Source organism: Fictibacillus sp. UD (assembly GCF_043558025.1).
Lineage (GTDB): Bacteria > Bacillota > Bacilli > Bacillales > Fictibacillaceae > Fictibacillus.
On the sequence record NZ_JARUHH010000005.1, the window covers coordinates 57,672 to 288,357 of the forward strand.

Here is a 230,686-nt window from a genome sequence, read left to right on the forward strand (position 1 = left end):
CGACCATTTAAACAGTGAGGGAAGAAAAAAGTTCTCTTGGATCGTATACGAGGAACTGAAGAGATTGGGCTATTTATGAAAGGTTTAAATTACCGAACTAATTAGAGTTAAATCATACATGAAAGCATTTAGTGCAGGGCCGAATGGAGGTCATGTCGTTTTATCTTTTCCATTGGACACTATTCCTAGAATCCATTAACTCGTCGTGGGTTCGCGTCAACAATGATTTATTTATGTGAAACTTGTACCCCTCATAACTCTAAGAGCCTTATTCCTTAGGGATGAGGCTCTTTTGTTTACTGATCATTTTCCATAATTTATAAATGTACAGTGATTGATATTCAGTTAGCAAACATGATATAAGTGTAAAAGAATATTTTTTAACGGAATTTTGAAGTTGTACCCATAGTGAGAGGAATTGAGTTTAAAATGATAGATAATTTTTGGCGGGATTTACCGCGTCCATTCTTTGTACTTGCACCAATGGAAGATGTGACAGATGTTGTTTTTCGTCATGTCGTAAGTAAAGCTGGCCGGCCAGATGTGTTTTTCACAGAGTTTACAAACTCAGATAGCTATTGTCATCCAGAAGGTTTAAAAAGTGTTCGCGGCCGTTTGAAGTTTACAGAAGACGAACAGCCGATGGTAGCACATATTTGGGGAGATAACCCAGAATACTTCCTCCAAATGAGCATTGGCATGAAAGAGATGGGCTTTAAAGGAATCGATATTAATATGGGCTGCCCTGTACCTAATGTTGCACAAAGAGGAAAAGGAAGTGGCCTTATTCTGCGGCCAGACGTAGCGACAGATCTGATTCAGGCGGCAAAAGCGGGCGGACTGCCCGTTAGCGTGAAAACACGACTTGGTTTTAAAGAGATCAATGAGTGGGAAGCGTGGCTTACACATATTTTAAAGCAGGATATTGCTAACCTTTCTATCCATTTACGTACAAGAGAGGAAATGAGTCTTGTAGATGCTCATTGGGAGCTTATTCCAGAAATCAAAAAGTTACGTGACCGAATTGCACCGGATACGCTGTTAACCATTAATGGAGACATTCCAGATCGGCAAGTCGGGCTGGAGCTTGCTGAAAAATACGGCATTGATGGTGTAATGATCGGGCGTGGAATCTTTAAAAATCCTTTTGCTTTTGAAAAAGAACCAAGAGTGCACAGCAGTGAAGAATACCTGGATCTTTTAAGACTTCAGCTCGATCTTCAAGATCAATATGCGGAAGAAGTCCCGCGTTCCATCACAGGGCTTCATCGCTTTTTTAAGATCTATGTAAAAGGATTCCCTGGAGCTGCTGAATTACGAAATCAGTTGATGAACACAAAATCAACAGATGAAGTGAGAGCGTTGCTGGATAACTTAGATCATTGATAACTTTTAAAAGAATATAGAGTATACAGTGTAAAACAGTATGTAACCTCACGAGTTGCATACTGTTTTTGTTTATTCATTTTTAACTTCAAATCTAGAGTTAGAGTCGATGGAAAATGACTAAAAAGTATAGGGAAAGAGGAAGACGACAGTCCCTGCAGAATAGAATATGCAATATTGTAAAAGCAAGGAGGAGTTACGTTATGAAATTACTGCTCACATCTGCAGGCGTTAATAACAAAAGCATACATGACGCTTTAGTTGGTATGCTGGACAAGCCGATTGCCGACTCCAACGCCCTGTGCATACCCACCGCGATGTACGGACACCCCTGGGTCGGTCCTGGCGTCAAAACCTGGGAGTTCATCAGCGGGAATTCCGAGAATCCAATGGTTAATCTCGGCTGGAAATCAGTCGGCGTGCTGGAGCTCACTGCGCTGCCAAGCATAGACGAAAATCGGTGGGTGCCGCTTGTACAGGAGACGGACGTTTTATTGGTGTCGGGGGGCGACGCTCTCTATCTGTACCACTGGATGCAACAGTCCGGTCTGGCAGAGCTCTTACCTTCGCTTCGTGCAGTATATGTGGGAATGAGCGCTGGGAGCATGGTGATGGCACCTAACATTGGAGAATTCTTCGTTGGCTGGACTCCACCAAGCGGTGAGGATAAAACACTTGGCTTTGTCGATTTTGCCATGTTTCCACACCTCGATCACGAAATGCTGCCGGGAAACACCATGGCAGCCGCAGAACAATGGGCCGCCGAGATAAAAGGGCCAGCGTATGCCATTAACGATGATACCGCCATCAAAGTGATGGATGGAGAGGTGGAAGTTATCTCAGAGGGACATTGGAAACTGTTTTCGCCTTGATCTTACTATATGATAGAAGAAGTTTAAATGTAGTTCTTAAGTAATAGCTCAACATATAAAATTCAAGAACTGTAGTCAGATTTAAGATTAGGAATCTTAAAAAGAGGAAAGCGGATTAAAACCCTGCTTTCTTCTTTTTATGGCTAAAGGGAAGTGGGGAAATTCCTGCGAAATTACGAATCACATATTTTCAATTTGGTAGATTTCACCTATACAATTTTGATTTAATTAGGTATTATATCTATTTTTGTAAAATTAAGATAATTCTTATTGTTCATTCGAAACATTTTCTTCTCCTTTATAATGAAGGTTAACCAATTAATAGGAGGGGTTTTGTAGTGAAGAAAAAGCTTATAGGACCTGTGATTCTGTCGTCAGCTCTGCTGTTAAGTTCTATTCCGGTGAATGTATTAGCGCAACCTTTCGATTCAAGTGAGATTAGTCGTGTACAAGCTGCTAAAGCATGGAACGAAAAAGCCAGTGTGCCTTTTTTTGTGAAGGAAAGATCTGCAGAAAAGTTCTCTTCGAGCAGTTCAGCAAATGCCCTAATTTATTTGAAAAAAAACCAAGAGAAAATCGGTATTCAAAATACAGATAAACATCTAAAAGTGAAGAATGTACAAAAAGATGAAATTGGGATGACTCACGTACGGTTTACACAGGCAATCAACGGAGTTCCTGTAGAAGGTTCTGAAGTAATTGTACATTTTAATAAAAATCATGAAATCGTATCCGTAAATGGAAGAACCAATCAGACTCTTATCGATAAACATGTAGATACCATACCATCTATTAGCCAAGATGATGCGCTTCAAGCTGCATTATCATCGGTTAACGCTCCAAAAGAACTAACGTATGAGCCAACCGCAGAGCTTGTTATCTATCCTTTTGAAGAGAAAAATCATACCGCTTTTAAAGTAAATGTTAACTTTATGGGCGAAGAGCCTGGAAACTGGTTTGTATTTGTAGATGCAAAAACAGGACAAGTGATTGATCAATATAATGGTCTCATGCATGCTGAGGAACACAAGACACAAACAGGATCTGGGCTTGGAGTTCATGGTGAACATAGAAAACTACATATTACCCGAGTGAAGGAGCCGAATGCTGGGACGAGGTTTGCATTAGCGGATTACTCTCATGAAAACCTAGAAGGAATATTTACTTATGATGCAACCAGCGACTGGGACTCGAATAATGACAAAATTTATACGGGTAATTCTGCATCCTTTACGAGTGACTATGATCGAGCGGCTGTTGATGCCCATTATAATTCTGAAAAAGTTTATGATTACTTTCTAAATAAGCATGGCCGTAATTCTTTGGATGGGGAAGGAATGGCTATTAATTCTTATGTACACATGGGAGTCGATTATAATAATGCATTCTGGAATGGACGTTATATGGCTTATGGAGATGGTGACGGTGAATTTTTCATTCCGTTATCAGCAGGCCTAGACGTTGCAGCTCATGAAATGACTCATGGTGTCATCTCTCACACTGCGAATTTAGCCTATCGCAATCAATCTGGAGCATTGAACGAGTCATTCGCTGACATTTTTGGTGCGCTTGTTGATGATAGTGATTGGGAAATGGGTGAAGACATCATGGCTCCGGCTGCAAAAGCGGATGGTGTAACAAGGTTGCGCAGCTTAAGTAATCCGAACAGTGTGGTTGTCAGCAATAAGCAAAGAGCTGCGTATGGCAGCGGAGTCTATCCAGCTCATATGGATGAGTACTATAACATGCCGCTTTCTGTTGATAATGGCGGTGTTCATGTGAACTCCTCTATTACTAACCATGCTGCATACTTGATTGGTCAAGAAATTGGAAGGGAAAAACTAGGGAAGATTTATTACCGTGCTTTATCTGTTTATTTAACTTCTAATTCCAACTTTAGTGAGGCGAGACAAGCGGTCGTACAATCTGCAACTGATCTTTATGGAACAGACAGTGCAGAAGTAACTGCAGTTAACGCAGGCTTTGATGCTGTTGGAATATATTAAAAGTACGTCTAGTTCGTAATTTACAGCTCGTTAGAGAATTAATAACTATAGTAACACCTCAAGATAATTCCTGAGGTGTTTCTGTTATTCAATTTTTTTAAACAAACTAATTATTATTAAATATTCAAATAATTACAACTTTTTAAAATCGATTGTAATCCGTCGAAATACTCACTATAATACTATTTATTAGAAAGACAATTGTCTTTACCAGGTGGATTGCGTTCTTTGTGTATCAATTATCCTACTTGGTGGTGACATACTGTGCTACAGGTTTATTCAGATAAACAGCTTTACAATTCTAACTGGATTGGTGATGACATCTATGAAACGTATACTGAAAAAGTGGAATCAGATAAGTCTTGTTAAACAGATCATTATAGGATTGATTGTTGGTATTATCCTAGCTGTAACGATTCCGCAAGCAGCAAAACCTGTTGTTATTTTTGGCTCATTATTTGTAGGTGCTTTAAAAGCAATAGCGCCTGTTTTGGTATTATTCTTGGTTATGTCAGCTATCGCTCAGCATAAGGCGGGCCATCAGACGAACATGAAAGCAATTATATTATTTTATCTTTTAGGAACATTTCTAGCTGGATTAACAGCTGTTGTTGCAAGTTTTGTTTTCCCTGTAGGTCTGACACTTGGTAAGGGCGCAGAAGGTGTAACCCCTCCAGGTGGTGTTGTCGAAGTACTCAAAACGTTGTTGTTGAACGTTGTTGATAATCCATTCAACGCTTTAGTTAACGCAAATTATGTTGGCATATTAGCATGGGCAGTACTATTAGGACTTGCCTTAAGAAGTGCTCAGGAAACGACAAAGACAATGATCGCTAATGTTTCTGATGCTATCTCTAAAATTGTTACTTGGGTCATTAAGTTTGCACCACTAGGTATCTTAGGATTGGTGTTTGAATCCATTACTGCAAACGGAATAGATTCTTTATTGAGTTATGGTAAATTACTAGGACTTTTAATTGGTTGTATGGTATTTGTTGCGTTGGTTGTGAACCCACTTATTGTTTTCGCAGCAATAAGAAAAAATCCTTATCCTCTTGTTTTCAAATGTTTGAAAGAAAGCGGAATAACAGCATTCTTCACACGCAGCTCAGCTTCTAATATTCCTGTAAACATGAAGTTATGCGAGAAGCTTGGTTTGGACAAAGATAATTACTCAGTATCGATTCCATTAGGAGCGACGATTAACATGGCAGGTGCTGCGGTTACGATTTCTGTTTTAACCCTGGCAGCGGTTCATACCCTAAACATTCAGGTTGATCTTGGAACTGCTGTTCTTCTAAGTGTCTTATCCGCTGTATGTGCTTGTGGCGCTTCTGGAGTTGCTGGCGGATCGCTGTTATTGATTCCTCTTGCGTGTAGTTTGTTCGGTATCCCGGGTGATGTGGCGATGCAAGTAGTTGGTGTTGGTTTTATCATTGGTGTTTTACAAGATTCTTTTGAAACAGCACTAAATTCATCAACAGACGTACTGTTTACAGCAGCAGCTGAGTACAAAGAATGGCGTAAAGAAGGAAAAGAAATTAACATTCAAAAAGCAGCATAATAGATAGATGGCACCTGAAACGTTTTTTAAGCGTTGATGGTGCCTTTTTTGTTGGCGTAATTTTCTTGGTTTAAAGGTATTATGACGAAGTGTATGGAATGACATAAGTGGTTTTATTATAAAAATCAGGAGGTTACTCATGGGCAGATTAGTGCATTTTGAAATTCATGTGGATGACATGGAGCGGGCAATGAAGTTTTACGGTGAGGTGTTCGGCTGGTCGTTTCAAGATTGGAGTGAATATGCCGGAATGCCATACTACGGTGCAGTGACAGGTGATGATAAAGAAATGGGAATTAACGGAGCTTTGATGAAAAGGCAGGGCCCGCCACCTGAACCGAATCAAGCTTTAAACGGATTTTCTTGTACGATGGGTATTGAAAGCTATGATGAAACAGAAGCAAAGATTTTGGAGCAAGGCGGAAAGGTAGCGATGCCGAAGTACGCGCTCCCAGGAATGGCGTGGCAAGGATACTACATAGATACAGAAGGCAACATTTTCGGCATTCATCAACCTGATGAGAATGCGAAATAATGGAAGAACAATAAAGACAGCACCTTTAAATACGGGTGCTGTCTTTTCATGTTCATCAAGAAATTAGTTGAATTATCGCTGTCAGATACTTAAAAACGGCTAACGTGGAATTATTGAGATTAATGTGGAATTATTGGAATTAACGTGGATAAAAATGATTTATTGTGGATATATTTTTATGTGTTTCACTCCAACACACATACTCCTGGAAATGTCTTTCTCAGGAGAACTCCTACCGCCTTCTCTACATCCCCTTTGCTAAAAAAGCTTCTTAATTTTAATAAACGTACCCAAACTACCTCCCCTAGATTAAAAAAGTACAGATAATGTTAAAAGAGTGCTAATGATAGCGCTTTCAAACCCTCTTTTTCCGTAGCTATAATTAACTTGTAAGTATTTAAAAGAGGGGGAACGAAACATGAAGAAAAGTAAATTAGTATCTCTAATGCTAGCGGTAATCATGCTTATGCTTGTTGCAGCTGGCTGCAGTGACAGCAATAGCAAAGTAAGCGTTGGTATCGTATTGCCGACTAAAGATGAGCCGAGATGGGTTCAGGATGAACAGCGTTTTAAAGATGCTCTTAAAGGTACAGAATATACGACTGAAATTCTATTCAGCCAAGGGTCTTCTGCAAAGGAAAAAGAAAACGTTGAGACGTTGATCAACAAAGGCATCGATGTACTTATTATCTGTCCTCAAGATGGCGATGCTGCAGCAGCTGCAGTAGAAGCTGCGAAGAAAGATGACATTACGGTTATCTCTTATGACCGCCTTATTACAAATACAGATGCAGTTGATTATTATGTGACATTCGACAGCCTTGCAGTAGGTGCAGCGCAAGGACAGTACTTGATTGATAATGCAAAAGGTTCTAACACACCGCTTTACCTTTATGCTGGGGCGGCTTCTGATAACAACGCGTTTTTATTCTTTGAAGGCGCATGGAAAGTTCTTCAGCCTAAGATTGCTGATGGCACATTCAAAATCGCTAACTCTAGTGAAGCTGAAGCTTTAAAAGACAAAGCTGAACTTTCTCGCGATGAGCTAAGTAAGATCATCGGTCAGGTTACAACGAACTGGGATGCAAACGAAGCAAAAAACAAAGCACAAACTCACTTGACTGCGGCTAAAGCAGACATGAAGGGCGATGTTGCCATCCTTGCTCCAAACGATGGAACAGCTCGTTCAATCGCTGACGTATTTGGATCTGACAGCGCGGTTTCCAGCTACCTTGTAACTGGACAGGATGCAGAGAAAGCTTCTATTCAATACGTGATCGATGGTAAGCAATCTATGACTGTGTTCAAGGATGTTCGTACACTTGTAAAGGATGCAATGGGAATGGCTGTTGATATCCTTGATGATAAGAAGCCTGAAACAACTGGTTCTTATGACAATGGAAATGTTGAAGTTAAAGCAAAGCAAACAAACGTTATCGTTGTTAACAAAGAGAACGTGAAGAAGGAACTTATCGATTCTGATTACTACAAAGCCGACGATTTTACAGGGCTTGAATAAGAAAATAGGTGGACGAAGAATAGTGATAGATCCTGCGTCTATCACTATTTTTCACAATTAAGTAAGCTGTTTGGCTAATGGAGGGATCATGATGAGCGGATATATTTTGGAGATGAACGAGATCTCCAAATCGTTTACAGGAGTGAAAGCGCTCAGTAATGTAAATTTTAAAGTGAGAAAAGGCGAGATACACTGCTTGATCGGAGAAAATGGAGCAGGGAAATCAACGCTGATGAAGGTGCTTAGCGGCGTATATCCTTATGGAACGTATGAAGGAGACATCGTGTTTGAAGGAAGTGTTCAGCAGTTCAATAAGATCAGTGATAGTGTTCAGACCGGTATCGTCATCATCTATCAAGAGCTTGCTTTATTTCCCGATCTCACGGTTTATGAAAATATTTTTGTAGGCAACGAGGTTAAGCGTGGAAACCTAGTCGACTGGAACCAGACGATCGCAGAGGCAAAGAAAATGCTGAAACGGGTAGGGCTCGACGTGAATCCCGAAACACTCGTAAAGGATCTGAGTGTGGGAAAGCAGCAGTTGGTTGAAATTGCTAAAGCATTAAGTAAAGATGTTAAGCTGCTTATTTTGGATGAGCCGACTGCCGCGCTGAATGAGGATGATAGCGAGAATCTGTTAAAACTTCTAGGTGAACTGAAAAAACAAGGGATTACAAGCATTATGATTTCTCACAAGCTGAAAGAAGTTATATCTATCGCGGATCAAGCGACGGTCCTGCGTGATGGGAAAACAATCTGTACGCTGGATGCTTCTAATGGGGAAATTTCAGAGAACATGATTATCAAAAACATGGTCGGGCGGGATATTGATGACATTTACCCGAAGAGACCAGATAAGAAGATCGGTGAAACGATACTCGAGCTGAACAATTGGTCCGCTTATAGTACCGAGCTTGGCAGGCATGTCTTAAAGGATATCGACTTTCATGTAAAAAAGGGAGAAATTGTCGGTATCGCTGGGCTTATGGGCTCTGGACGAACAGAGCTTGCACTGAGTGTGTTTGGCAATCCGAAAAACTATAAACTAGAAGGTCAGCTAAAAGTATCAGGTGTGGAAAAAACGTTCAAACATACGAGTGATGCGATTAAGTCTGGTATTGCTTATGTTACAGAGGATCGAAAAGGTGACGGGCTGTTTCTCATTCAGGATATTAAGAACAACATTACGGCTGCAAACCTCAACGAAGTCGCTGATAAGGGGATCATAAACGAGAACGAAGAGGTAAAAAGAGCAACGGAATACAAACGATCGATGTATATTAAAGCATCTTCTCTAGAGCAGACGGTCGGTAACTTGAGTGGAGGAAATCAGCAGAAAGTATCACTTGGCAAGTGGCTATTTGTTGGGCCAAAGCTGCTGATCTTGGATGAGCCGACACGAGGTATCGATGTAGGAGCCAAATTTGAAATCTATACCATAATGAATAAATTGATCAGCGAGGGCATGAGTATTATCATGATTTCTTCTGAACTGGGTGAAGTGCTGGGAATGAGTGATCGTGTTTATGTTATGGCGGAAGGAAGAATGAAAGGTGAGCTGCCGATTGAAGAAGCCAATCAAGAAAACATTATGCAGCTTGCTACGCAATAGGGGGTTATCACATGGAATTTATCAATGAAGCAAGATCGTTAGTGAAAGAGAATATCCGTGATTATGGGATGTATATTGCCTTGTTTGTAATTATGCTTACTTTCTCCATTATGACGGATGGGCTGTTTATGTCTTCTCGTAATATTAGTAATCTATTAGATTCCACGGGTTACATTGCTGTACTAGCAGTGGGAATGACGCTTGTCATCGTTATCCGTCATATTGACCTGTCTGTTGGGTTTGCTGCTGGATTTCTAGGTGCAATCGCCGCTATTCTTTTAACAAAGATGGGGCTGCCTGTTTATGTAACCATTCCAGTAATCCTTGTGCTTGGAATCTTTATCGGTCTGTTTAATGGTTTGCTGATTGCAAAATACGCCATTCCTTCGTTCGTAGCTACACTTGCGGGTATGCTTATTTTCCGCGGTGCGCTATTGCAAGTAACAGAGAAAACGGGGACGATTATTATTAAAGACGATGCATTTAACGCGATCGGAAACGGATTTATTCCTTCTCTTATGATTGTGAATGGCTTGCATCTCTTATCTCTTATTCTAGGTTTACTATCAATCTTATTCTATATTTACAGCGAGATCTCTACGCGCCGAAACAAGATTAAATATCAATTTGATGTTGTTTCCAAAGGGATTTTCACTTTCAAACTAGTCTTTGTTTCAGCAATCATTGCTTATGTTACTTGGATTTTAGCGGGTTATAACGGGTTCTCCTGGACGGTTGTCATCATGCTGCTTGTCGTTGTGGTGTATCATTTTTTAACAACGAAAACGGTGTTGGGACGTCACATTTACGCGGTCGGAAGCAACCCGGAAGCTGCGCACTTAAGTGGAATTAACGTTAATAAAATCACTTATATGGTATTTGGTTCTATGGGTATGCTTGCTGCGCTCTCAGGTATTCTCTTTACATCACGACTTCAGTCGGCTACGACAACAGCAGGAACTCTTTTTGAGCTTGATGCCATCGCAGCGGCTTATGTTGGTGGTGTATCTTCTGCAGGTGGCGTAGGGAAAGTAACAGGTGCCATCATTGGTGCCATTGTTATGGCTTCTTTATCAAGCGGTATGAACCTTCTTGGAGTTGGGGTTTCTATGCAGTACATGATTAGAGGCGGCGTGTTGGTCGCAGCCGTACTTTTTGATGTGATGACACGTAAAAAGAGAGGATAGCCAAAATCGCAACAAATTTTGGGAAGAAAGTGGAGACATCATGCTAGAAGATGTCTTCACTTTTTTAACGCTTAAACACCTATCATATACCTATAATTGGTAAATGAATGAGCATTCGCATCAAGTTCATTATGATAAAATAAGATTAGTAAATTATCGGAAAAAAAGGGGATACTTCACTTGCGCAAAGCTGGATTAATCTTTCTGAGTCTTATATGTATCTTCCTAAGTTATTTAACGTTTACAACGGCACAAAAAGCGTTTCAGTCTGATTGGAAACTGCCTGCTGCCTCATTTCAGAAAGAGGACAGTTTTCGTATTGTACTCATCACTCAAGAACTGGAAACACCGTTTTGGGATAAGGTTGGAAAAGGTGCTGCACAACAAGCTGAAAAGGACGGAGCTAGCCTTGAAGTATGGGGAAGCTACGGCAAGAACCAGGATGATTTTCTGAAAAAGCTGGAGATTGCCATTCAGTCGAAAGTGGACGGCATTATTGTACAAGGTCTGGATACCGATAGATTTAAAGAATTGACCAAGGTTAAAGCGGCGTTTTATGGCATTCCTATCGTTACGGTTGCGAATGACGTACCAAAGGCAGAAAGTCTTAGAAAAACGTACGTTGGCTCGGATCAGCACTTGGCTGGAAGAATGATTGCGAAGCTCATGCTATCAGACATGGGACAGGAAGGAAATGTCATCTTATTAAGTGATAGCCAACAAGAGTATTATCAGGAGCAAAGGCTTACGGGCATTAAAGAGGTGCTTCAAAGCTTTCCTAATGTAAAAACGGTATATGCAGAAACACCTGAGGCGAGAGAGCAGGTCATCGCAAAAACAAGAGATTTATTAAATCAGTACCCGGATGCGGACAGTTTTATTGCCGTGAACGCTAATATTGCTGGAGCTATGATTCAAGAGATCGGCAGACGCGGACAGGTAGAGCCCTATTTTATTTATTCTTTTGATGATGGATCTGAATCGATCACACTGCTTAACCAAAAAAAGTTGGATGGTGTGATTGAGCAGTCACCAGAGATGATGGGGAAAAAAAGCGTAGATGTTTTAATGCAATGGTTGGAGAATGAGACGGTTCCTCTTGATGCGGATGGGTATTTAAGCGAAATTCGAATGATAAAGGCGATGGATGAGAAATGAACAGAATTCAGAAGAAAATATGGATGCTCGCATCAGTCGTTCTGATCATCATGGCCGTAATTTGGATAGCGCTTACCTACTATAATCAAAAAACGCAAAATCAATACAATGATATTTTACAGCGATATTTGAGCATGAATTCAGTGACGAGCAGCAGTCAACAAATGGTCACCGATCTTAATAACTACTTGCTTGAACCGTCTGAAGATAATTTGGATAACCTTAATCACAGCAAAGAAAAACTTAACGAGGCAAAAACGGAAATTGGGAAACTAAGAAATTCAGAAAACGAATTTGCTCTCATAAACTACATGAACCTTGTTGACAGTTTGATTGAAACTACAGACCGTTCGCTTATGTTCTATGCTGAGTCCGACACCGAGACCTCAAACAAAGAGTTCACAGAAGCAACGCGTCTCTCAAAGTACATATCAGAAATGACGCTTACGTTGATTGACACAGAGCTGAAGACTTACGAGCGATTTTACAGAGGAATTATTGATCAATCTGCTGAATTTAAGAAGCTGGGAATATGGCTTATGCTTCTCATAACACTTCTGTTGCTGGTGATTACATATTGGTTTAGTTTAAGTATCACGAGACCGGTGCAGCAGCTGACTCTTGCGGCGAATGAGCTGTCTGCAGGACGATTTGACAAAGAGATCAAGGTTGAGTCAAACGATGAAATCTCATTTCTTGCTCAAACCTTTAACCGAATGCGGATCAATATAAATAACCTATTTCAGGAAATACAGCAGAAGGCGCAGCTTGAGCATGAACTGCAGCAAAGCAAGCTTCTGTTGCAGGAGAGCCAGCTTAAGAATCTTCAAAGTCAGATCAATCCTCACTTTTTATTTAACACGCTAAATACGCTCTCGAAGAAGGCTTATTTGGAAGGATCAGAAGAAACAAGTGACTTGCTTGTAAGTGTGGCCGGTCTCTTAAGATACAACTTAAAATGGCTAGATAAATCCGTTACGCTTCAGGATGAAGTCATGGTGATTCAGCAATACATGAACATCCAAAAAGCAAGGTTTACTGACCGGCTCACATTGCACCTCGATATTGATCAATCATGTTTAGACGTTCAGATTCCAGGCCTGACTCTGCAGCCTATTATTGAAAACGCTGTGATCTATGCGGTTGAGCCAAGAGAAGATGGCGGGCAGGTCTGGCTTCGAATCAAAGATGATGATGACATGGTGATCATTGAAGTGGAGGACGATGGACCTGGCATTCCTGAGAATATAAGAATACAGATTTTAAAGGGTGAGCTTGTCGAGACGAATAGTACTTCAACAGGAATAGGGTTTACCAATGTTGTAAAGAGGCTTCAACTTTTTTATGGGATGGAAAACCTGATGGATATTCAAAGTGAGATGGGTGCAGGTACGAATGTGTTAATAAGAATTCCAAAAACGAGGGGGATTGAACAGCATGCTCAAACTCTTGATCGTTGATGACGAGCAGATTGAACGAGAAGGGCTGCAGGTCATTCTGCAAAAGGCGTTTCCTGATATCGAGATTCATCAAGCGAAAAATGGAAAAATCGCTGTGCAAGCAGCAGCTGAATTAAATCCTGACTTAGTAATGATGGACATTCAGATGCCAGGAATGAACGGTCTTGAAGCCATTCAGCAGATTACATCTACTAATCCTTTCATTAAGTTTGTTATGATTACGGCTTTTGATATGTTTGATTATGCTCGCCAGGCAATCAAACTAGGTGTGAAGGATTACTTATTGAAGCCGAGCAGAGTGAGCGAGATTGAGGAGACGGTCGGAAAGGTGTTGAAGGAGATCACCGAAGAGCGCAGATCTCTTGAAGTGTTAGAAAGAACACTGCCGCTTGTCGAAACGGATGTCGTAACTCAGCTATTGTTCGATCATGTACATGAAGTGCACTTGGATATGCTCGTTGATATGCTCGACATTTCTTCAACAGATGAACCGTTTGTAATGAGTATTCTACTTCCAAAAGACGGAGAAAATTTGTATTCGTTGGTCAAAGAAAAGGTTAGGAAATCAGCGAGTGGGTGGGTTGGTGCATTGTATGGCCGACAGCTACCGATAATTGTTTTTCGGAAACCTGGCAGTTCTTTCCGTTCCCAAGCGATCTCCCTTGCAAAAGATATTCTCTCTCTGAAAAAAGCAAGTTCAGGAGACGGATGGTTCATAGGAATTGGTAATGTCTCTCACTCTTTAAATCAAGTTCGCCAGTCTTACCAGGAATCTTTAATTGCCACAATGGATACCTCACTGCCTCTGAAATACCGATTTTATCATGATGTTCCAGTGCTTGAGAGTACAGAAGACAAACATCGATCAAAACAGCGTGAAAAACAGTTTTTCGATGAGATCCGATTAGGAAAGTGGGATGAGGTTCATAAGAATGTGATGGATTTAATTCAACGTTGCTCGAATGAAGGAGCAGATTTGCTCCAAACGCAACAGCGTGTCCTTGAATTATTTTGGGTAGCGGCAAGAGTGATGAGCGAAATGGGAGTGGAAACTGAAACACCTCTTTTTTCCTATCAATCTCAGGACTACCGTCAACTTCGGTCCGAATCAGAGCACCTCTTAAAACAGATGAGAACTTCGTACGAAGAACATTATGAACAGCTTGAGGCGGATACGATTCATCAGATCAAACAATATATTGTAAAACACTCACATGAAGATATATCTCTTGAGGCATTAGGAAGAAAAGTGGGCTTAAGTCCAATTTATATCAGCAAGATGTTCAAAGAAAAGCTAGGGATCAACTATATTGATTTTCTGACAGAATGCCGAATTGAAAAGGCAAAGAAATTGATGGCAGATCCAGAAAAAAGCTTAAAAGAAATTACGTTTGAGGTTGGGTATCACGAACCAAATTATTTTAGCAAGGTGTTCAAAAAAATGGTTGCGCTTTCACCTACAGAATATCGCAGGGCTGTTCTTGGCAGAAAAGGATGAAGGCACGTAAAAAGGAGCATCATCAATGGGTAGAATCGTAAATCGTGTAAGCCTCATCCTATTGTTCATAGTATTGATTTGCGCAGGTTTAACCTGCGAAAAAGACAGTACGAGTAATGGCACACTTGGAAAAGCGATCCCTTCTAAAACTGAAAAGGTAAACAGCAAATCAATGATAGAAGAAAAAATTAAGATTGGCTTTTCCATGGATACATTATTGGAAGAACGCTGGCTTAAGGACAAAGATCTCTTTAAAAAAGCCGTAGAGAATCTTGGGGCAGAAGTGGAAATTTTAGCAGCGAATGGCGATGATTCCGTGCAGATTGCTCAAGCTGAAACACTCATTCAAAATGGAGTCGATCTGCTTGTTGTCGTTCCTCATAACGCTGAAGCAATGGCGGCGATCGTCAAAAAAGCCCATTCAGCTGGAATTAAGGTGATGGCTTACGACCGCCTTGTCAAAAATGCAGATCTCGACTTGTACGTTTCCTTTGACAACGAAAAGGTAGGAGAGCTTCAAGCAAGAGCGATAACAAAGCTAGTTCCGAATGGAAAGTACGTGTATATAGGCGGGGCCGAAACGGATAATAATGCTCATCTATTCAAAAAAGGAGTATTCCGAGTCCTACAGCCGTTAATTGATAAAGGAGTTATTACGGTTGTATACGATCAGTGGTCCAAAGATTGGACACCCGCTAATGCCTTTAAAAATATGGAGTCTGCACTGAAAGCTAATGGAAATGAGATCAATGCCGTAATTGCGGCGAACGATGCCACAGCCGGCGGTGTCATACAAGCGCTTGAAGCACAAGGGCTTGCAGGGGAAATTCCCGTAGCTGGACAAGATGCGGAGCTTGCGGGGGTGCAGAGAATCGTTACAGGTACTCAAGTAATGACGGTTTATAAACCCATTCAGGCTTTATCAGAAAAAGCTGCAGAATTGGCCGTTGAAATGGCAAAAGGGATACCTATAAAAACAGAGCGAAAGATAAACAACGGAAAAATTGAGGTCCCATCTGTTTTGCTGTCTCCGATCGCCGTCGATAAAGGAAATCTTGACGAGACGATCATCGCGGACGGATTTCATTCTAAAGATGATGTATATGAGAGCCAGGATAAATAATCCTTGTTGCCGCTGTTGAGTAATCTTCAGTGGCGGCGAGGATTTGTTTTGTTTTATTCAAGTTAAATTTAAATACGGCTGTGTCAATCACATCAGGTGCCCATAACATGTTAGTAAACTTCATCTAACAAGGAGCATGTTATGTATAACCACTATAATTATAGAGTTATTCCAAGTGTTGTTGCTTTTACTAAGGGAGATGTTACTGGGGATCGTGTACCAGATGATGTCTTTTTAACGGGTACTAAGAGTCAGGACAGCCCATTTATTGAGAACATTACGCTTCATGTGAAGGACGGAAGAACAGGGGCGCAAACAAGAGTGCCTCTATCTGAAAATGTGGGCTACAATCCAACTTTGTTTCTTGGGGATTTTACAGGTAACGGTGTTTCAGATGTGTTGATCAGCATTAATTCCGGCGGCAGCGGGGGATTCATGTATCATTATGTGTACTCGTTTATCGGCAACAATCCGCAAGAGATGTTTAATTTTAACGTATACAATGCCACTTTTGAATATGATGTAATTTATGAGGATAACTACAGAGTCCGAGTTGTCAGTAAGAGTAATGTGAAAACCTATATAATTGATATTTCGAAACGAGATTCAGAATATCTCAACGAAATATATGATAAAAATGGCAAGCTGAAGAAACCGATCACCGGCTTTGTAAACCCTTTGAGCGGCCTATATCCCATCGACTTCAATTACGATGGGGTATACGAACTTTCCGCATATCAAAAGATTGCAGGGCTATATAATGCAGACGCATTAGGTTATGTGGTAAACACGTTAGGGTGGAAGGACAATCGGTTTGTTCTTCAGAATCAATATGTAGCGATTTCAGGAACATAATAAAAGAGATCTGGCCTTCTGAAAGGGTTAGATCTCTTTTTGGTATAGACATTTTTGTTTATGCATTCATGTTGTAGATTGTCCAGGATAAGTAGGTAGCAAATGAACTCCAGAGAAGATACGGAATAAGCAGCCATCCTGAGACTTTTCTTAAACGACTTGCATAAATGACTAAAAGCAAAGTGGTCACAGCGATCAAAAATGCATCAAAGGTAGCTAATAACAAATCTTTTTGTGCGAACTGAAAATAACTGAAAGCCTGATTCAATACATAATTGACTACAAAAAGAATCCAAAAACTAATTGGTTTAAAACCATATTGATTGTAAATAAGAGTAGCGGATAAGGCGATTAAAGTAAACAATACAGTCCAGATCATGCCGATTGTTTGCCCTGATGGAGTCCATGAAGGCTTATTTAGTGCGTCATACCACTCCTTGTCAATGGGAAACAGAATACTGGAAACATAGAACGAGGCAAAGATAATAATAAACACGGCTATACTGGATTTTTTCATGATTACCTCCTGAGTTGTAGTGTAAATGGAGCAGGCAGTAGACTGCATTTCTTAGAATTATACTTTTCCCTTAATAAATTATTATTAAAACAGAAGCGTAACTTTTGCTTTTCTGAATTGTGGGTATTAATATAATAGTTACTTTAAAAAAGAAAGTTATTAAGTGATTAAATAAAGAGGTGGAAAGCAGCATGATGAACGAAAAATACGCACCATTATTTAAAACGTTTAGCTTTAAAAATGGAGTAGAACTTAAAAACCGAGTTGTGATGGCACCCATGACAAATTTCTCATCCAATCCTGATGGAACAGTAACTGACGAAGAAATCCAATATTATGAGCGCCGTTCTGAAGGTGTTGGCATGGTGATCACAGCGTGTACAAATGTAACAGCCAATGGTAAAGGATTTCCGGGAGAGTTTGCAGGAGATACGGATGACATGATTCCGAGTCTTCGCCGTTTAGCTTCTGCTATTCAAGCAAAAGGTTCAAAAGCGATTCTTCAGATTTTTCACGGCGGCCGTGAAGTACCGCCTGAGCTAGTTCCAAACGGCGATGTGGTAAGTGCAAGTGATATTCCTTCAGCTGAAGGCAAACCAGTGCCTCGCCCGTTAACTTCTGATGAGGTAGCTTCGGTCATACGTGATTTTGGAGAAGCGACAAGGCGCGCTATTGAAGCTGGTTTTGACGGTGTTGAAATTCATGGAGCGAACGGTTACTTGATTCAGCAGTTCTTTTCTCCGCATGCTAACCGTCGCGAGGATCAGTGGGGAGGTTCATTAGAAAAGCGTATGGCGTTTCCACTTGCTGTAGTAGATTCTGTTAAAAAAGCAGTGGCAGAACACGCTGATGGTACATTCATCGTGGGCTACCGCTTCTCACCAGAAGAGCCGGAAACACCTGGAATCACGATGGCAGACACATTAGCACTTGTTGATGCATTAAGCGTAAAGAATCTTGATTACCTCCACGTTTCTTTGATGGATTTCTGGTCAGAGCCCAGACGCGGTGTAGAAGATACACGTCCTCGTATTGAAATCATTAAAGAAAGAGCAGGAGACCGTGTTCCAGTAATCGGTGTCGGATCAATCTACACGGCAGATGATGCTATAAAAGCACTTGAGACAGGTGTTCCGCTAATCGCACTTGGCCGCGAACTGATTATCGATCCAGACTGGGTACAAAAGATAGAACAAGGCCGAGAATCAGAAATCGTAACAAAGATTGATAAAACGAAACAAAAAGAATTGGTTGTTCCAGATCCATTATGGAACGCAATCATAAATTCACCAGGATGGTTTCCTGGAGTTGAATAGACAATTGGTAAAAGCCGCAACGATCTTCGTTGCGGTTTTTTGATGTTTACATCATTTTTAATAGCCTACCAAGCTAAAAACAGGATTGTGCCCCGAAAAATAGCAAAATCTCATGAAAAACTTCAAAAATTGGTTTTTATAGCTGAAATACTCCAGCAGGCAGGCGAAGATGCTTCTTTCTAATGCTGAGAATTGCCTGTATGAGCCTGTGGTGCGTGAGAATCGCCTTGATGTGCGCGCAAATGATTGGTTTGTGCGTGGAACAGAAGCTCACCTGAGCGTAAACACCATTCAACTGCGCGCAAAGTAAGGGTAGCCGCGCGAATGTGTAATAAATAAAGGCTCAATTGTTGCTTTGGAAGCAGATTGTTCAATTCTCTTCTATGACAAGTTGATTGGAGTGTAAGATGCGAGACTCCTCGAAAATTGAACTTCAAATTTTCTTCGTGCGATGTGTCGCTGCCGTAGCCTTCCTTGTCCTGCGGGACAGTCGGGCAGGTGAGACACTTAAGAGTGAAACGTTAAGAATGTGGCTCACCGCCTGCCCCGCGGAAAGCGAGCATCTGGAACGGAAATCAACCACTTTCAAGAGCAACAAAGTTTGCGAAACAACCTAAATTAAAGATCACATGCTCTGTTTAAAAAGCGATTAGGAAAACAAAATACATACGAAAAGGACAGCTTTAAGGGATTATTAGACCTAATCCAATGCTTAAAAAGTGGTTTATTTTGGATATTTTGGTGGAAAGAAGTACTGTGTTAGTTTTTGTAATTAGTTCCATTTAACCTATTTATTACTAGTTTTAAAATAGGAGAGGAGGTTAAAAGTGCTGTCCTATTACTACGCGATGATAAGTAAAGCTCAGGAAGAATTGAACCGACTATATTTGTGTCAGTCTAAGCTAACTTATAAACAGCATGAATTTATGCTGCTGGAGAAAAAATGTCTAGATCCAGAATTATCACCTAGCACTTGGCATGGTAATCATGCTATGCAGTTTCAGTCGATACGAGAATCAAGTATACATGCTGATTGTCTGGATATTGGCTCTAATCAGTTTGCGGCAATTTTTGACGCGATTTCTAGCAAAATAGCAATGCTAAACTCGGAAATTTCATCTCTTCAGCAAAGTATCTCAAATTATAAAGAGGATCTTAAAAAACAATAAAAGGGGGGAGCATAATGTCAGAGATAAAGATGGTCTACGGAGAGATTGAGGCCCAATTACGCGTAATGAAACAAGCCTGTGACAACTTGAAACCACAGGCAGCAAATCCAATCACCGGAAACAGACTCGATGTTGCAGAGAAACTTACTGACATTGGAATAAAACTAGAATCCCTGCTAGTAAAATACCAATCTGTCTTATCGCAAAATATAAAGTCCACTGAGGGTTCCGTTGACTTTATGAGAAATACAGATCATCAGCTGTCAGGTACCATGCATAACAAAGTCATGTAATTATAAAAATTGTACAAAGAGGGGTGGGTTTATGAAGGTATTGAATGTCCAGCCTTTTCATGAAGGTATTTCGAGGCAATCGAAAATGCTGGACCGTCTTTATAATGAAATGGAAGGAATAAAGGCAGAAACTGAACGTTTTACGGGTATGGAAGATGCGCTTAAAGGACAAGGAGGAGCTGCAATACGTTCTTTTTATCAGGAATGTCACCTGCCCTTCATTCAATTTTTTTTGACATTTAAAAACCATTTCAACAGTACACTTGAACAGATGAATGCTGCACTAAATTCTTTAGAACCAAACCCGTCCGGTATGATCCGCCAAGAATTTCTAGAAGGAGAAATTGAAGCAAAGTTGAAAGAACTTAGACAACAAGTTGGCGATCTGACGGATGAAGGGAACGCTATAACTGCCTCGGTCTCCGATATTGTTGCCCTTCCAAAGCTCAACGACGCTCATATGCAGCAGAGCATTCAACGAGCGGATCAAAAGAAAGATGAGACCATTGAGGACCTCATGAGGTTTGACAGCAGCCAAACCAATTCGTTAAATGCCATCGAGGAAGATATTGCAATCATGGAGCAATGGCTGGCTGATCTTGAAGGCATGGTAAAAGACGGGCTAGTAAACGGCAGTTTTCCCGTTGATGCTTGGAAAGAATATACTTCGATTTCACCGCTGCGTACTGAGCTAGCCAAGCGTACGGGAGATTTGAGTGGCGTACCTAAAGGTAAGGATGCGGAGAACACAGGTGATGTATCGGGTGCTAATCCGGCAATGGCAGCAGCAAAACAGTATGTAGGTGATGCAAAAAAACTAAATACCGCTTTAACTGGGGGAATATCAAGCTTCCGTATGTTTATGGCTGGGAAAAACAATGGTCTTAGCATAACGAAGGCATGGGATCCGAAAACTGGTAAATACGGATACCGCGTACATGCAAGCGGGGAAGCTTTAAGAAAGTTAGGCGTTGAACCAAATGCCAAAGGATTAAGTGAATTGATGAATCGTGTTCCTAAAGGAGGAAAAGGTCTCAAAGGTAAGCACTATACGAATGCCGCTAATAATAAAGTTACCTTAAAATATGCAACCAAGAAACCAGGTCAATCGGGCTGGTCGGCAATGGGGGATGATGTACTTAGTAAAAACCCTTCTCTCGCGTATTGGAATGATAAAGCAACATTAGCGGAAAAAGCCAAGACAGTTGGGAGCGCCACTGTTAAAGGAGCAGGAAAATCTTTTAAAGATGCAGTAGATTTTAAAGGGATTGTTAGCAGCGGACCCATCAAAGGCGCGACAAAAGCATTGGGTCCCATATCCGCAGGTCTTGCGTTTTACAGCAACCATGAAAGTGCTAAAGCAGATGGCTTAAGCGGCAAAGAAGCTGCGGCAAGGGCAAGTGTTGATACAGGAATAGATCTGGCTGTTTCAGGTGCGGTTCAGGCAGGGAGCGTTGCTTTATTTACAGCACTTATTCCCATACCAGGTGTAGGAACGGCAGTTGGAATTGCAGCAGGTATAGGGTTTAATACATTGTTAAATAGGAAAAGTAAGAAGTCAGGAAAATCAATTATGGATAATATCAAAGGGTGGTTTCATTAATCGTTAGGAGGGTGAAAAGTGTTTAAAAAATTGTCTGTTGAAGATTTTGCAGTGTTAAAAGGTCCGCTTGAATCAGGCAGGCAGAGTCCTCAATCATTGGGAGGTGTTTTAGTCTTAGGGGCAGCTATGCAAGCCCTAGCTTTCTATCTCATTTACAACGTTGCTGCGGAATTAAGTGTTTATCCCAATATTGAAGGTATAAAAAAAATACACTTATGGGCGACTATTATATTAACCGTTTTATCGATTATTTACGCTGTTCCTTTTATATACAGGAGAAGTGAAAAATTGCAGTACTTTTTAGGTATTTTATTATCACAAAATATTGGCGGTGCGTGCATGTATTTAGGAGCCTTGTTTGTTATAGGTGCAGATTTTAATGTTACAGAAAAATCGTTGATAAATCTGACCTTTATAACATTAGGTTTCGCAGTAATACTTTTTGTCGTAACGTTCGTTCGTTTTTATATTTTGCTTCACAAAGGCCAGTATCGTGAAGGATCTGGTAGAGGACAGATTAGAGAAAGGTTTGAAACTACTTCGTATATACCAATGGCTATTGTTCTTGGATTGGCTATTGTTTATATTATCCAATATTTAATAAGAGCTGGCGGCTTATTTTCATTAGAAACGTTCTTCTTAACTGTTCTTCCTCTTCTTATTTTTTACACAATGATCTTTGTCCTGCCAGAACAGCTCGTGATCCTCTATTGTAAATTCCGGTTTAAGAGCTTTAATTTTGATAGAAATGGATATCTGTATTCAGAATCAATATCTGCTAATGATAAGAGTTTACGAGTTTAAATAACATAACAGAAAGGATGCTTGAGATGGAAGTTTCTTCGTTACAATTTGATTCTGTGCTTGTTTATCGTAAGCATGATCTGAAAGAAAACTGGCAGGAAGGTTTACATGATCTTGAGGAGATTGAACTGAATCAGGAAGTCTATAAAAATGGGCCAGTTTTTTTCTCATGTACAGATGACGCATATGATAGAGATAAAGGTGCATTTACCTATTATTTACCCATCAACCAGCCTGTCGGTGTGAGAGAAGATGCAGAGATACAGTACCTAGAGCAAGTACAGATTGACAAGGCACTGACACTAAGACAAGCTGACCAGGAAACAAACTTCTCAGCTGCTTATGAAAAAGTAAAGAAGTATGCTGAAAGAGAGAATATAGCATTATCTGATACTTATTATTGTGTCATGCTCGATGTGTATGGTGAGATCATGATCGACCTTTACGTACCACTGGCAGAACGGAGTGAAGTCAGTTGATTAACTCACAACATACGATGACGTACCGAAATGTTGCTTCAAAATTGTACAATTTTTATCCTGAAGAAATTGGTGAAGCGATAAAGGATTTAACAGCTACTCTTGAAAAATACGGATATCACCCAACCGGGGAATTGTTTTATAGTATGATCAGCGAACCGACGGCGGAAATTATGACAGCTGAAATTTTCATGCCCATTGAAGAGCCGTTATTAAACGTACCAAAAGAGGAAGATGTTAGGTTTAGGAGTTATTTTTTAATAAAAAATGCGATTGCAGCACGGTTGCTTAATCAATTCGATGAGCAATCACAGGTGAAATACTGGGAGTTGGCTGCTTTCGCTGAAGAAAAGGGTTTAAAGCGTGCAACTCCATTTTTTGTTGAATACAAGAGAACCTATAGAGGAACTTTCTATGCTGTCATGAGTTTTGGAGTGGAAAAGGCTGCTGTTGCCATTGAATAAAAATAAGGCAAGCTGTTGATTGGGCTAATGAATCAGCAGCTTTTGCTTTTGATAGAGGTGTCTGTGTTACAATCTAAGTAAAATTTTAATGCTAAAGGTGTTTTATATATGAAAAAAATCATTGTCATTGGTGCAGGGATTCTAGGAGCATCTACTGCTTATCACATAGCCAAATCCGGTGCTGAAGTGATAGTGGTGGATCGGCAAGATAGAGGACAGGCAACGGATGCAGCCGCTGGAATCGTATGTCCTTGGCTTTCGCAGCGCCGAAACAAAGCGTGGTACAAATTAGCAAAAGGTGGTGCGCGTTATTATCCTGAACTCATTCAGCAACTTGAAGCTGATGGTGAAACGGATACGGGGTATAAACGAGTAGGTACACTCAGTTTGCATGCAGACTCAGAAAAACTTGAAAAAATGGCAGAACGAGCAATGAAACGAAGAGAAGATGCGCCTGAAATTGGGGAGATTACGATCCTTTCACCTGAAGAAACAAAGAAGCGTTTTCCTCCTCTATCTGAAGAATATGGCTCCGTTTTTGTAAGTGGTGGAGCTCGCGTGAATGGCCGAGCGATGCGGAATGCGTTAGTGCGTGCAGCGGCTAATAATGGTGCAACATTCTTAAATGGCAACGCAACTCTACTCCATAAAAATAATATTGTTGTTGGAGTTACCATTGAGGGTAAAGAAATACTGGCAGATGAGGTCATAGTTACAGCTGGAGCATGGTCAAACGAGATCCTGCAGCCGCTCGGAATCACCTTCAAAGTAACTCCGCAAAAAGCACAGATTATTCATCTGCATCTGCCTCAAACAGAAACTGATTCTTGGCCTGTCGTAATGCCGCCGACAAACCAGTACATCTTAACATTTGATGACAGAGTGGTTGTTGGCGCAACACACGAAGATGAAGAAGGTTTTGATGATCGGGTAACTGCTGGTGGTGTACATGAAATTCTTACAAAAGCATTAGCTGTTGCACCAGGTCTGTCAGACGGAACCATTCTTGAGACAAGGGTAGGATTTCGTCCGTTCACACCAGGATTTTTACCTGTTATCGGACCTTTGCCTACCTATAAAAAGATATGGATTGCAAATGGACTTGGAGCATCAGGCTTAACGAGCGGACCTTATCTTGGTGCAGAACTCGCAAAGCTTGCATTAGGAAAACCATCCGAGCTTGATTTATTAGATTATGATGTAGCAGGTGCAATTGAATAGAAAATGCAGAAAGACAACTTCACAGTGAGAGGTTGTCTTTTTATATGGAACTTCCTATAGGCGTTAGACTGAAATGAACAAGATACTCATTAACTTCAAACCTATCATAAATTTTTTTGTTGATGCAAAATCTGAAGATTAAATCGTTCGTATCACTGTCAGATAACGAGTAGCCTGCTGTTTCTAATAGTTCTTCTGTATTCTCTTCGTTCAACTCCAAAGCCAAAGCTAGCGCAAGGATCGTATTTTTCTTTGGTCGGTAATCTGTTTTTGAGCGTATTTTTGAAAAATGCTTTCGGTCTAAACCAGCCTTTTTGTAAACCTCTGTGTCCAAAACATCTTTCTGATCAATAAGTTGAAAAAGTTTTTCCTGAAGTGTGGGCTTCCGATTCTTATGAATAAATTCGTCCAATTCAAAACGCAGGCTGTTTTCTTCTAGACTTTCTTCCATGATTTCGGAGGACTTGCAAACTTCTAATTCCATTATTAAGCGTTCATTAAGATACGTTTCTAATTCTAATAAAAGCTTTTGATCAAGCATAGAGACATCCTCCTTAAATGTCGCTTTACAGGCGACCATGAGCTGGATAATTCTAGCTATTATTATAGCATGACAAATCATTAGGAGATGGTTAAGGATGAATAAGAAGTTAACAGAGATCGTGTTTTTGCTAGATCGAAGCGGTTCTATGTCAGGGCTGGAGAAGGATACTATTGGCGGGTTTAACTCATTTGTGAAAAGACAATGTGAGCTTGATGAAGAAACAGTTCTTACTGCGGTTCTTTTTGATGATCAGTATGAAGTTCTTTGTAGCGGTGCACCTGCAAAAAGCGTTCATTTAACCAGTAATGAGTATTATGTCAGGGGAACTACAGCTCTTTTAGATGCTGTAGGTAAAACAATTTTGGATGTGGGTTACAGGCTTTCACAGGTAAATGAAGAGGATAGACCCGGAAAGATAATCTTTGTTATTACGACTGATGGCATGGAAAATGCGAGTCATGAATTTTCATATGAAAAAGTAAAGGATCTGATCCGTCACCAGCAAGAGAAGTACAGCTGGGAGTTTATCTTTATGGGCGCTAACATTGATGTGGCGAAAGAAGCGGAAAGCATAGGGATTAAAGAGGAAAATGCTTTTCACTTTGAAGCCACCAATGATGGAGTAGAGAATATGTACACGATTATGAGCGAGCAAGTAACGGCAAGAAGAAAATAATGGTTTGGTATTAGGCAGTTTCCTCGGTAAAGGGAGCTGTCTTTTTAATTGTAATCAAAAACAATTTATTGCATATATTGGTAATATATAGTACATTACATATGTAATGTACTATAGTGGTAAGTTGGAGGTGAAGTACAATTGCTGCTGAATGCTGACAGTATGAAACCGATTTACGTTCAGATCGCTGAATGGCTTGAAAATGAAATCTTAAATGAAACGATTCAAGCAGATGAAAAGGTCTATTCACAATATCAATTAGCTGAGATGTTTAATGTAAATCCAGCCACAGCAGGGAAAGGCATAAACCTGTTGGCTGACGATAACGTTCTTTATAAGAAGAGGGGACTAGGTATGTTTGTAGCAGCAGATGCACGAAAGATCATCCTCAGAAAAAGAAAGAATTCCAAGTTGAACACACTGGTGAACGAACTAGCGAGAGAAGCTGTTCAATTACAAGTGGAGGTCGATGAGCTTGTGACGATGATTAAAGATACACACCAAAAGATAAAGGAGGAGCAAGCATGAATGTAGTGGTATGTAATGATCTGACAAAGCAATATGGGAAATCAAAAGTGATTAACTCTATGACCTTTCGATTAGCGGAGAATAAGATTACAGGTTTAATTGGACGCAATGGAGCAGGAAAGACAACGCTATTAAAAATCATTGCAGGTTATCTTCATCATTCTTCTGGTGACATTCAAGTCTTCTCAGAGAATCCATTTAATAATCTAAAAGTTTCTGCTAATACCATTTTTATAGATAACGAAATGAGTTTTTCTCAAGGATTAACGTTAAAAGAGCTGCTTGAAACTGCGGGGAACTTTTATCCGAACTGGGATCACGATTTAGCTTTGCGGCTATTTGATTATTTTGCTTTGAATCCAGGACAGTATCATGGAAATCTCTCAAAAGGGATGAAAAGTACTTTTAATATGATCATCGGATTAGCAGCGCGCTGCCCACTCACGATTATGGATGAACCTACGAGCGGTATGGATTCAGGTACAAGAAAAGACTTTTATCGAGCACTGCTAAAAGAGTACATTTCTCACCCGCGAACCATTATTTTATCAAGCCATTTACTAGATGAAGTAGAAGATTTGTTAGAAGATGTATTGCTTATTAAGTCAGGTGAAAAATGTCTTCATCTGTCCATTGATGCGCTAAGGGACTATGCGATTGGTGTTCGCGGTAAAACAGAAAAGGTACAGGAGTGGATCAATAGAATTGAAACCATTCATGTACAGGATATTGGCGCTAATCTCTCATACGCGGTTGTTAAAAATGATCGTTCCATAAAAGAGCTTGAGGATGCCAGAGGCTTAGGGCTAGAAATCACGCAGGTTTCTGCAGAAGATATTTGCAGTTATTTAACAAGTAAAACAAAGGGTGGGATCGATCATGTATTTAACAGAGGTTAAAACTTGGGACATTGTGAAGAAGCAATACCGCTATAAGTTGAAGTCATACTTTGGGGTTTTTACTTCTTTAATTATGATTCAGTTACTCGCGATTTTTTTCTCCTTTAATGGAAATGGTATGAGCGGTAGTACATCCAATTCTATATCTTACGAAGTCAATTATTATTCAGGTGACATTATATTAGTGTTTATGATGATTTGGGCGTTTATTACAGCGATCATTATAACGACCAAAGCTTATCGCTACGATGATTTTTCATTTATTACAAACCGTAGGATCAGCCACTTTTCGAACATTCTTTTTCTACTATCTGCCAGTATATTTGCAGGATTATCCGTTTACTTTTCTACCCACCTTTTTCAAGTTCTTGCATTTTACTTAAAAGACAATTTCTCAATTATCATGGATACGCTTCCCTTTTTGACATGGGTTACGGGGATCAGTGCATCTGTCCTTTATATCTTTCTTTTTGCTAGTGCGGGTTATTTTATTGGAATTTTAATTCAATTGCACCGAGGTTTTCTCTTCATTATTCCAACCTTTGCTTTTGGTGGTTTAATCATGGATGGTCTTGGTGGAAACCCTACGTTATTCATGAATGTAAGTAAGTTTTTTGGAGCTGAAACTTCATTTGCCCTGTTTGCCGTAAAAGTGTTGGTAGTATCTATCGTCTTATTGCTCTCTAGCATAGGGATCTCTAACCGAATGGAGGTAAGGAAATGAGTATTATTGTATTGCTGATACCGATTATATTTTTTGTGCTGATTACTTTTGGAATAGGCACTTACATGTTCAATAAGAGAAGAGGCGGACTTCGCAAAATAAAGTGGCTGCTTGGAGGGTATACGGTCGTATTGTTGCTAGCGACTGCTATTTCTTTTACGCTGCTGCCTCAAAATGTTACAGAAGGAAAGATGGTAACAAGAAGTGAGATGGACAAAGTTCAAGAGGCTCAAAGTAAAGTACTAGAAGGTGCCTTTAATGGTAAGCTCGAAAACTTCAAAGGTACTTTTTTAGAAAAAGAAAACTGGTCGTTCCCCACTAAAGAAAACACATTAGATGTAAATATGATTGATAAAGAAATGTATGGAATCATGGTGTTTGTTGAAAAAAAGAAGAATAATGACGGTGTTATAGAAGCTGCCCATTATTACGGAAAATCCTATATTGATGGCATAGATTTTACAGATAAATTAGAATCTCCTTCTCTAGCGTTTGATGGAAAGACGCTCTCTATAAAAGCTCCTAAGATGTTGGAAGTTAGTTTTACTAAATTCTCTCAAGGTTTTGCATTTAGTCAGTTTTCTGGTACTGGTAATGCATTTGAGGATCGTCATACATCTGTAATGGGGAATGACTTTATACTTTTAAGTGTACCCCGTGATTTGAAAATCAATGGTGATGTGAATTATGTGAATAAATAGGAGGAGATTTTGGGTTGGAAAACAAAAACGTATTATTTGAAGCCTATCAACATGCTAAGTATCAGGTGACGGGTCATGGGAAAAGAGATATATCCGTCTTGGTAGATGCATTAGACGCAGTTTCAAAAAAACAAGAAAGTGATATGTACGGGAAAGGGCATATTATTGAAGATTTTCAAAAGAAGTTGGCTGCCTATCTAGGCAAAGAAACTGCCGTGTTCTTTCCGAGTGGAACGATGGCTCAGCAAATCGCGATGCGCATATGGTGTGACCAAAAGGGGATGAAAAGAGTAGCTTATCATCCGTTATGTCACTTAGAGATTCATGAAGAAGATGGTTTGAAAGAGTTGCATCATATCGAACCAGTGCTTCTAGCTGATGAAAATAGAATCATTGAGCTGAATGACGTGGTTAATATGAAAGAAGAGGTGTCTTGTTTACTGCTTGAACTTCCTCAGCGGGAAATAGGCGGACAGCTACCAACATACAAAACACTTCAGGCGATTTCAGATTACTGCCGTAATAAAGGAATTAAGCTTCATCTGGATGGAGCTAGACTTTTTGAAATTCTTCCATACTACGCTAAGACTGCCGCTGAAGTTTGTGCTCTTTTTGACAGTGTTTATATTTCGTTCTACAAAGGGCTCGGAGGCATTGCTGGAGCGATATTAGCGGGACCACAAGACTTTACTGAGGAATCAAAGGTTTGGAAAAGACGCCATGGCGGTGATCTAATCAGTCTTTATCCTTATATCATAAGTGCGGATTTCTATTTTGATCAACGCATTGATAAAATGGATAGTTATTTTAGTGGCGCAAAGGAATTAGCTGATCTTTATAACGCTTGTGAAGGCGTACGTACACTGCCAATAAAGCCTGTATCTAATATGTTTCACGTCCACATTCATGCATCGAAGGATGAGGTAGAAACTATTTTAGCAGAAACCATTGATGAAACAGGGATTGGTTTAACGGGACACCTTAGAGAAAATGGTGAGAAAAGCTGCTTTTTTGAAGTAAGTATTGGTGATAACTTTTCAAAAATACCTAAGAACGATTTAAAACAAGCATTTATATTACTCAATAAGAAGCTGAGAGAAAGAATGATAGCGTAATTGTAAGAAGTTGATCTGTTTGGAAAGTGAATTGTTCAAACAGATCAACTTATTTGTTGCTGTAAAAGCCTGCTGCGTGAAAAAGAATCATAGGTGATCGGGAATTGAAGGGAACTGCGAGTAAAGTTCAGCAGCCTGAGTGGAATTAGCTAAACTTGCGCGCAGACGAGATTCAACTGCGCGAACGTGTAATAAATAAAGACACTTTTTTAAGAGATGGTTGCTTTCAAACCTAATTTCTTCTATGACAGTTGATTGTAGTGTAAGGTGCGAGACTCCTGCGGGACAGGTGGGCAGGTGAGACACTTAAGAGTGGAACGTACGAATGTGGCTCACCGCCTGCCCCGCGGAAAGCGAGCAGCCTGAAACGGAAATCAACCCTTTCAAGAGCAACTAAGCCTGCTCAAACAAAAAGAACTGCTCTATCAGCAGTTCTTCATTATCAAATATTTAGTTATTCTCTGGATCTGTATCGTCGTTATAAGCGCCAGGTGCTTGTTTTGCATTGAACGTCCAATCTACTTGGAGCTTATCTCCTTGGAATTGGTTTTGATCTTCGCCATTATCAACGAACTGGAATAATACGAACATTTTTTCTTTCTCGCCTGGAGGGATTCCGTCAGGACGCTGTGTGGTACCTACAAACTCATCAATTGCTGTTAGATCAGGCTGTTGTTCTTTAAGTTGGGCTAGAGTCGTCTCAACGACAGGTACAGTTGCACTGCTCGTGTTGTACATGATTGTTACTTTAATGTGGTTTGCAAGATCATCTGTATTATCAGCTTTTGCATCTTCAACTGTATATTTCGTATCCAGCAATACTTGATAGATGTCTAGAGAACCTTTGTTTTCAAACGTAAATTCACGGTACACTTCATCGCCAGGTTTAATGTTGTCAATGTTAACAACGGCGTTTGGATTTATGGAAAGATCCAATGTACCTGATGCGAATGTGTTTTTTGTCTCAAACGTGTCACTAAAGTAAGCGAACGTTCCTCCGCCCATTAATGATAGACCAAGTGCTGCTGTCATTACCCCTTTACTTACTGTCTTTGTAAAACCCATTTTCTCAACCTCCAATAGTAGTATGTAATCAGATTTATTAAACTCGTATGTATGCTAGATACATAGAGAGCTAACCTAAATTTATGCTTTTTCCACATCTAATTTTCTAGCTGCATTCACAATAGAATAGACAGCTGAACCGAATAGAAAAAGCCCTGGAATAAATAATAATAGAGCAGAAGCTTCCTTAGATTGAGTCACATTTAAAGCATAGCCTGCGTAGGGAATTGTATATCCCGTATAGCTCCCGATTACATCATTTGAAGGCACGGACCACATATCGGCCCCGTCATTGTTATCCCCTTTAGTATCATAAGAAACTTGTCCATTTTTATGATGAACACCAACGATTCTGTGAGTGATCAGCTTGTCTTCCATTTGAAAGGTTATGATTTCTCCTTTTTTAAAGGAGTCAGGGTTTTCTGCTTGTTTAATAGAAATGATAGATCCTGTTTGAAAGATAGGTTCCATTGACCCAGATAATACAGCTTTTATCTGATAGCCGAAAACGGAAGGTTCAGCTCCTGAAACGCGTGAAGATAGAATCATAAAAGCGAGCAAACAAATGACAACAACGAAGGCACTACTCATTAGTTTCATTGTTATTTTTAAGCCTTTTTTCATCATGTTCTGGCACTCCTTCGTTTTGGTCTAAGATCTCTGTCTTATTTGTAGAGGGTGTTGCCTCTGGAGCTTCTCCAAGCTCTTCGGAAGATTGAGTACTTGCCGCATCTTCCAATTTTTTAATGCGTAACTCAATAGAGAAACGATATTTTTCCATGTATTGAAAATCAATTGTTTGCTTAATTTGCTTGGCTTTCCCATCTATTTCATTCCAACCCTCTAGGACAAATCGGTATGTATTCTGATCTAGTTTTCTAACTTGTTTATGATAGGCAGCTTGCTCATTGTACTCGTTTTCAAATCTAAATAATAAAGACTGCAGTTCCCGTTCCTTTACTGTGAGGTCAGCTAATGCTTCCTTTAACTCTTGTAAAGTTGAATCATCTGATACTTGCGGAATGCTTTCGTAAACAGAGAGCATGTCCCCATGTATTTGTTTAGCGCTTCGGGTCAGCTTTTGAATGGTGGACGGGAAAACGATGGCAGCTGAAACTTCAATCGGTTTTAGCAGGGCATTACTTGAAAATGCTGCTTCTGTTTGGCCGGCAATTTGTGCTCCGCAATAAAAGGAAACAGAGCATAATCCTATTAGAACCAGCCCATTATGGAATTTGCCCATCACATTCAGCCCCCCTCATCTCGTTGGTTAGACCCTATTATTACAGAATTATTGGAAGATTGTTATTGGGTTAATCGCATGAAAAAACATAGACATTTTTTGTCGAATGTGGACACAAAATCTATAAAAGCCCGAAAAACCGTACGAAATTTAACCCAATTGACCACTTTTACAATCTTCTTAATAATTGGAATTATTCCGGAAGCACATTATGAAGAAGAGGTGAATGGGTTGAATAAGAAAAAACAAAAAAGCTTAAACAAGAAAGTGGTCATTCCAGCCGTTTTAGCATTATCGGTTACACTTGGTGGTATATCAGTACCTGGATCCAGTGCAAACGCAAATACGTCATCCGTGTTATTCCAAGCACCGGAAGGGTTGAGCAAAGCTGAGATCGTAAAAGCTTATTTGCAATCACAAGTGGTTTCAGAGGTTGGTGCAAGATCAACATCTTCAATTGGTGATCAGTTTAAGATTGTAAGTGAGTTTGCAGATAGTGCGACAAATACATACCATGTTCGTACTGTTGAGCAATATAATGGCATACCGATCTATGGCAGTGGACAAACTGTCGCTCTGGATGCAGATAACAACGTGTATGCTTCTTTTGGTAAGGTAACTCAAACATTAGCGAAATCCATTATTCCTACTGTTCCTTCTATTACAAAAGAAGACGCAGAAGGAACAGCTAAAGAGCAAGTGGTATCGCAAATAGGAGAAGTTAAGAATTATGACGGAGTAGAAACAGAACTAACGATTTACCCGCATGAAGGAAGAAACTACTTAACGTATTTAGTAAAAGTTTCAACTTCTGTTCCTGCGCCAGGCTACTATCATTATTTTATTGATGCATCTACTGGTGAGATTGTAGATCATTTTAATGCGGTTCATGAAGCTGATGCACCGGCGGTTACACCAATTACTGGTCGAGGGTTAGATGTTTTTGGTAAGGTTCAAAACTTTATTGCTGTAAAAGACAATGTTTCAGGGAAAAGCTACCTTCATGGTGCAGCAATTGCAGGAGGAACTACAACGAATCCAAACATCGTACCGGTTCATACGTACAAAGCGAACCGTATGGGTGAAACAGCGTTCATTCTTTTATCTGGACTCTTTGGACTTTCAGGATTTGAAGTAGAGACAGGAACCACTTTCTTTGCTGACCCTGCGGCGGTTTCTGCACATTCAAACTCAATCAAAGTAAATAATTACTACCAAAGTATTCATAAGCGTAACAGTATTGACGGAAACGGAATGCCGATAATTAGTACTGTACACATTGGATCAAAATGGAATAATGCTGCTTGGAACGGAAAGCAGATGCTCTACGGTGATGGGGACGGTATTCTTTTCAGCTCACTAGCAGGAGCGATGGACGTTGCGGGGCATGAGATGACACATGGTGTAATTTCCAAGACTGCAAACCTGACATACCAAGGAGAATCCGGTGCGATCAATGAATCCTTGGCTGATATCTTTGGTGCCTTGTCTGAAATGCATTCACATGGATTAACGAGTCCATCTGAATGGGAAATGGGTGAAGATATTTTCACACCGAACGTCCCAGGTGATGGAGGATTACGTTCAATGAGTAATCCAAAATCTAAGAAACTTTCTTCTGTTTATGGGTTAAAAGACAATGCTTATCCAGATCATTATGAAGACCGTTACTTAGGTGAGTTAGATAAAGGCGGCGTTCATATTAACAGCTCTATCAACAATAAAGCGGCTTACCTGATCTCAGAAGGCGGCGAGCATCGTGGAGTTAAAGTTACGGGTATTACGCGTTCGAAAACAGAGAAGATCTTCTACCGTGCTTTAACAAACTATCTTGTACCGTCTTCAGGGTTTAAAGAGATGCGTGCTGCAGCGATCCAGTCAGCTCGTGACCTTTATCCAGATCGTAACGGTGCTCCGTCAAATGAAACGAAAGCAGTTATCGCCGCATACGATGCGATTGGCGTGCCAGCACAATAAAACACTACAAATCCACGAGAGAGTAATCTTTCGTGGTTTTTTTATGGAAAAATAGTGGGTATTAAGACTTAAATACATGACCTTAGAAGGGAGAAAACCTGTTTGCAAAGAAACTTTTATTATTAAACATTTGTTCATGAGGAGAGACATCTATGATTGAGGGAGAAATTATAAAGTTTTATCGTAAAAAAAGAGGACTTTCTCAAGAACAACTAGGAAAAGACATTTGTACAACAACACATGTCAGTAAAATTGAGCGAGGACAGACGAAGTACTCAACAGAAATTATTGCTTTATTTTCAGAGCGCCTGGATATCGATATACATAAGGAGATCGAGTTCTTTCAAAGCATGGAAAAGAAACTCCACCAGTGGCATAAATCTATCATCATGCAAAGGATGAAAGAGGTAGAGAGAACCAAAAACGAATTGGATCAATTTCCAATCATTCAGTTCTCAAAACATGCAGCACTATATCAATTGGTCTTGGCTCGATATTACCTGTTGAAAAAAGAGATTCCAAAAGTAATTAATATCATAAACAAATTAAATAAAGAGTACCTAAGTCCTTATGAGGAAAATATGCATAAGCATGTAACAGGTATTTATTACTTACAGAAATGCAACGATTTCCTTATAGAAAATCGTAAAAAAGCTGTGGAGATCTTAAATACGATAAACATGGACGTCTATGGAAATGAAGAATGCTGCTATCATTTAGCAATGGCTTATCAATGGGTTGAATCCAAAACAATGGCATATATAAATGCCAAAAAAGCGGTGGACTATTTTAAGAGAAACAATAACTTCTCTAGAGCCATTCAAGCAGAATCGTTAATGCTGCTTCAAATAGAAAGTGCTACGATCCATGATTTTGAACAAAAAGTAAGCCGATACCATCAATTAATACAAGATAGCGATACCTTAAACGAGATCGGTATTATAGGCATGCTGCTGCATAATCTTGGACTCGAATATTTTAAAAGAAAAGACTATAAGAATGCTCATATCTATTATCAAAAAGCACTAAAGATGGCTGACAAGAAAACAGCGATTTACTTAAACCGTCTATATAATTTTTTGGATAACAGCATCGATGGGAAATTGCAATCACGAAAACAACAATTGAAGAGCGCAGAAGATGGGTTTGCGGCTTCCAAAAATATGAAGCACTATTTATACCTCCACTTATTTCAACTTCACCTATTCATAATAAAGGGAGAGATGAAATCTTATTTTGATTACTTAGAAAACATAGCACTTCCATTCTTTCAATCTGAGAATCAATTTAGTAGAGTCGAAAAGTTTGGAAAGCAATTATATCATCATTACGCGGACACGAAGCAGTATGAAAAAGCAGTGAAGATTGCAAGCTTGTTTCTAAATGGAGATTAATAGACTACTTTCAAGATGGGAAGGGAATGCTTCCTGTCTTTTTTATAAATTTTATATTGAAACTTATCATTTGAAGGAGTATAATTTCAAATAACGAAAGCGCTTTCGATAAAGAGGAGATAACTAATGGCTACAATCTATGACATTGCAAAAAAAACGGGATTTTCAACGACTACCGTTTCAAAAGCACTTAATAATTACTCAGATGTGAGCGAAAAGACGAAAAAGAAGATATTGCAAGCAGTTGAAGACATGGGTTATCTGCCAAATGCTCACGCGCAATCTCTTTCGACGAAAAAGTCTTGGACAATCGGTGTGATGTTTTCGGAAGCTAATGAGGTTGGAATGAAGCACCCGTTCTTTAGTGCGATAATAGAAAGTTTTAGAAAACAAGCTGAACGGGAAGGGTATGATTTAATTTTTGCTTCCCGAAATCTGCGTAATCGAGATATAAGCTACTTAGAACACTTTTCTTATCGAGCTGTGGATGGAATAGTTGTGATTTGTTCTGATCCACAAGATCCGCAAGTACAAGAGATGATTAACAGCGCCATTCCTATTGTCGTTATTGATATGAATAATCAAAACTGCAGTTTAGTGTTTTCGGACAATATTGAAGGCGGCAAGCTAGCTGTAAATTACTTAAACTCACTGGGTCATACGAAGATTGCACACATATCGGGGGACCCATCTACAGATGCCGGTACAGAGCGGATCAAAGGGTACAAGAAAGCAATGAATGACTTAAAGCTTCCGATACTTGAAGGTTATTTGATAAATGGCGGTTTGTTTTCCATCGAGGAAGGTCGAGCAGCCATGGAGAAACTTCTATCTTTAAAGGATATGCCTACAGCTGTATTTGTAGCTGGAGACCATATGGCAATCGGAGCCATAGAAGCGATTAAGGAAAAAGGGTTGAGAGTGCCAGAGGACATTTCAATTGTTGGGTATGATGACATTGAAATGGCAGCGTATATTACCCCTAAATTAACAACAATCAAGCAAGATACTGATTTAATAGGTTTTCAAGCAGCAAAGTTGCTGATGGAACAAATTTCTCAAAAGAAAAAGCTGATCACATCTAAATGTTTGCCGGTAGAACTGGTCATCCGAGAGTCTTGTTCGCAAAAAAAATAAAGAAAATTTTTTTCGGGCTTTCCGAAAGCGGTTTCGAATATTTTTTTAAACAAAAACGAAACCGCTTTCGCAAAAATAAAAATAATGCAAGGGGAAGGGGTATTTGAATGAAAAAGAAGTTAAGTATGTTTTTAGCTTTAATGCTGGTAGTCGGGTTATTTGCGGGTTGTTCTAGTGACTCAAAAACATCAAATGGTGGTAAGAAAGATGTGGATTTAAGAATCTGGTCATTTACAGATGAGCTTAAGAAGCCTATTAAAACGTTTGAAGAAAAAAATGGCGTGAAAGTAGAATTAACGATTGTGCCAATTGCAGACTATCCAACAAAGTTAAAGCCAGTTTTGGAAAGTGGAGTTGGAGCACCTGACGTATTCACAGGTGAGATTGCCTTTTTGAAACAATGGGTTGATGCAGGTTACTGGGAAAACTTATCAGAAAAGCCGTACAACGCAGATGAGTTATCTGATAAATACGTACCATATGTATTCGATCTAGGAAAAGATAAAGATGGCGATGTACGTGCATTATCTTGGCAAACAACTCCAGGAGGAATTTATTATAAGCGCAGCATTGCGAAGGAAGTATTAGGGACAGACGATCCAGCTCAAGTTGGAGAAATGATGAGCTCTATGGATAAAGTATTTGAAGTAGCTGAAAAAATGAAAGAAAAAGGCTATAGCATGTTCCCAGACGAAGGTTCAATTCGCTGGTTCGCACAAGGTGACAACCCACAGCCATGGGTTAACGATAAGAATGAATTGCAGCTGACAGAAGAAAAAATCGAGTATATGGATTATTCTAAAAAGCTTCGTGATAACAGCTACACAGCTCTTGCTCCTGAATGGTCTCCATCATGGTTCGAAGGAATGGATAAGCCTATTAAGGTAAAAGAGGGTGGAAAAGAAAAAGAAACTCAAGTATTCTCTTATGTTCTTCCAACATGGGGCCTTCATAGCGTTTTAAAAACAAACGTAAAAGAGTCTGTTGGAGATTGGGCTGTAACAAGCGGTCCGACACCATATTTCTGGGGTGGAACATGGCTTGGGGTTTACAACAAGTCTGACAATAAAGAACTTGCTTACAAATTTGTAAAAATGATGACTCAAGATGATGAATTCTTAACTTCTTGGAGTAAAGAAACTGGGGACGTATTATCTTACCTTCCTGTTACAAATGCGATTAAAGACGATTTTAGCGATAAGTTCTTAGGCGGACAAAACAACTACCAATTCTTCTTGGAGCAGTCAAAAGAGATTACTCCTGGAATTGTAACAAAGTATGACCAGCAGTTAGATACGCTTTACGGAAATGCTGTTCAACAGTATGTAACAGGTAAAAAATCAAAGGATGCAGCGATTAAAGAATTCTACCAAAAAGCACAAAATGCGTATCCTGACTTAAAAGTACCTAAAAAATAAGCATAAAAATGAACCGTGTGAGTGGCGGGGTATTACTCTGCCACCGCACTATTTTGAAAGGAGGAGGGGAGATGAAAAATTTAAACAGATACGGCTATGTTTTTATTGCCCCATTTTGGATCATCTTCTTAATTTTTAGTATTTATCCAGTCGCGTTAACTTTCTACTACAGCTTTACAAATTATACAGGCAGCGGTGAAGCCCAAGTCGTAGGACTCGCTAACTATAAACGGCTGCTTACAGATACGTACTTTGTGGAAGCTTTCTTTAATACGTGGAAAATCTGGGGTGTGAACTTTGCCCTTCAAATCGGCCTGGCTCTCATTCTAGCTATGATTTTTTCAGATATGAGACTGAAGTTAAAAGGTATTGCGTTTTTTAGATCCATCTTTTACCTTCCCAACTTAATTACGATCAGTTCGGTCGCTCTATTATTTGGTATTTTACTAGATTGGCAGCATGGTTCACTTAACATGATGCTGTTGAAACTCGGCGTTATTTCGGATCCGATCAACTGGCTGAATGAACCAACGAGCGCCCAGCTTTCTGTATCGCTTATCTTGACGTGGATGTGGTTTGGTCACTCATTTATTGTCGTAATGGCAGGGGTATCGGGTATATCCAAAGACTATTACGAAGCAGCATTAATAGATGGTGCGAATCGCTGGCAGACGTTTACAAAGATTACGATTCCGCTATTAAAGCCTATCCTGCTTTATATCATGATTACCTCGCTTATTGGAGGTCTTCAATTGTTTGATCTGCCAATGCTTTTAACAGATGGAATAGGATCACCTGACGGATCGCTTAATACGATGGTGCTCTATTTATACAATCAAGCCTTTAAATATAACAACTATGGATATGCTGCTGCTGTAGCGTATGGCTTATTTGTTATTACTCTCATATTCTCTGCGTTCATCTTTAAAGGGATGTATGGGAAAGAACGTAAACAACCAAGGCAGGTGTAAAGCATGATAGGAAAAACTGCGGTAGACAAAACCTTTTCTAACGAAGTGGAAAAAAAGAGTGTAACTGAAACAAAACCGAAACCAAAAAGAAGCATTCCGAAATTAATCCTATACATCGTACTAAGTGTGATGGCTATTGTTTGCTTCATTCCGTTCTTAATGATGCTTGTCAATGCGACTCGGTCAAATGAGGCAATTTTATCCGGCTTTACTTTAATGCCAGGAAGTTCATTGGTTGAAAACTATCAAACGATGATGAGTTACATCAATATTTGGGCTGGTTTTAAGAATAGCTTAATTATTTCTGTGCTCGTTACGTTATTATCTGGATACTTTTCAGCGTTAACGGCTTATGGCTTTGCTTTTTATATTTTCAAAGGCAAGAATGCGATGTTTATTTTCATGCTAGTGATGATGATGGTTCCTGGTCAGCTGGGGTTGATCGGTTTTTATGAGTTAAGTAAAAATTTAGGGATTCTTGATACGTATATACCGTTAATCGTACCAGCAGTGGCGAGTCCTTTTGTCGTGTTCTTTCTTCGCCAGTATATTACAACGACACTTCATCCGAGTTTGATTGAAGCGGCACGAATTGATGGCGCAAGTGAATTTAAGATCTTTCACACGATTGCGATTCCCATCATGATGCCAGCGATCGCTACAATGTCGATCTTCACTTTTATTGGTTCATGGAACAATTACATCTTGCCACTAGTTGTTCTGTTTTCACCGGAAAAGTTTACATTGCCAGTTCTAATGGGATTCTTAAAAGGATCACAAGTGGCTCAAAACCTTGGATCCATGTATTTAGGAATTGCCATTTCAGTTGTACCAATCATGGTTGCTTTTCTATTTTTATCAAAATATATCGTCAACAGCATTTCAGCAGGTTCTATAAAAGAATAGAGGAGAGAAATAGTTATGCATTTTAAAGATTCATTCGTTTTCGGAACAGCCACGTCTTCTTATCAGATTGAGGGAGCTCGTCTTGAGGGAGGCAGAACATTTTCAATCTGGGATACGTTCTGTGATGTACCAGGGAAAGTATACAAACAGCATAACGGAAGCGAAGCATGTGATCACTACCACCGCTTTGAGGAAGATATTCAGCAGATCAAGAAACTTGGTGTAGAAACTTACCGCTTTTCTGTTTCCTGGCCGCGAATCTTCCCTGAAAAGGGAGTATACAATCCAGAGGGAATGGCGTTTTATAAAAAATTAACGCAGCGTTTGCATGAAGAAGGAATCAAGCCGGCCATTACTCTTTATCACTGGGACCTTCCTGTATGGGCTCATGAGGAAGGCGGATGGGTGAACCGTGAATCGGTAGAATGGTTCATGGAATTAGCAAAAGTGTGCTTTCAAGAGCTTGATGCTGAAGTCGACTCATGGATCACGCATAACGAACCGTGGTGTGCTGGTTTCTTAGGCTATCATCAAGGATTCCATGCACCGGGTCATACAAATATGGATGAAGCCGTTCGAGCTGTTCACCACATGCTTCTTTCACACGGAAAAGCAGTTCAATGGCTAAAGAATGAAATGCAGTCCAAAACGCCGATTGGAATCACGCTGAATCTATCGCCGATGTATGCTAAATCGGATTCTGCAAACGATCAGCTTGCTGCTAATAATGCAGACGGCTACTCAAACAGATGGTTTTTAGATCCTGTATTTAAAGGGCAGTACCCGGTTGACATGATGAATCTGTTTTCCAAATATGTTCACTCTTATGACTTTATTCAAAGTGATGACATGGGAATCATCTCTACGGCTTGTGATTTCTTTGGCATTAACTATTACAGCAGAGGCTATGTGGAATTTTCAGCAGCAAATGACTTCTTGCATAAAGGAGCTCATTCTGATTATGAAAAGACAGGCATGGGCTGGGATATCGCTCCGGAAGAATTTAAAGATCTGATCAGAAGACTTCGCCAAGATTACACGGATCTTCCTATTTATATCACTGAAAACGGTGCAGCTTTTGATGATACTCTTGAGAATGGAAGAGTGCATGATAAAGATCGTGTAGATTATATCGAGAAGCATCTGCAAGCTGTTTCAGACCTAAACGACGAAGGAATGAATATTGAAGGCTACTACCTATGGTCACTAATGGATAATTTTGAGTGGAGTTTCGGTTATGACAAGCGCTTCGGAATCATCTACGTAGACTTCGATACTCAGGAGAGAATCTGGAAAGACAGTGCGTACCGATATGCGGAGATTGTAAAAAACAGAGGCAATCATAACAGCAGTAAAGATACCGATGCTGTTACGGTTAGCTAATCCATAAAATCTGATTCACCGTGTAGCCCCTGACTTTAGTTAGGGGCTTTTTATTCTGTGTAGAATTTTCCTGTGTGGGGAAGATAAATAAACATAGGAGGGATATTGATGAAGGATGATAAAGAAGAAAGAATCGATCAAGAAACATCAGCCGGGTTGAATGAGCTTGTTGAGATCATAAATGCAAAAGGGGATGTTGGTGAACTGAAAGAAATTGTTGATAAATACAAAACTGAAAACGAACATTCACCTTTGTGCAACGATGACTTTTTCTATGCCGATCTAAGAGCGATTGCAGAAGATGGTGCTAAGGAAGATTAATTTTACTGAATTTCGAAAGTATATTGTTTCTTATAAGTTTTATTAAAAAAGCTGGCTTAAAAGGCATAAAATGACCTTTGAAGTCAGCTTTCATTTTGAGGATGTATATATGGCTGAAATAAAAATCAGTGAGGCTAATATATAGTGATGTGCGTGAAACGAGGGCATTCTTGAGCGTAACAGGGGCTAAATTGAGTTAGAGAATATACCTAAGCATAACGTGAACTAGTTGGCGTAAAACATAAGCAATTATGCGTAAAACTAAAGACTTATTTTAAGAATATTCAGAATAAATCATTGAATCTTACATACAAGCCACCTATACTAATGAATAACATTTTATAGGAGGGTGTTATATGAGAGGAAATTGGATTAAAATCGCATTTTTCTGCTTGTTAGGAATCCTCGTGGTTGCAGGGTTGAATTTTAATCTTGCTGGAGCACATAAGGAAGGAACGATTAACTGGAACGGTAAAAATTTATCAACCGTTGAAATGAATGGTAAGAATTATGTTTCTGTCGAACAGGCTGCTGAAGCATCTGGTTATAAAAAAGGTGTAAAATTAAACAAATTCTATATGCAATCTAGGCTTGATTACATTCGAAAAAAAGGAATAATCAGGGTAGGTACGACAGGAGATTATAAACCTTTTACATACTACAACGAGGAAACAAAACAGTATGAAGGGTATGACATCGAAGCAGCTAAGTTAATGGCAAAAGAACTTGGTGTAGATATTAAATTTGTTAGAACGTCATGGCCAACACTAATGAGTGATTTATTGGATAACAAATTTGACATTGCTGTTGGCGGGATTAGCCGGAATACAGAACGACAAAAAGATGCACACTTTACTCAACCGTATTTGAATGATGGTAAAGCTCCATTAATTCGAAAAGAAGATCAGGAACGTTTTAAAAGTTTAGAAGATATTGATCGTCCAGATGTAACGATTGGTGTGAATCCAGGAGGAACAAATCAGAAGTTTGTTGATGCTCACATTAAACAAGCTAAAGTAGTTGTCATAAATAATAATCTCGATATTCCGCCAATGGTCGCTAGAGGTGAAGTAGACGTCATGATTACAGATAGTGTAGAAGCTATTTATTATGCGGGGAAAGATTCGAGACTTTATGCTGCTCTTACTGATAATACCTTCACTAAAAGTCAAAAAGGTTATTTAATGCACCAAAACGATGCAGTTTTCCAAAACTGGGTTAACTTATGGATGGATGAGATGGAGCTTCAGGGAGAATTTGACCGTTTAAAATCTGAGTGGATATATGGTCAACAAGAATAGTGAGATCAAAAACTCAAAGCTACTATGCTTTGAGTTTTTGATAGCCTTGTAAAGCGTGATGAACAATTTTTTGAGAAGAATATGGCTGGTGAATACACTTTAGAGCAGATTTCATGTCCGCTAGCAGTTGTTTGTTATGTACCAACCTTTTTACGCAATGAGCAATCTCATCTGTTGATTCTGCAATTAGTGCAGCTCCATGTGATTGGAAATGTTTTGCATTTTCACTTTCCTGGCCTGGCACTGGCTTATATAAGATAAGGGGCAGGTTAAGGGCTGCAGCTTCTGTTATGGTGATACCACCTGGTTTTGTAATCAAACAATGGGACAGTTTTAAGATTTCATGAAGCTTTTCTACATATCCAAACAATCGGAAAGTTTCGGGATATTGAACTGCGGTTGGCAAGAGTTTTTCATATAAATCATTATTCTTACCGCAAATCACTATGATTGTTAGGGAAGGATCCTGAAGCAAACGCTCAGCCAATTGCTTTACATTCTTAAGGACACCCTGTGCGCCAGCAAGAATGGTAACTACATGGCTGCTGTGAGAGACTTCATATTTATTTAAGATCACTTCTTTATTTATAAATTGGTAGAAACCTGACCGAATTGGAATGCCGCTTACAGTAATTTTATTTTCATCCACATGATGTTTCATTAAACCCTGTTTAACCGAATCAGACGCCACAAAATAATGGTCGATAGAAGGATTAATCCAAAAAGGATGAGCGAAATAATCCGTAATTACGGTATAGATCGGAATGTTATAACGTGATTTTTTTAGTAAAAAAGGAGCAGCATGAAGCGGGAAAGTAGTTATGACGAAACGAGGATGATGTTTCTCGATCAGTTCAATGAAACGCTTGCGGCCTAAGTAACGGGAAAACTGGGTAATCGTCGTTGCGTTCAGCTTGTTCGTTCCATAATAGAACCATTTATAAAAAGAAGAGCCATGAGAGAAGCTTTTGATAAAAAGAGACTGTGTAATCTGAGCCATGATTGGATGAGCCTCTCCGAATAAATCTGAAATGATAGGTTCGTACCCTTTACTCTTAAGCTCTTCGGAGAGAACATTTGCGACCTGAACATGCCCGCTTCCATAGTTTGCGGTTAGAATTAATGCAGTTGGACGTATCAATCAGAAAACCTCCCCATTCTTTTGAAATAAGAATAACAGGGGTTTTTAAACGCAATATGAAGGAGATAAGAATGTTTTGTAAAAAGTAAAAATGATTAATGATACAATAAGGGAGATTCATAATTCAATAAGATCCAGTAATCATGGTGTCTGTTGCAGACTTAATAGGGAATCTGGTGAGAATCCAGAGCTGTTCCCGCAACTGTAAGTGCTGACGAAATAAGCAAATCCACTGTTTAACGATGGGAAGGGCTTAGAGTAGGCATAAGGCACGAGTCAGGAGACCTGCCGTGATTATGTCGTTGATCTTCTTCGGGAGTTGGGAAGATAAGACGTAGGGTATTTTAATAGATTTGTTTTGTGGTCTGTTTATTATGCTGCGTGTTAATCCATCCTTTGTGATGGATTTTTATTTGCGTCTAATCTGTTTTTAAACCAACTCCCTCTACTAAACTAGGAGTGTTCAAACTCCAGAAAAGAGGTATGGTATGGAACAGCAGTTGTCAGCAAACGTTTCACGAACAATTCAAACAAAGTTGGTTTTACCCCCTGATACCAATCACATGGGAACGATCTTTGGCGGTACCGTTTTATCATACATTGATGAAATTGCAGCCATAACAGCAATGAAGCATAGCAAGAAAGTGGTTGTAACAGCATCCATTGATAATGTAAACTTTTTATCGTCAGCTAAAGTCGGCGACATCCTCATTTTAGAGGGAGTTGTGATCTCAACGGGAAGAACTTCAATGGAAGTCTACGTAAAAGTAGAGTGCCAGAATTTAGAGACGGGAAACAGAACGTTAAACACAACGTCTATCTTAACAATGGTAGCAATCAATCAAGATGGAAAGCCATCGCCCGTACCAAGCGTGATACCAGAAACAGAAGAAGAGGCTGCTTTTTTTGTCAGTGCTCCATTAAGAAAGGAGCGGCGTCTGTTGTATAAAAACGCAAACGCCTAACAAGAAACGCCTGAAGAGAGGGAGAATTCCAATGAAAGTGAAGAATATTATATTTGTGATATTGGGATTCTTTTTCCTTAGTTTAGGAATGGTAGGGATTGTATTGCCATTGATTCCAACAACGCCATTTCTGCTTCTGGCATCGTATTTCTTTGTAAAGGGGTCTAAGAAATTTGAAGTGTGGTTTAAAGGCACCACTATATATAAACAGCACCTCGAGGAGTTTATCAAGGAACGCTCTTTGACGCTCAGAAAAAAGATTATGATTAACCTGTTCGCAGACTCCATGATTGCGATTGCCTTTATAATGGCTGAGAGTACCATGATAAGAGTTATTTTGGTTCTTATTGTATTGTATAAGTACTATTATTTCATTTTTAAAATTAAAACGGCCTAAAGTTAATGAGTCTGACCCAAGAAGTGAACCATTTTCTGAGGCAGGCTCTTTTTTTGTGCAGAGGGCGGTGGCAGGTGTTGAAAGATGTAGTATGTGTGTTTTTGGAAAGGATGTTTTAAAAGGTTGTTTGTGATAGGTGGACAGCCAAAAATATATCCACGTTAATTTCAATAATTCCACATTAAAAGGAATATATCCACGTTAATTTCAATAATTCCACGTTAAATGAAATATATCCACGATAATAAACATAACCGATGAAGGCGGCTTAATTCCACCTTTATCGGTTATGATTTCAACCTTAAGATAATGGTTTTGAACATAGCCACCAATCGTAACACTGAATTTCTCCAGATTGCGCTTGATCGGCACGCTTTTTGGCTTCTTGAACGGTACTAGCCGGTGGTACAATTAAGCGGTCTCCGATAAGTTCATTTTTTGGCCAGTTTGCAGGTGTTGCAGCCTTATTGGCATCAGCAGTTTGCAAAGCTTTAACCGCTCGCAATATCTCATTAATGTTACGCCCGACATTCTCGGGATACGTAAGAATCATTCTAATTTTTCCTGTGGGGTCCACGATATAAACACTTCGAACCGTTCTTGTGCCCATCGTAGGATGAATCATCCCAAGTCTCATCGCCAATTTGCCTAGACTGTCCGCGATAATAGGAAAGGTGATCTCAACTTTTAAATTTTGCTGAATCCACTCGATCCACTTAAGGTGAGAGTACACCTGCTCTACAGATAAACCGATTAAGTATGTGTTGAGCTTATTAAATTCAGGCATAAGTTTTTGGAAGGCAACAAACTCTGTTGTACATACAGGGGTAAAGTCACCAGGATGGCTAAAGAGGACAAACCAATGACCTTGATAGCTTGTTGGGAGGACAAGTTCCCCAAGGGTGGTATGAACTGTCGTCTCCGGAAATTGATCTCCAATAAAAGGCTTTGTAAATGCTTGTGCAGAATCCATTTCGCTCCCTCCTTATCTTTGTTGGTTTCCCATCATCTTGCTCTTTTTTAGCAGCTGAGACTCTCCTGTTTTCTCCCACTCTTCAACTTGCTCGATGGCTTGCTCTGGTGTGAACCCTTGACCAACCAGGACACCAGATAAAATAAACTCCTGATATAAGTGAGTAAGGTTAATCCCTTCTTCCGTTTCTTTTAAAGCTCTTTTTACAAGAGGATCAATATAGGTCACCCATTGATCTGCGACACTCTGAGTTTGAGTCTCTGGTGCGCTAACTGTTTGAGGAAGACGGGATGAACTTGGCTGACTGTTAAAGGTATATAAGTAGTTGTACTTAGCACTGTGCTTAATTTCGTCTGTAATAATGTTGAACAGAATGTCTCGATAGTATTGATTAGGAAGTCCTTGCCTAATGACACGGTACTTTTCCACAGCTCGAAGTTCTCCAAAAAGTGCTCTAACAAGTCCATCTTTATACGATTTAGGTTTTTGAAACTCTTCACCATTGGCAGGTGGCACTTCTTGACCTGTGATATCTTTATAAATCATTTTGAAAAGCTTGTTATGTCTTTTCTCATCATCACGTATAGATGCAATAATTAATTTCTCTTCATTTGTCGGTGCTTGTGAAATTAAATACTCATAAAACAGCTGATCTTCTCTTTCTCCTGCAACAGCCTCTTTAATAAGCTGAAGAGATAGTTGCAGAGCCTGCTGCTGACTAGTGCCTTGCTGTTGCTGCTGTTCTGGATTCATATAGCTCATGTGTATACCCTCCAAAAAATAAAGTCGCCATAGTCTATGCAAATGCCCAACATTTGTTGTTTGTTCGATTGTTTTCATTTGCGGAAACAGCCTTGAAAATCGATTCATGCAACTTAGTAATAAGAAAACGCAGCTTAGTTCGGAAGAGATTTACTGGCGGAATTCGCTGACATATACTGAATCCACAAGGTAAAAATTAGCGGGGGAGGGTGGAGGATGAAGATTACCATCATAGAAAATGACGATGCACAAGAGCTTGAAATTGTCTTGAAATGTAAAGAGATGAACGAAGAAGTAATCAAAATTTTAACGTCACTTAGATCGTTTGAACGCAAAATAATGGGTTCCATAAATGAAAAAACCTATTTGCTTTCACCAGATGATATCTATTACTTTGAATCTGTAGATAAGAAAAATTTTGCTTATACGAAAGAGCGCGTATATGAAGTTTCGATGAGACTTTATCATGTAGAAGAAATGTTCGGTGATGGTCATCTTTTTAGGGCTACTAAATCGACTATCATAAACCTGGATAAAGTCAAAACCATTACACCTCGATTCGGGGGCAAGGTAGAAGTGATGCTTGAAAATGGAGAGAATATGATCGTATCCAGACAATATGTACCTAAGCTGAAAGAAAAATTAGGATTTTAGGAGGCGCTGAGTATGTGGAAAAAAGCAATGGAGTTTATGGTCGATTTTAAAATGATGATGAGTTTGTTCTTCTCAGCAGGGATCATTATATATGTGATTTTTGGTTTCATAATGGGAGTGAGGGAAATTCCTTTTGAACTTGTCGTGCAAATCTTTTTCTTAAGCATTCTTGTCACGGTGTTTCAGTATTTGTTTTGGAATGAGAAAAGTGCAATCAAGCTGTCTGGTGCTACTAAAGTATTTATTCAATATATATTGCTTGGCTTTGTTTTATTTGGCATGTCACAAATGTTTCATTGGTTTAGCGTAGGATCAGCGACTTTCTATAACATGCTGATTCTGTATCATGTCATCTATCTTGGCGCGATCTTTGGGTTTTCAATTTACTTTAAAGTACTTGGTATGAAATTTAATCAAAAGATACTTAGCTTTAGAGAAGAAAATCAAGGTAAGTAACGCTGAAAATAAGAAAGAGGATGACCGCAAAGGGCCATCCTCTTGCTCGTGCGTCTTTACGCAACTTTATCCACTTTTTCCGCTTTCTCATCAAAAAGATAATTCTTAACAGCGTTTGTTGATGACTTCGCTTTTTTTACAAACAGCGGGTTCAATACTGCAACAGCAGCAAAGTTAGCCATTAGTCCCCAGAAACCTTCATAGATTCCTAGAGAAGTTCCCGTTGAATAGACGGTAAACGTAACGGCTAGTCCAACGATCAAACCGATGATTGTAGCTTCTCTTGATTGATTTCTCCAAAACAAGCTGATCACGATTGCAGGGAAGATCTGTACCATACCGGATACGCCGAGCAACTGCAATGATACAAGAGCCTGCGGAAACACAAGACCAAATAATAAAGCTAGTCCAATAACAACGAAAACCATGCCGCGTGTAATCATCGTCAATTTTGCACCCTTTACTTTCGGGTTGATAAGATCACGGTAAATGTTGTTCGCAAAAAGGTTAGATGCACCGATTGCCATGATGGAACATGGAATGAGTGATGCAAGAGCAATCGTCGAATACGCTAAGCCTTGACCGATACCGCCATATGACGTTTGAATAAGTGCCAGCAATGCAAAACGCGGATCTGTACCGTCCGGCAAAACTAAGAATGCGATGAAACCAAGGAAAACAACAAGGATTAAAACGATATTATACAGAGGCAGAAACAGTGCATTTTTTCGAATAGCATCAGCACTTCTTGCCGTAAATACGCCTGTAGCTGCATGTGCCCACATAAAGAGAGCGAGTGATGAAACGAAAGCCGCTGTAATGAACCAAGGTATACCTTTTGGTCCTTCCGTAGGAATCGTTAAAAGCTGAGGAGCTTCAGTGACGATCTTATCAACCATAGGGTTCCAGCCGCCAAAGTGCATGATTGGTAATGATACAACCATAAACAGCATGATCGCCCAAACGAGAACATCTTTAATGATTGCTGTATAAGTCGGTCCTTTAATACCGCTGAAGAACGTATAAAGAGCAACGAGCAAAAACGAAGTGATCACGACCACTTTTACATTGATAAAACCTGTTCCAGCAACTTGCAGCGTATCTTGAATACCGCTCAGTTGCAGACAGATATATGGAATAAGCATAAGTACGCCGACAATGGCAATTAAAGAAGAAAGGAGCTTTGAATCAAACCGCTCACGTGCATAATCTGCTAATGTCGTAAGTTTATGTTCATTCGCCACTTTCCATAGTTTCGGAAGGAAAAAATACGAGATAAAGTAAGCAAGAACAGAATAGGGAATCGCAAAGAATGCGAGACTTCCCGCCGTATATGCAGTACTCGTTAATCCTAGAAATGTATAGGCTGTGTAAAGGTCAGCCCCGACAAGAAACCAGACAAGTAAACCACCAAAACGTCTTCCTCCGACAGACCATTCCTCAACAGAGCTGCGGGTAGCTTTGTCTCTGCCTGCAATAAATCCGATCAGAACGACGGTTAAGATGATAAACATTGTGATAGACAGTGCTGTAAGATTACCTTGCTGCATTTAGTCCAAGCCTCCTTGTGATTTCTGAAGTTGATAGATGCCAAAGGTGCATAAAGGAGTTAAAACGATCCATAAAAACAGCCAAAACTGAAGAAACGGAAGTCCTAGAACAATAGGATCAATTCGGTTAGCGAACGGTAAAACGACCAGCTGCGCGATAAATGGAGCAGTAATGAATAAAATCATTAATAATTTCTTCATGATGCACTTGTCCCTTCTCTGTGGTGTTTTTAGAAATATAATGTTCACAATCATAACAGCTTAGAATGGAGGGGACAAGAGGAATTATATAAATTTTTAAAATATTTAATATTATTTGATAATGAAAGGGTTTACAGAGTGGATTCAACGAAAAAAGCCCATTTTTATAAAATGAGCTTTGTTAAGATTACCAGTCTTTCCGCTGAAAATGTTTTCCTTCCATATGTTCAACACCATCAGGGGTGCTGAGTCCATTTTGCTTAATGTGAGAAGCATTTTTAACATAATAGTGATAATTCCATCCTTTTTCATTCTGAAATTCTACTAAAAAAATGTAGGGGTTATATTGTCGGCCAATGTTTTGAGTGATATTCCACTCTTCACCTGGGTATTGATTCGTTAAATAGTGAATGAGTTGTTCTTTTTTTATAGAAACCTGGTAGTTAATCCAGAGCGGTCGAATCATGAAAAATATAAGAACGAGGGTTGTAATGGTACTAGCTGTATATATTCCTATTTTTCTTTTAGTTTTGGGAATGAAAAAAGCAACAGCGAATACAGCACTAATAAAAAGTAGTGTAAAAGTGATTTCGATGACCGTAATAGGGTGCAAATTCATGCTTAGGTGCCTCCAATCCTGAAAACGAAGCTTATGACTCAATGTATTCTACAGAGGAGTGTGTTTTTCTTCTTTACTTACACTCAAATTCTTTGTCTGCAGGACATTAAAATAACCATTCCAGAAATATAGGCTGTGAATCCAGAAAAAAACAGGTTCAATCCACAAGTTTGAGGCTTTAATCCACAAATTTCAGGTCCCAATCCACAAATTTTTCAGACAGATTTTATTTGTCCATCTGGGAAGGAATCATCCTCTGCCAAACGACAAAAAAGCCGGCCCTCCATTAGGCCAGCTTCCAGAAAATCAATTTCACAACCACAAAAATGGCTTAACAACCATAAACCACAGCATGATCATCAATAGTGCGATATATATCCAAACGGCTCGCTGCAGCTTATCTGACAGCGCATTCTTATCCATCCCGGCATCATGAAACTTACGAAGAGTAGGTGAAAAAGCACGCGCCAAAAAGAACAGTGAGCAAAAAAGGATAATCAATGTTATGAGAATCCACGGTGTATCCCACGTCCACGGTCCCGATAGAACGAGAAATGCGCCTGATAAAACCAAAACGTGACCCGCATGCTTGGCGAGCCAAACGACAAAACGAAATGTGCCAAGGTGAGCGTTCATCTCATCACCTGCGGCTGTTCGCAGTTTTTTTATCAACGGAAATAGGATAAAAAACGGTCCGATTGAAATGATTACGCTTAAAATATGGATATATAATAAAACCCGATACAAAAAATCCATTGCGTTAAATATTAGCCTTTAACAGGACTGAATTCGTGAACCCAAACTTGCATATGCGGCAGCCAAGGCATGCCTGGGTGATACGAAAGAATAGCATTTTTATACGCTTCTACCGATTCAAATCCTTCATGCTGAGCGTGCTCATCTGTTAATTCACCAAGTGATTGACGGTATACATTGTTCACTATAAACTTATGACCTTGTAATTCCATAAGTTCACCAACATCTGCATATCTTCCGTTACGGCGTGTTGCAGTCTTCTTGCCTTCGATTACTTTTGCAACATCCTCAGGCATTGTTACAAGTCTTTCAATAGAACATGTTTTTGGCGGCAAATTGTTGTTTTCAAGATTTGTCATATGTAAAAACTCCTTTTCTATTTTCTCCATTTCCTAATGTATCACACTTCATGAATAAGTCTGTCTATTTTTTAGTGAAAGAAAACGGTAAGAAGTGTCTTTGCTATGTGGAGAGCGTACCTTTATAATCAAGAGATAACGAAACTTGAGGGAGGCCACAAACGTTTTGACACAGGTTTTAATAGAAAAAGCAAAACAATTGTTAGAGTTGCATTACGGCTATTCTTCTTTTCGGACAGGACAGGAACAAGCGATTCAATCGGTTCTTTCAAGTGAAGATACCCTATGTGTCATGCCGACAGGCGGAGGGAAGTCAATCTGCTACCAAATTCCTGCACTCGTTTTCGAAGGAACAACTATTGTAATTTCACCCTTAATCTCTTTAATGAAAGATCAAGTAGATACATTGCTTCAGTTAGATATTTCCGCAGCTTTTATCAACAGTTCGCTGACAGCCGCAGAAACGAGAGACACAATTGAGAAGGCGAAACGTGGAGAATATAAGCTCTTGTATATTGCGCCAGAACGGCTAGAGTCTTATGACTTTATGAATCACTTAAGACAGTTAGATATTCCTTTAGTAGCAGTAGATGAAGCTCACTGTATCTCGCAATGGGGACATGATTTTCGTCCAAGTTATCAGCGCATTCAGCGGATGATCGGAAATCTGCCGAACCGTCCAGTCGTCTTAGCATTAACGGCTACAGCAACACCTAGAGTTCGTCAGGATATTTGCTGGTCGCTTAATATTGATGAAAGCAAAACGGTATTAACAGGATTTGAACGCGAAAACCTTTCATTTTCTGTTATTAAGGGCCAAGACCGGCTTTCGTACTTAAAAGATTTTATTAAAAAGAACGAAAAAGAAGCGGGTATTATTTACGCCGCAACCCGAAAGACAGTAGACCAGCTCTATGAACAACTGAAAAAGAGTGGCATCAACGTTTCACGCTATCATGCAGGTATGATTGATCAAGAACGGATGGGCCAGCAAGAGCAGTTTCTCCAGGATGAATCGTCTGTTATGGTGGCAACCTCAGCGTTTGGAATGGGAATCGACAAATCGAACATTCGCTATGTGATTCACTTTCAGCTTCCGAAAAATATGGAAAGCTATTATCAAGAAGCAGGCCGTGCCGGGCGTGATGGATTACCGAGTGAGTGCATTCTGCTGTATTCTTCCCAAGATGTTCAAGTGCAGCGTTTCCTGATCGATCAGTCCAGTGAACAAGATCGAATGGCACAAGAGCTCGAAAAGCTTCAGCTTATGGTTGATTACTGCCATACGGAAAACTGTTTGCAGCAGTCTATCGTCCGATATTTTAGTGATGAAGAAATACCAGCGTGCGGTCGCTGCGGCAACTGTACGGATGCGCGTGAGAGTATTGATGTGACGCGAGAAGCTCAAATCGTGCTGTCATGTATCGTAAGGATGGGGCAGAAGAGATTCGGCAAAACATTGATTGCGCAGGTTTTAACGGGATCCAAAAATAAAAAAGTGCTAGATTTTCAATTTCATAAGCTTCCGACTTACGGGATGATGAAAGAAAAAAGCAGTAAAGAAGTAACGGATCTCATTGAGTTTTTCATTTCACAAGAGATCATTGCCGTTGAACATGGGACATTCCCGACTCTTTACATAAAAGAAAAGGGAAAAGAAATACTGATGGGCAAGGAACAAATTATGCGTAAAGAAGCGGTCATAACAAAACAAGTGGCTGTGGATGATCCGTTATTTGAAGAGCTGCGAAACGTTCGTAAGGCGATTGCTGAACAGGAGAATGTTCCGCCGTTCGTTATTTTTGCGGATACCGCTTTAAAAGATATGTGTGTGAAACTGCCTGAATCGAGAGCGGAGTTTTTAAATGTAACAGGTGTTGGACAAAGTAAGTTAGAGAAGTATGGCGAACGGTTTATCTCTGCGATCTCTGAATATTTGGCTGAGAATCCAGATCGAAAAGAAAGTGCGGATAAAAGCACTGTTGCGACGCTACCTGCCAAAAAGGCAACTACAGACTCTCATCTAGAAACATACACCTTTTATAAAGATGAAATGTCAGTAGAGGAAATCGCGGACCACCGTAAATTAGCTGTGAGTACGGTAGAAAATCACTTAGTGCAATGCATGCAAGAAGGGATGGACGTTCATATGGAACATTTGATTCCAGATGAATATGTCTCAGAAATTGAACAAGCCGTGGAGCAAGCTGGCGGAGAAAAGCTAAAGCCAATAAAAGAATTACTTCCTGAAGAGGTAAGTTACTTTATGATTAAAGTGTACTTGCTGCAAAACGAAATGAAGAAACGGGTGACATGATGAAGAAGAACGTCCGATTAAAAGTAAAACCTTCCTATGTAAAGGGTCTTAAAACTGGCTATCCACTGATTACAGAGGATGCTGTACAAAATATTAGCAGCGTAAAAGAAGAAGGAACAATTATAGAACTTTTTGATGAAAAGAATGCCTTCCTTGGAAAAGGATATTACGGCAAGCAAAATAAAGGCCGAGGGTGGGTTCTCACACAAAACTCACAAGAACTGATTGATCAGAGCTTTTTTGAAAAGAAGCTGAAAAAAGCAATAGATAACCGACAAGACCTTTTCAACAATTATGAAACGACTGCTTTTCGTGTATTTAACGGTGAGGGAGACGGAATCGGCGGACTGACGATCGATCACTACAACGGTTTCTATGTTCTAACTTGGTACAGTGAAGGCATCTATACATTTAAAGATGAAGTCGTTGCCTCTCTTAAAGAACTTGTAAAAGTAAAGGGCATTTACGAGAAGAAACGTTTTGCGGTAAAAGGAAAATATATTGAGGACGACGATTTTGTTGAAGGTGAACGAGCACCAAGCCCGTTAATCGTACGTGAAAATAACATCCACTTTGCGGTTTACCTAAATGAAGGTGCAATGGTTGGAGTTTTCCTGGATCAGCGTGATGTGCGAAAGACGATTCGTGATCAGTACGCAAAAGGAAAAACGGTTTTAAATACATTCTCTTATACTGGTGCTTTTTCTGTTGCTGCTGCACTCGGCGGTGCTGTTAAAACGACAAGCGTAGATCTTGCCAACAGGAGCCGCAGCAAAACGCAGGAACAATTCAGCGTAAATGGTCTGAATTATGAGGATCACGATATTATTGTAGAAGACGTGTTTAACTATTTTAAATATGCCGTTCGAAAGCAGTTATCTTTTGATCTTGTTATCCTTGATCCCCCTAGCTTTGCCCGTTCTAAAAAACATACGTTCAGTGCAGGAAAGGATTATCCAGAGCTGTTGGCGCAAGCGATTCAGATTACAGAGGATAACGGTGTAATTGTTGCATCTTCTAACTGTGCTACGTTTGGTATGAAAAGATTTAAAGAAATGATCTCTGCAGCTTTTAAGCAAACAGAGGGTAATTATAAAATTTTAGAAGAATTCAAGCTTCCGCAAGACTTTAAAACGCATAAAGAGTTCAAAGAAGGAAACTACTTAAAAGTTGTGTTCATACAAAAATTAAGTTAACAGGCGAAAGGGGATCTCGATATCGATGAATAACGATCGCCGCATACTCATTATGACTTCCGTATCAGCAGAGAGGGACGCTATTTTAAGAGGGTTGGGGACAGATGCGAGAATTGATGTAGTCTTAGCTGGTGTCGGACCGATCTCAGCTGGCATTCAGACAACGAAAGCATTGCTGACGAATGACTATGACTTAGTAATTAATATGGGAATTGCTGGAGGATTTCGTGGTAAAGCGGAAGTCGGTTCACTCGTAATTGCTGATGAGATCGTATCCGCTGATCTTGGAGCCGAATCTCCTGATGGATTCATCACTTTAGACGAACTCGGTTTTGGTGCCTCAACTCGTATTAAAGCAGACAGTGAAATGGTGATGCTTTTATTAACGTCATTAAAGCTTTCAGGAGCAGCTGTTCAACTTGGCAATGTTCTTACGTTGTCTACGGTGACAGGTACTTCCGATACCACTGCAGAGCTTCTTAGACGTGAACCGAATGCAGTGGCAGAAGCGATGGAAGGATACGGAGTCGCATTAGCCGCACAGGAATTTGGAAAACCTGTACTTGAGATTCGTTCCATATCAAATCCAATCGGTCCGCGAGATCGTTCTGCTTGGCGTATGAAGGAAGCGTTCGATACACTAGAGAGAGTCAGTAAAGTTATCGCGGAGGTTTTGTTATGAGTAAAATGAGTATTGCTTTTTCACCTTGTCCGAACGACACGTTTGTTTTTCATGCATTGGTTCATGGCCTCATTCCTGGGGCTCCTGAATTTGATGTTACATATGCAGACATTAATATTACGAACGAGTTAGCTGCTGAATCAGACGAACTTGATATATTGAAAATCTCTTATGCAGCGCTTCCATATGTGTTGGACAAATATGCTTTAATACCATGTGGCGGTGCCCTTGGACGAGGCTGTGGTCCATTGGTTCTTGTTAATGAGCCAGGTGATGTTACCCCTGACATGCTATCAGGAGCAAAAGTGGCTGTTCCGAGTGAACGTTCAACAGCGTATATGCTGTTCCGTTTATGGGCGGCTCAAAATGTTCCAGGTGGAGTAGGCGAAATTATCGTAATGCCTTTTAACGAGATCATGCTCGCTGTAAAAGAAGGACGCATCGACGCAGGTCTTTTGATCCATGAAGCACGCTTTACGTACCAAAATTACGGGCTGAACCTGTTAGCTGATATGGGAAGCTGGTGGGAAGAAGATACAGGTCTGCCAATTCCATTAGGAGCCATTATCGCACGCCGTTCGCTAGATTTAGAGTCTATTAGTGAGTGGATTCGTAAATCGGTAGAGTACGCGTGGCAAAATCCTGAGGCATCAAAAGCCTACGTGATGCAGCACGCCAGTGAGCTTTCAGAAGACGTAGCAAAATCTCACATCGATCTCTATGTGAATGATTTTACCGCTGACCTTGGGGATAAAGGCTTTGAGGCAATCACGACACTGCTGAACCGTGCAGGTGAAGAAGGCATTGTACCTAAGAAGGATTATACGGAACTACTGAAAATTTAAGAGTGGACAGTAAATTTACGAAAGTGGACAGTAAATTGGATTAAGTGGACAGTAACCTATTATAGGAGTGCTCAATACCAATAATTAACCACTCGCAGCACCTGAGCATACCTTATAACGAGAAGAAAAATCTGTTATAAGGAGGCGCAATATGTCTAATACAAACGTATTAACACTCATTGGGGCTTTATTAGCTGGGTATTTTCTGCTTGCACTTCCACTAGGCGGTACATTTTTAGCTGCGTTCGGTCCAGCAATTAAAATTATTGCTATTCTAACTGTTCTTGTTTTTGGATTTGTTTTAATCTATTTAGGACTTCGGGATATATTAAGAAAATAGATGATATTACAAAACCCGCTGATAAGTTAGCGGGTTTTGTTTTCTTATTTTGGAAGCAATTTTTTTAGTTCATCAGTAAACTTCTCCACAAGCTCAGGCCGTCCATGAAATTGTGCAGGTGTGTTTTGGAATAGCTTAATGAACCAGCCTGTTTCTTTTTTAACTGCAACAACGGTATGATGTGTATTCAGCTCTGGAGAAAGCTCGGTTTTTCCCACAGGAATCATTCCTGCAATTGCCCTAAGGATGACCGCATCTTCGCTTAAAAAGGAAACGTTCTTCACTTTTGCATAATAAGGAGGGGTAGGGAAGCTGCTGAAAATCGGCTCCAAATGTGAATATACTTCATCAGGACCGAACGCCTGGCTTCCATCATAACCGATCATCTCACCGTCTTCTGTAAAATGATCAGCCATACCACGTGCGTTTCGCTCATTCCAAGCGTTCAAAAACTGTTGATACAAATTTCGAATTTCCTGTGTTGCCTCTATGTTCATAGCCAGTCCTCCATATGTAAATTAGTTTTAATCATCATAACAAAAAAACAGCCACCAACAAAAATGGTGACTGAATCAAATGTCATTTTTGCCTTGCAGTGGCTAGTCGATCAATTTCTTGGTCAAGCCTGCTTTGAATAGCATCTAATTTTGTAAAATCCATAGCTGCAACATAAATCTTCTCGAGATCATCATGCTTATTTTTTGCATCTGCTAAAAAGCTTATGGCTTCCTTCATTTTCTGTGTATAGCGGCCGCTGATTTCTTTAAGGCTATCAAAATATTTTTCATCAGTACCAGGTTTAATGGTCTTTGCATACATATCAACAATTGTATCTCCTTTGCGTTCAGGGAAATACTCGTGAGGAGCAGTGCTGTCAAAAATCGCAAATCCTAGCTCTCTTACTATAATCATATCGAGACTATTAGGATCGAATCCGCAATGATAAATCTCCACATCATATCCCGAAGCTTCAGCATTGGCTGCTAATTTCTTTAATAGCGTGGATTTACCTGATCCTGGCCGGCCCTTTATAAGGTACCGTTTATTCAATCCCTCTGTCAGGTTTGGAACAAAGTCTACAGCTCCCTTAGGAGTAGCGGCTCCTAAGAAACGGTGATATACGTTTGCTTGTTTATTAACTTTTTTAGAAAAAAACTTATGCATTAATTCATCGGTAAGTTTGTTTGCTTTGTTATAATCCATGTTCATAATATAAATTTCTTCCCATTCATCATGAATGAGGAGTGCTTCATGAAAAGTTTCATACGCTTTTAGGAAATCAGCAGAGATTGACTCTGATAGCTGAAGAATTTCTTTTTTACTCTTTGCAAGCTTTTTTGAATCCCAAGCTTCCCCTAAGTTTACGTATTCTTCAATTGCGCCTGGAGCTTTAGGTTCAATAACGTGAGGCGCCGTGCCGTCAACGATTCCAATACTTAGTTCCCGAAGGATAACTCCGTCAATTGACCCGTTGTCAGAAGCGCAATGAATGTATTCTACATCATAGCCCTCTTCGTTCCACCTTTTGCCGATCGATTTCATTAACGTAGATTTGCCTGTACCGGGGCCGCCTTTAAGGATAAAAAGACGATCAAGACCACTAAGATTGGATGAAAATAAGTTGTGAAAACCCCTTGCCGTATTGCCGCCAGCATAATAGTTTAGAATTTTTCCAGTCAATGTTCAAAACACTCCTCTTATGTGTAGTTGTGTTTCTACAAGCATGTTATGTAAGGAGGAAAGAATAGGTGATAGCCTAAAAAAACACATTTATTATTTAAATTGTTGAAATATGATGAAATAAAAAGAAATTTTACGAATGAAGGAGTATGATTAGCAAAAGAGTAATAAATTTACCGTAAATCACATAAAATTGATTATTCTGAATATTTAAATAAAATTTAGAATGAGTTAATATGTAATTAACAAAGAAACACCACCTTTACAAAAGGAAGGCGTGATTCCAATGAAATAAGTTAGCGAAGCATATCAAATCACATCCAGTTAGAAATCAGCCTGTGAAAACTGATTTCGAGATGTGTGGATATGTGGGAACGCGCAAATACACATTACGAAAGAGGTTGATTCCAATGACGTATGTGAGCGAAGCATGCTAAGATCGTGTTGCAGACGGAAATAGCCGGTGAAAACTATTTTCGCAGCATGTGGGCATGTGGGAAATTACCGAGGTAAAGGAAAAAGTAAAAAGGAAAAATAAGATCTAATGCAAGGCAATTGATTGAACGAACAATTAATTGAAGTCTAGTTATGGGACAAATAACTAGCATTTGTGTATTAGGAAGAAAGGAAAGAACGTTTAAGTGAATAAAGTGAGTTTAAGTTAAAGGCGCTGTTTATGTGATGTATACATATTCAGCGTCTTTGTTTTGTGAAACAATAGAAATATAAAGCATGAGGCTTATATCGTTATGGAAGATGAGGGGTTATTTTTTATGGAAACTTTACTTATTTATAAGGATGGTTCTTCTAATAAGTTTTGGAAAATAAACCAGACAGGAAACTCTTATGTCGTTACCTACGGAAAAGTGGGGACTATTGGAGCCGTAAAAACAAAAACATTCGACTCCGAAGAGAAATGCCGTAAAGAAGCTGATAAACTTATCCGATCTAAGTTAAAGAAAGGGTACGTGCCCACAGAATCAAGCGATTTAGTATTAAAAGATTCAACTATGACAGAAACTCTGTTTTGGGAGCTTATCGATAAATGTAAAGAAAAAGGCGATGATTCCGACGAGCAAATGGAATGGCTGCTGTATCAGCTCTCAAAAAGACCTGTAAAAGATATCATCATGTTTGATGTTATATTGAATACCTACTATACAAAGTCATATACATCTGATTTATGGGCTGCAGCATACATCATAATGGGAGGATGTTCTGACGATTGTTTTGATTACTTTAGAGCTTTTCTGCTATACCTCGGAAAAGAAGCTTACGAGGCTGCTATAAAGAATCCTGAGTCACTGCTGCCTTATTTAAAAGTAATAGAAGAGCAAGAAGAAATACCGCAGCTTGAAGAGTTATTATCTGTAGCGTGTGAAGCATATGAAGAAAAGACTGGCCAAGATTTTGAAGAGTACCAAGACTTATATGACAAGTTAACCAACGAAAATCAAAGCGAACCACCAGAAATTGAATTTGACTGGGATGAAGATGATGAAGAAGGACTAAGAAAAAAGTTTCCGCTTTTATGGGAAGCGTTTGGAGAAACTCCAATCGAATACTAATTACATAAATTCAAAGCTCACCATCACTTAAGAAGGTGAGTTTTTTTATTAATATTTTTCTAAAGGCTGTTTTTATAAGAATTTTTGCTTTCAGTTTTTTCTCTTCATTTGCAAGTAGATTGGAGCGCAAGGTGGCGAGATCCTCGAAAAATAAACTTCAATTTTTCTTCGTGCGATGTCTCGCTGCCGGAGCTTTCCTTGTCCTACGGGACGAGCGGTCAGGTGGAGACTCCTAATGGCGCAAAGCGGCAGGAGGCTCACCGCACGCCCCGTGGAAAGCGAGCTACCTAGAGCGGAGATCTACCACATTCAAAAACAACAGTGAATACGGAAACAGTCTTTATAAAAATACGCCTCAAGTCCTAGAACACATTACTTCTCGAAGCCATGGTGATTTTAGGAAGGTTTCGGTAAGGTAATAATAGAAACATATTATATATGAACATTTTTTATTTAAAACGAAACTCTCAAACTTGTACGAACGTATGAATTAAAAAGAGTTTATGTCAGGAGTCGATTACAATGAACGGATTTTTAGCCTTTTTTATCCGCATGTTTGTTGCCATTCCAGCTTCAGCAGGAGTATGGCTGGCTAGTATTATCGGATATGACCAGACTTACCTCATGTCGTCAGGAATTGCAGTAGCCGGTGGCGCTGCCGCATACACAGCAACAGGACTTCTTCAAAAGCAGCGATTCCTCAGTGAACATCAATTATCGAGAAGAGAATATAAATACATCAGAAAAAATCTAGACGAAGCCAAGCCTAAGATCTATCGGCTGCAAAAAGCATTGCTTTCTGTCCGAGACCTTCCCACATTAAAACAAAGAGCCGATCTTGTTCGTGTAGTAAGGAAGATACAAAGCTTAACTCAGAAAGAACCACGGCGTTTTTATTTAGCGGAACAGTTTTACTTTTCGCATTTGGATTCAGCGGTTGAACTCACTGAAAAGTATATGTTTTTATCATCACAGCCGCGAAAGACGAAGGAGTTAACCCAATCGTTAGTGGAGACAAAAAGAACGCTTGACGAACTGAAAGAGTACATCGAAAAGGATTTATACCAGGTTTTGTCAAATGATATAGATGACCTGCATTATGAAATCGATGTGGCGAAGTACTCCATTAAGTCTCTGAAAGATTCACAATCCATAAAAAAGGCAGGAGATATAAATGAAAGAAAATAATGCACCGCGCATTTATAATACAGATGAACCAGCAAATCTAATGGATGACTTGCTGGCAAATCCTTTTGGTGAGAAGCAAGAATCTGCAGTTCCAGCGAGTGAGAATAAGCAGGTTCGGTTAATAGATGTGCTACCAGAAGAAAATAAGGAAAAAGCTTATCAGTTAGCAAAACAGATTGACCCTACTAATCACCAGACGATGATTACGTACGGTGCACCGGCTCAGGCAAAATTGCATTCCTTTTCAAATACGATGCTCGAGCACGTGAAAAAGAAAGATACAGGACAGATCGGTGAAATCATTGGAGATTTAATGAGAAAGCTTCAAGATGTTAATCCTGAAGAACTAAAGTCAAACAAACCAACGTTAATCGGACGCATGTTCGGAAAGCTTTCAGGCTCTGTTCAGGAAGTTCTTTCGAAGTATCAAAAAACGGGTGCTCAGATTGACCGCATTTCTGTTAAGCTGGACGGAAGCAAAAATGTGCTCATGTCTGATATCGTCATGCTTGAAAAGCTGTACGATAATAATAAAGAGTACTTCCAGGCATTGAATGTCTACATCGCAGCTGGGGAATTAAAGTTAGATGAGCTTAATCAAGTTACAATTCCTGAGATGAGAAAAGTAGCAGAACAGACGAACGATCAAATGAAGTTTCAGGAAGTTAACGATATGGTACAGTTTGCTGACCGCTTAGATAAGCGAGTTCATGACTTGAAACTAAGCCGTGAAATCACGATTCAGAGTGCACCGCAGATTCGACTCATTCAAAACACGAACCAAGCACTTGTTGAAAAAATACAGTCATCGATCATGACGGCGATACCGTTATGGAAAAACCAAGTAGCCATTGCTCTGACGTTGATCAGACAGCGAAATGCTGTAGAGGCTCAAAAACAGGTATCTAAAACGACGAACGAACTTTTACTAAAAAATGCAGAGATGCTAAAAACGAATACGATTGAAACCGCTAAAGAAAACGAAAGAGGCTTAATTGATATTGAGACGCTGAAGAAGACGCAAGAAAATCTTCTTTCAACACTCGAGGAAACTCTTCGTATACAAGAAGAAGGGCGTATGAAGAGACGTCTTGCTGAAGAAGAGCTGGCAACGATGGAGATTGGCTTAAGACAGAAGCTGCTAGAAATTAAAGGTGAATAATTAAAGAAGGAGCTAATCCCATTTTATGCGGATTAGCTCCTTCGTTTTGTTATGTTGTGAAAAATTAGGAAGCCTTCACTTCAACCTCATCTAATGCTGAATGTGTACGGCTTAAGCTGCTTAAAGCCATTCCGACTGCCGTACCAACTAAAGCTGGAAGAATCCACTGTAACCCCATAGAGGATAGAGGGAGGATGTCTTTCATCACTTGTACTGGACCTAGATCTACTCCGAATGCAGCCAAACCGTCCATCAAGGCGAATACTCCTGTAAATAGAACCGCACTGCCGTACACTTTTTTTGGATTTTTGAAGAAACGGTTAAAAAACGTAAGTGCAATTAATACGATCGTTAATGGATAGGCTGTGACCAAAAACGGCACCGATACTTTAAGAATTTGGTTCAGTCCTAGGTTTGATAGAGTAAAACTTACTAGTGTAACGAGTAAGACTACCGTTTTGTAGCTGACACTTGGAATTAATTTTGAAAAGTACTGACCGCATGCTGTCGTTAAACCAACAACTGTAGTAAAGCAAGCTAATGTAAAAATAAAGCCAAGCAGAGCTGTTCCGCTTTTACCTAGTAAAAGAGTGGAAGCTGCAGAAAGAATGTCCGTACCATTTTCAAAAGTACCGGCTGCAGCCATCTTTCCGCCGATTAATCCTAAGCTGACATAAACAAGTGTTAGCAACGTACCCGCAATCAAACCTGCTTTTAATGTGTAGTTGGTTAATTGCTTTCGATCCTGAACGCCTCTTTGCTGAATCGCAGTAAGGATAACAATACCAAAAGCGAGAGCTGCAAGAGCATCCATTGTGTTGTACCCTTCAATGAAACCTTTTGAAAAAGCTCCGGATTGATAGTTAGCAGATGGTGATTGAAGTGGAGCATCAAGTTTAAAAAATCCTACCGTACAAAGAACAACCATTGATAAGAGAAGAGTGGGTGTAATCCAGCGTCCCATATATTTCTCCATTTTTGATGGATTAAGGCTGACTGCATAAACCAGTGCGAAAAAAGTAACCGTGAATAATAAAAGAATAAGTGCTGCGTTCGAATGATTGCTCAAGAACGGTTTAAGGCCCATTTCATAAGCAACGTTTGCATTTCTCGGAATGGCTAGGAATGGTCCGATACTTAAGTAGATGACTACCATAAAGACGGTGCTGAAAACTGGGTGTACGCGATTACCAATGGTTTGAACCCCTCCTTTTACAAGGGAAACGGCAAATAATACAGCAAAAGGAAGTCCGACTCCTGTCAGAATAAAACCTGCCATCGCAAGCCAGTATGAGGATCCTGCCTCAGCTCCCAAAAATGGAGGGAAGATAAGATTTCCTGCTCCAAAAAACATTGAAAATAACATAAGTCCAATAAAAACGGTGTCCATCTTTCTCATAAGTAATCTCTCCTTTTATTGTTTTAAAAACATAAAAAAAACCCGCCCCTATAAAAGGGACGAGTTATCGCTCGCGTTACCACCCTAATTCCGCAGCTCATGAAAAGCTTACGGCACTCAGTCAACGTACAAACATACGTGTTCCCTTGTAACGGCGGACGGCCCGTCAAAGCTTACATGTCAGCTTTGCATCTCAGAGATGATTTTCGGATAAGAACTGAACATCGGCTTTCACCAAGCGCCGATTCTCTGGGGAACAGTGATCAAATCTTACTCTTTCTCGTCATTGATTTTAATATTAATTGTAAATTTATCACCCTAAAAGAAGAAAGTCAACAACAAATTCTGAAAACATTGAAAAGTTGAAACAGTCAGTGCCAATTCCATCTGCTTCTACGCGTAAGAAGATAACTTATAAAAATAACCCCATCACAACGGTGTTATGGTATGTTCCTCTAATAAAATTATCATTCTTCAACAAACCTTCCTTCTCGAAACCTAGTTTCTTATAAAGATCAATCGCCTTCGTATTATTTTCATTCGTTACGAGACTAATTTTCTTTGTAATTCCATTTTGTCTTGCCCACATCAAAAGATCATTCATTAAAGCTGTTCCCAATCCCATGCCTGTGTATTTTTTTGAAACTACAATACCGAGTGTTCCTACATGTTTGGTTCGTTCTTTTTGTGAGGAGTTAATGGTTGCAATGCCAATAATTTTAGAATCGATCGTAGCAAGCAGCATGATAGAATTCGGTTCCTGTGAAGTGGCTGTGATGTAGTCTTTATAGTCTTTAAGCTCTCGTTTAAATTCATTTGCTCCAAAGGATAGATAATCACTTTCACCGCCAACCACATTATAAAAGTCGATCATGTTTTGAGCATCATCACTCGTGGCTTTGCGTATATAGACGTTATTAAGGTTGCGCATAATTTCAGCTTCTTTCTTCTATGTATAAATTAAATATAACCTACTATTCTATTCGTGATACAAGCTAAAGATCCATGAATTTTTGATTAAATTTTTTATCAAAGTTGTAATGCAACTCCTGTTCCCTTGCATAGAATATGAGGATTTGTTATTTCACTAAAGAACAGGAGAGAAAGAATGAAAACGAAAAAGATATGGATTGGTTTACTCATGTTTTGTTTTATGTTCTTACTAGTGCAACCAGCAAAAGCAGCAGCGTCATCTTTAATTATCATAAACAAATCGACAAACCAGCTAGCGTATTTCGAAAATAATAAATTATCAAAAGTATTTAAAGTAGCAACAGGTAAACTGCCATCTTATACACCAGAAGGAAAGTTCAAAATCGTAAACAAAATCACAAACCGGCCTTATTATACAGGTAACATCCCAGGAGGAGATCCTCGAAATCCGTTAGGCAATAGATGGCTCGGATTAAACGCGAGAGGAACTTGGGGAACAACATATGCGATCCATGGGAACAATAACGCGAATTCGATAGGTAAATATGTAAGCGCAGGCTGCATTCGCATGTACAACAACGAGGTGCAATGGCTGTATGCAAGAATCTCAGTAAATACACCAGTCGTCATTACGACTTCAGGCAAAACATTTCCTGCGCTGGCTGCAGCAAATGGATACAAAATTACGAACGGTTCAACTGTACCTGTTGTTTCAGTGGTAAATTTGAAAAAGGGTAGCCGTGGCGCAGAAGTTATGGAGCTTCAACGCAGACTTACTAGCTTAGGATACAATACAAAAGGAATTGACGGCGTATTTGGAGCAAATACAGATGCGGCTGTGCGTCAGTTTCAGAAAGCTAAGAAGCTAACAGTAGATGGAATTGTAGGACCAGCGACTAAAAAGGCGTTGGGGATGTTTTAAATATTAATTAAGATCAGCCTTAGCAAAAGGCTGATTTTTTTGTGACAAGTTTAAATATTCCGTTGACACCTTTAGAAATATCCAATAAAATGATAAACGATATTGATAATCATTTTCAATTGAGTTATGGCTTAAAATAAATTTTATAAGGCTCTTTTCTAAAAGATTGTTGCTTTCAAATGTTGTCTTCTCTGATTGTTGATTGGAGTGTAAGGTGCGAGACTCCTGCGGGACAGGTGGGCAGGTGAGACACTTAAAAGTGAAACGTACAAATGTGGCTCACCGCCTGCCCCGCGGAAAGCGAACGCCTGAAACGGAAAGCAACAACTCCCAAAAGCATCAAAGTTTATGAAAACAGCTATTTTTAAACAACTGTTTAAAGGAGGGCGAATAAGGTGTCTAGACTATATGCTGAACATTTACAAATATCATATGGTGAACGAGACATAGTAAAAGATCTTAACATTTCCATTCCAGACGGGAAGATCACAACGATTATCGGACCGAATGGCTGTGGAAAATCGACGGTTTTGAAAACGTTGTCGCGTATACTTAACCCCAAATCAGGTGTTGTTTATCTGGATGGTAAAGCCGTTAGCAAAGAATCTACGAAAAAAATCGCGCAAAAGATGGCCATACTGCCACAGTCACCTGATTCTCCAGAAGGGCTTACGGTTGGAGAACTGGTTTCTTACGGAAGGTTTCCTTATCAAAAAGGTTTCGGCAAGCTTACCAAACGTGATTTTGAAGTCATTGACTGGGCTTTAGAAGTTACAGGAGTTTTAGAATTCAAAGAGCGCGCAGTAGATGCTCTTTCAGGAGGTCAACGCCAACGTGTATGGATTGCGATGGCATTAGCTCAAGAAACGGATATTATCTTACTTGATGAACCGACTACATATTTGGATCTATCTCATCAGCTAGAAGTTCTTGAGTTGTTGCACCAGTTGAATCGAGATGAGAATAGAACCATCGTAATGGTTATTCATGATTTGAACCATGCAGCTCGTTTTGCTCACCATATGGTCGCAATGAAAGACGGATCCATCTTAAAAGAAGGTACGGCTGAAGAGGTAATGACCCGTACGGTCCTGCGAAATGTCTTTAACATTGATGCTGAAATTGGCTTAGATCCGAGAACGAGAAAGCCTGTATGTTTAACGTATGATCTCATCAAGAATGTTAAATTGGTTGAAAACTTGGCGTAAGTATTCGCCTTTCTTTTTTACAGTTAATTGAGAATGATTTTTATTTAACAAATATAGGGGGATAACAAAATGAAAAGAACAACAAAACAATTACTCGTTAGCTTTATGACATTACTTTTGGTTTTTGTACTAGCAGCATGCGGTAATAAATCAGAAGAAGGCGCAAGTTCAGGGGAGAAGGATTCTTCAAAGAATGAAACAAGAATCTATAAAGACGAGAAAGGTAAAGAAATAGAAGTACCCGCTGAGCCAAAACGTGTTGCAATGATGGCTGCTACATATGCTGGTAATTTGCTAGATTTAGGCATTACTCCGGTTGCTGTTAATGAATATCCAAAACAAAATAAATTCTTCGGTAACAAACTAGACAAAGCTGAAGTGGTTACAGCTGATTCTTATGAGAAATTATTAGAATTAGATCCTGACTTGATCATCACGTATTCTGATGATAAAAACATCAAGAAATACGAAGAAATTGCTCCAACCGTAACAATGACATATGACAAGTACGATTACATGGAACAGCATGTTGAAATCGGTAAAATGGTTAATAAAGAAAAAGAAGCAAAGACTTGGGTTGAAGAGTGGAAGAAGAAAGCAGCTGACGCTCGCGAAAAAGTAAAGTCAGCAATCGGTGAAGACAAGACGTTCATGGTTATGGAAGCATACGGTAAAGATATGTATGTTTACGGTAAGAACTGGGGTCGTGGAACAGAAGTTATCTATCAAGCTCTTGAACTTAAAGCTCCTAAAAAATTAGAAGAAGATGTTTTCGGTCCAGGATGGAAAGCTATCTCTACAGAAGTAATTCCTACTTACGCTGGAGACTATATTTTTGTTGGATCAGGTGCTGGTAATCCAGACAATTCATTCATGGAGTCAGATGTGTGGAAAGAGCTTCCGGCAGTTAAGAACGGTAACGCAATTAAGTTTGATTCAGAATCATTCTATTTTAATGATCCAATTTCTCTAGAAAAAGAATTAGACATTATTGTTGAAGAGTTAACGAAAAAGAAATAAAAAGCTTTTATAAAAAGGGAAAACGCCATGTTCAAAACAAAAATCAAGCTCATAAAAGATAATAAAGTGTATTCGAGACCTGCAGTGGGTTCAGCGATTCTTTTGATGGGTTTCGCTCTACTCTTGTTAAGTATTGGACTTGCGATATCAGTTGGCGCAGCTAAGATCAACTTTCTTACGGTTTGGAATTCTATCCTAAACTATGATCCTACGAGGGAAGCTGACCGTATCATTGTAAGTCTTCGATTACCAAGGGAGCTTGGTGCAGCAATTGTTGGTGCTGGGTTTGCAGTAAGTGGGGCAATTATGCAAGGGATGACCCGAAATCCGTTAGCAGATCCTGGTTTGCTGGGTTTGAACGCGGGTGCTAGTTTAGCACTTGCATGTGTATTTGCTTTTAACACAGGAGCAAACTATCTTACGGTAATGGTAATCTCCTTTATAGGTGCAGGAATTGGTGCAGCGATGGTATTTGGATTAGGTTCGATGAGCCGAGGTGGATTAACGCCGATTCGAATTACGCTTGCAGGTGCCGCCGTTTCTGCACTGCTTTCTTCGTTGGGAGAAGGAATTGCTTTATACTTTAAGCTTTCTCAAGACCTTGCTTTTTGGACAGCAGGCGGGGTATCCGGAACCAACTGGGAACAGTTAAAAATCATTGTACCTGTAGTCATTGTTGGGATTGCGGTTGCTGTTATGTTCTCAAGGCAGCTAACGATTCTGAGCTTTGGTGAAGAAGTGGCGAAAGGTTTAGGTCAGCGGACTTTATTAACAAAATGTATTCTGATGACTGTCGTATTAATTCTAGCCGGCGCGGCAGTTTCCCTTGTTGGTTCCATCGCCTTTGTCGGTCTGATGGTTCCTCATATTGTGCGATTTTTAGTGGGAACCGATTATCGCTGGATCATTCCTTGTTCTGCGATCTTTGGAAGTGTGCTGATGGTTTTAGCGGATACATTTGCTAGAACGGTAAACGCTCCATATGAAACACCAGTTGGTGCAGTAGTTGCCATGATCGGTGTTCCTTTCTTTCTTTACCTTGCAAGAAAGGGAGGGAGAAAACTGTCATGATGAATGCGCGTCAGATTAAGAGAGTAAGGGTACCAACGTTTGCAGCGATTTCTTTGTTGATAGCCATTTTTGTTGTAAGTGTGGCAACTGGTTTTGCTTCATTAACCCCTTCAGAACTATTCCGAACGATTATTGGACAAGGAACACCGAGAGAGAATCTAATTCTTTTTGAGTTTAGGTTACCACGCATATTTGTTGCAATCCTTGCGGGGATGGGGCTCGCAGTGTCTGGTGCCATCCTGCAAAGTATTACGAAGAACCCGCTTTCAGATCCTGGTATTTTAGGAATTAATGCTGGTGCTGGTCTGATGGTTGTGGTGTACATCATGTTTTTTACGGTAGAATCATCGAGTTTTCTATACGTGTTGCCGCTATTTGCTTTAGCAGGCGGATTGGCAACAGCTGCTGTCATTTATGTGATGTCTTATATAAAAGGCGAAGGTGTTGAACCAACGAGGCTAGTTTTAGTCGGTGTTGGATTGGCTGCAGCGCTATATGGGGCAACATTAACGTTATCAACACGATTAGATATGGAAGACTACTCATTCATGGCGAACTGGATGGCGGGTAGAATATGGGGTGATGATTGGATATTTGTTCTGTCGTTGCTGCCATGGATTCTTTTGCTCGTTCCATATACGATGTTTAAGTCCAATGTGCTGAACACATTGAACCTGCATGAGAATGTTTCAGTTGGTGTGGGCGTGAATGTAGGAAGAGAAAGAATTCTTCTGATCATGGTTGCGGTAGCGCTTGCTTCAGCATCAGTAGCGGTTAGTGGCGGAATTGCTTTTGTAGGACTCATGTCTCCTCATATCGCCAGATCACTCGTTGGTCCGCGTCATCAAGCGTTCCTTCCTGTTGCAGCGTTAATAGGAGCTATTCTTCTGCTTGCTGCGGACACGATAGGAAGAGTCATCTTAGATCCAAGCGGCATCCCTGCTGGAATCATCGTAACCATCATTGGTGCACCGTACTTTATGTACCTTTTGGTAAAAAAATAAGAAGTGAAAATCAGTCCTTCATTATAGGGCTGATTTTTTTATACGTTTTCCAGGTTTAACGATCTTTATGTGGTGCTTTTTAAAATCTTCCTTTTTTGCGTTAACTCTCTTAACGCTCTATAATTCAAGTCAGTAGTTCAAGAAGAGGTGATTGTAATGAGACTGGATCATACAGGAATTGCGGTAAGAAGAATAGATGAAGCGATAGAATTTTATACAAACGTTTTAGGCGGTAAGCTGACGGAACGATATACGAGTGAAAAGCCTGGTGTTGAGACGCATATCGCCGTGATTGAACTTGAGAATCAAGTCATCGAACTGCTTGAGCCAACAAGTAAAACTTCACCGATTGAGCGTTTTATACGCCAAAAGGGAAAAGGAGTTCATCATCTCGCTTATGAGGTGGATGATTTGATCCAAACGATTGAAGAGTTTGAGAGCAGGGGCTATACCTTTTTAAAAGATACTTTTCGTACCAATCCTTATGGCAGACGATTAATATATATGAATCCCGCGCATTCGCAGGGGCAAATTATTGAACTGTGTGATTATCCAGAAAAGAAGAAGGAGAGCTAACTTGAAAAAGTCAGTTCTCTTTTTTGCCTTTTCATGTGAACCAAATTTCTTTACAATAAATTATAAGAATATTCTGTAAAGGGTGAAGGTATGAAATGGACTGCTAATCTCGAACAATTTCCGTACCCGTTTAAGGGCCCAACCTACCGTTATTCCAACAACTCCATCCCGATGCATACACCCATTAGTGTGGAGATCACTTCAGATTATAAAAAAGAAATGCTTCTAAAGAGGAATCTTTTAACGCATCATCCTGAACGCTGCTATCAATCACTTCCGCATACTATGACAGGTCAGTGGGAAATCGTTGAACTTGTTATTGACCATCTCGCAGCACATTATCCGAATCAATTTTTAGTAAAGAAAAGAAATTCCACCTGGATTTTTACCAATAACATTTTGGACGAAAAAGTAGAATTCGTCTTTGGTGATGATAAGTCACTGCCGTGTGAGCCGTTAGCTTTTATAAGCCATCATGTGCAAGAGGATTTAATTCTAATGATGCAGCGTGACGGTGACTTGTATCTAGATGCAGGGCAGCTTTGTTTTCCTGCGAACTGGTCGCTTGCCTTTAACTTAGGTATGAAGTTCAAAAGCATCCACCATCCCATTCCAGGCTTCAAAGAAGAAGGATTGGACGATCGTATTTTACAGTTTCTAATGAGATTAGATGCAGGAAACCCATGGGAAAGACTAAATTGGTCACTGATGGCAGGTGACAGGATGGATACTTCACTGGAAACCTTTGATCAATGGGGTCAGCTTCGTAAACAAGTTACAAAAGAAAATGCAGGAAAGCTTGTTCATATTCGAGTAGAAGTTCAGAAGTTATTCAGATTGCCGCGAACTAACAGCATACTTTTTACCATTCACACGCATTTACTGCCTTTAGAACAGCTGGCTGCAAATTCGGAGTGGCTGCAGCAGTTTTATGAAATTCTTTCTGAACTTCCTTCACACATTGCTGATTACAAAGGTATTTCCCTTTATAAAGATGCGGTGTTGGATTACTTGGAGAAACAGCTGGAACGAGTGAGAGCCACATGAAAAATGAAGCTGTTTTTATCAATGGAAAAAGAAAGTATATTTTTTGTGGAGATGATCAAGGTTTAAAACTGTTAAGCAGCGTGATGGAAAAGGTAAATGAAGAAGGGCTGACTCATGAACGGTTTATTCTGTCAGACCTTAAAATGTCCTTGTTGGAAGATTTCTTGAAATCTCAAAAGATGGGCACCTTTCTCTACGTGGCATTACCATCTTCAGAGCTTCAGCAATTTCGAAAACCTATAGAGGATATCGGATATTCAGAGGAAGACGTGCAGTACATTGGATATGGGGAGAGAGAAATTCCTGTGTTTTGCTGCCGTTGTCATGAAATCAATACGTCCAATAAGGAGCTAAAAAGGCTGTATTGTCATCGCTGTGGTTTAGAACTTGAAGTTTCAGACCATTATTCTGCCATGCACGATGCATTCCTAGGCTATGTTGCAAAACTATAGGAGGTGGGCTTAATTGTATAAAGAGGCTACATTATCAGTTCAAATCACCTCTATTGTGCAAGAGACGGAGCATGTTAAGAAGTTTATCCTAGCTCCGGCAAAGGGAAATAAACTTCCACGATTTAGTGGTGGTTCGCATATCTCTACTTACCTTGAAACAGCAAATGGATTAGTAGTTCGGCAATATTCGCTAACTAGTCATCCCGACGAAACTTCACAATATGAGATAGCCGTTCGTTTGAGTGAGGATTCTAAAGGGGGATCACGCTTCTGGCATAAAGCAATGAAAGTTGGAGACAGTCTGCGAATCAGTTATCCCAAAAATCATTTTCCATTAAGCTTTAAAGCAAGGCATCATGTTTTTTATGCGGCTGGAATCGGAATTACTCCATTTCTATCAATGATACATGAACTTATGACTAAGCGATTCTCTTTCGAACTTCATTATGCTTCTAAATCAAAACAAAATTGTCCGTTTTATGAGTTTTTAACGAAGCATTATTCGGGGCAATGTCATTTTTATTTCTCAGAAGAAAACCACCGTATGTCTACTTCATCTTTAGAAAATCATCCAATCGGCACTCATGTTTATTTTTGTGGCCCTGAATCTTTTATAGAACAATTTATAAAAGCGGCCAGAGATTTAGGCTATCCTAAAAAGTCGGTACACCAAGAACGATTTTCACCACCTCAGCAGAAACATGTAACATCTTTTCATGTTTCACTCAAAAATGGAAAAGAAATACGCGTAGATAAAAAACAAACTTTATTAGATGCTCTATTGCAGCATGGCTTAAATGTTCCATACTCATGCAGAGTAGGACGATGCGGAACGTGTGAGCTGCCGGTCGCAGAAGGGGAGATCAATCATTTTGATTTCTTTCTTAGCGAGGATCAACAAAATGCCCAGAATTGTATTTTGGCCTGTGTTTCACGAGCAAAGTCAGATAAACTAGTGATTGAGATTGAATAAGTTAGTGTTGGAGAGGTTGCTATGTACGGGAAAAATGGGAAGTATACGAATAGGCCAAAGTGGTATTCATGTGTGTTTATTATTTTATTTAATCTTTTTCTATTAAGTGTTTTGTACTATTTAATAAAATCGTTTATTGATTCAGATGGTAAAGACATAGGGCTGACTGTCCTAACTGCTTTTTCGATTTTGCTAGTCACACCGTTAGTGATATATCTTTTTTACATTTTATTCTTTGGATTTTCCAAAGTAACGGACTGGGAACTATCCGAAAAGGGTTATAAAACCACCCAAACTAATTTAAAAACAAATGAAACATCGGGTTCTGAGTTTTTATTCTCACAGGCTGTACAATGTCTGATCTCTCCTTTATCCGTCAGCGTTTACAGAGCAAACTCCACGGGAAAAACACGCTATTATAAATATATTATGCTAAACATTGTTTATCGAAATAATGAGGGAGCACTTGATGTATTCCAATTCTCCCATTTTGACGAAGCGGAACTTTATCCATGGTTTCTAAAGTTAAAGAAAAACAATGTTCCATTAGAAATTACAGATTATGAATTGTCAAAGGTACCAGCCGTTGACTTCTTACAAGTTGTTCGAGATGAGGTTGAGCGCAGGCCTTATATTTTGGGGGATTCATTAAAAGATTTAGGATTAATGATAGTAACAACAGACAAACCAAATGAGTACACGCTGCCAATGACTCGAAAAATGATAGAAGCTGATGTGTTCGTAAAAAAGAAACTAGGGAATAAGATGATTTTCACGGTGCAATTTTTAGTCATGGTTGTTTTTCTGAGTCTTTTTTACAAAGAATATAGTAGTGATGAATCCTTAACGTTACCAGCGCAATTCGTATTTTTCAGTTCATTTTCTATTTTCTTAACACTTTACTTATACGGAGTACCAAAAATAAAATTATTGAGTTTTTTAAAATTTGCAGGAATTTTTATTCTCCAGTGGATGATAGCCTTGTTTTTAGTAGATTTAATTATTCAAAGGTTATCTGAACCATTTATCACTAGTATAGTGGTTGATATCATTCGGTTTGTCTTTTTCTCTCCTCTAATAAGTTTAGTTGCTATCCTGGTTAGAGCGATAAGACCAGCGGTTTACCATGAAAAGTACCGTAATAATCTTGAAAAGATAGAACAGGGGAATACAACCGCTGTAAGCTAAATCTTTTATAGAAAAGATTAATAAGGTGTATAATTTAAAAGTTGATGTATATAGAGTCTGTCTGAATTATTTTTCAGCAGACTTTTTTATTTTATATAGTTAGGAGTTTTACTTGTGAAGCACCGCAAATTGTTAGTTTATCTCGTTGCCTTTGGTGCGTTTCTTGGACCTTTTTCTCAAACCATTTATGTACCGATCATTCCTGAGGTAACGAAAGAACTTCAGACTACACCTTTTTTAGTTAATTTCTCTATTTCAATCTATACGGTTTTTTTGGCTCTTATGCAGATGGTGTATGGGCCTCTTACAGACTCAATCGGCCGCAGAAAAGTGATGATTACTGGTCTTATCATTTATTTAGCGGCTACAATCGGATGTTATTTTTCAGAAGCGATTGAATTTCTTTTGGTGTTTCGATCCCTCCAAGCGGTGGGAATTGCAGCGGGATCGGTAGTCGCTGTAACTGTTATTGGGGATTTATTTGAAGGGAAAGACCGAATCGAGCCTATGGGTACGTTTCAAATGATGGTATCACTCGGTCCTGTGGTGGGCCCAGTTGCTGGTGGCCTTCTTAGCGGTTCTTTGATTTTCATATGATTTTTATTGCTTTGTTTTGTAGTGGATTTATCATACTTGCTGGAAACTTCATCATTTTGAAAGAAACAAAACCAGCCGCAGTGAAAAAACAAAATTTTAGATTTACAGATTTCCTGAAAATTTTGCAAAACCGAATTGGATACTCAGTAATCGGTCTTGGATTTATTCAATATTACGCTCTTTATAACTTTATAGTGTTTTTACCAGGCATTATGAGTGAGCGCTATGTATTATCGGTAGAACAAAAGGGGCTTGTTTTTCTTCCGCTTTCACTTGGAATTGTTGCGGGGAGTTTTATTGGAGGAAAAATGAGAAGATTTAATGAGCGAAAAGTCATTGTGTATTCTGCTCTTCTCAATGTAATTTCCTTATTCCTCTTTATATTAGTATCTAGTGTTTCTCTTTTCTTATTAATCATATCCATCTGTTTATTTGGCCTTTTCTTAGGTATGTCATTGCCTGTCCAAACAGCAATGCTCACACAGGATTTCCAATCCAATCGAGCTACAGCGATTGGGGCTTATAACTTTTTCAGATACATGGGTATGAGTATAGGGCCGCTATTAGGAAGTTTTCTGTTTCATTTCGGAAGCTACACATTGGTTTACGGATTTGTTGATGTGATTTTATTTCTTTTTGTATTGTTGATGAGTAAACAATTGATTCTAAAACAAAGATTGGCAGATTAGATTTGAGAGTTCAATTTTTAGGGTATATTGAATCCATACCGTTCTTGCTGTAAGCTTATATTAAACAAAAGTTAGACAGGATGTATGAATGATGTACCTTACGATAAAAGAAACGGCTGAATACTTGTCAATGCCAGAGGCGGTCGTAGAGAGCCTTATTCAACAGAATAAGATTCGTGCTATTTTTGACGGGAATCAGCATCTTATTAATAAAGAGCAGTTCAATACACATTTTGAGCAGCTTGAAAAATATAAGAAGATGGTTGAGGAATACTTGAGTGAACCCATTCCTGAAGATTGGGATGCAAAAGACGAAGACTAATTGCGATAAAAAAGGATAGATGGGGAGAGTGGGAAAGAAATGCATAGAGATAAGGCGCTGCATTCTTTTTTAATTGAAAAAACATGGCAGCTGACGGAAGATTGGTACCGATCAATTGATAAATCACAGGCCACAGGGGTATATGCTTCCACTAATCCCGAAACAATTAAAACGCTTAAAGAGCAAAATCATGAATTTCATGTACATTTTTGTGAGGTATTTGTCACAGAAGAAAATAAATTCCTAAAAGATTTTGAAAAATGGGTGCTTATGATTGCTCAAGACGATGAGCACTTGAACACACCCGTTACAGTTATCATGAAAGAATTTTTCAATGTCCAAAAACAATACCTTCGTCTAATAAAAGAATTCGTTAGCCTTCATAAAGGAGAATACTCTCAAACCACTATTGATGCTTGGAACAACATCATCATAGAAACTTTTAATAAAATCGTCACGTGGTTTGTTGAGGAAAACCAAAAATACAGTCAGGAAAAATTAATTGCACAGCAAGAAATGATTAACGAATTAAGTTCACCAGTTATTGCACTTAATAATCATATGGGGCTGTTGCCGTTAATTGGGATCATTGATACGCAAAGAGCAAAGCTGATCGTGGAAAATACACTAGAACAGTGCACGGAAAAAGAAATTACGCATCTGTTCATCGATCTTTCTGGTGTCTTGATTATTGATACGATGGTGGCTCAGCAAATCTTCTCACTTATCGAAACACTAGGCCTAATTGGAGTGAAGTGTACGTTATCTGGAATTCGACCAGAAATTGCTTTAACTGCAGTTCAGCTAGGTCTATCCTTTGAAAAAGTTTCAATTAAATCGAGTTTGGCTCAAGCGATTGGTTCACAACAATAAAAAATGAATGTCAAAAAACCAGGGAAACCTGGTTTTTTGTATTGTTTGGCATGTGTTCAAGCTTCCTTCTCATAAACTGCAGTGTATGTCAGTTACTTAAGAGGGTGTTGAAGTTTGATAACTTTAAAGGATTAACGGGGGAAATTATAAAGAGTATGACCGAGAAGAAATAGAGACGATCGTAAACCTTGTGAGAAAGCCTGCAAAATGTTCGGTCTATGCAGCACTTACTGTGTAATCAATGGGTGGATAGATTCGAAAGATGAGCAAAACAGATACCGCTTTTTATTATTGAAAAGCGCATTATATCTTAGGTATCCAATCCGTATGGGAAGATCCACTTGTTGCCAAAGAAAATAAAAAATGGGTAGAGAAAAGATTTAGGTATTTAGAGACAATCACAAAAGGTTCTTTTGTAAACTTTCCATATAGCGATCTAAAAAATTATCAAAAAGCGTATTATTGAAGAAATATTGAGAGACTTCAAAGAGTAAATGAAAAGTATGACCCGAGAAGCGTATTTTCTTTTCCGCAATCCATTCGTTGAGATAAACTAGAAGTAGAGATTTGTATAAAAAGGAGTTTTTTTTTGAAGATATTGAAGTTTCTACTTTTCATGGCTGTACTTGCTTCTATCTACTATTTGATAACACTGGAATGGAAAAAGAGAAATACACCATTGCCGACAGAAATGCATCCGATTGTGGCTGAAAATAGAGATATACTTATTCAAAGAGCTGCTGCAAAAGGAATTAACATTGTGATTACAGATGATTTTCGTTCTGCGGAAGAGCAGGATCGATTATATGCTCAAGGACGAACAGAAGAAGGAACAATCGTTACTCATGTTGAGGGTGGAGAATCTTATCATAATTATGGTTTAGCCATAGATTTCGCCTTAAAGTTGGATGACGGTACCGTTGTTTGGGACCTAGAACGGGATGATAATAAAAATGGGAAGTCCGATTGGATGGAAGTTGTCGCGATTGCGAAAGAACTTGGATTCGAGTGGGGTGGAGATTGGAATGGTTTCAAGGATTATCCACACTTAGAGATGGATTTCGGGCTGAGTATTCGTGAGTTGCAGTACGGTGAGAGACCGCCAGAACAATAAAAGATCCAATAAGTTTGTACGGCGTGTTTGTCGAAAAGCCTATAAATCGTTTTGAAGGCCCATAAACCATTTTTAAGGGCCTATAAAAATTTTTGAAGGCCTATAAATTTATTTGAAGGCCTATAAATTCATTTTAAGGGCCTAGAAACATATGCAAACACAAAAAAAGAAGGGTCTCCACAGCTGGGAACCCTTCTTTAATTCTAATTAAAGCTTAAATGAACTCTTCAGTGATACAATCTCGTTAAACACAATTTTGTCGTCAGTCGTATGCTTTGGATCGACGTTGAAATAGCCGTGGCGGAAGAACTGGAACTTGTCTTGAGGTTTCGCGTCCTTCATGTTGGCTTCAATAAATCCTTGTTTTACGATAAGAGAGTCTTTGTTCACATAATCCAAGAACGTTTTGCCTTCGCTATCTTCTTCGTTTTCCATATCTGCATCTGAAATGAGCGGCTGGTACATACGGAACTCAGCTGGTACGGCTTGTGTTGCTTCAACCCAGTGTAGTGTTCCTTTTACTTTACGGCCTGTAAATCCAGTGCCTGACTTCGTTTCTACATCGTACGTGCAATGAAGTTCAACCACATTGCCGTTTTCATCTTTTATAAAATCTTCGCATTTAATGAAGTAAGCATGCTTTAAGCGAACTTCGTTGCCAGGGAAGAGTCGGAAGTACTTTTTCGGAGGGTCCTCCATAAAGTCTTCACGCTCGATATAAATTTCACGAGAAAACGGAATCTGACGTGAGCCCATTTCTGGATTCTCTGGATTGATCTCTGCATCTAGCATCTCAACTTGTCCTTCAGGATAGTTTGTGATCACTACTTTTAACGGATCAACAATACCCATCGTACGAGGTGCTTTCACTTTTAGATCTTCACGGATAAAGTGCTCAAGCATCGCCGTGTCGGTTACACCAGAACCTTTTGAAACACCAGCTGCTTTTACAAACTCAACGATTGAGTCAGGCGTATAGCCTTTACGGCGTAAACCAGAGATCGTCGGCATGCGTGGATCATCCCATCCGTCCACATAGCCTTCGTCTACAAGCTGCTTCAGTTTACGTTTGCTCATTACCGTGTTCGTTAGTCCTAGGCGACCGAACTCAATTTGCTGTGGCTGGCTTTCCATCTCACACTCTTCCACAACCCAGTTGTATAGAGGACGCTGGTCTTCAAACTCAGTTGTACAAAGGGAGTGAGTAACGCCTTCAATCGCATCCTCGATCGGGTGTGCGAATGCATACATTGGATAGATGCACCACGCATCACCTGTATTATGGTGGGTTGCATGAGAGACACGATAAATAACAGGGTCGCGTAAGTTAATATTAGGTGAACTCATGTCAATCTTTGCACGAAGTACTTTTTGTCCGTTCTCGAACTCGCCTTTACGCATACGATCAAAAAGATCTATGTTCTCTTCAACAGAACGATTGCGGTAAGGACTTTCTTTACCTGGTTCTGTCAATGTACCGCGGTACTCACGGATTTCGTCTGCAGTTAGGTCATCCACATATGCTTTTTCTTTTTTAATTAAAAGAACGGCACGAGCGTACATTTCTTCAAAATAATCAGAAGCAAAGCGTAGGTTCTCCCATTCAAATCCTAGCCACTCAACGTCTTTTTTAATTGCATCAACGTACTCTTGATCTTCCTTCAATGGGTTAGTATCATCAAAGCGCAGATTGGTTTCTCCGCCAAACTCATCCGCAAGTCCGAAGTTGATTACAATTGATTTTGCATGTCCAATATGAAGATATCCATTAGGTTCTGGAGGGAAACGAGTAACGATTTTCTTGTGTTTTCCGGATTCCAGATCGTTTTGGATGATTGTTTTAATAAAATTAGAAGAACTATTCTCCATCCCGTATCAAGCCTTTCCTTATATGTAAACTAAGATATACTTTACATTATAACAAAAATAAATTTCAACTAAACGTATTCTTTTGGGGTTAAGGAGATTATTTAACAAAGAAATGGTGGGATCAACATGAATGTCATTGACTTGCATTGCGATGCATTATTAAAAATATGGGAAACGGACGGTAAGCTGCGTTATGCAGATGCACCACAGCTTGCTACAAATAAAGAGCGACTAAAAAAGGGAAAAGTGAACGTTCAGTTTTTCGCTATTTTTATAGAGCCGTTTATTCCGAGCGATCAAAAATTTCAGTCTGCACTTCAGCAAGTGGATTATTTTTATAAGGAAGTCCTCGGTAAAAACCCAGAGATGAAGCATTTGAAAAATTGGTCTGATTTTCATACCTTAAAAGATGGAGAAATCGGGGCGGTGTTAACGCTTGAAGGAGTGGACGCAATTGGTGATGATCTTACAAAGTTAAGCATATTGCACCAACTTGGCGTCCTATTGATTGGACTTACATGGAATCACGCGAATCTCGCGGCAGACGGGGCACAGGAACCTCGTGGAGCAGGACTTACGGTGTTTGGTAAAGAGGTTGTGAAGTTCAATAACAAGCATCAAATTCTAACAGATGTTTCCCATTTATGTGATCGTGCCTTCTGGGACGTTATGGACATTGCCAAATATCCTTTAGCAAGCCATTCTAATTCACGTGCTCTATGTGATCATCCGAGGAACTTAACGGATGAAATGGCGAAAGAGATGTTCGGTAAAGGAGGAGTGGTGCATGTTGTTTATAACCCTCCATTTACTAAAAGCGAGTGCTCGTCCAGCATCTCTGATCTCATTAAACACATCGACCATTTCTGTGGACTTGGCGGTGTGAAGCAGATTGGTCTAGGCTCGGATTTTGATGGAATCTCGCAACTTATTACGGACTTAGAAGACGCATCCAAAACCCAAAACTTAATAAATGAACTGTTGAAACATTATTCAGAGGAAGAAGTACGAGGATTTGCTCACCAAAACTTCTTAAACTATCTTCCAAAACCAACAGATAAATAACAAGAGAAAGCATTTGACGCAAACGTGTCAGATGCTTTTTCTTCTTTTTATATAGGTGTACGCATAGCTTTTATGGAATAGAAAAGTGAAGGGGGATTCTTGCGTGTATTACCCTGGATATCAAAATACCATGAGTGAACATTTGTATCGGCAAGCAAAGACAAACCGCATGACTGTAACAGGGGAGGGAACTGTGTCAGCAACACCTGATCAAGCCATCATTACAATAGGAGTCATTAATGAAGGTCAAAATCTAAGTGCAGCGCAAAAAGAGAATGCAGATAAAACAGCTGCTGTCATACAAGGGATGCTGTCCCTCGGCATTTCTCAAAGTGACATTCAAACGTCTAGTTATCGTATCGACCCTCAATATAACTATGAAAATGGCCAGCAAATATTTAGAGGGTATCGTGTAGAGCATCAACTGCAGGTAACAGTAAAAGATATTCGTAAGACAGGTCAGGTGATTGACACAGCTGTTGCAAGCGGTGCTAATTCAGTTTCTTCTATACAGTTCACCGTTTCCAACCCCGACGCTTTTTATAACCAGGCGTTAACATTGGCGATACAAAATGCTCAGCAAAAAGCGATTACGATGGCAAGATCATTTGGTGTAACACTGCAGCCTGTTCCGGTTGTCGTACAAGAAATATCTCAACAGCTGCCGCCAAGACCAGTTCCATTTCAAGCGGCTATGCTGGCACAAAGTGCTGAAACTCCCATACAGCCGGGTGAGAATAGAATTACTGCCACTGTGAAAGTCGAATATACGTATAGCTAGGACAGGTATAAATTGACAGATATGTGACGCGCGCTTTATACTTAACCAAATGGTTAAATATAAAGCGGATAATTTAAATGATGTATTTTCTGTTCTGTCTGATCCTACGAGAAGAAGTATCATCGAGCAGCTATCAAATGGGGAGAGGAGTGTTCAAGAGTTAGCGGAACCTTTTGATATGTCGCTGCCTGCCATCTCTAAGCATTTAAAAGTATTAGAGAGTGCAGGTCTTGTCACGCACCGAAAAGAAGGGCGTTATCGCTACTACTCGATACAGCCAGAGGCAATGGACGGAGCTTGTGAATGGATGGAGACACTTAAACAGCTATGGACAAGATTTGAAGAAATGTTTTGTTGCAGCAAAAATAAAAAACAGTGAAGTGTATGTTTGGAGAGTGAAAAATGGAAACACAGCAAGAAATTATAAAGGTTGAAAGACTTGTGAAACGATATGGAGACTTTACTGCAGTAGATGGCAGTGAGTTTTCCGTACATAATGGTGAAGTATTCGGACTGCTCGGACCTAATGGAGCGGGGAAAACGACTACGCTTGAGATGCTGGTTGGACTACGGAAGCCTGATGAAGGAACAGCGATCGTTGGTGGTTTTGATATTACAAGAGAGCTTGATCAAGTGAAAGAAGTCATTGGCGTACAGCTTCAATCTACCACTCTTTTTGAGCTGTTAACGGTAGACGAAATCCTTCATCTCTACGGAAGTTTTTATCGTGAACATATCTCAATTCCTGAATTAATTGATGACATGCTTTTAACAGAAAAAAAGAATAGCAGAATCAAAGGGTTGTCTGGAGGACAGAAACAGCGGCTGGCCATTGCACTTGCACTTGTGCACGATCCTCAAATCATATTCTTAGACGAACCGACAACTGGGCTTGATCCACAGGCACGCCGTACTTTGTGGGATATTATATTGCACTTAAAAGACAGAGGGAAAACGGTTGTGCTGACGACTCATTATATGGATGAAGCACATGTGCTATGTGACCGCATCGCAATCATGGATCAAGGAAAGCTTATTGCGCTGGACACGCCTAGTGAACTCGTTAAAAATCTCCAGTCTGACAGTGCTGTTGAATTCCGGTTTAACGAAGATGAAGTGGATGTGAATTTGTCAGAGGTTGACGGGGTGAAGCAAGTGGGGAGTCAGAAAGATGTTCATGTTTTGTATACGGATGACTTGCAGAAGACGTTAACAAGTTTAATAGCTTTAGCTTCTGAAAAAGAACTTAAACTCGTAGACTTACAAACGAGAACAGCAACTCTTGAAGATGTATTTATCCATATGACAGGAAGAAGGTTAAGAGAAGGATGAGATCATACTATTTACTAACACTGGCTCAGCTTCGAATCTTCCTCAGAAACCGTCAAGTCCTGTTCTGGACACTCGCTTTTCCTATCGTTTTGATGGTGATGTTAGGTTCGTTCTTGGGAAATGGCAGCGGTGTATCAATCACGTCAGCTGTTGTAGATCAAGACCAAAGTGAACAGTCCAAGAACTTGATAGAAGAATTTAAAAAGACTGAAGTTGTGTCGATAGAAGATAATTTTAATGAAAAAGACGCATTAGATAAGCTGAAAAAAGGGGATTTAACGTTAGTTATTACCATTCCAAAAGGTTATGGAGAAAGTCTTTTGGCTGAAAATAAGGCAGAACCATTTAAACTGCCAATCTATTATAATGAAACGAACATGGCAATGTCACAGGTCGGACTTCAGCTCGTTAATAATACGGTTGATTCAATCAGTAAAAAACAGGTGAATTATCAGCCGGTTGTGGTTACAGAATCTAAAGGCGTAGAAGCGCTAAATCTGCGTTACATCGACTTCCTTGTACCTGGTATTGTGGCAATGATGATCATGAGCAATAACATGAACGGTGTTGCAGGTCAGATATCTTCCTGGCGTGAACGGGGGATCCTCCGCCGAATGCAAGGTACGACGCTTAAAGCATCTACATTTATTGCCGCACAGATTACAGCTCGTTTCATGCTGAACGGTTTACAGGCGATGATTGTACTCGCTGTAGCCTGGCTTGCATTTGGCATTGAAGTCAGAGGTTCATGGCTTACCGTTATCGCGTTCGTTACGCTGGGAACGTTAGCGTTTATGGCGATCGGATTTATTATTGCCGGTATTGCAAAAACGCCTGAGAGTGCAGGACCGATCGCGGGATTCTTGTCTTTCCCAATGCTGTTTCTAGGTGGCGTATTCTTTCCGATAAGAGACATGCCTGAATTCCTGCAGCCAATCGTACAGATTTTGCCGATTGCTCATTTAAGTCATGCATTGCGTGAAACCATGAACGTTGGAGCTTCTTTATTTGATCTTGGCATGGAAGCAATGATTTTAGGAGGATGGCTGATCGGAGCATTTATTGTAGCGAGCTTTACCTTTAAGTGGGAGTAAATTGTTGAAAAGAAAGAGGAGAACTATATGAATACACAAAATTATAAAAATCATGCACGTATGCATCCAATCTATCACTATGTATTGTCATTGCTAGTGCTTGGGGGATTAATTGCGAGTATTGTTTATTTGTTTAAAGCGGAGGATATGTTCTTAGCCGTAATTTTATTGGTCATGTCATGCGGTCTGCTAGTTACGTTTGCTTTATTGCGACTGTACCCGCTAAAAGCTCAGGATCGTGCTATTCGTGCAGAAGAGAACCTGCGTTATTATGTGCTGACAGGGAAACTTCTACATGCAGGTCTTACACCCGGGCAGATTGTGGCGCTGCGTTTTGCACCTGATGAGGAATTTCCGAGCTTAGCTGAAAAAGCAGCGGCAGAGAACATGAAGCCAAAAGAGATCAAACAAGCAATTACGAACTGGAAAGCGGATCATAATAGAATCTAATTGGAAGCCTGCAGAAGTTTTTTTACTTTTGCAGGCTTTTGTGTAGGGTAAGCGTTTAGGTAAGTGAGTTTATTGGTTTGAAAGGAAGATGAATTATGGCTAAGAAAAAAATATTAGTGAGAGATACTGATCCAGTCATCTACAGGATAACAGGGTATCTACCGATTATTGTGATTATAATTGGTTGGCTGTTTTTTCTCTACGACAAACGTAAAGTAAATGAATATCTTAACGATTTATTTCTAAGTTGGGAAGAGATCATCATCTACACGATGTACATACTAGAAATGCTAGGAATGGCCATAACGCTGTACTTTATTATTATGCTTATATTTAAAAGCAGAAATATGCTTTACTTCAGTCCTGTTCCATTTTCTCTATTAATTCTTTCATTACTTACTCTTCCAAGTCTCCTGCTTTCAGCTGTTATCTATAGTTTTGTCATGGATAACGCAAAAGTAATCTGGATCCTTTTGTTAACCATTCTACCGATTTTAATGATATTTATATACAAAAAAATGCCGGCCTTAATCTGGTTAATTATTGCTGCCTTAACGGGATTTATTATAATGACCCTGCCTTTATTTATACGGGAAACACTCGCATACCACATAACTGATTATCGACCATATAGAAATCTCCTAGCATCTAATTGCATGTTCTATTTCAGTTTGTTGATATCTTTTTTTGTGATAAGGGAGTACGTTGAGAAAAAATGAAGTAAGCCTAGTGGAGAGGAGAATAGAAAGCGCATGGGATTATCCATGCGCTTTATTTTATTTAGGCTGTATTTTCGCAAGCAAAATAGCCCAAAAACAATCTTTAAAACACTTTAGTAAATTTACAGTCTATGAAAAATAGTAAAAGGATCAAAAGACTACAGACTTAGGAATAAAGGATGAGATGTTCTTAATAAATCTTTTAAAAACATTTTCAGTAAGCAAAAAGTATCGTAAATTTTCAAATTTATGGTTTCGTAATTTCCATAAAAGGGCAAATATAGGTGTATTTATCCAAATGGACTTTCGGGACAACCGACCTTTATAGGTCGTTGTTTATAAAAATAAAATCACAAGGGAGAGAAGAAGATGTCAGGTATTATTCGCGTTACACCCGCAGAGCTTGTCGATATGTCAGGCCGATATTCAAATGAAAGCAGTCAGGTGGGAGATCAGATTTCAAGATTGAATGCCATGATTAGTCAATTAGAAGGAATGTGGGAAGGGGAGGCAAGCAGAGCTTTCAGCCAGCAATACGAATCATTAAAGCCATCGTTTCTTCAAATGCAACAGCTTCTCGAAGACATCTCTACACAATTAAACAATACTTCTAGAGCTCTTGAAGACGCTGATAACCAAATCGCAAGCCAAATTAGAGGGTAGCTTCACTATTTAAGTCATGTTTTATAGGAGCGCCTTCAACACTATAGGCGCTCTTCACTTTTTGAGGTGATTATTTTATGTACATTGAAGTTACGGTGGATCTAAAAAATTATACGGGAGAAACGTTTGATCTTCGTTTATCAAACTTTCATTCTGTCAAAAAAGTAGTTGATATCGTATGGCAGACAAAACAGATTCATGTTCCGCCTAGAGATGGCTTCTGGGTGCGTGTCCCAAATAAAAATATAGTGCTTTCCGGCAATCAAAAGCTGCTGGAGCACGGAATAATGACAGGTGACCGTTTTGAAATCCTTTGAGGGGGGGCTAAGCAATGACTGAAAAAAATCAAACCTACTTGGAACAAAGTTTAGAATCCCAGATAAGCAGAGATGAGGATTCTATTACTTTTGCGTTTCAAAAAGAAAAAATAAAACTAGATGATGTTATAGAAATTGATTTGTTGAAGGAACTTGATTCTGACATTCAAAGGTCTATTTTATTAGAAGATGATGAACTAAAAATTAACATTCACCCTCATGCCCGTTATCGATTTTTTCCCGAGTTAAAAAGTAAAAATGAAAGAAGTAAATGGATGTTTGCTTTTCAGCTCGTTAAAAAAGTAAAGGAACATGCGCTAACGCGTTTGCACCTTGTGGTCTGTCCAGAAAACATCGTCTTTGATCAAAGTTTAACACCTTCCTTTCTTCATTATGGAGTAAAAGAGAGCATACCTCCTTATGAGGCCGACTATGAGAGAGTTTGGAAAGAACTGAAAGCAACTGTTGCCTTCGTAGTTGATGGTAAATTTGCATTTCAGGATTATCTAAAGCTTCATGAAACGTTAGAGTTATCTTCTGTCGCTAAAGAAGTTATAGAAGCCGAAAATATTGATGCACTTATACAACTGATTCAAAAGAAATTAGACGAACTAGATGAGAAAGATAAATTGATTTTAACTATTCCTCAGAAGAAGTGGAGAATCACTCGATATGCAGCGTTAGGTTTATTAATCTGCTTTATCCCTGCTCTCATCTATACTCTGTACTCCTTGTTTTTTCTACAGCCAAGACAGGAAGCGTTTGTTAGTAGCAATGAACATTTTCTTGGGAAGGAATACAGTGATGTCGTTGAGGTCATGTCCGATTATGAAGTAGAAGATATGCCTAATGTCGTTCAATATCAGCTTGCCTCATCTTACATAATCAATGAATCGCTGACTGAAGAGCAAAAAGGAAATATACAGAACACTGTTACTTTACAATCTGATCCTTTTTATTTTCAATACTGGATTCATATTGGAAGAGGAAACGCTAAGGAAGCACTGGATATCGCTCGGTCGTTAGAGGATCAAGATCTTATTATGTTCGCTCTCATTAAATATCGTGAAGAATTAAAGTCTGATGATGAATTGAGCAGTGAGGAAAAACAGCAAAAAATAAAAGAAGTACAAGCAGAAATCGATGAATATCTTCAGGAACAAGAAGCGTTGAAAGAAGAAGAAGCTCGAGTAGAAGAGGAAGAAAGGCTTGCGCAAGAGCAGGAAGAAAAAGAGCAAGAAGCTGAAGAACAAAAGGCAAGAGAGGAAGCAGCCTCTGCTGAAAAGGAGAAGAATCCTACAGCTGTGCCTAAACCAGCAACTGCAAACTAGAGGGGGTGAAGTATGAACAAACTATGGGTATTTCATGAAAAAACTTACCAACACATACATCTAAAAAAAGACTCTTCTCGTTCACTTACAATTGGCCCTGCCATTCAAGATACAGTCACTGTTTTAAACTTTCCTTTTAGTAAAGGATCTTTAACGATAAAGCAAGATGGAGAGAAACTCGAAATTCTTCAAAGCGGCATAAATATCGGTTACGTTTCGGAGAACGCTCCATACGATTTCTCTGATGGCACCCAAACATTATCACTTTATTTGACACCGGATATAGTACACCAAGAAACCTTTTATCTTGGGTTTAACAAAGAATATACGTTCGCAGCAACAAATATTCATGCACACGTTATTCATCATTCAAAGGATCTTGTATCAGAAGAAGAATCTTTTGTATTAATAAGAGCAAGAGAAAGATGGATGATCTCGCCTAAGAGTGATCAAGTGTATTTGAATGGCCATAAAATAACAGGATTGACTTCTTTTGAGGTGGGAGATCTATTATTCTGGCCATTTATGTCTCTTAAATTAATAGAAAAAGATTTGCTGCAGATCTCAAGTCAGGAAGAATTCACCTCAAAACTGCCCATTGCCAACAAACCTGTTTCTGAAATGAGCAAGAAATATCCCAACTACCGAAGAACGCCCAGGATGGTATTTGAACTTCCAAAGGATAAGGTCACGTTGTCTTTCCCATCTCAGGAAGGAGAAAATCCAAATAAGGGACTTTGGTTAATTATTATGCCTCCTCTTTTAATGATGATCGTTATGGGGATTGTAGCCATCATACAGCCTAGAGGAATCTTTATCATCATTTCGATGGTGATGTTTGCTACTACACTTGTCACTTCTTCAGTGCAGTATTTTAAAGAGCGAGGGAATTTTAAAAAACGAAAAATTAAACGTAAAAAAGTATACAGCTTATATCTAGATAATAAACGGAAAGAACTTGAAGAATTAGCAGATAAGCAAAGAAAAGTACTTCACTATCATTATCCCTCTTTTGAGCAGATGAAATATTATACAGAGCAGATATCAGATCGTATTTGGGAGCGAACATCAGAAAGCCATGACTTTCTCCAGATTAGAATTGGAACGGGTAACGTCCCTTCAAGCTATACTCTTTCTTTAAACAGTGGAGATATGGCGAACAGGGAAATCGACCATTTATTAGAACAGTCGCAAAAAATGGAAAAGGTTTATAAAGAAGTTAAGAATGTCCCAATCACTGTTAATTTATCAACTGGTGCAATGGGACTTATCGGAAAAGAATCGATTATGAAAAGTGAACTTCATCAGCTCATAGGGCAATTAGCTTTTTTCCATAGCTATCATGACGTTCGTTTTATTTTCATTTTTAATGAAAAAGATTATAGCGATTGGGAGTGGCTGAAATGGCTTCCACATTTTCAACTTCCAAATTCACATGCTAAAGGGCTTATTTATAACGAGCAGACAAGGGACCAATTATTGTCCTCTGTTTATGAAATAATCCGAGAACGTGACTTAGAAGCAGGTGATGGAAAAGAGAAAATAAGATTTTCACCTCATTTGGTATTTATCATTTTAGATCAGCAGATAATGACTGAGCACGTATTGCTCGAATATTTAGAAGGAGAATTCTCACATCTGGGTATATCGGTGATTTTTGCTGCTGAAACAAAAGAGAGCCTGAGTGACAACATACACACGCTTGTCCGATACATAAATGACTCAACAGGCGACATCTTGATCGAGGATAAGAAAGCAGTTCAAATTCAGTTTAAACTTGATCATCATAATGGGGAAGGAAACGAAAGATACGCTCGAACCTTAAGAACATTAAATCATCTTGTAGGAATGACAAACTCTATTCCAAACAGTGTATCTTTTTTAGAACTTTTTGGAGCTAAAGAAGTAGTCGATCTTCCAATTGAACATAATTGGACGACAAGAGAGTCTTCTAAATCATTAGCCGTACCGATCGGGTTAAAAGGCAAAGAGGATATTGTAGAGCTGAATCTGCACGAAAAAGCTCATGGACCACATGGACTGTTAGCGGGTACGACGGGATCTGGTAAAAGTGAGTTCTTACAAACGTACATTTTGTCTCTAGCTGTAAATTTCCATCCCTATGAAGTCGCCTTCTTACTCATTGACTATAAAGGTGGGGGAATGGCACAACCATTTAAAAACATGCCTCATCTTTTAGGTACGATTACGAATATTGAAGGAAGCCGTAACTTTACTGCAAGAGCACTAGCTTCTATAAAAAGTGAATTGAAAAGAAGACAGCGGCTTTTTGACAAATATCAAGTCAATCACATAAATGAATATACAAGCCTTTATAAGCGCGGAGAATCATATGAGCCAATGCCGCATTTATTCCTGATTTCTGATGAGTTTGCCGAGTTGAAAAGTGAAGAACCGGAATTCATTAAAGAATTGGTAAGTGCTGCAAGGATCGGAAGAAGTTTAGGTGTTCATCTTATACTTGCTACACAAAAACCTGGCGGAGTAATCGATGACCAAATTTGGAGTAATGCCCGTTTCAAGATTGCACTGAAGGTTCAAGATGCGGCCGACAGCAGAGAAATAATAAAAAATGCTGATGCATCTTCTATCACTATAACAGGCAGAGGATATCTCCAAGTCGGTAACAATGAAGTCTACGAATTATTCCAATCTGCATGGAGCGGTGCACCATATTTGGAGGAAACAATCGAAAATGAAGATGAAGTAGCACTTGTAACAGATTTAGGTCTTATTCCCTTATCGGAAGTAACGTCAAACGCTAAAAATAAAAAAGAAACTGAAGCAGAGATTGACGTTATCGTCGACCGGATTGAAGAATTGCAGAAGACACTGGGAATTAAAAAGCTAAATAGTCCGTGGCTCCCTCCATTAAACAGTCGTTTAATCCATCTAAACGAGTTTGAAGAAAAAGATCACGAAGTCTATTTAGGAATGGTAGATGAACCAGAAAAACAGTCACAAACACCTTACATATACCGCTTAATGGATGATGGGAACATCGGTATCTTCGGTTCATCTGGCTATGGAAAGTCACATTCCGTTATGACGCTCTTATTATCAATGGCATCCAAGCTAAGTCCGGAAGAGATTCACTATTATCTTTTTGATTTTGGTAACGGGTCTCTATTGCCGCTAAGGCAGCTTCCTCATACGGCTGATTATTTTTTAATGGATGAAGAGAGAAAAATTGAAAAGTTTATGAGGTTCTTAAAAGATGAGATTGCCGATCGAAAACAACAATTCCAAAAAAGCGAAGTAAGCAGCATTAAGATGTATAACTCTCTTAATAAAGAGAAACTGCCAATTCTTTTTATTACAATCGATAACTTCGATCTTGTAAAAGAAGAGATGCAGGACCTGGAGATGCAGATGACACAATTTGCACGTGATGGACAAACCCTAGGAATCTATATGATTTTTACTGCTACAAGGATTAACGCGATCAGGCAGTCTCTAATGAATAACCTGAAGACGAAAATTGTGCATTATTTAATGGACCAATCAGAATCTTACACTGTACTTGGAAAGGTTCCTTTTTCACCAGAACCCATACCAGGAAGAGCAATCATTAAACGAGAAGAAGCTTATTTCTCACAAATTTATTTGCCCGCTCGTGGAGAAGACGATTACGAACTACTAGAAAATATGAAAAAAGATATTCAAGGAATCGCTGATAAGTATTCAACTAGTGCAACTCCTCAACCGATTCCAATGCTCCCTTCTGAACTAACGATGGTGAACTTCACTCAATATACAAAAGGGAACCAAAGGTCAGGTATACTACCAATCGGGCTTGATGAAGAGTTTGTGCAGCCTGTTCATATGAACTTTCTTAAAAATAAACATTGCGTCATTGTAGGACAGACTCAAAAAGGAAAAACAAATGCGTTAAGAGTCATGTTAAATACCATTCTTCTTCAAGAAACTGAAAAAATAGGTATGTTTGATTCAGTTGACCGCGGCCTTTCTAATTATGCTGGAGAAGAAAAAGTAGATTATCTTGAAACGAAAGAACATATTTCAGCGTGGCTTGATGAATCTGAAGAGATATTTAAACAAAGAGAGCGCGAGTACTTAGATGCATTATCAAGAGGAACTATATCGGAACAGCCGTTTACACCATTATATTTTGTGATCGATGGCTATTCTAGGTTCATTCAAACAACTGATAGTATGATTCAGGACCGCTTATCGAAATACATGAAAAATTATAGCCATCTTGGATTTAATGTCATTGTCTCAGGTAATAACAATGAAATTACAAAAGGATTTGATCTGTTTACAAACGAGGTAAAACAAATACGCCAAGCGCTCGTGTTGATGAAGAAATCTGAACAAAGTCTATATACCTTGCCTTATAACAGAAAAGAAGAAGATATTCATGCAGGTTTCGGTTATTACGTAGAAAATGGCAAAGAAACAAAAATACAAATTCCTCTAAGTGTAATTGAAAGGAAGATCTACACATGACGAACTCATGGAAATATAGGATAAAGATGTTTCTTGCGATAGCTATTATTCTAGTGTTTCCCCAGCTCTTTATGCACTTCATTGGGGATAATCCCATGCAGGCAAAAGCAAACGGCACCCGATCAATAGCCATTGTAAACGAAGATCTTGGTTCAGAAGAGGAAGAGAATCCACTTCAATTAGGCAGGGAAGTACCTGCTATTTTGGAAGATGGATCAGAGTATAAGTGGACCGTAATCAGCAGAAGTGCGGCAGATCGCGGCTTAAAAAGTAATAAATATGATGCCGTTGTCTACATTCCATCTAACTTTACGTCTAATATTCTAACCTATAATGAGGCTCAGCCGACTAAAGCTGACTTTCAATATACGGTTCAATCACAGCTTACTGCCGTTAATAAAGAAAAGATATTACGAGAGTTGGACTTTGCTGGTAATCGGTTAAACAAACAGATGACATCATTATATTGGAACTACGTTTCTCAAGACATGGAGGATGTCAGAAAAGAATTTGATCGTATTCTTGAGAAAGAGATTGAATTTCAAACGACGATGATTAGTTTTTATAAGCCTAGTTCTGGTGAACTTGCTGCGGAACTTCAAAGACAGAAAGATATGCTTGTGCAACTTCAGTCTAGTATGAAGCAGGCGGATGAGACATCCCCAAAACGAGCAGGGAATTTAGAACAGTTTGAACAAACGCTCTCATCTTTTGTTCAATATGTTGAAGTATATAAAGAGTACCAGGGGAATCAGCAAAAATTACTAAGTGAAGCACAACAGCAAAATCTAATGTTCATTAATACAGGTAAAGAGAGTTTTGCAGCTAGACAAAGTGAATCTAGACAAGTTTTTAGTGAGCAGGGCGATAAATTTATAGCTAATATGTCGGGGATTAACGAATTGTTGGAAGGGAACAACCAATCTATTTCAATTTTAAATGATGAACGTTATAAACAAGTAGATCGGCAAAAAAGTGAAATGGCCACCATTCATAATGACATCATAGATGCTTATATTCAGCAACAGCAACAAACAGAACTCCTTCAGTTAGAAGGAGAAATCAGTAGAGTACGTGCAGGGATAGGTGGGGGAGGATCGGGTGAAGGTGGAGAATCAGAAAATCCAGGGAATCCAACAAACCCAGATATACCTATAGATACAGGAACCCCAATATCACCAAGCTTTGAAGAGGAACTAAATAAGCTTACTGAAATTAGTGAGCAATCTCTTCAAATTATTAATGTACTACAATCACTTCCAGAACCTAGAGATCCAATAATAATTAAATCTATTGAAGATTTAACAAATCTATCCAATCGATTAAATGAAGTAAAAGAAAGAATAAAAAATAAAGGGAATCAGGATGGCTGGAAAATAGAATATGATAAATTACTTCAGGCCTATGAATCTCTATTATTAAACCGGAATGAGATTTTAGAGGTGAATAAGAAACTAGTAGAATCAAACAACAATCTAATGAATGCAAATAAAAAATTAAAAGAAAACAACTCCAAATTATTTGAAGAAATTCGTGCTAAGGAGTTGGTTCTTTTAGATCTTAATAAGAATTTAAATCCTGCAATATTTACTCCTGCTTTAGTAGACGGGAAGTTAGACGGTGTACTTTCTTATTATGGGTTATTAACCAAATACGAGTCTGTACTTAAGAGATCTGGTGCTTCAACGAAAGAAACAGTACTTGGAAATGCTGATCTAAACAATCGAGTACAACAGGCATTAAATGTGAGTGAGGATGAAAAAGAAAAATGGGATGAACTTCAAACTAAGTTTCCTGTTACTCAACAAGAAATGAAGGGTCTAGGGAATTCTTTTTCTACTTTTAAACAAGATTATCAAATAAGCCTAGATGAGCAGCAGCAAGAGTTGATGGGCAACATTGATTCAATTGAAGAAAGTGCAAACAATGTTTTAATGAAGCTTCAGGAAATACAATCTAATGAACCATTACCAACTGGTGAAGGTTCACAATTAATTACAAATCAGCAAAGCATTAATCAAGAGGTAGCAATGATTAATGATCTAATGGCATCAATAGGGGAAAGACAAGCTTCTGTTGTAAATTACACAGGTGAACTACAAGGAAGAGTTAACAGTGTTCAAAAAGATGCAACCGTGTTAAATGAAAAATGGACCACAAATGTTGAATCTACAAAACTAGTACGAGATGATGTATTCAATGTACTCGGGAACACGTATTTAGATGGTCAAAGTAACGGTTACGTTTATGAATATCTAGCGAATCCGTTAAAAGTGACGGGTAATAATCCACAGCTGGAATCTGAAGCTGTGAAAGCTGTTCCGCCAGTGGTTATTCTGATCGTAATCTTAATTAGTGGTTTACTAATCGGCTATTTCAGTCATTATTTCAGTCCACTTCCGTTTTTAGTGAAAAACTCTATTTTCGGACTATTAAACTTAATCGTGGGACTAGTTATTAGTTTGTTTGGACTAGAAATATACTCGTTATCTAATACAAACTCCATACAGTTTTCCATCTTTACTATTCTGTTGTTAACGGCTGCATCAACACTTGTACGTTCAGCCTTTAATATAGGATCATTTGTTGGATGGATGGCTAGTATTGGTCTAATCTTATTCTTTGTCAGTCCTTTACTTGCGTTAGCTGCACCTAACTTCCAATATGAGGACCCGATGTCTGCGGTCTACATGTCTATTCAATATGGAGCGGATAATGATTATCGAATAGGTTGTTTCTTCTTAATAGGCCTCATTGCTATTCTGTCATTGATTCCGTATGCTGTTCACTTATGGAGAAAGCCTCCTAAGAAAAATAATACGGATCAGGCCCATGAAGCTTATTAAGCAGATTTTAATATTGTCAGTTGTTTTCCTGATCTTCTTAGGACCTAAGTCTGCTTTTGCCGGTAAAAGTATTAATGAACTAACTCCAAACCAGTATGAAAAAAATAATAATAAAGAAGATGCTGTTTTGAAGGACTCACTAACAGATATAAAACAACGATTGCCAGAAGAACAAAAAGCTTTAACGTTTACCAAGGACGCGGAAAACAAGTTTGAAGATGTAAAAGATGGACTTTTCTCTCAAACAGTCACGTCCATCAATAATAACATTACTTCTAAAGCTAAAAAGATGAGTCTTTTTTCTACAGAGAAAGAAGATATCCTATCCATATCCGCAGACAATGAGAATAAACAAAGCTTGAGTGATTCCGTTATATCAATATCTATGATTTATATGATATTAATTGTGCTTGGTATCCTAGTAATGGTGGTATTACTCATGACTGGAACAAGAAGAAACTCAAGAAATGAAGGAAACCTTCTTCAATAACAAAAAGCTAGTTCTTAAGGTCATATAACCTTTAAAGAACTAGCTTTTTTATTAGACTGTCTTTCTTTCAATCAAACGCACCTGTATTTCCTCATGTGAAACTTCATCGCCGTTTAATGCTTGATTAAAGAGCTTCTCTCCTACAAGTGTAAGAGGGATTTCTAATGTTGTGATGTGCATCACTTTTGAAATGGGCTGGTTGTCAAAGCTCATAATGGCAAGCTCTTGTGGAACCAGTATGTTTTGATCTTTGCAGCTTGCTAAGATTCCTGCAGCTACTTGGTCACTTGTAACGAGTAACGCAGTAGGACGGTACTTCATCTGTGATAACTCTTCTACAATCTTATATCCATCTTCAACGTTAAAACTGCCTGAAAAAACAAAACTAGGTTCATAAAGTAATTCGTGTTTTGCTAAAAAACCTTTATACGCAGCATCTCTTTGGCTGCTATTCGTTCCTGATTGACGTCCTATCGTGTAACCAATCTTTTTATGCCCTTTCCTGTACAGGTAATCAAGGGCTATATTGAAGCTTTTATAATGATCAACAAATGTGGAAGAAACATTTTTATTCCTTGAATCTTCACATAAAATAATGGGGCCATATTCTGAATACTCCTCAATGACTTTCCACTCACAAATTCTTGAACAGATGACTAGGGCGTCAATTAGTTTATCTTCTAGCATCTTTAAGGCTTCTATCTCTTTATTTTTTTCATAGTTGGTCTGAATCAAAACGAGTTTGTAGTTGTGAGCCAAAGCTGCGTTTGCTATTCCCTCTATTAAAAGTCCAAAGTATGGGTGGTTTGAAAAAGGAACAACTACTCCGACTAAAAATGTTTTCCCTGTACTTAAATGAACGGCATTGATGTTTCGATGATAGTTGTATTTCTTCATTGCTTCTTTAACAGCCGAGACTTTTTCAGCACTAACATAAGGCTGGTTGTTGATTACACGGGACACGGTGGTAACGGAAACTCCAGCCATTTTAGCAATATCTCTTATATTAGCCATGCGTTCACCTGCTTTTAGAAAAAGTTTTTCTTGCTTTGAAACGCGTTTCATACCATACGCTTTGCGTAAGAAGATAAGGAGGGAAAATTATGTTGATTTTTTCAGGAATTATAAGTCTGATCGTTATGTGCCTTTCTATAGTCATTTTTTCTTCGTTTCCCGTTTCTTTGCATGAAAAAAGCGGATCTAAAAAATTGAGAACAGAAAAAAAGGATCCATTCAGTTACTTATTTGAGGTTTATGGTGACTAATCCATAGCTCAATTGTAGTAACATCTGTAAACTTGTTCAACTCCATTGCCGAAAATAGATACAATCAGTTAAACTGTAAAAATATTAACTATCCGTTTTTGGATAGAATGATGGTAAGTAATTAATTGGAGAGTATGCTTAATGGAAATGGAGAACCAAGAAACTTATGACATAATGGCCGTTTGTCTATTAGCGGGCAAGATTATGCTGCAAAGTGGAGCGGAGACATATCGTGTAGAAGATACAATGATGCGCATTGCGGCTTCTTTTGGTGCTTATCAATCGCATCCTTATGTAACACCAACAGGTATACTTTTTTCAGTCGAAGGTTTAGAGCCTACAAAAACAAAGCTTATTCGAATTGTGGAACGTACAACAGACTTAGAGAAAGTAGCCCAGGTTAACGGAATATCGCGAAAAATAAGTGCTGGGGAATACACAATCGAAGAAGCGTACAAAGAACTTAAGAAAATTAGTGAATCAGGATCTCCTTATTCACTCTGGATTCATGTGTTAGCTGCAGCCATTTCTTCAGGGTGTTTCTTAATCATGTTTCAGGGGGATTGGGGAGACTTTGTCCCTGCTTTTATTACAGGGGGATTAGGTTTCTTATCTCTTTTGTATTTTCATCAGCTCGTTCCTATTAAATTTTTCTCAGAGTTTTCTGCTTCACTATTAATTGGCCTGCAGGCACACTTGTTTGTCTCAACAGGAATTGGCGGAGAACTTGATAAAATCATTATAGGTTCAGTAATGCCGCTTGTACCTGGATTACTCATAACAAATGCTGTTCGTGATTTGATGGCTGGACACCTCATCTCGGGACTGGCTAAAGGCGCAGATGCATTTTTAACAGCATTTGCAATTGGAGCAGGAATCGCAGTTATGTTTTCATTTTTTTAAGGAGGAGCGTTTTCGATGACGATTGTTGAACAAATTATTACAAGTTTTATCGCGTCGGCGGCTTTTGTTATTATTTTTAACGGGCCTAAACGCTCACTATTTCATTGCGGTCTAGTAGGTATGATTGGTTGGATCTTTTATTTTCTCTTAGAATCAAATGGTGTGGACATGGTATTAGCAACCGTTATTGCGGCGTTTTCAATAGCTATAGCTTCACAATACTTTGCAAAAAAATATAAAACACCTGTCATCATTTATAGCGTAGCAGGAATAATACCACTTGTTCCAGGGGGTATAGCCTATAATGCGATGCGAAACTTTGTGCAGAATGATTATAACTTAGCCATTAATTTAGCAGCAAAAGCATTCATGATATCAGGATCGATTGCCATAGGTCTTGTTTTTTCAGAAGTTATTAATCAAATTATACGAAAATCAAAGCTTAAAACGATTGTAAACAAGACGCACTAGTCTAAACCATCTGCCGGACAGATGGTTTTTTTGTTAGCTCTTTTAAAGGCTATTCTTTGTTGTTATTGGAAGTGGTTGATTTCCGTTTCAGGTGCTCGCTTTCGGTAGGGCAGGGAGATTTCGAGTCTAGAGTAGATGACTTTTGTTGTTATCTCAAATTACACTTTTCCTACTTACATTCTACTAATAATTTGTTGGATTCTGGGATTCAACTAGTAACTTGTACACGACTAAAGATACAAATGTCCATACTGGAAAGAATTTTATCTTGTTTTCTTACCAAGGCTAACGTCATAATAAGATAATAAAATTGTTCATATATTGTCACAATTTGTAATCATATATGATTTATTTTATAATTAAAAATAGATAAAATTTTCAGTCAAATACAAGGGGGTAAAGTTTTTGAGTAACTTTGAAACGTTTGTAGGAGATGCAGTCGCGATTCTTTGGAGTCAGCCGATGATTTATTTTTGTTTAGGTGTAGGGCTATTATTTTCAATTTTAACTAGATTTTTGCAAGTACGGCACTTTAAAGAAATGATAAAACTTATGATGGAAGGTAAAAGTTCGAAAGCTGGTGTTTCCTCTTTCCAGGCTTTAGCGATCGCGCTTTCTGGCCGTGTAGGAACAGGTAACATCGCTGGTACAGCTACAGCGATTGGCTTTGGTGGACCTGGTGCAGTATTCTGGATGTGGATGATTGCATTTATTGGTGCTTCCAGTGCATTTGTTGAATCAGCACTTGCTCAAGTATATAAAGTAAAGCAGGATGGAGAGTATCGAGGTGGACCTGCTTACTATATTGAAAAAGGAATTGGCTGGAAGTGGTATGGTATCATTTTCGCCATTTCAGCATTAGCTGCTATGGCACTGCTAATGCCTGGAATTCAGTCAAACTCCATTGCTGCAGGGCTTGATAATGCTTTTAACATTAATCCATCTGTGACGGGTATTTTCTTAGTTATCATTTTAGCGGCTATTATTTTTGGTGGTGTTAAACGTATTGCAAATGTTGCACAATACGTAGTTCCATTCATGGCAATCGGCTATGTATTAGTATCGTTAATTATCGTTGCTTTTCATATTCCGCAGGTTCCAGAGGTGCTTTCTCTTATTTTCAGAAGTGCATTCTCATTTGATTCTGCATTTGGCGGAATTGTAGGGTCAGCTATTATGTGGGGAGTAAAGCGCGGTATTTATTCCAACGAAGCAGGACAAGGTACTGGTCCTCATCCAGCTGCAGCTGCAGAGGTGTCACACCCTGCGAAACAAGGTTTAGTTCAAGCATTTTCTGTATATATTGATACATGGCTTGTATGTACAGCTACGGCTTTCATGATTCTTTTTACAGGTATGTACAATGTTCAAAATGAAGCAGATAAAACGTTTATTGTTGAGAATATTCCTAACGTTGAAGCAGGTACTGCATTTACACAAGAAGCGATTGAATCTGTACTACCTGGTTTCGGTTCTGGCTTTGTTGCTGTATCACTATTTTTCTTCGCGTTTACAACAATTATGGCTTACTACTATATTGCAGAAACGAATATTGCTTATCTCATGCGAGGCCGAAATAACAGAATTCCGATGTTCTTGCTGAAAATTGTACTGTTGGGAACAACGTATTATGGAGCTGTAAAGACGGCAGACCTTGCTTGGGCACTAGGAGATCTAGGTCTTGGTATCATGGTTTGGCTGAACTTGATCGCCATCTTAATTTTGGCAAAGCCAGCACTTCGTGTATTAAAAGATTACGAAGAGCAGAGAAAAGCTGGACTCGATCCGGTCTTCGATTCTACAAAACTTGGCATAAAGAATGCTGAGTATTGGGAAGGCGGATATAAAGAACCTGCTGGCCAATCAAAAGAAAAGGTATCATAAATGACTTTAAAACAGGCTGTTTTTTACAGCCTGTTTTCTTTATGGGTTTAAATTACCTTCATTACAGGAATTCTTATAGAAAAGACATAACAGGAGTGGAGGCAGACCTTTGATCAATCTACTTAAAAAAGGAAATAAGTCGTCTGGAATTGCCGCATTAGGAAACACCGTACTCGCTATCGCTAAAGGAATTGCTGCCGCAGTTAGTGGAAGTGGTGCCATGTTTGCGACAACACTGCATTCAGCTGCAGATGCCTTAAACCAGGGATTCGTCTTTTTCGGAAGTGCTCTTTCTGAAAAAGAACCTACCAAGAAATTTCCGTCAGGCTTCGGCCGTGTTGTTAATCTTTTCGTACTGGTTGCTGTGATCGTCGTTTCAATCATGGCTTACGAAACGATATTAAAAGGGTGGAAGCTCATACAAGATCCGCATCCTTCTACAAATCTATTATTAAATATTGGAATCATGGTATTAGCCATCGTGGTTGATGGATTTATTTTAATAAAAGCGATGAAGGAAATCGTACATGAAACACGCAGTGATGCGACAGGGCTAGGAATCGTAAAAGAATCCTTTAAAAATGTTGCCCTGGCTGCACCGCCAACCCGCTTAGTTTTTTACGAAGATTTAATTGCCACATCAGGTGCATTGCTTGCTCTGATTTCAATCGTACTTGCAGACTTAACGGGTGCCTATATTCTGGACGGAATCGGAACACTGTTAATTGGTATGTTGCTTGTAGTTGTAGCGTTTAAACTTGGCATCGAAAACACTCGAGGGTTAATCGGTGTCGCTGCACCAAAAGTGGTGGAAGACCGAATTGCAGAGACGATTCTTTCAGATAAGGACGTTGTAGATATTAAGGAACTTCGTATTCTGCAAGAAGGGCGAAGATATCATGTTGAAAGCTACATCGAGCTAAAAGAAGGATTTACGCTGGCTGATGCTGATGATATAAAATTCCGTGTAAGAGATACGCTGCTAGAAGACCCTGATATCGGTGACGTTACAATGGGAATTCTGGAAACGGACCATGTGAAGACGTGGCCGAAAGAAGCTGACATTGAAGTGAATGGAGAAGAAGATGTGACCGAGAAAACCCGCTAACATACTAGCGGGTTTTCGTTTGCAAAGTCTCTTTTTAAAGATTGTTGCTAGAGGCATTTTGTTCAATTCTCTCCTTTGACAAGTTGATTGGAGTGCAAGGTGCGTACCTACCACCTGAAAGACTTCTCGCTAGGTATGCGACGAGGAAGCTTACTACGGTAGCATTACTTGTAGACGCAGGAGCAAGAATACTTTCTTGACTCGGCAGGTGAGACACTTAAGGGTGCAAAGCGGCAAGTGGCTCACCGCACGCCCCGCGGAAAGCGAGCATCCTGGAACGGAAATCAACAACCCTCATCTTCATTAATGATCAAGAGAAGTCGAAATAGTTAATTATTTTCATAAAAAAGGATAAAATAGAAGTAGATTGTTAAGTTTGTTAAACATCGGTGACGTTCGGGGGCTAACTTATGTGGAGAGTGTTTTCTTATTTAAAAGCGTACCGGTTCGCGATCGGAGCAGCTCTTTTTTTGACTCTAATGGAACTGGGAGTTGAACTACTGCAGCCATTAATAATGGCAAAGATCATTGATGACGGTATTTTAAAAAGTGATTTGAGTGTGGTTAAGTTTTGGGGAACAGTGATGTTTGGTCTTGCATTAGTTGCTTTTGCAGCAGGAATTGCGAACTCGTTTTTCTCAGCTCATGTCAGTCAAAACTACGGTTTTGATATAAGGCGGCTCGTGTTTGAAAAGGTGCAGTCTTTTTCGTTTGTGAATTTTAATAAATTTCCTGCTTCATCTTTAATCACAAGGATGACCAATGATGTGACACAGCTTCAGAATACCGTATTTATGAGTTTGCGGATCATGCTGAGAGCACCGCTTTTATTAGCAGGTGGAGTGATCATGTCTCTTATCGTCAATTGGAAGCTGGCTATGGTTTTAGTAGTGGCATTGCCGTTTCTATTGTTTTTTCTAAAATGGGTTCTTGGAACTGCCGGCAGCATGTTTCGGGATGTGCAAGATAAGCTGGATGGCGTGAATCGTGTTATGCGTGAAAACTTAATGGGAATGCGGTTAATTAAGGCTTTTCTGAGAAGAGACTTCGAAAAAGACCGCTTTGAACAGGCGAGCGGCGATTTAAAAGTACGTACTGTTTCATCTCTTCGATTAATAGAAGTTTCAATTCCGGTCTTGTTGTTTGTTATGAATATTGGAATTCTGTTCATTCTTTGGTTCGGAAGCCGACAGGTGAATTTTGGCACGATTGAGGTAGGGGAAGTTGTTGCAATCATAAACTACTCTTTCAGAATTTCATCAGTTTTGACGATCATTTCTTTTATTATAATGGCTTTTTCTCGTGCAAAAGCGTCAGCTCAGCGTATCGGTGAAGTACTGGATACGGAAGTGGATCTGATCGAAGCTGCAGAAACTGATCAGTCACTATCAATGAAACAAGGAGCAGTAGAATTTAAGAATGTTTCTTTTAGCTATCCGGAAAGTGATGTGCCTGTTCTGCAAAATTTATCTTTTTCAGTAAAGCCAGGAGAGACGTTAGCGATCCTTGGTTCAACGGGTTCTGGAAAAACCTCGCTTTTTCAGCTGGTGCCTAGACTTTATGATGTTACAGCCGGTGAAGTGCTCGTTGACGGTAATAATGTAAAGGATTATCCGATTGAGACACTCCGAAAAGGAATTGGTGTTGTTCCACAGGAAGCAGTGCTATTTACAGGTTCAATTTCTGAAAACATCGGCTGGGGAAAAGAAGGAGCAAGTCAAAATGAAATTATTTCCGCAGCTAAAGATGCTCAAATTCATGAGACAGTAGAAAAACTGCCAAATCAATATGATACAAGAGTAGGACAACGGGGTGTTAACCTTTCTGGCGGGCAAAAACAAAGATTGTCCATTGCTAGAGCGTTAGTCCGCAAACCGAAAATTTTAATGCTGGATGACAGCACAAGTGCACTGGATCTTAAGACAGAAGCAAAGCTGTTAAAGGCGTTAAGAACCTATTCATGTACAACGTTTATTATTACGCAAAAAATAAGTACAGCAATGGAAGCCGATCATATTCTGCTTTTAGATGATGGTGCTGTTGAGGCCTGGGGAACACATGAAGAACTCCTTAAAACATCACAGCTGTATGTCAGAATCGTTCAATCTCAGTTTGGGGAGGAGGACTTTCAGCATGTCAAAGGGTTCAAACAGACCTCATCCACATAATCATTTATTTGGAGAGAAAGTAAAACCGAAAAACTGGGCAAGTACAATAAGGCGTATTGGAAGCTATTTTTCTAGTCAGAAATGGCTGTTAAGTCTGGTGCTGCTTATGGTGATCATAAGCTCTGCATTAAGCTTGCTCGGACCTTTTTTAATCGGAATGGCTATTGATTCTTATATTGTAAAAGAGAATATGGACGGATTAAATAAATTGCTGATCGGCCTTGTTTTTGTCTTTGTCGGTCAATCTCTTTCCATCTGGCTGCAAAACTATTGGATGATTGGAATTGCACAGGATACCGTATTAAAAATGAGAAATGATTTATTTAATCAATTTCATCGGCTCTCGATTTCATTTTTCGATAAACGGCAGCACGGTGAATTGATGAGCCGGATTACAAACGATATTGAAAATGTCAGTTCAACATTAAATAGTTCCTTCATTCAAGTGTTCTCCAGCATCCTCACGCTGATTGGAACTGTTGGTGTAATGATTTATTTAAGTCCTATTCTAACGCTCATCTCCCTATCGATCGTCCCTTTGATGTTCTTTGGATTAAAGTGGATTACAAAAAGAACAGGTGCAAGGTTTAAAGAACAGCAAAGAAATTTGGGTGAGATCAACGGTTATATTGAAGAAATCACTTCTGGACAGCGCATTGTAAAATCTTTTTCACAGGAAAAGAGAGTCATTGAAGAATTTATGGTAAAAAATGAACGCTTGAAAGAGTCGGGGTATTGGGCTCAGACGTTCTCGGGTTTTATTCCTAAATTGATGAACGTTCTAAACAATGGAAGCTTTGCTTTAATCGCGGGGATCGGGGGAGTTCTTGCTCTGAATGGAAAAGTATCCATCGGTGTAATCGTCATATTTGTTGAGTATTCGAGACAGTTCACACGGCCTCTTAATGATCTGGCGAACCAGTTTAATACGCTTTTGTCAGCTGTTGCAGGGGCAGAAAGGGTTTTTGAGATTCTAGATGAATCACAAGAAGAAATGGATGAGACAGGTGCTATTGAGCTGTCTTCTGTAAAAGGAAAAGTAGAATTTATTGACGTTGCTTTTTCCTATGAAAAAGATGAGAACACGGTAAGCGGATTGAGTTTTTCTGTAAAAGAAGGAGAAACAGTTGCCCTAGTTGGTCCGACTGGTGCGGGTAAGACGACAATTGTGAACCTGCTTTCACGGTTTTATGATGCAGATTCTGGTCAGATCCTGATTGATGGGAACGATATAAAGAAAGTAAAACGCAGCTCTCTTCGAAGTCATATGGGATTTGTACTGCAAGATTCGTTTTTGTTTGAAGGAACGATACTTGAAAATATACGGTATGGAAGATTAAATGCTACAGACGAGGAAGTTATTGCAGCTGCTAAAATGGCTAATGCTCATTCGTTTATTACAAAACTGCCAAAGAGCTACAAAACGGTATTGAACCAAGAGGGAAGCGGCATCAGTCAAGGCCAAAAACAGCTCTTATCAATTGCACGAGCCATTTTAGCAGACCCTTCTCTTCTTATTTTAGATGAAGCAACAAGCTCTATAGATACGATTACAGAGATGAAAATCCAAGAAGCCTTGCAGCGTTTGATGCAAGGGAGAACGAGTTTTGTTATTGCACACAGATTGAATACGATACAGCAAGCCGATCAGATTCTTGTTCTCCAGGACGGGGGAATATTTGAAAAAGGAACTCATGAAGAATTGTTGAATAATAAAAAGTTCTATTATTCTTTGTATCATAGCCAGCTGAAGCAAGATGCTTAACGCTGTCGATAATTACTACTTAAGTCTTATAAAAACAATGCTTTAGTCATAAAAAAAGGGAGATTCTTGGAGGAATCACCCTTTTTTTGTCGTATTCTTTAGACAAGCCATTTGAACTGGGGAGTAGACGATGATTGTAGAAAAGCTGCTTTTACATGTATTAATTGTACTTGTACCAGTATTAATCTATAGCTTAATGATCGAAAATCGAAAAATTGGAAAATCCCCATACTTTTTAGGTTTCTTATACGGAGCATCGGCATCTCTTAGTATGTACTTTGCTTATTATGATGCATCGCTATACTGGGATTTGCGTTATGTTCCAGTCGTTTTGGCTTTCTTTTACGGTGGTCCGATCTCTGGGATAATCACGATCACTGCGCTTATGATAACAAGAACATCGATGGGCGGGGAAACACTCTTTTTAGCTTACATAACGGCAGTGCTTTCATGTGCGGTCCCATACTTAATGTATAATTATTTTTGGAAATCCCCACCGAAAAAAAGAATCTCTCTCTCTATTATCATAGGGTCTTGGCCAGCTTTTGTTCAGCTTATCATCCTCTTGATTTACCTTTACTTTAATAAAGGGTTCGTCGAACTTAATCAAGTATTGCTTTTATACATAACCGTTTTTGGCATGATACAAATAATAACTGTTGTTCTTACCGCTATTTTAAATGAAGCTGTGATTGAGCGTAATCTGATGAAAGATGAGATCAGGCGCTCTGAAAAGCAGCACACGCTCGGTGAACTTGCAGCCTCAATCGCTCATGAAGTTCGAAATCCTTTAACGGTTGTCAAAGGCTTTCTACAGTTAATGGAAGGTGAGGACGAACGGCATAAGAATTATTATCCCCTCATTTTAAGTGAGCTGGGAAGAGCGGAGAACATTATAAGTGATTATTTGAATTTTGCTAAACCAGAATTTAAGAAGATTGAATCGTTTTCTCTTCCGCTTCTTGTTATGGAATTAAGTATTCTATTAAATCCTTATGCTCTAAAAGAAGGGATATCGCTGACTCATACCATAGAATCAGATGCTGTTATTACCACGGATCGTAATCAATTAAAACAAGCGCTGATCAATATTTTGAAAAATGCTGTTGAAGCAACTCCAAAAGAAGGGCGAGTTTCGATTAAGCTCATTGAAGATGGAGAACATGTAAAGATGATTATAAGGGATACGGGGAAAGGAATGACAAAGGAACAGCTTTCGCGTGTAGGTTCTCTGTTTTTTTCAACAAAAGAAAAAGGCACTGGATTAGGCACCATGGTGTCTGCTCGCATCATTGAGTCTATGGGGGGAAGAGTGGATTATACAAGCAAGCTGGGCAAGGGAACAAAAGTAAGTGTAACCTTACCTTTAAAAATGATGTTTGATGAACAGCCGGTTTAAAATTGGTTATAAAGGGGAAAATGCTGAGAAGAGGTGAAGCAGCATGGATAACTTTATGTCTGATCTTTTTCGGTTTTTAGGCGGCTTCTTTAATGTCAGCTTATTATTAGTAGTCATTATTGTTATACTGATCGTTCGAAAAGCTAGAAAGAAAAAGCCGAAAAATGAAGAAGAAGACTATCTTAATCATAAAGAAAGACATTCAAAAGAATAATATTCGAAAAGCCTGCAGAATCTGCAGGCTTTTTTTAATTTGTCGAGTTTTATGTTTTATGTTTAAAGTTTATTTCATTTAAGTATTTGAGAAGGTTTTCCATCTTTTCCGTCGAAACTACTTACATACCATATGTGAATTCGCACACATCATGAGAACTTGTTTTTGAGTGTGCTTTTTTATATCTTTTAAATTTGCCAATCGTTGAACACTCATCGTATAATTTTTGTATAATACTATGTATATATTTTGTAAAGGTAGAAGGAAGGTATGTAAACGTGAAATCTGTAGCTGTAATTGGTGCGGGACCTGGTGGGTTGACGGCAGGGATGCTTTTAGCCAGCAAAGGTTATCAAGTAACAGTATACGAGAAGCAACCGTTTATCGGAGGACGTACTTCTGCTTTACATAAAGATGGTTATACGTTTGATCGAGGTCCTACTTTTCTGAACATGCCTCACATCTTGGAGGAAATGTTTCACCTAGCCGGCCGGCGATTAGAAGATTATATAGAATTAAAAAAGCTTGAGCCGATGTATCAGCTTAAATTTAAAGATGCCGTAATAGATGCTACGACAGATCAATCGGTTATGTATCAAAACATTGAAGAAGCTTTTCCAGGTAATGGCGAAGGTTACAGACGTTTCATGAAGAAAGAAAAAGAAAAGTTTGAAGCGTTAATGCCTATTTTGCAAAACAAGCATGATTCGCTTTTGGATTATCTGCAGCTTAAATTTATTAAAGCATTACCAAAGCTAACGATTGCGGATTCTCTGCATGATCAGCTCTCCACTTATTTCTCAGACGAAAGGCTGCGTCTTGCTTTCACGTTTCAGGCCAAATATTTAGGTATGTCACCGTGGGAATGTCCTGGTGCGTTTACGATTTTATCTTATATGGAACACGCATATGGGGTGTATCATCCTGTCGGCGGTGTTAATAAGATCACAGAAGCAATGGTAAACGTCATCAAAGAGTATGGCGGAAAAGTCATTACGTCATGTGGAGTGAAAGAGCTGGCTATTGAAAAAGGGAAAGTTAAGGGGCTTCAGCTGGATTCAGGTGAAACGGTGTATGCCGATGAAGTAATCGTTAATGCAGACTTTGCACACGCCATGGAAAAGTTGATGCCTAAAGGCTCTACGAAGAAGTATACGAGCGACAAATTGATGAAGAAGAGCTATTCTTGCTCGGCGTTTATGCTATATGTTGGCGTGAATAAAAAATACGATCTGCCTCATCATACTATTGTTTTTTCAGAAGACTATAGAAAAAACGTCGAAGAGATTACGAAGAAAAAAATCTTATCTCAAGACCCATCCATTTATATTCATAACCCTTCTGTTACAGATCCAACGCTTGCTCCTGAAGGGAAGTCGGCTCTATACATCTTAGCACCAGTTCCTAATAACTTCAGTATGATTGACTGGGAACAGCACAAGCATGAGTTTAGAAAACTGGTTCTTCAGCAGCTTCAGGAACGAACAGAGTTTAAAGATTTGGAGAAGCATATTGAAACAGAGCATTTGTTCACTCCGCTTGATTGGGAAACGCAGCTTCAAGTTTATAAGGGAGCAACGTTTAACCTCGGGCATCAATTAACTCAAATGATGTACTTGAGACCGCACAATAAACAAAAAGAGGTAGAAGGGCTGTGGCTCGTAGGTGGAGGAACACACCCCGGCAGCGGTTTGCCTACCATTATGGAATCGGCTCGGATTACGACAAGAATGATGACAGAAAAACATAGTGCTATGGAGGTTAAATCAGTATGAATGCTGGGATAGTTGGCGGAGGAATAGGCGGCTTAATTACGGCACTCTACTTAAAAAAGCAAGGTAAAGAAGTTACGGTCTATGAGAAAAGCTCTAGCCTAGGCGGCAGACTGAACTTTTTTAAAAAAGAGGGATACAGAATTGATAGCGGACCAACCATCGTTCTGCTGCCTGAGATGATTTATGAAATCTTAGGTGAGATTGGCATTGGGCGTGAAGAATTAGAATTGATTCCTTGCAACCCTATGTACAAGTTGAACTATCCAGATGGATCTCACTTTTATAAAAGAAGTGATCTTCCTGGACAGTTGAATGAAATTACTAGAATGTATCCTGGTGAAGAACAAGGTTTTTTGAGATATGTAACGGATATGTATGAACGTTTCCATCAAGGAAAAACAGCATTCTTGGACCGTTCCTTTGTGAACAAGAGGGATTTTTGGACACCTAAAAATCTGCATACACTTACAAAACTGAAAGCCTATCAATCCGTTAAAAAACTAGCAGAAGCTTATTTTAATCATCCTAGAATGCAGGAGGCTTTTTCGTTTCAGACACTGTATATTGGCGGATCACCTGAAAATTCCCCTGCCATGTACTCGCTCGTACCGTTCAGCGAGCATGCTCATGGCATCTGGTATGTAAAAGGCGGATATGCAAGTATCGTAGATTTATTACAAAAAAGACTTGATGAACAAGGTGTGCATATTAAAGTGAATACTCCTGTGAAATCCTTATCTTTAAAAGGAAATGCATGTAACGGTGTGGTCACAAAGGAAGGCACTCAATTGCACGATATGGTTATTTACAATGGTGACTTTCCAGGAATTCATAATCTCATTCCAGGTCCTAAGCCAATTAAAAAAACCTTCGAATCTTCTTCCGGATGCTTTCTGTTGTACCTAGGGCTTGATCAGACATATGACGAAGCAGATGTGCATCAGTTCTTTATGACTGATTTCTTTGACGAACATATGCAAGAAGTCTTTGTGCGTAAAAATCTGCCGAGAGATCCCGCAATCTATACGTTTTATCCTTCTAAGATAGATCCTTCTCTTGCACCTGAAGGAAAAAGTGTACTTTACGTGCTCGTTCCTGTTCCATCAGGTGATACGGTGGATTGGGAGTCTGAAAAGCAAGCTTACGCTGATTTTATTTTGGATCGACTGGAAGACAGAGGATATCCAGGGTTAAAGGAAGCTATTGTTTGGAAAGAGATTCGAACACCAAATGACGCACTCACAGATGGGTTGTACCAGGGAGGCAGCTTCGGTATTGCTCCAACGTTAAAACAATCTGGTGTGTTTCGGCCTCAGATTAAACCTCTGCCATATGAAAATTTGTATGCAGTTGGTGCATCCATACATCCAGGTGGAGGTGTACCAATCGTAATGCAGAGTGCAAAACATCTCGCAAAATATCTTGAAAGGGCGTGAAACAATTGGTAACGGTTCAGGAATCTTATTCTTATTGTGAAGAAGTCATTAAAATTCATTCTAAAACATTCTATAAAGCATTTTCATTTTTGCCTGAAGAGAAGAGACGTGCCGTTTGGGCCGTTTACTCATTTTGCAGAACTGTAGATGATATTGTAGATGAAGGTGAGCGGCCCCTAGAAGAGCTTGCTATTTTCAAAGTACAGTTTCAGCAGTTCCTAAAAGGGGAAATTCCTGCATCCGAACCAATGTGGATCGCACTGCAGCATGTTTTTCAGCAGTTCGAGATGGATGAACAAGCGTTTCTGGATATGATCAAAGGACAAGAAATGGATCTATACAAGACGCATTATGTAACCATAGAAGAGTTGGAATACTACTCTTACCATGTGGCTAGCACGGTTGGCTTGATGCTGTTGCCAATTCTTGCTCCTGAACATAAAGATGTCCTTCGGGAAGGTGCTATTTCTCTTGGGATTGGGATGCAGTTTACAAATGTACTGCGTGATGTTAGAGAAGACTTAGATCGTGGTCGAGTGTATTTGCCTTTAAGCGTAATGGCTGAACATGGCTATACAGAAGATGACTTGAAAAAAGAAGTGGTCGATAATCGATTTATTGCTGCATGGGAAAGCATAGCGCTTCGTGCGGAGGTGTTTTATGCGAAGTTTAACGAAACACTGGAGCATTATCCGATCGATGCAAGGATGCCTGTTCAGCTGGCGGCCATTTATTATAGGGAGATTTTAAACAAAATCCGCAAGCAAAAATATAAAGTGTTTAGCAGCAGAGCATTTGTATCGAGTGAGGAAAAAGGAGATCTTTTAAAGAAGATTGCTGTGAAATGATTATTTAGTTTTGTTATTTTAGGAAGCTCTTGAAAGAGTTGATTTCTGCTCCAGGATGCTCGCTTTCTGGGGGGCGTGCGGTGAGCCTCCTAGCGCTTTGCGCTGTTAGGAGTCTCACCTGTCCCGCTGTTCCCCCAGGAGTCTCGCACCTTGCGCTCCAATCAACTTGTCAAGGAAGAGAAGGGCAAAAACTCTTCAGTTAACAGATATAGGAAACACAACATAAAAAGAGCTGGAAAACAGGTTCAGGGGAGCTGTTTTTCAGCTTTTTTGTTATTTCTGTGTATCTATACTTTTTAAAGCGCTCTTTTCTATTGCTTTCAAATGTTGTCTTGTTGATTGAAGTGGAAGGTGCGAGACTCCTGCGGGACAGGCGGGCAGGTGAGACACTTAAGAGTGAAACGTACAAATGTGGCTCACCGCCTGCCCCGCGGAAAGCGAGCACCTGAACGGAAATCAACCCCTACAAGAACAACAACGAAACCGCTGCAAACTTATAAATCAATACTAGAGAAACAACACCATATGTTCTTCGTCTAAAAACTGACCATCCACTTTTAGTGCTTTTTCTTCGTATCCATATGTTTTAAAGCCTAGTGAGGTATACAGATTTTTTGCTTTTTGATTATCAGCTGCCACGGTTAGATTTAATTTTTCAATAACAGGAATGCTTTTTGCGTGCTCGATGGCAGTTTTCATGAGAGCCTTTCCTGCTCCTGCTTTACGGTTCTCGGTACTTACATACATGGCATAAATGTTGCCTCTATGCTGCATCTTTAACACTTTTTCTTGAACTAAGGTAACGTTGCCGATGAGTTTCCCTTTATCAAACATACCAAATGTGTAGCTTCCCTCTTCTTGTAATCTTTCTGCTACTTGCTTTATTGGTTCTTTTCTTTGCAATGCTTCTTCATAGCTTGAAGAGAAAGCTTCGGGGCTTAATTTCAGTGCCTCTAGGCGAAGCTCCCAGTAGGCTTCTGCGTCTTCGGGTTTTAACAGTCGAACTTCCATGTTCCATCCCCCAATATAGTTTTAGAAAATAGTGTACCACAAAATGGAAAGTGTATGAAAGAAGTAATGAAAAATGAGCAATCGCCAGAGGGCGTTTGCTCATTTTTGAAGATTTATGATAATTGTGTGGGGACTGACCCCCACTGCTTTAGCACTTCACGGGCGACATTGCGGCCGCTGATGATTACCATCGGAGAGCCGCCGCCAGGATGTGTCGTACCTCCAGCGAAAAACAAGTTGTTAATATCCTTAGTACGGTTAGAAGGGCGCAAAAATGTGTTTTTTCGTTCATTAGCGGATATACCGTATAATGCCCCTCGAAACGCTCCGAATTTACGCTGAATATCATGCGGAGTGATCATTCTTTCCTGAACGATATGTGGTCTGATGTTCAGACCGAACGATTCTAAGCGATCATATACAAGGTTTTTGTAACGTTCATATTCAACATTATTCTCTTGTTGGTTATTACGAATGGGTGGCGCGTTAACCAAAATAAACAGATTGTCCCCGTCAGGTGAAACGGAGGGGTCTGTTACGGAGGAATTTGAGATATAAATCGTTGGATCTTCTGGATACTTGCCATTAAACAAAGTCTCAAATTCTTGTCTGTAGTCTTTTGAAAAATACACTTGATGGTGAAGCATTTTATCCAGCCTTTTGTTTAGACCTGCTAACAGCACAAAGGCAGAGATTGAAGGAGAGTAACTCTCTACTTTCTTATTCGTCATAGAAGGTCTATAGTGCTCTTCTACGAGCTTGGGATACGCTTCTAATAGATCACCGTTCATTACAACGGCATCAAATTCAACTTCATCACCATTCGATAGTATAAGTGTTTTAGCGTGATTGTTCTTCACGTGAATTTTTTTAACCTCAACACCTGAATGCAGATGAACACCGCGTTTTTCTGCTAACTGCGCCATACTTTCAGCGATTTTTACATTGCCTCCTTTAACGTAATACACACCTTGAATCATCTCTAGGTATGCAATTAATGCAAACGTCGCAGGAGCATGGAAAGGTGACGAACCAATATAGGTCGCATAACGGTTAAAGGTTTGGAGAAGCAGAGGATGCTTAAAATACGCCTTGTGGAAGCTATCCATATTTTGCATCGGCCTTACCTTCATAAAGGCGCGAAAAAGAGAAGGAGACAGGTAGTCTTTCATACTTGTAAATGTTCTTGGGAAAAATTCTTTTTCAGCTAAATGATACAAACGCGTTACTTCATCAAGGTATTCAGGATATTTTTGTGCAGCATATGAATCAAGTTTATGAAGCTGACTCACCACTTCATCCAGGTCAGTAGACATATCAAACACTTCACCGCTGCTGCTTATGTTCCGAGTATGTGTTTTTAATGGTATCCATTCGAAATAGTCTCTAGGATTCTCACCAGCATCTATAAATACTTGGTCAAAAACTTGTGGCATCGTGATCGTGTTCGGTCCAAAGTCAAACGTGTGGGTACCTAAAGTAACAGGCATCAATTTTCCGCCAAAATGATCGTTTTTTTCATAAACATGAACTTCGCAATTCTGCACAGCAAGTGAAATAGCGGCTGACAAACCGCCGAGGCCGCCTCCGATAACTGCAATTTTTTTCATTGATAAAGACGCCCCTTCCATTCGTAGCCTTGTTTTTTTAGCCCGCGCCACATAGAGGCGTTCATAAGAACCACCAATCCTATAGCTGATAACGGCATGAGCAAGGAAAGGAATGGTCTTTGTCCCGTCAATAAGTCCACATATGCCTTTTGCATTACGGTGAGCAGGTACGGCATGACCCATAACAGTTGATGAGTGACGATGCCGTAAATCGATAACAGTAATGGTGCTATGTAAAAGACGCTATAAAAGAGAGATAAAAATATAACGAGTAAGATAGATCGCCCTAACCCTGGAAAAAGATTCTTCGTAAATCCGTTCCATACTTCTTTATTGCTGCGGTACATATAACAAGAAACGTACCCCGTAACGTTTGCAAGCACAACACGGTAATTTGATCGTTTCATTGCTTTTGCTAAGTCTACGTCATCTACGAGCGAACTTTTTATCACAGCATGACCGCCTATACCGTGATATGCCTCACTTTTAAACAGCATAAACGCTCCGTGTGCGGCTGTTGCTGGAGGCCACTTCGTTAAATTTGCAAGAAAGAGAGGCAGATGAAACAGTATTACGAAATGCTGCAGTGGAACAATAAGTTTCTCGAAAAACAAGGAAACAGGGAATCTTGGAAAACCTGAAAGCAGACTGGCTTTGCGTTTTTTTAATAATGTGAGTGAAGCTTGAATCGTTTGGGGATGCAGCCGAACATCTGCATCTACAAACAGCAGGTAATCGCTTGAATCTGATTGACTAAGCTGGTGGCAAGCATGAACTTTTCCAGCCCAACCAGAGGGGAGCGGCTTACCTTGTATAACCGTAAAACGCTCGTCACCATCAATTTGCTCAAGAAGCTTCTTATATGTACCATCATCAGAGTGATCATCTAAAATTGAAAACGAAATGTTACGATACGTCAGTCCTTTAAGTGTAGAGACAAGTCCGGCGACATTTCCCTCTTCATTACGCATCGGTACAAAAACAGCAACCCTCTCTGAATGATCAGCCCTTGGTGAGGGCTTTTTTAGAGAGGGTAAAAAGAAACTATTTATGATTGTTGCTGCCAAAAAGGTTAAGGAAAGCGCAATAAAGAAGACTATCAAGAATATCACCTTTTTCCAGGACTGTATGCTGTGTTGTTATGAAGCTCTAATGGTGTATTTTTAAATCGATACAAACTCAATATGGCTAAACTTAATGCCGTCACACCGATAGATGCTAAGTAAAGTTGTGATGTGAATCCTAACAAAATAAACATGCTCATGACCATGATGAAAACAGCTAGAGTGCGAGAATGCCAGTATGGATGAGTGCTCGTTTTGGTTTTCTTTGCAGCATATAAACCAATCACTAATAGGACATGAAACAAGCTAGCTAAAAGAAACCAGCCAACAAAGTTTTGAAAAGGGATTCCATAATAAACCCCGGAGCCATCCCAAAACCAGTAACCTTTCACAAGATAAGCTACTGGATCAATGATACCGTCCATCACAACTGCAATGAGAGCACCCGTTATGATATAGAGTGGCAGCCGTATTGCTGCTTGAGTTTGAAACGGCTTTACAATACCACCAGCGAGTGCGTGAGAGACTGCTAATATCATCACCCACGCAAAGCCGATAGCTATCGGAACACTTAACCACTTTAATCCCAGTTTGTCGCTATAATCATAGTGGCCGAAAATTACACCCGTTTTTACCCCGATACTTTCTGCTACAATACTTCCGATCAGAACAATGACCGTGAAAATGGCACCGAAAACACCATATGTCCGATAAAAATAAAGGCCTCCTAAAATGCCGCACAATATCAAGAACACACTGTTTGCCCACTCCAAAGATAGAGGGAGAATATCAAAAACGAGAAGTATTAACCCTACGCTGTACCAAAAGATAAAGAACCGGAATAGTACTTTATCCATGGTGCCATGATGTGCTGTTTGCAATATTACCCGATCTCCTTTGAAACTGTTTTTAAATCTTCTCCAATTAAATCTGCTGTCAGCTGACCCGATAGCGTTACCATTGGTACACCACCTCCAGGGTGTGTAGATCCTCCGACAAAATATAGGTTTGTAAATTGATTGCTTCGGCTAGGAATCTTAAATCCACCATTCATCTTCCGGTCTGTTCGAATGCCATAGATGGAACCGCCATTCGGTCCGTACAGCTCTTTTAACGTGTCAGGTGTAAAGGTGTATTCCCACTCTACGTGCTGTCTTAGATCAGTCGCTCCCATTCTTTCGAGCTTGTTCAGGACGAGTTCACGGTAGCTTTCAAGGTTACTTTCCCATGTTTCTCCTTCTTTTAAAGGCGGAACATGTGTAAGGACGAACCAGTTATCTTTCCCTTCAGGAGCTTGGCTAGGGTCAGATTTTGAAGAAATACCTACATACACGGTAGGGTCATCAGCTAAAATGCCAGTGTTAAAGATCTGATCGAATTCTCTCTCCTGACTTTGAGAGAAGAAGAAGTTATGATGAGCAAACTCATCGTACTTTTTATCGACACCGAGCAGCAGTACTAATCCAGAAACGGTTGGCTCAAACTTGCTAAGGTCTTCCGCCGCCTTTTTAGCCTGTGGGTGGTTGGAGAGAAGCGTCTTATAAGCTGGAATAGCTTCTAAGTTAGATACAACGATATCTGCATAAAGCTCATCTCCGTTCTCAAGCTTCACGCCTTTAGCCGTCGTGCCTTCCGTTAGAATGCCAGCCACTTTATGGTTCGTTCGAACATCAACGTTGAGTTCTTGTAAAACACTCTTAATAGATTCGGCGATTTTATACATGCCGCCTTCAACATAATAAATGCCAAGGCCTAATTGAACATGAATCAGCTGTGAGAGAACAGCTGGAGCCTGGTAAGGGGAGGAACCGATATACATGATGAAGAAATTAAATAGTTGTTGCAGATGCTTGTCTTTAATAAACTTCTTCGTTGCCTGATCCATAGATTTAACGGGATCCATGGCCAGAAGTTCTTTGAAACTATGAAGAGCACGCAGATCGTTCAATCCGGATAAGCTTTTCTTATAAAAGCTCTTCATGCTTAGCTCGTACATCTGGCTGCAATAATCGAGATATTTGAAAAATGAGGCCGCATCTTGCGGGTTTACTTTGCCAATTTCTTTTAGCATCTGAGGCAGATCGCTTGTCACATCAATAACGGTGCCATCTTCAAAAAAAGTTCTCCATTGTGGTTCAATGCGCTGGATGTTTATGTAGTCGTGGATGTTCTTTCCAGCAGATTCAAATAGCTGTTCAAGCACCCAAGGCATCGTTAAGATCGAAGGCCCTGTATCAAACGTGTACCCTTTACCAGATCGCTGATTAAGTTTACCGCCAATACGCTCATTTTTCTCGAGTACAGTTACCTCGTGTCCATCAGCTGCTAATCGAAGAGCTGCTGATAATCCTCCAAGTCCGCCGCCTACAACTAAAACTTTTTTCTTCATCAAACTCCTCCTCGGTATTGGTTATAAAAAGTTACTAGTGTTTCTTAGCTGTTGCTGTACGACTGTTCATCTGTATTGTATAGTTTATGTACAACGGTTGTAAAATTATTGGACACTTAATAAGCACATCATGTAAAAATTTCTTTAGTTTTCAGTTCTTGACTGAAGTTGGATATTCCTCTTTTTTCAAGAATTGTTTGAAAAAAGAATACAAAGCCCAAGCTGTAAATAAAAGGTTTAAAAAAGGAGACAGTCGACATGTTTTCAACCATTATATATTTGTCAATCATGTGGCTTTGTGGGTGGTGCATGCTTATGAATATCCGTGTCCTAACCTTAAGTACTCTTAGACAGCCCCAGTCTGTTTCGGTTATTATTCCCGCTCGGAATGAGGAGACAAACTTGAAAAAATTATTGCCTTCTTTATTGAACCAAAGTGTGAAGCTTCATGAAATTATTGTTGTTAATGATGATTCTGAAGATAGGACAGAAGAGGTTGCACGAGAGTCGGGAGTAACTGTAGTAAAGCCTGATTTTCTTCCTAGTGGATGGCTAGGTAAACCGTGGGCTTGCTGGAACGGAGCAAATCATTCATCTGGAGATCTTTTGTTATTTTTAGATGCGGATCTTACACTGGAAAAAGACGCAATAGAACGTTTATGCAGCGAATGGGAATCAAGTGGCGGCATTATTAGTGTTCAGCCTTATCACCAAATGAACTCTGCTTCAGAAAGACTTTCTTCTCTCTTTAACATGATCGTGATGGCGGCTATGCAATGTTTTACATTATTTCGTAAAAAACCTGCTGGTGCGTTTGGACCTTGTCTCCTGATTGATCGAGAAACCTACACGAAAATTGGTGGACACGAAGGAATCAAACATCAGGTTCTTGAACATATGGAAATGGGAAGAGTTGCTTTGTCACAGCATGTTAAGGTTACTTGTTTTGCAGGGTATGATGCTGTTTATTTCCGAATGTATCCCGAAGGCCTGAAATCCTTGTTTTACGGATGGTGTAAAAGCTTTGCGCTAGGTTCATCTAAAACGCCTTTGTTGCCTCTGATATTGTCTGTAGCTTGGATCACGGGAGGAATCAGTTTAACACTTCAGCTGCCATTTTTAGTTTTTCAAGAATTTAGTGAAGTCGTTGTTTGGTGCATCTTTTATATACTCTATATGATTCAAATCAAGCTATTGATGCGAAGAGTTGGTACGTTTACATTTCTGTCGGCATTATGGCATCCTGTACACTTTTTATTCTTTTCGATGGTGTACGTTTGGTCTTTTGTTTTGAGTGCGATAAAAAAAGAAGTAAAGTGGAAGGGAAGAGAAATTCCTGTTTCAGAAAAAGGAGATGTGTAGATGCTGGTTGAACTTTCGCCGTTTTGGACGATTGTGATTAATATTTTTGCCTGGCTAGTTCTTCATTTAAGTGTGGCATATATCATACACAAAATCCCGTTTTCCTATTTTACAAAAGAGCGGAAATGGGACTCACCTTTTAAATGGGAAAGAAACGGACAAAAGTATGAAACGTTAGGAATACGCAAATGGAAAACCATCCTGCCAGATGGTGGTGACTTTTATCGTGGAGGGTTTGCAAAGAAAACCCTAGAGAAGGACTCTGCTGAATATTTAGCTCAATTTTTAGCGGAAACTCGTCGTGCTGAATTGACGCACTGGCTTTCCATGCCGCCAGCTCTATTATTTTTCATATGGAATCCTGTGTGGATTGGAAACATCATGATAGTCTATGCGATTTTGTTTAACCTTCCATTTATATTTATCCAGAGATACAACAGGTTTAGATTGATTCGGATCCTAACCTTGAAATATAAATCGCTTGAACGAAAAAGGAGGAGAGGTGTTGGATAAGTTGGATCATTCGAAGGACCTTACAGAAAAGCGAAAAACAGAACATATTCATATTAGTTTAAATGAGGACGTTGAAGGCAAAAACATTACAACTGGTTTAGAAGAATATCGCTTTGTTCCGAATGCATTGCCTGAACTTTCTTTTGACGAGATTTCTCTTTCGGCTGCCTTTATAGATAAAAAGCTGCGTACACCTTTCTTAATCAGTTCGATGACAGGCGGAACTGAAACTGCCTATAAGATCAATCGGAATCTAGCAATGGCTGCTCAAGAAAAAGGGTGGGCAATCGGCCTTGGATCCATGAGAGCTGCAGTTGAGAATGAGGATCTTGGCTTTACGTTTCAAATTCGCAAATGGGCGCCTGATGTACCCATTATCGCGAATATTGGTGCTGTTCAGCTCAATTATGACTTTGGATTAGCACAGTGTAAAAAAGCAGTCGAGATGGCTGAAGCCGATTTTCTTGTATTGCACTTGAATACCTTGCAGGAAGTTTTCCAGCCAGAAGGAGATACGAACTTCTCCAATCTGCTTTCTAAAATAGAAAAAATCTCGCGTTCTTTACATGTACCGGTTGGTGTAAAAGAAGTAGGAATGGGAATTGATCAAGAAACGGCGGAGAGACTTATATCAGCTGGGGTTCAGTTTATTGATGTTGCTGGAGCAGGCGGAACATCATGGATTCAAGTGGAAAGTTTCCGTTCGAAAGATGACATAAGAAAAGAAGCAGCAACGGCCTTTTTGGATTGGGGCATTCCAACTGCCGAAAGTATTGTTGCCGTTCGGAATGAGAATAAGAATATTCCGCTGGTCGCGAGCGGTGGATTAAAGCACGGTGTTGATGCGGCAAAATCAATTGCATTAGGGGCAAATCTTGCAGGGTTTGGGCGATTGCTCTTACATTCAGCAGTAGAAAAAGACCCTGATGCATTGCTCGTGCAATTGGAAAGAATTCAATTTGAGTTCAGAGCTGCCATGTTTGGGATTGGCGCTGTAAGTATTGAAGAACTTGCTAAAACAAAACGGCTGGTTAAGAAATCATAAAAAAGCGCTCCTGTTTTTGCAGGAACGCTTTTTGTTTTCCTTATTTTAAATCATCTAATGTTTCTTCCATGTCATCGAATTGGTTTTGTACTTTTCTAGAAGGATTTTTCGTCAGTAAGCTTACGATAATAATTGCAATTAAGCTTAAGAAGAAACCAGGAATCATTTCATATACTTGTTCTTTTAAGTCTGGGAACTGAACCCAAGTAAGGACTGTAACAGCACCAACGATGATACCTGCTAGAGCTCCCCATTTCGTCATCTTCTTCCAGAACAGGCTTAGCAGAACTAGTGGTCCGAATGCTGAACCAAATCCTGCCCAAGCATATCCAACAAGGCTAAGGATTGTGTCACTAGGGTTTAGTGATAATAATACGGCGATAACAGCTACCACTAAAACGGCGACTCGGCCAATCATCACTAGTTCCTTTTGAGAAGCATCTTTCTTAAGGAATTGCTTATAAAAGTCTTCTGTTACAGAAGAAGAAGTAACCAATAGCTGAGATGAGATCGTACTCATGATTGCAGCTAGTATCGCAGCTAATAAGAAACCAGTAATTAACGGGTGGAATAACAGATTAGCAAATTCGATAAATACTGTTTCAGGATCAGCAAGTTCTCTTCCTTCTCTAGCAAACCAAGCTACACCAATCAATCCTGTTAGAGATGCACCGATAAGAGAGATAATCATCCAGCTCATACCGATTCTTCTTGCTGTTTTAATATCTTTTACAGATGTAATCGCCATAAAACGAACGATAATGTGCGGCTGACCGAAATATCCTAATCCCCAAGCAAGTAAGGAGATAAGTCCAAGAGTTGTAAGCCCTTTTGTTACTTGTAGAAGTGAAGGGTCAACCCCGCGTACCGTATCAATTACGGTTTGTGTGTCACCTATGTCAGTAAACGCAACAACGGGTACTAAGATTAAAGCGATGAACATAATACAGCCTTGTACAAAATCTGTCCAACTAACTGCCAAGAATCCACCAAATAGTGTATAAGCTACAACTACCCCAACTGTAATAAGCATACCTGTTAGATAAGTTGTACCGAATGCACTTTCAAATAGCTTTCCGCCTGATACTAGTCCAGCGGATGCATAAAGAGTAAAGAAGATAATGATAACTAGCCCTGATACGATACGTAATATTTTCTGCGTATCATTAAATCGATTTTCAAGATAGTCAGGAATCGTGATCGAATCATCCGCTACTTCCGTATACGTTCGAAGGCGAGGGGCTACTAAAATATAGTTTAAGTAAGCACCAACAGTTAATCCGACAGCGATCCAGATACTGCTGATCCCATCAGTAAACATCGCACCTGGGATACCCATCATCATCCAGCCACTCATATCAGAAGCACCGGCTGATAGTGCAGTTACAGCGGGACCTAGCCCTCTGCCACCTAACATGTAATCATTTAAATCAGACGTTTTTTTGTATGCCCAGTATCCTATGTACAGCATACCGGCCATGTAAATAACTAAAGAAATAATAACTCCTGTTTGCATGTAAAAATTTCTCTCCTTTTCTTTTTTCATGAAATGGGTCATGTTAGTTTGCTCAACGGATGACTTGTTTATGAAAAAGTTGGCAGGTTGAAAATACTTGAGCTTTTTTGTGCAAAAAAGAGCTTGCGTGGAGTGAGAAAAAACTTGAAGTTAAAAGCGCGGTATAAAATACGCAATAAAATCTTACTGGGTGTTTTGCTTATCCAGTATCAACAACAAGAAAAAAGCAAAGCCGATTAATTAATTGAAAATAGCGGCATCCGTTTTGAGCAAAAACGTGCCCACTCCTTTTCAGAACATGTTTATCACTATAACAAAAATGAAGAAAAAACCCAAATGATATGGTAAAGATGCTATTCTGACAGGGTTGAGCTACAATAGAATCAAAGACTTTAACTAAGGAATGATATTGTTTTGAGTATTTTATTAGTAGAAAATTTATATAAAACATACGGTGAAAAAACACTTTTTGATAATATTTCTTTTTCGATCAATGACAAACAAAGAATCGGTTTGATCGGACCGAACGGAACGGGCAAGTCGTCATTATTAAAAGCTTTAGCAGAAATTGAGCCGGCTGAACGCGGAACGCTCTCTCATGCCAATACGTTTCAGATTGAGTATGTGGCACAGGAACCTGAATTGAATGAAGAGCTTTCTGTATTAGAGCAAATCTATTATGGAGATTCACTCATTATGAAAACGATGCGTGAATACGAGCAAGCTCTTATTAATTTGGAATCAGATCCATCGAATGAAAAGAAGCTGAAGCGTTTGATGAACAGCCAGCAAAAAATGGATGAGAATGAGGCATGGGAAGCCAATACTGTTGCAAAAACGGTGTTAACAAAGCTTGGTCTGCGTGATTTTTCACGGCAAGTGAAGCATTTAAGCGGTGGGCAAAAGAAACGGGTTGCTATTGCAAAAGCACTGATTCAGCCAGCAGATCTGCTGATTTTGGACGAGCCGACGAACCATCTGGATAATGAGACGGTCGAATGGCTGGAAACATTCTTAGGAAACTACAAAGGTGCGCTTCTAATGGTTACCCATGACCGTTATTTCCTAAACCGCGTAACGAACCACATTTTTGAACTAGATAACGGTAAGCTCTATGTCTATGAAGGCAACTACGAAACGTATTTAGAGAAAAAAGCTGAACGTGAAGAAATCGCTCTGCAGAATGAAGATAAAAGGCAGAACACTCTTCGCCGAGAGTTAGCCTGGCTCCGCCGTGGTGCAAAAGCGCGTACGACAAAGCAAAAAGCTAGAATTCAGCGAGTGGAAAGTCTGCAAGAAGAAACAGGACCAGCAGCAAAAGGGTCTGTAGAATTTGCGATTGGTTCACAGCGGCTTGGGAAAAAAGTAATCGAAGTTGATGGACTGAGTAAGAGCTTAGACGGAAAAGAGCTTGTAAGGAATCTGGATTATCTAATCGTTCCTGGTGAACGTCTTGGGATTATTGGACCGAACGGCAGCGGGAAAACCACATTATTAAACATGTTAGCAGGAAGAACGACACCAGACTCAGGTTCAGTCGAAGTCGGGGAAACGGTTAAAATCGGCTATTACACACAAGACCATGAAGAGCTGGACGGAAATCTGCGAGTTGTCGATTATATAAAAGAAACAGCACAGATCATCACAACCGTTGATGGACAGACGATTACTGCCGAACAGATGCTAGAACGCTTCCTTTTTCCACGCTATATGCAATATACGTATATCCGCAAACTTTCGGGTGGAGAAAAGCGCCGTCTGTATATGCTAAAAGTTTTAATGGAAGAGCCGAATGTTCTGTTTTTGGACGAGCCAACGAACGACCTGGATATTCAAACTTTGGGCATTCTTGAAGAATACTTAGAAAATTTCCCTGGAGTCGTGTTGACAGTTTCCCACGACCGCTATTTTTTAGATCGCGTCGTTGATCATCTGCTTGCTTTTGAAGGGGCTGGAAAAGTTGTCAGGTTTCAAGGAAGCTATTCGGATTATATGGAAGAGAAAAAAGAGCGGGATGAAGAGGCGGCGGCTGTGAAAAAAGAAGCAGCTGTAGTGGATGATGCACCTTTATCACCGCGCAAAGAAAAGAAGAAAAAGCTTTCGTATAAAGAGCAGCAAGATTGGGATACGATTGAAGACCGCATCATGACCTTAGAAGAGAAAAAAGAACAGATTGAAGCTGCAATTGTTGCAGCAGGCAGTGATTTCGGCAAGATCAGCGAACTTATGGTAGAGCAGAAAAAAGTGGAGAGCGAGCTTGAAGCCGCGATGGAGCGGTGGGAAGAGCTATCGCTTTTGGTTGAAGAGTTGAATAGTTGATTGTGGGACATCTCTTGCGAAGAATTTTTTGCAGGAGATGTTTTTTTTTGAGCGAGGGAGGTTGTCGTTGTTTGTCGAAAAGCCTATAAATCAGTTTGAAGGACTATAAAAAAATTTGAAGGACCATAAACTTTTTTGAAGGCCCATAAATAGAAATTTAGGGCCTATAAATTCAATTTCAGGGCCTATAAAAATATTTTTCACAAAAAAAGGATTCTACACCGAACTTAGCGAATGTGTGTAATGCTGAAATTTACAAGGAAGTGATAAGTTGATAAAAAAAGCAAGGACAAAACCGTTAAAGCTACTAAAATATGAAGTTTTAATGGAAAGAATTATTCCGAATCACACCCAAAAACAACTGATCGAGAGCAGCCATAGAAAATACTTAGCAGGTTATAAAGGAGAACTAACTTTAGATTATTTCCTTTCTGAATTATCAGAGGATGATTACCACATTTACCACGATTTACGAATCCCCAGAAACGATAACAACCAACTTTATTTCCAGCTAGACGCTCTAATTATACATTCGAAATTCTGTATCATAATTGAAGTTAAGAACTTAATAGGTAATTTGTATTTTGATCATCAATATGATCAGATAGTACGTTCTAGAGAAGGTATTGATGAAACATTCGCAGACCCCGTAAATCAAGTTGAAATACAAAAAAATCATTTTTCTAATTGGCTGCTTAGACACAAGTTCCCCGTAATACCAATTCATACCCTGGTTGTAATAACGAATCCAAAATCCTATATTCGGATTTCGCCAAAGTACGGAAAAAACGCACAAAAAATTATCAGAGGTAGGACCTTGTCAAACAAAATAAAGGAATTCGGAAATATAGAAAATGAAGTTATCTTTCAAAAAAGAGATATGAAAAAGCTTTCTTCGCTGCTGTTAAAAGAACATACTCAGCATAATCCTGACATTCTAAAAATGTACAATATTCATCGCGATGAAATTTTATCAGGCGTTTTTTGTCCGAACTGTATACAGGTAGCACTAATAAGAATAAAAAGAAACTGGTTGTGTACAAGGTGTTCTAAAACTTATATGTATGCTCATAAAAAAGCAATCATCGATTATGCACTTTTGTTCAGTCCAGTGGTCAAAAACAAAGATATACGCTCTTTTTTACACATGAAATCACAGTCATCAGTAAAAAAACTCCTCTATAGTATGAAACTGAAACCGACTGGCTTAAGAAAAGCCGCAACCTATACCATTCCTCTGCCAAAATAATCTACATAATAAAAAACCCCCACCAATAAGTGAGGGTCTCAGAATTAAAACACCTTAGTCGTCCAGCTTTCACAATTCCAGACGTCGTTTGCTACTTCTTTATAAAATTCAGGTTCATGAGAGATTAGGAGGACGCTGCCTTTGAATGCCTTCAAAGCGCGCATTAACTCATCTTTCGCTTCAACGTCCAAGTGGTTTGTCGGCTCATCCATTACTAAAACGTTATTTTCATGGTTGATCAGCTTACATAAACGAACCTTCGCTTTTTCCCCACCGCTAAGCACTTCAACTTTACTCTCGATATGTTTTGTTGTAAGCCCGCACTTCGCAAGAGCTGCGCGAACTTCATGATGAGAGAATCCAGGGAACTCGCTCCAAATTTCTTCTATACATGTGTTGTAGTTGGCTGACTTCACTTCTTGCTCGAAGTATCCGATCTCCAGGTTTTCACCGCGCTCAACCGATCCCGAAACGGGCTTGATTTCACCTAGGATGCTGCGGAGCAATGTTGTTTTACCGATACCGTTCGCACCAACTAAAGCAATTTTTTGACCGCGCTCCATGCGCAAGTTCAATGGTTTTGACAATGGCTCATCATAACCGATAACAAGATCTTTCGTTTCAAAGATTAGCTTGCTTGGTGTGCGAGCTTCTTTAAAGTTGAACTCTGGCTTTGGTTTTTCTTTAGCAAGTTCAATAACATCCATCTTATCCAGTTTCTTTTGTCGAGACATTGCCATGTTTCGAGTGGAAACACGTGCTTTATTACGAGCAACGAAATCCTTCAATCCAGCAATTTCTTGTTGCTGACGCTTAAACGCTGCTTCCAGTTGAGATTTTTTCATCTCATGAACGGATTTGAAGTGATCGTAATCGCCGACATAACGGTTCAGCTCTTGATTTTCCATGTGGTAGATCAAGTTAATAACGCTGTTTAAGAATGGAATATCATGCGAGATCAAAATAAACGCATTTTCGTATTCTTGGAGATAGCGTTTCAGCCACTCGATATGCTGCTCATCCAGATAGTTTGTTGGCTCATCCAGCAATAGAATTTCTGGCTTTTCTAATAAAAGCTTAGCGAGCAAGACCTTTGTACGCTGTCCACCGCTCAGATCGTGAACGTCACGATCTAAACCAATATCATCAAGACCTAGCCCGCGTGCGATTTCTTCAACTTTTGCATCAATTACGTAAAAGTCATTGTTTGTCAGTGTATCTTGGATAACACCGACATCTTCAAGCAGCTTTTCAAGCTCTTCAGGTGTTACTTCACCCATTTTTTCATACATGCTGTTCATCTCAGTTTCCATGTCGAGCAAGTATTGAAACGCGCTCTTTAACACGTCACGAATAGACATTCCTTTTTGGAGGACCGTGTGTTGATCCAAATATCCTACACGCACTTTTTTAGCCCATTCCACTTTACCTTCATCAGGCTTTAATTTTCCTGTAATTATATTCATAAAGGTTGATTTACCTTCACCATTCGCACCGATTAAACCGATGTGTTCTCCTTTTAAAAGACGGAAAGACACATCATTAAAGATCGCTCTGTCGCCAAAACCATGGCTCAAGCCTTGTACCGTTAGAATACTCATCTATATAACACCTTTTCTGTCAGTAATTTGTACCCTCTTGATTATAGTATTGAATGGGGAAGGAACTCAATAGGTGCGTGCCGAATCGGAAAAAGAAAAAGCACCCATGGAAGATTTTCCAAGAGTGCTTTGCAAATTATTTATTCCTGCTCACCAGTTCGGTTTTTAAATGCTTCTTTTGTAGCAAGATTTACTGAATCTGTTTCGTCGCTTTTCGCAACGAGTCTGTTTTGCAGTGTATTATCAGGAAATCTTCCTGGATGTCCTTGTTTTTTGTGTTCAAAGGATCTTCCGCGTGCCATGTTTTTCACTCCTCATCTCTTTACACCATATTGTGTCCAAGAGAAGAGCTGATTATGAAGATTAAAAAGGTTTTACCACCATTAAAATAATAAGTAAGACAGCTAAACCGTGCAAAGAATATACGTAAGGATCGAGTTGCTTATCGACCGAACGATATGAATCTGGAAGATCATCACCTTCATGAGAACCAAGAATTTCACTCATCTGCTTTTGTTTCTTAGGAATAATACCAATAACAAGAACTTGTGCTAATACATAAATAACCAAGGAAGCGATGTACCATACTTCGCTAAATAATGAAGTATTTAAATAACCTAATAAAAGTCCAGTTGCAAGAAGTGTTAAGCTGCCAATCTTCGGCAATGTTTCAATCTTAGTGTTTACCTCGAGTGCATAGCGTGCCTGACTGGCCGTTTTTGCAAATTTTGTAACGACTGGCATGGCAAAGCTTGCACCTAAGCCGACAATGGCCGCCAAGACATGCAGCAATACGAGTGCGCCATAAAGAGTCATCCCATTTCCCCCTTTAAATATGTATGAATAAATACCTACCTTCAATTTATTACGCTATACAGGAAAATAGTCCTTCTTTTAAGTAGTGACTTTTATCCTGATTATAAAAGGAGTTCATTAAATGGAAACAAAACATGAAATCAGGCAAAAAGTGTGGAATAAGCTGACTGAAGAAAAATTAGGAAGATTTCCGTTTCCCTTAACGAATCGTATACCTAATTTTAAAGGGGCAGAGGCGGCTGCGAGGTATATAACAGAAATGAAACTGTATAAAGAAGCAAATGTGATCAAGGTGAATCCAGATTCGCCGCAGCTGCCACTTCGAGCGCAAAATTTAAAAGACGAAAAAATGCTTCTCGTTCCAACCCCTCGTTTAAAAGACGGCTTCATTCAAGTAAAACCAGAGTGGGTTCCGAAAGGGGAGGAAAGAAAAGCAGCGAGTCTTTCGAGCATTTTGAATTATGGAAGAGTTTTGCCTCTGTCACAAATGCCAGAAATTGATTTGATTGTTGTCGGTTCGGTGGCGATTCATCGTGATGGCAGACGACTTGGAAAGGGAGAAGGATACGCCGACAGGGAGTATGCGATCATTCGGGAGCTCGGCAATAAAGAAGTGCCAGTGATCACTTCGATTCAAAGTGCGCAGCTCGTGGAAGATGAAATCCCTGTTGATGTTTTTGATTTAACAGTCGACTGGATTGCTACGGAAAAAGGGTTGATCGAAACGTGTTCTCCTTATCCTAAGCCAACAGGGATCGTTTGGGATGAAGTGAGTGAGGAAGACATGAACATCATGCCTGTTTTAAAAGAAATTAGAGATTTAACAGTAAATAAACGTTAGGACATTGTTGGCACTTTAAAATATTCAAGCGGATTCTCTGTGCCGGCAGGAAAAACGTTAAGCTGGCGTAAAACTTCTTCAGCGAATTGGATATAGTTTGAACCTGTTGCTGTGATTACATTTTGGTCAAGCACGAGATGTTCTTCACATTTATTGCTCCAGTTCATAACAGATGTATAGCGTGAGTCATCTTCAGTAAGAGAAGCTGTATATTGGATATGATTTAGAATACCAGCTGCACCTAGCAGGGCAGGTCCTCCACAGATTGCGCCAATCAGCTTGCCTTTATCAAAAAAAGCACGGATCATTTCTGTAACCATCGAATTTTCGAGAAAAGGAAATGGTGTACCTCCAGGGATAATCAGAGCGGAATAATCATCTGTTTTGACTTCGTTTACCGTTAGATCAGGTTTAATTTTAAGCTTTCCTGCTGATGTGACTGTATGGATGGAAGAGTTAGGAGAGCATGTAACAAGTTCATATTCTGATCCGCTCAAGCACGTATTTAAAATAGCTACTTCAAATTCTGCAAAAGAATCATAGACAAACAATAGAACCTTTTTCATATGAGTTACCTCCAGTTTTAAATAACCTATATCCAAATTTTAGCACCTGCTCATAGGAATTTGCTACAAAAACAAGCATAAATTGATTTGAAGGTGAATATATCTAATCACAACCAAATATTTCTTCTGTGAACCGAGCATAAACACACTAATGACTTGCTTATTTTATTTGAAAGCTTGTCTTTTTTTGTGTGAGGAGGTGGCGGCTAAAAGTAATCCCGCAGTAATTCCTACTTGACAGATAGGTTTTATTGTATTAATTTATTTTAGTTAACTAAAGGGGGGACTTGTAGGTGACTACTTACTTAGTTTTATCGAACATTGCTATTATGCTTATTCTTTTAGGTGTTTTGTATTACATGCAAAAAAAGCACGTTTCTTTCTCAAAACGGGTGTTTACGGGTCTTGGATTAGGGATACTTTTTGGCCTTGGACTTCAGTACGGGTATGGAGCTGATTCAGAGGTAGCTGCTAAATCTACTGACTGGTTCAACTTAGTTGGTGGAGGTTATGTAACGTTCTTAAAAATGATCGTAATGCCGCTCGTGTTTATCTCGATCCTTTCAGCGTTCACACGATTGAACTTAAAAGGGAACATCGGAAAACTTAGCGGATTGATTATCGCAATCTTAATCGGAACAACAGCTATTGCAGCAGTTGTCGGCATTGCTACATCCGTTGCTTTTGATCTGGAAGCTGTTCAAATTGAACAAGGTGATGCGGAAACAGCACGTGGTGAGCAAATGGAAGGTACTTTTGCAGAAGTAAAAGACTTAACGCTTCCGCAGCAGATTCTTTCATTATTACCAGCGAATCCGTTTTTAGATTTTACAGGAGCTCGTCCGACATCAACGATTGCAGTCGTAATCTTTGCAGCATTCCTTGGAGTTGCATATTTAGGAGTAAAACGTAAACAAGAAGAGCATGCAGAATTGTTTGCTAAGATTGTTGATGCTTTCTATTCTGTAATTATGCGTGTTGTAACATTGATTCTTCGTTTAACACCATACGGAGTACTTGCATTAATGACGAAAACGGTAGCACTTAGTGATATGGGTGCGATCGCCAAGCTGGGGAAATTTGTTATCGCCTCATATGTCGCGCTATTGATCATGTTCGGAATTCACTTATTATTAATAACGTTCGCTGGTTTAAGTCCAGTAACGTATATGAAAAAGGCATTCCCAGTTCTATCGTTTGCCTTTACTTCTCGTACTAGTGCCGGAGCACTTCCATTAAACATCCGTACACAAAAGAGCATGGGTGTACCTGATGGAATCGCAAACTTCTCAGGTTCGTTCGGCCTTTCAATCGGTCAAAACGGGTGTGCTGGAATCTATCCTGCGATGCTTGCGGTTATGATTGCACCGACTGTTGGAATCGATCCATTGTCACCATCATTCTTATTGACGCTCGTTGTAGTTGTGGCGCTTAGTTCATTTGGTGTTGCTGGTGTTGGGGGCGGAGCTACGTTTGCAGCAATCCTCGTGTTGTCTGCGATGGATCTTCCAATTGCCTTAGCAGGTCTTTTGATCTCTGTTGAACCGCTTATCGATATGGGCCGTACTGCAGTTAACGTAAGTGGTGCGATGACTTCAGGTCTTTTAACAAGTAAAGTTCAGAAGCAATTAGACACAGACGTTTACAACGACAGCGAAAACCAAGTCGAAGTAAGTGCTTAGCCAGTAAATGAAACGATCTTGCCTTTGAGGCAGGGTCGTTTTTTATTTGTAAATTTTTCATATGAAGGTGTGAATTGGAGGTTTTAAGGGTAAAAATTAAAAACTGAACTTTCAAATAGCACAAGATTCTTTTCCAGCTCATGAAGGCTCTTCCATATTCGTGAACATTCTATGGCAAAACTGTGATAAAGTTGTGAGCTTTATTTGAAGTAATCGTGACATTTGTTAGGGAGCCGGTCACATTTACTAGGTTTCTGGTACTATGAGGGCAAAGGTTTTCTGTCATTTTGATTTTGCCTATGATATCCATTGTGATTTAATTCACAATACACTATAATCACTTTTGGTTCGTTTTTATTAGGCAAATTAAATGCTTGTAAATAGAGAAAGGAAGGTGGACCTGGTGATGCGACGGTTGAAGCCGTTTTTAACATTCGGGTTAATGATGGCCGTGTTTTTGCTCAGCGGCTGCAGCGATATGATTGTTTTAGATCCAAAAGGACCTGTAGGAGAAGAACAGAAGGATCTCATCATGTATTCTATCTGGTTTATGTTATTTATCCTGCTAGTTGTTTACGCACTTACTGCTTTTATTGTTTATAAATATCGTGATCGCAAAAATCATAAAGGCTATGATCCTGATAACGAAGGAAGTCATCTTCTTGAAACGATTTGGTGGATCATTCCGATTATTATCGTTATTGCATTATCGATTCCGACGGTTAAGAGTATCTACTCTCTAGAAGGACCTCCTGAGGAGTCGAAAGATCAAAAGCCATTGGTGATTCATGCAACATCTGTAAACTGGAAATGGGTATTCACATATCCAGAGCAAGATATTGAAACAGTTAACTATCTTCATATTCCTGAAGATCGGCCTGTTTTGTTCAAACTGACTTCTGCAGATTCTATGGCATCTTTTTGGGTTCCTCAATTAGGTGGCCAAAAGTATGCGATGGCTGGCATGGAGACAGAGCTTTATCTGCAAGCTGACGAGCAAGGCACGTATGAAGGACGTAACTCCAACTTTACAGGAGAAGGGTTCACTGATCATACGTTTGATGTTATGGCTATGTCTGATGCAGAGTTTGAAAAATGGGCGAGTGAAACAAAAGCTGAAGCTCCAGAACTTACAAAGGGGCAGTACGACAAGCTGATGCTTCCTGGTCACGTGAAAGAAATGACTTTCTCTTCAACTCATCTAGATTGGGTAGACCACTCTAAAAATGCAGAATACGCGTTAGATGCTCGCGAACGTTTAGGTTATGAAGAGAAGATTCCTCACTCAAGAGCAGCGAAGGAAGAAAAGAAAAAGCGTGAAGAAGAGATGAAGAAGCAAGAAGAATCAGAGTCTCATGGGGATTCTCATGCCCATTAACAGAGGAGGCATTTCAATATGAAATGGGATGAATTTTTCGTAACAGGCGACCCGATGATTTATGGTGCTGACGTATCCATCGTACTAACGATGGTGGGTATCCTGTTCTATCTTACTAAATATAAAAAGTGGAAATGGTTGTGGGACGAATGGCTTACAACGGTTGACCACAAAAAACTCGGTATTATGTATATCGTTTCCGCTGTGCTTATGTTGTTCCGTGGTGGTGTCGATGCGCTATTAATGCGTACGCAGCTCGCGGTTCCAGAGGCGAAGTTCCTTGATTCACAGCACTATAACGAAATCTTTACAACACACGGTACGATTATGATTATCTTCATGGCGATGCCGTTCTTGATTGGTTTGATTAACGTCGTTGTTCCATTACAGATCGGGGCACGTGACGTAGCTTATCCTTATTTAAACGCAGTTAGTTTCTGGACTTTCTTTATCGGTGCGATGTTATTTAACATCTCGTTCGTTATCGGTGGATCGCCATCAGCGGGTTGGACGAGTTATATGCCGCTTGCAAGTAACGAGCTGAGCCCAGGGCCTGGACAGAACTACTATCTGCTCGGTCTGCAGATTGCAGGTATCGGTACACTCTTAACGGGTATTAACTTCTTAGTTACGATCCTTAAGATGCGTGCACCGGGAATGACATTGTTCCGTATGCCAATGTTTACTTGGTCATCACTTGTAACAATGGTTATCATTATTTTCGCTTTCCCGATTCTTACTGTTGCACTAGCACTTATGACATTTGACCGTTTATTCGGAAGCCATTTCTTCACTCTGCAAGGAGCAGGGATGGATATGCTTTGGGCGAACCTTTTCTGGTTATGGGGCCACCCAGAGGTATATATCGTAATACTTCCGGCGTTCGGTATGTTCTCTGAGATTATTTCTACGTTCTCTAGAAAAACATTATTCGGTTACAAAGCCATGATCTGGTCTATGCTTTTAATCGCAGGATACAGCTTCTTGGTTTGGGTCCATCACTTCTTTACGATGGGTTCAGGAGCACTTGTTAACTCCGTATTCTCTATCACGACGATGGCGATCGGTATTCCGACAGGGGTTAAAATATTTAACTGGCTGTTCACGATGTACAGAGGTAAGATCCAATTTACGACACCGATGCTTTGGTCACTCGGATTTATCGTGAACTTCGTAATCGGTGGGGTTACAGGTGTCATGCTTGCCATGGCAGCTGCTGACTATCAGTACCACAACACATATTTCCTAGTATCTCACTTCCACTATGTGTTGATCGCTGGTACAGTATTTGCTTGTTTCGCTGGGTTAATCTACTGGTATCCGAAAATGTTTGGCTACAAGCTGAACGAACGTATCGGTAAATGGGTATTCTGGATTTTCACAATCGGATTTAACGTATGTTTCTTCCCGCAATACTTCCTTGGTCTAGACGGTATGCCACGTCGTGTCTACACGTACAGTGAAGAGTCAGGCTGGGGCCCATTAAACATGGTATCTACAATCGGTGGATTCATGATGGGTATTGCATTCTTAGTTCTTGTTTACAACATGTACTACAGCTTCCGTTTCGCGAAGCGCGAATTGACTGGAGACGCTTGGGATGGCCGTACGCTTGAATGGTCTACTCCATCAGCAATGCCTCCTTTCTATAACTTTGCTAAAATCCCAGAGGTAACAGGTCTTGACCACTTCTGGAGACAAAAGCAAGCAGGAAAAGTTGAGAAGTTAACAGCTAATGAACTTAAACCGATTCATATGCCTAGCAACTCTGGTGTACCGTTCATCATGGCATCATTCTTCTTCGTTGCCGGATTCGGTATGGTATTCGACTGGATGTGGATGGCGATCGTTGGATTGATCGGTGTATTCGGAACATTGATCTACCGTTCATTCGAGTATGATGACGGATATTATGTAAGTGTTGAAGAGATTATTGAAACAGAAAAGATTTCTAAATAAGGAGGCGTGAAAAAATGGCACATGCAGAAACACACGACCCCAACACGCCTTTAGAGTATCGTTCGGAGATTGGGCGTCTAAACATTCTCGGTTTCTGGATTTTCCTAGGGGCAGAAATTGCGTTATTTGCAACATTATTTGCAACGTATATGGTTTTAACACATCGTATCGCAGACGGTCCTGCTCTTGGTGAACTATTTGAAGTGAAGAGTTTGTTGATTCAGACGTTTTTGCTTCTAACAAGTAGTTTCACTTGCGGACTTGCGGTTCATGAGATGCGCCGTCACAATGTAAAAGGTTTGATCACGTGGATGGCCGTAACACTTGGACTTGGTCTCGGGTTTCTTTACTTCGAGATTCAAGAGTTCTTACATTTCATTCATGAAGGTGCAAACATTGGTACGAGTGCAGCATGGTCAGGATTCTTCGTACTTGTAGGTACTCACGGTGCTCACGTAACGTTCGGTATCTTCTGGGTAACGATGGTCTTGATTCAAGTAGCTAAGCGTGGTCTTACGCCAGCTACTTCTGCAAAAGTTTTCATCACCAGTCTTTACTGGCACTTCCTAGACGTAGTGTGGATCTTTATCTTCACAGCCGTTTATCTGATGGGGATGGTGACGCATCATGGCTAATAAAACTGCAGCAAATGAACACCACGGTTTTCCGTGGAAACACTTAATCGGATTCGTGCTGTCCATCGTGCTTACGCTGTTCGCACTATGGATCGCACTTGAAACTGATTTATCATTGACTTGGATTCTCATTATTATTTTTGGGTTTGCATTTCTACAGGCTGCCCTGCAGCTGTTAATGTTCATGCACGTAACAGAGAACTCCACAAAGAGTAATCTCACAAGCCGCGTGCAGATCGGTAACATATTGTTCGCAGCGTTCGTTGCGATCGTTATCGTGATCGGTTCTGTCTGGGTAATGACAGCAGGCCACGCAAAGCACGATAAAGATCAGCATGCCCCGAAGACTGAGAACCATGAAAATCACGGTTCTCATGGTGGCGGAAGTGAACATGATTCTGGTGAACATGGAAGTCATGAATAAGATATGATTTGAAAAACCTCTTGCTGGATTGATGGCAGGAGGTTTTTTTTATGCTGAATACGCGGAACAAGAGATTTACGATCAGAACAAGAGATTTACGAGCGGAACAAGAGATTTACGAGCGGAACAAGAGATTTACGAGCGGAACAAGAGATTTACGAGCGGAACTAGGATTTTACGAGCGGAACTAGAGATTTACGAGCGGAACCAGAGATTTACGAGTGGAACAAGGATGTTACGAGCGCAACTAGGGTTTTACGAGCGGAACTAGAGATTTACGAGCGGAACAAGGATTTTACGAGCGCAACTAGGGTTTTACGAGCGGAACTAGAGATTTACGAGCGGAACTAGGATTTTACGAGCGGAACTAGAGATTTACGAGCGGAACTAGGATTTTACGAGCGGAACAAGGATTTTACGAGCGGAACTAGAGATTTACGAGCGGAACAAAAGATTTTGAAGCATTACAGAAGAAAAAAAGAACATCTATTTTAGTTCAGGTAAGGAATAGATTCGTCCCTTACATCCACCTGTATGTGGGAGATTCATTTCAAACAATAGTCGCTTTGCTACATGTCTTGATTTAAGGCAAAGAAATTCACAAAGCTGCTTATTTGTAATGCTAGTTCCAAACAAGAGTGCGTAATCTAATAAAGAATTTAGATGAAGATCTTTAGAATTGAAACTGCATTTTGGACATGTCCATGTACCTCGTCTTCGATGAACCGGCATATAAAAGCACTCAGTACAATAAACACCCTTGATAATGTCCTTTTCTTCAATCTGATACCTTTTTTGTAAGTCAGGGTTTTCTGGAATATGATGTCGAACGAGCATCTTTGACAGTTTACTCAACTCTTTCTTAGTCAATTTTTCCTCTCCATACATCTTATCTATCACTTTAATTCTTTCCTGCAAATAGGGACTATGCGTAATATATTGAGGGACTTCTTTATTCGAAGGAGGGGCCTTAATGATGGTTCTAGGATTGCTCATAACAACTAGAGAACGGACGGGAATGGGAGGTATACGATTCTTCGCCATCCATTCGATCAAATGGGATTGCTGGCGTTTCACTTGAAAGATAGGATTTTTAAAAGCTTCTTCAGTGCCGTCATCCTTCAATCGGATGACCTGGTTGAGGTGGTCAAAAACTAATGTTCCGGTAATGTACTTAACTTCGAGGTTCAAAAGGTAACGAGGGGAGAGAAGTAAGGTGTCGATTTGAAAATAGCTATCATGAGCTGACAATCTTAAATCGTGAAAAACTGAAAAATCGCAGAAAGGTTTTAAAAAATAATCATTCGATTGCTCACCGAAGTGTCCGGCTAATCTGCCGCTCAACTCATCTTCTATCGATAAATACCTTTGGTGATGCCTAATAATTCTACGCTGCATAACTTCAAGTTTTTTAATCCTAACAGATTTCGTACGATCTTTAATTAACATAAACGACCCCCTTTCACATAAAAATATTCTGCCACAGTAGCCAATTTACCTGCTTCGTTTCTACAAAAATATACAAAAAAAGACAGCCCCAAAAGGGACTGCCTACTATCTTATTACCTAACCTGTCCATCACCAGTCATACGATACTTGATCGTCGTTAATGCTGGTAATCCCATCGGTCCACGGGCATGCAGTTTCTGTGTTGAGATTCCGATCTCAGCTCCAAATCCGAGCGCTGAGCCGTCTGTAAAACGGGTCGAGGCATTATGGTATACAGCTGCTGCATCAACAAGATTTAAGAAATGCACAGCGTTCTCTGCATCCTCAGTCACAATCGCTTCTGAGTGCTTGGTGCCATAACGCTCGATATGAGAGACAGCCTCTTCAACAGAACTTACCACTTTAACAGCAACTGCTAAGCTTAAATACTCTTCTGCCCAGTCTTTTTCGTTAGCCGGCACCACATCCGGCAATACCTCGGCAGCTTTTTCATCACCATGTATTTCAATACCGTGCTTTTCAAAAAGTTCCTGAACTCTAGCAGCATTCTTCACCAGCCAAGCTTCATGGAAAATAAATGTCTCTGCAGCATTACAAACTGCTGGTCGGTCGGTTTTAGCGTTTTCCAAGATTGCCAGCGCCTTTTCCACGTCTGCAAACTGATCCACATAAACGTGACAGTTACCCACACCCGTCTCAAGGACAGGAACTGTTGCATTTTCTACCACGGTCTTGATGAGAGAACCTCCGCCACGAGGAATCAGCACGTCAATATGTTCTTTCATCGTAAACAATTGGCCCGCGGCTTCTCGATCGGTAGAAGCGATAAATTGTACAGCTGCTTCAGGAATTTTTGTCGCGGCCAATGCCTTATGAATGACTGACACAATTGCGGAATTAGAGTGAATCGCGTTCGATCCGCCTTTCAGAACGATCGCATTACCTGATTTCAATGCTAAACCAGTTGCGTCTACTGTTACATTCGGACGAGCCTCGTAGATCATTCCGATAACGCCTAACGGAACGCGTACTTGTTCAACTTTTAGTCCGTTATCCAGCGTCCAGTCTGACAAAATCTCGCCAACAGGATCCTTTAGCTCAACAACCTCACGCAAGCCATCTGCAAATTCTTTCACACGCTTTTCGGTTAATCGCAAACGATCCATCAAGGCTTCAGAAAACCCTTTATCCTCGCCGTTATCCAAATCTTTTTTGTTTTCTTTTAAGATAAAATCAGATTCTTTTTCTAAAATATCTGCAATCGTTAATAATGCTTCGTTCTTTTCTTTTTCACTTAACAGCGCTAGCTTTTTAGAAGCTTGCTGTGCTAATTTTGCTTGATCCTTAACGTTAATTTGTTTGGTTGTACTATTAAAAGTACTCATCCAACGCCTCCTTGAATTTTTCAATCATTACATTTTTTATTTTCAAAATTAGTGAATAGGAACTGCCAAACGAGTGTGGCAGACTAGATCGTTATTGTTGATCGCCTCTTCAGGACCAACATCGTTCAATTCATGGCTTGAAATTCCTTTAATCTTAATCAGCTGCTTAGACGAATAGTTGGAAACGCCAAGACCAACTTCATTTCCATCCAAGTCCTTAATACGAACGACAGAGCCTTTTTTGAAATGGCCGCTCACATAACGAATGCCAGTAGGGTAAAGGCTTTTAAGTTCATCAATGCCTTGTTTGGCTTTATTTGAGACAACAATCTCGCCTTCTGGCCCTGAATGAAAGGCAATCCATTGGCGCTTAGTATCAAGGTTGAACTCGTTTTTATCAGGTACAAAATAAGTACCACGAGCATTACCTTCGACCGCCTGATGAATAATGCCTGTTGAAGTAGCATTGCCGAGGAATGACGAGATACCTGACGCCATGGCAATCTTTACAGCATCGATCTTAGAGCGCATACCGCCAGTTCCCACTTCACTGCCTGGTTCACCTGCTGATTCTTCAATTTCTGGTGTGATTTCATTCACTCTCGTTAGTAACTTCGCTTCTGGATTTTTTCGAGGGTCTTCTGTATACAGCCCGTCAATATCAGATAGAATAATGAGCTGGTCTGCATCAACAAGACCTGCAACTTTTGCTGAAAGCGTATCGTTGTCACCAAACTTCAAGCGTTCAACGGTAACAGTGTCATTTTCGTTTACGATCGGAATGATACCACGGTCTAAAAGTACATTTATTGTGTTACGAGCGTTGTGATAGCGATCACGATCTGAAAAATCACTTCTCGTAATCAAAATCTGTGATGCGGTATATCCGTGCGAAACAAATCGTTCAGAATAGGCTTCCATTAAAAGACCTTGTCCGATAGAAGCTGCAGCTTGTTTTTCAGCTAAAGAAGTTGGACGATTTAGACAGCCTAATCGTCTATAACCCGCAGCAACTGCACCTGATGATACAAGTAACACTTCATGCCCATCATCTTTTAATTTCACAACTTCATCCACTAGTCGTTCAAGTTTTCGTCTGCTGATATCTCCAAGTCTGCTAGTTAAAGAACTAGATCCAATTTTAATGACAATACGTTTATTCATTGAATTATTTAAATCCATATCTAGTTAAAATCACTCCTGTTTTGTTAAGTGTTAAATTTGTTTTCCGGTCAAAAATACAACGGTAACGAGTATAACATGGTGAGATTTAAACACAACAGGGTTTGATGAGATAGTGTAGAAAACGGGCAAAAAGTGAAGAAAACGGAAGAAAAGAGGGTTATTTATAACATAGGGTGTGAGAGGGTGACAGAAAGGTGCAAAGCAATGTATACAAAGAAATTTCAAGAGATGATTTTTCCATAATATGCAAAAACCCCTCTGAAAAAGAGGGGATTAACGTTAATAATTAATATTTAGCTTTTTCCATTTTGCGTTTCGCCAGATATGGACGACCCCATACGATGTATGCTGCGTAATGAGCAAATACGACGTTTGCAATGAAGACTGTGATGAAGAAACTATGAACGAATAAGCTTAAGCTGTCATTAGCCATAAATAACACAACGTAAGTCCATAACAGGGCGATGAACGGCGTTTGCCATAAGGCTAACTTACGACTATCATTCCACAAAAATAGTGGTGTGGCAGTCGCTACGAATAAGTAAACCATAAAAACATCCATTACTAATCAACCCCTTGAAGTATTGTTTACGCTTACAATTTTGACGAATTAGCGTCTAAAATGTGAACGATTTGTTACAATTAGTATACCACAATAGGAGAAAAATGCCACATGGATTTGTACATTTTTTTGAAAATTCAAGTATCTGTACTAAAAAAAGAACTCAAAGCCTTGGGAGGACATCGAGTTCTTATAAGATAAAATTATAATGGATAACGCCAAAACCTTTCGTTTTTTACCCATTCTAGCATGGCAGGATCTTTTTCTACGCTATCAACGAGCCATTGGGTTTGTGATCTATGCGCTTTAATGCAATTCATTTTTTCCTCAAATACATCAGAGATATCCGTTACGATATGTGGAGCACCAAGTTCCGCCTCAGAATTTTTTGCGAAAGCCACGCACAAAAGTTCAGGACGCTCCAGCTCCGGCATGCTCTTAACTGCACGAACGACAGCTCTTGCTGTAGCTTCGTGATCAGGGTGAACGCTGTACCCCGGATAAAAAGTGATAAGCCTTGTTGGTTTCACTTCTTCTATAACGGATAAAAATTGGTCTGCTAAGAACTTCTCATCTTCAAATTCTACCGTCTTATCCCGTAATCCGAACTGCCGTAGATCTTCAATTCCTACTGCCGCACAAGCATCTTCCAGTTCTTTTTGACGAATTAGAGGAAGCGATTCACGTGTAGCAAACGGCGGATTTCCCATGTTTCTTCCCATTTGACCAAGGGTTAAGCAGATGTAGGTAACGGGTAATCCTTTTTTTGTATGTTGAGCAATCGTTCCCGACACCCCGAAAGCTTCATCGTCTGGATGAGGGAAGATCACTAATAAATGATCGTTCATAATGTAACCTCCTTATACATCAAATGGGGAAGAGCTAAGCTGAAGAGCTACTGCCAGGCGGCCTTCTTGATCATGGCCAGCCATCAGCAACCTTCCTTCAGAATCAATTTCCCAATGTGTTAATCCTTCTGCATAAATCCATCCTAGTTCGATCTTTAAGCCGACTCTAAATGGACCGTTGCCCATGATTTTTCCTGATAGGGGAGTCACTTTTCCATTTCGGATATATGCGTTAACTGTAAGGACACTATCGTTATTGTGATTGGCATAAGCACCATTAGTTGTTTCTAAATGTAGATAAAGTTCTTTTCCAATAAGCTGATCCAGCGTGTTCTGGATTTCATTGGCTTGTATGAGCTGCATACCTTCACACTCCTGTGCAGAATAGATGTACTTATTATAATTCAAAACTCAAAATAACGTGTATGATTTGCCTATGTTTGTTTACTCTGTTGGTTGAAAGCAGTTGATTTCAGCTCCAGGTGCTTCGCTTTCCGCGGGGCGTGCGTTGAGCCTCCTCGACGCTTTGCGTCCTTAGGAGTCTCCACCTGACCGCTCGTCCCGCAGGAGTCTTGCACCTTGCGCTCCAATCAACTTGTCAGTGAAGAGAATGTAAAACCAAATATCTTATTTAAAATGTTTGCAAATTCTGCTAGCTTTGAGGATAGTTGATCTCCGCTGCGAGGATGGTTTGCTGTGAGCCTTCTAAATTTTACACCGCTAGAAGTCTTGAAAAAATAAAGAAAGAGACTAATCAACAAGATCAGTCTCTCCATAAATTATTTGTTTAATTTCTCGCGGTAAGCGCCATGCCAAGTTGGGCCTACGTATTTGTTTAATTCAAAACCTGCTGCGATCGCTTCTGTGATGAAGTCTTTAGCAGTGAGGATCGCCTCGCGTGCAGGTTTTCCTTTTGCAAGCTCAGCAGTAATAGCTGCTGAGAATGTGCAGCCGGCACCGTGCGTCCACGTTGTTTCGATTCTATCAGATTCTAGTACTTCAAATTCTTCTCCATCATATAAAACGTCAACGGCACTTTCATGGTCTAATTTTCCGCCGCCTTTGACGATTACATATTTCGCCCCATTTGCTTGAATCTTTTGAGCAGCTTCCATCATTTGTTCAACCGTTGTGATTGGTGCCATTCCAGCAAGCTGTGCTGCTTCAAAAAGGTTTGGCGTAACAACTGTTGCTTTAGGAACTAGTACATTTTGAAGTGTGCTCGCAAGTTCTGGGTGAAGAGGCTCAGCACCTTTACAAACCATAACCGGATCAACCACTACATTTTGAAGATTATGCTTCTCAATTAATTCAGCCGTTGTTTGGATCACTTCAACAGAAGCAAGCATACCTGTTTTAAGTGCATCAACGCCAATTCCGGATACGACTGTTTCTAATTGTGCTTTAAAAAGATCGAGTGGAAGCATGAATACTTCATGGAACCATTCACGGTGCGGGTCTTGAGCGACCACGACATTTAAAGCGGTCATCCCGTAAACGCCTAGCTCCTGGAACGTTTTTAAATCGGCTTGAATACCAGCGCCGCCGCTTGTATCCGAACCTGCAATTGTAAGTGCTTTATTAGGTGCCATCATTAAAATCTCCTTTATTCTCGTTTCTCTACCTGTAACAGATTATAGCAAAAGATAAAGGGAAAAGGAAAAGTTGAGGATTACCCAATACAGGTAAATCGCACCAGTGAAAACGTATCCATTGACTTATTTGTATATACAGGTTAAATTAATTTCAAGATATGTATATACAAGTTATGTACTTTGTGTAAACGCTTGTACACATTTGATTAAAGAACTAGTTTTCATCAAATGATAAAAAAGGGTACAGAGGTATAAGACTTTTTTTATCACGTTGTATGGAAACGGTTTCTAGGAGGGAACATTATGAGCAAAATTCGCGAATCAGCTGAACAAATCGTCGAAGCTCTTGGCGGTAAAGAAAATATATCAGCAGCAACGCACTGTGTTACTCGCCTGCGTCTAGCTCTTAAAGATGAAGGAAAAGTGGACGAGAAAGCGTTGGAGGAAATTGATCTAGTAAAAGGATCTTTCTCAACAAACGGCCAATATCAAGTCGTAATCGGTCAGGGTACGGTTGATAAAGTGTACAACGAGTTTATCGATATCACAGGAACCGGCCGAGCTTCTAAAGAAGACATTAAAGACGAAGCGAGTAAGAAGCTTAATCCACTTCAACGAGCGATCAAAGCTCTTGCAGATATTTTTATCCCGATTCTCCCTGCCATCGTAACTGCAGGTCTATTGATGGGTATCAACAACATCCTTACAGGTCCAGGAATTTTTTATGATGAGAAATCATTTATAGATGTTCATAAAAACTGGGCAGATCTAGCTGGAATCATTAATTTAATCGCGAACACCGCATTCGTATTTTTGCCAGGACTGATCGGCTGGTCAGCGGTTAAGAAATTTGGCGGAAGTCCATTACTAGGTATCGTTCTTGGATTGATGCTTGTCCACCCAGATCTTTTAAATGCATGGGACTATGGTAAGACGAAAGACATTCCAACATGGAATCTATTCGGACTTCCGATTGAAAAAGTCGGTTACCAAGGTCAAGTTCTGCCAGTATTAATCGCATCTTATGTTCTTGCAAAAAGCAAAAATAGAGCTTTTCTTGAAAAAGCGAATTCCAGATGCATTGCAGCTTTTATTAGTAGCGCCGATTACATTATTAGTTACAGGATTTTTAGCATTCATCGTTATCGGACCAATTACATTCTCAATAGGTAATGCTGTTACGGACTTTTTCGTATCTATTTTTGATAACTTTGCTTGGTTAGGCGGATTGATCTATGGCGGTTTCTATTCATTACTCGTTGTAACAGGAATGCACCATACGTTCTTAGCGGTCGATCTGCAGCTTATTTCAAACACAGGCGGCACATTCTTATGGCCGATGCTTGCACTATCTAATATCGCTCAAGGTTCGGCTGCACTTGCTATGTTTGTCGCATCACGTGACGAAAAGCTTAAGGGACTAGCTGGAACTTCAGCATTATCCGCTTACCTTGGAATTACAGAACCGGCGATGTTCGGGGTGAACTTACGCTTCCGTTATCCTTTCATTTTCGCGATGATCGGTTCTGCAATTGCAGGTATCGTGATTACGATTGCCGGAGTCCGCGCATCATCTATTGGTGTCGGCGGTATTCCAGGATTCCTATCAATCCTGCCAGGCAGCTGGGGATCTTTCTTTATTGGGATGGGGATCGCACTCGTCGTACCATTTGTACTAACATACATTTATGCAAAAGTTAAAAAAGCCAAGTAAAACAAATTAACAGGAACAACCGGGAGAGCAGCACGAATTTCCGGTTGTTTTCATGACTACTACAATTTTATGGCGGTGGAAAATATGAAGAAAGAACCATGGTGGAAGCGATCGGTCGTTTATCAAATCTATCCAAAAAGTTTTAATGACACGACAGGCAACGGAACAGGAGATATACAAGGAATTATAGACAAGCTTGATTACCTTAAAAATCTAGGAGTAGACGTATTATGGCTGACTCCTATCTATGACTCTCCTCAGCGCGACAACGGCTATGATATTCGTGATTATTATAAAATCTTTGAAGATTATGGCACGATGGAAGACTTTGATCGTTTACTGGCGGAAGCTCATAAGCGAGATTTAAAAATCATTATGGACATCGTTGTGAACCATACAAGTACAGAACATGAATGGTTTCAAGCTTCACGACTATCAAAAAATAATCCTTACCGTGACTTTTATATTTGGAAAGACCCTGTTGAAGATGGAGAGCCTACGAACTGGATATCGAAGTTTGGAGGATCTGCTTGGAAACTTGATGAGGAAACAGGTCAATATTATCTCCATCTCTTTGACGTAACTCAAGCAGATTTAAATTGGGAAAACACTGAAGTTCGTCAAAAGGTATATGAAATGATGAACTATTGGTTTGAAAAAGGGGTAGATGGATTCCGTCTGGATGTGATCAATCTCATTTCAAAAAATCAAGAATTTCCAAACGACGATGGTTCGGTACCTCCTGGTGATGGACGTAAATTCTACACAGATGGACCGCGAGTACACGAATATATGCAAGAGATGAACCGTGAAGTTTTCTCAAAATATGACGTTCTTACTGTAGGGGAAATGTCATCTACCACGATCGATAACTGTGTAAAATATACAAACCCCGATCGGAACGAATTAAGCATGACTTTCAACTTCCACCATTTAAAAGTGGATTATCCAAACGGTGAGAAGTGGAGTGTCGCTGATTTTGACTTTTTAAAGCTAAAAGAAATCTTGTCAACGTGGCAAGTTGAAATGCATAAAGGCGGCGGTTGGAACGCTCTATTCTGGTGTAATCACGATCAGCCGCGAATCGTTTCCCGTTATGGTAATGACGGGAAGTATCGAGTTGAATCAGCGAAAATGCTCGCAACAACCATCCACATGATGCAGGGGACACCTTATATCTATCAAGGTGAAGAATTCGGGATGACAAATCCAAAGTTTGAGTCTATCCACCAGTACCGTGATGTTGAGTCGTTAAACATGTTCAACCTATTGAAAGAAGAAGGACGCAGTGAAGACGAGATATTAGAAATCCTAAAACACAAATCACGAGATAATTCGCGTACGCCTGTTCAATGGGATAACAGTGACAATGCAGGTTTCACGTCAGGTGAGCCTTGGATTCCAGTAGCTGAGAACTATAAAGAAATTAATGCAGAAGCTGCAGTTAACGATCAAAATTCAATTTTTTATCATTACAAAAAATTAAATCAGCTTCGAAAAGATGTGGATTTAATAACGTATGGGGATTACGAGCTGATTTTAGAGAATCACCCTGAGATCTTTGCATATGTTCGTAACGCAGAGAATGGGGAGAAACTGCTGGTCATTAATAACTTCTATGGAAAAGAATCAGACTTTAATCTTCCTGAAGATATCGATGTTTCAAGTCTAGATTCAAATGTGTTGATCAGCAATTACGAATCCGCAGCCAAAGATTTTACTTCATTCACATTAAGACCGTATGAATCTGTCGTTTTTCACTTAAAAAAATAATGCTACAATATTCATGGTGAATAATGATGCGAAAAAATAAATTTCAAGAAATCTATCAAGAGCTATCAACTCAAATACAAGAAGGAGAGCTTCGTGCGAATACGCAGCTTCCTTCAGAACATGACCTTGCTGACCGTTACGATACGTCTAGGGAAACGGTCAGAAAGGCACTCAACCTCTTATCCCAAAACGGATTTATTCAAAAGATTCGTGGTAAAGGCTCAATCGTCTTAGAAACAAACAAGCTCAGCTTTCCTATTTCTGGTCTAGTCAGCTTTCAAGAGCTTTCAGAAACGATGGGGAAAAGCAGTGTAACGACCGTTCATGATTTCGGACTGATCGAGCCAGACCAATTTTTACAGCAGCAGCTGCAGACAGATTCAGACGAGCTGATATGGAAAGTTCTTCGTTCGAGACAAATTGATGGTGAGACCATCATTTTGGACAAAGATTATTTTTTAAAAAAATATGTTCCAAAGCTTTCGAAGGAAATTGCAGCAAGATCCATTTACGATTATTTGGAGAATGAGTTAGGATTGAAGATCAGTTTTGCCAAAAAAGAAATCGTGGTTGTAGATTGTACGGAAGAAGATAAGAGATTGCTGGATTTAGGCGGCTTCAAACATATCGTAGTCGTGAAAAACTATGTGTACCTGGATGATGCCAGCCTTTTTCAATACACAGAGTCACGCCACCGATTAGATAAGTTCCGATTCGTTGATTTTGCGAGACGGGGAAGATAGATAGAAAAGGAGCAGGTAATGAAGCCTGCTCTTTTTTGTCTTTAATAACTCGCTTGATTGTTATGTCTTGTACTAATTGATGTCACCAACATAGGTTTGTCCTATGTATTTACTATCATTTATCTGCTGAATCATAGGAATTAGTTCTTTCGGAAAGAAATTAAATTCAGATAGTTTAGAAATAGGCAGCCAAACAACACCGAGTTGAGTTGAATCGGGTTCATTGGGTGAAAACTCGTCAAGAATTCCTTCATCAATCTTCACATCAAAAATATGCTCCACGATGTGTGCTTGGTTATTTTCCTGCTGCTCGATGATGTGGTTTTTACTAATAAATTCTCGAACCCAAACGAGCTTACCAACCTGAACTTCTACTCCGATTTCCTCGAAACACTCTCGTACGACTGCATTAGCAAGGGTCTCGTTAAAATTTTGACCACCACCCGGTATAACATATTTGCTGCTGCCCTTAATTCCTTTTTCTATCGTTAACACGTGGTTATCTTTAATAATCAATGCTTTTACAGAACTTCGAATTTTGTACAATACCAATCAGCCTCCGTTCAATGTCTCTTCTTTAATTTACCATGCTGGTGATGTTGACAGCTTCTATAAAGTCCGTTATCATGAAAAACAGTTACACACACACTTCAACGCATAAAAGCGTTTAAGTGCAATAGTGAATTAATCTTTTGATTAATACGAACGGAGAGATTCATCATGAAAAGACAAATGACATTGCCAGTGGCACTCGTTTTATTTGCAGCGATCTTTGCTGTTATGTTTACGAGTCTTGTATATATAAAAGTAGAACCTCATATCCCGTTATTAGCCTGTTTAGTATTGCTCGGAGCTGTAGGTGCAGCGTTCGGAGCTCCGTGGAAAACGATTGAGAAAGGAATACTAAACGGCATCATATCAGGATTGCAGCCGATTATGATCTTATTGACGGTCGGACTTGTCATTGCCAGCTGGATGTTAAGCGGAACAGTCCCGACACTTTTGTTTTACGGAATGGATATCATACAACCAGAGTGGTTCGCAGTAAGTGCGCTGTTCATTACGGTGATTGTTTCCACATTTACTGGAAGTTCTTTCACGACAGTTGGTACGGTGGGTGTAGCACTAATGGGAATCAGCCACGTGCTGGGCGTTAATCCTGCATTAGCAGCGGGTGCAATTGTATCTGGTGCATGCTTTGGAGACAAGATGTCACCATTATCGGATTCAACGAACTTTGCACCTGGGGTTGTGGGAGTGAATATGTTTGAACACATCCGTCATATGATGTGGACGACTGTACCTGCATTTATTTTAACAGCTATCGCTTTCTTTTTTCTCGGAGGAAATGGAGGCAGCGCAAATCTTCAAGAAATCAAAGAAATTCAATCCGTGCTTTCAAGTGAATTTCCAATTCATGCCTTAACACTTGTGTCACCGATCGTTGTTTTGGTTTTAGCATTCCGCAAACTGCCGATCATACCTATCTTGTTAACCGGAGTAATTGTTTCAATTGCAGTAGGATTTTTCTTAGTGCCTGATCTGACATTGCAAAAAGTGATCAATGTGATGCAGAACGGATTACAGGCTGAAACAGGGAACGCGACAGTAGATAGCATAGTCAACAAAGGTGGACTGATGGCTATGATGTGGTCGATCTCACTTGTTTTAGTAGCTCTAGCATTAGGTGGAGTCATTCAAGCTCTTGGAATGTTCGATCTGTTATTTGGAGCAGTAAAAGACACAACACAAAAAGCTGGTAAATTGATTGCGACAACACTAGCTTCTTCTGTTGGGATCAATTTGCTTGCAGGTGAAATGTATCTTTCAATCCTTTTACCGGGCCAGGCGTTAAAAGATGCTTATGTAAAATCGGGAGTTCCATTAAAAAACTTATCTCGAACAGTAGAAGATGGTGGAACACTTGTTAATCCGCTCGTACCTTGGAGTGTAAGTGGTGCATTCTTCGCTTCAACCTTAGGGGTATCCGTTGTTGAATATATCCCATTTGCTTTATTCCTATGGCTATCACCAATGTTTACGTTATTATTAGCGTTCACAGGTTGGAGTATCGGTCAAAGTAAAAGTGATGAAAAAAATAATGAACATGCAGCAGCATGAAGATGAAGAAGCGTCCTATTGACAGGGCGCTTTTTTTGTTGACAATTTTAACAATTATTATTATCATTATCGATAACAATAACAAAAGGATGGTTTTATGAATCAAAAAAGTAAAGCGGATTTAATTTTACATCCTGTTCGCATGAAGATCATACAGCACCTTGCAAAAGGTTCAGCTACCGTTTCGGAATTAAGGGGATGGATATCAGATGTCCCGCAAGCCACACTATATCGACATTTAAACGTACTTAATAAGAACGAGATCATATATGTAACAGACGAGAGAAAGATCCGTGGTGCTGTTGAACGGACTTATGCGCTTGAACAGGATACGGCATACATTTCAGCTGAGGAAGCAGCTAATCTTTCAAAAGAAGACCACATGAAGATGTTTATGACGTTTATATCCAATATTACTGGAGACGTTGAAGCTTATTTAAATGGTGATACAAATCTAAATACAGACATATTTGGGTATAATCAATTAGATCTTTATTTAGATGGAGAAGAGTGGGAAGAATTGAGCCGTGGTATGCAGGAGTTAATCAGTAAATACGTTCCTAACAGGCCTACTAAACGAAATAAAAAGGTTACGCTCGTGCAGATGTTAGTGCCAGAACCAAAAGAGAAACAATAAAGGCAATAGAAAGGCTGATATATTTTGCAGAATGATTTATACTTTGCATATAAGCAATTTCCAACATCAGGAACCGTTATCGATAATGATAACATTCATTTAAATAAAGCAGGTGATAGTAGATGAATATGACACGATTTTATAGAAATTTGTTTGAATTGAACGGTCATCCGGTTATAGCACGTTCATTAAAAAGGTTTGCTCAGTCCAAAGTAAGTAAACCTTTAATCCCGCATTTTGTTAAATTGTACAAAATCAATATTAACGAGGCGACCCGTCAGCTTCATGAATACAGCTCACTTCACGACGTTTTTGTACGTGATTTAAAGCCAGATGCGCGCCCGATTACATTAGAAACTAATGCGTTTGTGAGTCCGTGCGACGGCGTTTTATCCGTTGTTGATGAGCTTACAGAGGAAAGCCGTTTTACTGTAAAAGGACAAGAATATACAGTTGCTGAACTTTTAGGTTCTGAAACAGAAGCTAGGAAGTATTCTGGAGGACAAGTATTTGTTTTTTATTTAAGTCCTACAGATTATCATCAAGTACATGTTCCAGTGGATGCTGAAGTTAAGTCTGTATATACACTTGGACGAGAGGCTGCACCAGTTAATGAACTAGGTTTACGCCATGGCATTCGGCCGTTGACCCGTAATTACAGGCTGGTTTCCAAACTCAATGCGGCTGGTCAACCACTTGCACATGTTATGGTTGGTGCGTTGAATGTTAATACGATTGAACGCACGAATCATGAGCCTGTTGTTAAAAGAGGAGATTCGTATGGATATTTCTCATTTGGTTCCACAGTTGTTCTATGTATTCCAAAAGGAGCGTTAAACTTCACTGGCAAAAAGGGCTCAGTCAAAATGGGTGAGATCCTAGGACAATGGATTCCAAAGGGAATATAAACAGCACACAAAAAAAGAACCCGCTTAAGCAGCGAGTTCTTTTTTGTCTTCTTGTACTTCTTTCTTCAAGCCACCGGCAATAAGAGCAGTCACGATAGAACCGATCAGAATCGCTAATACATAAAGCAATGGGTTTCCATTTACGATCGGAATGACGAACGCTCCTCCGTGCGGGGCCGGAAGTCCGATGCCAAACACCATTGAAAGCGCACCAGCTATAGCTGAACCTGCAATTGCAGCAGGAATTACACGGCCTGGATCGGCTGCTGCGAATGGTATTGCACCTTCCGTAATGAACGAAGCTCCCATAATGTAATTTGTTTTACCTGCTTCTCTTTCAGCTTTTGTATATTTCTTTTTAAAAATGGTAGTGGATAAAGCGATCCCTAGTGGCGGAACCATTCCACCAGCCATGATCGCAGCATGTGGAGCAAAGTTGCCAGCATCAATCATCGCAATTCCAAATGTGAAAGCTGCTTTATTGATAGGACCACCCATATCGACCGCCATCATTCCGCCTAAAATCAAACCAAGCAAGACAAGATTGCCAGTGCCCATTCCTTTCAACCAAACGGTTAATGCGTCGTTCAATGCTTTTACAGGTTCGATTACAATGAACATCATAATGAGACCAGTTAAGAGAATGCCGAATAGTGGGTATAAAAGGACTGGTTTGATTCCTTCTAACGAGTTAGGCAAATGGCTGAAAAGCTTCTTTAACCCGACTACAAGATAGCCAGCTAAGAAACCAGCGATCAATCCGCCTAAGAAACCAGCACCACCAGTTGCTGCCATTAATCCTCCAACCATACCTGGTGCAAATCCAGGTCTATCCGCTATACTCATCGCGATAAATCCAGCCAGCACTGGAATCATAAGAGCAAAAGCGTTCCCGCCTCCAATTGTACTTAGTGCTTCAGCGATCGGGTGATAAGAAGGATCTTTAGGATCGGCTGCATTAATGCCAAAGATAAATGAGATGGCGATTAAGATTCCTCCTCCAACGACAAAGGGAAGCATGTTGGAGACGCCGCTCATCAAGTGTTTATAAAATCCGCTCCTTCCAGGACGAGCAGTCTCCGAATCTTCGACAGACGAAGATTTCCCAGTACTTTTGTATATAGGTGCATCTTGCTTCAGTGCTTTTTGGATAAGCTCTTGTGGCTTTCTAATACCTTGTGCAACGGGAACTTGAATGACATGTTTACCATTGAAACGTTCCATATCCACCTGCTTATCTGCCGCGACAATGATTGCATCTGCTTCTTCAATGTCCTTTTTAGTAAGCTCATCCTTCACTCCGCTGGACCCATTTGTTTCAACTTTAAGGAAGACATCCATTTCCTTTGCTTTTGCTTTTAAAGCATCAGCGGCCATATACGTATGAGCGATTCCTGTTGGACATGCAGTAACAGCTAGGATTTTTTGTTTAGAAGAGGCAACGATGGGATCGTCGTCTTTCTCCATCTCTTTTTCTTTTGCATCAATTGCTTGTAAGATTTCTTCAGCTGAGCTAGCAGAGTCAAGTCTAGATCTGAATTCAGCATCCATTAAGAAGCTGGAAAGCCGGGAGAGAGTCGCTAGATGATCATTGTTAGCGCCTTCATAAGCGGCAATCATAAAGAATAAATGCGCTTTCTGACCATCTAGAGATTCATAGTCAATCCCGTTTTGTGAGCGGCCGAAAGCGATGGCAGGCTCCTTAACCGCATTTGTTTTTGCATGGGGAATTGCAATTCCCTCACCAATACCCGTTGTGCTCTGACTTTCTCTTGCTAGAATCGCCTTTTTATATTCATCTTTGTCATTGAGTTTGCCAGCAGAGTCCAGTTTTTCAATAAGTTCGTCAATGACGGCTTCCTTGGATTGAGCTTCTAAAGATAGTAAAATCGTATTTTTTGTTAGTAAATCAGTGATTTTCATATTAACTCCTCCCCAAAGTTAGGTAGTTCTTCAATAAGAATCTGTTTTTGCAAAATTTCAACCTGTTTTTTAGTGCAAAGGTCTTCTGAAAATGCAGTAGCACTCCCAGCAGCAACTCCGTATTGAAACGCTGCTCTAATTTCACTTTCTTGTATAAATTGAGAAAGGAATCCGGCTACGACAGAATCTCCAGCACCAACAGAGTTTTTTACCGACCCGACAGGCACGTTAGCAAAAAGTACGTCATCTTTACTTATGAAAAGTGCACCTTCTCCTGCCATAGAGACAATTACATGCTGAACGCCTTCTTTAAGCAATTTTTTCCCGTAAATAATGGCATCTTCTTTACTTTCAATCGTGACTTGAAAAAGATCACCGAGTTCATGATGATTCGGCTTAATTAAGAAAGGTTTATGTTTGAACGTTTTTCTTAAAGCTTCTCCAGATGTGTCGATAACTGCTTTAATCCCTTTTTGATTACATTTTTCCGTGATGTGTGCGTAAAAATTATCCGAGATGGAGGGGGGGATACTTCCTGCTAAAACGAGAATATCGCCTCTGTTCATCTCATCAAGTTTTTGAAACAAGGAATTTTGCTCTTTTTCCGTGATCAAAGGCCCCTGTCCGTTAATCTCTGTTTCTTGCTGAGCCTTGAGTTTCACATTAATTCTTGTAACTTCTGAAACATCGATAAAATCGTGCAGAATTTCCTCATTTGTTAAAAAGTCCTTAATGAATGCCCCTGTAAAGCCGCCAGTGTAGCCAAGTGCTGTACTCTCGATGCCTAAACGTTTAAGCACTCTTGAAACATTTATTCCTTTTCCGCCGGGATATATGTGTGCGCTTTTTGTTCGGTTTAATTCGCCTTCTTTGAAATCTTCTACGCTTGCTACATAATCGATGGATGGATTGAGTGTGCAAGTATAAATCATGGTGTCACAACCCTTATGTCTGTTTTGTCTTGATAATCGTAAGCAATCTCTTCGTCAATTTCATTAGTGATAATGATAGCTTCGTTTAATTCAGCTACTTTTGAAAAAGATGCTTCGTTAAATTTTGTATGGTCAGCTAGTACGAACGCTTTTTGTGAAAGCGATATAGCTAGTTGTTTAACCGCAGCTTCTTCTGGATCTGGTGTAGTAAATCCGGCATGAAGATGAATGCCGTTTATTCCAAGAAACACTTTATCGAATCGGTACGAACTTAAGCTATTTATGGCTGCACTTCCAACGAGTGCTTTTGTTTTAGATTTTACGAGACCACCTGTTAAATAGGTCTTAATCTCGTAATCAGTCAAAGCTTCAAGATGGGAGATCGCATTTGTGACGACAGTTACTTCTTTATCTTGTAAAAACGGAATCATCTTCAGCGTTGTAGTACCTGCATCAAGGTAGATGCAATCTCCCTTTTCAATTAAGTCAGAGGCAAATTGTGCGATTTTTTCTTTTTCAGAAGAATTTCTCGCGGATTTTTCTACTACACTCAACTCTTCGCTTTTTTGATGAAGAAGAGAAGCACCGCCGTGTACGCGTTTTAATTTTCTTTCTTTTTGAAGCTGGCTTAAATCTCTTCGTATCGTAGATTCAGAGGACGCTGTTGCATCAACTAATTCTTGTATGGTTACGACTTGTTTTTCTCCTAATACTTCAATGATTTTACGATGTCTTTCAGGTGTTAGCATCCTGACACCTCCATAGGTTCAGTTTCGTTGACACCATTGTAACGTAAGCCCTTACATTTTTCAATCAAAATCAATCACAAATAATCAAAAACAATCAATAATAATCATATCCAAAAGTATCCATCCACTTTGCTATAATAATGGAAACGTCGTAAAAATAGAGAAAGTAGTGAGCGGAATGACAGATATAGAATTAAACACAGATTATCCGAAAACAAAAGTTTCATTAGCAGATGATCTTCGGAAATTGGGATTGAAGAAGGGGATGACGGTTATCGTCCATTCAAGCTTAAAGTCTTTAGGGTGGGTGATCGGCGGTCCTGTTGCCGTCATTCAGGCTTTAATGGATGTCCTAACTGAAGAAGGTACATTAGTCATGCCAACACATACTGCTCATTATTCAGATCCTGCAGGATGGCAGAACCCGCCAGTACCAAAAGAGTGGTGGCCAGTGATTCGAGAGGAAATGCCAGCTTTTGATCCTGAGATCACTCCGACCTATTTTATGGGAGCTATTGTTGAAGCATTTAGAACGTTTCCAGGAGTGTTAAGAAGCAATCATCCGACAGAATCGTTTGCTGCTTGGGGAAAGAATAAAGAAACAATCATAAACGGTCATTCATTAGATTTTGGTTTGGGTGAACAATCACCGCTTGGAAAAATGTACAAAATGGATGGTTTTATATTGTTATTAGGTGTTGGTTATGATTCGAACACAACAATGCACCTTGCTGAACACCGTATAACGAATCTCAAAACAGAAGAAAATGCAGGCCCATTTTATAAAGAGGGAAAAAGAGTTTGGGAGACGTTCACTCAGGTAATTTATCGAGAAGGACTATTTGAGGAGATCGGAATGGCATACGAAAAAGCTGGTTATCCCGTAAGTATAGGGAAAGCTGGGCTCGCGGAATGCAAGTTGATTCCGCAAAAAGAAATAGTGGATTTTACTATGAATTGGCTGCTACAGCATGATAAGAGCAGCAAGCCTATTAATCACGCATAATGTTGATTGAATGAGGGTATGTTTATAAGCAAATCCAATGAAATGAGGGAATTGCTATGAGACGTTCCGTACCCGCTACAATTATTTCATTTATTGTTGGTATCATTCAGCTTATCTTAATTTTACGTTTCATTTTTCAACTGTTTAATGCAAATGAAGGAGCCGCATTCGCACAGCTTATTTACGGACTTAGTCAACCGCTGCTCTTGCCGTTTGCAGCCATTTTCCCTAACATAGAGCTTGCCAACGGCTTTGTGGTTGAATTGTCCACGATCATTGCAATTATTGTATATGGTGTAGTCGGCATGCTTCTGAAACGACTTTTCTCTGTAAGAAAAGAACCTGTTCACAGGGAGACCGTTATCAGAGAAGAACCTGGAATTCGAGACGACTCGAATGTACGTGAAAAAAGAATCATTAGAGAAAGAAGATAACTAGCAAAAAGCGCACATCGCGAAATTGGGATGTGCGCTTTTTCTTTGACTTTCTTAAGGCTATGCTCTAAAGGATTGCTGCACTTTGGAATTTCTCTCTTCCTATGCAAGTTGGTTGTAGCGCAAGGTGCGAGACTCCTACGGGACGAGCGGTCAGGTGGAGACTCCTAATGGCGCAAAGCGGCAGGAGGCTCACCGTACGCCCCGTGGAAAGCGAGCAACCTGGAGCGGAAATCAACTACTAACAACAAAAGCAACCTTGTATACGAAAAGAGCATTTTCTCCTAATACTATGTATTACGCAATCGTAATGACCTCGTACTTCGCAGAAAGCTCTACAAAGTGCGCCATTCCAGAAATTTCTCCGGCAGCAAGTTCCTTTTCCACGTTATAATGGTCAACACATGTTTTGCAACCGAACACTTTTACGCCTTTATCTTCCATTTCCTTAAGATGCAACGAACAAAGAGATTGTTCTGTGAGACAGTAAACGCCACGGTTCATAAAAAAGATAGCAGCTGGCAAGTCCGATTGTTGCTTTAATACCGTAAAATACGTTTCCATCACGTTTTCACCAAGAGCAGAGTCGTTACCAGTACCAAATGAATCTGTCGTTACAAGAATGATTTTATTTTGCATTTAAATCACACCTCTCTATTAAACTTTTGGCGTTAGCCAAGGTTCATTATGTGAATTATACCATGCTTTGTTTACGCAAAGTCACACTTTGGTATGCTAATAAGAGGAGGGTGATCTATGTGAATGAATCCCTTTTTACTGTAATTGAAAAAGAAGAAGGGCGTCGCGCAACCTTTGAAGTCCTCGAATATAAACAATTGCCCGTTACTAGTGCGGGATCAAGTTCTTCGTATTATGCAAAAGAAACAGGAATTACGTTAAAACAAGTCCGAATTACGTTACGACAAGGAGCTGTGCAGGCTGAAGCGGGGGCACTGCAGTTTATGAAAGGTGACCTTGGGTTGAAAAGCAATGCTGGCGGAGTAGGCGGATTTATGAAGAAGATGGCATCCAACATCTTAACAGAAGAATCTCTATTTAAACCATTATATGAAGGAACAGGCGAGATCTACCTGGAACCTTCTTACGGCCACTATTTATTATTGAATTTAAACGACGAAGAAGTGGTGGCAGATCGGGGAATGTTTTATGCTGCGGAGCCTTCTGTCCAATTAGGTGTGGCAAGGCAAAAGCTCACTTCCTCTATAAAAGGTGACGAAGGGCTGTTTCAAACCAAACTGAAAGGATCAGGCTTTTGCGTTCTTCAAAGTCCAGTACCACTGCAGCAAGTTATGAAGGTACAGCTTCATAACGAAAAACTCCAAGTGGATGGCAGCTTCGCGCTCTTAAGAAAAGGGGATATTGATTTTTCAGTAAAACGAGCTTCCTCTTCTATTATTGGGTCTGCTACTAGTGGCGAAGGATATCTTCATGTTTTTGAAGGAACGGGTGAGGTTTGGCTGGCGCCAACATTAGGCAAATAGAAAAAGAGCTCCTGAGAAAAGGAGCTCTTCATTTTTGTTTACTAACCAAAGTTCTGCTGTTGTTGCCGTTACTCTTATACAGGCGTTTCAGCCATCATCGCCAGGAACATCAGCAGTACCATTGCTGTTCATACTATTACTGCCTGTATCGCTGTTTTGGTTCATGACTTGAATCGGAACGGTTGGATTCACCATTTCTCCGCCGTTTTTGTTGACGGCTATCGTGAGAATTCCATTTGTATATTGAGCTTTAACATCTTCATTTCGAAACATAAAAGGCAGCTGGACGAACCGCTCAGTTCGTTTCATGGCCTTTCTTTCTTGAAAATGCCCAGTTCGTTTATTTTTCATCGATCGAATTTCTTCTCTTTGAGCTTTGATTTGAAGCCCTTGGTTGAGAACTTCAATCTGAATATCTTCTGGGTTATATTCTTTTAAGTTTGCATAAACTCGATAATCTTCCGCTGTTTCTTCTGTATCAACCTCAAAAGACATTTGTTCCGCATATTGCTCGAATTGGGACATCCCTTTACTTACGAACTGCTCAAAAGATTTTAGCCAGTCATCCATAGAACGGTTATTAAAAAAAGGCATCAATGGACCTTTGTCAAACATCCGTATTCCCCCTACGCATTGCCGGCATTGTTGGAATCAAAAACATCAGGATCCAGCGTATTTGTAGCACTGACCACATTTATTGTTTGTATAAAGTTCCCTGTATTTCCTCCGCCAGAACCACTGTATCCCTTGCCTGTCGTTTTTGGATTGATTACTAATGTATCCCCGAAATTCACAACCCCTTCTGCTGCATTAATGTTAATAGGAGCAACAATTAAACAGGGCACTTCAGCACCCCCCTTATTTTTATTTACGAGTGTGACGTCGTCCTTTACAGATAAGTTATGTAGGTAGAAGCCTAAAGGTGAATGTGAAGTACAGGAACAGAAAGATGGGCGAATGCATACGATGTGGGGAGTACTTGAAAGTGGGGATGAACGTATATGCCAGCTATAGTGGGATCTATATCAGTAAACTCCATATCGAGCGGCAGTATCTTTCATGTAGGCGATGTCCAGACGATCTGCCCTGTTAGTTATGCAAAAACGTATGCAGGAGCGGGTTCCTTTAACACGGGTGATAATCTTCGTGTGCATAATGGCTACAACGTTACGTATACGCAAGATCCTGATGTGAATGACAACACTGCAGCAGCAAATTTTTAAACGACAAGCAAATTCCTTAGGCAGAGGGCATACATCTTACTAAGGAGCTGATCGTATGAACGAAGAAAATAACTATTATCTTAGTAAGCTTCAGCAGATGATACAAGATCAGAACGACAAAATCAGAGGGATGGAGCTTCAGATACAAAAGCTGCAAAAACAAATGAAAGAACTTTCTTCAAAACCTCAAACGGTAGAATACAAGTTTGATCAGTTAAAAGTCGAGAAGCTCGAAGGGACACTTCATATCGGTCTTGGGCATTCTGCGGAAAGCAAAGACTTGATCGAACAGTTCAATATTGGCCAGAATACAGTTCAAATGCCGGGAGAAATGAAGCGAAGTTCGATTGAAAATCCAAACTACCGTGAGATGATACAAGTAATGGATGGCTTTTTCGAAAAAGAAGCTCCTGTTTATTTAAAATCTCTTGAAAATAAAATGAATGTTCCGTTAGATGAGAACTATCGGATCTTCATACTCGAAGATGTGCAGCGTCAAGTACCAGGGCGGATCAAACACTATCTTACAAAATATGAACCTAAAGATGAAAGAGGCAGAAAAGATATCATTCAAAAAACCAAAGAGGACATCTATCGCGGAATCGAAACATTTATCGTTCATTTAAGAGATTCCAAATCTAATGGAGGTGACGAGAATGAAATTTTGCGTAACCAACCATGAGTTGTATGTCGGAGAAATCAGCATTATTGGTGTGGGTTTATCCTCCGTTGTATTAATTGGAGACTCAGATTGCATCAGTCTTGGTTCAGCTTTTGACACACCGCCTGAATCACTTGTTTTAGGAACATCACTCGTGCCGCTATAGAGGTGTGCTATGTACAGAACATCTATTGTCGATTGTGTTAACCTTAATTCACTTGCTTCATCTTCCGTTTTTCAGACGGGAGATTCAGATAAGATCAATTGTTATTCTGCCGCACTTGCCATACAAAGGGAAAGTACAAAGTTTGGTACTTTTAATGTTCCTTACAGTAAATACAAAGTTTTTTCACAGCCTGTTTTAGTGCCTATATGTCCGCCATACAAGATCAAAGAAACGTATAACGCGAACTCTTTTATTAGAGTGGGGAAAGTTGATATTCTTGGGGTGTCTAGTTCAGCGCTGCTCCATATCGGCTCAGTCAATGACATAAAGCTGCAATCTCGAGTAAAGCATGTTCGTAACTTCTTAACCAATCCTTATCCGGAAAATGAGGAGGAGGAAGAATGAATCTTTTTGTTAGTCAGACGATCGTCATCCAGCAAATTAGAGTCGATGGTATACAAAATTCATCTGTACTCCAAATAGGGAGTGCAGGAGTGATTCAGCCGATTTCGCAATTATTTAACACAGGCGGTTTTACAGGTCCTGCCCCACAGATTCCGGATCCAGATAATCCTTCTGTTCCTTTAGGGCCGCCTTCATAAGAGGTGATTGAATTGGACACTTGGAAGCAAATGATGGACTGGAAAAGGATGGCTGAAGAATATTTTGGGGATCAGTTTTTTACCCCTAACCAAGGAACAAATACCGATACAAGAAATGAGAGCCCTCTTTGCAACATTTATGAAACCCCTCAAGAGATATGCTGTGTATTGGCTCTTCCTGGTTTGAATCGTACCGAAGATGTTGAGGTTATGGTCGATCCATTCAAACTGACTGTTCAAGGGAAATTGTCATTAACGATGGATTCTTATCGATTAAATGCCGAAGAATTTCAGCTTGGTGAATTCAAACGTGAGGTCACGCTCCCAGTAAGAGTACTGCAGGAACCTGTTCAGGCTTTTTATCGGAAGGGGCTATTATTTATTCGTTTATTAAAAGACTCTCGGCCAGGAGCGAACCAGCGAAAGGTAAATCTGAATTGGGTGCAGGAATGATGCGAGGATGCTTGACTGATTCATAGGATATCGCTTACAATTTAGAAAAATAACGGAAGGAACAGGTGTATACGTCCAATGCGCAATTAATCTTATTTTAGCCATTTACTTGAATAAAAAAGTAGAACGCTAGATAGGATTTCTCTGCCCATTTTTAGGACTTAACAACAAGCCTGTTTTTTTGTTGTGAAAAAACGAATAATAACGTTTTTTTAGCGATATTAGTTCGGCTTGGGCAGACCTCTCTAGTAATAATGGGAGGTTTTTTTATGCTTTTATTAGAAGCTAATAGACTAGAAAAGTCATATAAAGGAAGATTGATCTTAAGACAAACTGAGCCATTGCAGCTTTTTTTCTGAAGATCGTATCGGTTTGGTCGGGTTGAATGGAACAGGAAAATCAACTTTTCTAAAGCTGCTGACAGGAATGGAGAATGCAGATGCAGGAACAGTTCGACATTTCGGGTCATTTGCTGTTGTGAGCCAGTTCGATGACGTGGAGAAGGCGATAACCGCCAAAAGTGAAGGAGTTTGGGACCTTAACGGGAAAAAGTATGAGACGATGAGCGGCGGTGAAAAAACACGTACTCAGATTGCTGCTGCACTTGAACTCAATCCTGATATCCTCATACTTGATGAACCCACTTCCCACCTGGATGTAGAGGGAATGGATCAACTAGCAAAAGTTCTTAATCACTTCAAGGGTGCAGTGTTACTCGTTTCTCATGACAGAGTGTTTCTCGATATGGTGTGCACAAACATTATCGAATTAGATCAGCATACGTTCACTTCCTATACTGGCAATTACTCAGAGTATCTGATTCAAAAAGAACAAAAAAACGTGCGCAAACAGTTTGAATATGAACTATATATAAAAGAAAAAGCAAGGCTTGAGAAAACGGCGAAAGAAAAAGCGTCAAAAGCAAAAGGTATGAAAGATAAACCAGCACGCATGTCCTACAGTGAAGCGAAGTTAGGAAAGGGTAAGCTTCAGGGGGCGAAACGGTCACTTGAAAAAAAGTCAAAGGTAATCGAAAAAAGAATAGAGATGCTCGATAAAAAAGAAAAACCAGTGGAGCAGCAAAAAGTTGAATTTAATATACAGCGCTTCTCCGTTATTCATGGTAAACAGGCAATCTCAGTAAAGGAACTCTCAGTCGGGTTTGATCACCGACAGCTATTTCAAAATCTATCGTTTACAATAAAACCAGGGATGAAGGTTGTTTTAACAGGAAAGAATGGAACAGGAAAATCAACACTGCTCAAAGAGATCTACAGAGGCAATGAAAATATTATAAAATCTAAACAACTTAAAATCGGTTATTTTCATCAGCATCTAGATCTATTAAATCCTGCCAAAACCATTCTTGAGAACGTCATGGAAAACAGTTTATACGATGAGAAATGGGTAAGGACTATACTGGCCAGAATGCTATTCAAACGTGATGATGTATTTAAAAAAGTCGAAGTGTTAAGCGGTGGAGAAAAGATGAAGACGGCATTAGCAAAGCTGTTTCTGAGTGATTATAATTTGTTATTGTTGGATGAACCTACGAACTATCTGGATCTTTTCACACGAGAAGCGCTGGAAGATGTCTTGATGGCTTACCCAGGAACTTTTATTCTTGCTACTCATGATAGAAGGTTGATCGAAAAGACGGCAACACATATCTTGGATTTGCAGCCTCCAAAAGCAATATGGTTTGAGGGGAATTTTAACGAATTTAAATCAGCACGTGTTAAGCAGGAGAAGAAGGCTGGATCTGCTTATGAAGAAGAGATGCTTAAACTGCAGTTCGAGATGACTGAGCTAATCAGCCAGCTTTCCATCTGTATGAATGAAAGTGAAAAAGTTAAGCTGAATCATCGATACGAAGAGGTTCTAAGTGAATTAAGAAAGCTGAAGTCATAAGAAAGAGCCGTTCCATGGGAGCGGCTCTACTTATTTTTGTCTGCTTTTATAGGTGGTTCTTCTTGATCGGTGATACCAGAATCATAGCTGATCTGTTTTAAATCTTCTTCGTCTGCAACCGTACCTCCAGCCATTCCTTCGTTTATCATCCTGTCGATATCCAAATAAAGATCTTTTTTGCCTTCATATTCTTTATCTTTTTCATTCATGTTCTTCCCATCCTTTCTTTTATAGTACATCTCTAGGTTGTCCTGTTTTGAAACTTTCTTGCGCACCAATCCGTATAAGAAGGTTAGGTGACATGAGAGTAGAGTAGATTATGAAATTAAAAAGAAAAGAGGAGATCGTATGAAGAAAACATTAATTGCTGTTCTTTTATCGTTCAGTGTTTTAACAGGTTGTTCAGCGGTAGAAGACGTGACAAACGGTATAAATTATGTGCCAGCAGCAACTGAATATATAAATGATGTACAACAATTTTCAAAAGACATCCCTGGCTTAGCTGAAAAGGCAATATCTGATCAAAATGCCCGTGTTGAACTAGAAAAAGCGCTTCAAGATATGAATGCAGATATAAAAGAATTTAACGGACTGACACCACCTTCAGTTTTTGAAGATGTTCATAACCAGGTGATGGACCATAATCAGACGTTGCAAGATGGAATTGATAATTATTTAACTGCCGTAAAGAACGGAGAATTAAGTCCGGATTTCTTGAAGGAAAGTGGTTTGTTAGATGACATAGCGGTTTACACCGACTTGTTAAATGATATTAAGAAGCTCGGGGAGTAATACTTTCTTCTCAAGTTACTCACTTTAATCACTAATTTTTTTAAAATTTCATGTTACATTTCGACTAATTTCGGGAATATGACAATGAGATAATTGGTGAGGGTGGGTAAATATAATGGATGACTATCATATGAAGATTGAAGATTACATGCAGTTGTTGAAGAAAAGATACAAAAAAGGCAGGATTCAAGCGAAACAATATCGCAAACGGTTGGAGCTTATACACCTATGGCACGTACGGGGCGTTGTTAAAGTGCCAAAGGAATAATTAACAAAAGACATATCTTTGACGATAAATGTATAAACACGACTAGTCTTGGCAGGTGCAGCATGTTTCCAATAAATACTACATTCGTAAAGCTTGAGCATACAAAATATGATTATATGTTTCATATTGCGTTTGCCGTTCTTTTCTGTTTATATAGTTTTTTACTTCTTTTTTCCAGCAAACTGCTGGGTTTTTTGTTTTTTATTTATGGTTTAGTTTTGTTAGGCTTCACCGTCTGGAAAGGGATAAGAATTATATACTCGATTCCCGGAGTACTGCTGGGCTTAACCATATTATTTTTCAGCAGATTGTTTTGGATCGGCGCATTTCAAATCCTGCCAGTGTTCTTTTATGAGATCTTTCAAGTTGTATTTTTTCTTGGATTCGGTTTCGGAATCGCCTTGTTGTACAGCTTGACATGTAAGGCAGCTCCGTTTTCAAATAGAATTCAAAGACACGTGGTTCATGGAACGTACTTTGCTACAGGAATTTTGCTTCTTCCATATACGTGGATCTTTAGCTATGGAGCGATAATGCAAAGTAACTATAACAGTCTAGTGTGGGCAGTGCTTATCCTCATCTTGTGGGGGATTTTATATGTGGTACAGTTAATCACATTTCCAAACAAAGCAATGGGTATGGCGCTTTACGCTGTTAATATTGGCGTTGGATGCTGGACGGTTTATAGATGGATAGCGATTTTAACATAAGAAAAGAGAAGCCATAATCGGCTTCTTTTTTTTACACGATCAGAAAGTATAACTTGTTAACACGATGATTTTTGACGTGGCAACAAGTTTAGGATCTCGGTATAAGCGCAACTATGGCTGACGCGATAAAGGCTAGGCGTCAGCCAAGTTTTCTTTAACGGCTTCTTAATTTAGCGAGCAAGTGCAAGATCTCAAAATACAGCCAGATCAAAGTGACCATAAGCCCGAATGCTCCGTACCACTCCATATACTTAGGTGCACCTCGATCTGCACCATATTCAATAAAGTCAAAATCAAGTACAAGATTGAGTGCAGCGATAGCGACGATGAATAAGCTAATTCCTATACCAATCGGCCCTGTACTGTGAAGATAAGGTACACTCATACCGAAAAAGCCTAAAATAAAGCTAGTAAGGTAAACAAGCATGATCCCCATTGTTGCTGAGAATACAATCAATCGAAAGTTATGAGTAACTTTAATGATTCTGAACATATATGCAAGCAGTAAGGCAAACAAAGTTCCGAATGTTAAAGCTACAGCTTGCAATGTAATTCCGTTAAATTGCGACTCGAAGCTTGCTGATATTCCCCCAACAGCCAGGCCTTCCAACGCTGCGTAAACGGGTGCAAGCAATGGAGCGGTTTTAGGAACGAAAGCAACGATTAAAGCTGTAACGAGTCCTCCAACCATACCGATAACAATATAATGACCGACAGGATTTCCTAAACGATATTGGTACCATGTAAATATCGCTGTTGCCATCAATACAATCAGCAAAGCAAACGTCTTATAGACGGTTCCTGACAATGTCATTCTATTACTAAAAGACGTTCCTCTAAATTTATCAAAAGTTGAACCTTTTAAAGCAGGATTAGCACTTCTCATATAAAGACCTCCTTAGCCTCTCTAAATGAAATATACGATATTTTATCATTAAAGTTTCATGTACAGTTTTGGAAATCTTTGTTGCTCTTGGCAGTGGTTGATTTTTGTAATAGAATGCTCGCTTTCCAAGGATGTGCGAAAACATTTTTAAGACAAAGTTCCTCTTGCTTTTAATTGAAGTATTGGCTTGATTAGGAAGGATTAACTATTTTGGACAAAGACCGACAAATATTTCATGAAATGGATGTAATATATAGTTGAAAGAAGGGAGGTGAATTTATGCGAATACCAAACCTCATTATGCAGAGTTTGATCGCGGGTGCCGTCCTTTTTATACCTGCAGAAGTTTTTGCTGAAAAGGAAACTGCGAAACAGAATCCAGCTGCTGAACAAAATGCTCAATCAGCTGTCCAACCAGAAAAAGCAAAAGAACAAACTTCAGAACGAACGACAAAACAACCAGAGAAGAAATCGAAAACACAGCATTCTGACGTGAATATTAAGAAAGCTGAAGTGAATAGACCTGACTCTAAAGGTTCTGAAAGAAGTTCCGAAGTTAGGCAAGCAAATCCAGCTGGTGTTTCAAAACAGAAAACTGTTCAGCATACAAAGAACTCAAGCGGTATAAAAAAATCAGTTCCTCAAAGACAATCTGAAAAGAATGTTCCAATAAAGCAGCCTCAAGTTAAAAAGGCTGAAACAACAAAAGTCATACATAGAAAATCACCTTTAACCAAAAAAGAATTGTCTAAAGAAACAGTTAAGGAACAAAGTAAGAATGGTGTTTTAAACAATGAGAGAGTTAAAGTGATGCAGCAGAAAAAGGCTGTGTCTAAACTTCCTCAGAATCTGCCATTTAAACCAGATCCAAAACATCAAGATTCTCAGGCGATTCCTGCGACCTCAGGACAAGGATCGTCCCATTCATCCACTAACACGGATGGCGGGACAGGGACAGCGTCTTTAGCTAATGTAAAAGCTAATTTAGTTCTGCCGTTGATCTTTGCTGAAAGTGAAAAGGTTTCTGTGTATTTTAACAGAATGGACCTCTTGAGAAGTCAATGGGTGAACGCACCGCCATCAAAACCACCGGAAAAAAGCTCTTTAATTTTTCAAAAAGATTGTGTGATGTAAAACAACTATCTGAAAATTTAAGGAGCGAATTATAATGAAAAAAGTCAACCGTACATTTGTAAAATCTTTAGTATTTGCTGGAACATTAACTCTTGCAGCAGTAGTAGGAACAGGTGCTGCTGAAGCGGCTGGTCATAAATCTGAGAAAGCGATTGCTGTTCAGAACGCAAAAGCATCTCAAGGAAATGTACAAGCTAAGGATGAGAACTTTGCAAAACCAGCTAAGGTAACAGTAAAGGTTCAAAAGCCAGCTAAAGCTGAAAAACCTGTTAAAACTGAAAAAATGGCTAAACCAGTAAAAGCTGAAAAGCCTGTAAAAGACAAGAGTCATTCTCAAGCAGCTGAACATGCAAGTGAAACTGCAAAGAAAAACGCTGCTCCAAACTCAGCTGTTCATGCTGTACCTACTAAAACAGAAGAGCCAGTTGTAACAGAACCTGTAACTGAAGAGCCAAAAGAAGAAGTTGTAGTGCCTGTTGAGGAAGAAGTAATTGAAATCGAAATTCCTGAAACAGATACTGAAGAAGGTAAAACAGAAGATACAGTGACTGAAGAAGAGGATGCTACTCGCAACGAAGATTCCGATGTCGACTCTGACGAAAAAGTGAATAAAGAAGATGATGAAGGCGAAGACTCAGAAGATAAAGCTGTTCAAGAGGAAAATGAAGATAATCCAGTTAAAAAAGAAGATCAACCAGATGTAATTGCTGACGAAGATGCAGTGAAAGAGGATGACGATTCTGACGAAGAAGATTCTGAAGATGTTGAAGAAGTAAAAGAAAACAAATCTCTTCAAAACAAAATGAATTCTAATGCATTTGAGCGTTCAAGTGAAAACGCAAAATTGCATGCTGCACCAAACGCTGCTGTACATGCTGAAGCAAAAGAAGAATTACCAGCTGAAGAAGAAACAACAACAGAAGAAGAAGTAACTGAGGAAGCTCCGGCAACTGAAGAGACTACGACTGAAGAAGAAGTAACGGAAGAAGCTCCAGCAACTGAAGAGACTGTGACTGAGGAAGAAGTAACGGAAGAAGCTCCGGCAACTGAAGAGACAACGACTGAGGAAGAAGTAACGGAAGAAGCTCCAGCAACTGAAGAGACTACGACTGAAGAAGAAGTAACGGAAGAAGCACCAGCAACTGAAGAGGAAGTTTCTGCTCTTTTGAACAAAATTCGTGCATTAGCATTTGAGCACGCATCTGAAAATGCGAAGCTTCATGCAGCAATCAACGCAGCGATTTTAGCAGTTGAAGAAGTTTTAGAAGAAGATGCTTCAGAAGTTGTTGAAGTGCCAGCAACTGAAGAAGATACAACAGAAGAAACAGATGTAATCACAGTAGTAACTGAAACAAAATAGCAAAAATGAAGTCAGGGATTCGCGGTCCCTGGCTTTTTTGTACTGAAATTTTCTTTTATAAGTCTTCGGAAAAATTTATAAGTCTTGAAGTGGTATTTATAAGTCTTAAGCTTTTGAGTCCTCATCATGCTATTACTAAATATTCCAACGTTTTCTTTTATATAATCGGGGAAGTATATTCTTATGATGCAAGGAGGTGGGTTTATTGTTAAAAAAGGGTGACCGTGCACCAGAATTCACATTGCCATCCACATTGAAAAAAGATATTTCGTTATCAGACTTTAAAGGGAAGAAAAATGTCCTTGTGGCTTTTTATCCCCTGGACTTCACCCCTGGCTGAATAAAGGAAATAACCTCTTGGAAAGAGGATTACCAACGTTTTAAAGATGCCAATACAGAAGTGCTAGCGATCAGTGTTGATCATATTTATTCACATAATGTTTTTGCTGCAGCACTTGGAACCCTTCCGTACCCACTTTTAGCAGACTGGCATAAGAAAGTTACAAAACAGTTTGATGTATTAAACGAAGAAAATGGTACTGCCATTCGTTCCTGCTTTGTTATTGACCAGAATGGAGTTGTTCAATTCTGCAACTACACATTCGATGCCAATGAAACACTTCAATATGAAGAAGTATTTAAAGCTTGTGAAACATGTGGAAAGGAAGAGTAGCTGTGGACCGAGAACGAAAAAATAGTAAACCTTATGAAGATCCAACTGCTCATGCAGAACAGGAGATCAATGCCTATTTTTATGATGAAAATCAAGAAACGGATGGGCATCCTACTGATTACATGAATAGCGAGATGCCAGCTGTTAATATAGCAAAACCAGATGATGAAAAATAAGGCTGCTTGAATAGCAGCTTTATTTTTTTGCTATATCCTGCATATCTCATGAAACCGGCAACATAGCAGTAATGTTGTGTTACTATATAGAAGAAGTATGCTGATATAGGAATAGGAAGGAACGGCTTAATGAATATTTTTCTTACCGGAGCAACTGGTTTTTTAGGTGGTCGCTTAATTCAAAACTTGGCACGTGAAGGTCATACTCTTTACGTGTTGGCGCGAAACTTACAAAAAGCTGAACAGCTTCTTTTGAAGACGGCTGATTTGAACGGCGATATTCATATTATTCAAGGGGACATTACACTCCCTCATTTAGGTATGACTCAAGATACAGAACAAGAGCTTGTTGGTAAAATTGATGCTTTTTATCATATGGCTGCTCTTGTGAAGTTTGATTTAGATCTTAAAGAGGAACTTTTTCAAATAAATTATACAGGTACACGCCATGCACTCCATGCAGCAAAGAAAATGGGCGTTTCCCAATTTTATTATGTAAGCACAGCTTATACACTTGGAAAGGACGAGTATGCAAAAGAAGAATTGCATGACGTGGACAACAACTTTAACAACCCGTACGAAGAGAGCAAATGTAAAGCAGAACATCTATGTATGGAGTTTAAAGACTGCTTTAATGTAACGATTTTGAGACCGGCAATTATTATTGGGGACTCAGAGACAGGGGAAGCAGACTCCAAATTCACGTTGTACGGATTGCTTAGAAGTTTGGAAGTATTTAAAAAGAGATTTCAGCGTAAAGGTATGGGCGACCGTGTGTTTCACTTGCTTTGTGAAAAAGGTAGTACACAAAATCTTGTACCGGTTGATTATGTGGCAGATGTTTTGTCAGGTGTCTTGAAAAAAGGCAGAGAAAATAACATATACCATATTACAAACAGCAATCCGCCATTAAGTGCTGATGTTTTTCAGATCATGAGAGACAAAGCAGGTCTCGAGCTTTTTAAACTTGCTCCGTATGATTATGAACCATTCTTGAACGAAGAGGAAAAGCTGTTAAACAGTGTTATAGATGTATATAAAAATTATCTAAATCGAAACATTACATTTGATGACGCAAACACGCAGCAATTACTAAAAGAGATAGAAGCTAAACCATTAAATATGGACATGGCCATGATTAAACGAATCATTACCGGATACAAAGGAGATTCTGTTTCAAAATAAAAAATATGCATCTATTTACAAATTATGCATATACTGCTATAGTTGAAAAGTAAAGTAATTTTAATAAAACCCAAGGAGGGATGTATGATGAGACAACTTAATGGATTGACGTCAGAGAGTGTATTTCATGTACAGCCTATTGGGACAATGAAGAAACGCAAATAGTTTTTTGCGTTCCAAAATCTTCGTTTAAATTTGTCATTTAACCATGGGCTGTACATACAGTGCCATGGTTTTTTATATGAAGAAGGGGTATTTGTGAACCCATCTTTCTGTAAAGAACCTAAGTAGATAGGTTCTTTTTCTTTTATAAAAAAATTGACAACATTTATTCGGAGGGTATTACATTGAATTTAAAATCACTAGGTTGGGATCAAACATTTCAAGAATCATTCAAAGCATATGAAGATCATAATCTTGTTCCAGGTAGAATTAGTGTGGAACATAAAGGGCTGTACACCGTTCTTACCGAACACGGTGAAATGCTAGGTGAAATTACTGGGAAAATCCGTTTCAACGCGACAGGAAGACATGACTTCCCAGCGGTTGGAGACTGGGTTGCTGTTCAGGCCAATCCGCAAGAAGGGAAAGCATATATTCACGGAATCCTGCCGCGAAAGAGCAAGTTTTCTCGAAAAGCAGCTGGACTCACCACAGATGAGCAGATTGTAGCGACTAATGTGGATACTGTCTTCTTAGTAAATGCACTAAACCAAGACTTTAATCTGCGCAGACTCGAACGCTATCTATTGATGGCTTGGGAAAGCGGTGCAACTCCTGTTATCGTACTGAGTAAAGCGGATCTTTGTGATGACATACAGAAATATATAGATGAGGTAGAAACGATTGCTTTTGGTGTTCCGACATTTGCGGTAAGTGCGGAAACAGGAGCAGGATTAGATGCTCTTTCTTCCTATATTACAGAAGGAGAAACAGTTGCCCTCTTAGGTTCTTCTGGTGTTGGTAAATCAACGCTTGCGAACAAACTATTTGGATCAGAGGTATTAAAAACAAATGTTATTCGTGAAGAAGATGGCAAAGGGAAGCATACAACGACTCACCGCGAACTGCTCGTACTTGATAGCGGAGGGATTTTAATTGATACGCCAGGAATGAGAGAACTGCAGCTGTGGGAAGGCGATAATAGCTTAAGTCATAGCTTTCAGGACGTTGAAGGATTTGCAGAACAATGCCGTTTCCGTGATTGTACACATCAAAATGAACCGGGATGCAAAGTGCAAGAAGCTATTGAAAACGGCGAGCTGAACGAAGAGCGCTATAATAGTTTCGTGAAATTACAGCGCGAGTTAGCGTACTTTGCCAGAAAAGAAGATCAAAAGTTAGCGCTTGCTGAACGGGCGAAGTGGAAAAAAATCGCAGGTGACCGTACGCGTGTTCACCGGAAATAGAAGGTATTGAAAAGGAATGACTCCACTAGTGGGGTCATTCCTCTTTTTTTGCTTCATATCTTGTTTCTTGTCGACTTGAAAAGAACAAAAATTTAATAATGTATATCTAAACCGAACACTCAATAATAATTCCACGTTAATTCAAATATATCCACGTTAATTGAGATAATTCCACGTTAATTGAAATAAATCCACATTAGCGACAATTGAGTATTAAAAAGGATTTTCTTAGGGAACATCAAATTAAGAAGATAGAGGAGGGATGAAATTGTCTCAAGTTTTTACGATCCAAACGCATCAAAGAGATGAAATGTATGAAATAACGAGTACACTGCAAGCCTATCTTGAGGAGCAGCGGGTGAACGATGGTGTCATGTACATATATTGTCCGCATACAACAGCAGGGATTACAATCAATGAAAATGCAGATCCGGATGTTGTGTCAGATATGCTCATGCGACTGGACGAAGTGTATCCGTGGGAACATCCAAAGTATCGTCATGCAGAAGGAAACTCAGCTTCTCACTTAAAGGCAAGTACAGTTGGTTCATCGCAAGTTGTATTCATCCAGAACGGCAAGCTTCTTTTAGGAACGTGGCAAGGTGTTTACTTTTGTGAGTTCGACGGACCTCGTAAACGAAAGTATCATGTGAAAATACTAGCAAACAAATAAGCTTTTCCATCAAGATTCACTGAACATCACAGTGGATCTTTTTTAATTATCTAATAGATAATTACTTATGAGATTTCTTTTAAGATATTCTTCATTGCTATTTGATTAGAGTGTAAGATGCGAGACTCCTGCGGGACAGGCGGGCAGGTGAGACACTTAAGGTGGCTCATCGCCTGCACCAAGGAATGCGAGCATCTGGAACGAAAATCAACCAAATCCATGAGCATCCTTGTTAACTTCCTACTTTAGTTGTAGATCTATCAAACAACAAAGAAATATGTTGAATATTAGGGAAAACTTTTAAATTTAATATAAATAATCTATTTTTTCTAAAATTTAGTTGTCTATTCTCTCATATTCATGTACTATTTTTTTAAATAGTAGCAATAATCAAAATATTCATACAAGGGGGATTTTAGGTGGGGATTAAGAGAGGGTTAAAAGTATTAGCAGCTTCTGCATTATCACTAGGACTTTTGGCAGGCTGTAATGCTTCTGGAGGATCAGAAGGCGGCAGTGGGGGAGGAAGCGGAAAAGTAATTAAAATCGCAACGCAAACTCCTTTATCTGGTGGAAGTGCAACACTTGGTGAATCCATTAAGCTAGGCGCACAACTTGCATTGGAAGAGAATAAGAAGAAGTTTGAAGACTTAGGGTACAAGCTTCAGCTTCAGCCGTATGATGATCAAGCAGACCCTAAAAAAGGTGTTGCCAACGCACAGCTTATCGGATCAGATAAATCAATCCTTGGAGTAGTTGGCCACTTGAATTCAGGCGTATCCATCCCGTCATCTGAAGTTTATGAAAAGTATAAAGTGCCGATGGTTTCTCCAGCGAATACCGCAACGGAGGTAACAGATCGTGGTCTTAAAACCGTAAACCGTATCGTAGCACGTGATGATTTCCAAGGTCCTGCAGGTGCAGACTTTGCGATTAATAAATTAGGAGCTAAGAAAATCTTCGTTATCCAGGACAAAACTGCTTATGGAACAGGACTTGCAGATGCGTTCAAAAAGGCAGCTGAAGAGGCTGGAGCTGAAATACTTGGTTACGAAGGAATCACCGTTGGTGAAAAAGACTTTAATGGTGTACTTACACAAGTATTGTCAAAGAAACCTGACTTAGTATTCTTTGGCGGACTGTATACGGAAGGCGGTCAGTTGATCCGACAAGCTCGTGACAAAGGAATTGATATTCCATTCATGGGCGGAGACGGAATGGATTCTTCTACGCTTGTTGAAATCGCAGGCGACGCTGTAGAGAACGTATACTACACATCTGTAGCCGCTGATGCGAGCAAAACAACAGAAGGCAAAGATTTCTCTTCTAAATACAAAGAGAAGTTCAACAAGAACGTAGAATCCTACTCAGCTTACGGATATGATTCTATGAGCGTTCTATTAAAAGGTTTAGAGGCAGCGATCGAAGGAAGTGACGGAGATCTTCCATCCCGTGAGAAGGTTGCAGAAGAAGTTCGTAAGATTCAAGACTTCCAAGGTGTTGTTACAAAAGTTGGCTTTGATGATATCGGTGACAACAAGTTCGCAAAAGTTTACATCTACAAGTTCAGTGAAGCTAAATATCCAGGAGTTCAAGAAGGCGAAATCAGTAAGTAAACCTATGTTTACAAGAGAGGGAATGACCCTAAAGGCCATATCCCTCTTCTTTTTTACACATATACTCCCTAGTTGTGAAAGAGAGGAATATTTATGTTAGCTGAAATTTTACAAAGTCTGCCTCAAGTACTTGTAGACGGAATAGCTCTAGGTGCCATTTACGCTGTAATAGCTCTTGGTTATACGATGGTTTATGGAATATTAGAACTTATCAATTTTGCACACGGTGAGATTTTTATGACAGGTGCTTTTATAGGGGTAGCTATGCTTATCCTGATGACAGGAATGGGCTGGTTGGCCGCTATGCCTGCCATTCTCGCCTTAATCCTCGTGCTTGTTGTTACATCGATTCTCACTGGTTTCATGGGTGTTGGCATTGAGCGGATGGCGTACAGGCCACTCAGAAATTCGCCTAAACTTATTACGCTGATCTCAGCAATCGGTGTTTCGTTTTTGCTGCAGGATCTCGTACGTTTCATTACAGAATACAAAAGAGGAAACTATATTTTAACAGGGCCCTCCATGTTCAATGAGAAATTTTCTATTAAATTTTCTAGTATCTCGTCATCCTTCAGTGATGCATTCTTTAAAACATCAACATTAATCCTGATCATTGCTGTTGTCATCATGATGATTGGATTAGACTTTTTCGTTAATAAAACGAAATGGGGCATGGCGATGCGGGCAGTAGCTCAAGACCGTGAAACGGCATCTCTCATGTCTATTAATGTGAACAAAGTCATTTCTCTTACCTTTTTTATCGGTTCAGCATTAGGCGGAGCGACAGGCGTTCTATTTGCTGTTCAGTACGGAACTATCGACCCGTATATCGGCTTTATATTAGGATTAAAAGCATTTACGGCCGCTGTACTCGGAGGGATTGGAAATATTCGTGGTGCTATGGCTGGCGGACTTATGTTAGGTATTTTAGAAATGTTTGCAGCAGCAAATCTGCAGATATTAACAGGCGGCATCTTTGGGGCTGAGTATAAAGATGTATTTGCATTTGCAATCTTAATTATCGTATTGATTTTTAAACCAGAAGGACTGTTTGGCAAAGCAGTTACTGAGAAAGTGTAGGTGAAGAGCCATGCAAAAGCTGACAAGTAAATTAAAAGGCAACAAGCTGGCACAAATTATTCTGCTCGTCCTTTATGTATTGGTAACTTCGTTGAGCCTGTATCTTGCTCAAGCCTCAGTTACAGCTTTTCTTTTGCTTCTATTCTCATTATTGATTCTGTACTATACAGAATTGCCAGACCGCCTAAAATGGCTGATCGCCGGAGTTGTACTGATTGGAGTCATTCCCTTTATTTCTAGTACAGGACCAGGCTATCAATCTTACATGGAAGTTGCTACAGTAGTTGGAATTTATGTGGCGATGGCCTTGGGACTTAACATTGTAGTTGGATTAGCAGGTTTGTTGGATCTCGGATTCGTCGCTTTCTTTGCGATTGGAGCTTATACGTATGGAATTTTCGCAACAGGACAAGCTGCTAACTTTATGCCTTTCGGAACGTTCCCTTTATCAGGTGAAAGCTTTTGGATCTTTATTTTGATAGGATGTTTTGTCGCTGCACTTTTCGGAGTCTTATTAGGAATACCTGTACTTCGTGTAAAAGGAGACTATCTGGCTATCGTTACGCTTGGTTTTGGAGAGATTATCAGAATCGTTTTCAACAACCTTGATAAGCCTGTAAATATTACAAACGGAGCAATGGGCTTAGCGTCTGTTAAACCGCCAGAAATATTCGGGTATCAGTTTGTTTATCCAAATCAATTCTACTATATCGTTCTTGCCATCTTGTTCTTCGTCATTTTGGCTGTTAGAAGATTTGAGTTTTCTAAAATCGGCCGTTCTTGGAAAGCGGTAAGAGAGAACGAAATTGCTGCCCAATCAGTGGGCATACATCTCGTGCGGACGAAGCTATTAGCATTTGCAATAGGGGCATCTTTTTCAGGAATGATGGGGGTTGTGTTTGCGGCGAAGCAGACGTTTGTTGACCCTACAAGCTTCACATTACTAGAGTCCATCACCATCCTTGTAATGGTTATTTTAGGAGGAATGGGAAGTGTACCAGGTGTCATCCTAGGTGCGGCTGTAATTACGATACTCAATCTGCAGGTGCTTACTGAAGTAACAAATTATTTAAATCAATTGAGTCTGGATGGTGTTATCAGTTTCCCTGAGGCACTCGCTCCAGCCAAAATGCAGCGATTTATCTTTGGTGCGATTCTAATTATATTTGCTATCTATCGCCCTCAAGGATTAATTCCTGCTAAAAACCCTGTGTTTGATGAGGAATCACTTAAAGAGGGTTCGAAAAAGCATAGAAAAGAAAAGATCACGGTGGAACCTGACAAAGGTTTTCAGGCTTAAGGGGGCGATATAAACATGTCAATCTTAACGGTTAGCAATCTTACAAAACAATTTGGCGGTCTTGTCGCCGTAAATTCAGTGGATATGACAGTTGAAAAAGGCTCCATTACAGCAGTAATCGGTCCTAACGGGGCGGGTAAAACTACCTTTTTCAACTTGATAACAGGGGTTTATCAGCCTGATAAAGGGAATGTGCAACTTGGCTCAACTTCTTTGGTCGGATTAAAACCGCATGAGATTTCGAGACACGGAATTGCCCGGACCTTCCAAAACATTCGTCTTTTTTCAAATATTACAGTTTTAGAAAATGTGATGGTAGGTTTGCATAAGCAATTTAAAGCAGGAGTTGTCGGGACGTTATTCCAAACAAAAAAAGTTCGAGAAGAAGAGCAGCTGGCACAGGAAGAGGCTTACCATTGGCTTGAATATGTCGGTCTGGCTCAGCATTTAAATGAAGATGCTCAAAATTTATCTTATGGGGCACAGCGCAGGCTGGAAATTGCACGAGCGCTTGCTACAAAACCAAAGCTGCTTCTTCTGGATGAACCAGCAGCTGGAATGAACCCTAGAGAAACACGCGAACTAACAGAGTTTATTCACCGCATGAGGGAAGATCTAGATGTAACGATCGTATTAATCGAGCATGATATGAAACTTGTTATGGAGATCTCTGAACAAATCTTTGTATTAGATCACGGTGAAAAGATTGCTGAAGGAAAGCCTGCCGAAATCCGCAATAATGTAAAAGTGATTGAAGCTTATCTTGGAAAAAGTGCCGTAACACCAGCGTAAGGAGGAAAACGATGAGTATTCTGCAATTAAAAGATGTAAACACATTTTACGGTGGTATTCATGCGCTAAAGGGAATCAGCATCTCTGTTGAAAAAGGGGAAATCGTTACATTAATCGGGTCTAACGGTGCAGGGAAATCCACAACATTAAAAACAATCAGCGGTCAGGTTCTGCCAAAAACAGGTTCAGTGATCTATGAAGGAAAAGACATCTCTAAACAGCCTGCTCATATTACGGCTCGAACGGGAATTGCCCACGTTCCTGAAGGCAGAAGAATTTTTCCGAGGTTAACGGTAAAAGAAAATCTTGAGATGGGTGCTTTTATTGTAAAAGATAAGAAAGTCATTAAAGAACGAATGGAACAGGTCTTTGATTACTTTCCAAGATTAAAAGAGCGTTTAACTCAAAAGGGAGGAACAATGAGCGGTGGTGAGCAGCAGATGCTTGCGATGGGCAGGGCGCTCATGTCCAAGCCTCGTCTCTTGTTGCTGGATGAACCTTCAATGGGCTTAGCGCCTGTAATTGTGGAACAAATCTTTGATATTATCAGTGACTTAAATAAAGAAGGCATGACGATTCTTTTAGTGGAACAGAATGCGTTCCAGGCTTTGCAGATCGCTCATCGTGGATATGTTCTCCAAACGGGTGAAATCGTGATGGCAGGTCAAGGGAATGAACTTATTACAAATGAGTCTGTTCGAGAAGCTTATCTGGCTTAGTTAAACGGTATGTCAAACGATGCTTTGTAAGCAGTTGATTTCCGTTCCAGATGCTCGCTTTCCACGGGGCGTGCGGTGAGCCTCCTGCCGCTTTGCGCCATTAGGAGTCTCCACCTGTCCGCTCGTCCCGTAGGAGTCTCGCATCTTGCACTCCAATCAACTTTTCAGTGAAGTGAATGAAAAGACAGACAAGAAGAATTACACATAAAGACCAGTTCATACCAAAGTACTTAATGATTTCATTCGTTTAAAGGATGCTCGTGTTCCGAGGGAATGCAACTTTCAAAACAATTTATCTTAAATTCAACAGCATAATAACAGAACAAATAAAATCGGGTTTAACCAGCCTGGTTTTATTTTTGTGTGATTTTTTTAAAGGGATTGTTGCTTTTGGTTTTTTCATTTTCATCATTTGCAAGTTGATTGTAGCGCAAGGTGGGAGACTCCTGCGGGACAGGCGGGCAGGTGAGACACTTAAAAGTGAAACGTACAAATGTGGCTCACCGCCTGCCCCGCGGAAAGCTCACCGCCTGGAGCGGAAATCAACTACTTTCAAAAAGCAACAATGTTTGCGAAAACAGCATTTTGTGTACATTTGCCCTTTATTATTGGATGAAATTGTTATACCTTTAAAGGTAAGACGAAAGGGGTATGATTGATGATTAAAGTACTCTTTGTTTGCTTGGGCAACATATGTCGCTCTCCGATGGCAGAAGCTGTTTTTCGGGATATTGTAAAAAGAGAAGGACTATCTGAATTCATTTCAATCGACTCTGCCGGAACAGGTAACTGGCATGTTGGTGAACCACCTCATGAAGGAACAAGGAACATTTTAAAAAAAAACCAGATCTCATATGAAGGTCAAACAGCTCGTCAGGTTAAAACAAATGATCTTACTCAATATGATTATATTATCGGTATGGACGCTGAAAACATTGGCAATATGCATAAGATGGCTGGCCAATCAAAGACAGGGATGATCGCTAGACTCTTGGATTTTGTACCTGAAAATGAGTATGAAGATGTTCCAGATCCATATTTTACGGGTAATTTTCAAGAAGTTTATGACCTCGTAACAGCAGGTTGTGAAAGGTTATTAATTGAAATAAAAAATAGAGAGTCATTATAAAAGGAGAAATGAAATGGGAGAGATCAGGCAGTTATCACTAGAACACGAAGTGCGTGAAGCGTTTCCTGTAATGAGCCAGCTTCGAACACATCTTTCAGAGGACTTATTTTATGAGTTGTTTCTTCAAATGCAAAAAGAAGGCTATACGTTATTTGCAAATGTTAATGAAGGTAAGGTTGTCGCATTGGCTGGGTTTGCGATTCTTACAAATCTCTATGATGGAAAACATGTTTATTTGTATGATCTCATTACAGATTCAGAAGAACGATCAAAAGGGTATGGAGAAGAACTGCTGGCATTTTTAGAGTCATACGCTCTTCAAAATAATTGCAACTGTGTTGCTTTAAGTTCTAATGTTAACCGCTTGGACGCTCATCGTTTTTATGAAGAAAAAATGCATTATGAGAAGCCGAGTTATGTGTTTAAAAAGAGATTCTAAAATAATAAAAAAGCTGATTCAGGAAGATCATATTATGATCAACTTGAACCAGCTTTTCTTTACGTAATGACTATGTGTTAGTGATTCTTATTATGCACGGCTACGCATGCTGCGCATGATAAAGCTTACGATAAGTACGACTACGATTGCACCGATAATAGCTGGAATAATCGCAAATCCTGCTACCATTGGTCCCCAATCTCCTAACAATAATCCACCTAACCATGCACCAACAAAACCTGCGATGATGTTACCGATGATTCCGCCTGGTACGTCACGTCCTGTTAAAAGACCTGCTAACCAACCGATGATTCCTCCAATTATAAGTGCCCATAATAAACTCATGTAAAATTCCTCCTTTTTTTTTGTGTGTTGTAATATGGAATTATTCTTAAGTTACCCATTATAAAAAATTATAAACTTATCCTAAAAAAAGTTTTTATCACCCCTATGAAAGGGAATGATAAAGGGACTATACAAATATGTTAGGGGTGAGAAGAACATTGACATTATGGCACATACTTAAAAACATGAAAGCTAGATCGTTTGGAATCGAGTTCATTCATGGTTTCCAAAGAGGAGATGTAACAGGGCTTGCAGCACAGCTTGCTTATTATTTTCTGCTCTCCCTTTTTCCTTTTCTAATCTTCTTATTAACATTAGGTGCTTTCTTTATAGAACCAGCTGAAGCACTTGATCTGCTTGAACATTTTGTACCAGCAGAAGCCATGGACTCTGTAAGGGAAAATTTACTTGCCGTATTAGAGGGAAGAAGCGGCGGCCTTTTATCGATTGGTATCTTAGCTACCATTTGGTCTGCGTCTAATGCCATTAATGCCGTCATTAAAACGCTTAATGAAGCATATGGGGTAGAAGAATGCCGAAGCTTTATTAAAACAAGACTGTTAGCTATCTTTTTAACTTTTGGAGTAATTTTTGCTTTTATTATTGCATTGGTTTTCCCGGTTTTCGGTAAGATGCTTGGAAATGCTGCTTTTTCTTATTTAGGTTTAAGTGATGAATTTTTACAAATCTGGGGAGTATTGAGATGGTTGATTAGTTTCCTCATTATTTCTACAGTTGTTTCTGTTCTTTATTATCTTGCTCCATGTAAAAAACTGAAATATAGTGAAATTTGGTACGGTTCACTTGTTGCAACTTTCTTATGGCAAATTGTGTCACTAGGATTTGCTTTTTATGTTGATCATTTTGGTAATTATTCAGCTACTTATGGAAGTATCGGTGCCATTATTGTTTTAATGCTGTGGTTTTATTTGACGGGTATCGTCTTATTGTCTGGTGGTGTCCTTAATGCAACCTTTCACAAATATAAGATTGATTTTGCCAAGAAAAGGGGCTTGTTAAAGGCTGAATCCTAGGAAAAGCTAATAGTACCTTATCGTAAGGAGGTATTATTGATATGGGAAAAAGTAATAAACAGACCCACAACAATAAGAACAACAAAAATGACAGTCAGCATAAAACGAGCAAATCTTCGAACAAAAAGAATGACTTTCATTAATCTAAGCGATTAGTCAAAAAGCTGTCCTATAATGGGCGGCTTTTTTTATGTAGATGCGCCAAAGAGCACCTTCAGAATGGTGAATCCACGAATTTAGATCTTGAATCCACGAATTTCACCCCTGAATCCAAAAGTTTTAGCTTTGAATCCATAAATTTTAAGCCATATATCCACGAATCAGCAATCCTTGACACGAGTCGACGACATTTAAGACAAAAACAAAAAGCACAAGTTTTTGAACGGTTTTATGAAATGTTTATTGGGCATTGATACATGTGTTATAATGATTCTCGTTATGCTTGAATAGAAAGGGAGGGCGATAAGGATGGAAGAACTTATTCTCTCATTTATTGAGTTTTTAAAACAATTTTCGTATTTAGGACTAATTGTTGCACTTACATTTGAATTTGTCCCAGCAGAGCTTGTATTGCCGCTCGCTGGGTTTTGGGTATATGAAGGTGATATGAACTATTGGCTCGCCGTCCTAGCAGGAACGGTTGGTGGCACATTTGGACCTCTTACTCTCTATGCCTTAGGTCGATATGGCGGCAGACCGTTTTTAATTAAATATGGTAAATATGTGTTTATTAAAGAAAAAGAAATCGATGCAGCAGACCGCTTTTTTGATAAATATGGTGCAGGGGTAGCCTTTTTTGGACGTTTTCTCCCAGGCGTCAGAACAACGGTCTCCGTTCCATGTGGCATGGCTAAGATGAATGTATGGGTCTTTTCGATCTACACGTTTATTGCGATGTTTCCAATTACAGCGTTCTACATCTATCTTGGGAAACAGTTTGGACCTCAGTGGAAAGATGTTGGAGCAAAGGCAGAAGAATACATGCTGCCAGTAGCTGGAGTTATTGTTGTAGCCACCATTTTATTTTTTGTTGTAAAAAAGACACGTAAAAAAACGACAGCTTAAAATGTAGAAAATTACTGGAGAAAAGTTTGTGTCTTTTACCTGTATCTCCTTAAGAGCTTTGCGTGTTACACTAAAAAGGCACTTATGGGAATTTCTTTGAAAAAGGCAGGAGAAAGGCAGTATGAAAAAAGTCAGAGTGATATTTAGTATTTTAGGGGCACTTCTTTTTATCGTGTACTTTGCCGTTCTTATTAAGGCCACGCTTTTTTCGTTTAACGAATATGTGTATGGAAAATCAGCCAATCTTGTTTTATTCGATAGCATTAGGCTGATGTGGAGAAGCCATGATTATTGGCTTATTTTTAAGAACATCATCGGTAATGTAATACTGTTTTTGCCTTTTGGTCTGTTGCTGCCTTTAATATTCCGGGTGTTTAATTCATGGCGATTCATGTTTGTACTCGGTTTCGGTACGAGCTTTTTGATCGAAATACTGCAGTATGAGTATGCAAAACGCATCTTTGATATTGACGACATTCTTTTAAACGGAATAGGCGCAATGACAGGGCTATTTGTTTATAAGTTTTTAGCGTTATTGTTTCGTTTTATTGAACGAGCTTTCAAATAAAAATATTAGATCCAAAATAAAAACCGGGCATCCGCCCGGTTTTTTGCATGCTTATTTTGTTTCTTTTCCTAACACACGGTTAACACGCTTTGTAAGCATCTTCATTCCGTCTCCACCAGCTTGATAGTGACGAAGCTTTCCTTCTGCATCAAAAACGTAATAAGCTGGAACATACTCGTTTTCGAATGCATCTGTTAAAGCATGTTCGTTATCAACAAAGATCGGCTGTGTAATGTCGTGTTCTGCTGCTACTTCTTTAATTTGGTTGATATCCAAGTCTTTTTCAGAACGAGGCATGTGAACAGCGATAACATTCAGCTCATCTTTGTAGTCATCACGAAATTGATTGATGTTAGGCATCGCTTCCTTACATAATCCGCAGCTTACCGACCAAAAGTGAATTAGAGTCGGCTTATCTCCAATTAGATCGCTTTTAGAAACTTCTCCATTGATCCATTCTGTTGCACCGCTAAGTTCAGGCATATCTGAACGTAATCTCATCATACAAATCTACTCCTTATTTTGAATCGTCTAATTCTAGTTTAAAGAATGTTTAACTAAAGTCAAAATTCCTGCTTTTATTATATGGAGTAAAAAGAAAAAAATATGTTTTAAGCAGATTTAGACGCTAAAGAAGATTGTGGCTTATTTTTCATGAAAAGAATAGGTAAACAAAGAATAAATAACATTCCGCAGATCGCAAACACAAAAGCCCCGCCTTTAAACAAGCTGATAAAACTTCCACCGATTAACGGACCTGCCATACTACCTATGCTGAAACTGATTCCTGCTAAAATATTTCCTGCAGGAAGGTGATATTTAGGCAGCAAATCACTCATGTAGGCTATACCGAGTGAGAACATGGAGCCAACGAACATTCCTGATAAAAAGAACAATGAGATAAGGATCCAAAAATTGTTCATGCTCCAGTAGGTTGCTAAAAACGAGAAAAAACCGGATACAAAAGAAAAGATTAGAATCGGCTTTCGTCCCCATTTGTCACTTAATATGCCTAAAGGCAGTTGAAATACGAGGCTTCCTAGCACGAATGCCGGCAAGAGTACGGCTACCCAATCCAGGCTGATTCCGTTTCGAAGAGCAAAGACTGGGAAAGAGCCGTGCAGTGTTGCTTCTAAAAAACCGTAAGCAAATGGCGGAAGCAAAGAAACCCAAGCGATTTTTAACACATCTTTATAACGGTCAATTGCTGTTACACCAGCAGTACGTGCTGATTCCGTCTCTGGTCTTTCATTCCGAATCGTTGTCATTAGGATAAAGGAAATCAAACAAAGACCAGCTGCGAGCCAAAAAGGAAGGTTCTCGTTGATCTCTAACATTTTTGTCATAAGGGGCCCGATTCCAAACCCAGCACCAAATGCGATGCCATACAAGGAAATGTTGCGACCCCTCTTATTTTCTGGACTGTTTGATGTAATCCATGTTTGGGTAGAAAAGTGGAGCATATGATCTCCAATGCCAATCAGGAGTCTTAACACAAACCAAAACCAAAAGACTTTCCAAACCGGAAACATAGCAAAACAAAGAATTACGGCCAGAAGACCTGCTAGGATGAGGGGCTTATAGCCAAATCTTCTAAGCGGCTTCTCAATAAAGGGAGAAGCGATCAGAATACCAATATAAAGAGCGGTTGCATGGAAGCCGTTTAACGAAGCAGACGTTCCATCTTGTTCAAAAATAACCGCGATCAAAGGAAGTAGCATTCCTTGTGCGAAACCGGAAATAAAAACGATGCTGACTAAGACTGAGAATCTATACGTTGAAAGCTGCATGAGCATCTCCTTTTCAAAACAAACTAAAACCATTGTACAATGGAACTTGTAAAAAGTTGAGTATAAACTTAAATAGAGGAGATGCGTAATTTTGGAATTTAAAATGACCGAAAAAGGCTTTGAGACTTCTGTAGATTATGGAACGCTTCAGATCAGCGGTGATGCGGAGTATGGATACAGACCGTTTCAATTACTTGTTTCTTCTGTAGCTGTTTGCAGCGGTGGAGTTTTACGGAAAGTTCTAGAGCGCATGAGAATGACTTATGAAGATATCAGCGTACAAGCTAAAGTGACACGAGTGGAAGACGAAGCAAACAGAGTTTCTGATATCCATCTTCACTTTGTGATTAAGGGAAGCGAACTTTCTCAAGAAAAAGTTGAAAAAGCGTTAATAGTAACAAGAAAAAACTGTTCCATGGTTCAATCTGTTAAAGATAGTATAAACGTTACAGAAAGCTTTGAGATTGTAGCATAAATGAAAAGCAACAGCACCTCGGTTCTTAATGGATCGGGGTGTTTTATATTTCCAACAATACCCGAAGTAATCCAGAGGTCCAGCATGGATAAATTTTGAGGGATAGAAAAAAATAGGGTAAAGGAGGATGTTATGAAAAGAAGAATTTTTATTATTATATTTGTTATGCTTTTTGTATTGACGAATACAGCAATTGCAGCAGAGAAAACAAAACAGCAGCCAGAACAAAAGCCGGCAGAAAAAACAGAGAAGATAGAAAAAGCTGCTCCAAAAGCAGATATAAAGATGCCTAGCTCTGTTCTTAGCATATCTAAAGAGAACACGTATCCAAACTCTGCACAAGATCTTCCGTACTTGGAGCCGAGCAAGCTAGCTAAAGCGATGCTTAAAACATCGGATGTACCGATCACAAATCCAGATTTGATCCGATTGCTTAATGAGTCGAGCATCAATGCTTCAAAAGTAGCTTTTTGGTACCGAGCAAAAATTTACTTAGGACAATGGCCGTTGTCTTATCAGTCCACGGAGACTACGGTGAACTGGGAACATCAAAAGATCAACACGAACCGTTTAGATAACAGAGGAGCAAAATCAGTTGCTAAATTATATTTCAATCAAACCGCACATAAAAAAGTAAGCGGTGGTTTAACAGCTTCTATTCCTAACAGTGAAGCGGTTCAAAAGATGATGCTGATCTCAGCGGCAGAAAAGTCAAAGCTTCCGTTGTCGTTCCAAACAGCTGTTGGAGCAGGTACGAAGAAATCTAATGTGTACCATGTATCACCTAAACAAGTGGGGTACTTACACAGTTACGTTCCAGCGGTAAATGAAAGAGGACGTGTTACGTATGGTGAAGTTTATATCGTTTTAAAAGGCGGCAAAAGAGAGATCGTCATTCAAAACGTAACGCAGCAAGGAATTGGTGCTTGGATCCCTGTTCAAGACCACGTATCGTTTAGCTTCCATACAAGCAATATGTAAAAAGGACAACCTCTGATGGCTGTCCTTTCTTTTTTTGCCTTTGTTATCTTTAACAATGGTCAACCCATTGTTCACTCCAGTCTTGTATCGCATTGATGATTGTTTTTAAAGAATTTCCTTTATCCGTTAGTGAATACTCAATTCGCACAGGTGTCTCAGGGTAAACATTGCGTTTTACAATTCCCACAGACTCTAATTCCTTCATGCGCTCCGTAAGCATACGATCACTCATCTCAGGAATCTGGGACTTAATATCTTTAAATCGTTTAGGTCCATCCATCAAAACGCGAATGATGAGTCCTGTCCACTTTTTACCGATAATATCCATGGCTACTTCGTATTTCGGACACATAGTGCTATAATCCATTATCATTCACCTCTATTAGTACAAAGCTAAAACTTCAGTATATAATTTCCTATTATTATACGATTTAAACTTACTTTTGTAAAGTTTATAACTTTTTAACGCTTTAAAGCTTAGACGTGTTCAATGTAAAGTCGGTGTCCTTATAGTAAGAGTGTTTAACAAGTACGTTTGGTCCCAAACATTGAACCGCAGGACAGTGGCAGCTAAGCTCTTTTGCAAGCGCTGAATCACACCAGGTTTTATAAGCGTCGAGCAAGCTTGTGTCTTTGATGTTCCCGAGTGCTGGAGCATCTCCGAAATCAGTCACAATGATATTGCCATCAAACATGTTAATGTTTAGTCTTGAACGTCCGTCGGGATCGTTACGTACTGTAACATTTTCTTCTGATCGAAGCCTTTTGATGAGTTCTAGATCTTCTTGATTATTTGAACATGCATAAAAAGGAAGAGTTCCAAAGAGCATCCAAGTTTTTTTATCTCGAACATCAAGCAGATGATGAATACTCTCACGCATTTCATCTAGTGATAGGGCCTCCAGTGTACTCGCAAAGTCACTAGGGTACATCGGGTGAATTTCATGGCGCTGACAGCCCATCTCGAGAACATGTTTATGTATGTCTTCTAAATAGGGAAGAGTCTTTTTATTGAGCATTGTTTCAGCCGATACCAAAACACCAGCTTTAGTCAGTGCTTTAGCATTTTCAACAAGGCGGATAAAATAAGCTTTACGTTGTTCGACAGAAGGTTTCTTATCCATCATCGCAAAGCCCGTGTCAGAAAACTCCTCCAGCGTTCCCCAGTTATGGGAAATGTGAAGTACATCTAAGTACGGAATAATTTTTTCATAACGCGCTAAATCTAAAGTTAAATTTGAGTTAATCTGTGTGCGTGCACCTCGTTCTTTAGCGTACTTTAATAGGGGCACAACATAGTTTTTAACCGATTTTAATGACATCATCGGTTCGCCGCCAGTGATACTGAACGCCCTTAACTGAGGGATCTCATCGAGTCTTTTGATGACAAGGTCCAACGGGAGAGGTTCAGGATCCTTTGTTTGTAAAGTGTAACCGACAGCACAATGAGCACAGCGCATGTTGCAAAGAGTCGTTGTTGTAATTTCGATATTGGATAGCTGCAATCTTTGGTGCTCACTCATATCTAAATAAGCTTCCCACGGATCATAATCTGGGGTAATCGCTTTTAATTTCGTTTTTAATACCATTAACAATTCTCCTTCACGACCAAAATGGACAATTTCTATCTTAACTGAACGTACGTTAAAGAAAAAGGCTAAACTTATGTTGGCAAATGCTTAATTCTGTATTGGCAAAATCGGCTGGCCTTGTTAAAGTAGAGTGGATGGAAAGGAGAGATCAACATGGGTAACTCTATTCAGGATAAATCCTCTCAAAAAGAATATATTAAAAATCGTATTGATTTATTAGTTGATGTTTTAGATTCTATAGATGCTGAAACAGCTGGGATTGAAGAGATCGACAGAATTATTGGAATGCTTGATGACTTAGAAGAAAAGTGCAAACAATTCCGTCACGATTGGGAAGAAAAATAAGCTGAAATCCGTTTCTTTACTAAAGAGACGGTTTTTTTTGTTATAATGGACTCATTAATAATTTTGATTACGCTTACAATAGCAAGTCATAAAGGGGTAGTGAAGAGATGGAGAAATTTCAAGAAAGCATGTACAAGCTGATTGTTGAAACATCAACTAAATTGCCAAAAGACGTTCGCCGTGCGATTCTTGCTGCAAAGCTTAAAGAAAATGCAGGTACACGCGCTGCGATGTCCTTAGATACGATTACAGATAATATTTTAAAAGCAGATGAAAATGTATCGCCGATCTGTCAGGACACGGGACTTCCTACTTTTAAAATTAAAGTTCCAGTAGGAGTAAATCAGATCAAGATGAAAAAAGCGATTCGCCAAGCGATTGCAGACGCAACCAAAGATACGAAGCTGCGCCCGAACTCTGTTGACTCTATCACAGGTGATAACAGCGGGGACAACCTTGGTGATGGTACGCCTGTTATTAAGTTTGAGCAATGGGAAGAAGACTATATTGATGCACGATTGATCTTAAAAGGCGGAGGTTGTGAGAATAAGAATATTCAATACAGTCTCCCTGCTGAGTTAGAGGGATTAGGCCGTGCCGGACGAGACTTGGATGGCATTCGTAAATGTATCATGCATTCAGTTTATCAAGCACAAGGCCAAGGTTGCAGTGCCGGATTTATCGGAGTAGGCATCGGTGGAGACCGTACTTCTGGATATGAGCTAGCCAAAGAAATGCTGTTCCGTTCAGTAGATGATGTTAATCCGAATGAAAACCTTCGCAAGCTTGAAGAGTATGTGATGGAGAATGCCAATAAGCTTGGAATCGGTACGATGGGCTTTGGCGGCGAGACAACGCTGTTAGGCTGTAAAGTTGGCGTAATTAATCGTATTCCGGCAAGTTTCTTCGTTTCTGTAGCATACAACTGCTGGGCTTATCGCCGCTTAGGAGTGAAATTGAACGCTGAAACAGGTGAGATCCAAGAATGGCTGTATCAAGAAGGCGAAGAAGTGGATTTCAATAAGGCTGAAGAAGAAGCAGCTGCAGCCGTAGAGCAACAAGAAGAAAAAACAAGAAGCGTAACGTTGGAAGCGCCAATTACAGAAGAGCAAATCCGCGAATTAAAAGTCGGAGATGTAGTGACGATTAATGGCATGATGCATACTGGCCGTGATGCGATCCATAAGCATCTTATGGATAATCCAGCACCGATTGATCTTAACGGACAGATTATTTACCACTGTGGCCCTGTTATGGCGAAAGATGCTGATGGCAACTGGGTTGTGAAAGCTGCAGGACCAACAACAAGCATTCGTGAAGAACCTTATCAAGGGGATATCATGAAAAAGTTCGGTATCCGCGCAGTTATCGGTAAAGGCGGAATGGGTCCAAAAACGCTTGCTGCTCTTAAGGAACATGGCGGTGTTTATCTAAACGCAATCGGCGGTGCAGCGCAATATTATGCCGAGTGTATGGAAAAAGTAGAAGGTGTCGATCTAATGGAATTCGGTGTTCCTGAGGCGATGTGGCACATTCGCGTAAACGGATTTACAGCGGTTGTAACGATGGATTCACACGGAAACAGCCTTCATGAGCATGTTGAAAAGTCATCTTTACAAAAGCTCGAGCAGTTTAAAGATCCAGTATTTAAATAAATTTGTTTTGAAAGCCACAGTTCGTGGCTTTTTCTTTTTTTTCAGCAATGGAAACTTCAAGTCAGTTAATAAATGCTCGTCCAGCGGCACATAGTGCACGCTGGATGAGCGATTCTCAAGATTTATGAGCGATTTTCAAGATTTATGGCGATTTTCAAGATTTATGAGCGATTTTCAAGATTTATGAGCGATTTACAAGATTTATGAGCGGTTTTCAAGATTTATGAGCGATTCTCAAGATTTATGAGCGATTCTCAAGATTTACGACGCGCCATGTCACATTCGAATCCGTACTTAACTTTACTTCCTTTATATCCCTAGCATGCTTTTCTTTATTTACTGCAAAATAAAGGTATAGGCTGTCGTTTGAAGGAGGATGTATTATGAGAATCAACCGGCTCCTGTACCTAATATTGGTTTCTATTTTATTTTTCGCACAAACACATGTTATTTATGCTCAACGAGGAGTATCTAATCAAAAGCTTGAATGGTACTTTGAGAAAAAGGGGGAAGAAAAGCCTCCTGTTACTGACGCAAGATATATGGAGCTCATTCAAAAATACGATAGTCTTTTTATCGGAGATCCTGCTAAGAAAGACATCTATTTAACATTTGATAACGGATATGAAAACGGTTATACCGATGATGTTTTGGATGTATTGAAGAGAAAGAAAGTACCTGCTGCCTTCTTTGTAACCGGACAATTTATGAAGACCCACCCTCACCTAATAAAACGAATGGCTGAAGAAGGGCATATTGTAGGGAACCACTCATACCACCATCCAGACCTTACCCAAGTATCCGATGCTCGATTGAAAAATGAGCTTGAAAAAGTAAAATTAAGATACACTGAGCTGACTGGCAGAACGGATATGCACTATATACGTCCTCCAAGAGGTGTGTTTAGTGAAAGAACGATCATGCTTGCAAAACAAGAAGGATATACACATGTGTTCTGGTCACTTGCTTTTCTGGATTGGGAAACCGATAAACAGCGTGGTTGGGAATATTCGTACAACCAAATCATGAAGCAGATTCACCCTGGCAGTATTATGCTGCTTCATACTGTTTCAAAAGATAACGCTGATGCGTTAGAGACAACGATAGAAGCTCTTCAAAAAAGAGGCTATACGTTTAAGAGCCTTGATGATTTGCAAACAAATAAATCTGCGCCGCCTTTATTGTTTCAATGATTTGTGCCTTTGTTTTAAGACAAAGGTTCTTTTTTTTTGAAGTTGAACGTATAAAAAAACGCTCAAAATCTGACTCGACTTTGTAGGCGAGAATAGAATTTAAGCGTCTTTAAATGAATTTATTTTACTGCTTTCAACTCCACATTATCTAAAAAGATCGTGTGTGTCCCAATTGGGGATTGAGTACTTTTCCCAAGAAGGAATTTAAGTGACATCGTATCTGTTGCTGAAGGAGTAAAGGTATAAGTATAGTTTTTTTCTTCAGCTCCCACTTGTACTTTTTCATTAAAATATCTGTTATATTGTGCGTTTTCAAGCGTCACCTCTATGTCACGAGCAATTTCTGAGCGTGCTGTAAAACGTAACTCATACTGAAGTCCTTCAACTAATGCAAGATTGGCTTGCTCTAGAAGGACACTCCAAGTTTCATTTCCTTCGTTGACAATGCTGATTTTAGCTTGTTCATTTTCACTCTCTACACTCGCAGTTGCATCAAAATGGACATAGTTGCTCCAGTTAGACAGACCAGAACTAAAATCTCCATTTTGCAAAGGATTCATATCCACCTCTGTTTTTAAAACAATATCATCCAAATAAACATCTGCAGAGTCTCCGCCTAAATAGAAGATCAACTGGCTATTAGAGTCTGTTTCTCCAGTATGCGTGAACTTCATTTCGTATTGATTGCTTTTTTTGTTTAACTCCATCTCCTGAGGGGTTATATACGATATATTGCCATCCTCATTCAATAGTCCGATCTTAATTTCCCGGTCTTTATCTGCTCTGCCTTTGAAGGATAAAACATACTCATTGTCTTTAGTCAGTTGAATCCCTTTTTGGACAAGGAATTTATCTGTTGCCTTAGAAGGATGTACTTTTAGTTTCGCATGAAATTCACGGGATTCCTCACTTACAGTAGCTTTATCTTTCTTGTTATTTGATTCAAAACTCCAATATGTCATACGATCCATACTGCCTTGATCGAAGGTTCCGTTATATACATGATTGCCGTCTTTCAGAGGGGGTTTTGAAGCAGCCTCATCAATTGGCTCGTTTGTAACTTCTTCTACACGTACGTTACCGATCCACACGGGAGCCGTTCCGTTATTTCCAAGGTTGAATTCAAGTCGAGCAGCTATATCAGTTTCAGCGAGCATATCAAAAGTAAACGCATAAGATTGAAGGCTGTCACTTAGCTTGATGGTTTCTTCGTTGGAATATTTGCTCCAGCCTCGATCAGCTCCACCTCCTGCTTTCACAACCATTTGTCGATCAGCCGTTGACTTTGCATCAAAACTGACTTTATATCTTCCGCTTTTACCAAGTGAAACATTTTGGATGGCTTGTACAGAGTGCAGAAGGGAACCGGGTGTAGTAGGTGAAATTTTAGCGAAATTCTTCTCATTGATGGGCTCAGTTTTTACAGAAGCCTCGCCGCCAAAGTCGGGAAGAGTAACAAGATTCCAGTACAAGTTATCTAATGTCTGCTCGTTCTGTGTGATGAATGTAAAAGGCTTTTCAAAGTTCCCGTCATAGATTAAGTTTCCGTCAGCTGTTGGCTGTTTTGCATCAGCAGGCAATTCAACAGGCTGTGGTGTAGGCTCTACCGGATCACGGTAATCACCATTTTTTAAATCATAAACACGTACGTAATCAATCTCCATTTGTTGTGGAAAGGTAGTCGTTTCATCGGGGTCTCCATCAAAATGGCCCCCAACTGCAAGATTCATAATTAAATAAAAATTTTGATCAAATGGAGCTGGATATGAAAAATTTATAGGATTGTTTTGATTTTTTGCGTACCATGCATTTTGGGTTTGATACAGCACTCCATCTACGTACCATCTGATCTCACCTGGTTCCCATTCTACAGCATACGTATGCCACGTATTAATTCCTTGTCCTTCAGGCAGTACATATTCTTTTCCTGTATAGCGATTGTTTGGCCATGTTTCCCCATAATGGATTGTACCAGCAACTACGTTGGGTCTGCTGCCCCAGGCTTCCATGATGTCGATTTCTCCTGAGGCGGCCCATCCGCCGTATTTATCTTTTTCAGGAAGCATCCAAAGTGCTGGCCAATATCCTTTCCCAGTAGGTAATTTAGCACGAAGTTCGTATCTTCCATAAGTTTGGCTAAATAACCCTTTTGTCTTCAATTTGGCAGAAGTATAATCATATGTTCCTGTATCATCAGTAATCGTTTCTTTTTGAGCACGAATAATTAATTTACCGTCTTTAATAAAAGAGTTGTCTTTGGAATTCGTATAATATTGTTTTTCTTCATTTCCCCAGCCAGGAGCGACATTATTACCTTCTTCATCCTTGAGCCAATTTCCAATGTCATACGTCCATTTACTACGGTCAATCCCAGGTTTGTTGAATTCATCTGACCAGGTGAGGGACCACTTTGGTTTGTGCTGCATTTTATTTTTCACAGAATCAGCACCTTCTTTCGGAGTGGCAGAAACACCGGTAGGTATAACTAATAAAGCACTCAATATTAATGCACAAGTTTTCTTCAAAGAATATTCATCCTCCTTATTAAATTGAAATCATACTTAAAAATATATCGAAAGCGGTTTCGAAAAAGAACGAAAGCGCTTTCGTTCTTTTCATTATACAAGGTAATAACAATGTTTCAATCTGACTTTAGATTTATTTTTGATTTTTCTAAAAATAAAAACTGTGTTTTTTGATTGAATTGAAGTTGGTAGAAGCGAGCGGTTTCGTCTACAATAAGAAAAGCCACTTTAGCTAAGAAACGAGTGATAAAGATATGAAAAATACGAAGAAAGAAAGTCCTATAATGAAAGTTGGTCAGACAGTACCCATTTCCATTAAACGTATGGGTATTAATGGTGAGGGGATTGGATTCTATAATAGGCAGGTTGTCTTTGTGCCAGGTGGGATTCCGGGTGAAGAGATTTCTGTTATCATTACAAAAGTTTTTCCTAATCGAGCAGAAGGAAAAATTAAAAAAGTATTTAAAAAATCCAAGAACAGAGTAACACCACCATGTCCGATCTATGAAACGTGCGGTGGATGTCAGATTCAGCATATGACCTACTCAACACAGCTTAAAGAAAAACGAGATATAGTTGTACAAGCTTTCGAAAGATACACGAAGATTTCGAAAGATAAGCTGAATGTAAGTAAAACAATTGGAATGGACGAGCCTTGGTCCTATCGAAATAAGTCTCAATTCCAAGTAGCTAAAATCGATGATACCGTTATTGCCGGACTGTACAGCAGCAATTCACACAAGTTGATTAACATAGATCATTGTCTCGTACAGCATGAAGATACGAATATCGTGACAAACAAAGTGAAACAAATTATTCGTGATCTAAACCTATCTGTATATGACGAAAGAAAACGAACAGGAAGCATTCGTACGATTGTTGTGAGAACCGCTTTTCGTACTGATGAGATTCAGCTAGTCATCGTAACGGCAACAAATGAACTTCCGAAAAAAGACCTTTTTGTTTCTGAGATTAAGAAAAGACTTCCTCAAGTTACATCCTTTGTTCAGAATGTTAATGAAGAAAAAACATCGCTCATCTTTGGAGAACTGACAGAAGCGATCTATGGTAAGGAAACAATTACAGAACACTTAGGTGATATGAGTTTTGAACTTTCTGCACGTGCCTTTTTTCAATTAAATCCAGAGCAAACCGTTAAGCTGTATGATGAAGTGAAAAAACAAGCGAAACTTACGGGAGAAGAAAGAGTCGTTGATGCCTATTGCGGTTCAGGAACAATCAGTATGTGGCTTGCAAACGAAGCAAAAGAGGTTAGAGGGATGGACATTATAAAAGAATCCATCTTGAATGCAAAAGAAAATGCAGAGAAGCATCATATAACAAATGCACATTATGAGGCCGGAAAAGCTGAGAAACTGCTGCCAAAATGGTTAAGAGAGGGTTGGCAGCCTGATGTTGTAGTGGTAGATCCTCCAAGAACCGGGTGTGATCCTGCATTCTTGGAAACCGTAATAAAAATTAAACCGAAAAGAATGGTTTACGTTTCATGTAATCCATCAACTCTAGCAAAAGATGTCCACATGTTGATAAGTAACGGATTTGAAGTTGAACAAATCACACCTGTGGATATGTTTCCGCAAACTGCTCAAGTAGAGGCGGTTTGTACATTAGTACGTAAATAAAGTATGTAGATTTAAGTAAACCGTTGTTGCTCTTGAAAGTGTTGATTTCCGTTACAGGTTGCTCGCTTTCCGGGGGGCGTCCGGTGAGCCACCAGGAGTCTCGCACCTTGCACTCCAATCAACTTATCGAGGAAGAATATGAACAAAATTAACAAAAACATCATTTTTAAACAACATTCTAGTATACAACTTGAGAGGAGAGTACTTCGTGAAAACTGAAAAAGAAAAGATGTTAAATGGCGAGATGTACCGGCCAGACGATCAGCAGCTTATGGATGAGCGTACTCGTGCAAGGAGACTTACTAGAGAATACAATATGACCACAGAAGAAGAATTGGATAAGCGAAGTGAACTAATAAAAGAGCTTTTCGGTTCAACAGGTAAGAATATAGGAATCGAACCAAACTTCAGATGCGATTATGGCTATAACATACATGCTGGTGAAAACTTCTTTGCTAACTTTGACTGCACCATTCTAGATGTTTGCGAAGTAAGGTTTGGGGATAATTGTATGCTCGCACCAGGCGTTCATATTTATACGGCTACTCATCCATTAGATCCAGTTGAACGAAATTCAGGCGCTGAATTCGGCAAGCCTGTGGAAATAGGCAATAATGTTTGGCTTGGTGGAGGTGCGATTATCAATCCAGGAGTGAAGATTGGGGATAACGTAGTCGTTGCATCTGGAGCGGTTGTAACTAAAAATGTTCCTTCCAATGTAGTAGTTGGGGGAAACCCTGCGAAAATTATTAAAACACTCGAAATTAAATAATAAATTTAAAGCTTTAAAAATTCAGAAATATACACACTATCCACATGCTTTTCCACAGAAAATGTGTATAACTTATATGATTTGCACATATTTGCACAATAATGTTTCATCATACTAAGCAATTATTCACAATATCCACAAACCTGTGTATAACTTTATCCACAACAGAAAAAATGTATAAGATTTCTATATTAAAAAAAGACCTGCTATCCCAGCAGGTCTTTTCGCACTTAGCGACGGCCGTTTTTTTGGCGTCGGTCAGCGGCTTGTGCACGTGCTTGTGCTTCAAGATCGTTTTGATCTGCCAATTCACTTGAGTACTCGACGTCAAGTCCTTTGGCTTGAGAAGCTTTAGCATTGTTGTGCGATGGGGACTTTCGGTTACGTTTTTCCACACAAATACCTCCTTAAAGATATCACGATGTTTGAAACGTAAAACAAAAGCTAGTGAGGAACTTGTCCTCACATATAGAATGTGCAGTTTTTAGGATTTTATTAAAGGAATTATCATCCTTTTTACGAATAATCCTCGTTCGTCATTTCTTTTTGTTCTGCAGTTGATTCTGCAGATTTTATTTCTTCCTTGTATAGGATTTCTTGTGTTTTGGTTAAATCGTTATTTCTCTCTTTTGCTTCTTGTTTGCTGCTTTTCATGATCATACCTCCTAATTAAAATAACACCACCTTCAAAAAGTGAAGGTGGTGTTAGTATGTGCAGAGCACGCCGTCATGTTACCTGTATTAAGCTTCCTTTAACTGTTCTTCAACAATTTCAAGAGGCTGGGTCTGTGTGCGAAGCTGATGCATGAGGTAGTTATCTTTTTCAATCTGATATAAGTTGTAAATATCTTGGCCTTGGTTGAGCTGATCGTAAACGTCTTTTCTTGTTTCGTTTGCAAGGGTAACGTAAGGAATTTTCTCGGCTGCCTTTTGTGACCGGACATTAACTTTACGAATACGCATAAAAACAGTGTGGATATCCTTCTCATAAAACAACTCAGAAAAGAAGGCTTCTTTTGCTATAGAATTATAACCTTTTCCAAAGTAAGGCTGACCAATCCATGTTCCAAGGAAGCCATAGCCATCTTGGACATCGAATAGATTAATGGTGCCGATTGGATTTTGCCACTCATCCAATATCGTTCTGGAGATAATCTTTCCTTGTTCTTCTTCCTCTAGCGTTTGCTTCGTCAGGAACATAAACTCCTCAAAAGAAGCAGCTTTTTGGCGTACAAAAGGGAAGACTTCTGGGTGCACCATTAAATTGTAAAGAACATGACTCTCCGTTAAATCACGCTTTTTCAACAATTTAATCCCTCCTAGAGGGCAGAAGTATCCCCCACCCTCGAATTAAGAATAAAAATTAATTCGGGGTGGGAATCGAACCCACTAGGACCAGTCAAAGCTGGTGGCGCACCAATTGCCTTCCCTTGCTCAATATTTAATTTATAAAAATAATTTTTACTTTAGCTATTAGAGCGACTTTTAAATTTTCCCGGATTCGATAATCCGCATGTTGCTCTTCTTGTATCATAAGACATTTTTTTAAAAAAGAAAATAGTTATTTTGTAGATTTTTTGTAAATTATTTCTCCGTCAATCATGGTCATTACAGGGTTTGCAGAAAAGTGGAAAGGATGCTCGGTCCAGAGGGATAAATCAGCATCTTTTCCTGGCTCGATACTTCCTACACGATCATCAATTCCAAGGTTTCTTGCGGGTGCGATCGTAATCCCTTCAAGTGCTTTCTTTTCACTCAGACCTTCGCGTACAGCAATGGCTGCACAAACATTTAGATATTGAATAGGAACGTAAGGATGATCGGTCGTAATCGAAACTTCAACATTATTTTCAGATAGTATGCGATATGTGTCCCATGTCTTGTTTTTTAGTTCGATTTTTGATTTTCGAGTTAAAGTTGGTCCAACACTCACTTTTAAGTTTAAATCTTTGAAAGCATCAGCAATCAAATGGCCTTCTGTACAATGTTCAATTCGAAAATCAAGGTTGAATTCTTCCGCAAAACGAATAGCAGACAGAATATCGTCAGAGCGGTGCGCATGAATTCGAACGGGTATTTCACGGTTTAATGCAGCTGCGATCGGTGCGACACGCAGATTATCTTGGTATGCTGAGTCTTTCGCTTGATAAAAAGCCTCACGAAGCATACCCATGATACCCATGCGGGTGATGGAATCATTATGACGGCCGCTGTGAATGCGTTTTGGATTTTCTCCAAGCGCTATTTTCAGACCGGCTGTTTCTTTAATGATCATTTTTCGAATGTCATTACCATGCGTTTTGATAACAGAAGTCGTTCCACCAATCACATTAGCACTTCCTGGCATAATATGCGCGGTAGTGACTCCAAAACGAACAGCATCTTTAAAGGCAATATCTAACGGATGACAGCCATCAATGGCGCGGATATGAGGGGTAAGCACTTCATGGGTTTCATTTGCATCATTACCAGCCCAGCCAGTACCTTCATCATAAAGTCCCAAGTGAGTATGGACATCAATAAATCCGGGGAGAAGATGAAGGTTTTCAGCTGAAATAACATCCATTTCAGATGTAGGTTCTATATGCTTTTCCACAGCTAGGATCTTGCCGTTCTCTACAAGAACATCTCCTTTTTGCAATTCATTGCTCGTAATAGGATAGACTTTTGCTTTTTGGATTAATGTTTTCATTATGTGTCACCTGATAAATTATTTTTATTATCATTGTAACAAATCATGTAAAGCCCCCTTTAGATGCGGATAAGTAAATTGAAAACCATTGTTCAGTGCTTTATCGGGAAGCACCTGCTGCCCTTTTAAAATCAGCATGCTCATTTCACCGAATAGAAGCTTAAACGCAATCGAAGGAGCAGGAAGCCAATGTGGGCGATGCATGACGTCACCTGTTACTTGACCAAACTCTTTCATCGTCACAGGGTGTGGAGCAGTCACATTCACGGGACCTGAATATTGCTCGTTTTCGATTGCTGATTTTATGAGGTTTGCCAGATCTTCAACATGAACCCACGATACCCATTGCTCACCTGAACCAACAGTTCCTCCAGCAAAAAATCGATAGGGAAGACTTAGCTGTGGAAGTACTCCGCCATCCCTGCCTAAAACGAGCCCGAATCTTGTATATATTGTTCTGCAGCCAAGACTTTCTGCACCTTTTGCTTTTGTTTCCCACGCTTTAACCACTTCAGCTAAAAAATCCGTCCCATGAGCTTCGGTGTCTTCTGTAAATACTTCTGTTTCAGATGTTCCGTAGTATCCGATCGCAGATGCGTTCACCCAAACAGAAGGAGGCTCTGGTAATTTTTCAGCGAGATTCAATAGCGATTCTGTTGCTTTTAAACGGCTGTTTAAAATAGCTTGTTTCTTTTCATCTGTCCATCTGCCATTGATGGATTCGCCAGCAAGGTTGATAACAGCATCGATTCTAGGAAGTTCTTTTTCGGGCGTGCTGTGAGGAGTCAGCCACTCTATATACATGACATTCTTTTGTTTCGGTTTGTTTTCTGGATTACGAGTAAGAATGAAGATTTTATAAGTACTTTGCATCAATTGAGTGATATGTTTTCCAATGAATCCTGTGCCGCCAGAGACCAAAATATTTTTCATATTAAACTCCTCTCAACTTTATCTTTATTAGTAATTATCTTTTCTTATTCGATTCCCTTGTTTACCGGTCTCTAAAAGGGGTATTTTTTCAAACTGTACAAGCAATTATGTTAAACTAGAGTGTGAAAGAAGGTGGGTAGATGGTTGTCATAACAAGGATTTCTGCTCAGCAAAAAAACGATGAACGATTTAATATTTTTGTACAAAGAGGAACTAAGGAAGAGTTTGCATTTAGCGTAGACGCTGATGTGTTAATAAAGTTTCAGCTTCAAAAAGGGATGCAGATCGATGAAAAAGAATGGGAAGAGATCATTGAGGAAGATCAATATCGAAAAGCCTTTAACAAAGCTCTTCATTATTTATCTTTCCGAATGAGGACCGCTCATGAGATTGAAGAATTTTTAGAAAAGAAAGAAGTACCACAGCCGACGATTAAGAGAGTCCTGCAAAAACTCTCTGAATACGATTTTGTAAACGATAAGACCTTTGCAAATGCTCTTGTTAAAAGCCGCATGAATACATCATTTAAAGGGCCGGGTATGATTCGGCAAGAGCTTAAGAAAAAAGGAATCAGTGAAAGTCATACGGAAGAGGCGCTGAATCAGTTCAGTTTTGATGAACAGCTTGAAGCGAGTATAAAGTTTATCCAAAAGCAATTTTCAAGCAGAGCTAAGCGTTCTGAAAAAGAACAGAAACAAAGAATTGCTCAGCAGCTTCAGCAAAAAGGATTCATGTGGGAAGTGATCGAAATGGCGTTTCAAGAAGCTAAGATCAGTCAATCTGCTGAAGATGAAAAAGAAGCCTTGCTCACTCATGCTCGAAAAGCTCATCTTAAATATAAAAAGTATAGCGGATTTGAGTACGAGTCTCGCATGAAGCGTTTTTTATACAGCAAGGGCTTCGGTTCTGATGTTATTTCTGAGCTGTTAAGCGGGGACGAGCTTAACGATCTATAAAGATCTCACTTCGATTGTCGTCTTGTTCAATAATTAGTTGTGCAACTTTTTCAGGGGATTTTAAACGTGATCGGTCACTGATATGATCGGAACCGTCCCAAAACGGAGTATCCATTCCTCCCATATAGACAGCGGTTGGATAAATGCCGGTGCCATCCCATTCTTTAACAAGGCTCTCCGTAAATCCTCTAACAGCAAACTTAGACGCACAATAAACAGATTCGTTTACTTTACCGCGTAAGCCAGCTGTAGAGATAATGTTCATTACCTTGCCATATCCCTGCTTTTTGAAAAGGGGAAAAGCCGCTTTTGTTGGATAAATCGTACCATACACGTTGGTCTCCATCATTTGACGGATGTCGCTTTCAGATAATTCGTTAAGAGGCTGAAAAATACCCGTACCAGCGTTGTTGATTAATAAGTGGACGTCTTCATTGTCAAAAATGGATTGAAGCACCGATTGCACCTGTTCATAATGTGTTACATCACAGACTTTATACGATACGGTGTTTTCGCTGCTAGTTGAAAAGGTCTGTACAGCTTGTTTTAATTTTGTTTCTGTGCGGCCGATCAGACACACGTTGAAGTCTTTATAATATTGATAGGCTAAAGCAAGACCGAGACCTGAACCGCCGCCCGTTATAATTACAGTTTTGTTCAAAATTATCACTCCTATGTAGTTAAATCTCAAGCATTTATAGGGTACAGAAAAGAAAGGAAGTATTCAAATGGAAAAAAGGTTCAGTGAGATGACAGAAGCTGAAATTAAAGCCGAGATTGCTTCGCTTCGTGCAAAAGCACAAAAAGCAGAACAAATGGGCATGGTAAGTGAATACGCTGTTCATGAACGCAAGATCGCGATGGCAAAATGCTATCTGATGGATCCTTCATCAATCGAAAGCGGAAAAGAATACAGCATTCAGGGAGACCCAGGCTCAACCTTTTCTGTATTGTATCTTAATGGTATTTTTGCCTGGGGCTACAAAAATAAACAGAGTATACTTGAAGCATTGCCAATTTCGGTACTTGAGGCTTAAATGTGCCATATTGCTTTAGAAAGCAGTTGATTTCCGCTCCAGGATGCTCGCTTTCCGCGGGGCAGACGGTGAGCCCCTTGCCGCTTTGCGCCGTTAAGGGTCTCACCTGACCGCTTGTCCCGCAGGAGTCTCGCATCCTTACGCTCCAATCAACTTGCAAAGAGGAATCCTGATTTCTGTTACAGGATGCTTGCTTTCAACAGTCTGTGTAGGTGTATTTGTAAATTAAAGGCCACAACATCAGTGTACTAAAAAACATAAATAAAGAAGCGATATCAAGACCGCTTCTTTATTCGCCACTATGAACGCTTACGTGTTTGAATTTCAAGCACATAGTTATTTAATGCTTGCTGGGTCTCCCCATTCACTTGATTATACGCATGCTTCGAGTTGGCACGCGGTGAGTGAAAGGGGTCAGAATACTTACCGTTAAATCGCGTTGATGAGAAGTAGTCTTTCTTGTTCAACTGATTCACCCCCCAGAATGAAATTCATAACCGCAAGAGTTACTGATCATCTCGGTGTTGATTGGATAAAAACATTCGCTCCTGTGGATGGTCACGAATGGATCCATCTGGCCGTTTAGAAGAGAACTCTTCTTTTGATCTCGGCTCACCTGAGAAGGAGATCCGATTAGGGAAGTTTTTCGATTTGTTTCGCATGTGTATTACCTCCTTTATATCGGTTCTCAACTAGTATGAAACGTGACAGAACCCTTTATGTGACGGGGCTTTCTTTAAAAATTGGATAAGGAGGGAGAATAATGGAAGAGCGTTTTGACAGATTGGCTAAACAACTGCAAAAAATGAACCCTACCCTTAGTTATCAGGAAGCAAGGGAATGGGTGGAAGGTTTATGGGAAGATTTTGAGTCCACACGTGCAAAAGCGGGATGGGAGTATGAAGGGCAAGAGGTAACCGAGAAAATGGTAACACAACTTATTACTTCCTATGGACATAAACTGCATGAGTATTTTTCCAGCAATCCAAAATTTCAGCGATTCATTAAAAAAGACGGGCCTATTCATTAAGCCCGTCTCTTTCCTTATTCGTTGTTGTTAATTAGGTCGAGCGGAGAAAACTCCATCTTCTTTTTTAGGCGGTCCTCAGAATACACCCAACCTGTAAAAGAAGTAATGATGTTTAGGTTCTCATCCAGTTGAACCATTGCGACAAAAGGATAATGACCTTTGCTTCTATATCGTAAGTCTATAAACTGAACCAAATGACCATGATCGTTCTTTTCGACTTCCCATCTGTGTACAGGAGAAAAGGAAAGAAAAGCAGATATGTTTTTATCTTTTTTAGCCGCGTCAATCAGTTTTGATTTTGGAACGGGCAGACGGTCAAATGTATCCCAAACGGTAATTTTTCCGTTTTTTAGACCAGCTACAAAAAATTCGTGCTTGGATTTGATGGCCAGATGATATTGTCCCCATCGAATGGTCGGACTGGCGTAAATTTCTTTTGCTTCTGGAATTTTTTTAAGAACGATCGTGTTTACGCGCTGTCTGGCAATGATTCGTATCATGTAGTAAAAAACGAGTATCACGTAAACGGTAAGAAACGTGTAGCCAGGATTAACTCCAATATACCAGAGCAGCAGCCCGGCTATATGCAGGAAGAAGATAAAAGGATCAAAGATGCTGATCACACCGAGAGCAATCCATTTCTTTGAAACAGGATACAACGCTTGAGTGCCGTAAGCATTGAATATATCGACAAACACATGCAGGAAAACAGCAATTGCTGTCCATAATAAAAGCTTTCCGTTATCTGCTTCTGGGACAAATAGAGAGATTCCGCCAAACAGCAGAAGAGGCCAGATAACGAGCGCAGGCAGTGAGTGTGTAAGACCTCTATGGTTGCGGATATAAACCGCATTATTTTTTAATTTTAATACCGTGTCAAAGTCTGGAGCTTGAGAGCCAATTAGTGTCCCGGCAAGAATGGCTTGGGATGTCGCTGGATCATTTGCAATTGCAGGGTCGAGCATTGCCAATCCGCCTAATCCCAGCCCCATTACAATATGTGTGCCTGTATCCAAGGCGATCACCTCCTATGTAGGAATGGAGTGAAATAAAATGTTAACTGTTTTTATGGAGTATAAAGTAAGTCCGGATTCCATTCAATTTTATGAGACGCAAATGCCTTTTGTGATAAAGGAGCTTAAGGTGTGTGGTGCTTCAAATATTCAGTGGTATAGGGCGGCAGACCAACCTTCACTGTATGTTGAATGTTTCCAAGTCAAGAATCGAACCACGTATGATACCATTAAGAAAAATCGAACGGCCCTAGAGCATCCTGTTTTTTCAAAACTAAACGAATGTGTGACAGGTGGAGTAGAGAAAATCCATTGCTGGGCGTTTGAAAAGCTGAACACAAAGGAAGATTTATAAATTGAATACAACAAGTAATAGTTTATTTTCCCTCGATGCTTCATATGTGAAACAATTTCAAGATCATTTATTAACATGGTACAACGATAACAAGAGATCTTTGCCTTGGAGAGAAAATCAGGATCCGTACCGTGTCTGGGTTTCGGAGATCATGCTGCAGCAAACAAGAGTAGATACGGTAATTCCTTACTTCGAGCGATTCACTGAATTGTTCCCAACCCTTCAAGACCTTGCTTATGCAGACGAAGAAAAAGTTTTGAAAGCGTGGGAGGGTCTAGGTTATTATTCCCGAGTTCGAAACTTACAAACCGCCGTAAAAGAAGTATGCGAAAGTTATGGTGGAAAAGTACCGAATACACCTAAAGAGATCGCCGGATTAAAGGGAGTCGGCCCTTATACAGCAGGAGCGGTTTTAAGCATAGCGTATGGTGTGCCAGAACCTGCTGTTGACGGAAATGTTATGCGTGTTTTATCACGAATTTTGCTCATTGAAGAAGATATCAGCAAACCAAAAACCCGTGTGACTTTCGAAAAAGCAGTAAGAGAGTTGATATCACACGAAGACCCTTCTTCTTTTAACCAAGGTTTAATGGAGCTTGGCGCTATAGTTTGCACTCCAAAATCTCCAGCATGTTTGCTGTGTCCGATGAGAGAATTGTGCCGAGGCTTCGAGAGCGGAAGACAAAGAGAACTTCCGGTTAAGCTAGGAAAAACAAAAGTAAGAAAAGCGAAGATGATAGCTGGTGTGTTGGTGAATGACGACGGCCGTTTGTTGATTCATAAGAGACCGGCTGAAGGGCTTCTCGCCAACATGTGGGAATTTCCGAATACAGAGTATGTTGGTGAAAACAAAAAAGCAGAGATTTCTGCTTTGGAAAGCTATGTGGAAGAACAGTTAAATTATGAAGTGACAGCAGAAGAAAAAGCAGGCTACATTGAGCATGTTTTTTCACATCTGAAGTGGGAAATTCAAATTTGGCAAGGGAAGGTTAAGTGTAGGGAAGAAGACAGAACTCTGCCTGCTGATTGGAAATGGGTCAGTGTGGACGAGCTGGATGCGTACCCGTTCCCTGTCTCTCACCAAAAAATTATTCGGCTCATAAAGGAGGCGTTAATTGTATGAATTTAGAACTTGAAGGAAAAACGGTAATAGTTACAGGCGGTTCAAAAGGAATCGGACAAGGAATTGCTTATGCTTTTTTGAGTGAAGGAGCAAAAGTAGGGATCGTTGGGCGTAACTTGGCAGATTTGGAAGCCGCGCAAAAAGAGGGTATCGAGATTTTTCAAGGTGACGTGACGAACGCTGGGGATCGTGAGCGAGTGATAAATGAGTTTTTAGGTAAGTTTGGCACGATCGACATTTTAGTTAATAATGCAGGCGGAAGCAATGGATCTTCAGTTATGGAAACGAGCATGGAACAGTTTGAAGAAGCTATGCACTTGAATTTTTTATCGGCTGTAGATTTGAGCAAAAAAGCCGCAGCGATAATGAGCGGGAATTCAGACGGTGGAGCTATTATTAACATTTCGTCTATTTTTGGACGGGAGTCTGGCGGCAAACCTACGTACAATGCGAGTAAGGCAGCCATGATTTCTTTTACGAAATCATTTGGTGACGAGATGATTAAGAAGGGCATACGTGTGAATGGCGTAGCTCCAGGATCTATTTTGCATGAAACAGGAAACTGGAAAAAAAGATTGGAACAGGATCCAGATAAGATCAATTCGTTTGTGGAAGAGCATATTTCCGCTGGACGATTCGGAACAGTTGAAGAAGTGGCCAATGTAGTTGTGTTTTTGGCATCTAAGAAGGCATCCTGGGTCGTTGGGAGCACGTTGAACGTGGATGGCGGCCAGTCTTATAGCAATTTTTAATGCATATGAAAGAAAGCAAGCCCCAGCGATGCGCTGGGGCTTGCTTTTATGCTCGCTCGGGAAGTTTTGTGCTCGTCCATCGGCATATTATGCACGCTGGACGAGCGATTCCCAAGGTTTACGAGCGATTCCCAAGGTTTACGAGCGATTCCCAAGGTTTACGAGCGATTCCCAAGGTTTATGAACGACAACCCAACAACAATAACCTGGCGCTCTCAGTATTCAAGATCAGTCGTACTTAACCTCACTACCATGCGTCCAATCAGCTTCGTTACGCTTCAATCCCCCACGAGCTTCTATTTCCTTGATGATCTCTCTGTGCATGCTTGTTCCTTCCTCGTTTAAATAAGGAGCCATCTGCTGCAAGGAGTGGTGGAAATACGCGAGTTCTTCATCTTTCCAGTCGTTCTTGCCAGTCATACTTAGTTCGGTCATATCTCTTCCTACATACATCGTGCTGTCCCTCCTTAAAATAGTGTAATCATTCATTTATCCCCCATATTTATAGGTTTTAATACTGGAAATATATAATAAAAAAATCACTTATAAAATTTGATTAGCCCGGGTAAATTATATTTCGTGGAGGTGAAAAACATGGACAAACAACAACAACAAAAACAACAACAGCAACAACAAGCTCGTCAAAAGCAACAAAACGCTCAACAACAAGCTGGTCAATCTTACGGGACTGAGTATGCTAGTGAAACTGACGCACAACACGTTCGTCAGCAAAACCAACAGTCTCAACAAGGTAAGAACCAACAACAAAAATAACCTCTATCCAGGAATGCTCCCTAGTCACTAGGGAGCATTTTTTGGTTTTTCATCATTTTCATCCAGCCCCATCATTTTTTTCCACATTTTATTACATACGTTTTCTATACATAACCTATGGGAATACTAGTGACGAGTGAATTATCTGAAAAAAGGCGCTTATTTTTTTAAAAACAGGGACAAGTACATTTCCAAACTATTCTTAAAACGATATAATAAAGAAGAGAAAAAAAAGCGTGTGTTTTGAAAGAAAGTAATGATCGGGAATAAAAACGTGAAAAAAATTGAAGAACGAGGTTTATGAATGAAGCTGGTGAATTACCGACAAATGGTTATAAAGAAAGGAGATTTAACAACTCAATAGGTAACATTAGCTTCCGGAACTCGGGCAGAAAGGAGAGAGAGATGAGTTTTCCTGCAACCGGAAGTATAATCAATATTCAAAGCTACAAACATAACGGCTATCTACATCGGAATTGGGAAGATACTGTTATACTAAAAGGTACTCCTAGTCAGGTGATATGCGGTAACGACCGGATCCTTGTTACTGAATCTGACGGACGTCAGTGGCGGACGAGAGAACCTGCAATTTGCTACTTTAATGCGAAGCAATGGTTTAATGTGATCGGTATGATTAGAGAAGACGGTATCTATTATTACTGCAACTTGGGATCCCCATTTATGTGGGACAAGGAAGCATTAAAATATATTGATTATGATCTTGATATTAAAGTTTTTCCAGATGGGACTTATATCTTATTAGATGAGGACGAGTATGAACTTCACAAAAGAATGATGAGGTATCCGAGTCAGCTTGATACAATCATTAAAAAAAATCTTCAAGAATTAATCTTGATGGTTACCCAAAAAAAGGGCCCATTTGAACCAGGATTTGTTGAACAATGGTATGAAAGATATTTAGAATTCCGATAAAAAGGAAAACCTGTTGAAGAGTCAGCAGGTTATCCTTTTTTTAAATAAGGTTAACTTGGCGCTCTGCCAAGTTTTCTTTTTATGATGGAAAGAATGGTGTGATGAAATGGATAGTATTAAACGTTATTTAATTTTTGTAAAACCTTACAAATGGCAAATTTTCTGGACCATCTTAATTGGGCTCGCTAAGTTTGGTATTCCTTTATTAACACCGCTTATTTTAAAATACGTGGTAGATGATATCATCCAGGTATCAATACCCATGGATGAAAAGCTAAACAAACTGTACTGGCTGATGGGAGGAGCAGCACTCATATTCGTTGTGATGCGGCCTCCTATTGAATATTGGAGACAATACTATGCGCAATGGGTTGGTACAAAGGTTTTATATGACATTCGAGACAAGATGTTCGATCACATTCAGCGCTTAAGCCTGCGTTTTTACTCTAACAACAAATCTGGTGAAATTATCTCAAGAGTGATTCATGATGTAGAGCAAACAAAGACATTTGTCATTACGGGTCTTATGAATATTTGGCTGGATATGGCTACCATAATTATCGCGGTAGCAATCATGTTTTCTATGGATTTTTGGCTGACGATCGTGGCATTATCCATGCTGCCGGTCTATGCGTTTTCAGTAAAGTTTTTCTATGCACGTCTTCGTCAATTAACAAAGGATCGTTCCCAGGCACTTGCTGAAGTGCAAGGTCACCTGCATGAGCGTGTTCAAGGAATGTCTGTTATTCGAAGTTTTGCACTTGAAGATCATGAGCAGGTTCAGTTTGATAAGCGAAACCGAAATTTTTTAAATCGAGCGATGGATCATACGAAATGGAACGCAAAAACGTTTTCAGTTGTAAACACTGTAACCGATATTGCTCCGCTGCTTGTTATTGGATTTGCGGCGTACCAAGGAATACAAGGAAATATTACTATAGGGGCTCTGGTTGCGTTCGTTGCCTATATGGACAGGTTGTACAATCCGCTTAGACGGCTCGTCAACTCATCTACGACACTTACACAATCGATCGCTTCTATGGACAGGATGTTCGAGTTTTTAGATGAGTCGTATGATATTGAGGACTCACCAAATGCGAAACCGTTAAAGTCGGTAAAAGGTGCGTTAGAATTTGAAGATGTTTCATTCACCTACAATGAGGAAGAAGCAGATGTGTTACATAATGTTTCCTTATCAGTAACGCCAGGTGAGACAATCGCTTTAGTTGGCATGAGCGGAGGCGGTAAGTCTTCGTTGATCAGTTTGATTCCGCGTTTTTATGATGTTACGGAAGGAAGTATTAAGCTCGATGGAACGGATATTCGCGACTATCAGGTTCGAACGCTAAGAGATAATATAGGTATGGTACTTCAAGATAATATTCTTTTTAGTGAATCAGTTCGAGCAAATATTCTTATGGGGAATCCAGAGGCCTCAGATGAACAGATGATTGCAGCTGCCAAAGCGGCAAATGCACATGAATTCATAATGAGTCTGCCTGAAGGCTATGACACAAAAATTGGAGAGCGTGGAGTTAAGCTTTCTGGAGGTCAGAAACAGCGCGTTGCGATATCACGTGTCTTCTTAAAAAATCCGCCCATTCTAATTTTAGACGAAGCGACATCTGCATTGGATCTTGAAAGTGAACATCTGATTCAAGAAGCTTTAGAAAAACTTGCAAAGGATCGGACGACTTTCATTGTGGCGCATCGCCTTTCTACTATTACTCACGCTGATCGCATTATCGTTATCGATCACGGCAGAATTGTTGAGATCGGAAAACATAAAGAATTGATGGAAAAACAAGGACCGTACTACGATTTGTTTACTGTACAACAACTGGTATAAATAAAGCAGAAAAGGTCGGCAGATGCCGGTCTTTTTTTATTTGTTTAAAAATGATCCTTGAGAGCGAAAATTATAGCAAAATCTTAAAGCAAACATCCTAAATTTCGCACTACACCTAAGATTTAGCCATACAGCATTGCATAGAATTCCATTCGATATCGAAAAATGCCTATATTGTTTGGTGATGCGTGAAAATCGCCATAATGTGCGCGTAAATGGTTGGTTTGTGCGCGCAAATGAAGCTGGGCTGAGCGTAAATCTCATTCAACTGCGCGTAAAGTAAGGGCACCTGCGCGGATGTGTAAAAACTTAAAAGTGAAACGTACAAATGTGGCTCACCGCCTGCCCCGCGGAAAGCGAGCACCTGGAAGAGGAATCAACAAATTTCAATAACAAAAAAAACAAGTGCCAAGAAAAGAGAAAAACTCTCTTTTTTTATTGGCTACGACCATTTCACCCATAAACATCCTTTGAGTGAAAGTGATGCAAAAGACCTACAACAGAAGATGTATTTGTCGAACATTCTGAAAATTAAATATTGTCAAAATGTCAGAGTAGTGTCATAATTCTCAACAGAGAAGTAATATTCTAGGAAATTTGACAGCTTAGAGAAAGGAGTGAGATCTCATGGGAAATCCTGTTTTAGAAGTTAAGAACTTAAGAACTTCTTTCCTTACAGATGATGGAGCAATTCCAGCCGTTGACGGTGTCGATTTCCACGTCAATCCTGGTGAAGTACTAGGTATTGTGGGGGAGTCCGGCTGTGGAAAAAGTGTTACGTCACTATCTGTAATGGGACTAGTACCTACCCCGCCTGGGAAGATCGAAGGAGAAATTCTCTTTAAAGGTGAAAATCTTGCTTCTGCACCAGAAAAAAGAATGCGGCAAATAAGAGGCAATGAGATTGGAATGATATTTCAGGAGCCGATGACAAGTCTGAATCCGGTTATAACAATCGGAGACCAGCTTATTGAATCACTGCGCATACATAGAAAATGGTCAAAAAAAGAAGCGATGGGTAAAGCCATTGAAATGCTTAAGCTAGTCGGACTTCCACGGGCAGAAGAGCTTGTAAGAGAATATCCGCATCAGTTATCAGGAGGTATGCGTCAGCGTGTCATGATTGCGATGGCCATGATCTGCGACCCAAAACTTCTAATAGCGGACGAGCCTACTACCGCTCTGGATGTTACGATTCAAGCTCAAATTTTAGATCTGATGAAACGATTAAACAAAGAAACTGACACCGCAATCATGATGATTACTCATGATTTGGGGGTTGTTGCTGAAATGTGTGAACGTGTCGTGGTTATGTATGCCGGAAAAGTAGTAGAAGAGGGAGAGGTTAAAACCATCTTCCAAAATCCGAAGCATCCATACACGGTTGGATTGATTAAATCAGTACCAGACATGAGAGAGAAGGTAGGAAGATTATATTCCATACCTGGAAACGTACCGAAACCAGGCTCGATTACAACAGGATGTTCTTTTGCACCGCGTTGTGAACATGCCGGAACACGGTGTATTGCCGAAACTCCTCAACTAAATACTCAAGAAGGCAGTCATCAAGTAAGATGCTGGCTTTACGAGGATGGGAAAGGAGTGAACCTGCATGAGTCAGACACAGCTATTAGTTAAAGTAGAAAATTTAAAGATGCACTTTCCGATCAAAGGCGGAATATTGAGCAAAACAGTCGGTCAAGTAAAGGCGGTAGATGGAATCTCTTTTCACATAAAAAAAGGAGAGACACTAGGCCTTGTAGGAGAAAGCGGATGCGGCAAGTCCACTACTGGAAGGATGCTGTTAAGACTTTTAGAACCTACAGAAGGAAAGATCTACTTCGAGGGCGAAGATATTACGAAATTATCTACAAGTGAAATGAGGAAGAAACGCCGTGAGATGCAGATGGTGTTTCAGGACCCATTCGCATCGCTTAACCCGCGTCATACGGTTGAGAAGATTTTAGAAGAGCCTTTAATCGTTCATGGTGTAAAAGATAAAGCTGAACGAAAAAGACGAGTAAAAGAACTGCTTGAAGTAGTAGGACTCTCAAGTTGGCACGCGAAGCGATATCCTCACCAGTTTTCTGGGGGACAAAGACAGCGTATCGGAATTGCACGTGCACTTGCGGTGAATCCGAAACTTATTATCGCGGATGAACCTGTATCAGCTCTAGATGTTTCCATACAATCTCAAGTGCTGAACCTTTTACAAGATCTGCAGAAAGAATTCGATCTTACGTATCTGTTTATCGCACATGATCTTGGTGTCGTACGCCATATCAGTGACCGAGTGGGAGTTATGTATTTGGGTCATATTGTAGAGCTTGCTGATAGTGAAAAGCTGTACGATGATCCAAAACATCCATATACACAAGCTTTACTGTCAGCTGTTCCAATTCCTGATGTTGAGCATCGAAAGGACCGTGTCATCCTGCAAGGGGATGTTCCGAGTCCATCAAATCCGCCTGCTGGCTGCCCGTTTCATACACGGTGTCCTGCAGCGATGGAGCATTGCGGGTCAGTTAAACCTGTATTAAAAGAAGTTGCTGAAGGCCATTACGCTGCTTGCCATTTATACGAATAAGGCAAGCGCGTACATATAAAAAAAGGCACTACTAAAATGAGAACTGGGGGAAAGAAGATGAAGAAAAGTTTATGGACTTTATTTGCTTTAATGCTAGCTTTATCTCTTGCGTTGGCAGGGTGTTCATCATCAGGCGGAGACAGCAGCAAGGGTGGAGACGACGGTAAAGTTGATCCTAACAATGTAATGATCTACGGACGCGGCGGGGACTCTGTTGCACTTGATCCGGCAGTCGTTACAGACGGTGAATCTTTCATCGTAACAGAACAAATTTATGAGCCGCTAGTAAACTACGGAAAAGATAACACAGATATTGTTGAAGGTCTTGCAAAGAAATGGGATGTTTCTGAAGATGGCTTGACATATACGTTCGAGCTTCAAGAAGGCGTTAAGTTCCATGATGGCGAGAAGTTCAACGCTGATGCAGTTATTAAGAACTTTGAGCGTTGGGCAAAGAGTAAAGACGAAGAGAAGTTCTATTACTACAAATCTATGTTTGGTGGTTTTGAAGGTGACGAAGGTCACGTGATTGAAAGCATAAAAGCTGATGGCGAATATAAAGTAGTGTTTAAGCTTAAGCGCCCACAAGCACCATTCTTAAAGAACATTGCAATGAGCCCGTTTGCGATCGCTAGTCCTAAATCTTTAGATGGCGACAAGCTTAGCAAAGAGCCAGTTGGTACTGGTCCATTCAAGTTCAAGAGCTGGAAGCCAAATGACACGATCGTTCTTGAGAAGAACGCTGACTATTGGGTAAATGATCTTCCTAAGCTTGATGGTGTAACATTTAAAGTAATCAAAGATAACTCTTCTCGTTTGAATGCTTTAACAAAAGGTGAGATTGATTTGATGGATGGTTTAAACCCATCTGATATGAAAAAAGTTCAAGATAACGGCAAACTTCAATTGTTTGAGCGTCCTTCTATGAACGTTGGTTACCTAGGATTTAACGTTGAAAAAGCTCCATTTGACAAGAAAGAAGTTCGTCAGGCAATCAGCCATTTGATCGATAAGCAAGCGATTATTGACAACTTCTTCGAAGGAACTGCAGAGCCGGCTAAAAACCCAATGCCTCCTTCAATCAATGGTTATAATGATAGCATTCAAGACCGTGAGTATGACGAAGCAAAAGCTAAAGAACTTTTAGCAAAAGCTGGTGTGCCGGATGGCTTCAAGATGGATCTTTGGGCAATGCCTGTAGCACGTCCATATATGCCAAACGGACAAAAAGTAGCTGAAGCAATCCAAGCGAACCTTGCAAAAGTTGGCATTGAAGCTAATATTGTAACGTTTGAGTGGGGTACGTACCTTGAAAAGACACGTAATGGTGAGGCACCAGTATTCATGCTAGGTTGGACTGGTGATAACGGAGATGCTGATAATTTCCTTTACACATTACTTGATAAAGACAATATCGGGTCTAACAACTATTCTCGTTACACGAACGAAGAAGTTCATAAGTTATTGCTAGAAGCTCAATCAACTCCAGATGAAGATGCGCGTGCTGAGCTTTACAAAAAAGCACAGGAGATTATTCATGAAGATGCTCCATGGGTACCGCTTGTTCACTCTAAGCCGCAATTAGCGGGTGCTAGCAAAATTAAAGGATTTGTTCCGCATCCTACAGGTTCACAATCTTTTGCGGATACATCTTTCGAATAAGGTATGGCGGGGAGTATGGAGCAGATCATCCTGCTCCCCTTTTTTTTGCACAATGAAAAACTAGTTAACTCGCAATCACTCCAGAGAGAGGTGACCATATGTTTGCCTATACAATCAGACGGTTAGCAACACTTGTCCCGGTACTATTAGGGATGACATTTATAGTTTTTATGATGATTCGTGCTATACCGGGGAATCCAGCACAGCTTATATTAGGGCAACAGGCGACACAAGAAGCCATTGAGGGATTAACAAGACGACTTGGTTTGGACCAGCCCTGGTACACACAATTTTTTGCATATATTAAAGGTCTATTTTCTGGAGATCTAGGTGTCTCCTTAAAAACCAATGTTCCGATCTCAGAGGAAATTTGGCCGTATCTAGCAGCAACAATGGAATTAGCTTTTATTGCGATGATTATTGCAATTGTAGTTGGAGTAAATGCAGGAATCATTTCTGCATGGTTTCAAAACTCCTGGTTTGATTATTCAGCCATGGTGCTAGCATTAATAGGGGTGTCGATGCCTATTTTCTGGCTTGGATTGATGGAGCAGTATGTTTTCTCAATTCAATTAGATTTGCTGCCTACTACAGGACGTGACAATATTCGTGTTCCAGTTGACCCAATTACGCACTTATATCTAATAGATACGCTAATTCAAGGTAGGTTTGACCAATTTACTGAAGTTATTCGCCATCTCATTTTGCCAGGTGTTGCACTCGGTACTATCCCGATGGCAATCATCGCAAGGATGACACGTTCAAGCATGCTTGAGGTCATGCGTTCAGATTATATTCGTACAGCTCGTGCAAAAGGAATGAAGATGTTCTGGGTTGTGTACAAGCACTCTTTGAAGAACGCAATGATTCCAGTCGTAACGGTAATCGGTTTGCAAACGGGCCTTCTATTAGGAGGAGCAATCTTAACTGAAACGATCTTCGGATGGCCTGGAATTGGAACGTATATTTATGACGCAATTTCTTTCCGGGATTATCCTGTAATTCAATCAGGAATCCTTGTGGTAGCTACCATTTTTGTATTAATTAATCTACTCGTAGATCTGCTGTATGCAGCTATCGATCCGAGAATTAAATTTAAATAAGGAGGAATAAGAGCATGTCAGAACAACTAGCTAAATCAACACCTCCATTAGTTCCGCAACATGTGCCAGCACCAGTTGAAGACAAAGCTATTTCTCCTTGGAAAGAAGCTTGGAGGAATTTTAAGAAAAATAAGATCGCTCTTGTTGGTCTATCAATCGTTTCCTTTTTTATATTGCTAGCTATATTTGCTGATTTACTAGCTCCCTATCATTTTAGGGACGGAAATTTAGCAGATAAACATATTTCACCTTCTGCAGAACACTGGTTTGGAACCGATGAATTTGGACGGGATATTTTAAGTAGAATCATCTACGGCGCACGGATTTCTCTATGGGTAGGTTTCTTCTCGGTAGCCGGGTCCGTTATCATTGGTTCTTTGCTCGGTATAGTTGCAGGTTATTATGGAAGATGGATCGATGGCATCATATCCCGTATTTTTGATATTTTGCTTGCGTTTCCGAGTATACTGCTTGCAATCGCAGTAGTATCCGTACTTGGACCATCATTGAAAAACGCGTTGATCGCGATTGCGATCATTAATATTCCTACGTTTGGAAGATTATTGCGCTCTAGGGTACTTAGTGTAAAAGAAGAAGAATATATAACTGCAGCACGAGCTATTGGTATGAGTGACTTCAGGATCCTAATCCATCACATCTTACCGAACAGTTTGGCTCCAATTATCGTTCAAGGTACATTAGCGATCGCAGCAGCAATCATTGAAGCGGCAGCTCTTGGATTCTTAGGGATGGGTGCTCAGCCGCCAACTCCTGAGTGGGGGAAAATGCTTGCTGATTCAAAAGACTTTATTATTCAAGCACCATGGACGGTATTGTTCCCAGGATTGGCGATTATGCTAACGGTACTCGGATTTAACCTGATGGGTGACGGCTTGCGTGATGCACTCGACCCACGAATGAAGAGCTAGCCTAATGGGTGATAGAGGAGGCTTGGCATTGGCCAAGCTTCTTTTTTATGTGTTTATTTAGAGAAGTGGTTCTAGGTGGTATTTACGGGACTTTGTTGAACCTGAAATAGGCAGCTTCAGAGACCGAAATAGATGGTTAGCTTGATAGCTCGAATTTAAATGTAAGTATCGCATGGCCTCACGATTGGATATTTTAGTAGAAATTAAGTATGCGTAGTCTTGTAAAGCTTCAATATGAGCAATTTTTGAAGAGGTATTGCAAGAGTGACAATGCCAGGTTCCCCATACATATGTCATAATCGATTGATCACATGATGGACATAGAACACCGGTTATTAAATCACTTTTATTAATCTCAAATAGTTCACAAACATCTGGATTATAAGATGAACTTACTTTGGAAAGGTATTTCGTTAGTTTTTTAATTTGTTTATGTGTTAGGACAGTTTGCTGGTTCTTTTGTAAGAATTCATGGAATTTTTGTTGTAGACTGGGACTTTTAATTACTTTTTCATAAGCTTCTTTATATGAAGGAGAAGCTTCAATGATCACTTTTGGGTTGGTCATGACTACAAGTGATTCAATGGGGATAGGAGAAGAGTATTTTTGTTGAACAAGAATTTCATTTAAGTGATAACTTTGCCGTTTAACCTGTTCAATTGGATTAGAGAAGGCTTCTTTCTTTCCATCATATGTTCTGATAAGTTGTGAAAATTTATCATCAAAAAATAGATGGCCCGTCAAGTTCTTTATTTCTAATATTGTTATGAAATTGGGAGTAATGACTAGAGTATCCATCTGGAAATAGTAGTTATCATGGAGGATTCGAATTCCATGAAGTAAATTCACGTCATTCTTAGGTAAGTAGCGATAAAAATAGTTTAAGGATTGTTCACCCTTGTGCCCTGAGGAATGATTTCGCAGTTGTTCTTGTAGTTCTTTTCTTTTTGAATGATTTTGAGGTGTTCTTCTTATTAATCTGGTTAATTTTATAACTATAGGAGGTGCTTTTCTATTATTTAATATAAAAATCTCTCCTCTGAATTAGTTACATATGGATTTTTCTTAGTTTGCAGCATTCTTAAGGGTAACGCAAAAAGAATTTTTCCTAATAACGGAGTCCAAACTAATTAATTCTAGAAATATTGACTATAATACGGCGAGAATTAAGCATAATACGGCGAGTTTTTTCCACAATACGGCGAGTTTTTATCATATAACAGCGAGTCTGCAAATGACGACAAAATTCGACGCCTCACCAAGCACTACCACAGCCGAATACTCACAAAACCCCAAAAAAACCAGCCCTCAAAAAAGGCTGGCTCACAACACACAACTTAATCTTCCAATCGCTGATCCAGCTGTACTTCGCTGTCGTCCTGGTGGTAATTTTTAAAGCTTTCCACCAAGGTGTTCAGGTGCTCAAGCTGATCAGCATAATCAATAATTAATGCAAATACCGGGAACAGCTCAATCCATTCTTCGTTCTCCGGGTTTTTGTAATAGCTCATGATGCATTTCATGAGCGCTTTTTTATTGATGGCATCATCCATATCATACGTATGCTGTGCCCGTATTTTATCTGTGTACTTTAACAGCAGCTGTTCATGGAAGTTCGTTAATCCATCAAGCTTGATTTGAATCAATTCTTGAAGAGGTTCGGGCATATTGTGCAATTCGTTTTCATGACGGTGGAGACTCTTCAGCAGTTCTAGTGCTTTGTTTGTTGTTTGAATCATCTGTCTGTACAGAACAAGCTTGCGTGTCTTCGAATACTTGTTGCTTCTAAAATACGTACGTTCCTCTTTGTACAGTAGATAATACTGATCCATCTTAAAACGGTTTTCCTTTAAATGAGTCAGATCCTCTTTGATGGCAATATGTTCTGAAGCATGACGGGTAATCATGCGGATCCATTTTATGATCTCGTCGGTATGATCTGAGATTTTATAATACAATTTTGTTTCATATTTGGGCGGCATAAATACCAGGTTCACTAAGAATGCTGATAGGACACCAAGCATAATGAGCAAAAAGCGATCAATCGCAAAACCGATAAAGTTTTCCGTATGGCTTTCCATGATTACGATCACGGTAACGATTGATAACGGAATGGTTTTTTCAATCTTCATTTTTAAGTTCGCTGCAATAACGAGTACAACAACGAATCCGATAACAAAAGGGTTGTTGCCTAATAATAAAACAAAAATAATGGCAAATATGGCACCAACGAGGTTACCTTGAACTTGTTCTAGAATGGTTTGATAAGACCTGTAGATGGATGGCTGAATCGCAAATGTTGCAGCAATGGCTGCATAGACGGGCTGATCCAATTGAAACAGCATCGCTAGGTATATCGATAAAGATATGGCTAAACCCGTTTTGATCATTCGGGCTCCTAATTTCATAACTGCGATAATTCCTTTCTCATAAAAAATGTTAATAATCTCAAACACTATAAACTGTTTCTAATGTTTAATCAAGTGAAAGTGTGTTAACAAATTGTGAAAGTTACAGACTTACATACCGTATGAAAAATAAAGCTCTATTATTACAGGTTTTCCCTTAAAGCAAAAAAAGAATCCGTACGATGACGAATTCTTTCAAAACTTAAAGACGGCTGAATGCTTTTCCTGCTGCTTCAATCGTAGCAAGAACGTCTTCCTCTGTATGTGCTGTTGTTAAGAACATCGCTTCATATTTAGAAGGAGCCAGGTTGATACCTTCGTTAAGCATGTGTTTGAAGTACCTGCCGAAAATCTCTCCGTCTGTCGCTTCTGCCTGAACATAGTTCTCAATTGTTTCATCAGTAAAATAGAGGGTCAATGCGCCTTTTAAGCGATTGATGGTAACAGATACGTTATATTTCGCAGCCTGTTCTAGCAATCCTTTTTCCAAAATCGCGCCTAAGCGGTCCGTTTCTTCGTAAACACCTTCTTGTTGAAGAACTTCTAAACATGCGATTCCAGCTGAGATCGATGCCGGATTTCCAGCCATTGTTCCTGCTTGATAAGCAGGTCCGAGCGGTGCCACTTTTTCCATGATTTCTTTTTTACCGCCGTATGCTCCAATAGGAAGGCCACCGCCGATAATTTTCCCGAGTGCTGTCATGTCTGGTTTCACACCGAGTAAATCTTGAGCACCACCATACATGAAACGGAATGCTGTAATCACTTCATCATAAATGACAAGTGCGCCATGCTCGTGGGTAATATCGTTAACTGCTTGTAAAAATCCTTCTTTCGGTTCCACAATTCCAAAATTCCCGACAATCGGCTCAACTAAAACAGCAGCAATCTGGTCACCCCATTTTTCCATTGCGGCACGGTAGGCTTCAACATCGTTGAACGGAACGGTGATCACCTCTTGAGCAATTGATTTTGGTACACCAGCTGAGTCTGGAGTTCCGAGTGTAGAAGGGCCGGATCCAGCGGCAACTAGTACTAGATCAGAGTGGCCGTGATAACAGCCTGCGAACTTGATAATTTTATCGCGCCCAGTATACGCACGCGCAACACGGATGGTTGTCATCACCGCTTCTGTTCCAGAGTTTACGAATCGGACTTTATCCATAGCAGGCATAGCTTCTTTCAGCATTTTGGCGAACTTCACTTCAAGGGAAGTAGGAGTTCCGTAAAGCACGCCGTTTTCAGCCGCTTTAACGATCGCCTTTGTGATATGAGGATGAGCATGTCCGGTAATAATAGGACCATATGCAGCAAGATAATCAATGTAACGGTTGCCGTCTTCATCCCAAAAATAAGCACCTTGTGCACGCTCCATAAAAACGGGTGCGCCTCCGCCAACTGCTTTAAAGGATCGGGATGGGCTGTTAACCCCGCCGACAATATGTAGAAGTGCTTCATCATATAGTGCTTCAGATTTCGTGTGTTTCATCTATAAATACCTCCTGTAAACGATACGTCAGTTAAGTTCAATACATATTGTAGCATGAAAAACCATCATAAACAGGGATGGAAAACTCTGCATAATAGTCTCAACTATTTGAGTTTAGGAAGACGATTAGAGTAAACTTATCGAGTGCTTGAGTTTCTCTATTAGGAAACTCTCAATTTTGCATCTGCAAAATTAAGAGCTTTACAGTGAAATGAGTTGGTATTTGTTAAAGCTCTTTTCTAAAAGATTGTTGCTTTTGGGTCTGTTCATTTTCTTCAATGACTAATTGATTGGAGCGCAAGGTGCGAGACTCCTGCGGGACAAGCGGTCAGGTGAGACCCTTAAAGGCGCAAAGCGGCAAGGGGCTCACCGCCTGCCCGGCGGAAAGCGAAGCACCTGGAGCGGAAATCAACACATCCAAATGCAACAAAGATTGCGAAAAAAATTACGGAGGCATTTTTATGCAGAACATTATAGATGTACAGGGTTTAAGGAAAGAGTTTAAGTCTTTTTCGAGCCGTTCTGGTTTGAAGGGGGCGTTTCGTGATCTTTTTACACGAAACTATACGATTAAAACAGCTGTAGATGATATCTCTTTTACGATTAAAAAGGGAGAGATGGTCGGTTATATCGGAGAGAACGGTGCTGGTAAATCTACATCTATTAAAATGTTGACGGGCATTCTTACACCGACTGATGGGAAGATTGTCGTGAATGGCATGAATCCCCATAAAGAGCGGGAGAAGTTCGTGAAAACGATTGGTGTTGTTTTCGGCCAAAGATCTCAGCTCTGGTGGGATATTGCGGTTCAGGAGTCGTTCAGGCTGTTAAAGAAGATATACAATGTTCCAGATCAGCAGTACGAAGAGCATATGAAGGATGTCATTGAGACGCTCGATATCGGGCCGCTGCTCGACAAGCCAGTCCGAAAGCTATCACTCGGACAAAGAATGCGCTGTGAATTGGCGGCAGCTCTCATTCATAATCCACCGCTTCTTTTCTTGGATGAGCCAACGATCGGACTTGATGTTCTTGTTAAACTTAAGATTCGTGAGTTTCTAAAAAGAATTAATGAAAAGTACGGTACGACGATTCTGCTAACGACACACGATCTTTCAGATATTGAAGCGCTTTGTGAGCGGGTAGTAATGCTCGATGAAGGCAAAATCATTTATGATGGACCGTTAAAAGAGCTTCGTGAAAACTGGGCTGAAGGAAAGCAGATTCAGTTTCAGTTCAGTGAAGAAACAACATTGGAAGAATTACAGCTACTCACACAAGAACATCTGGTTGTTTGGGAAAAAGGGGAGAGCAATCTCGTTTGGGTAGCCTCAGTTGATAGCGATGAGACGGTGATCTCTGGAGTAATAGGTAAAGTGACGGCTTCTAAAAAGATTGCGGACTTAAAGATTCTCGAGATCTCGACAGAAGAGATTATTCGAAATATTTATGTTGAAGGTGCTGTTCGTCATGGGTAAGTATATCGAGATGATTCGCATCCGCTTTTTAATGATGCTTGCATACCGTACGAACTATTACAGCGGAATATTAATTTACAGCATCAATATTGGTGCGTATTACTTTTTGTGGAGTGCCATTTATGGCGGAAAAGAAAACATTCAAGGTCTGTCCATCACACAGATGACAACGTATATTGCCGTTGCGTGGATGGCGCGTGCGTTTTACTTTAACAATATCGACCGAGAAATTGCGATGGAGATTAAAGAAGGAAAAGTAGCAGTCGAGATGGTTCGACCTTATCCCTATTTGAATATGAAGATGATGCAAGGGCTCGGTGAGGGGATCTTCAGACTTTTATTCTTCTCAGTCCCTGGAATGGTAATCGTAGCGCTCGTGTTTCCAGTGGAATTGTCAACGAACATGAGTACATGGTTATTCTTTTTCCTGTCGATTATTTTCAGCTTTATCATTAATACGCAAATTAACTTGCTTGCCGGAATCGCCACTTTCTTCTTATTTAATAATGATGGTCTGATTCGTGCAAAACGTGTAGTGATTGACCTCTTTTCTGGACTTATTCTGCCGTTAAGCTTTTATCCGATGTGGGCACAGAACGTGATGAGCTACTTGCCGTTTCAAGGAATCAGCTATATACCAAGCATGATTTTTACAGAAGGATTTAAAGGGTCGCAAATATATGAAGCCCTGATTAATCAAGCTGTTTGGTCGCTGCTTCTTATCATACCTGTGTATGGGTTATGGATTTTAGCGAAGCGGCAGCTTGTGGTTCAAGGGGGTTAGAAGCAGATGGACTATATTTCAATCTTTTTTCAGTACGTTGCACAATATTTAAAAACAAGACTGACTTACCGTGCGGACATGGTGGTAGAGATTTTTTCGGATCTGTTGTTCCAAGCAGTTAATCTCGTGTTTATCCTTGTTGTTTTCGGACATACGAGTCTTCTTGCGGGCTGGAGCAAGGATGAGATGATCTTTATTTATGGATTTTTCCTTGTACCGTTTTCGATCTTTGCCTCTTTCTTTAATATTTGGGATTTCACGGATAGATATATTGTTAAAGGTGAGATGGACCGTATACTTACTAGGCCGGTTCACAGCTTGTTCCAGATCGTGTTAGAACGAATGGAACTGGAATCGCTTTTTGGTGTGATAACAGGATTAGTGGTTATGTTTTATGCAGGCGATAAGCTAGGTTTAGAGCTCAGCTGGTATGATCCGTTTATCTTTATCCTGCTTGTTATTGGTGGTGCACTTGTATATGCAGGGATCTTTATCGCCCTGGCAACGATAGGATTTTGGTCAGACTCAAGAACTGACATTATGCCGATGATGTACAACATCGGAAACTATGGAAGATATCCTGTTGATATTTACAACAAAGTAATCAAGTACGTGTTAACGTGGATTCTTCCGTTCGCATTCGTCGGTGTTTATCCTTCTTCCTATTTTTTGAAAAGGGAAGAGTGGTACACGTACGCCTTTTTAACACCTGTAGTTGGACTAGTATTTTTCTTAATAGCTGTAACGTTATGGAACGTTGGGGTAACAAAGTACAGAGGTGCAGGAAACTAAAGAAAACCGTTCTCCAAACATGGGGAACGGTTTTTTTAATAGATTGTTTGTTTATCAAAGCTTTTTTCAAGACTTTTCGTCATGATATTAACACATAAGATTAACAGGGTATAAGCAACCACAGGAATCATAACAATAAAAGGATCGAGCATCAGTTCCCGGTGATACATGCTGATTAGCCCAGTCCATTCGTTCGAAACAGTAGAATAGTTGTTAAATTGATCATGCTCTTGTCCTGACGTGATCTTAACTCCTCCAATAAATAAATGATAGATAGCCAAGTGGAGCATTAAGGTAAGGACTTGCGAAAATTGCCTGCCGGCGAGGACGAATAGTCGAGGCCATAAATGTGGCAGAACATGACGCTTGGTAATTTGTAAAGAGGATGATCCCATGTGTTTTGCGCAAGTAACATAATCATTTTGGGTTAATGAGTCAGCTATTTCTGCAATTATTTTTGCTAGTGGAAAGATGCCTACTGCAACAAGAACAACCAATTGGATAACCAAAGTTTCTGTGAAGTTGAGAACCGACTGTGTTCTAAGCTCATAAAAAAGGAGCGGAGATAAAACAAGCAATACGATCAATGATTGAGGGACATAATGAAAGCCCTGCAACAGGCCGCTTACCCAGTTGTTTTTAAACAAACGTTTAAAAACAAGTCCACCAATAAATGAAAGCAGCATTCTTGCAAGTGTAATAACAAGAGCGAAAAATACCGTATATTTAGCCCCATCTACTATCGCATAAAATAAATCTTTGCCATTTCGGTCTGTACCGAACCAATTATCTGCAGATGGACTGAACGGCGGAATATCGAGTGATCTTTGATTGAAATTGTAACGAAATTTCTCAGCAGACGGTTCGGGCATTATAGTTGGAACAACAATACTTATAATGATAATGGTAATCAGGAGAACTGTTCCTAAAGAAAAAGCATTTATTTTACGCAGCATTTGAAATCCTCTCTTTCTTAATAAACATCCCTACCCCTTTTACCGCTGCAAAAAGAGGAAATGCGATAAGCATCAGCAGCATAGCCCTCGTTTCCGCTGGCTGCTCACTAAGCAAAATTTGTATAATTCCATTCATGTTAAAGAGATATTCTAGTATGATCAAATGGCTAAAAAGCAGCAGCATGATATACGGTAGATGTATAGAAAGTTCTCGAAGTGTATTTTTAAAAAGATGATGAAAGACAATATGTGAATTAGCCAGTCCCTTTGAACGTGCGAAGGTAATATAGTCTTTTTCAATTTCAGCTTGCGATAGTGTTAACTGCATTCTGAACAAATAAATAGCTGGTACAATACTCAGTGTTATAACCGGTAATAGAAATGAAGGTTCTTTGCTAGATGTGAAGGGATTTGCTGCAAGGAAGCCCGTTTTTTTATAAATCCAAACAACAGCCAATTGGATGCAAAATACAAAAAACAAATCCGGAAATGCTTCAAGAATCTCACTAATTCGTAAAGCAGCTGTCTTGAATGAAGCCGGAAGCAGTTCTGCTATCCACCCCAGAAAAACAGCGATGATGAATGCAGCTGCAAAGCTAATCAGCAGCATGCCTAAAGTATAAAAAACAATTTTCCAAATTTCAGGAAACAAAGGAATTTCATAGATTTCATTAACAAATTCGTATGATAGGTTTACGGGCATAGGCTCAATTATCATATTTTGAGAATGGATATATAAAGTAAGGGAGTCTGGTCTCATCAGAGTTGTCAACACCTCTAAAACAGATTCTCCATATCTTAAAATACTAAAGTTAATACCATTTTCGTCAGCAAGAAAAGAAGGAACAGCAGCAATAAGAATAATACTTATACTTAGTAAAACTATTTGTTGAAGATCTAAAATTACTTTCCTCATTTAACAGTTCCCCTTTTTTAAGTTAAATCAGGTATATAGATATATTCATCCAGTACAGGCTGCTGCATAAATTGAGCAACATCTGTACGAAGTGATTCTAGTCTTTCTCGTTTACCGGTGTAGAACACGTAGTAGCCTTTTCTTTGTGTTGCGGCTAAACCGCATGAAAGCAATTGCTTTAAATGATTCGATACGGTAGCTTCAGTAAGATTGTATTTAAAGGCAAGTTGTTTTGTGCTGTATGGATGGTGAAGCAAGTCTTGCAGGATTTTAAGTCTTGTTGGTTCACTGAGTGCCTTTAGTAAGGTAATTAAGTCTTCAGGTGGTTCATGGTTTTTTTCAGAATCGGGTACAGCAACATGAAGGGCAATGGCGACACGGTCTTGGTTGCAGCAAAGCATAACGTGTGGAGTAGCGAATGTTGATGGCTGAATCACGAGTTTCGGAAACTCTTCAAACGAAAAGGTGTAAACATCATTCTTCTTAATTTTTATCGAATCGGAAGTTACTGTAACATCTGGGTGTATACTGTTTAAACTTTCAATTTTGGAGTCATTCAATTCTCTCTTAAAATTTTCAGAACCTCTTGCAATCCAAGGAGTAATTCTGAAAAGCTCCTCTGCAAACAAATAGCGGTTGTACTCATAAAAGAAATCACAGAACTTCCTTTTCCAGGCCGCAGCATGTAAGAGTATGTCTTTTTCAATTGAATGAAGAGGTGCTGATGCAGGATTGTTTTTCCACTTTAACAAAGAGTCGCTGCCATATCTCTCACCTAGCATGAGATAGGAAAACGTTAAGTCTGGTAGGAGAGCTAAACGTTCGATGGCTTCTTCAACTGTTGATTCAAAAAATTGAAATTCATTTCGAATGTTAACAAAATACATCCAGTCATAAAAATGCGGTCCCCATTCTTTGACTAAAAGTAAAAGATCTTGTGGTAATTTCTTTTCTGCTTTTTCAGCCCATGCAAGCCGATAAGGGTGGTGAGCAGGATTTTGAATAACATGAAGACTCATTATCATCTCGTTAAAAGGAGAAAAATCAACCGAAACAAGTGCCACTTAAATCGTCCTCTCATAAATGCGATATTTTTAATTTAATTAGTTCAATATCTAATTAGTTTTTTAAAATTCCAAAATTACAAATAATTTACATTCTATTGGGTAATAAGTCAATGATTATTTTTCTGGACTTAAGACCTGATTTTCAACAAATCAAACCTAATTGCTACAAAGTATCATTAGAAATCCTGTAAGATATGAACATACTTACATTGCATAGCAGAAATGAGGAAGATATAAATGAAAATCATGGTTATAGCAGGGAGCCCGACAGCTGAATCCAGAACAAGAGGAATTGCACAATATGCGGCTGAAGTTCTAAGGGAGTTGAATGTTGAAGTTTTATATTTTGATGTAGGAATCGATAAATTGCCTCTATTCACAGGGGATGCATCATCAGCTCAGAACGATACCGTGAAAAAGCTGGCTGAGTATGCTGAGCAAGCAGATGGATTCTTCGTAACGAGTCCTGAGTATCATAGCGGAATTAGCGGGGCTTTAAAAAATGCTCTAGATTTCTTAGGAGGCAAACATTTTAAAAACAAGCCTTCAGCTATTGCTGTTGCAGCAGGCGGCGGGAAAGGCGGAATAAATGCACTTGCCAATTTGCGCACGGTGCTTCGTGGTGTGTACAGTCTCGTGCTGCCCGATCAATATGTGGCAGATCCGGTGAACTTTGATGAAGGCAATGTGCTAGTGGATGAGCTGGCTCAAACGCGCGTTCGTGAACTGGCAACTCAGTTAAAAGAACTGACAGAGGTCGTCTCTGTTAATAAAGCAAAATCTTAAAAGCGGAAGGACAGTCTGTATAAAGCGGACTGTCTTTTTCTTAAAATCTTCTTTAAAAAAGGTTGTTGGTTTAAAAGTATTTTGGTTCAATTCTCTTCATTGACAAGTTGGTTGGAGCGCAAGGTGTGAGACTCTCGGCTAGGACTAGCGGTCAGGTGAGACCCTTAAGGGCGCAAAGCGGCAAGGGGCTCACCGCCTGCCCCGCGGAAAGCGAGCAACCTGGAGCGGAAATCAACCACTTTCAAAAGCAACAAAGTTTTTCGAAAACAAGGCTGTCCTATTATATCCACCTTTTTCATATGATGAAATGAGGTGGACTGAATGGAAAAAGCCGTTTTAATAATCTTACTTATAACAACTTCAGCTCTTATTGTCCGGAGTATTTGGATGCTTTTTAAACATCCCGGGATAAAAGAACATCTGATGCCGGTGAGTCATCTACTGATTCTGTTTATCGTATATGGAACGATCATTTCGGGATTTGGGCTTATATATGCACTCATATCATTAATGGGATATCCCGTCATAAAATTAGAACTGAATCAAAGTGATTTTTTTTCTTTTATAGAAGCTTGCATCTATTTTAGCAGCACGACGATACTTTCGGTTGGATATGGAGACATTGTTCCCGTCGGGGCAGGAAGGTGGATAGCTGCTCTTCAAGCACTGATCGGATATTTGCTGCCCATCGCCTTTGTACTATCTTCGGTTGTTCACCACAACAAAATGGCAAAATAGTTGTTTGAAAACAAAGAAATAGGCTACCCTTTAAGAAGAATGATTAAGGAGGGCCAAATGATGACAATAGAAACAGGAAGTAAAGCACCAGACTTCAAATTGCCAGCAAGCAGCGGGCAAGACGTTCAATTATCAGACTTTAAAGGAAAAAATGTCGTTTTATATTTTTATCCAAAAGACATGACACCAGGATGCACAACACAAGCGTGTGACTTCAGAGATCGTCATGCTGATTTCAAAAAGCAGAACACCGTTATTATCGGGGTTAGTCCAGATCCTTTAGCGCGCCATGATAAATTTATCGAAAAGCATGGTTTGCCATTTATTCTATTGGCAGATGAGGAGAACAAGGTTGCAGAGCTTTATGACGTATGGAAGCTGAAGAAGAACTTTGGTAAGGAATACATGGGCATTGAACGCTCTACTTTTATTATCGATGGGGATGGGAACATCGTGAAAGAGTATCGAAAAGTAAAAGTGAAGTATCATGTAGAAGAAGCACTGAAATTTATAAAAGAAAACCTGTCATAGAAAAAAGCCCTCGAGAAATTGGGGCTTTTTAACTTTCCTGAAGTTCGTTTACTGGTATGTCCATTTCATTATCTGGCTGTTCTCTCGTATAAGCTCTTGCTGTTTGATTGTTTTCGTCTACTGATTGAAGCCATACTGGTGTTCCATTGTGCAGGACTTCTATTTCTTTTTCCGATTCAATGATCTGCTGAGCGCGTGAAATATTCATGTAATCATTCACCTCCACGATTGTTATTATGCAGCATGGGCTAACACTCTATGCTTTTCAATCATAATAAATAGGCATAACGGATTATGAGTGATAAAATAAAATAGTGCGAATTTTATAACATATATTGTCGGGGGTATACATAATGAGAGATGAGCGTTTAACGACGTTAGCAAGAACTTTGCTGACACATTCCCTTAAGGTTGAAAAAGGGCAAAAAGTACTGATTACCTCTTTTACAGCTGGGAAGCCGCTTGTAAAAGAACTCGTTCAAGAAACATACAAGATGGGAGCTTATCCTTACGTACAGCTTGCTGACGAAGAGATTTCCCGTGCTTTGATGCTGGGTTCAACAAAAGAGCATACGGAAGCGCAAGTAAAATGGGATCTAGCTCGCATGGAAGATATTGATGCTTATATCTCCATTCAATGTAAAAATAATGATTCTGAGTTCTCTGAAGTTCCTAGCGACATCTTTCAGATGAAAGCAGAGCTGAACAAGCCTGTTCAAAACTTGATCATCAATGACCGCCAATGGGTATTGCTGAACTATCCTACAACAGGTCTCGCTCAAATGGCTAAAATGAGCTTAGAAAAGTTCACTGATTTTGTACTTGATGTGTGCAACGTAGATTATAAGGCGATGGCGGAAGCGCAAAAACCGCTTCACGCATTAATGGAACGTACGGATAAAGTTCGCATCACGGCTCCAGGTACAGATCTAACGTTTTCAATCAAAGGAATTCCAGCTGTCATGTGTGCGGGTGAGAACAACATTCCTGATGGAGAAGTGTTTACAGCACCAGTAAAAGATAGTGTCAATGGAACCATTACATACAACACGCCTTGTCCTTACCATGGCACAACTTTCAATAATGTAAGTCTTACGTTTAGAGATGGGAAAATTGTTGAAGCCACTTCTGATAACACAGAGAAATTAAACGAAATCTTTAATACGGATGAAGGCGCTCGTTATGTTGGTGAGTTTGCGATTGGTGTGAATCCGTTAATTCAGCATCCAATGGGAGATATTCTATTCGATGAAAAGATTGGCGGAAGCATTCACTTCACACCTGGAAGAGCTTATCAAGATGCATACAACGGAAACGAATCAGGCATCCATTGGGATATGGTGTTGATTCAGCGCCCAGAGTACGGTGGAGGAGAAATCTATTTTGATGATGTATTAATCAGAAAAGATGGCTTGTTCGTTCTGCCAGAACTTTTAGGACTTAATCCAGAGAATCTTAAATAAACACTCTTTTCCAAAAGATTGTTGCTTTCAAATCTTGTCTTCTATGATCGATGATTGGAGTGGAAGGTGCGAGACTCCTGCGGGACAGGCGGGCAGGTGAGACACTTAAGAGTGAAACGTACGAATGTGGCTCACCGCCTGCCCCGCGGAAAGCGAGCATCCTGGAACGGAGATCAACCACTATCTAAAACAACAAAGCGTTTCAAAACAAAACAGCAACAATTAAAAAAGCGGGGAGCACGTTCCCGCTTTTTCTAATCCATTAAAAGAAGGTGTTTCTCATGATTCTTTCAAGTGCAAGATTAAGAAAAGAGATAAAAGACCAGATAAAGAAGCGTTTTCCTGAAGAAGAGTTCCGCTTTTACAACAACATGAAAGAAGCTAAGGCATATCTTGAACAAGCCGAAATCCTACTTTCATACGGAGAAGATTTGACAGATGAATTGGTTGCTGAGGCAAAATCCCTTAGATGGATCATGGTCATTTCAGCAGGTCTTGATAAAATGCCTTTTGAAGCCCTGGAAAAACAAGATGTTCTCATCACGAATGCAAGAGGCATCCATAGAACACCAATGGCAGAATATACGATTTCGATGATGCTTCAAGTGTCACGCAAGACGAGTCTGCTTTTAGAAAATCAAAAACAGCATACATGGGATCGGAAAGTCCCGATGACTGAGATTTCTAGAAAGACTCTCGGTATCCTAGGTACTGGTGCAATCGGCTGTGAAATAGCGAGGCTTGCAAAAGCGTTCAATATGAGAACAATAGGCTTTAATAGAAGCGGACATCCTGCTGAAAACTCGGACTTAATCGTAGATAAAGAAGGAATCAATAAGTTGTATGAAGAAAGTGATTTTATCGTAAATGTTCTTCCATCTACACAACAAACTCATCAATTTGTAGGAGAAAGAGCATTTTCCCTCATGAAAGAGAGTGCAATATTCATCAACATTGGCAGAGGGACGACAGTAAATGAAGAAGAGCTTATTCAAGCACTGCGAGAAAAGAAGATCAGCCACGCTGTACTCGATGTGTTTGAAAAAGAACCATTACCAGAAGAAAGCCCGCTTTGGGATATGGAGAACGTAACGGTTACTCCACACTTATCAGGGATTTCTCCACAATATCAAGAAAGAGCCATTGAGATCTTTTGTGATAATCTTACTTCTTTTAGAAAAGATAAAAGTGAAGAGATGGTCAATATCATTCCATATGACCGGGGGTATTAATATGAAAATATACACAAAAACTGGAGATAAAGGAACGACTTCATTAATTTATGGAGAACGCGTTTCTAAAAATGATGTGCGTGTAGACGCATATGGAACGTGTGATGAGGCAAACAGCATGATCGGCTTTGGAGTCAGCCTGATGCCCAAGGAGGATTGGGCGGAGAAAGCAACGGTAACTATGCAAAAAGTACAAACCGTTCTTTTCCATGTTGGTGCAGAACTGGCAACACCTGCAGGGAAAGAAGTAGCGTGGAAGTTGAAAGAAGAGGATATCCGTTTTCTTGAAGAAACCATCGACGAATGGCAAGCGGGACTTAAACCTCTTAAACAATTTATACTTCCAGGAGGTTCACCATCAGCAAGTGCTTTTCATACAGCCCGTACGATTGCGAGACGAGCCGAGCGAATTGCTGTTGGAATAGATGGCGTTAATCCATTAGTGATGTCTTACTTAAACAGACTATCTGACTTTTTGTTTATTGCAGCAAGATATGTAAACGAAAAGATGAAGGTGAACGAGCCTGTTCTGCACGAAGATCATTCATAAAACTGCGCTTCAATTGACAAAACCTGTAGGTAGCAGTAGACTAATTATAACGATTACAAAGTAAGAATTCTTAAAGAAATGGGGTGCATGACGATGTCTAGCGCAAAAATCAGTGCGGCAATTGACAACTTAAAATCAGCAGGTGTTCGTATAACGCCTCAGCGTCATGCTATCTTAGAGCATCTTATCCAATCAATGTCCCATCCAACAGCTGATGAGATCTACAAGGCGCTGGAAGGGAAATTTCCTAATATGAGTGTTGCAACAGTCTACAACAACCTTAGAGTTTTTAAAGAGGCGGGTCTTGTTAAAGAACTGACTTACGGAGACTCATCAAGCCGATTTGATTGTGTAACAACAGATCACTACCATATCATCTGTGATTCGTGCGGTAAGATTGTGGATTTCCATTATCCTGGTCTAGACGAGGTTGAGAGTCTCGCAGAATCTGTAACAGGCTTTGATGTAGGACGTCACCGTATGGAAATTTACGGAGTATGCCCGGATTGCAAAAGAAAACATTAAAAAAAAGCTGACTTCCCATACGGTGAGTCAGCTTTATCTATTTTCTTTACGCATTTGGCGTTTAGAATTATATTTTTCATCAAAATCTTCGCCTTCAAGACTTTTATCCATCGTAAGCGGCTGATTACAGGACATGCAAGCATCTACACGACCTAAAACTTTTGTGACCTTACCACAGTTCGGACAAACCACCTGTACAGCTTGGGTAGAGATCATTCCGATCCAGAAGTAAACACCAGCGCTGGCGATTGTTGCGATAAACCCAACCACCATAAAAATCGACATAACGACAAAACTTGTCTTGAAAAACAGGCCAGCATACATGATGATAATACCTATAAACACTAGGCTTAAGGCAAACGTACGTATTTTATTAATTTTGCTCGTATACTTTATCATACCTGTCCCTCCTCCGTTCATTAGTATAACATATGAACTCTCTAGAAAAGAAAAAGGATTTCTTTATTTGATGTTGAAAGATAACAAACAGGATTTTGTTAAAATGGGAGATGACCTTCATGGAAGATATTTTACGCCCGCTATATCAAGAGAGAGCAAGCAACGAAAACACACTAGGTGTTCTTTTCGTTGAAAAAAACAAAACATTCAGCCCTGGAACCGATCACTTTGACTGCGTTCTTCTTATAATAGTAAAAGAATCAGATCAACCTTGGATGATTAAACACTATGAATTCGAATCAGGATCGGCTGCTCTGCATGTTGTAACAGAAGGCCTTCTTAATTCCTGGCTGATGCTAGGATCTAATAGAAGAGCTGTAGACTGGGTAATGAACGGCAAGGTTCTATTTAACCGTAACGAATACATAACGAGATTGCGTGACCGGCTGCACGAGTTTCCGGCAGAAGAAAGAACACATAAGATTGGCCTTGAGTATGCAAAACTGCTTCGTCGTTATAATGATGGAAAAGAATTATTTCACTCAGGTCATTATTTAGATGCATTTAACAACATCATGCATGCTCTTCATCACCTTGCTCGGTTATCGGTTATTGAACATGGATACTATCCTGAAGTTACGGTATGGAATCAGGTTAAAGTGATACAACCGGAAATCTTCAAGTTATATGAAGAACTCGTCACAGGTGAAGAATCCATTGATAAACGAATTGAACTTCTATTACTTGCATCTGAGTTCTCGCTCTCTTCAAAAACCAAATTAGGTGCCAATCACTTGTTAGGTGTTATTAAACAAAAAGAAGAGTGGGCTTATCATGAATTAATGGAACATAGTGAGGTTCTGGATTACGCTATTGATCTTCCGATGATTCTTAATCACTTAAAAGACAAAGGTTATATTAAGACGGTTAAACGAGAAACAAAGAGCAAGAACCTGTACCATCGCTACTACGCAATAAAAGAATAAACTTTTTTATAAAAAGGTGTTGACCTGTTTATCTATATCGTGCTATATTATTTCTTGTCGCTGCGACACATAGAAACAATGTTGCAGACGGGAAACACGATAAAAAAACAGGTTGACATCTTCTTTTTAAGATGCTATCCTAATAAAGTCGCCAAAACGAGCGACGAGCTAGAAACAGACAGTTCTTTGAAAACTGAACAAAAGAAATAGGTAAGGAATTAAGAATTAATTCCGTCAGTTTT

The 230,686-nt window shown here is 39.7% G+C and carries 246 protein-coding genes, 1 pseudogene, 1 riboswitch and 1 other annotated feature (1 of these 249 running past the window's edge); of the genes and pseudogenes, 175 read left to right on the plus strand and 72 right to left on the minus strand.

Annotation, left to right across the window (positions count from 1 at the left end):
- The 14 genes from P8610_RS10095 to P8610_RS10160 form a co-directional block, all read left to right on the plus strand.
- Positions 1–79 carry the 3' end of a hypothetical protein gene (locus tag P8610_RS10095; protein WP_394604279.1) on the plus strand. 827 nt of this gene lie to the left of the window's left edge, so 79 of the gene's 906 nt are visible here — the last part of the coding sequence; the start codon falls outside the window, past its left edge; the stop codon is at positions 77–79.
- Positions 80–429: 350 nt separating this feature from the next.
- Positions 430–1,386 carry a tRNA dihydrouridine synthase gene (locus P8610_RS10100; protein WP_394604280.1) on the plus strand — a complete coding sequence of 319 codons (957 nt, stop codon included), beginning with the start codon at positions 430–432 and terminating at the stop codon, positions 1,384–1,386.
- Positions 1,387–1,589: 203 nt separating this feature from the next.
- Positions 1,590–2,258 carry a Type 1 glutamine amidotransferase-like domain-containing protein gene (locus tag P8610_RS10105; RefSeq protein ID WP_394604281.1) on the plus strand — a complete coding sequence of 223 codons (669 nt, stop codon included), beginning with the start codon at positions 1,590–1,592 and terminating at the stop codon, positions 2,256–2,258.
- Positions 2,259–2,596: 338 nt separating this feature from the next.
- Positions 2,597–4,264, plus strand: a complete 1,668-nt coding sequence (locus tag P8610_RS10110; protein ID WP_394604282.1) for a M4 family metallopeptidase — start codon at positions 2,597–2,599, stop codon at positions 4,262–4,264.
- A 325-nt stretch (positions 4,265–4,589) separates the two neighbouring features.
- Positions 4,590–5,828 carry a serine/threonine transporter SstT gene (gene sstT / locus P8610_RS10115; protein ID WP_394604283.1) on the plus strand — a complete coding sequence of 413 codons (1,239 nt, stop codon included), beginning with the start codon at positions 4,590–4,592 and terminating at the stop codon, positions 5,826–5,828.
- A 139-nt stretch (positions 5,829–5,967) separates the two neighbouring features.
- On the plus strand, positions 5,968–6,363 hold the full coding sequence (locus P8610_RS10120) for a VOC family protein (RefSeq protein WP_394604284.1): 396 nt from the start codon (positions 5,968–5,970) through the stop codon (positions 6,361–6,363).
- Positions 6,364–6,781: 418 nt separating this feature from the next.
- Positions 6,782–7,882 carry a sugar ABC transporter substrate-binding protein gene (locus P8610_RS10125; protein WP_289497305.1) on the plus strand — a complete coding sequence of 367 codons (1,101 nt, stop codon included), beginning with the start codon at positions 6,782–6,784 and terminating at the stop codon, positions 7,880–7,882.
- 91 nt (positions 7,883–7,973) lie between these two features.
- Positions 7,974–9,494 (plus strand): sugar ABC transporter ATP-binding protein, encoded by a 1,521-nt coding sequence (locus P8610_RS10130; RefSeq protein ID WP_289497304.1) that lies wholly within the window; start codon positions 7,974–7,976, stop codon positions 9,492–9,494.
- Between the two features lie 11 nt (positions 9,495–9,505).
- Positions 9,506–10,681, plus strand: a complete 1,176-nt coding sequence (locus tag P8610_RS10135; RefSeq protein WP_394604285.1) for a sugar ABC transporter permease — start codon at positions 9,506–9,508, stop codon at positions 10,679–10,681.
- Positions 10,682–10,861: 180 nt separating this feature from the next.
- Positions 10,862–11,839: a sugar ABC transporter substrate-binding protein gene (locus P8610_RS10140; RefSeq protein ID WP_394604286.1), complete on the plus strand. Its 978-nt coding sequence runs from the start codon at positions 10,862–10,864 to the stop codon at positions 11,837–11,839.
- Positions 11,836–13,299 carry a sensor histidine kinase gene (locus P8610_RS10145; RefSeq protein WP_394604287.1) on the plus strand — a complete coding sequence of 488 codons (1,464 nt, stop codon included), beginning with the start codon at positions 11,836–11,838 and terminating at the stop codon, positions 13,297–13,299. The genes P8610_RS10140 and P8610_RS10145 overlap by 4 nt, the downstream gene beginning before the upstream one ends.
- A complete protein-coding gene (locus tag P8610_RS10150) occupies positions 13,277–14,797 on the plus strand; it encodes a response regulator (RefSeq protein ID WP_394604288.1) in 1,521 nt (506 codons plus the stop codon). Before P8610_RS10145 ends, P8610_RS10150 begins: the two co-directional genes overlap by 23 nt.
- A gap of 25 nt (positions 14,798–14,822) precedes the next feature.
- Positions 14,823–15,920, plus strand: a complete 1,098-nt coding sequence (gene xylF, locus P8610_RS10155; protein ID WP_394604289.1) for a D-xylose ABC transporter substrate-binding protein — start codon at positions 14,823–14,825, stop codon at positions 15,918–15,920.
- A 141-nt stretch (positions 15,921–16,061) separates the two neighbouring features.
- Entirely contained in the window at positions 16,062–16,775 is a 714-nt protein-coding gene (locus tag P8610_RS10160) for a VCBS repeat-containing protein (RefSeq protein ID WP_394604290.1), read from the plus strand.
- A 58-nt stretch (positions 16,776–16,833) separates the two neighbouring features.
- On the opposite strand, the gene P8610_RS10165 is transcribed toward P8610_RS10160, so the two are convergent.
- Entirely contained in the window at positions 16,834–17,292 is a 459-nt protein-coding gene (locus P8610_RS10165; protein WP_394604291.1) for a TspO/MBR family protein, read from the minus strand.
- A gap of 191 nt (positions 17,293–17,483) precedes the next feature.
- Here P8610_RS10165 and P8610_RS10170 point away from each other — a divergent pair, with 191 nt between their 5' ends.
- The 8 genes from P8610_RS10170 to P8610_RS10205 all read left to right on the plus strand — a co-directional run bounded on the left by P8610_RS10170 (position 17,484) and on the right by P8610_RS10205 (position 24,641).
- Positions 17,484–18,608, plus strand: a complete 1,125-nt coding sequence (locus P8610_RS10170) for an NADH-dependent flavin oxidoreductase (protein ID WP_394604292.1) — start codon at positions 17,484–17,486, stop codon at positions 18,606–18,608.
- Positions 18,609–19,435: 827 nt separating this feature from the next.
- Complete coding sequence (locus P8610_RS10175) at positions 19,436–19,777, plus strand: YwqH-like family protein (protein ID WP_394604293.1); 342 nt, start codon at positions 19,436–19,438, stop codon at positions 19,775–19,777.
- Positions 19,778–19,791: 14 nt separating this feature from the next.
- The gene (locus P8610_RS10180; RefSeq protein WP_394604294.1) at positions 19,792–20,070 is read left to right on the plus strand and encodes a DUF5344 family protein; all 279 of its coding nucleotides are present in this window, start codon (positions 19,792–19,794) and stop codon (positions 20,068–20,070) included.
- A gap of 31 nt (positions 20,071–20,101) precedes the next feature.
- A complete protein-coding gene (locus P8610_RS10185; RefSeq protein ID WP_394604295.1) occupies positions 20,102–21,673 on the plus strand; it encodes a ribonuclease YeeF family protein in 1,572 nt (523 codons plus the stop codon).
- 18 nt (positions 21,674–21,691) lie between these two features.
- Positions 21,692–22,477, plus strand: a complete 786-nt coding sequence (locus P8610_RS10190) for an ABC transporter ATPase (RefSeq protein WP_394604296.1) — start codon at positions 21,692–21,694, stop codon at positions 22,475–22,477.
- A gap of 26 nt (positions 22,478–22,503) precedes the next feature.
- The gene (locus tag P8610_RS10195; RefSeq protein ID WP_394604297.1) at positions 22,504–22,956 is read left to right on the plus strand and encodes a DUF5085 family protein; all 453 of its coding nucleotides are present in this window, start codon (positions 22,504–22,506) and stop codon (positions 22,954–22,956) included.
- On the plus strand, positions 22,953–23,420 hold the full coding sequence (locus P8610_RS10200) for a DUF5085 family protein (RefSeq protein WP_394604298.1): 468 nt from the start codon (positions 22,953–22,955) through the stop codon (positions 23,418–23,420). Before P8610_RS10195 ends, P8610_RS10200 begins: the two co-directional genes overlap by 4 nt.
- A 108-nt stretch (positions 23,421–23,528) precedes the next feature.
- Entirely contained in the window at positions 23,529–24,641 is a 1,113-nt protein-coding gene (locus tag P8610_RS10205) for an NAD(P)/FAD-dependent oxidoreductase (protein ID WP_394604299.1), read from the plus strand.
- 40 nt (positions 24,642–24,681) lie between these two features.
- On the opposite strand, the gene P8610_RS10210 is transcribed toward P8610_RS10205, so the two are convergent.
- Positions 24,682–25,182 carry a hypothetical protein gene (locus tag P8610_RS10210; protein WP_394604300.1) on the minus strand — a complete coding sequence of 167 codons (501 nt, stop codon included), beginning with the start codon at positions 25,180–25,182 and terminating at the stop codon, positions 24,682–24,684.
- A gap of 97 nt (positions 25,183–25,279) precedes the next feature.
- On the opposite strand from P8610_RS10210, the gene P8610_RS10215 reads away from it, so the two are divergent.
- The 6 genes from P8610_RS10215 to P8610_RS10240 all read left to right on the plus strand — a co-directional run bounded on the left by P8610_RS10215 (position 25,280) and on the right by P8610_RS10240 (position 29,828).
- Positions 25,280–25,861, plus strand: coding sequence for a vWA domain-containing protein (locus P8610_RS10215; RefSeq protein WP_394604301.1), 582 nt, complete (start codon positions 25,280–25,282; stop codon positions 25,859–25,861).
- Positions 25,862–26,002: 141 nt separating this feature from the next.
- Complete coding sequence (locus P8610_RS10220) at positions 26,003–26,389, plus strand: GntR family transcriptional regulator (RefSeq protein ID WP_289497290.1); 387 nt, start codon at positions 26,003–26,005, stop codon at positions 26,387–26,389.
- Complete coding sequence (locus P8610_RS10225) at positions 26,386–27,288, plus strand: ATP-binding cassette domain-containing protein (RefSeq protein WP_394604302.1); 903 nt, start codon at positions 26,386–26,388, stop codon at positions 27,286–27,288. The genes P8610_RS10220 and P8610_RS10225 overlap by 4 nt, the downstream gene beginning before the upstream one ends.
- Positions 27,269–28,012 carry a hypothetical protein gene (locus tag P8610_RS10230; RefSeq protein WP_289497288.1) on the plus strand — a complete coding sequence of 248 codons (744 nt, stop codon included), beginning with the start codon at positions 27,269–27,271 and terminating at the stop codon, positions 28,010–28,012. The genes P8610_RS10225 and P8610_RS10230 overlap by 20 nt, the downstream gene beginning before the upstream one ends.
- Positions 28,009–28,713 (plus strand): hypothetical protein, encoded by a 705-nt coding sequence (locus P8610_RS10235; RefSeq protein ID WP_394604303.1) that lies wholly within the window; start codon positions 28,009–28,011, stop codon positions 28,711–28,713. Before P8610_RS10230 ends, P8610_RS10235 begins: the two co-directional genes overlap by 4 nt.
- 14 nt (positions 28,714–28,727) lie before the next feature.
- Positions 28,728–29,828: a threonine aldolase family protein gene (locus P8610_RS10240; protein ID WP_394604304.1), complete on the plus strand. Its 1,101-nt coding sequence runs from the start codon at positions 28,728–28,730 to the stop codon at positions 29,826–29,828.
- A gap of 450 nt (positions 29,829–30,278) precedes the next feature.
- Here the strand turns inward: P8610_RS10240 and P8610_RS10245 are convergent, their stop codons facing one another.
- The 3 genes from P8610_RS10245 to P8610_RS10255 all read right to left on the minus strand — a co-directional run bounded on the left by P8610_RS10245 (position 30,279) and on the right by P8610_RS10255 (position 32,136).
- Positions 30,279–30,893 carry a TasA family protein gene (locus P8610_RS10245; protein WP_289497285.1) on the minus strand — a complete coding sequence of 205 codons (615 nt, stop codon included), beginning with the start codon at positions 30,891–30,893 and terminating at the stop codon, positions 30,279–30,281.
- 81 nt (positions 30,894–30,974) lie between these two features.
- On the minus strand, positions 30,975–31,520 hold the full coding sequence (gene sipW / locus P8610_RS10250) for a signal peptidase I SipW (RefSeq protein ID WP_394604305.1): 546 nt from the start codon (positions 31,518–31,520) through the stop codon (positions 30,975–30,977).
- On the minus strand, positions 31,477–32,136 hold the full coding sequence (locus tag P8610_RS10255) for a DUF4047 domain-containing protein (protein WP_394604306.1): 660 nt from the start codon (positions 32,134–32,136) through the stop codon (positions 31,477–31,479). The genes sipW and P8610_RS10255 overlap by 44 nt, the downstream gene beginning before the upstream one ends.
- Before the next feature lie 231 nt (positions 32,137–32,367).
- Between P8610_RS10255 and P8610_RS10260 the strand changes: the two genes are divergently transcribed.
- From P8610_RS10260 to P8610_RS10300, 9 genes are all read left to right on the plus strand, one after another.
- Positions 32,368–34,113 carry a M4 family metallopeptidase gene (locus P8610_RS10260; protein ID WP_394604307.1) on the plus strand — a complete coding sequence of 582 codons (1,746 nt, stop codon included), beginning with the start codon at positions 32,368–32,370 and terminating at the stop codon, positions 34,111–34,113.
- A gap of 152 nt (positions 34,114–34,265) precedes the next feature.
- Positions 34,266–35,507 carry a helix-turn-helix domain-containing protein gene (locus P8610_RS10265; RefSeq protein ID WP_394604308.1) on the plus strand — a complete coding sequence of 414 codons (1,242 nt, stop codon included), beginning with the start codon at positions 34,266–34,268 and terminating at the stop codon, positions 35,505–35,507.
- Between the two features lie 126 nt (positions 35,508–35,633).
- A complete protein-coding gene (locus P8610_RS10270) occupies positions 35,634–36,644 on the plus strand; it encodes a LacI family DNA-binding transcriptional regulator (RefSeq protein ID WP_394604309.1) in 1,011 nt (336 codons plus the stop codon).
- Between the two features lie 107 nt (positions 36,645–36,751).
- The gene (locus P8610_RS10275) at positions 36,752–38,062 is read left to right on the plus strand and encodes an ABC transporter substrate-binding protein (RefSeq protein WP_394604310.1); all 1,311 of its coding nucleotides are present in this window, start codon (positions 36,752–36,754) and stop codon (positions 38,060–38,062) included.
- Positions 38,063–38,133: 71 nt separating this feature from the next.
- Positions 38,134–39,033 carry a carbohydrate ABC transporter permease gene (locus tag P8610_RS10280; protein WP_394604311.1) on the plus strand — a complete coding sequence of 300 codons (900 nt, stop codon included), beginning with the start codon at positions 38,134–38,136 and terminating at the stop codon, positions 39,031–39,033.
- A 129-nt stretch (positions 39,034–39,162) separates the two neighbouring features.
- On the plus strand, positions 39,163–39,939 hold the full coding sequence (locus P8610_RS10285) for a carbohydrate ABC transporter permease (protein WP_394604463.1): 777 nt from the start codon (positions 39,163–39,165) through the stop codon (positions 39,937–39,939).
- Between the two features lie 15 nt (positions 39,940–39,954).
- Positions 39,955–41,322, plus strand: a complete 1,368-nt coding sequence (locus P8610_RS10290) for a GH1 family beta-glucosidase (protein ID WP_394604312.1) — start codon at positions 39,955–39,957, stop codon at positions 41,320–41,322.
- Positions 41,323–41,430: 108 nt separating this feature from the next.
- A complete protein-coding gene (locus P8610_RS10295; protein WP_394604313.1) occupies positions 41,431–41,643 on the plus strand; it encodes a hypothetical protein in 213 nt (70 codons plus the stop codon).
- A gap of 356 nt (positions 41,644–41,999) precedes the next feature.
- A complete protein-coding gene (locus tag P8610_RS10300) occupies positions 42,000–42,944 on the plus strand; it encodes a transporter substrate-binding domain-containing protein (protein ID WP_394604314.1) in 945 nt (314 codons plus the stop codon).
- 22 nt (positions 42,945–42,966) lie between these two features.
- Here the strand turns inward: P8610_RS10300 and P8610_RS10305 are convergent, their stop codons facing one another.
- Positions 42,967–44,085, minus strand: coding sequence for an MGDG synthase family glycosyltransferase (locus tag P8610_RS10305; protein ID WP_394604315.1), 1,119 nt, complete (start codon positions 44,083–44,085; stop codon positions 42,967–42,969).
- 127 nt (positions 44,086–44,212) lie between these two features.
- A riboswitch (cobalamin riboswitch) is annotated at positions 44,213–44,392 on the plus strand.
- Positions 44,393–44,573: 181 nt separating this feature from the next.
- Between P8610_RS10305 and P8610_RS10310 the strand changes: the two genes are divergently transcribed.
- Complete coding sequence (locus tag P8610_RS10310; protein WP_394604316.1) at positions 44,574–45,050, plus strand: acyl-CoA thioesterase; 477 nt, start codon at positions 44,574–44,576, stop codon at positions 45,048–45,050.
- Positions 45,051–45,081: 31 nt separating this feature from the next.
- On the plus strand, positions 45,082–45,447 hold the full coding sequence (locus tag P8610_RS10315) for a YbaN family protein (protein ID WP_394604317.1): 366 nt from the start codon (positions 45,082–45,084) through the stop codon (positions 45,445–45,447).
- A 301-nt stretch (positions 45,448–45,748) separates the two neighbouring features.
- On the opposite strand, the gene P8610_RS10320 is transcribed toward P8610_RS10315, so the two are convergent.
- Together P8610_RS10320 and P8610_RS10325 are read right to left on the minus strand one after the other, a co-directional pair.
- Complete coding sequence (locus P8610_RS10320; RefSeq protein WP_289497271.1) at positions 45,749–46,420, minus strand: peroxiredoxin; 672 nt, start codon at positions 46,418–46,420, stop codon at positions 45,749–45,751.
- A 12-nt stretch (positions 46,421–46,432) separates the two neighbouring features.
- Complete coding sequence (locus P8610_RS10325; protein ID WP_394604318.1) at positions 46,433–47,182, minus strand: ferritin-like domain-containing protein; 750 nt, start codon at positions 47,180–47,182, stop codon at positions 46,433–46,435.
- A 216-nt stretch (positions 47,183–47,398) separates the two neighbouring features.
- On the opposite strand from P8610_RS10325, the gene P8610_RS10330 reads away from it, so the two are divergent.
- Positions 47,399–47,836: a LytTR family DNA-binding domain-containing protein gene (locus P8610_RS10330; protein WP_289497269.1), complete on the plus strand. Its 438-nt coding sequence runs from the start codon at positions 47,399–47,401 to the stop codon at positions 47,834–47,836.
- A gap of 12 nt (positions 47,837–47,848) precedes the next feature.
- Entirely contained in the window at positions 47,849–48,292 is a 444-nt protein-coding gene (locus P8610_RS10335) for a hypothetical protein (protein ID WP_394604319.1), read from the plus strand.
- Positions 48,293–48,348: 56 nt separating this feature from the next.
- Here P8610_RS10335 and P8610_RS10340 read toward each other — a convergent pair whose 3' ends face one another.
- The 5 genes from P8610_RS10340 to P8610_RS10360 all read right to left on the minus strand — a co-directional run bounded on the left by P8610_RS10340 (position 48,349) and on the right by P8610_RS10360 (position 51,777).
- Positions 48,349–49,842 (minus strand): sodium:solute symporter family protein, encoded by a 1,494-nt coding sequence (locus P8610_RS10340; RefSeq protein WP_394604320.1) that lies wholly within the window; start codon positions 49,840–49,842, stop codon positions 48,349–48,351.
- Positions 49,843–50,046, minus strand: a complete 204-nt coding sequence (locus P8610_RS10345; RefSeq protein WP_289497711.1) for a DUF3311 domain-containing protein — start codon at positions 50,044–50,046, stop codon at positions 49,843–49,845.
- A gap of 184 nt (positions 50,047–50,230) precedes the next feature.
- Entirely contained in the window at positions 50,231–50,662 is a 432-nt protein-coding gene (locus P8610_RS10350) for a hypothetical protein (RefSeq protein WP_394604321.1), read from the minus strand.
- Between the two features lie 312 nt (positions 50,663–50,974).
- Positions 50,975–51,418 (minus strand): hypothetical protein, encoded by a 444-nt coding sequence (locus P8610_RS10355; protein WP_394604322.1) that lies wholly within the window; start codon positions 51,416–51,418, stop codon positions 50,975–50,977.
- Between the two features lie 11 nt (positions 51,419–51,429).
- On the minus strand, positions 51,430–51,777 hold the full coding sequence (locus tag P8610_RS10360; RefSeq protein ID WP_394604323.1) for an ASCH domain-containing protein: 348 nt from the start codon (positions 51,775–51,777) through the stop codon (positions 51,430–51,432).
- A gap of 166 nt (positions 51,778–51,943) precedes the next feature.
- On the opposite strand from P8610_RS10360, the gene recQ reads away from it, so the two are divergent.
- The 5 genes from recQ to P8610_RS10385 all read left to right on the plus strand — a co-directional run bounded on the left by recQ (position 51,944) and on the right by P8610_RS10385 (position 57,157).
- On the plus strand, positions 51,944–54,094 hold the full coding sequence (gene recQ, locus P8610_RS10365) for a DNA helicase RecQ (protein ID WP_394604324.1): 2,151 nt from the start codon (positions 51,944–51,946) through the stop codon (positions 54,092–54,094).
- Entirely contained in the window at positions 54,094–55,290 is a 1,197-nt protein-coding gene (locus P8610_RS10370; RefSeq protein WP_394604325.1) for a class I SAM-dependent rRNA methyltransferase, read from the plus strand. Before recQ ends, P8610_RS10370 begins: the two co-directional genes overlap by 1 nt.
- A gap of 25 nt (positions 55,291–55,315) precedes the next feature.
- Entirely contained in the window at positions 55,316–55,972 is a 657-nt protein-coding gene (locus tag P8610_RS10375; RefSeq protein WP_289497262.1) for a futalosine hydrolase, read from the plus strand.
- Positions 55,973–55,977: 5 nt separating this feature from the next.
- Positions 55,978–56,817 carry a 1,4-dihydroxy-6-naphthoate synthase gene (locus tag P8610_RS10380; RefSeq protein ID WP_394604465.1) on the plus strand — a complete coding sequence of 280 codons (840 nt, stop codon included), beginning with the start codon at positions 55,978–55,980 and terminating at the stop codon, positions 56,815–56,817.
- A gap of 151 nt (positions 56,818–56,968) precedes the next feature.
- Positions 56,969–57,157: a hypothetical protein gene (locus tag P8610_RS10385; RefSeq protein WP_289497261.1), complete on the plus strand. Its 189-nt coding sequence runs from the start codon at positions 56,969–56,971 to the stop codon at positions 57,155–57,157.
- 44 nt (positions 57,158–57,201) lie between these two features.
- Here P8610_RS10385 and P8610_RS10390 read toward each other — a convergent pair whose 3' ends face one another.
- Both P8610_RS10390 and P8610_RS10395 read right to left on the minus strand, forming a co-directional pair.
- Complete coding sequence (locus P8610_RS10390) at positions 57,202–57,654, minus strand: SgcJ/EcaC family oxidoreductase (protein WP_394604326.1); 453 nt, start codon at positions 57,652–57,654, stop codon at positions 57,202–57,204.
- An 82-nt stretch (positions 57,655–57,736) separates the two neighbouring features.
- A complete protein-coding gene (locus P8610_RS10395) occupies positions 57,737–58,837 on the minus strand; it encodes a PRK06851 family protein (protein WP_289497259.1) in 1,101 nt (366 codons plus the stop codon).
- A 773-nt stretch (positions 58,838–59,610) separates the two neighbouring features.
- On the opposite strand from P8610_RS10395, the gene P8610_RS10400 reads away from it, so the two are divergent.
- The 3 genes from P8610_RS10400 (at position 59,611) to P8610_RS10410 (ending at position 62,755) form a co-directional block, all read left to right on the plus strand.
- Entirely contained in the window at positions 59,611–60,405 is a 795-nt protein-coding gene (locus P8610_RS10400) for a DUF4240 domain-containing protein (protein WP_394604327.1), read from the plus strand.
- Positions 60,406–60,927: 522 nt separating this feature from the next.
- The gene (locus P8610_RS10405) at positions 60,928–61,593 is read left to right on the plus strand and encodes a 5-bromo-4-chloroindolyl phosphate hydrolysis family protein (protein WP_289497257.1); all 666 of its coding nucleotides are present in this window, start codon (positions 60,928–60,930) and stop codon (positions 61,591–61,593) included.
- Positions 61,580–62,755: a toxic anion resistance protein gene (locus P8610_RS10410; protein ID WP_394604328.1), complete on the plus strand. Its 1,176-nt coding sequence runs from the start codon at positions 61,580–61,582 to the stop codon at positions 62,753–62,755. Before P8610_RS10405 ends, P8610_RS10410 begins: the two co-directional genes overlap by 14 nt.
- A gap of 64 nt (positions 62,756–62,819) precedes the next feature.
- Here the strand turns inward: P8610_RS10410 and brnQ are convergent, their stop codons facing one another.
- Complete coding sequence (gene brnQ, locus P8610_RS10415; protein ID WP_394604329.1) at positions 62,820–64,154, minus strand: branched-chain amino acid transport system II carrier protein; 1,335 nt, start codon at positions 64,152–64,154, stop codon at positions 62,820–62,822.
- Positions 64,155–64,206: 52 nt separating this feature from the next.
- Positions 64,207–64,450 (minus strand) — a binding site (T-box leader).
- Between the two features lie 116 nt (positions 64,451–64,566).
- Positions 64,567–65,085 carry a GNAT family N-acetyltransferase gene (locus P8610_RS10420; protein WP_394604330.1) on the minus strand — a complete coding sequence of 173 codons (519 nt, stop codon included), beginning with the start codon at positions 65,083–65,085 and terminating at the stop codon, positions 64,567–64,569.
- A 177-nt stretch (positions 65,086–65,262) separates the two neighbouring features.
- On the opposite strand from P8610_RS10420, the gene P8610_RS10425 reads away from it, so the two are divergent.
- The 17 genes from P8610_RS10425 to P8610_RS10505 all read left to right on the plus strand — a co-directional run bounded on the left by P8610_RS10425 (position 65,263) and on the right by P8610_RS10505 (position 78,143).
- Complete coding sequence (locus tag P8610_RS10425) at positions 65,263–66,009, plus strand: L,D-transpeptidase family protein (RefSeq protein ID WP_394604331.1); 747 nt, start codon at positions 65,263–65,265, stop codon at positions 66,007–66,009.
- A 214-nt stretch (positions 66,010–66,223) separates the two neighbouring features.
- Positions 66,224–66,361 carry a hypothetical protein gene (locus P8610_RS10430; RefSeq protein WP_394604332.1) on the plus strand — a complete coding sequence of 46 codons (138 nt, stop codon included), beginning with the start codon at positions 66,224–66,226 and terminating at the stop codon, positions 66,359–66,361.
- A gap of 43 nt (positions 66,362–66,404) precedes the next feature.
- The gene (locus tag P8610_RS10435; protein ID WP_394604333.1) at positions 66,405–67,217 is read left to right on the plus strand and encodes an ABC transporter ATP-binding protein; all 813 of its coding nucleotides are present in this window, start codon (positions 66,405–66,407) and stop codon (positions 67,215–67,217) included.
- A gap of 69 nt (positions 67,218–67,286) precedes the next feature.
- Positions 67,287–68,237 (plus strand): iron-hydroxamate ABC transporter substrate-binding protein, encoded by a 951-nt coding sequence (locus P8610_RS10440; protein WP_394604334.1) that lies wholly within the window; start codon positions 67,287–67,289, stop codon positions 68,235–68,237.
- Positions 68,238–68,264: 27 nt separating this feature from the next.
- Positions 68,265–69,308, plus strand: coding sequence for a FecCD family ABC transporter permease (locus P8610_RS10445; protein WP_394604335.1), 1,044 nt, complete (start codon positions 68,265–68,267; stop codon positions 69,306–69,308).
- The gene (locus P8610_RS10450; RefSeq protein WP_394604336.1) at positions 69,305–70,312 is read left to right on the plus strand and encodes a FecCD family ABC transporter permease; all 1,008 of its coding nucleotides are present in this window, start codon (positions 69,305–69,307) and stop codon (positions 70,310–70,312) included. Before P8610_RS10445 ends, P8610_RS10450 begins: the two co-directional genes overlap by 4 nt.
- Positions 70,313–70,468: 156 nt before the next feature.
- Positions 70,469–70,888 (plus strand): VOC family protein, encoded by a 420-nt coding sequence (locus P8610_RS10455; protein ID WP_394604337.1) that lies wholly within the window; start codon positions 70,469–70,471, stop codon positions 70,886–70,888.
- Between the two features lie 90 nt (positions 70,889–70,978).
- Positions 70,979–71,935: a heme-dependent oxidative N-demethylase family protein gene (locus P8610_RS10460; protein WP_394604338.1), complete on the plus strand. Its 957-nt coding sequence runs from the start codon at positions 70,979–70,981 to the stop codon at positions 71,933–71,935.
- The gene (locus tag P8610_RS10465; RefSeq protein WP_394604339.1) at positions 71,932–72,387 is read left to right on the plus strand and encodes a dimethylamine monooxygenase subunit DmmA family protein; all 456 of its coding nucleotides are present in this window, start codon (positions 71,932–71,934) and stop codon (positions 72,385–72,387) included. Before P8610_RS10460 ends, P8610_RS10465 begins: the two co-directional genes overlap by 4 nt.
- Positions 72,388–72,400: 13 nt before the next feature.
- A complete protein-coding gene (locus tag P8610_RS10470; protein ID WP_394604340.1) occupies positions 72,401–73,360 on the plus strand; it encodes a PDR/VanB family oxidoreductase in 960 nt (319 codons plus the stop codon).
- A 21-nt stretch (positions 73,361–73,381) separates the two neighbouring features.
- Positions 73,382–74,548, plus strand: a complete 1,167-nt coding sequence (locus P8610_RS10475) for a hypothetical protein (protein WP_394604341.1) — start codon at positions 73,382–73,384, stop codon at positions 74,546–74,548.
- A gap of 114 nt (positions 74,549–74,662) precedes the next feature.
- A complete protein-coding gene (locus P8610_RS10480) occupies positions 74,663–75,145 on the plus strand; it encodes an MFS transporter (protein ID WP_394604342.1) in 483 nt (160 codons plus the stop codon).
- Positions 75,146–75,201: 56 nt separating this feature from the next.
- Entirely contained in the window at positions 75,202–75,834 is a 633-nt protein-coding gene (locus P8610_RS10485; RefSeq protein WP_394604343.1) for an MFS transporter, read from the plus strand.
- A 91-nt stretch (positions 75,835–75,925) separates the two neighbouring features.
- Positions 75,926–76,156: an excisionase family DNA-binding protein gene (locus tag P8610_RS10490; RefSeq protein ID WP_289497241.1), complete on the plus strand. Its 231-nt coding sequence runs from the start codon at positions 75,926–75,928 to the stop codon at positions 76,154–76,156.
- A gap of 39 nt (positions 76,157–76,195) precedes the next feature.
- A complete protein-coding gene (locus P8610_RS10495) occupies positions 76,196–77,029 on the plus strand; it encodes an STAS domain-containing protein (RefSeq protein ID WP_394604344.1) in 834 nt (277 codons plus the stop codon).
- A 472-nt stretch (positions 77,030–77,501) separates the two neighbouring features.
- Complete coding sequence (locus P8610_RS10500) at positions 77,502–77,576, plus strand: BBE domain-containing protein (RefSeq protein WP_394604466.1); 75 nt, start codon at positions 77,502–77,504, stop codon at positions 77,574–77,576.
- Positions 77,577–77,645: 69 nt separating this feature from the next.
- A complete protein-coding gene (locus P8610_RS10505) occupies positions 77,646–78,143 on the plus strand; it encodes a M15 family metallopeptidase (RefSeq protein ID WP_394604467.1) in 498 nt (165 codons plus the stop codon).
- A gap of 207 nt (positions 78,144–78,350) precedes the next feature.
- Here P8610_RS10505 and P8610_RS10510 read toward each other — a convergent pair whose 3' ends face one another.
- On the minus strand, positions 78,351–80,012 hold the full coding sequence (locus P8610_RS10510) for a glutamine--tRNA ligase/YqeY domain fusion protein (protein WP_394604345.1): 1,662 nt from the start codon (positions 80,010–80,012) through the stop codon (positions 78,351–78,353).
- A gap of 126 nt (positions 80,013–80,138) precedes the next feature.
- Between P8610_RS10510 and P8610_RS10515 the strand changes: the two genes are divergently transcribed.
- From P8610_RS10515 to essA, 13 genes are all read left to right on the plus strand, one after another.
- The gene (locus P8610_RS10515; protein ID WP_394604346.1) at positions 80,139–81,077 is read left to right on the plus strand and encodes a dipeptidase; all 939 of its coding nucleotides are present in this window, start codon (positions 80,139–80,141) and stop codon (positions 81,075–81,077) included.
- A 103-nt stretch (positions 81,078–81,180) separates the two neighbouring features.
- The gene (locus tag P8610_RS10520) at positions 81,181–81,858 is read left to right on the plus strand and encodes an SIMPL domain-containing protein (RefSeq protein WP_394604347.1); all 678 of its coding nucleotides are present in this window, start codon (positions 81,181–81,183) and stop codon (positions 81,856–81,858) included.
- Between the two features lie 49 nt (positions 81,859–81,907).
- The gene (locus tag P8610_RS10525; protein ID WP_394604348.1) at positions 81,908–82,237 is read left to right on the plus strand and encodes an ArsR/SmtB family transcription factor; all 330 of its coding nucleotides are present in this window, start codon (positions 81,908–81,910) and stop codon (positions 82,235–82,237) included.
- A gap of 23 nt (positions 82,238–82,260) precedes the next feature.
- The gene (locus P8610_RS10530) at positions 82,261–83,190 is read left to right on the plus strand and encodes an ABC transporter ATP-binding protein (protein ID WP_394604349.1); all 930 of its coding nucleotides are present in this window, start codon (positions 82,261–82,263) and stop codon (positions 83,188–83,190) included.
- Positions 83,187–84,284, plus strand: coding sequence for an ABC transporter permease (locus tag P8610_RS10535; protein WP_394604350.1), 1,098 nt, complete (start codon positions 83,187–83,189; stop codon positions 84,282–84,284). The genes P8610_RS10530 and P8610_RS10535 overlap by 4 nt, the downstream gene beginning before the upstream one ends.
- 27 nt (positions 84,285–84,311) lie before the next feature.
- Positions 84,312–84,734, plus strand: coding sequence for a DUF6526 family protein (locus P8610_RS10540; protein WP_394604351.1), 423 nt, complete (start codon positions 84,312–84,314; stop codon positions 84,732–84,734).
- A gap of 95 nt (positions 84,735–84,829) precedes the next feature.
- The gene (locus tag P8610_RS10545; protein ID WP_394604352.1) at positions 84,830–85,453 is read left to right on the plus strand and encodes a hypothetical protein; all 624 of its coding nucleotides are present in this window, start codon (positions 84,830–84,832) and stop codon (positions 85,451–85,453) included.
- Between the two features lie 369 nt (positions 85,454–85,822).
- On the plus strand, positions 85,823–86,116 hold the full coding sequence (locus P8610_RS10550) for a WXG100 family type VII secretion target (RefSeq protein WP_289497225.1): 294 nt from the start codon (positions 85,823–85,825) through the stop codon (positions 86,114–86,116).
- Positions 86,117–86,193: 77 nt separating this feature from the next.
- A complete protein-coding gene (locus P8610_RS10555; RefSeq protein ID WP_289497224.1) occupies positions 86,194–86,433 on the plus strand; it encodes an EsaB/YukD family protein in 240 nt (79 codons plus the stop codon).
- A gap of 14 nt (positions 86,434–86,447) precedes the next feature.
- A complete protein-coding gene (essB, locus tag P8610_RS10560) occupies positions 86,448–87,764 on the plus strand; it encodes a type VII secretion protein EssB (protein WP_394604353.1) in 1,317 nt (438 codons plus the stop codon).
- Positions 87,765–87,776: 12 nt separating this feature from the next.
- Complete coding sequence (gene essC / locus P8610_RS10565; protein ID WP_394604354.1) at positions 87,777–92,258, plus strand: type VII secretion protein EssC; 4,482 nt, start codon at positions 87,777–87,779, stop codon at positions 92,256–92,258.
- Positions 92,255–95,104 carry a type VII secretion protein EsaA gene (gene esaA, locus P8610_RS10570; protein ID WP_394604355.1) on the plus strand — a complete coding sequence of 950 codons (2,850 nt, stop codon included), beginning with the start codon at positions 92,255–92,257 and terminating at the stop codon, positions 95,102–95,104. Before essC ends, esaA begins: the two co-directional genes overlap by 4 nt.
- Before the next feature lie 13 nt (positions 95,105–95,117).
- A complete protein-coding gene (gene essA / locus P8610_RS10575) occupies positions 95,118–95,594 on the plus strand; it encodes a type VII secretion protein EssA (RefSeq protein WP_394604356.1) in 477 nt (158 codons plus the stop codon).
- A 51-nt stretch (positions 95,595–95,645) separates the two neighbouring features.
- Here the strand turns inward: essA and P8610_RS10580 are convergent, their stop codons facing one another.
- Positions 95,646–96,608, minus strand: coding sequence for a LacI family DNA-binding transcriptional regulator (locus P8610_RS10580; RefSeq protein ID WP_394604357.1), 963 nt, complete (start codon positions 96,606–96,608; stop codon positions 95,646–95,648).
- Between the two features lie 89 nt (positions 96,609–96,697).
- Between P8610_RS10580 and P8610_RS10585 the strand changes: the two genes are divergently transcribed.
- The 13 genes from P8610_RS10585 (at position 96,698) to P8610_RS10645 (ending at position 111,370) form a co-directional block, all read left to right on the plus strand.
- Positions 96,698–96,859, plus strand: coding sequence for a hypothetical protein (locus P8610_RS10585; RefSeq protein WP_394604358.1), 162 nt, complete (start codon positions 96,698–96,700; stop codon positions 96,857–96,859).
- 141 nt (positions 96,860–97,000) lie between these two features.
- Complete coding sequence (locus P8610_RS10590; protein ID WP_394604359.1) at positions 97,001–97,762, plus strand: threonine/serine exporter family protein; 762 nt, start codon at positions 97,001–97,003, stop codon at positions 97,760–97,762.
- Positions 97,763–97,777: 15 nt separating this feature from the next.
- On the plus strand, positions 97,778–98,233 hold the full coding sequence (locus P8610_RS10595) for a threonine/serine exporter family protein (protein WP_394604360.1): 456 nt from the start codon (positions 97,778–97,780) through the stop codon (positions 98,231–98,233).
- 405 nt (positions 98,234–98,638) lie between these two features.
- Complete coding sequence (locus P8610_RS10600; protein WP_394604361.1) at positions 98,639–100,117, plus strand: alanine/glycine:cation symporter family protein; 1,479 nt, start codon at positions 98,639–98,641, stop codon at positions 100,115–100,117.
- 109 nt (positions 100,118–100,226) lie between these two features.
- On the plus strand, positions 100,227–101,225 hold the full coding sequence (locus P8610_RS10605; protein ID WP_394604362.1) for a cation diffusion facilitator family transporter: 999 nt from the start codon (positions 100,227–100,229) through the stop codon (positions 101,223–101,225).
- Between the two features lie 410 nt (positions 101,226–101,635).
- Positions 101,636–103,393, plus strand: a complete 1,758-nt coding sequence (locus tag P8610_RS10610; protein ID WP_394604363.1) for an ABC transporter ATP-binding protein — start codon at positions 101,636–101,638, stop codon at positions 103,391–103,393.
- Positions 103,359–105,158: an ABC transporter ATP-binding protein gene (locus P8610_RS10615; RefSeq protein WP_394604364.1), complete on the plus strand. Its 1,800-nt coding sequence runs from the start codon at positions 103,359–103,361 to the stop codon at positions 105,156–105,158. The genes P8610_RS10610 and P8610_RS10615 overlap by 35 nt, the downstream gene beginning before the upstream one ends.
- A 130-nt stretch (positions 105,159–105,288) precedes the next feature.
- Positions 105,289–106,557, plus strand: a complete 1,269-nt coding sequence (locus P8610_RS10620) for an ATP-binding protein (RefSeq protein WP_394604365.1) — start codon at positions 105,289–105,291, stop codon at positions 106,555–106,557.
- A gap of 43 nt (positions 106,558–106,600) precedes the next feature.
- Complete coding sequence (locus tag P8610_RS10625; protein WP_394604366.1) at positions 106,601–106,771, plus strand: hypothetical protein; 171 nt, start codon at positions 106,601–106,603, stop codon at positions 106,769–106,771.
- A gap of 278 nt (positions 106,772–107,049) precedes the next feature.
- Positions 107,050–108,546 carry a phytoene desaturase family protein gene (locus P8610_RS10630; RefSeq protein WP_394604367.1) on the plus strand — a complete coding sequence of 499 codons (1,497 nt, stop codon included), beginning with the start codon at positions 107,050–107,052 and terminating at the stop codon, positions 108,544–108,546.
- Complete coding sequence (locus tag P8610_RS10635; RefSeq protein ID WP_394604368.1) at positions 108,543–109,982, plus strand: phytoene desaturase family protein; 1,440 nt, start codon at positions 108,543–108,545, stop codon at positions 109,980–109,982. The genes P8610_RS10630 and P8610_RS10635 overlap by 4 nt, the downstream gene beginning before the upstream one ends.
- A gap of 5 nt (positions 109,983–109,987) precedes the next feature.
- Positions 109,988–110,830 carry a phytoene/squalene synthase family protein gene (locus P8610_RS10640; protein ID WP_394604369.1) on the plus strand — a complete coding sequence of 281 codons (843 nt, stop codon included), beginning with the start codon at positions 109,988–109,990 and terminating at the stop codon, positions 110,828–110,830.
- A 351-nt stretch (positions 110,831–111,181) separates the two neighbouring features.
- Entirely contained in the window at positions 111,182–111,370 is a 189-nt protein-coding gene (locus P8610_RS10645; protein WP_394604370.1) for a hypothetical protein, read from the plus strand.
- On the opposite strand, the gene P8610_RS10650 is transcribed toward P8610_RS10645, so the two are convergent.
- The 5 genes from P8610_RS10650 to P8610_RS10670 all read right to left on the minus strand — a co-directional run bounded on the left by P8610_RS10650 (position 111,338) and on the right by P8610_RS10670 (position 116,904).
- Positions 111,338–111,841, minus strand: coding sequence for a GNAT family N-acetyltransferase (locus P8610_RS10650; protein WP_394604371.1), 504 nt, complete (start codon positions 111,839–111,841; stop codon positions 111,338–111,340). The genes P8610_RS10645 and P8610_RS10650 overlap by 33 nt on opposite strands.
- A gap of 113 nt (positions 111,842–111,954) precedes the next feature.
- On the minus strand, positions 111,955–113,451 hold the full coding sequence (locus P8610_RS10655) for a phytoene desaturase family protein (RefSeq protein ID WP_394604372.1): 1,497 nt from the start codon (positions 113,449–113,451) through the stop codon (positions 111,955–111,957).
- Positions 113,448–114,563 carry a glycosyltransferase gene (locus P8610_RS10660; RefSeq protein WP_394604373.1) on the minus strand — a complete coding sequence of 372 codons (1,116 nt, stop codon included), beginning with the start codon at positions 114,561–114,563 and terminating at the stop codon, positions 113,448–113,450. The genes P8610_RS10655 and P8610_RS10660 overlap by 4 nt, the downstream gene beginning before the upstream one ends.
- A complete protein-coding gene (locus P8610_RS10665; RefSeq protein ID WP_394604374.1) occupies positions 114,560–115,396 on the minus strand; it encodes a carotenoid biosynthesis protein in 837 nt (278 codons plus the stop codon). Before P8610_RS10665 ends, P8610_RS10660 begins: the two co-directional genes overlap by 4 nt.
- Before the next feature lie 2 nt (positions 115,397–115,398).
- Complete coding sequence (locus tag P8610_RS10670; RefSeq protein ID WP_289497203.1) at positions 115,399–116,904, minus strand: phytoene desaturase family protein; 1,506 nt, start codon at positions 116,902–116,904, stop codon at positions 115,399–115,401.
- A gap of 315 nt (positions 116,905–117,219) precedes the next feature.
- Here P8610_RS10670 and P8610_RS10675 point away from each other — a divergent pair, with 315 nt between their 5' ends.
- From P8610_RS10675 to fni, 3 genes are read left to right on the plus strand one after another with little or no spacing between them, the layout of a single operon-like run.
- On the plus strand, positions 117,220–118,266 hold the full coding sequence (locus P8610_RS10675; RefSeq protein ID WP_394604375.1) for a glycosyltransferase: 1,047 nt from the start codon (positions 117,220–117,222) through the stop codon (positions 118,264–118,266).
- Complete coding sequence (locus P8610_RS10680; protein ID WP_394604376.1) at positions 118,267–118,779, plus strand: glycosyl-4,4'-diaponeurosporenoate acyltransferase; 513 nt, start codon at positions 118,267–118,269, stop codon at positions 118,777–118,779.
- On the plus strand, positions 118,769–119,824 hold the full coding sequence (fni, locus tag P8610_RS10685; protein WP_394604377.1) for a type 2 isopentenyl-diphosphate Delta-isomerase: 1,056 nt from the start codon (positions 118,769–118,771) through the stop codon (positions 119,822–119,824). The genes P8610_RS10680 and fni overlap by 11 nt, the downstream gene beginning before the upstream one ends.
- A gap of 40 nt (positions 119,825–119,864) precedes the next feature.
- Here fni and putP read toward each other — a convergent pair whose 3' ends face one another.
- Complete coding sequence (putP, locus tag P8610_RS10690; RefSeq protein ID WP_394604378.1) at positions 119,865–121,340, minus strand: sodium/proline symporter PutP; 1,476 nt, start codon at positions 121,338–121,340, stop codon at positions 119,865–119,867.
- A gap of 414 nt (positions 121,341–121,754) precedes the next feature.
- Here putP and P8610_RS10695 point away from each other — a divergent pair, with 414 nt between their 5' ends.
- Both P8610_RS10695 and P8610_RS10700 read left to right on the plus strand, forming a co-directional pair.
- Positions 121,755–123,659, plus strand: coding sequence for an ABC-F family ATP-binding cassette domain-containing protein (locus P8610_RS10695; RefSeq protein WP_394604379.1), 1,905 nt, complete (start codon positions 121,755–121,757; stop codon positions 123,657–123,659).
- Positions 123,660–123,930: 271 nt separating this feature from the next.
- Positions 123,931–124,908: a nuclease-related domain-containing protein gene (locus P8610_RS10700; protein ID WP_394604380.1), complete on the plus strand. Its 978-nt coding sequence runs from the start codon at positions 123,931–123,933 to the stop codon at positions 124,906–124,908.
- A 44-nt stretch (positions 124,909–124,952) separates the two neighbouring features.
- Here P8610_RS10700 and P8610_RS10705 read toward each other — a convergent pair whose 3' ends face one another.
- From P8610_RS10705 to P8610_RS10715, 3 genes are all read right to left on the minus strand, one after another.
- On the minus strand, positions 124,953–126,509 hold the full coding sequence (locus P8610_RS10705; RefSeq protein WP_394604381.1) for an ABC-F family ATP-binding cassette domain-containing protein: 1,557 nt from the start codon (positions 126,507–126,509) through the stop codon (positions 124,953–124,955).
- A gap of 140 nt (positions 126,510–126,649) precedes the next feature.
- The gene (locus P8610_RS10710) at positions 126,650–126,811 is read right to left on the minus strand and encodes a hypothetical protein (protein ID WP_394604382.1); all 162 of its coding nucleotides are present in this window, start codon (positions 126,809–126,811) and stop codon (positions 126,650–126,652) included.
- A 61-nt stretch (positions 126,812–126,872) separates the two neighbouring features.
- On the minus strand, positions 126,873–127,325 hold the full coding sequence (locus tag P8610_RS10715) for a DUF2269 family protein (protein WP_289497193.1): 453 nt from the start codon (positions 127,323–127,325) through the stop codon (positions 126,873–126,875).
- Between the two features lie 121 nt (positions 127,326–127,446).
- On the opposite strand from P8610_RS10715, the gene P8610_RS10720 reads away from it, so the two are divergent.
- Complete coding sequence (locus P8610_RS10720; RefSeq protein WP_394604383.1) at positions 127,447–128,166, plus strand: 5-formyltetrahydrofolate cyclo-ligase; 720 nt, start codon at positions 127,447–127,449, stop codon at positions 128,164–128,166.
- On the opposite strand, the gene P8610_RS10725 is transcribed toward P8610_RS10720, so the two are convergent.
- Positions 128,163–128,732: a DJ-1/PfpI family protein gene (locus tag P8610_RS10725; protein WP_394604384.1), complete on the minus strand. Its 570-nt coding sequence runs from the start codon at positions 128,730–128,732 to the stop codon at positions 128,163–128,165. The two genes, P8610_RS10720 and P8610_RS10725, sit on opposite strands and share 4 nt — an antisense overlap.
- 329 nt (positions 128,733–129,061) lie before the next feature.
- Between P8610_RS10725 and P8610_RS10730 the strand changes: the two genes are divergently transcribed.
- The 6 genes from P8610_RS10730 (at position 129,062) to P8610_RS10755 (ending at position 135,001) form a co-directional block, all read left to right on the plus strand.
- Positions 129,062–130,414: an L-cystine transporter gene (locus P8610_RS10730; RefSeq protein ID WP_289497702.1), complete on the plus strand. Its 1,353-nt coding sequence runs from the start codon at positions 129,062–129,064 to the stop codon at positions 130,412–130,414.
- A 403-nt stretch (positions 130,415–130,817) separates the two neighbouring features.
- Positions 130,818–131,792: a cytochrome aa3 quinol oxidase subunit II gene (gene qoxA / locus P8610_RS10735; RefSeq protein WP_394604385.1), complete on the plus strand. Its 975-nt coding sequence runs from the start codon at positions 130,818–130,820 to the stop codon at positions 131,790–131,792.
- 18 nt (positions 131,793–131,810) lie between these two features.
- On the plus strand, positions 131,811–133,751 hold the full coding sequence (qoxB, locus tag P8610_RS10740) for a cytochrome aa3 quinol oxidase subunit I (protein ID WP_289497189.1): 1,941 nt from the start codon (positions 131,811–131,813) through the stop codon (positions 133,749–133,751).
- 14 nt (positions 133,752–133,765) lie between these two features.
- Positions 133,766–134,386, plus strand: a complete 621-nt coding sequence (gene qoxC / locus P8610_RS10745) for a cytochrome aa3 quinol oxidase subunit III (protein ID WP_289497188.1) — start codon at positions 133,766–133,768, stop codon at positions 134,384–134,386.
- Positions 134,379–134,810: a cytochrome aa3 quinol oxidase subunit IV gene (gene qoxD / locus P8610_RS10750; protein ID WP_289497187.1), complete on the plus strand. Its 432-nt coding sequence runs from the start codon at positions 134,379–134,381 to the stop codon at positions 134,808–134,810. The genes qoxC and qoxD overlap by 8 nt, the downstream gene beginning before the upstream one ends.
- Positions 134,811–134,860: 50 nt before the next feature.
- Entirely contained in the window at positions 134,861–135,001 is a 141-nt protein-coding gene (locus P8610_RS10755) for a hypothetical protein (protein WP_394604386.1), read from the plus strand.
- 295 nt (positions 135,002–135,296) lie between these two features.
- Here P8610_RS10755 and P8610_RS10760 read toward each other — a convergent pair whose 3' ends face one another.
- The 8 genes from P8610_RS10760 to pdxK form a co-directional block, all read right to left on the minus strand.
- Entirely contained in the window at positions 135,297–136,259 is a 963-nt protein-coding gene (locus P8610_RS10760; protein ID WP_394604387.1) for a nuclease-related domain-containing protein, read from the minus strand.
- A gap of 113 nt (positions 136,260–136,372) precedes the next feature.
- The gene (locus P8610_RS10765) at positions 136,373–137,644 is read right to left on the minus strand and encodes a glutamate-5-semialdehyde dehydrogenase (protein ID WP_394604388.1); all 1,272 of its coding nucleotides are present in this window, start codon (positions 137,642–137,644) and stop codon (positions 136,373–136,375) included.
- Between the two features lie 48 nt (positions 137,645–137,692).
- Positions 137,693–138,826 carry a glutamate 5-kinase gene (proB, locus tag P8610_RS10770; RefSeq protein WP_394604390.1) on the minus strand — a complete coding sequence of 378 codons (1,134 nt, stop codon included), beginning with the start codon at positions 138,824–138,826 and terminating at the stop codon, positions 137,693–137,695.
- A gap of 289 nt (positions 138,827–139,115) precedes the next feature.
- Positions 139,116–139,391, minus strand: coding sequence for a spore morphogenesis/germination protein YwcE (locus P8610_RS10775; RefSeq protein ID WP_066243203.1), 276 nt, complete (start codon positions 139,389–139,391; stop codon positions 139,116–139,118).
- Positions 139,392–139,594: 203 nt separating this feature from the next.
- Complete coding sequence (bshB2, locus tag P8610_RS10780) at positions 139,595–140,239, minus strand: bacillithiol biosynthesis deacetylase BshB2 (RefSeq protein ID WP_394604391.1); 645 nt, start codon at positions 140,237–140,239, stop codon at positions 139,595–139,597.
- Between the two features lie 12 nt (positions 140,240–140,251).
- Positions 140,252–140,602: a YojF family protein gene (locus P8610_RS10785; RefSeq protein WP_394604392.1), complete on the minus strand. Its 351-nt coding sequence runs from the start codon at positions 140,600–140,602 to the stop codon at positions 140,252–140,254.
- A gap of 71 nt (positions 140,603–140,673) precedes the next feature.
- Complete coding sequence (locus tag P8610_RS10790; RefSeq protein ID WP_394604393.1) at positions 140,674–140,817, minus strand: hypothetical protein; 144 nt, start codon at positions 140,815–140,817, stop codon at positions 140,674–140,676.
- Positions 140,818–141,018: 201 nt separating this feature from the next.
- Positions 141,019–141,831, minus strand: a complete 813-nt coding sequence (gene pdxK / locus P8610_RS10795; protein WP_289497701.1) for a pyridoxine/pyridoxal/pyridoxamine kinase — start codon at positions 141,829–141,831, stop codon at positions 141,019–141,021.
- 306 nt (positions 141,832–142,137) lie between these two features.
- On the opposite strand from pdxK, the pseudogene treP reads away from it, so the two are divergent.
- The 3 genes and pseudogenes from treP to treR all read left to right on the plus strand — a co-directional run bounded on the left by treP (position 142,138) and on the right by treR (position 146,064).
- Positions 142,138–143,548, plus strand: a pseudogene (treP, locus tag P8610_RS10800) (PTS system trehalose-specific EIIBC component).
- Positions 143,549–143,632: 84 nt separating this feature from the next.
- The gene (gene treC / locus P8610_RS10805) at positions 143,633–145,321 is read left to right on the plus strand and encodes an alpha,alpha-phosphotrehalase (RefSeq protein WP_394604394.1); all 1,689 of its coding nucleotides are present in this window, start codon (positions 143,633–143,635) and stop codon (positions 145,319–145,321) included.
- A gap of 26 nt (positions 145,322–145,347) precedes the next feature.
- Complete coding sequence (gene treR / locus P8610_RS10810) at positions 145,348–146,064, plus strand: trehalose operon repressor (RefSeq protein ID WP_289497175.1); 717 nt, start codon at positions 145,348–145,350, stop codon at positions 146,062–146,064.
- A gap of 72 nt (positions 146,065–146,136) precedes the next feature.
- Here the strand turns inward: treR and P8610_RS10815 are convergent, their stop codons facing one another.
- Positions 146,137–146,610, minus strand: coding sequence for an NUDIX domain-containing protein (locus P8610_RS10815; RefSeq protein WP_394604395.1), 474 nt, complete (start codon positions 146,608–146,610; stop codon positions 146,137–146,139).
- Positions 146,611–146,784: 174 nt separating this feature from the next.
- Between P8610_RS10815 and nhaC the strand changes: the two genes are divergently transcribed.
- The 3 genes from nhaC (at position 146,785) to P8610_RS10830 (ending at position 149,730) form a co-directional block, all read left to right on the plus strand.
- Positions 146,785–148,185, plus strand: coding sequence for a Na+/H+ antiporter NhaC (gene nhaC / locus P8610_RS10820; protein WP_394604396.1), 1,401 nt, complete (start codon positions 146,785–146,787; stop codon positions 148,183–148,185).
- Between the two features lie 97 nt (positions 148,186–148,282).
- A complete protein-coding gene (locus P8610_RS10825; RefSeq protein WP_394604397.1) occupies positions 148,283–148,822 on the plus strand; it encodes a helix-turn-helix domain-containing protein in 540 nt (179 codons plus the stop codon).
- Positions 148,823–148,944: 122 nt separating this feature from the next.
- A complete protein-coding gene (locus P8610_RS10830; protein ID WP_394604398.1) occupies positions 148,945–149,730 on the plus strand; it encodes a phosphatidylserine decarboxylase in 786 nt (261 codons plus the stop codon).
- A 24-nt stretch (positions 149,731–149,754) separates the two neighbouring features.
- On the opposite strand, the gene P8610_RS10835 is transcribed toward P8610_RS10830, so the two are convergent.
- From P8610_RS10835 to P8610_RS10845, 3 genes are read right to left on the minus strand one after another with little or no spacing between them, the layout of a single operon-like run.
- On the minus strand, positions 149,755–151,653 hold the full coding sequence (locus P8610_RS10835) for a PTS fructose transporter subunit IIABC (protein WP_394604399.1): 1,899 nt from the start codon (positions 151,651–151,653) through the stop codon (positions 149,755–149,757).
- Positions 151,650–152,585, minus strand: a complete 936-nt coding sequence (gene pfkB / locus P8610_RS10840; RefSeq protein ID WP_394604400.1) for a 1-phosphofructokinase — start codon at positions 152,583–152,585, stop codon at positions 151,650–151,652. The genes P8610_RS10835 and pfkB overlap by 4 nt, the downstream gene beginning before the upstream one ends.
- Entirely contained in the window at positions 152,582–153,334 is a 753-nt protein-coding gene (locus tag P8610_RS10845; RefSeq protein WP_394604401.1) for a DeoR/GlpR family DNA-binding transcription regulator, read from the minus strand. The genes pfkB and P8610_RS10845 overlap by 4 nt, the downstream gene beginning before the upstream one ends.
- Positions 153,335–153,512: 178 nt before the next feature.
- Here P8610_RS10845 and P8610_RS10850 point away from each other — a divergent pair, with 178 nt between their 5' ends.
- The gene (locus P8610_RS10850) at positions 153,513–154,340 is read left to right on the plus strand and encodes an aminoglycoside N(3)-acetyltransferase (protein ID WP_394604402.1); all 828 of its coding nucleotides are present in this window, start codon (positions 153,513–153,515) and stop codon (positions 154,338–154,340) included.
- Between the two features lie 56 nt (positions 154,341–154,396).
- Positions 154,397–154,774 carry a YggT family protein gene (locus P8610_RS10855; protein WP_394604403.1) on the plus strand — a complete coding sequence of 126 codons (378 nt, stop codon included), beginning with the start codon at positions 154,397–154,399 and terminating at the stop codon, positions 154,772–154,774.
- Between the two features lie 297 nt (positions 154,775–155,071).
- Here the strand turns inward: P8610_RS10855 and P8610_RS10860 are convergent, their stop codons facing one another.
- Complete coding sequence (locus P8610_RS10860) at positions 155,072–155,413, minus strand: DsrE family protein (protein ID WP_066243245.1); 342 nt, start codon at positions 155,411–155,413, stop codon at positions 155,072–155,074.
- Between the two features lie 119 nt (positions 155,414–155,532).
- Here P8610_RS10860 and P8610_RS10865 point away from each other — a divergent pair, with 119 nt between their 5' ends.
- The gene (locus P8610_RS10865) at positions 155,533–156,276 is read left to right on the plus strand and encodes an AIM24 family protein (protein ID WP_289497165.1); all 744 of its coding nucleotides are present in this window, start codon (positions 155,533–155,535) and stop codon (positions 156,274–156,276) included.
- Positions 156,277–156,363: 87 nt separating this feature from the next.
- On the opposite strand, the gene P8610_RS10870 is transcribed toward P8610_RS10865, so the two are convergent.
- Positions 156,364–156,891, minus strand: coding sequence for an Hsp20/alpha crystallin family protein (locus tag P8610_RS10870; RefSeq protein ID WP_394604404.1), 528 nt, complete (start codon positions 156,889–156,891; stop codon positions 156,364–156,366).
- Positions 156,892–156,902: 11 nt separating this feature from the next.
- Complete coding sequence (locus tag P8610_RS10875) at positions 156,903–157,121, minus strand: spore germination protein (protein ID WP_251323247.1); 219 nt, start codon at positions 157,119–157,121, stop codon at positions 156,903–156,905.
- Positions 157,122–157,277: 156 nt separating this feature from the next.
- Between P8610_RS10875 and P8610_RS10880 the strand changes: the two genes are divergently transcribed.
- The 7 genes from P8610_RS10880 (at position 157,278) to abc-f (ending at position 161,292) form a co-directional block, all read left to right on the plus strand.
- A complete protein-coding gene (locus P8610_RS10880) occupies positions 157,278–157,499 on the plus strand; it encodes a spore germination protein (RefSeq protein ID WP_394604405.1) in 222 nt (73 codons plus the stop codon).
- A 55-nt stretch (positions 157,500–157,554) separates the two neighbouring features.
- A complete protein-coding gene (gerPC, locus tag P8610_RS10885) occupies positions 157,555–158,181 on the plus strand; it encodes a spore germination protein GerPC (protein WP_394604406.1) in 627 nt (208 codons plus the stop codon).
- Complete coding sequence (locus P8610_RS10890) at positions 158,156–158,326, plus strand: spore gernimation protein GerPD (RefSeq protein ID WP_289497161.1); 171 nt, start codon at positions 158,156–158,158, stop codon at positions 158,324–158,326. Before gerPC ends, P8610_RS10890 begins: the two co-directional genes overlap by 26 nt.
- Positions 158,327–158,335: 9 nt before the next feature.
- Positions 158,336–158,731, plus strand: a complete 396-nt coding sequence (locus P8610_RS10895) for a spore germination protein GerPE (RefSeq protein WP_289497160.1) — start codon at positions 158,336–158,338, stop codon at positions 158,729–158,731.
- Entirely contained in the window at positions 158,728–158,928 is a 201-nt protein-coding gene (locus P8610_RS10900) for a spore germination protein GerPB (RefSeq protein WP_289497159.1), read from the plus strand. Before P8610_RS10895 ends, P8610_RS10900 begins: the two co-directional genes overlap by 4 nt.
- A 12-nt stretch (positions 158,929–158,940) precedes the next feature.
- Positions 158,941–159,381 carry an Hsp20/alpha crystallin family protein gene (locus tag P8610_RS10905; protein WP_394604407.1) on the plus strand — a complete coding sequence of 147 codons (441 nt, stop codon included), beginning with the start codon at positions 158,941–158,943 and terminating at the stop codon, positions 159,379–159,381.
- Positions 159,382–159,714: 333 nt separating this feature from the next.
- Positions 159,715–161,292 carry a ribosomal protection-like ABC-F family protein gene (gene abc-f, locus P8610_RS10910; RefSeq protein WP_394604468.1) on the plus strand — a complete coding sequence of 526 codons (1,578 nt, stop codon included), beginning with the start codon at positions 159,715–159,717 and terminating at the stop codon, positions 161,290–161,292.
- 26 nt (positions 161,293–161,318) lie between these two features.
- On the opposite strand, the gene P8610_RS10915 is transcribed toward abc-f, so the two are convergent.
- On the minus strand, positions 161,319–161,501 hold the full coding sequence (locus P8610_RS10915) for a hypothetical protein (RefSeq protein ID WP_394604408.1): 183 nt from the start codon (positions 161,499–161,501) through the stop codon (positions 161,319–161,321).
- 139 nt (positions 161,502–161,640) lie between these two features.
- On the opposite strand from P8610_RS10915, the gene P8610_RS10920 reads away from it, so the two are divergent.
- The 3 genes from P8610_RS10920 (at position 161,641) to P8610_RS10930 (ending at position 163,062) form a co-directional block, all read left to right on the plus strand.
- Complete coding sequence (locus P8610_RS10920; protein ID WP_289497155.1) at positions 161,641–162,084, plus strand: DUF6376 family protein; 444 nt, start codon at positions 161,641–161,643, stop codon at positions 162,082–162,084.
- A gap of 115 nt (positions 162,085–162,199) precedes the next feature.
- Complete coding sequence (locus P8610_RS10925) at positions 162,200–162,352, plus strand: hypothetical protein (protein WP_289497154.1); 153 nt, start codon at positions 162,200–162,202, stop codon at positions 162,350–162,352.
- 62 nt (positions 162,353–162,414) lie between these two features.
- On the plus strand, positions 162,415–163,062 hold the full coding sequence (locus P8610_RS10930; protein WP_394604409.1) for a hypothetical protein: 648 nt from the start codon (positions 162,415–162,417) through the stop codon (positions 163,060–163,062).
- A gap of 154 nt (positions 163,063–163,216) precedes the next feature.
- Here P8610_RS10930 and P8610_RS10935 read toward each other — a convergent pair whose 3' ends face one another.
- The gene (locus P8610_RS10935; RefSeq protein WP_394604410.1) at positions 163,217–163,948 is read right to left on the minus strand and encodes a Bax inhibitor-1/YccA family protein; all 732 of its coding nucleotides are present in this window, start codon (positions 163,946–163,948) and stop codon (positions 163,217–163,219) included.
- A 279-nt stretch (positions 163,949–164,227) separates the two neighbouring features.
- On the opposite strand from P8610_RS10935, the gene P8610_RS10940 reads away from it, so the two are divergent.
- The 13 genes from P8610_RS10940 (at position 164,228) to P8610_RS11000 (ending at position 176,065) form a co-directional block, all read left to right on the plus strand.
- Positions 164,228–165,082, plus strand: coding sequence for a hypothetical protein (locus P8610_RS10940; protein ID WP_394604411.1), 855 nt, complete (start codon positions 164,228–164,230; stop codon positions 165,080–165,082).
- Between the two features lie 34 nt (positions 165,083–165,116).
- Entirely contained in the window at positions 165,117–166,442 is a 1,326-nt protein-coding gene (locus P8610_RS10945) for a hypothetical protein (RefSeq protein ID WP_394604412.1), read from the plus strand.
- A 205-nt stretch (positions 166,443–166,647) separates the two neighbouring features.
- Positions 166,648–167,115, plus strand: a complete 468-nt coding sequence (locus P8610_RS10950) for a redoxin domain-containing protein (RefSeq protein WP_289497148.1) — start codon at positions 166,648–166,650, stop codon at positions 167,113–167,115.
- A gap of 2 nt (positions 167,116–167,117) precedes the next feature.
- Entirely contained in the window at positions 167,118–167,291 is a 174-nt protein-coding gene (locus P8610_RS10955; protein ID WP_394604413.1) for a hypothetical protein, read from the plus strand.
- Between the two features lie 129 nt (positions 167,292–167,420).
- Complete coding sequence (locus tag P8610_RS10960) at positions 167,421–168,476, plus strand: SDR family oxidoreductase (protein ID WP_394604414.1); 1,056 nt, start codon at positions 167,421–167,423, stop codon at positions 168,474–168,476.
- Positions 168,477–168,823: 347 nt separating this feature from the next.
- Positions 168,824–169,885: a ribosome small subunit-dependent GTPase A gene (rsgA, locus tag P8610_RS10965; protein WP_394604415.1), complete on the plus strand. Its 1,062-nt coding sequence runs from the start codon at positions 168,824–168,826 to the stop codon at positions 169,883–169,885.
- Positions 169,886–170,153: 268 nt separating this feature from the next.
- Entirely contained in the window at positions 170,154–170,558 is a 405-nt protein-coding gene (locus tag P8610_RS10970) for a secondary thiamine-phosphate synthase enzyme YjbQ (protein WP_394604416.1), read from the plus strand.
- Positions 170,559–170,675: 117 nt separating this feature from the next.
- Positions 170,676–170,807, plus strand: a complete 132-nt coding sequence (locus P8610_RS10975) for a hypothetical protein (protein WP_394604417.1) — start codon at positions 170,676–170,678, stop codon at positions 170,805–170,807.
- 170 nt (positions 170,808–170,977) lie between these two features.
- Positions 170,978–172,174, plus strand: a complete 1,197-nt coding sequence (locus tag P8610_RS10980; RefSeq protein ID WP_394604418.1) for a branched-chain amino acid ABC transporter substrate-binding protein — start codon at positions 170,978–170,980, stop codon at positions 172,172–172,174.
- Positions 172,175–172,267: 93 nt separating this feature from the next.
- Positions 172,268–173,254, plus strand: a complete 987-nt coding sequence (locus P8610_RS10985; protein WP_289497138.1) for a branched-chain amino acid ABC transporter permease — start codon at positions 172,268–172,270, stop codon at positions 173,252–173,254.
- A 10-nt stretch (positions 173,255–173,264) separates the two neighbouring features.
- Positions 173,265–174,554: a branched-chain amino acid ABC transporter permease gene (locus tag P8610_RS10990; RefSeq protein ID WP_394604419.1), complete on the plus strand. Its 1,290-nt coding sequence runs from the start codon at positions 173,265–173,267 to the stop codon at positions 174,552–174,554.
- Between the two features lie 15 nt (positions 174,555–174,569).
- Complete coding sequence (locus P8610_RS10995; protein WP_394604420.1) at positions 174,570–175,346, plus strand: ABC transporter ATP-binding protein; 777 nt, start codon at positions 174,570–174,572, stop codon at positions 175,344–175,346.
- Between the two features lie 11 nt (positions 175,347–175,357).
- Entirely contained in the window at positions 175,358–176,065 is a 708-nt protein-coding gene (locus P8610_RS11000; protein WP_394604421.1) for an ABC transporter ATP-binding protein, read from the plus strand.
- 12 nt (positions 176,066–176,077) lie between these two features.
- On the opposite strand, the gene P8610_RS11005 is transcribed toward P8610_RS11000, so the two are convergent.
- Positions 176,078–176,209 (minus strand): hypothetical protein, encoded by a 132-nt coding sequence (locus P8610_RS11005; protein ID WP_394604422.1) that lies wholly within the window; start codon positions 176,207–176,209, stop codon positions 176,078–176,080.
- Between the two features lie 291 nt (positions 176,210–176,500).
- On the opposite strand from P8610_RS11005, the gene P8610_RS11010 reads away from it, so the two are divergent.
- From P8610_RS11010 to P8610_RS11020, 3 genes are read left to right on the plus strand one after another with little or no spacing between them, the layout of a single operon-like run.
- Positions 176,501–176,698 carry a hypothetical protein gene (locus P8610_RS11010; RefSeq protein WP_394604423.1) on the plus strand — a complete coding sequence of 66 codons (198 nt, stop codon included), beginning with the start codon at positions 176,501–176,503 and terminating at the stop codon, positions 176,696–176,698.
- Positions 176,699–176,723: 25 nt separating this feature from the next.
- A complete protein-coding gene (locus tag P8610_RS11015; RefSeq protein ID WP_394604424.1) occupies positions 176,724–177,194 on the plus strand; it encodes a low molecular weight protein-tyrosine-phosphatase in 471 nt (156 codons plus the stop codon).
- Between the two features lie 13 nt (positions 177,195–177,207).
- The gene (locus P8610_RS11020) at positions 177,208–177,633 is read left to right on the plus strand and encodes a GNAT family N-acetyltransferase (protein WP_394604425.1); all 426 of its coding nucleotides are present in this window, start codon (positions 177,208–177,210) and stop codon (positions 177,631–177,633) included.
- Positions 177,634–177,723: 90 nt separating this feature from the next.
- Here the strand turns inward: P8610_RS11020 and P8610_RS11025 are convergent, their stop codons facing one another.
- Positions 177,724–177,978 carry a GlsB/YeaQ/YmgE family stress response membrane protein gene (locus tag P8610_RS11025; protein ID WP_289497129.1) on the minus strand — a complete coding sequence of 85 codons (255 nt, stop codon included), beginning with the start codon at positions 177,976–177,978 and terminating at the stop codon, positions 177,724–177,726.
- A gap of 158 nt (positions 177,979–178,136) precedes the next feature.
- On the opposite strand from P8610_RS11025, the gene P8610_RS11030 reads away from it, so the two are divergent.
- The 3 genes from P8610_RS11030 (at position 178,137) to P8610_RS11040 (ending at position 180,645) form a co-directional block, all read left to right on the plus strand.
- Entirely contained in the window at positions 178,137–179,012 is an 876-nt protein-coding gene (locus P8610_RS11030) for a YihY/virulence factor BrkB family protein (protein WP_394604426.1), read from the plus strand.
- Positions 179,013–179,480: 468 nt separating this feature from the next.
- Positions 179,481–180,077, plus strand: coding sequence for a DedA family protein (locus P8610_RS11035; RefSeq protein ID WP_394604427.1), 597 nt, complete (start codon positions 179,481–179,483; stop codon positions 180,075–180,077).
- 121 nt (positions 180,078–180,198) lie between these two features.
- Positions 180,199–180,645 (plus strand): VanZ family protein, encoded by a 447-nt coding sequence (locus tag P8610_RS11040; protein WP_289497124.1) that lies wholly within the window; start codon positions 180,199–180,201, stop codon positions 180,643–180,645.
- 51 nt (positions 180,646–180,696) lie between these two features.
- On the opposite strand, the gene P8610_RS11045 is transcribed toward P8610_RS11040, so the two are convergent.
- Together P8610_RS11045 and P8610_RS11050 are read right to left on the minus strand one after the other, a co-directional pair.
- A complete protein-coding gene (locus tag P8610_RS11045) occupies positions 180,697–181,146 on the minus strand; it encodes a TlpA disulfide reductase family protein (RefSeq protein WP_394604469.1) in 450 nt (149 codons plus the stop codon).
- A 110-nt stretch (positions 181,147–181,256) separates the two neighbouring features.
- Complete coding sequence (locus P8610_RS11050) at positions 181,257–182,435, minus strand: MFS transporter (RefSeq protein WP_353958320.1); 1,179 nt, start codon at positions 182,433–182,435, stop codon at positions 181,257–181,259.
- A 91-nt stretch (positions 182,436–182,526) separates the two neighbouring features.
- Here P8610_RS11050 and P8610_RS11055 point away from each other — a divergent pair, with 91 nt between their 5' ends.
- Positions 182,527–182,910: an OsmC family protein gene (locus P8610_RS11055; RefSeq protein ID WP_394604428.1), complete on the plus strand. Its 384-nt coding sequence runs from the start codon at positions 182,527–182,529 to the stop codon at positions 182,908–182,910.
- Between the two features lie 132 nt (positions 182,911–183,042).
- Entirely contained in the window at positions 183,043–183,891 is an 849-nt protein-coding gene (locus P8610_RS11060; RefSeq protein WP_289497118.1) for a YfkD famly protein, read from the plus strand.
- 49 nt (positions 183,892–183,940) lie between these two features.
- Here P8610_RS11060 and P8610_RS11065 read toward each other — a convergent pair whose 3' ends face one another.
- Positions 183,941–184,258, minus strand: a complete 318-nt coding sequence (locus P8610_RS11065; RefSeq protein WP_066243338.1) for a winged helix-turn-helix transcriptional regulator — start codon at positions 184,256–184,258, stop codon at positions 183,941–183,943.
- A gap of 103 nt (positions 184,259–184,361) precedes the next feature.
- A complete protein-coding gene (gene yfkAB / locus P8610_RS11070) occupies positions 184,362–185,480 on the minus strand; it encodes a radical SAM/CxCxxxxC motif protein YfkAB (RefSeq protein ID WP_394604429.1) in 1,119 nt (372 codons plus the stop codon).
- A gap of 156 nt (positions 185,481–185,636) precedes the next feature.
- Between yfkAB and P8610_RS11075 the strand changes: the two genes are divergently transcribed.
- The 3 genes from P8610_RS11075 (at position 185,637) to pdaA (ending at position 188,676) form a co-directional block, all read left to right on the plus strand.
- A complete protein-coding gene (locus P8610_RS11075; protein WP_066243343.1) occupies positions 185,637–185,828 on the plus strand; it encodes an SE1561 family protein in 192 nt (63 codons plus the stop codon).
- A 107-nt stretch (positions 185,829–185,935) separates the two neighbouring features.
- Positions 185,936–187,483: a fumarate hydratase gene (locus P8610_RS11080; protein WP_394604430.1), complete on the plus strand. Its 1,548-nt coding sequence runs from the start codon at positions 185,936–185,938 to the stop codon at positions 187,481–187,483.
- Between the two features lie 383 nt (positions 187,484–187,866).
- Positions 187,867–188,676, plus strand: coding sequence for a delta-lactam-biosynthetic de-N-acetylase (gene pdaA, locus P8610_RS11085; protein WP_394604431.1), 810 nt, complete (start codon positions 187,867–187,869; stop codon positions 188,674–188,676).
- A gap of 119 nt (positions 188,677–188,795) precedes the next feature.
- On the opposite strand, the gene P8610_RS11090 is transcribed toward pdaA, so the two are convergent.
- A complete protein-coding gene (locus P8610_RS11090) occupies positions 188,796–191,201 on the minus strand; it encodes a carbohydrate binding domain-containing protein (RefSeq protein WP_394604432.1) in 2,406 nt (801 codons plus the stop codon).
- A 254-nt stretch (positions 191,202–191,455) separates the two neighbouring features.
- On the opposite strand from P8610_RS11090, the gene rlmD reads away from it, so the two are divergent.
- Entirely contained in the window at positions 191,456–192,844 is a 1,389-nt protein-coding gene (gene rlmD, locus P8610_RS11095; protein ID WP_394604433.1) for a 23S rRNA (uracil(1939)-C(5))-methyltransferase RlmD, read from the plus strand.
- Between the two features lie 208 nt (positions 192,845–193,052).
- A complete protein-coding gene (locus P8610_RS11100; RefSeq protein ID WP_394604434.1) occupies positions 193,053–193,616 on the plus strand; it encodes a maltose acetyltransferase domain-containing protein in 564 nt (187 codons plus the stop codon).
- Between the two features lie 230 nt (positions 193,617–193,846).
- On the opposite strand, the gene P8610_RS11105 is transcribed toward P8610_RS11100, so the two are convergent.
- The 5 genes from P8610_RS11105 to P8610_RS11125 all read right to left on the minus strand — a co-directional run bounded on the left by P8610_RS11105 (position 193,847) and on the right by P8610_RS11125 (position 197,241).
- A complete protein-coding gene (locus P8610_RS11105) occupies positions 193,847–194,011 on the minus strand; it encodes a YfhD family protein (protein ID WP_289497109.1) in 165 nt (54 codons plus the stop codon).
- 121 nt (positions 194,012–194,132) lie between these two features.
- A complete protein-coding gene (locus P8610_RS11110; RefSeq protein WP_289497108.1) occupies positions 194,133–194,270 on the minus strand; it encodes a hypothetical protein in 138 nt (45 codons plus the stop codon).
- Positions 194,271–194,357: 87 nt separating this feature from the next.
- Positions 194,358–194,924 (minus strand): GNAT family N-acetyltransferase, encoded by a 567-nt coding sequence (locus tag P8610_RS11115; RefSeq protein ID WP_394604435.1) that lies wholly within the window; start codon positions 194,922–194,924, stop codon positions 194,358–194,360.
- A gap of 253 nt (positions 194,925–195,177) precedes the next feature.
- On the minus strand, positions 195,178–196,308 hold the full coding sequence (locus P8610_RS11120; RefSeq protein ID WP_394604436.1) for an amidohydrolase: 1,131 nt from the start codon (positions 196,306–196,308) through the stop codon (positions 195,178–195,180).
- 30 nt (positions 196,309–196,338) lie between these two features.
- Positions 196,339–197,241 (minus strand): TIGR01777 family oxidoreductase, encoded by a 903-nt coding sequence (locus P8610_RS11125; protein ID WP_394604437.1) that lies wholly within the window; start codon positions 197,239–197,241, stop codon positions 196,339–196,341.
- Positions 197,242–197,381: 140 nt separating this feature from the next.
- Here P8610_RS11125 and recX point away from each other — a divergent pair, with 140 nt between their 5' ends.
- On the plus strand, positions 197,382–198,197 hold the full coding sequence (recX, locus tag P8610_RS11130) for a recombination regulator RecX (RefSeq protein ID WP_394604438.1): 816 nt from the start codon (positions 197,382–197,384) through the stop codon (positions 198,195–198,197).
- Here recX and P8610_RS11135 read toward each other — a convergent pair.
- Entirely contained in the window at positions 198,184–198,858 is a 675-nt protein-coding gene (locus P8610_RS11135; RefSeq protein ID WP_394604439.1) for an SDR family NAD(P)-dependent oxidoreductase, read from the minus strand. The genes recX and P8610_RS11135 overlap by 14 nt on opposite strands.
- Positions 198,859–198,925: 67 nt before the next feature.
- On the opposite strand from P8610_RS11135, the gene P8610_RS11140 reads away from it, so the two are divergent.
- Positions 198,926–199,234, plus strand: coding sequence for a YfhH family protein (locus P8610_RS11140; RefSeq protein ID WP_289497102.1), 309 nt, complete (start codon positions 198,926–198,928; stop codon positions 199,232–199,234).
- Here P8610_RS11140 and P8610_RS11145 read toward each other — a convergent pair.
- The 3 genes from P8610_RS11145 to sspK form a co-directional block, all read right to left on the minus strand.
- Positions 199,231–199,383 carry a hypothetical protein gene (locus P8610_RS11145; RefSeq protein WP_289497101.1) on the minus strand — a complete coding sequence of 51 codons (153 nt, stop codon included), beginning with the start codon at positions 199,381–199,383 and terminating at the stop codon, positions 199,231–199,233. The genes P8610_RS11140 and P8610_RS11145 overlap by 4 nt on opposite strands.
- A 150-nt stretch (positions 199,384–199,533) precedes the next feature.
- On the minus strand, positions 199,534–199,701 hold the full coding sequence (locus P8610_RS11150; RefSeq protein ID WP_077364736.1) for a YpzG family protein: 168 nt from the start codon (positions 199,699–199,701) through the stop codon (positions 199,534–199,536).
- Positions 199,702–199,740: 39 nt separating this feature from the next.
- The gene (gene sspK / locus P8610_RS11155) at positions 199,741–199,896 is read right to left on the minus strand and encodes a small, acid-soluble spore protein K (RefSeq protein ID WP_066242730.1); all 156 of its coding nucleotides are present in this window, start codon (positions 199,894–199,896) and stop codon (positions 199,741–199,743) included.
- 101 nt (positions 199,897–199,997) lie between these two features.
- Between sspK and P8610_RS11160 the strand changes: the two genes are divergently transcribed.
- Entirely contained in the window at positions 199,998–200,264 is a 267-nt protein-coding gene (locus P8610_RS11160; protein WP_289497100.1) for a YfhJ family protein, read from the plus strand.
- Positions 200,265–200,278: 14 nt separating this feature from the next.
- Here the strand turns inward: P8610_RS11160 and P8610_RS11165 are convergent, their stop codons facing one another.
- Positions 200,279–201,280 carry a metal-dependent hydrolase gene (locus P8610_RS11165; RefSeq protein ID WP_394604440.1) on the minus strand — a complete coding sequence of 334 codons (1,002 nt, stop codon included), beginning with the start codon at positions 201,278–201,280 and terminating at the stop codon, positions 200,279–200,281.
- A 37-nt stretch (positions 201,281–201,317) separates the two neighbouring features.
- Here P8610_RS11165 and P8610_RS11170 point away from each other — a divergent pair, with 37 nt between their 5' ends.
- The 3 genes from P8610_RS11170 to P8610_RS11180 are packed head-to-tail and all read left to right on the plus strand — an operon-like array spanning position 201,318 to position 203,507.
- Positions 201,318–201,632, plus strand: coding sequence for a hypothetical protein (locus tag P8610_RS11170; RefSeq protein ID WP_289497098.1), 315 nt, complete (start codon positions 201,318–201,320; stop codon positions 201,630–201,632).
- Position 201,633: 1 nt separating this feature from the next.
- Complete coding sequence (mutY, locus tag P8610_RS11175; protein WP_394604441.1) at positions 201,634–202,755, plus strand: A/G-specific adenine glycosylase; 1,122 nt, start codon at positions 201,634–201,636, stop codon at positions 202,753–202,755.
- The gene (locus tag P8610_RS11180) at positions 202,752–203,507 is read left to right on the plus strand and encodes an SDR family NAD(P)-dependent oxidoreductase (protein WP_394604442.1); all 756 of its coding nucleotides are present in this window, start codon (positions 202,752–202,754) and stop codon (positions 203,505–203,507) included. Before mutY ends, P8610_RS11180 begins: the two co-directional genes overlap by 4 nt.
- A 228-nt stretch (positions 203,508–203,735) precedes the next feature.
- Here the strand turns inward: P8610_RS11180 and P8610_RS11185 are convergent, their stop codons facing one another.
- Positions 203,736–203,960 carry a hypothetical protein gene (locus tag P8610_RS11185; RefSeq protein WP_394604443.1) on the minus strand — a complete coding sequence of 75 codons (225 nt, stop codon included), beginning with the start codon at positions 203,958–203,960 and terminating at the stop codon, positions 203,736–203,738.
- Positions 203,961–204,101: 141 nt separating this feature from the next.
- Between P8610_RS11185 and P8610_RS11190 the strand changes: the two genes are divergently transcribed.
- The 8 genes from P8610_RS11190 (at position 204,102) to P8610_RS11225 (ending at position 213,344) form a co-directional block, all read left to right on the plus strand.
- Positions 204,102–204,281, plus strand: coding sequence for a gamma-type small acid-soluble spore protein (locus P8610_RS11190; protein WP_289497093.1), 180 nt, complete (start codon positions 204,102–204,104; stop codon positions 204,279–204,281).
- Between the two features lie 405 nt (positions 204,282–204,686).
- A complete protein-coding gene (gene ntdP / locus P8610_RS11195) occupies positions 204,687–205,214 on the plus strand; it encodes a nucleoside tri-diphosphate phosphatase (protein ID WP_066242704.1) in 528 nt (175 codons plus the stop codon).
- Positions 205,215–205,320: 106 nt separating this feature from the next.
- Positions 205,321–207,063 (plus strand): ABC transporter ATP-binding protein, encoded by a 1,743-nt coding sequence (locus P8610_RS11200; RefSeq protein WP_394604444.1) that lies wholly within the window; start codon positions 205,321–205,323, stop codon positions 207,061–207,063.
- Positions 207,064–207,690: 627 nt separating this feature from the next.
- Positions 207,691–208,701: an ABC transporter ATP-binding protein gene (locus tag P8610_RS11205; protein WP_394604445.1), complete on the plus strand. Its 1,011-nt coding sequence runs from the start codon at positions 207,691–207,693 to the stop codon at positions 208,699–208,701.
- Entirely contained in the window at positions 208,676–209,650 is a 975-nt protein-coding gene (locus tag P8610_RS11210; RefSeq protein ID WP_394604446.1) for an ABC transporter ATP-binding protein, read from the plus strand. Before P8610_RS11205 ends, P8610_RS11210 begins: the two co-directional genes overlap by 26 nt.
- 57 nt (positions 209,651–209,707) lie before the next feature.
- On the plus strand, positions 209,708–211,312 hold the full coding sequence (locus P8610_RS11215) for an ABC transporter substrate-binding protein (protein WP_394604447.1): 1,605 nt from the start codon (positions 209,708–209,710) through the stop codon (positions 211,310–211,312).
- A gap of 98 nt (positions 211,313–211,410) precedes the next feature.
- A complete protein-coding gene (locus tag P8610_RS11220) occupies positions 211,411–212,415 on the plus strand; it encodes an ABC transporter permease (protein WP_394604448.1) in 1,005 nt (334 codons plus the stop codon).
- A 14-nt stretch (positions 212,416–212,429) separates the two neighbouring features.
- Complete coding sequence (locus P8610_RS11225) at positions 212,430–213,344, plus strand: ABC transporter permease (RefSeq protein ID WP_394604449.1); 915 nt, start codon at positions 212,430–212,432, stop codon at positions 213,342–213,344.
- A 57-nt stretch (positions 213,345–213,401) separates the two neighbouring features.
- On the opposite strand, the gene P8610_RS11230 is transcribed toward P8610_RS11225, so the two are convergent.
- The 3 genes from P8610_RS11230 to P8610_RS11240 form a co-directional block, all read right to left on the minus strand.
- Positions 213,402–214,376 (minus strand): NERD domain-containing protein, encoded by a 975-nt coding sequence (locus P8610_RS11230; protein ID WP_394604470.1) that lies wholly within the window; start codon positions 214,374–214,376, stop codon positions 213,402–213,404.
- 305 nt (positions 214,377–214,681) lie between these two features.
- Positions 214,682–215,752 carry an FUSC family protein gene (locus P8610_RS11235; RefSeq protein WP_289497083.1) on the minus strand — a complete coding sequence of 357 codons (1,071 nt, stop codon included), beginning with the start codon at positions 215,750–215,752 and terminating at the stop codon, positions 214,682–214,684.
- Positions 215,753–215,954: 202 nt separating this feature from the next.
- Positions 215,955–217,241: a glutamate-1-semialdehyde 2,1-aminomutase gene (locus P8610_RS11240; protein WP_394604450.1), complete on the minus strand. Its 1,287-nt coding sequence runs from the start codon at positions 217,239–217,241 to the stop codon at positions 215,955–215,957.
- Between the two features lie 461 nt (positions 217,242–217,702).
- Between P8610_RS11240 and P8610_RS11245 the strand changes: the two genes are divergently transcribed.
- Genes P8610_RS11245 through P8610_RS11255 form a run of 3 tightly spaced genes read left to right on the plus strand, consistent with a single transcriptional unit; the run spans position 217,703 to position 220,295 of the window.
- The gene (locus P8610_RS11245) at positions 217,703–218,719 is read left to right on the plus strand and encodes an ABC transporter ATP-binding protein (RefSeq protein ID WP_394604471.1); all 1,017 of its coding nucleotides are present in this window, start codon (positions 217,703–217,705) and stop codon (positions 218,717–218,719) included.
- Positions 218,712–219,503 carry an ABC transporter permease gene (locus P8610_RS11250; protein WP_066246047.1) on the plus strand — a complete coding sequence of 264 codons (792 nt, stop codon included), beginning with the start codon at positions 218,712–218,714 and terminating at the stop codon, positions 219,501–219,503. The genes P8610_RS11245 and P8610_RS11250 overlap by 8 nt, the downstream gene beginning before the upstream one ends.
- Before the next feature lie 6 nt (positions 219,504–219,509).
- Positions 219,510–220,295 (plus strand): ABC transporter permease, encoded by a 786-nt coding sequence (locus P8610_RS11255; RefSeq protein ID WP_289497080.1) that lies wholly within the window; start codon positions 219,510–219,512, stop codon positions 220,293–220,295.
- A gap of 35 nt (positions 220,296–220,330) precedes the next feature.
- Here P8610_RS11255 and P8610_RS11260 read toward each other — a convergent pair whose 3' ends face one another.
- Genes P8610_RS11260 through P8610_RS11270 form a run of 3 tightly spaced genes read right to left on the minus strand, consistent with a single transcriptional unit; the run spans position 220,331 to position 223,231 of the window.
- Positions 220,331–221,251 carry an ABC transporter permease gene (locus P8610_RS11260; RefSeq protein WP_394604451.1) on the minus strand — a complete coding sequence of 307 codons (921 nt, stop codon included), beginning with the start codon at positions 221,249–221,251 and terminating at the stop codon, positions 220,331–220,333.
- Complete coding sequence (locus tag P8610_RS11265) at positions 221,241–222,167, minus strand: ABC transporter permease subunit (RefSeq protein ID WP_394604453.1); 927 nt, start codon at positions 222,165–222,167, stop codon at positions 221,241–221,243. Before P8610_RS11265 ends, P8610_RS11260 begins: the two co-directional genes overlap by 11 nt.
- Before the next feature lie 17 nt (positions 222,168–222,184).
- Complete coding sequence (locus tag P8610_RS11270; protein ID WP_394604455.1) at positions 222,185–223,231, minus strand: ArsR/SmtB family transcription factor; 1,047 nt, start codon at positions 223,229–223,231, stop codon at positions 222,185–222,187.
- Between the two features lie 240 nt (positions 223,232–223,471).
- Between P8610_RS11270 and P8610_RS11275 the strand changes: the two genes are divergently transcribed.
- From P8610_RS11275 to bcp, 3 genes are all read left to right on the plus strand, one after another.
- Positions 223,472–224,020, plus strand: coding sequence for an NADPH-dependent FMN reductase (locus P8610_RS11275; protein WP_289497074.1), 549 nt, complete (start codon positions 223,472–223,474; stop codon positions 224,018–224,020).
- Between the two features lie 321 nt (positions 224,021–224,341).
- The gene (locus P8610_RS11280) at positions 224,342–224,758 is read left to right on the plus strand and encodes an ion channel (RefSeq protein WP_394604456.1); all 417 of its coding nucleotides are present in this window, start codon (positions 224,342–224,344) and stop codon (positions 224,756–224,758) included.
- Positions 224,759–224,818: 60 nt separating this feature from the next.
- Positions 224,819–225,289, plus strand: a complete 471-nt coding sequence (gene bcp, locus P8610_RS11285) for a thioredoxin-dependent thiol peroxidase (protein ID WP_394604457.1) — start codon at positions 224,819–224,821, stop codon at positions 225,287–225,289.
- Positions 225,290–225,317: 28 nt separating this feature from the next.
- Here bcp and P8610_RS11290 read toward each other — a convergent pair whose 3' ends face one another.
- Positions 225,318–225,497 (minus strand): H-type small acid-soluble spore protein, encoded by a 180-nt coding sequence (locus tag P8610_RS11290; RefSeq protein WP_289497070.1) that lies wholly within the window; start codon positions 225,495–225,497, stop codon positions 225,318–225,320.
- 145 nt (positions 225,498–225,642) lie between these two features.
- Here P8610_RS11290 and P8610_RS11295 point away from each other — a divergent pair, with 145 nt between their 5' ends.
- The 5 genes from P8610_RS11295 (at position 225,643) to perR (ending at position 229,059) form a co-directional block, all read left to right on the plus strand.
- Positions 225,643–226,752, plus strand: a complete 1,110-nt coding sequence (locus P8610_RS11295; RefSeq protein ID WP_289497068.1) for an aminopeptidase — start codon at positions 225,643–225,645, stop codon at positions 226,750–226,752.
- Between the two features lie 66 nt (positions 226,753–226,818).
- The gene (locus P8610_RS11300; RefSeq protein ID WP_394604458.1) at positions 226,819–227,010 is read left to right on the plus strand and encodes a hypothetical protein; all 192 of its coding nucleotides are present in this window, start codon (positions 226,819–226,821) and stop codon (positions 227,008–227,010) included.
- Between the two features lie 23 nt (positions 227,011–227,033).
- Positions 227,034–227,984, plus strand: coding sequence for a D-2-hydroxyacid dehydrogenase (locus tag P8610_RS11305; RefSeq protein ID WP_394604459.1), 951 nt, complete (start codon positions 227,034–227,036; stop codon positions 227,982–227,984).
- 1 nt (position 227,985) lies between these two features.
- Positions 227,986–228,534, plus strand: coding sequence for a cob(I)yrinic acid a,c-diamide adenosyltransferase (locus P8610_RS11310; RefSeq protein WP_289497064.1), 549 nt, complete (start codon positions 227,986–227,988; stop codon positions 228,532–228,534).
- Between the two features lie 93 nt (positions 228,535–228,627).
- Positions 228,628–229,059, plus strand: a complete 432-nt coding sequence (gene perR, locus P8610_RS11315; RefSeq protein ID WP_289497063.1) for a peroxide-responsive transcriptional repressor PerR — start codon at positions 228,628–228,630, stop codon at positions 229,057–229,059.
- A 33-nt stretch (positions 229,060–229,092) separates the two neighbouring features.
- Here the strand turns inward: perR and P8610_RS11320 are convergent, their stop codons facing one another.
- Positions 229,093–229,458, minus strand: coding sequence for a YgzB family protein (locus tag P8610_RS11320; RefSeq protein ID WP_289497062.1), 366 nt, complete (start codon positions 229,456–229,458; stop codon positions 229,093–229,095).
- A 119-nt stretch (positions 229,459–229,577) separates the two neighbouring features.
- Between P8610_RS11320 and P8610_RS11325 the strand changes: the two genes are divergently transcribed.
- Positions 229,578–230,444 (plus strand): nucleotidyltransferase-like protein, encoded by an 867-nt coding sequence (locus tag P8610_RS11325; RefSeq protein ID WP_394604460.1) that lies wholly within the window; start codon positions 229,578–229,580, stop codon positions 230,442–230,444.
- Positions 230,445–230,686 lie beyond the last annotated feature (242 nt).

What these genes read in the sequence shown, in the direction of transcription:
- P8610_RS11305 (WP_394604459.1), top strand. Translation starts at nt 227,034, where the DNA reads ATGATTCTTTCAAGTGCAAGATTAAGAAAAGAGATAAAAGACCAGATA.
- P8610_RS10295 (WP_394604313.1), top strand. Translation starts at nt 41,431, where the DNA reads ATGAAGGATGATAAAGAAGAAAGAATCGATCAAGAAACATCAGCCGGG.
- P8610_RS10185 (WP_394604295.1), top strand. Translation starts at nt 20,102, where the DNA reads ATGAAGGTATTGAATGTCCAGCCTTTTCATGAAGGTATTTCGAGGCAA.
- P8610_RS11035 (WP_394604427.1), top strand. Translation starts at nt 179,481, where the DNA reads ATGGAAGAACTTATTCTCTCATTTATTGAGTTTTTAAAACAATTTTCG.
- P8610_RS10270 (WP_394604309.1), top strand. Translation starts at nt 35,634, where the DNA reads ATGGCTACAATCTATGACATTGCAAAAAAAACGGGATTTTCAACGACT.
- P8610_RS11290 (WP_289497070.1), bottom strand. Translation starts at nt 225,497, where the DNA reads ATGAATATTTCACGCGCTCAGCAGATCATTGAATCGGAAAAAGAAATA.
- P8610_RS10505 (WP_394604467.1), top strand. Translation starts at nt 77,646, where the DNA reads ATGGCTGTACTTGCTTCTATCTACTATTTGATAACACTGGAATGGAAA.
- P8610_RS10385 (WP_289497261.1), top strand. Translation starts at nt 56,969, where the DNA reads ATGTCTAATACAAACGTATTAACACTCATTGGGGCTTTATTAGCTGGG.
- P8610_RS10785 (WP_394604392.1), bottom strand. Translation starts at nt 140,602, where the DNA reads ATGCAGCTCATACAAGCCAATGAAATCCAGAACACGCTGGATCAGCTT.
- P8610_RS11045 (WP_394604469.1), bottom strand. Translation starts at nt 181,146, where the DNA reads ATGAGATTACGTTCAGATATGCCTGAACTTAGCGGTGCAACAGAATGG.
- brnQ (WP_394604329.1), bottom strand. Translation starts at nt 64,154, where the DNA reads ATGAGAAAGATGGACACCGTTTTTATTGGACTTATGTTATTTTCAATG.
- P8610_RS10940 (WP_394604411.1), top strand. Translation starts at nt 164,228, where the DNA reads ATGCGAATACCAAACCTCATTATGCAGAGTTTGATCGCGGGTGCCGTC.
- P8610_RS11235 (WP_289497083.1), bottom strand. Translation starts at nt 215,752, where the DNA reads ATGAAATTAGGAGCCCGAATGATCAAAACGGGTTTAGCCATATCTTTA.
- P8610_RS10475 (WP_394604341.1), top strand. Translation starts at nt 73,382, where the DNA reads ATGTACGGGAAAAATGGGAAGTATACGAATAGGCCAAAGTGGTATTCA.
- P8610_RS11295 (WP_289497068.1), top strand. Translation starts at nt 225,643, where the DNA reads ATGAGAGATGAGCGTTTAACGACGTTAGCAAGAACTTTGCTGACACAT.
- bcp (WP_394604457.1), top strand. Translation starts at nt 224,819, where the DNA reads ATGACAATAGAAACAGGAAGTAAAGCACCAGACTTCAAATTGCCAGCA.
- P8610_RS10985 (WP_289497138.1), top strand. Translation starts at nt 172,268, where the DNA reads ATGTTAGCTGAAATTTTACAAAGTCTGCCTCAAGTACTTGTAGACGGA.
- putP (WP_394604378.1), bottom strand. Translation starts at nt 121,340, where the DNA reads ATGCAAACAGGAGTTATTATTTCTTTAGTTATTTACATGGCCGGTATG.
- P8610_RS10265 (WP_394604308.1), top strand. Translation starts at nt 34,266, where the DNA reads ATGATTGAGGGAGAAATTATAAAGTTTTATCGTAAAAAAAGAGGACTT.
- P8610_RS10765 (WP_394604388.1), bottom strand. Translation starts at nt 137,644, where the DNA reads ATGAGTACTTTTAATAGTACAACCAAACAAATTAACGTTAAGGATCAA.
- P8610_RS10135 (WP_394604285.1), top strand. Translation starts at nt 9,506, where the DNA reads ATGGAATTTATCAATGAAGCAAGATCGTTAGTGAAAGAGAATATCCGT.
- P8610_RS10730 (WP_289497702.1), top strand. Translation starts at nt 129,062, where the DNA reads ATGCTTATTCTTTTAGGTGTTTTGTATTACATGCAAAAAAAGCACGTT.
- P8610_RS10890 (WP_289497161.1), top strand. Translation starts at nt 158,156, where the DNA reads ATGAAATTTTGCGTAACCAACCATGAGTTGTATGTCGGAGAAATCAGC.
- P8610_RS11060 (WP_289497118.1), top strand. Translation starts at nt 183,043, where the DNA reads ATGAAAAGAAGAATTTTTATTATTATATTTGTTATGCTTTTTGTATTG.
- P8610_RS10315 (WP_394604317.1), top strand. Translation starts at nt 45,082, where the DNA reads ATGAAAGTGAAGAATATTATATTTGTGATATTGGGATTCTTTTTCCTT.
- P8610_RS10995 (WP_394604420.1), top strand. Translation starts at nt 174,570, where the DNA reads ATGTCAATCTTAACGGTTAGCAATCTTACAAAACAATTTGGCGGTCTT.
- treR (WP_289497175.1), top strand. Translation starts at nt 145,348, where the DNA reads ATGCGAAAAAATAAATTTCAAGAAATCTATCAAGAGCTATCAACTCAA.
- P8610_RS10445 (WP_394604335.1), top strand. Translation starts at nt 68,265, where the DNA reads ATGTTCAAAACAAAAATCAAGCTCATAAAAGATAATAAAGTGTATTCG.
- P8610_RS11250 (WP_066246047.1), top strand. Translation starts at nt 218,712, where the DNA reads ATGGGTAAGTATATCGAGATGATTCGCATCCGCTTTTTAATGATGCTT.
- P8610_RS11200 (WP_394604444.1), top strand. Translation starts at nt 205,321, where the DNA reads ATGGATAGTATTAAACGTTATTTAATTTTTGTAAAACCTTACAAATGG.
- P8610_RS11225 (WP_394604449.1), top strand. Translation starts at nt 212,430, where the DNA reads ATGTCAGAACAACTAGCTAAATCAACACCTCCATTAGTTCCGCAACAT.
- P8610_RS10360 (WP_394604323.1), bottom strand. Translation starts at nt 51,777, where the DNA reads ATGACAAATCTTGAAAACAACAATTTGCCGCCAAAAACATGTTCTATT.
- P8610_RS11110 (WP_289497108.1), bottom strand. Translation starts at nt 194,270, where the DNA reads ATGAAAAGCAGCAAACAAGAAGCAAAAGAGAGAAATAACGATTTAACC.
- P8610_RS10180 (WP_394604294.1), top strand. Translation starts at nt 19,792, where the DNA reads ATGTCAGAGATAAAGATGGTCTACGGAGAGATTGAGGCCCAATTACGC.
- P8610_RS11015 (WP_394604424.1), top strand. Translation starts at nt 176,724, where the DNA reads ATGATTAAAGTACTCTTTGTTTGCTTGGGCAACATATGTCGCTCTCCG.
- essC (WP_394604354.1), top strand. Translation starts at nt 87,777, where the DNA reads ATGAACAAACTATGGGTATTTCATGAAAAAACTTACCAACACATACAT.
- P8610_RS11240 (WP_394604450.1), bottom strand. Translation starts at nt 217,241, where the DNA reads ATGAAACACACGAAATCTGAAGCACTATATGATGAAGCACTTCTACAT.
- P8610_RS10990 (WP_394604419.1), top strand. Translation starts at nt 173,265, where the DNA reads ATGCAAAAGCTGACAAGTAAATTAAAAGGCAACAAGCTGGCACAAATT.
- qoxB (WP_289497189.1), top strand. Translation starts at nt 131,811, where the DNA reads ATGAAATGGGATGAATTTTTCGTAACAGGCGACCCGATGATTTATGGT.
- P8610_RS11050 (WP_353958320.1), bottom strand. Translation starts at nt 182,435, where the DNA reads ATGCAGCTTTCAACGTATAGATTCTCAGTCTTAGTCAGCATCGTTTTT.
- sipW (WP_394604305.1), bottom strand. Translation starts at nt 31,520, where the DNA reads ATGATGAAAAAAGGCTTAAAAATAACAATGAAACTAATGAGTAGTGCC.
- P8610_RS10850 (WP_394604402.1), top strand. Translation starts at nt 153,513, where the DNA reads ATGACAGATATAGAATTAAACACAGATTATCCGAAAACAAAAGTTTCA.
- perR (WP_289497063.1), top strand. Translation starts at nt 228,628, where the DNA reads ATGTCTAGCGCAAAAATCAGTGCGGCAATTGACAACTTAAAATCAGCA.
- P8610_RS10235 (WP_394604303.1), top strand. Translation starts at nt 28,009, where the DNA reads ATGAGTATTATTGTATTGCTGATACCGATTATATTTTTTGTGCTGATT.
- P8610_RS10150 (WP_394604288.1), top strand. Translation starts at nt 13,277, where the DNA reads ATGCTCAAACTCTTGATCGTTGATGACGAGCAGATTGAACGAGAAGGG.
- P8610_RS10380 (WP_394604465.1), top strand. Translation starts at nt 55,978, where the DNA reads ATGAGTATTGCTTTTTCACCTTGTCCGAACGACACGTTTGTTTTTCAT.
- proB (WP_394604390.1), bottom strand. Translation starts at nt 138,826, where the DNA reads ATGGATTTAAATAATTCAATGAATAAACGTATTGTCATTAAAATTGGA.
- yfkAB (WP_394604429.1), bottom strand. Translation starts at nt 185,480, where the DNA reads ATGGTATTAAAAACGAAATTAAAAGCGATTACCCCAGATTATGATCCG.
- P8610_RS11185 (WP_394604443.1), bottom strand. Translation starts at nt 203,960, where the DNA reads ATGTATGTAGGAAGAGATATGACCGAACTAAGTATGACTGGCAAGAAC.
- P8610_RS11255 (WP_289497080.1), top strand. Translation starts at nt 219,510, where the DNA reads ATGGACTATATTTCAATCTTTTTTCAGTACGTTGCACAATATTTAAAA.
- P8610_RS10595 (WP_394604360.1), top strand. Translation starts at nt 97,778, where the DNA reads ATGACGATTGTTGAACAAATTATTACAAGTTTTATCGCGTCGGCGGCT.
- P8610_RS10420 (WP_394604330.1), bottom strand. Translation starts at nt 65,085, where the DNA reads ATGCGCAACCTTAATAACGTCTATATACGCAAAGCCACGAGTGATGAT.
- P8610_RS10825 (WP_394604397.1), top strand. Translation starts at nt 148,283, where the DNA reads ATGAATCAAAAAAGTAAAGCGGATTTAATTTTACATCCTGTTCGCATG.
- P8610_RS10635 (WP_394604368.1), top strand. Translation starts at nt 108,543, where the DNA reads ATGAATGCTGGGATAGTTGGCGGAGGAATAGGCGGCTTAATTACGGCA.
- P8610_RS11215 (WP_394604447.1), top strand. Translation starts at nt 209,708, where the DNA reads ATGAAGAAAAGTTTATGGACTTTATTTGCTTTAATGCTAGCTTTATCT.
- P8610_RS10355 (WP_394604322.1), bottom strand. Translation starts at nt 51,418, where the DNA reads ATGGATTTTTTGTATCGGGTTTTATTATATATCCATATTTTAAGCGTA.
- P8610_RS10450 (WP_394604336.1), top strand. Translation starts at nt 69,305, where the DNA reads ATGATGAATGCGCGTCAGATTAAGAGAGTAAGGGTACCAACGTTTGCA.
- P8610_RS10650 (WP_394604371.1), bottom strand. Translation starts at nt 111,841, where the DNA reads ATGGAAGTTCGACTGTTAAAACCCGAAGACGCAGAAGCCTACTGGGAG.
- ntdP (WP_066242704.1), top strand. Translation starts at nt 204,687, where the DNA reads ATGAGTTTTCCTGCAACCGGAAGTATAATCAATATTCAAAGCTACAAA.
- P8610_RS10710 (WP_394604382.1), bottom strand. Translation starts at nt 126,811, where the DNA reads ATGGCACGCGGAAGATCCTTTGAACACAAAAAACAAGGACATCCAGGA.
- P8610_RS11170 (WP_289497098.1), top strand. Translation starts at nt 201,318, where the DNA reads ATGTTAACTGTTTTTATGGAGTATAAAGTAAGTCCGGATTCCATTCAA.
- P8610_RS11180 (WP_394604442.1), top strand. Translation starts at nt 202,752, where the DNA reads ATGAATTTAGAACTTGAAGGAAAAACGGTAATAGTTACAGGCGGTTCA.
- P8610_RS10460 (WP_394604338.1), top strand. Translation starts at nt 70,979, where the DNA reads ATGAAATGGACTGCTAATCTCGAACAATTTCCGTACCCGTTTAAGGGC.
- P8610_RS10170 (WP_394604292.1), top strand. Translation starts at nt 17,484, where the DNA reads ATGATGAACGAAAAATACGCACCATTATTTAAAACGTTTAGCTTTAAA.
- P8610_RS10230 (WP_289497288.1), top strand. Translation starts at nt 27,269, where the DNA reads ATGTATTTAACAGAGGTTAAAACTTGGGACATTGTGAAGAAGCAATAC.
- P8610_RS10900 (WP_289497159.1), top strand. Translation starts at nt 158,728, where the DNA reads ATGAATCTTTTTGTTAGTCAGACGATCGTCATCCAGCAAATTAGAGTC.
- P8610_RS10545 (WP_394604352.1), top strand. Translation starts at nt 84,830, where the DNA reads ATGGCTAAGAAAAAAATATTAGTGAGAGATACTGATCCAGTCATCTAC.
- P8610_RS10350 (WP_394604321.1), bottom strand. Translation starts at nt 50,662, where the DNA reads ATGAATTTGCACCCTATTACGGTCATCGAAATCACTTTTACACTACTT.
- P8610_RS10625 (WP_394604366.1), top strand. Translation starts at nt 106,601, where the DNA reads ATGGATAACTTTATGTCTGATCTTTTTCGGTTTTTAGGCGGCTTCTTT.
- P8610_RS10165 (WP_394604291.1), bottom strand. Translation starts at nt 17,292, where the DNA reads ATGAAAAAATCCAGTATAGCCGTGTTTATTATTATCTTTGCCTCGTTC.
- P8610_RS10335 (WP_394604319.1), top strand. Translation starts at nt 47,849, where the DNA reads ATGTGGAAAAAAGCAATGGAGTTTATGGTCGATTTTAAAATGATGATG.
- P8610_RS11160 (WP_289497100.1), top strand. Translation starts at nt 199,998, where the DNA reads ATGGAAGAGCGTTTTGACAGATTGGCTAAACAACTGCAAAAAATGAAC.
- P8610_RS10675 (WP_394604375.1), top strand. Translation starts at nt 117,220, where the DNA reads ATGAATATCCGTGTCCTAACCTTAAGTACTCTTAGACAGCCCCAGTCT.
- P8610_RS10425 (WP_394604331.1), top strand. Translation starts at nt 65,263, where the DNA reads ATGAAAACGAAAAAGATATGGATTGGTTTACTCATGTTTTGTTTTATG.
- sspK (WP_066242730.1), bottom strand. Translation starts at nt 199,896, where the DNA reads ATGCGAAACAAATCGAAAAACTTCCCTAATCGGATCTCCTTCTCAGGT.
- P8610_RS11275 (WP_289497074.1), top strand. Translation starts at nt 223,472, where the DNA reads ATGAAAATCATGGTTATAGCAGGGAGCCCGACAGCTGAATCCAGAACA.
- P8610_RS10670 (WP_289497203.1), bottom strand. Translation starts at nt 116,904, where the DNA reads ATGAAGAAAAAAGTTTTAGTTGTAGGCGGCGGACTTGGAGGATTATCA.
- P8610_RS10870 (WP_394604404.1), bottom strand. Translation starts at nt 156,891, where the DNA reads ATGTTTGACAAAGGTCCATTGATGCCTTTTTTTAATAACCGTTCTATG.
- P8610_RS10755 (WP_394604386.1), top strand. Translation starts at nt 134,861, where the DNA reads ATGCTGAATACGCGGAACAAGAGATTTACGATCAGAACAAGAGATTTA.
- P8610_RS10935 (WP_394604410.1), bottom strand. Translation starts at nt 163,948, where the DNA reads ATGAGAAGTGCTAATCCTGCTTTAAAAGGTTCAACTTTTGATAAATTT.
- P8610_RS10370 (WP_394604325.1), top strand. Translation starts at nt 54,094, where the DNA reads ATGAAGAAGAACGTCCGATTAAAAGTAAAACCTTCCTATGTAAAGGGT.
- P8610_RS10375 (WP_289497262.1), top strand. Translation starts at nt 55,316, where the DNA reads ATGAATAACGATCGCCGCATACTCATTATGACTTCCGTATCAGCAGAG.
- P8610_RS11080 (WP_394604430.1), top strand. Translation starts at nt 185,936, where the DNA reads ATGGAGAAATTTCAAGAAAGCATGTACAAGCTGATTGTTGAAACATCA.
- treC (WP_394604394.1), top strand. Translation starts at nt 143,633, where the DNA reads ATGAAGAAAGAACCATGGTGGAAGCGATCGGTCGTTTATCAAATCTAT.
- P8610_RS10705 (WP_394604381.1), bottom strand. Translation starts at nt 126,509, where the DNA reads ATGAGTATTCTAACGGTACAAGGCTTGAGCCATGGTTTTGGCGACAGA.
- P8610_RS10540 (WP_394604351.1), top strand. Translation starts at nt 84,312, where the DNA reads ATGAATACACAAAATTATAAAAATCATGCACGTATGCATCCAATCTAT.
- P8610_RS10130 (WP_289497304.1), top strand. Translation starts at nt 7,974, where the DNA reads ATGAGCGGATATATTTTGGAGATGAACGAGATCTCCAAATCGTTTACA.
- P8610_RS10300 (WP_394604314.1), top strand. Translation starts at nt 42,000, where the DNA reads ATGAGAGGAAATTGGATTAAAATCGCATTTTTCTGCTTGTTAGGAATC.
- P8610_RS10725 (WP_394604384.1), bottom strand. Translation starts at nt 128,732, where the DNA reads ATGAAAAAGGTTCTATTGTTTGTCTATGATTCTTTTGCAGAATTTGAA.
- P8610_RS10285 (WP_394604463.1), top strand. Translation starts at nt 39,163, where the DNA reads ATGGCTATTGTTTGCTTCATTCCGTTCTTAATGATGCTTGTCAATGCG.
- qoxC (WP_289497188.1), top strand. Translation starts at nt 133,766, where the DNA reads ATGGCACATGCAGAAACACACGACCCCAACACGCCTTTAGAGTATCGT.
- P8610_RS10125 (WP_289497305.1), top strand. Translation starts at nt 6,782, where the DNA reads ATGAAGAAAAGTAAATTAGTATCTCTAATGCTAGCGGTAATCATGCTT.
- P8610_RS10860 (WP_066243245.1), bottom strand. Translation starts at nt 155,413, where the DNA reads ATGCAAAATAAAATCATTCTTGTAACGACAGATTCATTTGGTACTGGT.
- P8610_RS10330 (WP_289497269.1), top strand. Translation starts at nt 47,399, where the DNA reads ATGAAGATTACCATCATAGAAAATGACGATGCACAAGAGCTTGAAATT.
- P8610_RS10205 (WP_394604299.1), top strand. Translation starts at nt 23,529, where the DNA reads ATGAAAAAAATCATTGTCATTGGTGCAGGGATTCTAGGAGCATCTACT.
- P8610_RS11210 (WP_394604446.1), top strand. Translation starts at nt 208,676, where the DNA reads ATGAGTCAGACACAGCTATTAGTTAAAGTAGAAAATTTAAAGATGCAC.
- P8610_RS11120 (WP_394604436.1), bottom strand. Translation starts at nt 196,308, where the DNA reads ATGAAAACATTAATCCAAAAAGCAAAAGTCTATCCTATTACGAGCAAT.
- P8610_RS10210 (WP_394604300.1), bottom strand. Translation starts at nt 25,182, where the DNA reads ATGCTTGATCAAAAGCTTTTATTAGAATTAGAAACGTATCTTAATGAA.
- pdxK (WP_289497701.1), bottom strand. Translation starts at nt 141,831, where the DNA reads ATGGCACCTAATAAAGCACTTACAATTGCAGGTTCGGATACAAGCGGC.
- P8610_RS10830 (WP_394604398.1), top strand. Translation starts at nt 148,945, where the DNA reads ATGAATATGACACGATTTTATAGAAATTTGTTTGAATTGAACGGTCAT.
- P8610_RS10105 (WP_394604281.1), top strand. Translation starts at nt 1,590, where the DNA reads ATGAAATTACTGCTCACATCTGCAGGCGTTAATAACAAAAGCATACAT.
- P8610_RS10835 (WP_394604399.1), bottom strand. Translation starts at nt 151,653, where the DNA reads ATGAAAATCACTGATTTACTAACAAAAAATACGATTTTACTATCTTTA.
- P8610_RS10100 (WP_394604280.1), top strand. Translation starts at nt 430, where the DNA reads ATGATAGATAATTTTTGGCGGGATTTACCGCGTCCATTCTTTGTACTT.
- P8610_RS10525 (WP_394604348.1), top strand. Translation starts at nt 81,908, where the DNA reads ATGGTTAAATATAAAGCGGATAATTTAAATGATGTATTTTCTGTTCTG.
- P8610_RS10620 (WP_394604365.1), top strand. Translation starts at nt 105,289, where the DNA reads ATGATTGTAGAAAAGCTGCTTTTACATGTATTAATTGTACTTGTACCA.
- P8610_RS11020 (WP_394604425.1), top strand. Translation starts at nt 177,208, where the DNA reads ATGGGAGAGATCAGGCAGTTATCACTAGAACACGAAGTGCGTGAAGCG.
- P8610_RS10290 (WP_394604312.1), top strand. Translation starts at nt 39,955, where the DNA reads ATGCATTTTAAAGATTCATTCGTTTTCGGAACAGCCACGTCTTCTTAT.
- P8610_RS11220 (WP_394604448.1), top strand. Translation starts at nt 211,411, where the DNA reads ATGTTTGCCTATACAATCAGACGGTTAGCAACACTTGTCCCGGTACTA.
- recX (WP_394604438.1), top strand. Translation starts at nt 197,382, where the DNA reads ATGGTTGTCATAACAAGGATTTCTGCTCAGCAAAAAAACGATGAACGA.
- P8610_RS10930 (WP_394604409.1), top strand. Translation starts at nt 162,415, where the DNA reads ATGTTTCCAATAAATACTACATTCGTAAAGCTTGAGCATACAAAATAT.
- P8610_RS10400 (WP_394604327.1), top strand. Translation starts at nt 59,611, where the DNA reads ATGGAAACTTTACTTATTTATAAGGATGGTTCTTCTAATAAGTTTTGG.
- P8610_RS10515 (WP_394604346.1), top strand. Translation starts at nt 80,139, where the DNA reads ATGAATGTCATTGACTTGCATTGCGATGCATTATTAAAAATATGGGAA.
- P8610_RS11260 (WP_394604451.1), bottom strand. Translation starts at nt 221,251, where the DNA reads ATGCTGCGTAAAATAAATGCTTTTTCTTTAGGAACAGTTCTCCTGATT.
- P8610_RS10715 (WP_289497193.1), bottom strand. Translation starts at nt 127,325, where the DNA reads ATGACTCTTTATGGCGCACTCGTATTGCTGCATGTCTTGGCGGCCATT.
- P8610_RS10550 (WP_289497225.1), top strand. Translation starts at nt 85,823, where the DNA reads ATGTCAGGTATTATTCGCGTTACACCCGCAGAGCTTGTCGATATGTCA.
- P8610_RS10615 (WP_394604364.1), top strand. Translation starts at nt 103,359, where the DNA reads ATGTCAAAGGGTTCAAACAGACCTCATCCACATAATCATTTATTTGGA.
- P8610_RS10920 (WP_289497155.1), top strand. Translation starts at nt 161,641, where the DNA reads ATGAAGAAAACATTAATTGCTGTTCTTTTATCGTTCAGTGTTTTAACA.
- rlmD (WP_394604433.1), top strand. Translation starts at nt 191,456, where the DNA reads ATGAAAAATACGAAGAAAGAAAGTCCTATAATGAAAGTTGGTCAGACA.
- P8610_RS11190 (WP_289497093.1), top strand. Translation starts at nt 204,102, where the DNA reads ATGGACAAACAACAACAACAAAAACAACAACAGCAACAACAAGCTCGT.
- P8610_RS10405 (WP_289497257.1), top strand. Translation starts at nt 60,928, where the DNA reads ATGAACGGATTTTTAGCCTTTTTTATCCGCATGTTTGTTGCCATTCCA.
- P8610_RS10895 (WP_289497160.1), top strand. Translation starts at nt 158,336, where the DNA reads ATGTACAGAACATCTATTGTCGATTGTGTTAACCTTAATTCACTTGCT.
- P8610_RS10775 (WP_066243203.1), bottom strand. Translation starts at nt 139,391, where the DNA reads ATGGATGTTTTTATGGTTTACTTATTCGTAGCGACTGCCACACCACTA.
- P8610_RS10225 (WP_394604302.1), top strand. Translation starts at nt 26,386, where the DNA reads ATGAATGTAGTGGTATGTAATGATCTGACAAAGCAATATGGGAAATCA.
- P8610_RS10215 (WP_394604301.1), top strand. Translation starts at nt 25,280, where the DNA reads ATGAATAAGAAGTTAACAGAGATCGTGTTTTTGCTAGATCGAAGCGGT.
- P8610_RS11075 (WP_066243343.1), top strand. Translation starts at nt 185,637, where the DNA reads ATGGGTAACTCTATTCAGGATAAATCCTCTCAAAAAGAATATATTAAA.
- P8610_RS10530 (WP_394604349.1), top strand. Translation starts at nt 82,261, where the DNA reads ATGGAAACACAGCAAGAAATTATAAAGGTTGAAAGACTTGTGAAACGA.
- P8610_RS10945 (WP_394604412.1), top strand. Translation starts at nt 165,117, where the DNA reads ATGAAAAAAGTCAACCGTACATTTGTAAAATCTTTAGTATTTGCTGGA.
- P8610_RS11140 (WP_289497102.1), top strand. Translation starts at nt 198,926, where the DNA reads ATGGAAAAAAGGTTCAGTGAGATGACAGAAGCTGAAATTAAAGCCGAG.
- essB (WP_394604353.1), top strand. Translation starts at nt 86,448, where the DNA reads ATGACTGAAAAAAATCAAACCTACTTGGAACAAAGTTTAGAATCCCAG.
- P8610_RS10440 (WP_394604334.1), top strand. Translation starts at nt 67,287, where the DNA reads ATGAAAAGAACAACAAAACAATTACTCGTTAGCTTTATGACATTACTT.
- sstT (WP_394604283.1), top strand. Translation starts at nt 4,590, where the DNA reads ATGAAACGTATACTGAAAAAGTGGAATCAGATAAGTCTTGTTAAACAG.
- pfkB (WP_394604400.1), bottom strand. Translation starts at nt 152,585, where the DNA reads ATGATTTATACTTGCACACTCAATCCATCCATCGATTATGTAGCAAGC.
- P8610_RS10255 (WP_394604306.1), bottom strand. Translation starts at nt 32,136, where the DNA reads ATGGGCAAATTCCATAATGGGCTGGTTCTAATAGGATTATGCTCTGTT.
- P8610_RS10145 (WP_394604287.1), top strand. Translation starts at nt 11,836, where the DNA reads ATGAACAGAATTCAGAAGAAAATATGGATGCTCGCATCAGTCGTTCTG.
- P8610_RS10455 (WP_394604337.1), top strand. Translation starts at nt 70,469, where the DNA reads ATGAGACTGGATCATACAGGAATTGCGGTAAGAAGAATAGATGAAGCG.
- P8610_RS10465 (WP_394604339.1), top strand. Translation starts at nt 71,932, where the DNA reads ATGAAAAATGAAGCTGTTTTTATCAATGGAAAAAGAAAGTATATTTTT.
- P8610_RS10590 (WP_394604359.1), top strand. Translation starts at nt 97,001, where the DNA reads ATGGAAATGGAGAACCAAGAAACTTATGACATAATGGCCGTTTGTCTA.
- P8610_RS10960 (WP_394604414.1), top strand. Translation starts at nt 167,421, where the DNA reads ATGAATATTTTTCTTACCGGAGCAACTGGTTTTTTAGGTGGTCGCTTA.
- qoxD (WP_289497187.1), top strand. Translation starts at nt 134,379, where the DNA reads ATGGCTAATAAAACTGCAGCAAATGAACACCACGGTTTTCCGTGGAAA.
- P8610_RS10655 (WP_394604372.1), bottom strand. Translation starts at nt 113,451, where the DNA reads ATGAAAAAAATTGCAGTTATCGGAGGCGGCCTCGGCGGTTTGTCAGCC.
- P8610_RS10975 (WP_394604417.1), top strand. Translation starts at nt 170,676, where the DNA reads ATGCGAGACTCCTGCGGGACAGGCGGGCAGGTGAGACACTTAAGGTGG.
- P8610_RS10495 (WP_394604344.1), top strand. Translation starts at nt 76,196, where the DNA reads ATGCATAGAGATAAGGCGCTGCATTCTTTTTTAATTGAAAAAACATGG.
- P8610_RS11325 (WP_394604460.1), top strand. Translation starts at nt 229,578, where the DNA reads ATGGAAGATATTTTACGCCCGCTATATCAAGAGAGAGCAAGCAACGAA.
- P8610_RS11205 (WP_394604445.1), top strand. Translation starts at nt 207,691, where the DNA reads ATGGGAAATCCTGTTTTAGAAGTTAAGAACTTAAGAACTTCTTTCCTT.
- P8610_RS10195 (WP_394604297.1), top strand. Translation starts at nt 22,504, where the DNA reads ATGGAAGTTTCTTCGTTACAATTTGATTCTGTGCTTGTTTATCGTAAG.
- P8610_RS11005 (WP_394604422.1), bottom strand. Translation starts at nt 176,209, where the DNA reads ATGCGAGACTCCTACGGGACGAGCGGACAGGTGGAGACTCCTAATGGC.
- P8610_RS10880 (WP_394604405.1), top strand. Translation starts at nt 157,278, where the DNA reads ATGCCAGCTATAGTGGGATCTATATCAGTAAACTCCATATCGAGCGGC.
- P8610_RS10585 (WP_394604358.1), top strand. Translation starts at nt 96,698, where the DNA reads ATGTTGATTTTTTCAGGAATTATAAGTCTGATCGTTATGTGCCTTTCT.
- P8610_RS11265 (WP_394604453.1), bottom strand. Translation starts at nt 222,167, where the DNA reads ATGAGGAAAGTAATTTTAGATCTTCAACAAATAGTTTTACTAAGTATA.
- P8610_RS10855 (WP_394604403.1), top strand. Translation starts at nt 154,397, where the DNA reads ATGAGACGTTCCGTACCCGCTACAATTATTTCATTTATTGTTGGTATC.
- P8610_RS10320 (WP_289497271.1), bottom strand. Translation starts at nt 46,420, where the DNA reads ATGGATTCTGCACAAGCATTTACAAAGCCTTTTATTGGAGATCAATTT.
- P8610_RS10535 (WP_394604350.1), top strand. Translation starts at nt 83,187, where the DNA reads ATGAGATCATACTATTTACTAACACTGGCTCAGCTTCGAATCTTCCTC.
- xylF (WP_394604289.1), top strand. Translation starts at nt 14,823, where the DNA reads ATGGGTAGAATCGTAAATCGTGTAAGCCTCATCCTATTGTTCATAGTA.
- P8610_RS10915 (WP_394604408.1), bottom strand. Translation starts at nt 161,501, where the DNA reads ATGAATGAAAAAGATAAAGAATATGAAGGCAAAAAAGATCTTTATTTG.
- P8610_RS10720 (WP_394604383.1), top strand. Translation starts at nt 127,447, where the DNA reads ATGGAAACAAAACATGAAATCAGGCAAAAAGTGTGGAATAAGCTGACT.
- P8610_RS10490 (WP_289497241.1), top strand. Translation starts at nt 75,926, where the DNA reads ATGTACCTTACGATAAAAGAAACGGCTGAATACTTGTCAATGCCAGAG.
- P8610_RS11040 (WP_289497124.1), top strand. Translation starts at nt 180,199, where the DNA reads ATGAAAAAAGTCAGAGTGATATTTAGTATTTTAGGGGCACTTCTTTTT.
- P8610_RS11125 (WP_394604437.1), bottom strand. Translation starts at nt 197,241, where the DNA reads ATGAAAAATATTTTGGTCTCTGGCGGCACAGGATTCATTGGAAAACAT.
- P8610_RS10845 (WP_394604401.1), bottom strand. Translation starts at nt 153,334, where the DNA reads ATGCTAACACCTGAAAGACATCGTAAAATCATTGAAGTATTAGGAGAA.
- nhaC (WP_394604396.1), top strand. Translation starts at nt 146,785, where the DNA reads ATGAAAAGACAAATGACATTGCCAGTGGCACTCGTTTTATTTGCAGCG.
- gerPC (WP_394604406.1), top strand. Translation starts at nt 157,555, where the DNA reads ATGAACGAAGAAAATAACTATTATCTTAGTAAGCTTCAGCAGATGATA.
- P8610_RS11025 (WP_289497129.1), bottom strand. Translation starts at nt 177,978, where the DNA reads ATGAGTTTATTATGGGCACTTATAATTGGAGGAATCATCGGTTGGTTA.
- P8610_RS10410 (WP_394604328.1), top strand. Translation starts at nt 61,580, where the DNA reads ATGAAAGAAAATAATGCACCGCGCATTTATAATACAGATGAACCAGCA.
- esaA (WP_394604355.1), top strand. Translation starts at nt 92,255, where the DNA reads ATGACGAACTCATGGAAATATAGGATAAAGATGTTTCTTGCGATAGCT.
- P8610_RS10925 (WP_289497154.1), top strand. Translation starts at nt 162,200, where the DNA reads ATGGATGACTATCATATGAAGATTGAAGATTACATGCAGTTGTTGAAG.
- P8610_RS10245 (WP_289497285.1), bottom strand. Translation starts at nt 30,893, where the DNA reads ATGGGTTTTACAAAGACAGTAAGTAAAGGGGTAATGACAGCAGCACTT.
- P8610_RS10555 (WP_289497224.1), top strand. Translation starts at nt 86,194, where the DNA reads ATGTACATTGAAGTTACGGTGGATCTAAAAAATTATACGGGAGAAACG.
- P8610_RS10610 (WP_394604363.1), top strand. Translation starts at nt 101,636, where the DNA reads ATGTGGAGAGTGTTTTCTTATTTAAAAGCGTACCGGTTCGCGATCGGA.
- pdaA (WP_394604431.1), top strand. Translation starts at nt 187,867, where the DNA reads ATGAGAATCAACCGGCTCCTGTACCTAATATTGGTTTCTATTTTATTT.
- bshB2 (WP_394604391.1), bottom strand. Translation starts at nt 140,239, where the DNA reads ATGAACGATCATTTATTAGTGATCTTCCCTCATCCAGACGATGAAGCT.
- P8610_RS10510 (WP_394604345.1), bottom strand. Translation starts at nt 80,012, where the DNA reads ATGGAGAATAGTTCTTCTAATTTTATTAAAACAATCATCCAAAACGAT.
- P8610_RS11320 (WP_289497062.1), bottom strand. Translation starts at nt 229,458, where the DNA reads ATGATAAAGTATACGAGCAAAATTAATAAAATACGTACGTTTGCCTTA.
- P8610_RS10160 (WP_394604290.1), top strand. Translation starts at nt 16,062, where the DNA reads ATGTATAACCACTATAATTATAGAGTTATTCCAAGTGTTGTTGCTTTT.
- P8610_RS11280 (WP_394604456.1), top strand. Translation starts at nt 224,342, where the DNA reads ATGGAAAAAGCCGTTTTAATAATCTTACTTATAACAACTTCAGCTCTT.
- P8610_RS11000 (WP_394604421.1), top strand. Translation starts at nt 175,358, where the DNA reads ATGAGTATTCTGCAATTAAAAGATGTAAACACATTTTACGGTGGTATT.
- P8610_RS10390 (WP_394604326.1), bottom strand. Translation starts at nt 57,654, where the DNA reads ATGAACATAGAGGCAACACAGGAAATTCGAAATTTGTATCAACAGTTT.
- P8610_RS10275 (WP_394604310.1), top strand. Translation starts at nt 36,752, where the DNA reads ATGAAAAAGAAGTTAAGTATGTTTTTAGCTTTAATGCTGGTAGTCGGG.
- P8610_RS11310 (WP_289497064.1), top strand. Translation starts at nt 227,986, where the DNA reads ATGAAAATATACACAAAAACTGGAGATAAAGGAACGACTTCATTAATT.
- P8610_RS11065 (WP_066243338.1), bottom strand. Translation starts at nt 184,258, where the DNA reads ATGGATTATAGCACTATGTGTCCGAAATACGAAGTAGCCATGGATATT.
- P8610_RS10310 (WP_394604316.1), top strand. Translation starts at nt 44,574, where the DNA reads ATGGAACAGCAGTTGTCAGCAAACGTTTCACGAACAATTCAAACAAAG.
- P8610_RS10120 (WP_394604284.1), top strand. Translation starts at nt 5,968, where the DNA reads ATGGGCAGATTAGTGCATTTTGAAATTCATGTGGATGACATGGAGCGG.
- P8610_RS10340 (WP_394604320.1), bottom strand. Translation starts at nt 49,842, where the DNA reads ATGCAGCAAGGTAATCTTACAGCACTGTCTATCACAATGTTTATCATC.
- P8610_RS10280 (WP_394604311.1), top strand. Translation starts at nt 38,134, where the DNA reads ATGAAAAATTTAAACAGATACGGCTATGTTTTTATTGCCCCATTTTGG.
- P8610_RS11245 (WP_394604471.1), top strand. Translation starts at nt 217,703, where the DNA reads ATGCAGAACATTATAGATGTACAGGGTTTAAGGAAAGAGTTTAAGTCT.
- P8610_RS10760 (WP_394604387.1), bottom strand. Translation starts at nt 136,259, where the DNA reads ATGTTAATTAAAGATCGTACGAAATCTGTTAGGATTAAAAAACTTGAA.
- P8610_RS10325 (WP_394604318.1), bottom strand. Translation starts at nt 47,182, where the DNA reads ATGAGCTATATGAATCCAGAACAGCAGCAACAGCAAGGCACTAGTCAG.
- P8610_RS10580 (WP_394604357.1), bottom strand. Translation starts at nt 96,608, where the DNA reads ATGGCTAATATAAGAGATATTGCTAAAATGGCTGGAGTTTCCGTTACC.
- P8610_RS10680 (WP_394604376.1), top strand. Translation starts at nt 118,267, where the DNA reads ATGCTGGTTGAACTTTCGCCGTTTTGGACGATTGTGATTAATATTTTT.